The 224,690-nt window shown below is 63.3% G+C and carries 222 protein-coding genes, 4 tRNA genes, 1 pseudogene and 1 riboswitch (2 of these 228 cut by a window edge); of the genes and pseudogenes, 106 read left to right on the forward strand and 121 right to left on the reverse strand.

Annotated elements, in window-relative coordinates:
- Positions 1-1,471 carry the 5' portion of an arginine--tRNA ligase gene (gene argS / locus J2W40_RS01860; protein WP_310221599.1) on the reverse strand. 254 nt of this gene lie to the left of the window's left edge, so the window shows 1,471 of its 1,725 coding nt (coding positions 1-1,471); it begins with the start codon at positions 1,469-1,471; its stop codon lies beyond the left edge, outside the window.
- Positions 1,472-1,664: 193 nt separating this feature from the next.
- Positions 1,665-2,273 (reverse strand): hypothetical protein, encoded by a 609-nt coding sequence (locus J2W40_RS01865; RefSeq protein ID WP_310221948.1) that lies wholly within the window; start codon positions 2,271-2,273, stop codon positions 1,665-1,667.
- A gap of 168 nt (positions 2,274-2,441) precedes the next feature.
- On the opposite strand from J2W40_RS01865, the gene ispH reads away from it, so the two are divergent.
- From ispH to rnhA, 3 genes are read left to right on the forward strand one after another with little or no spacing between them, the layout of a single operon-like run.
- Positions 2,442-3,401 (forward strand): 4-hydroxy-3-methylbut-2-enyl diphosphate reductase, encoded by a 960-nt coding sequence (ispH, locus tag J2W40_RS01870; protein ID WP_310221601.1) that lies wholly within the window; start codon positions 2,442-2,444, stop codon positions 3,399-3,401.
- Positions 3,402-3,404: 3 nt separating this feature from the next.
- Positions 3,405-4,382, forward strand: a complete 978-nt coding sequence (gene thrB, locus J2W40_RS01875) for a homoserine kinase (RefSeq protein WP_310221603.1) — start codon at positions 3,405-3,407, stop codon at positions 4,380-4,382.
- Between the two features lie 44 nt (positions 4,383-4,426).
- Positions 4,427-4,873, forward strand: a complete 447-nt coding sequence (rnhA, locus tag J2W40_RS01880; RefSeq protein WP_310221605.1) for a ribonuclease HI — start codon at positions 4,427-4,429, stop codon at positions 4,871-4,873.
- A 14-nt stretch (positions 4,874-4,887) separates the two neighbouring features.
- Here the strand turns inward: rnhA and aguB are convergent, their stop codons facing one another.
- Both aguB and J2W40_RS01890 read right to left on the reverse strand, forming a co-directional pair.
- Positions 4,888-5,736, reverse strand: coding sequence for an N-carbamoylputrescine amidase (gene aguB, locus J2W40_RS01885; protein ID WP_310221607.1), 849 nt, complete (start codon positions 5,734-5,736; stop codon positions 4,888-4,890).
- Positions 5,737-5,853: 117 nt separating this feature from the next.
- Positions 5,854-6,837: an agmatine deiminase family protein gene (locus J2W40_RS01890; RefSeq protein WP_310221609.1), complete on the reverse strand. Its 984-nt coding sequence runs from the start codon at positions 6,835-6,837 to the stop codon at positions 5,854-5,856.
- 100 nt (positions 6,838-6,937) lie between these two features.
- On the opposite strand from J2W40_RS01890, the gene J2W40_RS01895 reads away from it, so the two are divergent.
- The gene (locus J2W40_RS01895) at positions 6,938-7,390 is read left to right on the forward strand and encodes a DUF6265 family protein (RefSeq protein WP_310221610.1); all 453 of its coding nucleotides are present in this window, start codon (positions 6,938-6,940) and stop codon (positions 7,388-7,390) included.
- A 100-nt stretch (positions 7,391-7,490) separates the two neighbouring features.
- Here J2W40_RS01895 and J2W40_RS01900 read toward each other — a convergent pair whose 3' ends face one another.
- Positions 7,491-9,170, reverse strand: coding sequence for a M28 family peptidase (locus tag J2W40_RS01900; RefSeq protein WP_310221612.1), 1,680 nt, complete (start codon positions 9,168-9,170; stop codon positions 7,491-7,493).
- 152 nt (positions 9,171-9,322) lie between these two features.
- Between J2W40_RS01900 and J2W40_RS01905 the strand changes: the two genes are divergently transcribed.
- The gene (locus J2W40_RS01905) at positions 9,323-11,281 is read left to right on the forward strand and encodes an alpha/beta hydrolase family protein (RefSeq protein ID WP_310221949.1); all 1,959 of its coding nucleotides are present in this window, start codon (positions 9,323-9,325) and stop codon (positions 11,279-11,281) included.
- Positions 11,282-11,347: 66 nt separating this feature from the next.
- Here the strand turns inward: J2W40_RS01905 and rpsD are convergent, their stop codons facing one another.
- Entirely contained in the window at positions 11,348-11,962 is a 615-nt protein-coding gene (rpsD, locus tag J2W40_RS01910) for a 30S ribosomal protein S4 (protein ID WP_037476595.1), read from the reverse strand.
- Positions 11,963-12,152: 190 nt separating this feature from the next.
- On the opposite strand from rpsD, the gene J2W40_RS01915 reads away from it, so the two are divergent.
- Entirely contained in the window at positions 12,153-12,449 is a 297-nt protein-coding gene (locus tag J2W40_RS01915; protein ID WP_310221615.1) for a chorismate mutase, read from the forward strand.
- Here J2W40_RS01915 and J2W40_RS01920 read toward each other — a convergent pair.
- Positions 12,446-13,582 (reverse strand): pyridoxal phosphate-dependent aminotransferase, encoded by a 1,137-nt coding sequence (locus tag J2W40_RS01920; protein WP_310221618.1) that lies wholly within the window; start codon positions 13,580-13,582, stop codon positions 12,446-12,448. The genes J2W40_RS01915 and J2W40_RS01920 overlap by 4 nt on opposite strands.
- A 66-nt stretch (positions 13,583-13,648) precedes the next feature.
- Here J2W40_RS01920 and J2W40_RS01925 point away from each other — a divergent pair, with 66 nt between their 5' ends.
- Positions 13,649-13,912 carry a hypothetical protein gene (locus J2W40_RS01925; protein WP_310221620.1) on the forward strand — a complete coding sequence of 88 codons (264 nt, stop codon included), beginning with the start codon at positions 13,649-13,651 and terminating at the stop codon, positions 13,910-13,912.
- On the opposite strand, the gene J2W40_RS01930 is transcribed toward J2W40_RS01925, so the two are convergent.
- Entirely contained in the window at positions 13,889-15,016 is a 1,128-nt protein-coding gene (locus J2W40_RS01930) for an NAD(P)/FAD-dependent oxidoreductase (protein WP_310221622.1), read from the reverse strand. The genes J2W40_RS01925 and J2W40_RS01930 overlap by 24 nt on opposite strands.
- Positions 15,013-15,990 carry an alpha/beta hydrolase gene (locus J2W40_RS01935; protein WP_310221950.1) on the reverse strand — a complete coding sequence of 326 codons (978 nt, stop codon included), beginning with the start codon at positions 15,988-15,990 and terminating at the stop codon, positions 15,013-15,015. Before J2W40_RS01935 ends, J2W40_RS01930 begins: the two co-directional genes overlap by 4 nt.
- Before the next feature lie 42 nt (positions 15,991-16,032).
- Here J2W40_RS01935 and J2W40_RS01940 point away from each other — a divergent pair.
- The 8 genes and pseudogenes from J2W40_RS01940 to J2W40_RS01975 all read left to right on the forward strand — a co-directional run bounded on the left by J2W40_RS01940 (position 16,033) and on the right by J2W40_RS01975 (position 23,672).
- A pseudogene (locus J2W40_RS01940) lies at positions 16,033-16,513 on the forward strand (A24 family peptidase).
- 48 nt (positions 16,514-16,561) lie between these two features.
- On the forward strand, positions 16,562-17,575 hold the full coding sequence (gene cpaB, locus J2W40_RS01945) for a Flp pilus assembly protein CpaB (protein WP_310221624.1): 1,014 nt from the start codon (positions 16,562-16,564) through the stop codon (positions 17,573-17,575).
- Between the two features lie 10 nt (positions 17,576-17,585).
- On the forward strand, positions 17,586-19,094 hold the full coding sequence (locus J2W40_RS01950; RefSeq protein ID WP_310221951.1) for a type II and III secretion system protein family protein: 1,509 nt from the start codon (positions 17,586-17,588) through the stop codon (positions 19,092-19,094).
- 16 nt (positions 19,095-19,110) lie between these two features.
- Entirely contained in the window at positions 19,111-19,773 is a 663-nt protein-coding gene (locus J2W40_RS01955; RefSeq protein ID WP_310221627.1) for a CpaD family pilus assembly protein, read from the forward strand.
- Position 19,774: 1 nt separating this feature from the next.
- The gene (locus tag J2W40_RS01960) at positions 19,775-21,067 is read left to right on the forward strand and encodes a pilus assembly protein CpaE (protein WP_310221629.1); all 1,293 of its coding nucleotides are present in this window, start codon (positions 19,775-19,777) and stop codon (positions 21,065-21,067) included.
- Between the two features lie 52 nt (positions 21,068-21,119).
- Complete coding sequence (locus J2W40_RS01965; protein ID WP_310221631.1) at positions 21,120-22,118, forward strand: type II secretion system F family protein; 999 nt, start codon at positions 21,120-21,122, stop codon at positions 22,116-22,118.
- Between the two features lie 19 nt (positions 22,119-22,137).
- Positions 22,138-23,127, forward strand: a complete 990-nt coding sequence (locus tag J2W40_RS01970; RefSeq protein ID WP_310221633.1) for a type II secretion system F family protein — start codon at positions 22,138-22,140, stop codon at positions 23,125-23,127.
- A gap of 128 nt (positions 23,128-23,255) precedes the next feature.
- Positions 23,256-23,672, forward strand: coding sequence for a DUF2147 domain-containing protein (locus J2W40_RS01975; RefSeq protein WP_310221635.1), 417 nt, complete (start codon positions 23,256-23,258; stop codon positions 23,670-23,672).
- 360 nt (positions 23,673-24,032) lie between these two features.
- On the opposite strand, the gene copD is transcribed toward J2W40_RS01975, so the two are convergent.
- Together copD and copC are read right to left on the reverse strand one after the other, a co-directional pair.
- Complete coding sequence (gene copD / locus J2W40_RS01980) at positions 24,033-24,881, reverse strand: copper homeostasis membrane protein CopD (RefSeq protein WP_310221637.1); 849 nt, start codon at positions 24,879-24,881, stop codon at positions 24,033-24,035.
- Between the two features lie 6 nt (positions 24,882-24,887).
- Positions 24,888-25,268 carry a copper homeostasis periplasmic binding protein CopC gene (copC, locus tag J2W40_RS01985; RefSeq protein WP_310221639.1) on the reverse strand — a complete coding sequence of 127 codons (381 nt, stop codon included), beginning with the start codon at positions 25,266-25,268 and terminating at the stop codon, positions 24,888-24,890.
- A gap of 215 nt (positions 25,269-25,483) precedes the next feature.
- Between copC and J2W40_RS01990 the strand changes: the two genes are divergently transcribed.
- The 5 genes from J2W40_RS01990 to J2W40_RS02010 all read left to right on the forward strand — a co-directional run bounded on the left by J2W40_RS01990 (position 25,484) and on the right by J2W40_RS02010 (position 29,623).
- A complete protein-coding gene (locus J2W40_RS01990) occupies positions 25,484-25,744 on the forward strand; it encodes a hypothetical protein (RefSeq protein ID WP_310221641.1) in 261 nt (86 codons plus the stop codon).
- Positions 25,741-26,178 carry a periplasmic heavy metal sensor gene (locus tag J2W40_RS01995; RefSeq protein WP_310221643.1) on the forward strand — a complete coding sequence of 146 codons (438 nt, stop codon included), beginning with the start codon at positions 25,741-25,743 and terminating at the stop codon, positions 26,176-26,178. Before J2W40_RS01990 ends, J2W40_RS01995 begins: the two co-directional genes overlap by 4 nt.
- Positions 26,175-26,738: an RNA polymerase sigma factor gene (locus J2W40_RS02000; protein ID WP_310221645.1), complete on the forward strand. Its 564-nt coding sequence runs from the start codon at positions 26,175-26,177 to the stop codon at positions 26,736-26,738. Before J2W40_RS01995 ends, J2W40_RS02000 begins: the two co-directional genes overlap by 4 nt.
- Before the next feature lie 261 nt (positions 26,739-26,999).
- Positions 27,000-28,739: a copper resistance system multicopper oxidase gene (locus J2W40_RS02005; RefSeq protein WP_310221647.1), complete on the forward strand. Its 1,740-nt coding sequence runs from the start codon at positions 27,000-27,002 to the stop codon at positions 28,737-28,739.
- Positions 28,736-29,623, forward strand: coding sequence for a copper resistance protein B (locus J2W40_RS02010; RefSeq protein ID WP_310221649.1), 888 nt, complete (start codon positions 28,736-28,738; stop codon positions 29,621-29,623). Before J2W40_RS02005 ends, J2W40_RS02010 begins: the two co-directional genes overlap by 4 nt.
- Before the next feature lie 202 nt (positions 29,624-29,825).
- On the opposite strand, the gene J2W40_RS02015 is transcribed toward J2W40_RS02010, so the two are convergent.
- The 5 genes from J2W40_RS02015 to J2W40_RS02035 form a co-directional block, all read right to left on the reverse strand.
- The gene (locus J2W40_RS02015; protein WP_310221651.1) at positions 29,826-30,518 is read right to left on the reverse strand and encodes an aspartate/glutamate racemase family protein; all 693 of its coding nucleotides are present in this window, start codon (positions 30,516-30,518) and stop codon (positions 29,826-29,828) included.
- A 164-nt stretch (positions 30,519-30,682) separates the two neighbouring features.
- Positions 30,683-32,104, reverse strand: coding sequence for an NAD(P)(+) transhydrogenase (Re/Si-specific) subunit beta (locus tag J2W40_RS02020; protein WP_310221652.1), 1,422 nt, complete (start codon positions 32,102-32,104; stop codon positions 30,683-30,685).
- Positions 32,104-32,388: a proton-translocating transhydrogenase family protein gene (locus J2W40_RS02025; protein WP_006950157.1), complete on the reverse strand. Its 285-nt coding sequence runs from the start codon at positions 32,386-32,388 to the stop codon at positions 32,104-32,106. The genes J2W40_RS02020 and J2W40_RS02025 overlap by 1 nt, the downstream gene beginning before the upstream one ends.
- Before the next feature lie 76 nt (positions 32,389-32,464).
- Positions 32,465-33,586 carry an NAD(P) transhydrogenase subunit alpha gene (locus tag J2W40_RS02030; protein WP_310221653.1) on the reverse strand — a complete coding sequence of 374 codons (1,122 nt, stop codon included), beginning with the start codon at positions 33,584-33,586 and terminating at the stop codon, positions 32,465-32,467.
- A 36-nt stretch (positions 33,587-33,622) separates the two neighbouring features.
- The gene (locus J2W40_RS02035; RefSeq protein WP_310221654.1) at positions 33,623-33,748 is read right to left on the reverse strand and encodes an aa3-type cytochrome c oxidase subunit IV; all 126 of its coding nucleotides are present in this window, start codon (positions 33,746-33,748) and stop codon (positions 33,623-33,625) included.
- Positions 33,749-33,902: 154 nt separating this feature from the next.
- On the opposite strand from J2W40_RS02035, the gene J2W40_RS02040 reads away from it, so the two are divergent.
- Positions 33,903-35,348 carry a sigma-54-dependent transcriptional regulator gene (locus tag J2W40_RS02040; RefSeq protein ID WP_310221655.1) on the forward strand — a complete coding sequence of 482 codons (1,446 nt, stop codon included), beginning with the start codon at positions 33,903-33,905 and terminating at the stop codon, positions 35,346-35,348.
- Positions 35,349-35,426: 78 nt separating this feature from the next.
- A complete protein-coding gene (locus J2W40_RS02045; protein ID WP_310221656.1) occupies positions 35,427-36,056 on the forward strand; it encodes a hypothetical protein in 630 nt (209 codons plus the stop codon).
- A 16-nt stretch (positions 36,057-36,072) separates the two neighbouring features.
- On the opposite strand, the gene J2W40_RS02050 is transcribed toward J2W40_RS02045, so the two are convergent.
- Entirely contained in the window at positions 36,073-37,113 is a 1,041-nt protein-coding gene (locus J2W40_RS02050; protein WP_310221657.1) for a COX15/CtaA family protein, read from the reverse strand.
- Positions 37,114-37,320: 207 nt separating this feature from the next.
- On the opposite strand from J2W40_RS02050, the gene J2W40_RS02055 reads away from it, so the two are divergent.
- The 4 genes from J2W40_RS02055 to J2W40_RS02070 all read left to right on the forward strand — a co-directional run bounded on the left by J2W40_RS02055 (position 37,321) and on the right by J2W40_RS02070 (position 42,551).
- Positions 37,321-39,123: an IlvD/Edd family dehydratase gene (locus J2W40_RS02055; RefSeq protein ID WP_310221658.1), complete on the forward strand. Its 1,803-nt coding sequence runs from the start codon at positions 37,321-37,323 to the stop codon at positions 39,121-39,123.
- 180 nt (positions 39,124-39,303) lie between these two features.
- Positions 39,304-40,881 carry an aldehyde dehydrogenase (NADP(+)) gene (locus J2W40_RS02060; protein ID WP_310221659.1) on the forward strand — a complete coding sequence of 526 codons (1,578 nt, stop codon included), beginning with the start codon at positions 39,304-39,306 and terminating at the stop codon, positions 40,879-40,881.
- The gene (locus tag J2W40_RS02065; protein WP_310221660.1) at positions 40,878-41,801 is read left to right on the forward strand and encodes a Gfo/Idh/MocA family protein; all 924 of its coding nucleotides are present in this window, start codon (positions 40,878-40,880) and stop codon (positions 41,799-41,801) included. Before J2W40_RS02060 ends, J2W40_RS02065 begins: the two co-directional genes overlap by 4 nt.
- Before the next feature lie 15 nt (positions 41,802-41,816).
- Positions 41,817-42,551: a FadR/GntR family transcriptional regulator gene (locus J2W40_RS02070; RefSeq protein ID WP_310221661.1), complete on the forward strand. Its 735-nt coding sequence runs from the start codon at positions 41,817-41,819 to the stop codon at positions 42,549-42,551.
- Between the two features lie 67 nt (positions 42,552-42,618).
- On the opposite strand, the gene J2W40_RS02075 is transcribed toward J2W40_RS02070, so the two are convergent.
- Positions 42,619-43,578 carry a bile acid:sodium symporter family protein gene (locus J2W40_RS02075; protein ID WP_310221952.1) on the reverse strand — a complete coding sequence of 320 codons (960 nt, stop codon included), beginning with the start codon at positions 43,576-43,578 and terminating at the stop codon, positions 42,619-42,621.
- Between the two features lie 241 nt (positions 43,579-43,819).
- On the opposite strand from J2W40_RS02075, the gene J2W40_RS02080 reads away from it, so the two are divergent.
- Positions 43,820-44,581, forward strand: a complete 762-nt coding sequence (locus J2W40_RS02080) for an enoyl-CoA hydratase-related protein (protein WP_310221662.1) — start codon at positions 43,820-43,822, stop codon at positions 44,579-44,581.
- On the opposite strand, the gene J2W40_RS02085 is transcribed toward J2W40_RS02080, so the two are convergent.
- From J2W40_RS02085 to J2W40_RS02095, 3 genes are all read right to left on the reverse strand, one after another.
- Positions 44,578-45,483, reverse strand: a complete 906-nt coding sequence (locus J2W40_RS02085; RefSeq protein ID WP_310221663.1) for a DMT family transporter — start codon at positions 45,481-45,483, stop codon at positions 44,578-44,580. The two genes, J2W40_RS02080 and J2W40_RS02085, sit on opposite strands and share 4 nt — an antisense overlap.
- A gap of 85 nt (positions 45,484-45,568) precedes the next feature.
- Positions 45,569-45,883 carry a hypothetical protein gene (locus J2W40_RS02090; RefSeq protein ID WP_310221664.1) on the reverse strand — a complete coding sequence of 105 codons (315 nt, stop codon included), beginning with the start codon at positions 45,881-45,883 and terminating at the stop codon, positions 45,569-45,571.
- Positions 45,884-45,952: 69 nt separating this feature from the next.
- Positions 45,953-46,465 (reverse strand): MarR family winged helix-turn-helix transcriptional regulator, encoded by a 513-nt coding sequence (locus tag J2W40_RS02095; protein WP_051519788.1) that lies wholly within the window; start codon positions 46,463-46,465, stop codon positions 45,953-45,955.
- A 123-nt stretch (positions 46,466-46,588) separates the two neighbouring features.
- Here J2W40_RS02095 and J2W40_RS02100 point away from each other — a divergent pair.
- The 13 genes from J2W40_RS02100 to J2W40_RS02160 all read left to right on the forward strand — a co-directional run bounded on the left by J2W40_RS02100 (position 46,589) and on the right by J2W40_RS02160 (position 57,052).
- Positions 46,589-46,663 (forward strand) — tRNA-Gln (locus J2W40_RS02100).
- A gap of 62 nt (positions 46,664-46,725) precedes the next feature.
- Positions 46,726-47,721, forward strand: a complete 996-nt coding sequence (locus tag J2W40_RS02105) for an aspartate carbamoyltransferase catalytic subunit (protein WP_310221665.1) — start codon at positions 46,726-46,728, stop codon at positions 47,719-47,721.
- Positions 47,718-48,941, forward strand: coding sequence for a dihydroorotase (locus J2W40_RS02110; RefSeq protein ID WP_310221666.1), 1,224 nt, complete (start codon positions 47,718-47,720; stop codon positions 48,939-48,941). The genes J2W40_RS02105 and J2W40_RS02110 overlap by 4 nt, the downstream gene beginning before the upstream one ends.
- 120 nt (positions 48,942-49,061) lie before the next feature.
- Positions 49,062-49,367 (forward strand): barstar family protein, encoded by a 306-nt coding sequence (locus J2W40_RS02115; protein WP_310221668.1) that lies wholly within the window; start codon positions 49,062-49,064, stop codon positions 49,365-49,367.
- Positions 49,368-49,460: 93 nt separating this feature from the next.
- On the forward strand, positions 49,461-49,817 hold the full coding sequence (locus J2W40_RS02120; protein WP_310221670.1) for a contact-dependent growth inhibition system immunity protein: 357 nt from the start codon (positions 49,461-49,463) through the stop codon (positions 49,815-49,817).
- 142 nt (positions 49,818-49,959) lie between these two features.
- Positions 49,960-50,877: a YihY/virulence factor BrkB family protein gene (locus J2W40_RS02125; protein WP_310221672.1), complete on the forward strand. Its 918-nt coding sequence runs from the start codon at positions 49,960-49,962 to the stop codon at positions 50,875-50,877.
- A gap of 53 nt (positions 50,878-50,930) precedes the next feature.
- Positions 50,931-51,006 (forward strand) — tRNA-Trp (locus J2W40_RS02130).
- Positions 51,007-51,176: 170 nt separating this feature from the next.
- Positions 51,177-51,383: a preprotein translocase subunit SecE gene (gene secE / locus J2W40_RS02135; protein ID WP_310221673.1), complete on the forward strand. Its 207-nt coding sequence runs from the start codon at positions 51,177-51,179 to the stop codon at positions 51,381-51,383.
- A gap of 39 nt (positions 51,384-51,422) precedes the next feature.
- Positions 51,423-51,959 carry a transcription termination/antitermination protein NusG gene (gene nusG, locus J2W40_RS02140; RefSeq protein ID WP_310221675.1) on the forward strand — a complete coding sequence of 179 codons (537 nt, stop codon included), beginning with the start codon at positions 51,423-51,425 and terminating at the stop codon, positions 51,957-51,959.
- Positions 51,960-52,223: 264 nt separating this feature from the next.
- Complete coding sequence (gene rplK / locus J2W40_RS02145; protein WP_037472327.1) at positions 52,224-52,655, forward strand: 50S ribosomal protein L11; 432 nt, start codon at positions 52,224-52,226, stop codon at positions 52,653-52,655.
- Between the two features lie 5 nt (positions 52,656-52,660).
- Positions 52,661-53,359 carry a 50S ribosomal protein L1 gene (gene rplA, locus J2W40_RS02150; protein ID WP_037472325.1) on the forward strand — a complete coding sequence of 233 codons (699 nt, stop codon included), beginning with the start codon at positions 52,661-52,663 and terminating at the stop codon, positions 53,357-53,359.
- A 311-nt stretch (positions 53,360-53,670) separates the two neighbouring features.
- Entirely contained in the window at positions 53,671-55,461 is a 1,791-nt protein-coding gene (locus J2W40_RS02155; protein WP_310221678.1) for a DEAD/DEAH box helicase, read from the forward strand.
- Positions 55,462-55,513: 52 nt separating this feature from the next.
- A complete protein-coding gene (locus J2W40_RS02160) occupies positions 55,514-57,052 on the forward strand; it encodes a cryptochrome/photolyase family protein (RefSeq protein WP_310221680.1) in 1,539 nt (512 codons plus the stop codon).
- Here the strand turns inward: J2W40_RS02160 and ybaL are convergent.
- From ybaL to J2W40_RS02175, 3 genes are read right to left on the reverse strand one after another with little or no spacing between them, the layout of a single operon-like run.
- Positions 57,049-58,686, reverse strand: a complete 1,638-nt coding sequence (gene ybaL, locus J2W40_RS02165; protein WP_310221683.1) for a YbaL family putative K(+) efflux transporter — start codon at positions 58,684-58,686, stop codon at positions 57,049-57,051. The genes J2W40_RS02160 and ybaL overlap by 4 nt on opposite strands.
- 28 nt (positions 58,687-58,714) lie before the next feature.
- Positions 58,715-58,843: a hypothetical protein gene (locus tag J2W40_RS02170; protein ID WP_310221684.1), complete on the reverse strand. Its 129-nt coding sequence runs from the start codon at positions 58,841-58,843 to the stop codon at positions 58,715-58,717.
- A gap of 52 nt (positions 58,844-58,895) precedes the next feature.
- Positions 58,896-59,291, reverse strand: a complete 396-nt coding sequence (locus J2W40_RS02175; RefSeq protein ID WP_310221686.1) for a hypothetical protein — start codon at positions 59,289-59,291, stop codon at positions 58,896-58,898.
- Between the two features lie 187 nt (positions 59,292-59,478).
- Between J2W40_RS02175 and rplU the strand changes: the two genes are divergently transcribed.
- The 3 genes from rplU (at position 59,479) to J2W40_RS02190 (ending at position 60,998) form a co-directional block, all read left to right on the forward strand.
- On the forward strand, positions 59,479-59,844 hold the full coding sequence (rplU, locus tag J2W40_RS02180) for a 50S ribosomal protein L21 (RefSeq protein WP_037472318.1): 366 nt from the start codon (positions 59,479-59,481) through the stop codon (positions 59,842-59,844).
- Between the two features lie 34 nt (positions 59,845-59,878).
- Positions 59,879-60,148, forward strand: coding sequence for a 50S ribosomal protein L27 (gene rpmA, locus J2W40_RS02185; protein WP_037472317.1), 270 nt, complete (start codon positions 59,879-59,881; stop codon positions 60,146-60,148).
- A 274-nt stretch (positions 60,149-60,422) separates the two neighbouring features.
- The gene (locus J2W40_RS02190; protein WP_310221690.1) at positions 60,423-60,998 is read left to right on the forward strand and encodes a GNAT family N-acetyltransferase; all 576 of its coding nucleotides are present in this window, start codon (positions 60,423-60,425) and stop codon (positions 60,996-60,998) included.
- 31 nt (positions 60,999-61,029) lie between these two features.
- Here J2W40_RS02190 and J2W40_RS02195 read toward each other — a convergent pair whose 3' ends face one another.
- Positions 61,030-61,566 (reverse strand): GNAT family N-acetyltransferase, encoded by a 537-nt coding sequence (locus J2W40_RS02195; protein WP_310221692.1) that lies wholly within the window; start codon positions 61,564-61,566, stop codon positions 61,030-61,032.
- A gap of 31 nt (positions 61,567-61,597) precedes the next feature.
- On the reverse strand, positions 61,598-62,449 hold the full coding sequence (locus J2W40_RS02200; RefSeq protein WP_310221694.1) for a metal-dependent hydrolase: 852 nt from the start codon (positions 62,447-62,449) through the stop codon (positions 61,598-61,600).
- Between the two features lie 47 nt (positions 62,450-62,496).
- Here J2W40_RS02200 and J2W40_RS02205 point away from each other — a divergent pair, with 47 nt between their 5' ends.
- From J2W40_RS02205 to J2W40_RS02220, 4 genes are all read left to right on the forward strand, one after another.
- Positions 62,497-63,114, forward strand: a complete 618-nt coding sequence (locus tag J2W40_RS02205; protein ID WP_310221696.1) for a TetR/AcrR family transcriptional regulator — start codon at positions 62,497-62,499, stop codon at positions 63,112-63,114.
- A 30-nt stretch (positions 63,115-63,144) separates the two neighbouring features.
- Positions 63,145-64,242, forward strand: a complete 1,098-nt coding sequence (gene obgE, locus J2W40_RS02210) for a GTPase ObgE (RefSeq protein ID WP_310221697.1) — start codon at positions 63,145-63,147, stop codon at positions 64,240-64,242.
- A gap of 94 nt (positions 64,243-64,336) precedes the next feature.
- Entirely contained in the window at positions 64,337-65,467 is a 1,131-nt protein-coding gene (proB, locus tag J2W40_RS02215; protein WP_310221699.1) for a glutamate 5-kinase, read from the forward strand.
- A gap of 5 nt (positions 65,468-65,472) precedes the next feature.
- Positions 65,473-66,387 carry an NAD-dependent epimerase/dehydratase family protein gene (locus tag J2W40_RS02220; RefSeq protein WP_310221701.1) on the forward strand — a complete coding sequence of 305 codons (915 nt, stop codon included), beginning with the start codon at positions 65,473-65,475 and terminating at the stop codon, positions 66,385-66,387.
- Between the two features lie 91 nt (positions 66,388-66,478).
- Here the strand turns inward: J2W40_RS02220 and J2W40_RS02225 are convergent, their stop codons facing one another.
- Entirely contained in the window at positions 66,479-66,985 is a 507-nt protein-coding gene (locus J2W40_RS02225; RefSeq protein WP_310221703.1) for a CvpA family protein, read from the reverse strand.
- 11 nt (positions 66,986-66,996) lie between these two features.
- Complete coding sequence (gene radA, locus J2W40_RS02230) at positions 66,997-68,364, reverse strand: DNA repair protein RadA (protein WP_037472307.1); 1,368 nt, start codon at positions 68,362-68,364, stop codon at positions 66,997-66,999.
- An 87-nt stretch (positions 68,365-68,451) separates the two neighbouring features.
- Here radA and J2W40_RS02235 point away from each other — a divergent pair, with 87 nt between their 5' ends.
- Genes J2W40_RS02235 through J2W40_RS02245 form a run of 3 tightly spaced genes read left to right on the forward strand, consistent with a single transcriptional unit; the run spans position 68,452 to position 72,066 of the window.
- Complete coding sequence (locus J2W40_RS02235) at positions 68,452-69,147, forward strand: endonuclease/exonuclease/phosphatase family protein (protein WP_310221705.1); 696 nt, start codon at positions 68,452-68,454, stop codon at positions 69,145-69,147.
- Positions 69,148-69,190: 43 nt separating this feature from the next.
- The gene (locus tag J2W40_RS02240) at positions 69,191-71,536 is read left to right on the forward strand and encodes a patatin-like protein (protein WP_310221707.1); all 2,346 of its coding nucleotides are present in this window, start codon (positions 69,191-69,193) and stop codon (positions 71,534-71,536) included.
- A gap of 29 nt (positions 71,537-71,565) precedes the next feature.
- Complete coding sequence (locus tag J2W40_RS02245; protein WP_310221953.1) at positions 71,566-72,066, forward strand: hypothetical protein; 501 nt, start codon at positions 71,566-71,568, stop codon at positions 72,064-72,066.
- On the opposite strand, the gene J2W40_RS02250 is transcribed toward J2W40_RS02245, so the two are convergent.
- A complete protein-coding gene (locus J2W40_RS02250; protein WP_310221709.1) occupies positions 72,058-72,348 on the reverse strand; it encodes a 4a-hydroxytetrahydrobiopterin dehydratase in 291 nt (96 codons plus the stop codon). The genes J2W40_RS02245 and J2W40_RS02250 overlap by 9 nt on opposite strands.
- Positions 72,349-72,388: 40 nt before the next feature.
- Between J2W40_RS02250 and J2W40_RS02255 the strand changes: the two genes are divergently transcribed.
- The 6 genes from J2W40_RS02255 to J2W40_RS02280 all read left to right on the forward strand — a co-directional run bounded on the left by J2W40_RS02255 (position 72,389) and on the right by J2W40_RS02280 (position 77,018).
- Positions 72,389-72,796 (forward strand): metallopeptidase family protein, encoded by a 408-nt coding sequence (locus tag J2W40_RS02255; protein WP_310221711.1) that lies wholly within the window; start codon positions 72,389-72,391, stop codon positions 72,794-72,796.
- Complete coding sequence (gene ccmA, locus J2W40_RS02260; RefSeq protein WP_310221713.1) at positions 72,793-73,404, forward strand: heme ABC exporter ATP-binding protein CcmA; 612 nt, start codon at positions 72,793-72,795, stop codon at positions 73,402-73,404. The genes J2W40_RS02255 and ccmA overlap by 4 nt, the downstream gene beginning before the upstream one ends.
- On the forward strand, positions 73,401-74,048 hold the full coding sequence (locus J2W40_RS02265) for a heme exporter protein CcmB (RefSeq protein ID WP_310221715.1): 648 nt from the start codon (positions 73,401-73,403) through the stop codon (positions 74,046-74,048). The genes ccmA and J2W40_RS02265 overlap by 4 nt, the downstream gene beginning before the upstream one ends.
- A gap of 144 nt (positions 74,049-74,192) precedes the next feature.
- Entirely contained in the window at positions 74,193-75,029 is an 837-nt protein-coding gene (locus tag J2W40_RS02270) for an FkbM family methyltransferase (RefSeq protein ID WP_310221718.1), read from the forward strand.
- Between the two features lie 101 nt (positions 75,030-75,130).
- A complete protein-coding gene (locus J2W40_RS02275; protein WP_310221954.1) occupies positions 75,131-76,033 on the forward strand; it encodes a DMT family transporter in 903 nt (300 codons plus the stop codon).
- Positions 76,034-76,082: 49 nt separating this feature from the next.
- Positions 76,083-77,018, forward strand: coding sequence for a cupin-like domain-containing protein (locus J2W40_RS02280; RefSeq protein ID WP_310221720.1), 936 nt, complete (start codon positions 76,083-76,085; stop codon positions 77,016-77,018).
- A 15-nt stretch (positions 77,019-77,033) separates the two neighbouring features.
- Here J2W40_RS02280 and J2W40_RS02285 read toward each other — a convergent pair whose 3' ends face one another.
- Positions 77,034-77,312 carry a chorismate mutase gene (locus J2W40_RS02285; RefSeq protein ID WP_037478645.1) on the reverse strand — a complete coding sequence of 93 codons (279 nt, stop codon included), beginning with the start codon at positions 77,310-77,312 and terminating at the stop codon, positions 77,034-77,036.
- A gap of 106 nt (positions 77,313-77,418) precedes the next feature.
- Here J2W40_RS02285 and J2W40_RS02290 point away from each other — a divergent pair, with 106 nt between their 5' ends.
- From J2W40_RS02290 to J2W40_RS02320, 7 genes are all read left to right on the forward strand, one after another.
- A complete protein-coding gene (locus tag J2W40_RS02290; protein WP_310221724.1) occupies positions 77,419-78,447 on the forward strand; it encodes a polyprenyl synthetase family protein in 1,029 nt (342 codons plus the stop codon).
- A gap of 134 nt (positions 78,448-78,581) precedes the next feature.
- Entirely contained in the window at positions 78,582-79,361 is a 780-nt protein-coding gene (locus J2W40_RS02295; RefSeq protein ID WP_310221726.1) for a TSUP family transporter, read from the forward strand.
- 37 nt (positions 79,362-79,398) lie between these two features.
- Entirely contained in the window at positions 79,399-81,921 is a 2,523-nt protein-coding gene (gene hrpB / locus J2W40_RS02300) for an ATP-dependent helicase HrpB (RefSeq protein WP_310221727.1), read from the forward strand.
- 55 nt (positions 81,922-81,976) lie between these two features.
- Positions 81,977-82,255 carry an ETC complex I subunit gene (locus J2W40_RS02305; protein WP_037480484.1) on the forward strand — a complete coding sequence of 93 codons (279 nt, stop codon included), beginning with the start codon at positions 81,977-81,979 and terminating at the stop codon, positions 82,253-82,255.
- A 116-nt stretch (positions 82,256-82,371) separates the two neighbouring features.
- On the forward strand, positions 82,372-82,620 hold the full coding sequence (locus J2W40_RS02310) for an acyl carrier protein (RefSeq protein ID WP_310221955.1): 249 nt from the start codon (positions 82,372-82,374) through the stop codon (positions 82,618-82,620).
- A gap of 131 nt (positions 82,621-82,751) precedes the next feature.
- Entirely contained in the window at positions 82,752-83,984 is a 1,233-nt protein-coding gene (gene spt / locus J2W40_RS02315; RefSeq protein WP_310221731.1) for a serine palmitoyltransferase, read from the forward strand.
- 54 nt (positions 83,985-84,038) lie between these two features.
- Positions 84,039-86,030: an ATP-binding protein gene (locus J2W40_RS02320; RefSeq protein ID WP_310221733.1), complete on the forward strand. Its 1,992-nt coding sequence runs from the start codon at positions 84,039-84,041 to the stop codon at positions 86,028-86,030.
- Here J2W40_RS02320 and J2W40_RS02325 read toward each other — a convergent pair.
- The 29 genes from J2W40_RS02325 to J2W40_RS02465 form a co-directional block, all read right to left on the reverse strand.
- Positions 85,987-86,865 (reverse strand): hypothetical protein, encoded by an 879-nt coding sequence (locus J2W40_RS02325; protein ID WP_310221735.1) that lies wholly within the window; start codon positions 86,863-86,865, stop codon positions 85,987-85,989. The genes J2W40_RS02320 and J2W40_RS02325 overlap by 44 nt on opposite strands.
- Before the next feature lie 45 nt (positions 86,866-86,910).
- Positions 86,911-88,119: a cytochrome P450 gene (locus J2W40_RS02330; RefSeq protein ID WP_310221737.1), complete on the reverse strand. Its 1,209-nt coding sequence runs from the start codon at positions 88,117-88,119 to the stop codon at positions 86,911-86,913.
- 79 nt (positions 88,120-88,198) lie between these two features.
- A complete protein-coding gene (locus tag J2W40_RS02335) occupies positions 88,199-88,828 on the reverse strand; it encodes a DUF938 domain-containing protein (RefSeq protein ID WP_310221739.1) in 630 nt (209 codons plus the stop codon).
- A complete protein-coding gene (gene gcvPB, locus J2W40_RS02340; RefSeq protein WP_310221741.1) occupies positions 88,825-90,393 on the reverse strand; it encodes an aminomethyl-transferring glycine dehydrogenase subunit GcvPB in 1,569 nt (522 codons plus the stop codon). Before gcvPB ends, J2W40_RS02335 begins: the two co-directional genes overlap by 4 nt.
- Positions 90,390-91,748 (reverse strand): aminomethyl-transferring glycine dehydrogenase subunit GcvPA, encoded by a 1,359-nt coding sequence (gene gcvPA / locus J2W40_RS02345; protein WP_310221743.1) that lies wholly within the window; start codon positions 91,746-91,748, stop codon positions 90,390-90,392. The genes gcvPB and gcvPA overlap by 4 nt, the downstream gene beginning before the upstream one ends.
- A 151-nt stretch (positions 91,749-91,899) precedes the next feature.
- Positions 91,900-92,271, reverse strand: coding sequence for a glycine cleavage system protein GcvH (gcvH, locus tag J2W40_RS02350; RefSeq protein WP_310221745.1), 372 nt, complete (start codon positions 92,269-92,271; stop codon positions 91,900-91,902).
- Positions 92,272-92,329: 58 nt separating this feature from the next.
- On the reverse strand, positions 92,330-93,496 hold the full coding sequence (gene gcvT, locus J2W40_RS02355) for a glycine cleavage system aminomethyltransferase GcvT (RefSeq protein WP_310221747.1): 1,167 nt from the start codon (positions 93,494-93,496) through the stop codon (positions 92,330-92,332).
- 176 nt (positions 93,497-93,672) lie between these two features.
- Positions 93,673-93,773, reverse strand: a riboswitch (glycine riboswitch).
- Positions 93,774-93,875: 102 nt separating this feature from the next.
- On the reverse strand, positions 93,876-95,018 hold the full coding sequence (locus tag J2W40_RS02360) for a deoxyguanosinetriphosphate triphosphohydrolase (protein WP_310221749.1): 1,143 nt from the start codon (positions 95,016-95,018) through the stop codon (positions 93,876-93,878).
- An 11-nt stretch (positions 95,019-95,029) separates the two neighbouring features.
- The gene (locus tag J2W40_RS02365) at positions 95,030-96,823 is read right to left on the reverse strand and encodes a tetratricopeptide repeat protein (RefSeq protein WP_310221751.1); all 1,794 of its coding nucleotides are present in this window, start codon (positions 96,821-96,823) and stop codon (positions 95,030-95,032) included.
- Positions 96,824-96,986: 163 nt separating this feature from the next.
- Positions 96,987-98,411, reverse strand: a complete 1,425-nt coding sequence (ftsZ, locus tag J2W40_RS02370; protein WP_310221753.1) for a cell division protein FtsZ — start codon at positions 98,409-98,411, stop codon at positions 96,987-96,989.
- 107 nt (positions 98,412-98,518) lie between these two features.
- Entirely contained in the window at positions 98,519-99,805 is a 1,287-nt protein-coding gene (ftsA, locus tag J2W40_RS02375; protein WP_310221755.1) for a cell division protein FtsA, read from the reverse strand.
- A 5-nt stretch (positions 99,806-99,810) separates the two neighbouring features.
- Complete coding sequence (locus J2W40_RS02380; RefSeq protein ID WP_310221757.1) at positions 99,811-100,755, reverse strand: cell division protein FtsQ/DivIB; 945 nt, start codon at positions 100,753-100,755, stop codon at positions 99,811-99,813.
- A complete protein-coding gene (locus J2W40_RS02385) occupies positions 100,748-101,698 on the reverse strand; it encodes a D-alanine--D-alanine ligase (RefSeq protein WP_310221759.1) in 951 nt (316 codons plus the stop codon). The genes J2W40_RS02380 and J2W40_RS02385 overlap by 8 nt, the downstream gene beginning before the upstream one ends.
- Positions 101,699-101,834: 136 nt before the next feature.
- Entirely contained in the window at positions 101,835-102,743 is a 909-nt protein-coding gene (gene murB / locus J2W40_RS02390) for a UDP-N-acetylmuramate dehydrogenase (RefSeq protein ID WP_409050331.1), read from the reverse strand.
- Complete coding sequence (locus tag J2W40_RS02395) at positions 102,725-102,922, reverse strand: hypothetical protein (RefSeq protein WP_310221763.1); 198 nt, start codon at positions 102,920-102,922, stop codon at positions 102,725-102,727. Before J2W40_RS02395 ends, murB begins: the two co-directional genes overlap by 19 nt.
- Positions 102,922-104,349: a UDP-N-acetylmuramate--L-alanine ligase gene (gene murC / locus J2W40_RS02400; RefSeq protein WP_310221765.1), complete on the reverse strand. Its 1,428-nt coding sequence runs from the start codon at positions 104,347-104,349 to the stop codon at positions 102,922-102,924. Before murC ends, J2W40_RS02395 begins: the two co-directional genes overlap by 1 nt.
- Positions 104,350-104,497: 148 nt before the next feature.
- Positions 104,498-105,664, reverse strand: a complete 1,167-nt coding sequence (gene murG / locus J2W40_RS02405; protein ID WP_310221767.1) for an undecaprenyldiphospho-muramoylpentapeptide beta-N-acetylglucosaminyltransferase — start codon at positions 105,662-105,664, stop codon at positions 104,498-104,500.
- Positions 105,661-106,863, reverse strand: a complete 1,203-nt coding sequence (locus tag J2W40_RS02410; protein ID WP_310221769.1) for an FtsW/RodA/SpoVE family cell cycle protein — start codon at positions 106,861-106,863, stop codon at positions 105,661-105,663. The genes murG and J2W40_RS02410 overlap by 4 nt, the downstream gene beginning before the upstream one ends.
- Positions 106,864-106,907: 44 nt before the next feature.
- Positions 106,908-108,290 (reverse strand): UDP-N-acetylmuramoyl-L-alanine--D-glutamate ligase, encoded by a 1,383-nt coding sequence (gene murD / locus J2W40_RS02415; protein WP_310221772.1) that lies wholly within the window; start codon positions 108,288-108,290, stop codon positions 106,908-106,910.
- On the reverse strand, positions 108,287-109,360 hold the full coding sequence (mraY, locus tag J2W40_RS02420) for a phospho-N-acetylmuramoyl-pentapeptide-transferase (protein ID WP_310221774.1): 1,074 nt from the start codon (positions 109,358-109,360) through the stop codon (positions 108,287-108,289). Before mraY ends, murD begins: the two co-directional genes overlap by 4 nt.
- Complete coding sequence (locus tag J2W40_RS02425) at positions 109,360-110,739, reverse strand: UDP-N-acetylmuramoyl-tripeptide--D-alanyl-D-alanine ligase (RefSeq protein WP_310221776.1); 1,380 nt, start codon at positions 110,737-110,739, stop codon at positions 109,360-109,362. Before J2W40_RS02425 ends, mraY begins: the two co-directional genes overlap by 1 nt.
- Positions 110,740-110,872: 133 nt before the next feature.
- Positions 110,873-112,318: a UDP-N-acetylmuramoyl-L-alanyl-D-glutamate--2,6-diaminopimelate ligase gene (locus J2W40_RS02430; RefSeq protein WP_310221777.1), complete on the reverse strand. Its 1,446-nt coding sequence runs from the start codon at positions 112,316-112,318 to the stop codon at positions 110,873-110,875.
- Positions 112,315-114,030, reverse strand: coding sequence for a peptidoglycan D,D-transpeptidase FtsI family protein (locus J2W40_RS02435; RefSeq protein WP_310221778.1), 1,716 nt, complete (start codon positions 114,028-114,030; stop codon positions 112,315-112,317). The genes J2W40_RS02430 and J2W40_RS02435 overlap by 4 nt, the downstream gene beginning before the upstream one ends.
- Positions 114,030-114,683: a colicin transporter gene (locus J2W40_RS02440; protein WP_310221779.1), complete on the reverse strand. Its 654-nt coding sequence runs from the start codon at positions 114,681-114,683 to the stop codon at positions 114,030-114,032. Before J2W40_RS02440 ends, J2W40_RS02435 begins: the two co-directional genes overlap by 1 nt.
- A complete protein-coding gene (gene rsmH / locus J2W40_RS02445; RefSeq protein WP_310221780.1) occupies positions 114,680-115,636 on the reverse strand; it encodes a 16S rRNA (cytosine(1402)-N(4))-methyltransferase RsmH in 957 nt (318 codons plus the stop codon). Before rsmH ends, J2W40_RS02440 begins: the two co-directional genes overlap by 4 nt.
- A complete protein-coding gene (locus J2W40_RS02450) occupies positions 115,633-116,130 on the reverse strand; it encodes a division/cell wall cluster transcriptional repressor MraZ (RefSeq protein ID WP_310221956.1) in 498 nt (165 codons plus the stop codon). The genes rsmH and J2W40_RS02450 overlap by 4 nt, the downstream gene beginning before the upstream one ends.
- Positions 116,131-116,314: 184 nt before the next feature.
- Positions 116,315-117,523 (reverse strand): Gldg family protein, encoded by a 1,209-nt coding sequence (locus tag J2W40_RS02455; RefSeq protein ID WP_310221781.1) that lies wholly within the window; start codon positions 117,521-117,523, stop codon positions 116,315-116,317.
- 32 nt (positions 117,524-117,555) lie between these two features.
- A complete protein-coding gene (locus J2W40_RS02460) occupies positions 117,556-117,864 on the reverse strand; it encodes a hypothetical protein (protein ID WP_310221782.1) in 309 nt (102 codons plus the stop codon).
- A 42-nt stretch (positions 117,865-117,906) separates the two neighbouring features.
- Positions 117,907-118,902 (reverse strand): cysteine synthase A, encoded by a 996-nt coding sequence (locus tag J2W40_RS02465; protein WP_310221957.1) that lies wholly within the window; start codon positions 118,900-118,902, stop codon positions 117,907-117,909.
- A 194-nt stretch (positions 118,903-119,096) separates the two neighbouring features.
- On the opposite strand from J2W40_RS02465, the gene J2W40_RS02470 reads away from it, so the two are divergent.
- Both J2W40_RS02470 and J2W40_RS02475 read left to right on the forward strand, forming a co-directional pair.
- Positions 119,097-120,056 (forward strand): cell wall hydrolase, encoded by a 960-nt coding sequence (locus tag J2W40_RS02470; RefSeq protein WP_310221783.1) that lies wholly within the window; start codon positions 119,097-119,099, stop codon positions 120,054-120,056.
- Positions 120,057-120,416: 360 nt separating this feature from the next.
- The gene (locus J2W40_RS02475) at positions 120,417-120,545 is read left to right on the forward strand and encodes an entericidin A/B family lipoprotein (RefSeq protein ID WP_037476638.1); all 129 of its coding nucleotides are present in this window, start codon (positions 120,417-120,419) and stop codon (positions 120,543-120,545) included.
- A gap of 75 nt (positions 120,546-120,620) precedes the next feature.
- Here J2W40_RS02475 and tatC read toward each other — a convergent pair whose 3' ends face one another.
- From tatC to glmU, 11 genes are all read right to left on the reverse strand, one after another.
- Positions 120,621-121,400, reverse strand: coding sequence for a twin-arginine translocase subunit TatC (tatC, locus tag J2W40_RS02480; protein ID WP_310221784.1), 780 nt, complete (start codon positions 121,398-121,400; stop codon positions 120,621-120,623).
- Positions 121,397-121,831, reverse strand: a complete 435-nt coding sequence (gene tatB / locus J2W40_RS02485) for a Sec-independent protein translocase protein TatB (RefSeq protein ID WP_310221785.1) — start codon at positions 121,829-121,831, stop codon at positions 121,397-121,399. Before tatB ends, tatC begins: the two co-directional genes overlap by 4 nt.
- 26 nt (positions 121,832-121,857) lie before the next feature.
- Positions 121,858-122,094 (reverse strand): twin-arginine translocase TatA/TatE family subunit, encoded by a 237-nt coding sequence (locus tag J2W40_RS02490; protein ID WP_310221786.1) that lies wholly within the window; start codon positions 122,092-122,094, stop codon positions 121,858-121,860.
- A gap of 27 nt (positions 122,095-122,121) precedes the next feature.
- The gene (scpB, locus tag J2W40_RS02495; protein WP_310221787.1) at positions 122,122-122,712 is read right to left on the reverse strand and encodes an SMC-Scp complex subunit ScpB; all 591 of its coding nucleotides are present in this window, start codon (positions 122,710-122,712) and stop codon (positions 122,122-122,124) included.
- Positions 122,709-123,470: a segregation and condensation protein A gene (locus J2W40_RS02500; protein WP_310221958.1), complete on the reverse strand. Its 762-nt coding sequence runs from the start codon at positions 123,468-123,470 to the stop codon at positions 122,709-122,711. The genes scpB and J2W40_RS02500 overlap by 4 nt, the downstream gene beginning before the upstream one ends.
- Positions 123,471-123,478: 8 nt before the next feature.
- Entirely contained in the window at positions 123,479-125,302 is a 1,824-nt protein-coding gene (gene glmS, locus J2W40_RS02505) for a glutamine--fructose-6-phosphate transaminase (isomerizing) (RefSeq protein WP_310221788.1), read from the reverse strand.
- 15 nt (positions 125,303-125,317) lie between these two features.
- The gene (locus J2W40_RS02510) at positions 125,318-125,698 is read right to left on the reverse strand and encodes a PIN domain-containing protein (RefSeq protein ID WP_043154233.1); all 381 of its coding nucleotides are present in this window, start codon (positions 125,696-125,698) and stop codon (positions 125,318-125,320) included.
- Positions 125,695-126,054, reverse strand: coding sequence for a ribbon-helix-helix domain-containing protein (locus J2W40_RS02515; RefSeq protein WP_310221789.1), 360 nt, complete (start codon positions 126,052-126,054; stop codon positions 125,695-125,697). Before J2W40_RS02515 ends, J2W40_RS02510 begins: the two co-directional genes overlap by 4 nt.
- Positions 126,055-126,099: 45 nt before the next feature.
- Positions 126,100-126,951 carry a metallophosphoesterase gene (locus J2W40_RS02520; RefSeq protein WP_310221959.1) on the reverse strand — a complete coding sequence of 284 codons (852 nt, stop codon included), beginning with the start codon at positions 126,949-126,951 and terminating at the stop codon, positions 126,100-126,102.
- Between the two features lie 117 nt (positions 126,952-127,068).
- Positions 127,069-127,296 (reverse strand): hypothetical protein, encoded by a 228-nt coding sequence (locus tag J2W40_RS02525; protein WP_310221790.1) that lies wholly within the window; start codon positions 127,294-127,296, stop codon positions 127,069-127,071.
- 63 nt (positions 127,297-127,359) lie between these two features.
- Positions 127,360-128,652 (reverse strand): bifunctional UDP-N-acetylglucosamine diphosphorylase/glucosamine-1-phosphate N-acetyltransferase GlmU, encoded by a 1,293-nt coding sequence (glmU, locus tag J2W40_RS02530; protein WP_310221960.1) that lies wholly within the window; start codon positions 128,650-128,652, stop codon positions 127,360-127,362.
- A 147-nt stretch (positions 128,653-128,799) separates the two neighbouring features.
- On the opposite strand from glmU, the gene J2W40_RS02535 reads away from it, so the two are divergent.
- Entirely contained in the window at positions 128,800-129,468 is a 669-nt protein-coding gene (locus J2W40_RS02535; RefSeq protein WP_310221791.1) for an HAD-IA family hydrolase, read from the forward strand.
- Complete coding sequence (locus J2W40_RS02540) at positions 129,465-130,232, forward strand: enoyl-CoA hydratase/isomerase family protein (protein ID WP_310221792.1); 768 nt, start codon at positions 129,465-129,467, stop codon at positions 130,230-130,232. Before J2W40_RS02535 ends, J2W40_RS02540 begins: the two co-directional genes overlap by 4 nt.
- Before the next feature lie 4 nt (positions 130,233-130,236).
- On the opposite strand, the gene J2W40_RS02545 is transcribed toward J2W40_RS02540, so the two are convergent.
- Genes J2W40_RS02545 through J2W40_RS02555 form a run of 3 tightly spaced genes read right to left on the reverse strand, consistent with a single transcriptional unit; the run spans position 130,237 to position 132,820 of the window.
- Positions 130,237-130,665: an HIT family protein gene (locus tag J2W40_RS02545; protein ID WP_310221793.1), complete on the reverse strand. Its 429-nt coding sequence runs from the start codon at positions 130,663-130,665 to the stop codon at positions 130,237-130,239.
- Positions 130,662-131,756: a CDP-alcohol phosphatidyltransferase family protein gene (locus tag J2W40_RS02550; protein WP_310221794.1), complete on the reverse strand. Its 1,095-nt coding sequence runs from the start codon at positions 131,754-131,756 to the stop codon at positions 130,662-130,664. The genes J2W40_RS02545 and J2W40_RS02550 overlap by 4 nt, the downstream gene beginning before the upstream one ends.
- Positions 131,753-132,820, reverse strand: a complete 1,068-nt coding sequence (locus tag J2W40_RS02555) for a glycosyl transferase (RefSeq protein WP_310221795.1) — start codon at positions 132,818-132,820, stop codon at positions 131,753-131,755. Before J2W40_RS02555 ends, J2W40_RS02550 begins: the two co-directional genes overlap by 4 nt.
- A gap of 158 nt (positions 132,821-132,978) precedes the next feature.
- Here J2W40_RS02555 and J2W40_RS02560 point away from each other — a divergent pair, with 158 nt between their 5' ends.
- The 8 genes from J2W40_RS02560 (at position 132,979) to lpdA (ending at position 143,360) form a co-directional block, all read left to right on the forward strand.
- Complete coding sequence (locus J2W40_RS02560) at positions 132,979-133,767, forward strand: succinate dehydrogenase iron-sulfur subunit (RefSeq protein ID WP_037480303.1); 789 nt, start codon at positions 132,979-132,981, stop codon at positions 133,765-133,767.
- Between the two features lie 2 nt (positions 133,768-133,769).
- A complete protein-coding gene (locus tag J2W40_RS02565) occupies positions 133,770-134,231 on the forward strand; it encodes a PaaI family thioesterase (protein WP_037480764.1) in 462 nt (153 codons plus the stop codon).
- A complete protein-coding gene (gene zapE / locus J2W40_RS02570; RefSeq protein ID WP_043154219.1) occupies positions 134,228-135,340 on the forward strand; it encodes a cell division protein ZapE in 1,113 nt (370 codons plus the stop codon). The genes J2W40_RS02565 and zapE overlap by 4 nt, the downstream gene beginning before the upstream one ends.
- Positions 135,341-135,746: 406 nt before the next feature.
- Positions 135,747-136,709, forward strand: coding sequence for a malate dehydrogenase (gene mdh, locus J2W40_RS02575; protein WP_096062545.1), 963 nt, complete (start codon positions 135,747-135,749; stop codon positions 136,707-136,709).
- A 96-nt stretch (positions 136,710-136,805) separates the two neighbouring features.
- Positions 136,806-137,690 carry a succinate--CoA ligase subunit alpha gene (gene sucD, locus J2W40_RS02580; protein WP_096062546.1) on the forward strand — a complete coding sequence of 295 codons (885 nt, stop codon included), beginning with the start codon at positions 136,806-136,808 and terminating at the stop codon, positions 137,688-137,690.
- Positions 137,691-137,781: 91 nt separating this feature from the next.
- Positions 137,782-140,577 (forward strand): 2-oxoglutarate dehydrogenase E1 component, encoded by a 2,796-nt coding sequence (locus tag J2W40_RS02585; RefSeq protein ID WP_310221796.1) that lies wholly within the window; start codon positions 137,782-137,784, stop codon positions 140,575-140,577.
- Between the two features lie 8 nt (positions 140,578-140,585).
- Positions 140,586-141,839, forward strand: coding sequence for a 2-oxoglutarate dehydrogenase complex dihydrolipoyllysine-residue succinyltransferase (gene odhB, locus J2W40_RS02590; protein ID WP_310221797.1), 1,254 nt, complete (start codon positions 140,586-140,588; stop codon positions 141,837-141,839).
- A gap of 120 nt (positions 141,840-141,959) precedes the next feature.
- The gene (lpdA, locus tag J2W40_RS02595; RefSeq protein ID WP_310221798.1) at positions 141,960-143,360 is read left to right on the forward strand and encodes a dihydrolipoyl dehydrogenase; all 1,401 of its coding nucleotides are present in this window, start codon (positions 141,960-141,962) and stop codon (positions 143,358-143,360) included.
- A 217-nt stretch (positions 143,361-143,577) separates the two neighbouring features.
- On the opposite strand, the gene J2W40_RS02600 is transcribed toward lpdA, so the two are convergent.
- Positions 143,578-144,348: a phosphocholine cytidylyltransferase family protein gene (locus tag J2W40_RS02600; RefSeq protein ID WP_310221799.1), complete on the reverse strand. Its 771-nt coding sequence runs from the start codon at positions 144,346-144,348 to the stop codon at positions 143,578-143,580.
- A 120-nt stretch (positions 144,349-144,468) separates the two neighbouring features.
- Here J2W40_RS02600 and J2W40_RS02605 point away from each other — a divergent pair, with 120 nt between their 5' ends.
- Positions 144,469-145,782 (forward strand): lipopolysaccharide biosynthesis protein, encoded by a 1,314-nt coding sequence (locus tag J2W40_RS02605; RefSeq protein WP_310221800.1) that lies wholly within the window; start codon positions 144,469-144,471, stop codon positions 145,780-145,782.
- Positions 145,783-145,791: 9 nt separating this feature from the next.
- On the opposite strand, the gene J2W40_RS02610 is transcribed toward J2W40_RS02605, so the two are convergent.
- Both J2W40_RS02610 and J2W40_RS02615 read right to left on the reverse strand, forming a co-directional pair.
- Positions 145,792-146,586, reverse strand: coding sequence for a nucleotidyltransferase family protein (locus J2W40_RS02610; protein ID WP_310221802.1), 795 nt, complete (start codon positions 146,584-146,586; stop codon positions 145,792-145,794).
- A 40-nt stretch (positions 146,587-146,626) separates the two neighbouring features.
- Positions 146,627-148,177: a M23 family metallopeptidase gene (locus J2W40_RS02615; protein ID WP_310221804.1), complete on the reverse strand. Its 1,551-nt coding sequence runs from the start codon at positions 148,175-148,177 to the stop codon at positions 146,627-146,629.
- A 207-nt stretch (positions 148,178-148,384) separates the two neighbouring features.
- Here J2W40_RS02615 and J2W40_RS02620 point away from each other — a divergent pair, with 207 nt between their 5' ends.
- The 5 genes from J2W40_RS02620 (at position 148,385) to J2W40_RS02640 (ending at position 154,160) form a co-directional block, all read left to right on the forward strand.
- Entirely contained in the window at positions 148,385-151,099 is a 2,715-nt protein-coding gene (locus J2W40_RS02620; RefSeq protein WP_310221806.1) for a helicase-related protein, read from the forward strand.
- Positions 151,092-151,388 (forward strand): RNA-binding S4 domain-containing protein, encoded by a 297-nt coding sequence (locus tag J2W40_RS02625; RefSeq protein ID WP_310221808.1) that lies wholly within the window; start codon positions 151,092-151,094, stop codon positions 151,386-151,388. The genes J2W40_RS02620 and J2W40_RS02625 overlap by 8 nt, the downstream gene beginning before the upstream one ends.
- A 130-nt stretch (positions 151,389-151,518) precedes the next feature.
- Positions 151,519-152,529, forward strand: coding sequence for a phosphatase PAP2 family protein (locus J2W40_RS02630; RefSeq protein ID WP_310221810.1), 1,011 nt, complete (start codon positions 151,519-151,521; stop codon positions 152,527-152,529).
- Positions 152,530-153,052: 523 nt separating this feature from the next.
- Positions 153,053-153,391 carry a ferredoxin FdxA gene (gene fdxA / locus J2W40_RS02635; RefSeq protein ID WP_310221812.1) on the forward strand — a complete coding sequence of 113 codons (339 nt, stop codon included), beginning with the start codon at positions 153,053-153,055 and terminating at the stop codon, positions 153,389-153,391.
- A 241-nt stretch (positions 153,392-153,632) separates the two neighbouring features.
- On the forward strand, positions 153,633-154,160 hold the full coding sequence (locus tag J2W40_RS02640; protein WP_037477608.1) for a CarD family transcriptional regulator: 528 nt from the start codon (positions 153,633-153,635) through the stop codon (positions 154,158-154,160).
- 92 nt (positions 154,161-154,252) lie between these two features.
- On the opposite strand, the gene uraH is transcribed toward J2W40_RS02640, so the two are convergent.
- The 10 genes from uraH to J2W40_RS02690 all read right to left on the reverse strand — a co-directional run bounded on the left by uraH (position 154,253) and on the right by J2W40_RS02690 (position 164,598).
- On the reverse strand, positions 154,253-154,657 hold the full coding sequence (gene uraH, locus J2W40_RS02645) for a hydroxyisourate hydrolase (RefSeq protein WP_310221815.1): 405 nt from the start codon (positions 154,655-154,657) through the stop codon (positions 154,253-154,255).
- Between the two features lie 77 nt (positions 154,658-154,734).
- Positions 154,735-155,238, reverse strand: coding sequence for an asparaginase domain-containing protein (locus J2W40_RS02650; RefSeq protein ID WP_310221817.1), 504 nt, complete (start codon positions 155,236-155,238; stop codon positions 154,735-154,737).
- A 60-nt stretch (positions 155,239-155,298) separates the two neighbouring features.
- Positions 155,299-156,114 (reverse strand): pyrroline-5-carboxylate reductase, encoded by an 816-nt coding sequence (gene proC, locus J2W40_RS02655; RefSeq protein ID WP_409050332.1) that lies wholly within the window; start codon positions 156,112-156,114, stop codon positions 155,299-155,301.
- Between the two features lie 4 nt (positions 156,115-156,118).
- Positions 156,119-156,625 carry a type III secretion system chaperone family protein gene (locus J2W40_RS02660; RefSeq protein WP_037477312.1) on the reverse strand — a complete coding sequence of 169 codons (507 nt, stop codon included), beginning with the start codon at positions 156,623-156,625 and terminating at the stop codon, positions 156,119-156,121.
- Between the two features lie 42 nt (positions 156,626-156,667).
- A complete protein-coding gene (locus J2W40_RS02665; RefSeq protein ID WP_310221825.1) occupies positions 156,668-156,967 on the reverse strand; it encodes an accessory factor UbiK family protein in 300 nt (99 codons plus the stop codon).
- 44 nt (positions 156,968-157,011) lie between these two features.
- Positions 157,012-157,560 carry a TspO/MBR family protein gene (locus tag J2W40_RS02670; RefSeq protein ID WP_310221827.1) on the reverse strand — a complete coding sequence of 183 codons (549 nt, stop codon included), beginning with the start codon at positions 157,558-157,560 and terminating at the stop codon, positions 157,012-157,014.
- A 22-nt stretch (positions 157,561-157,582) separates the two neighbouring features.
- Positions 157,583-160,690, reverse strand: a complete 3,108-nt coding sequence (locus J2W40_RS02675) for an efflux RND transporter permease subunit (protein WP_310221829.1) — start codon at positions 160,688-160,690, stop codon at positions 157,583-157,585.
- Positions 160,691-160,701: 11 nt separating this feature from the next.
- A complete protein-coding gene (locus tag J2W40_RS02680) occupies positions 160,702-161,748 on the reverse strand; it encodes an efflux RND transporter periplasmic adaptor subunit (RefSeq protein WP_310221831.1) in 1,047 nt (348 codons plus the stop codon).
- A gap of 88 nt (positions 161,749-161,836) precedes the next feature.
- On the reverse strand, positions 161,837-162,574 hold the full coding sequence (locus J2W40_RS02685) for a TlyA family RNA methyltransferase (protein ID WP_310221833.1): 738 nt from the start codon (positions 162,572-162,574) through the stop codon (positions 161,837-161,839).
- On the reverse strand, positions 162,574-164,598 hold the full coding sequence (locus J2W40_RS02690) for a protein-disulfide reductase DsbD family protein (protein ID WP_310221835.1): 2,025 nt from the start codon (positions 164,596-164,598) through the stop codon (positions 162,574-162,576). Before J2W40_RS02690 ends, J2W40_RS02685 begins: the two co-directional genes overlap by 1 nt.
- Positions 164,599-164,674: 76 nt before the next feature.
- On the opposite strand from J2W40_RS02690, the gene J2W40_RS02695 reads away from it, so the two are divergent.
- A complete protein-coding gene (locus J2W40_RS02695; protein WP_310221837.1) occupies positions 164,675-166,324 on the forward strand; it encodes an alkaline phosphatase family protein in 1,650 nt (549 codons plus the stop codon).
- Between the two features lie 7 nt (positions 166,325-166,331).
- Here the strand turns inward: J2W40_RS02695 and J2W40_RS02700 are convergent, their stop codons facing one another.
- From J2W40_RS02700 to J2W40_RS02730, 7 genes are all read right to left on the reverse strand, one after another.
- Positions 166,332-167,588, reverse strand: a complete 1,257-nt coding sequence (locus tag J2W40_RS02700) for an ATP-binding protein (RefSeq protein ID WP_409050333.1) — start codon at positions 167,586-167,588, stop codon at positions 166,332-166,334.
- A gap of 65 nt (positions 167,589-167,653) precedes the next feature.
- Positions 167,654-168,364: a response regulator gene (locus J2W40_RS02705; RefSeq protein ID WP_037477295.1), complete on the reverse strand. Its 711-nt coding sequence runs from the start codon at positions 168,362-168,364 to the stop codon at positions 167,654-167,656.
- Positions 168,365-168,546: 182 nt separating this feature from the next.
- Positions 168,547-169,377, reverse strand: coding sequence for a TorF family putative porin (locus tag J2W40_RS02710; protein WP_310221842.1), 831 nt, complete (start codon positions 169,375-169,377; stop codon positions 168,547-168,549).
- Positions 169,378-169,649: 272 nt separating this feature from the next.
- On the reverse strand, positions 169,650-171,146 hold the full coding sequence (locus J2W40_RS02715; RefSeq protein WP_310221844.1) for a SulP family inorganic anion transporter: 1,497 nt from the start codon (positions 171,144-171,146) through the stop codon (positions 169,650-169,652).
- Positions 171,147-171,149: 3 nt separating this feature from the next.
- Positions 171,150-171,848, reverse strand: coding sequence for a carbonic anhydrase (locus J2W40_RS02720; protein ID WP_310221846.1), 699 nt, complete (start codon positions 171,846-171,848; stop codon positions 171,150-171,152).
- Between the two features lie 172 nt (positions 171,849-172,020).
- Positions 172,021-172,734, reverse strand: coding sequence for a response regulator transcription factor (locus tag J2W40_RS02725; RefSeq protein WP_310221848.1), 714 nt, complete (start codon positions 172,732-172,734; stop codon positions 172,021-172,023).
- A gap of 171 nt (positions 172,735-172,905) precedes the next feature.
- Positions 172,906-173,442 carry a hypothetical protein gene (locus tag J2W40_RS02730; protein WP_310221850.1) on the reverse strand — a complete coding sequence of 179 codons (537 nt, stop codon included), beginning with the start codon at positions 173,440-173,442 and terminating at the stop codon, positions 172,906-172,908.
- A 227-nt stretch (positions 173,443-173,669) separates the two neighbouring features.
- On the opposite strand from J2W40_RS02730, the gene J2W40_RS02735 reads away from it, so the two are divergent.
- Entirely contained in the window at positions 173,670-174,638 is a 969-nt protein-coding gene (locus tag J2W40_RS02735) for a magnesium and cobalt transport protein CorA (protein WP_310221851.1), read from the forward strand.
- Between the two features lie 24 nt (positions 174,639-174,662).
- On the opposite strand, the gene J2W40_RS02740 is transcribed toward J2W40_RS02735, so the two are convergent.
- Positions 174,663-175,688 (reverse strand): GlxA family transcriptional regulator, encoded by a 1,026-nt coding sequence (locus J2W40_RS02740; protein WP_310221853.1) that lies wholly within the window; start codon positions 175,686-175,688, stop codon positions 174,663-174,665.
- A 309-nt stretch (positions 175,689-175,997) separates the two neighbouring features.
- Between J2W40_RS02740 and J2W40_RS02745 the strand changes: the two genes are divergently transcribed.
- A complete protein-coding gene (locus tag J2W40_RS02745; RefSeq protein WP_310221855.1) occupies positions 175,998-176,828 on the forward strand; it encodes an alpha/beta fold hydrolase in 831 nt (276 codons plus the stop codon).
- Positions 176,829-177,031: 203 nt separating this feature from the next.
- On the opposite strand, the gene J2W40_RS02750 is transcribed toward J2W40_RS02745, so the two are convergent.
- The 5 genes from J2W40_RS02750 to J2W40_RS02770 all read right to left on the reverse strand — a co-directional run bounded on the left by J2W40_RS02750 (position 177,032) and on the right by J2W40_RS02770 (position 179,509).
- Positions 177,032-177,108 (reverse strand) — tRNA-Arg (locus J2W40_RS02750).
- 36 nt (positions 177,109-177,144) lie between these two features.
- Positions 177,145-177,618 carry a DUF1178 family protein gene (locus J2W40_RS02755; RefSeq protein ID WP_310221857.1) on the reverse strand — a complete coding sequence of 158 codons (474 nt, stop codon included), beginning with the start codon at positions 177,616-177,618 and terminating at the stop codon, positions 177,145-177,147.
- A complete protein-coding gene (locus J2W40_RS02760; protein ID WP_310221859.1) occupies positions 177,615-178,445 on the reverse strand; it encodes a carbon-nitrogen hydrolase family protein in 831 nt (276 codons plus the stop codon). The genes J2W40_RS02755 and J2W40_RS02760 overlap by 4 nt, the downstream gene beginning before the upstream one ends.
- Positions 178,446-178,451: 6 nt before the next feature.
- Positions 178,452-178,709 (reverse strand): glutaredoxin 3, encoded by a 258-nt coding sequence (grxC, locus tag J2W40_RS02765; protein WP_310221861.1) that lies wholly within the window; start codon positions 178,707-178,709, stop codon positions 178,452-178,454.
- Between the two features lie 50 nt (positions 178,710-178,759).
- Positions 178,760-179,509 (reverse strand): double zinc ribbon domain-containing protein, encoded by a 750-nt coding sequence (locus J2W40_RS02770; RefSeq protein WP_310221961.1) that lies wholly within the window; start codon positions 179,507-179,509, stop codon positions 178,760-178,762.
- A gap of 40 nt (positions 179,510-179,549) precedes the next feature.
- On the opposite strand from J2W40_RS02770, the gene J2W40_RS02775 reads away from it, so the two are divergent.
- The 5 genes from J2W40_RS02775 to J2W40_RS02795 all read left to right on the forward strand — a co-directional run bounded on the left by J2W40_RS02775 (position 179,550) and on the right by J2W40_RS02795 (position 185,226).
- Entirely contained in the window at positions 179,550-180,398 is an 849-nt protein-coding gene (locus J2W40_RS02775) for a class I SAM-dependent methyltransferase (RefSeq protein WP_310221863.1), read from the forward strand.
- 74 nt (positions 180,399-180,472) lie between these two features.
- On the forward strand, positions 180,473-181,171 hold the full coding sequence (locus J2W40_RS02780; protein WP_310221865.1) for a hypothetical protein: 699 nt from the start codon (positions 180,473-180,475) through the stop codon (positions 181,169-181,171).
- 411 nt (positions 181,172-181,582) lie between these two features.
- Positions 181,583-182,653 (forward strand): dTDP-glucose 4,6-dehydratase, encoded by a 1,071-nt coding sequence (rfbB, locus tag J2W40_RS02785; protein ID WP_310221868.1) that lies wholly within the window; start codon positions 181,583-181,585, stop codon positions 182,651-182,653.
- A gap of 64 nt (positions 182,654-182,717) precedes the next feature.
- Positions 182,718-185,033, forward strand: a complete 2,316-nt coding sequence (locus J2W40_RS02790; protein ID WP_310221870.1) for a glycosyltransferase — start codon at positions 182,718-182,720, stop codon at positions 185,031-185,033.
- Positions 185,034-185,152: 119 nt separating this feature from the next.
- Positions 185,153-185,226 (forward strand) — tRNA-Gln (locus tag J2W40_RS02795).
- Positions 185,227-185,347: 121 nt separating this feature from the next.
- Here J2W40_RS02795 and J2W40_RS02800 read toward each other — a convergent pair.
- The 8 genes from J2W40_RS02800 to thiS all read right to left on the reverse strand — a co-directional run bounded on the left by J2W40_RS02800 (position 185,348) and on the right by thiS (position 193,276).
- A complete protein-coding gene (locus tag J2W40_RS02800; protein WP_310221872.1) occupies positions 185,348-186,631 on the reverse strand; it encodes a capsule biosynthesis protein in 1,284 nt (427 codons plus the stop codon).
- A complete protein-coding gene (locus tag J2W40_RS02805; protein ID WP_310221962.1) occupies positions 186,624-188,135 on the reverse strand; it encodes a capsular polysaccharide export protein, LipB/KpsS family in 1,512 nt (503 codons plus the stop codon). The genes J2W40_RS02800 and J2W40_RS02805 overlap by 8 nt, the downstream gene beginning before the upstream one ends.
- 56 nt (positions 188,136-188,191) lie before the next feature.
- Complete coding sequence (locus J2W40_RS02810; RefSeq protein ID WP_310221874.1) at positions 188,192-189,487, reverse strand: glycosyltransferase family 4 protein; 1,296 nt, start codon at positions 189,485-189,487, stop codon at positions 188,192-188,194.
- Positions 189,488-189,520: 33 nt separating this feature from the next.
- On the reverse strand, positions 189,521-189,961 hold the full coding sequence (locus tag J2W40_RS02815) for an HIT family protein (protein ID WP_310221876.1): 441 nt from the start codon (positions 189,959-189,961) through the stop codon (positions 189,521-189,523).
- 9 nt (positions 189,962-189,970) lie between these two features.
- Positions 189,971-190,606, reverse strand: coding sequence for a CoA transferase subunit B (locus J2W40_RS02820; protein WP_310221879.1), 636 nt, complete (start codon positions 190,604-190,606; stop codon positions 189,971-189,973).
- A 2-nt stretch (positions 190,607-190,608) separates the two neighbouring features.
- Positions 190,609-191,436 (reverse strand): HAD family acid phosphatase, encoded by an 828-nt coding sequence (locus tag J2W40_RS02825; RefSeq protein ID WP_310221963.1) that lies wholly within the window; start codon positions 191,434-191,436, stop codon positions 190,609-190,611.
- A gap of 44 nt (positions 191,437-191,480) precedes the next feature.
- Positions 191,481-192,191, reverse strand: a complete 711-nt coding sequence (locus J2W40_RS02830) for a CoA transferase subunit A (protein ID WP_310221881.1) — start codon at positions 192,189-192,191, stop codon at positions 191,481-191,483.
- An 83-nt stretch (positions 192,192-192,274) separates the two neighbouring features.
- Positions 192,275-193,276 carry a sulfur carrier protein ThiS gene (gene thiS / locus J2W40_RS02835; RefSeq protein ID WP_310221883.1) on the reverse strand — a complete coding sequence of 334 codons (1,002 nt, stop codon included), beginning with the start codon at positions 193,274-193,276 and terminating at the stop codon, positions 192,275-192,277.
- Between the two features lie 123 nt (positions 193,277-193,399).
- Between thiS and aroQ the strand changes: the two genes are divergently transcribed.
- From aroQ to arsC, 4 genes are all read left to right on the forward strand, one after another.
- The gene (gene aroQ, locus J2W40_RS02840) at positions 193,400-193,840 is read left to right on the forward strand and encodes a type II 3-dehydroquinate dehydratase (protein ID WP_310221885.1); all 441 of its coding nucleotides are present in this window, start codon (positions 193,400-193,402) and stop codon (positions 193,838-193,840) included.
- A gap of 118 nt (positions 193,841-193,958) precedes the next feature.
- Positions 193,959-194,441, forward strand: a complete 483-nt coding sequence (gene accB, locus J2W40_RS02845; protein ID WP_310221887.1) for an acetyl-CoA carboxylase biotin carboxyl carrier protein — start codon at positions 193,959-193,961, stop codon at positions 194,439-194,441.
- Between the two features lie 14 nt (positions 194,442-194,455).
- The gene (accC, locus tag J2W40_RS02850) at positions 194,456-195,808 is read left to right on the forward strand and encodes an acetyl-CoA carboxylase biotin carboxylase subunit (RefSeq protein WP_037477272.1); all 1,353 of its coding nucleotides are present in this window, start codon (positions 194,456-194,458) and stop codon (positions 195,806-195,808) included.
- Positions 195,805-196,149 (forward strand): arsenate reductase (glutaredoxin), encoded by a 345-nt coding sequence (arsC, locus tag J2W40_RS02855; RefSeq protein WP_310221889.1) that lies wholly within the window; start codon positions 195,805-195,807, stop codon positions 196,147-196,149. The genes accC and arsC overlap by 4 nt, the downstream gene beginning before the upstream one ends.
- 40 nt (positions 196,150-196,189) lie before the next feature.
- On the opposite strand, the gene J2W40_RS02860 is transcribed toward arsC, so the two are convergent.
- The gene (locus tag J2W40_RS02860) at positions 196,190-198,349 is read right to left on the reverse strand and encodes a TonB-dependent siderophore receptor (protein WP_310221891.1); all 2,160 of its coding nucleotides are present in this window, start codon (positions 198,347-198,349) and stop codon (positions 196,190-196,192) included.
- Between the two features lie 147 nt (positions 198,350-198,496).
- On the opposite strand from J2W40_RS02860, the gene J2W40_RS02865 reads away from it, so the two are divergent.
- Positions 198,497-199,246 (forward strand): ParA family protein, encoded by a 750-nt coding sequence (locus J2W40_RS02865; RefSeq protein WP_310221893.1) that lies wholly within the window; start codon positions 198,497-198,499, stop codon positions 199,244-199,246.
- On the opposite strand, the gene J2W40_RS02870 is transcribed toward J2W40_RS02865, so the two are convergent.
- Both J2W40_RS02870 and J2W40_RS02875 read right to left on the reverse strand, forming a co-directional pair.
- Entirely contained in the window at positions 199,247-201,544 is a 2,298-nt protein-coding gene (locus J2W40_RS02870; RefSeq protein WP_310221896.1) for a putative bifunctional diguanylate cyclase/phosphodiesterase, read from the reverse strand. It lies immediately after the preceding gene.
- Positions 201,545-201,661: 117 nt separating this feature from the next.
- The gene (locus J2W40_RS02875; protein WP_310221964.1) at positions 201,662-203,383 is read right to left on the reverse strand and encodes a fatty acyl-AMP ligase; all 1,722 of its coding nucleotides are present in this window, start codon (positions 203,381-203,383) and stop codon (positions 201,662-201,664) included.
- A gap of 186 nt (positions 203,384-203,569) precedes the next feature.
- Here J2W40_RS02875 and J2W40_RS02880 point away from each other — a divergent pair, with 186 nt between their 5' ends.
- Positions 203,570-204,097 (forward strand): regulatory protein RecX, encoded by a 528-nt coding sequence (locus J2W40_RS02880; RefSeq protein WP_310221898.1) that lies wholly within the window; start codon positions 203,570-203,572, stop codon positions 204,095-204,097.
- A 607-nt stretch (positions 204,098-204,704) separates the two neighbouring features.
- Entirely contained in the window at positions 204,705-205,256 is a 552-nt protein-coding gene (locus tag J2W40_RS02885; protein WP_310221899.1) for a hypothetical protein, read from the forward strand.
- A gap of 172 nt (positions 205,257-205,428) precedes the next feature.
- On the opposite strand, the gene J2W40_RS02890 is transcribed toward J2W40_RS02885, so the two are convergent.
- The 3 genes from J2W40_RS02890 to J2W40_RS02900 are packed head-to-tail and all read right to left on the reverse strand — an operon-like array spanning position 205,429 to position 207,497.
- Positions 205,429-205,893 (reverse strand): SRPBCC domain-containing protein, encoded by a 465-nt coding sequence (locus J2W40_RS02890; RefSeq protein ID WP_310221900.1) that lies wholly within the window; start codon positions 205,891-205,893, stop codon positions 205,429-205,431.
- Positions 205,890-206,696 (reverse strand): VOC family protein, encoded by an 807-nt coding sequence (locus J2W40_RS02895; protein ID WP_310221901.1) that lies wholly within the window; start codon positions 206,694-206,696, stop codon positions 205,890-205,892. The genes J2W40_RS02890 and J2W40_RS02895 overlap by 4 nt, the downstream gene beginning before the upstream one ends.
- Positions 206,697-206,756: 60 nt before the next feature.
- The gene (locus tag J2W40_RS02900) at positions 206,757-207,497 is read right to left on the reverse strand and encodes an SDR family oxidoreductase (RefSeq protein WP_310221902.1); all 741 of its coding nucleotides are present in this window, start codon (positions 207,495-207,497) and stop codon (positions 206,757-206,759) included.
- A 100-nt stretch (positions 207,498-207,597) separates the two neighbouring features.
- Between J2W40_RS02900 and J2W40_RS02905 the strand changes: the two genes are divergently transcribed.
- The gene (locus tag J2W40_RS02905) at positions 207,598-208,020 is read left to right on the forward strand and encodes a winged helix-turn-helix transcriptional regulator (protein WP_310221903.1); all 423 of its coding nucleotides are present in this window, start codon (positions 207,598-207,600) and stop codon (positions 208,018-208,020) included.
- A gap of 3 nt (positions 208,021-208,023) precedes the next feature.
- On the opposite strand, the gene J2W40_RS02910 is transcribed toward J2W40_RS02905, so the two are convergent.
- The 4 genes from J2W40_RS02910 to J2W40_RS02925 all read right to left on the reverse strand — a co-directional run bounded on the left by J2W40_RS02910 (position 208,024) and on the right by J2W40_RS02925 (position 211,724).
- Complete coding sequence (locus tag J2W40_RS02910) at positions 208,024-208,875, reverse strand: hypothetical protein (RefSeq protein WP_310221904.1); 852 nt, start codon at positions 208,873-208,875, stop codon at positions 208,024-208,026.
- A gap of 86 nt (positions 208,876-208,961) precedes the next feature.
- Positions 208,962-209,975, reverse strand: coding sequence for an NAD(P)H-dependent flavin oxidoreductase (locus J2W40_RS02915; RefSeq protein ID WP_310221905.1), 1,014 nt, complete (start codon positions 209,973-209,975; stop codon positions 208,962-208,964).
- Positions 209,976-210,223: 248 nt separating this feature from the next.
- Positions 210,224-210,400, reverse strand: coding sequence for a type II toxin-antitoxin system CcdA family antitoxin (locus J2W40_RS02920; protein WP_310221906.1), 177 nt, complete (start codon positions 210,398-210,400; stop codon positions 210,224-210,226).
- A gap of 58 nt (positions 210,401-210,458) precedes the next feature.
- On the reverse strand, positions 210,459-211,724 hold the full coding sequence (locus tag J2W40_RS02925) for an aspartate kinase (RefSeq protein ID WP_037473192.1): 1,266 nt from the start codon (positions 211,722-211,724) through the stop codon (positions 210,459-210,461).
- Positions 211,725-211,806: 82 nt separating this feature from the next.
- On the opposite strand from J2W40_RS02925, the gene ubiG reads away from it, so the two are divergent.
- Positions 211,807-212,544: a bifunctional 2-polyprenyl-6-hydroxyphenol methylase/3-demethylubiquinol 3-O-methyltransferase UbiG gene (ubiG, locus tag J2W40_RS02930; RefSeq protein WP_310221907.1), complete on the forward strand. Its 738-nt coding sequence runs from the start codon at positions 211,807-211,809 to the stop codon at positions 212,542-212,544.
- A 4-nt stretch (positions 212,545-212,548) separates the two neighbouring features.
- On the opposite strand, the gene J2W40_RS02935 is transcribed toward ubiG, so the two are convergent.
- Positions 212,549-213,364 (reverse strand): HpcH/HpaI aldolase/citrate lyase family protein, encoded by an 816-nt coding sequence (locus J2W40_RS02935; protein ID WP_310221908.1) that lies wholly within the window; start codon positions 213,362-213,364, stop codon positions 212,549-212,551.
- A gap of 73 nt (positions 213,365-213,437) precedes the next feature.
- Between J2W40_RS02935 and J2W40_RS02940 the strand changes: the two genes are divergently transcribed.
- The 6 genes from J2W40_RS02940 to J2W40_RS02965 all read left to right on the forward strand — a co-directional run bounded on the left by J2W40_RS02940 (position 213,438) and on the right by J2W40_RS02965 (position 219,353).
- The gene (locus J2W40_RS02940; protein ID WP_310221909.1) at positions 213,438-214,403 is read left to right on the forward strand and encodes an SPFH domain-containing protein; all 966 of its coding nucleotides are present in this window, start codon (positions 213,438-213,440) and stop codon (positions 214,401-214,403) included.
- Between the two features lie 224 nt (positions 214,404-214,627).
- Complete coding sequence (locus J2W40_RS02945) at positions 214,628-215,065, forward strand: NfeD family protein (protein ID WP_310221910.1); 438 nt, start codon at positions 214,628-214,630, stop codon at positions 215,063-215,065.
- Positions 215,066-215,177: 112 nt separating this feature from the next.
- The gene (locus J2W40_RS02950; RefSeq protein WP_310221911.1) at positions 215,178-216,248 is read left to right on the forward strand and encodes a type I restriction endonuclease; all 1,071 of its coding nucleotides are present in this window, start codon (positions 215,178-215,180) and stop codon (positions 216,246-216,248) included.
- Between the two features lie 254 nt (positions 216,249-216,502).
- Positions 216,503-217,030 (forward strand): hypothetical protein, encoded by a 528-nt coding sequence (locus tag J2W40_RS02955; RefSeq protein WP_310221912.1) that lies wholly within the window; start codon positions 216,503-216,505, stop codon positions 217,028-217,030.
- A 32-nt stretch (positions 217,031-217,062) separates the two neighbouring features.
- Positions 217,063-218,895, forward strand: coding sequence for a DUF885 domain-containing protein (locus tag J2W40_RS02960; protein ID WP_310221913.1), 1,833 nt, complete (start codon positions 217,063-217,065; stop codon positions 218,893-218,895).
- Positions 218,892-219,353, forward strand: a complete 462-nt coding sequence (locus tag J2W40_RS02965) for a hypothetical protein (protein WP_310221914.1) — start codon at positions 218,892-218,894, stop codon at positions 219,351-219,353. Before J2W40_RS02960 ends, J2W40_RS02965 begins: the two co-directional genes overlap by 4 nt.
- Positions 219,354-219,406: 53 nt before the next feature.
- On the opposite strand, the gene J2W40_RS02970 is transcribed toward J2W40_RS02965, so the two are convergent.
- The 3 genes from J2W40_RS02970 to J2W40_RS02980 form a co-directional block, all read right to left on the reverse strand.
- On the reverse strand, positions 219,407-220,222 hold the full coding sequence (locus J2W40_RS02970; RefSeq protein ID WP_310221915.1) for a ferredoxin--NADP reductase: 816 nt from the start codon (positions 220,220-220,222) through the stop codon (positions 219,407-219,409).
- A 155-nt stretch (positions 220,223-220,377) separates the two neighbouring features.
- Positions 220,378-220,689, reverse strand: coding sequence for a hypothetical protein (locus tag J2W40_RS02975; protein ID WP_310221916.1), 312 nt, complete (start codon positions 220,687-220,689; stop codon positions 220,378-220,380).
- Positions 220,690-220,809: 120 nt separating this feature from the next.
- Positions 220,810-222,411: a phosphoenolpyruvate carboxykinase gene (locus J2W40_RS02980; protein ID WP_310221917.1), complete on the reverse strand. Its 1,602-nt coding sequence runs from the start codon at positions 222,409-222,411 to the stop codon at positions 220,810-220,812.
- 269 nt (positions 222,412-222,680) lie between these two features.
- On the opposite strand from J2W40_RS02980, the gene J2W40_RS02985 reads away from it, so the two are divergent.
- Together J2W40_RS02985 and J2W40_RS02990 are read left to right on the forward strand one after the other, a co-directional pair.
- Entirely contained in the window at positions 222,681-223,388 is a 708-nt protein-coding gene (locus tag J2W40_RS02985; RefSeq protein WP_037479073.1) for a response regulator transcription factor, read from the forward strand.
- Positions 223,354-224,690, forward strand: partial view of a sensor histidine kinase gene (locus J2W40_RS02990; RefSeq protein WP_310221918.1) — the 5' portion only. Its footprint extends 259 nt past the window's final position; 1,337 of the gene's 1,596 nt are visible here — the first part of the coding sequence; it begins with the start codon at positions 223,354-223,356; its stop codon lies beyond the right edge, outside the window. Before J2W40_RS02985 ends, J2W40_RS02990 begins: the two co-directional genes overlap by 35 nt.

Consider the following 224,690-nt stretch of genomic DNA (forward strand, 5'->3'; position numbering starts at 1 on the left):
CGGCGAGCTTGACCAGTCCCAATTCGGCCGTCCCAAGAAGGGACAGGTCGGCTGCGGGAAGTGCAATCCCCGCCTCCTGCGTCCGCCGTCCGAGCGAAGAAATGCGCGCATGGGCATATTGGACGTAGAAGACGGGGTTGTCCTTCGAGGCTTCCACCACCTTGGCAAAGTCGAAATCCATCTGCGCGTCGGCCTTGCGCGTCAGCATGGTGAAGCGGACGACATCCTTGCCCACTTCGCCCACGACATCGGCGAGCGTTACGAAATTGCCCGCGCGCTTGGACATCTTCACCGGCTCGCCATCGCGCAGCAGGCGGACCATCTGAATGAGCTTAACGTCGAACCGCGCCTTGCCCTCGGTCAGCGCTGCGACCGCCGCCTGGATGCGCTTGACGGTCCCGGCATGGTCCGCGCCCCAGATGTCGATCAACTGGTCCGCGCTCTGTGCCTTCTGATAATGATAGGCCATGTCGGCACCGAAATAGGTCCAACTGCCGTTCGACTTCTTGATAGGCCGGTCCTGATCGTCGCCGAACTTGGTCGAGCGGAACAGCGGCAGTTCGACCGGTTCCCAATCGTCGGGCAGTTCGCCCTTGGGCGCTTCCAGCACGCCATCATAGACCAGATCCTGCGCCCGCAGCCAGGCTTCGGCCTGTTCCGGCTTGCCTGCCGCCTGCAACGCCGCCTCGGACGAGAAGATGTCATGATGGATGCCGAGCAGGGCAAGATCGTCGCGGATCATGTCCATCATCTTGGCCACGGCGAAGGTGCGGAATGTCGCCAGCCAATCACCCTCCGGCGCGCCCACGAACCGGTCGCCATATTCGGCGGCCAAGGCTTGACCAACTGGCACCAGATAATCGCCCGGATACAGGCCTTCGGGGATGGCGATCGTTTCGCCCAGCGCTTCGCGGTAGCGCAGATGCGCCGACCGGGCGAGGACATCGACCTGGCCGCCCGCGTCATTGATATAATATTCGCGGATCACCTTATGCCCGGCATATTCGAGCAAGGTCGCAAGCGCGTCGCCCACCACTGCGCCGCGGCAATGGCCCATATGCATGGGGCCGGTCGGGTTGGCGGAGACATATTCGATATTGACGGTGACGCCCTGCCCGACATCGGACCGGCCATAATCGTCGCTCTCGGTCTGGATCGCCGCGAGTTCCGCGCGCCATGTCGCATCCGTCAGCGTCAAGTTGATGAAGCCCGGCCCGGCGATAGAGGCGCTTTCCACCTCTTCGAGCGCTTGCAGCTTGGTAACGATCGCTTCGGCCAAGGCGCGCGGATTGGTGCCAGCAGGCTTCGCCAGCACCATCGCCGCATTGGTCGCCATGTCGCCATGGCTGGGATCGCGCGGCGGCTCAACTGTTACCGGCTTGCGGTTGAGGCCAGCGGGCAGCACGCCCTCAGCCTCCAGCGCGTCGAGCACGGCATCGAGATGAGCGGTAAAACGGGTGTAAAGGGACACGGACATTTCCTCGAAAACAGCGGGGCCTCTACCACGAGTCTCCCCTTGTTCCCCGGCGAAGGCCGGGGTCCAGTTCAGGGCGCGGGACTGGACCCCGGCCTTCGCCGGGGAACGCTTCCATCCCTGTCCTTCCCTTTTCGGGAAGGACCGCCTCTTCGACAAGCTCAGGGCGAACGGAGTAATAAGTTCGCCCTTAACGGGTCGCGTTATAGCGCAACTGATCCTGGGTCAGGTTGAACCCGACCAGCAGTTCGAAACTGGTTCGCAACAGCGCCGCCTTGACATCGGGCTGGGCAAAGGGGTCGATCGCGGCGTCAGCGTCGCCGGCCTTGCGCTTTTGGACGATCTTCGCCTGAATATCCGCAGGCAGCGTGGCCGAGGATTTTTCGACATAGGATGCGGCTTTCGCCTGCACGCTGGCGCGATAGTCGCCGGGCGCGAAATTGAGCGTCACCTGGCCCACTCGCTTAGCGACCACCGCATTGCCGCCGCGCACCACGGCGGAATAATAGGGCAGCGTCACCTGCCGCGCCGCGCTGGCGTCGCTGCGCCGGGCGTTCACTGTGAAGGTCGCTTCGGTATAGAATTGCGCGCCATCCGCGCAGGTCGATCGCAGGTCGGTGATGTTCGCCACCACGTCGATCGCCGAGGCATCGGTGCTGTTGGCCGGGTTGAACAGCGTGATGTCACCCGTATAGGCGGGCACCGCCGCCACCGGGCAGGCTGACCGCACCGCGACGATGCCGCCAGTCGCGTCGATTTCTCCCCGGCGCGAACATCCCGCCAGCGCCAAAGCCAGCACGGCGGTCAAGGCGATACGAGACAGACAAACGTTCCTTGGCACAGGCAGATAATCCTTGGCATGGCCCATCGGCCGAAAGCATCGCGCTTCCTTATCCATCCGCCGCCGCCCGCGCAACCGGAAGGAAGCGGCTTTCCTCGTGGCCTACATTCGCCTAAGCGCGAACACATGACCGAGCCAACCGCCGCCCGCCCGCCAATGACCCTTTTGATCGCCGCCCCGCGCGGCTTTTGCGCCGGGGTCGACCGCGCCATCATCATCGTGGAAAAGGCGATCGAAGCCTATGGCGCGCCGGTCTATGTCCGCCATGAAATCGTCCATAACAAATATGTGGTGGACAGCCTGAAGGCGAAGGGCGCGATCTTCGTCGAGGAACTGGACCAGGTGCCCGATGGCGTGCCGGTCGTTTTTTCCGCCCATGGCGTACCAAAGGCGGTCCCGGCCAAGGCGGAGGAGCGTGGCCTGTCCTATCTCGACGCCACCTGCCCCCTGGTCAGCAAGGTCCACCGCCAGGCCGAACGGCAGGTGGAGCTTGGCCGCCACATCCTCTTCATCGGCCATAAGGGCCATCCCGAAGTCATCGGCACGTTCGGCCAGGTGCCTGACGGCTATATGACGCTCATCGAAACGGTCGAGGATGCCGAAGCCTTTGCGCCGGCCGATCCCGACAATCTGGCATTCCTGACGCAAACGACCCTGTCGGTGGACGATACCGCCGCGATCGTCGCCGTCCTTCAGCGCCGCTTCCCCGACATCGCCGCGCCCAAGGGCGAGGATATCTGCTACGCCACCTCCAACCGCCAAACATCGGTCAAGGCGATCGCACCTCGCTGCGACGCGCTTTATGTCATCGGCGCGCCCAATAGCTCCAACTCGCTGCGACTGGTCGAGGTCGCCGAGCGCGAAGGCACCCGCGCCCGGCTGATCCAGCGCGCCGATGAAATCGACTTCGACTGGCTCGACGGGGTGACGACATTGGGCCTGACTGCGGGCGCATCCGCACCGGAAATATTGGTGCGCGAAGTCGTGAATGGCCTCGCGGCGCGCTATGAGGTGACGGAGGAAATCGTCGAAACCGCGCGCGAAAGCATCGCTTTCAAACTGCCGCGCGGGTTGGAGGCAGTCTGATCCATGGCCGTCTATACCCAGGTTCCGGCCGAAGAGATCGACGCCTTCCTCACCCGCTATGACGCAGGCCGCCTCGTTTCCGCCAAGGGGATCGCCGAAGGGGTCGAAAACAGCAATTATCTGCTCGAAACCACCGGCGCGGATGGTTCGGGCCATCGCTACATCCTCACCCTCTATGAAAAGCGGGTGGATGAGGCCGACCTGCCCTTCTTCATGGACCTGCTCGACCATCTGGGCGCGCGCGGCTGCCTTGTCCCCCGCTTCATCGCCGATCGCAGCGGCCAGCGGTTGCAGCAGCTCGCCGGACGCCCCGCCTGTCTGATCGAGTTTCTGACCGGCATTTCCGTGACCGAGCCGACCCCGGCGCAAACGCGCGCGGCGGGCGCAGCGCTTGGCGAATTGCACCGCGCCGCCGAAGGTTTTGCGGGTAAGCGCCCCAACGCGCTCGACAAGGCGGGCTGGCATGATCTGGCGCGCAAATGCGGCGCGGATTTCGACCAGATTGCCCCCGGCCTTGCCGCACGTGTGACCGAAGAACTGGCGTATCTCGACGCCCATTGGCCCGCCGATCTGCCGCGCAGCGTCATCCATGCCGACCTGTTTCCCGACAATGTGCTGATGCTAGGCGATCGGGTCACGGGCCTGATCGACTTCTATTTCAGTTGCACGGATGTCCGCGCCTATGACCTGGCCATCACCCATAGCGCCTGGACGTTCAGCCATGATGGCGCGACCTTCTTTGGCGACCGGGCGAAGGCGTTGGGTGCGGGCTATGCCCAGGCGCACGGGCTGACCGATGCGGAACGTGCCGCCTTCCCCGTCCTGTGCCGGGGCGCGGCGCTGCGTTTCCTGCTGACCCGCGCCTATGACTGGATCAACACGCCCGCCGATGCACTGGTGACGCGCAAAGACCCGCTCGCCTATCTGCGCAGGCTCGACTTCTACGCCAACGCCGACGCAGCCGACCTGCTCGGCGCATAACCCATGATCCGGTCGCCTCTTTCGACGCGATCGGAGGAGACAGCATGACCGACCTGCCCACCGTAGAGATTTTCACCGATGGCGCGTGCAAGGGCAATCCCGGCCCCGGCGGCTGGGGCGCGGTGCTGCGCTTTGGCGACAAGGAAAAGGAAATATCCGGTGGCGAGGCGCAGACCACCAACAACCGGATGGAGATGATGGCGGCGGTCGAGGCGCTCAATGCACTGAGCAAGCCCTGTCGCGTGACCCTCTACACCGACAGCAAATATGTGATGGACGGCATCACCAAATGGATTTTCGGCTGGCAGAAAAATGGCTGGAAAACCGCTGATCGCAAGCCAGTGAAAAATGCCGAAGTCTGGCAGCTATTGGTGCAAGCCACCGCGCGGCATCAGGTGACCTGGCAATGGGTCAAGGGCCATGCCGGTCACCCGGAAAATGAGCGCGCCGACCAGCTCGCCTGCGCCGCGGCGGAGAGCTTCCGCCGCTGACGCCGGGCGCCGTGTCAGATGTCCTGCGCGATCCGCCCATATAGGTCCGGCCGCCGATCGCGGAAGAAACCCATGCCGGCGCGATGGGTGCGCGCCTGCGCCAGGTCCAGCGTCGCCACCAGCGCACCGAAATCCTTAGCATCGCCATCGGCGATCAGGTCGCCCCATTCGTCGCTGATGAAGCTGTGGCCGTAGAAACGCTGGCCATCCTCCTCGCCGATGCGGTTGGCGGCGATCACCGGCATGCAATTGCTGACCGCATGGCCGATCATCGCGCGCCGCCACATACGGCTGGTGTCGAGGTCCGCATCATAGGGTTCCGATCCGATCGCGGTCGGGTAAAACAGCATCTCCGCGCCCATCAGCGCCATCACCCGCGCACATTCGGGATACCATTGGTCCCAGCAAATGCCGACGCCGATGGTGCCATATTTGGTCGGCCACACTTTGAAGCCGGTATTGCCGGGGCGGAAATAATATTTTTCCTCATAACCCGGCCCGTCAGGAATATGGCTCTTGCGGTACACGCCCATAATCTCGCCCTGATCGTCGATCATCGCGAGCGAATTATAATGATGCTGCCCGTCGCGCTCGAAATAGCTGGTCGGGATATAAACGCCCAGATCCTTGGCCAGCTTGCGCATCTCCTGCACCGCCGGATGGCTGTCGGTCGGCTGCGCCAGCGCGAACAGCGCTTCGTCCTCGACGCGGCAGAAATAGGGGCCTTCGAACAATTCGGGCGGCAGGATGATCTTTGCCCCGCGCGCGGCGGCCTTGGTCACATGCTCAGCCACCTTGGCGATATTCTCGCCCATATCGTCCGAAAAGCTGAGCTGGAGCGCGGCAACGGTCACTTTGGTCATATCGTCTGTTTCTCCGTTCGCCCTGAGCCTTCCGAAGGGCTCCACCGAGCGATAGCGAGGTGCCTTCGCTTGCGCTCAGGCGCGGGCTTCGACTTCGCTCAGCCCGAACGGTTGATGTTAAACACTGGGCATTTGCTGACTGCAGCAATGAAAGCTGCCGCCACCCGACAATATGGCATCGCTCCGCAGCCCGACAATATCCCGCCCCGGAAAGAAGGGGGCCAGCGTATCGAGCGCCGCGTGATCATTGGGCTGACCATAAATGGGCACGATGACAGCCGCGTTGCCGACATAAAAATTCATATAGCTCGCCGGAATGGCCTCGCCATCGACCATCACCAACCCCGGCGAAGGCATGTCAACCACGCGCACGCCATGCGCGCTCGCCCGCGCCCGCGCGTCGGCATAGATTGCCGCATTGGGATCATCCTCCGTCGTCGCGATCGGCAGCGCCAGCAACCCTTCGCCAACGAAGCGCGCCAGATTGTCGACATGCCCGTCGGTGTGATCGTTCAGCAATCCATCGCCAAGCCACAGCATGTCGGAGAGGCCGAGGCTCCCGGCCAGCAGCGTTTCGATCTTGCCCCGGTCGAGGTCCGGGTTGCGATTGGGATGGAGCAGACATTGTTCGGTGGTCACGAACAGGCCCGTGCCATCGGTATCGACCGCCCCGCCTTCGAACACCCACTGCTGCGTCGATGTCGGCAAGCCGGTGGTCGCCGCCAGCCGTGCGCCGATATCCTCGTCGCCTGCCATCTGATATTTGCCGCCCCAGCCATTGAAGCCGAAGTCGACCAGCGCCCGCGCATTGCCGTCCAGCACGGCGATCGGCGCGGTATCACGCAGCCAGACGTCGCCCAATTGTTGCACGACAATCGACACGCCCGGCGCAACCAAGGCCCGCGCGGCGTCGGCATCACCCGCGTTCGCCACGACCAGCCGCACCTCTTCGCCGCGTCCCTCAGCATGGAGCGCACTGGCAAAGGCGGCGATCTGCGCGCGCGCGGCGTCAAATGCGCCGGGCCATTCCTGCGGGTTGGTCGGAAAGCCGATCCAGGTCCAGTCGTGCGGTGCCCATTCGGCAGGCATACGGAAAGTCATGCAATGTCGTCCTTACTCGGCGTAAAGGCCGATCCGTGATAGCGGGCGTTAGGCGCGCTCCATAGCGTGCCGGATCGGGTCTGGACAGAGGGCGGGAGCCATGAAGAGAAGAGTTTCGACGATCATAGCGGCGCTGCTGCTGGCGCTACCTGTCCACGGCAGCGCAGGCGAGTTGCCGGGCTGGCTGACCGGCGAATGGGTGCAGACGCGCGACGATCGCTGGACCGAGGAGGTGTGGACGCTACCGCGTGGCGGCGTGATGATCGGCGTGGGACGCACCGGGCGCGGGGAAAAGCTGCAATCCTGGGAAGTCATGCGCATCGTTCGTGCGGCCGACGGATCGCTTGCCTTTCACGGCGCGCCCGAAGGCGGCCCCGCAACCATTTTCCCGGCAATAGCCGAAGGGGTGCGGGACATCAGCTTCGCCAATCCTACCCATGATTATCCGCAACGCATCCGCTACTGGCGCGAGGGTCGCCTGCTCATGGCCGAAACGGCGAAGATGGATGGCAGCCGGGCGCAGAACTGGACCTATGCCCCGGCCGGTGAGTGACGCACAAAATCGCTGTTCGCTTCGAGCGAAGTCGAGAAACGCTGGCACAGCGCTTCCGCTTCTCGACTTCGCTCGAAGCGAACGTAGCTTTGTTGATTGACTATTTCCCCGCCCGGTCCTTGTCACGGATGGCGCGAAATTCGTCGCCCTCCACCCAGTTGGGCCAGTCGGTCGTATTCGCCAGATCGCGGCCGACCGTATAATAGAGTTTGAGGTCGGCCAGCACCCCGGTCCAATCCCAATTGGGATCATATTCATCCTTCGGCCCATGGTAGCGGTTCTGGGTATAATCCTCCGCTGCGGCCATGCCCGCCGCCGTGCCGCCATTGACCAGATCTTCGCCGCCTTCGAAATAGAGCATCGGCAGGCCGTGCTTGGCGAAGCTGAAATGGTCGGAGCGATAATAATAGCCCTTTTCCGGCGTCGGCTCCACCGTTGCCACCCGGCCCTGCGCGGTCAAGGCGCGGTCGAGATAGGCATCAAGCTGCGACTTGCCCTTGCCGATCACCACCACATTTTTGGCAAGGCCCGCGACCGACAGCGCATCCATATTGACGCCCCCAACGGTCTGGTTGAACGGGACCACCGGATTGCTGCCATAATAGGCCGACCCCAATAGCCCCGATTCCTCGGCCGTCACCGCCAGAAACAATTGGCTGCGATCAGTCGGCCCCGCCTTCACATTAGCCTCCGCCAGCGCCACCAGCGCCGCCGTGCCGGTCGCATTATCGACCGCGCCGTTGCAGATGTCGTCGCCATCGGGCGCGGCCTGGCACCGACCCAGATGGTCCCAATGCGCGCTGTAGAGGACATAGTCGTCCGGCCGACTCTTACCGGGCAGCATAGCGACCACATTCTTCGAACTATGTCTGCGCAGATCATTGTCGAACGACACCGATGCCTTGACCGCGCCCAGCGGCACCGCCTTAAACCCGGCCTGCTTGGCGGCCGCCATCTGCGCGGTCAGGTCCAGCCCGGCGCTGGCGAACAAGGCCGCCGCCTTGTCCTTTTGGATCCAGCCGATCGCCGAAGATTGCTTGGCATTGCCGTCCGCACTGTCGGCGACATGCTGCGCCCCGGTCCAGCTCGATTGCACGACGTTCCAGCCATAGGCGGCAGGCACCGTGTCATGCACGATAATCGCAGCGGCCGCGCCCTGCCGCGCCGCTTCCTCATATTTATAGGTCCAGCGGCCATAATAAGTCATCGCCCGACCATTGAACGGCCCGGTCAGGCCCGTCGCTTCATAGTCGGGATCGTTGACCAGGATGATGACGGTCTTGCCCTTCACATCCACGCCGGCATAGTCGTTCCATCCCTTTTCGGGCGCATTGATGCCATAGCCCACGAACACAACCGGGCTATCCTTGACCGCGATCTTCGGCTGGGTCGTGCGATAGGTGCCGACCACCATTTCGGGGCCATAGGTCGCGCTGACGGCACTCTTGCCGCCGGTGAAGGTCAGCGGCGATACATTCTTGGCATTGATCTCGACCAGCGGAACGTCCTGAAACCAACTGCCCTTATTGCCCGGCTTCAGCCCCAGCTTGCTGAACTCCGCCACCAAAAGCGCCAGCGTCTTCTCCTCGCCCGCAGAGCCGGGCGCGCGGCCCTCATAAGCGTCGGACGACATTTCCTGCACCAGCCGCTTCATCGTATCGATCGACGGCTCGACGGCATCGGGTGCCGCAGCGACCGACGCTGGCGGCGCATCCATGCCATCGGTGGCGCAGGCGGAAAGGGCGAGAACGGCGGCAATCGCCGCAATGGAACTACGCATGAAAGGCACCCTTTATTCTTGTGATAGCAGGGTGATGCCACTGTGCGGGACACAGGGCAAGCAAGGCCGTTGCTAAGTCTGCAGCGCTCGCCTAGCCATTTGTTACTGGGGCAATGGGGGAGTGAATGGGCATGATCGGATATCGCAGGGCAATGGTCATGGCGGCGCTGGCCACCGCGACCGCGCCGGTCGCGCTGGCACAAACCCAGCCTGATGCCCTGGCCAAAGCCTTTGGTGCGCGCGAAACCGTGATTTCCGCCAGTATTTCGCCGGATGGCCAGAAGATTGCACTGATTTCGGCAGGACCGGGGCGGTCGACACGAGCCTATGTGCTGGAAGCAAGGGAGGGCGCTGACCTGACCGTGGCGGCCACAGCAACCGGCAAGCCGGAATATCTGTCCCGGTGTAACTGGGTCGCGAGCGATCGGCTGGCTTGTAAAATTTACGGCGAAAGCCGCTACGGCGACGAAGTTTATGGATTCAGCAACATCGTCGCGGTCGATGCGGCCGGCGGCAACGCCAAGTTGCTTAGTCAGCGTCGCGGCAGCAATGCGCTCTCATTCGACTTTCGGGGCGGTGACATTGTCGACCTGCTGCCCGGCGAAGACGGCGCGATATTGATGAGCCGTTCCTATGTCCCCGAAGCCAAGATCGGCAGCCTTGTGGAGAAGCGGCTGGAGGGACTGGGCGTGGACCGCATTGATACACGCACTGGTAACGGCAAGCGCGTTGAAACACCGACGAAATTGGCAGTGGACTATATATCGGACGGCATCGGCACGGTTCGAATCATGGGACTGCAGGAGATCAAGGGAACCGGCTATTCCAAGGGAACCTATAAATTCCTCTATCGTCCGCAAGGCAAGTCGGGCTGGGACGACCTTTCCACCTATGACGTGCGCGACAATAGCGGCTTCTATCCCCTCGCCGTCGATCCGCAGCAGAACATCGCCTATGGCTTTGAAAAGACAAACGGGCGCGATGCGCTGGTCTCGATCGCGCTTGATCCTAGCCAAGAAAAGAAAGTGGTCTTTGCCCATCCCCAAGTCGATGTCACCGGACTGATTCGGGTGGGACGCGATAGGCGGGTCGTGGGAGCCAGCTATGTCGTGGAGCATCGCGAAGCGGTTTATTTCGACAAGACGGCTAACGCTCTTGTCAAATCGCTGAGCAAGGCATTGGGTAACAAGGCCGTGCATATCGGCGACATGAGCAGCGATGGGCAGCGCGTGCTGGTCTGGGCCGGCAGCGACATCGATCCGGGTCAATATTATCTGTTCGACCGCGCCGCCCGTAAATTGTCACCCATTATGCCAGATCGTCCTGAATTGGCCGGGCGCCAATTGGCTGCCATGCAATCTGTCAGTTTCAAGGCAAATGATGGCGTTGCGATTCCTGCCTATTTGACTTTGCCACCCGGCAAGGAGAGCGCCAAGGGCCTGCCCGCTATCGTCCTGCCCCATGGCGGGCCGGAGTCGCGGGACGAATGGGGTTTCGACTGGCTGGTGCAATATTATGCGGCGCGAGGCTTCGCCGTCATCCAGCCGCAATTTCGCGGATCGACGGGTTTTGGCGAGCAATGGCTGATGCAAAATGGCTATCGCTCTTGGCGCAAGGCAATCGGCGACGTCGTAGATGCCGGACGCTGGCTGGTGGCACAGGGCATTGCCGACCCGGTGAAGTTGACCATCGCGGGCTGGTCCTATGGCGGCTATGCGGCGCTTCAGGCGCAGGTCATCGACCCCGATCTGTTCAAGGCGGTGGTCGCCATCGCGCCTGTCACGGATTTCGGCGATCGGCTGCGCCGCGCGCAATATGACAGCAGTTACCTCGTTCAGCAGCAGCGCATGGGCACCGGCCCGGAGGCCGAAGACGCTTCACCCTCCAGCCATGCCGCACAATTTCGGGCGCCGGTGCTGATGTTCCATGGCACTGACGACGGCAATGTCGACATCAGCCAGGCAAAAATCATGCAGAGCAAGCTTACGGGCGCAGGCAAGCGCAGCCGCCTGGTCATCTATGATGGGCTGGCGCACAGCCTGAACGACAGCGACGCGCGTGCCGACATGCTGCAGCAAAGCGCCGACTTCCTGCTCGCGGCGGGGAAATAGCGCCCCATGGAAAAAGGGCGGCTCCTTGCGGAACCGCCCTTTTTCGTAAGTCTGTCGGAAAACCGATTAGCGCGAATAGAATTCGACGACCAGGTTCGGTTCCATCTTCACCGGATAAGGCACTTCGTCCAGCGTCGGTACGCGGACATAGCTGACCTTCGCGGCGCCGTCGGGGGCGACATAGTCGGGGATGTCGCGCTCGGCCAGGGCCTGTGCTTCCATCACCAGCGCCATTTCCTGCGCCTTCTTGCCCAGCGTGATCTCGTCGCCCGGCTTCACCAGACGCGACGCGATGTTGCACTTCACGCCGTTCACATAGATGTGGCCGTGCGAAACAATCTGGCGGGCCGAAAAGATGGTCGGCGCGAACTTGGCGCGATAGACGACGGCGTCCAAGCGGCGTTCCAGCAGACCGATGAGGTTCTGGCCGGTGTCGCCCTTCATGCGGCTCGCTTCGAAATAGTTCTTCTTGAACTGCTTCTCGGTGATGTCGCCATAATAGCCCTTGAGCTTCTGCTTGGCGCGCAGCTGGATGCCATAGTCGGACACCTTGCCCTTGCGGCGCTGGCCATGCTGACCCGGACCATATTCGCGCTTATTGACAGGCGACTTGGGACGGCCCCAGATGTTCTCGCCCATGCGACGGTCGAGTTTATACTTGGCGCTTGTGCGCTTCGTCATAGATATTTCCTAACAACTGCTAACAACGATATTCCCGGTATCGCCTACGTCCGTATTGCGTCGAAACACTCAGGGGCAGGGCCACCGCTTCACCGGGATGCGGGACCAATCGCGAAGGCGCGGCTATGGAGAGAAGGGCCAGGCATGTCAACCCTCGACAGGGCTGGACGCGCGGCTTAGTCCGACGCTTATGAACACTGACGACTATACCAGCATGGCGCAGGTGCGCGCGGGCGTCGATGCGCTGGACCGCCAGCTCGTCGCGCTGCTTGCCGAGCGCTTCGCGCATATGCGCGCCGCCGCCCGCATCAAGCCCGATCGTAATGCCGTGCGCGATGAGGCCCGCAAGGCGCAGGTCATCGCCAATGCCTGCGCCGAGGCGGACCGGCTGGGTGCCCCCGCCGACATCATCGCTGAATTATGGGAGCAACTGGTCGAAGCGTCGATCGCCTATGAGATGGCGACGTTCGACCGGACGCGGGGCTAGACGCGGCGTTGCGCCGCGAACCAGGGGATCATCCGCGCGATCGCATCCTCGACCCGGTCGGTCGACACCGCAAAGCTGAAGCGGATGAAGCGATGCCCGTCGACCGGATCGAAATCGATCCCCGGTGCGGTCGCCACCCCCGTCTCGCGCAACAGCCGCTGGCAAAAGCCCAGGCTGTCCTGTGTCAGATGCCCGACATCGGCATAGATATAGAAAGCGCCATCGGGCGGCGCGATCCGTGCCAGCCCCAGTGCGGGCAGCGCGTCGAGCAGCAATTGCCGGTTGCAGCGATAGGTTTCGACATGCGCCTCCAACTCATCGACGCAATCGAACGCGGCCTGCCCCGCCTGCTGCGCCAGCACCGGCGGCGTCAGGAACAGATTTCCCATCCGCGCCCGCGCCGCGTCGATCATGGCGGGCGGCACGACGATCCACCCCAGCCGCCACCCGGCCATGCTGAAATATTTGGAAAAACTGTTCACGATCACGGCGTCCGGCGCATATTCCAGCATCGAATGAGCTGGCTCGCCATAGCTCAGCCCATGATAGATTTCGTCCGACACGATGCGAATGCCGCGATCGGCACAGACCTGCGCGATCCGTTCCAGTTCGTCGGCGGGAATGATGGTACCGGTGGGATTGGCCGGGCTGGCCAGGATCAGTCCGTCGGGTGCGGGATCAAGCGCAGCCAAGGCCGCTGCGCTGATCTGGTAGCGTTCGGCTGGGCCGCATCCGACCTCGACGGGTTCCAGATAGAGCGCCTTGAGCGTATTGCGATAGGCGACATAGCCCGGCCGCGCCGTCGCGACCCGCGCGCTGGGCGCGAACAGGCTGGTCAGCGCCAGCACCAACCCCGGCGACGCGCCACAGGTCAGCAGCACCTGCTCGGCGTCCACCGAAACGCTGTGGCGTTCGGCATAAAGGCGCGCGATCCGCTCCTTGAGCGCCTGACTTTCCCAATAGCCCATCGGATCAGTGTCTAGCACATGATGGGCCTTGGCGATGGCGGCGGCGGGCGCGCCGGTCGATGGCTGACCGAATTCCATGTGCAGGATGGAACGACCCTGCGCTTCGAGTGCATGGGCTTCGCGGCTGATGGCGATGGCGTGGAACGGGTCAATGCTGGCGATCATGCGCGCCTGCCTAGGCCGCTACCTGCCTCACCGCAACCATGGCGCTGGCCCGGCGTTCAACGATCCATGTCCGACACCATCCTCACTGCCCTGCAATATTATGGCGCGGGCGCCGCCACGTTCGCGGCCTTGATCGTATCGTTGAACCTGGGCCGACGGATCACTGGCTGGGCCTTCGTCCTGTTCGTTACCAGTTCGATCGCGCTGGTCGCCTGGGGCTTTCTGGCCGAGGATAGCGAAGGGATTGGCTGGCAGAATGTCGCCCTGCTGGTCATCAACGCGGTGGGCGTGTGGCGCTATCTGATTTCAAAGCACAAGCCGCGCGATTGACGATCGAAACCGGGCCGGATCATAGGTAGCAGCATCAATCGCCGCGAGAGGGTCTGGCGGAGCCGCGCCCCGGATCAGGCTGGCCGCCAACTGCGCCGCGGCCGGTGCGGTCTGGATGCCAAAACCACCCTGCCCTGCAAACCAGAAAAAGCCCGGCATGTCGGGATCAAAGCCATAGACCGGCGCGCGATCAGGCGCGAAACTGCGCAAGCCAGCCCAGCGATGTTCGATACCCGCGACGGGCCAATCCACCACCGCCTCGAACCGCGCCACAGCCTGCGCCACGGCCATCTCTTCCGGCGCGGCGTCGCAGGGTGGTGAGGGCACTTCGTCATGCGGGGTCAGCCACACCCGGTCGCGCCCTTCCGGCTTGAAATAAAAGCCACCGCCAAGATCCATCACCAACGGCAGGTCGGGCGAAGGCAAGGACGGCACCCGCAATTGCGCCACTGTCCGCCGCAGCGGCGTGATCCCGACCGGCGCGACGCCGCAGGCCTGCGCGACATCATCCGCCCAGGCGCCCGCGGCATTGACGATCAGCCCACAATCCAGCGGCCCGTCCCCCGTCTCGATCCGCCAGCCATGCCCTTCTCGCCGTGCGCTGATCAGCCGCGCGCCGAGCCGCATCGCCCCACCCCGCCGACGCAGCAACCGCAACCATGCCTGATGCAGCGCCGCGACATCAATATCGCGGCAACTCGCTTCCATCACGCCCAGCGTCCAGTCGGGCCGTAGTCCCGGCACATAGTCAGCCGGATCGACCGGCTGCAAATCCACCCTACCCGCAAAATCCGCGATCAGCGCATCGCGCGCGGCTTCGTCCGAAGCGCGCCCGATATGCAATGTCCGGCGCGGCGAGAGAAAGCTGCCGTCATGGAAGGCGGGGTCGGGGGCGGCCAGCATCGGTCCCGATGCCGTGGTCAGCGGCTGGACGGCGGGACCGCCATAGGTTTCTTCCCAGAAAGCCACGGACCGGCCGGTCGCATGATAGCCCGCCTGCCGCTCCATCTCCAGAACCAGCACCCGGCCATGCGCCGCCAGTTCCGCCCCCAGGCTGGCTCCCGCCATCCCGCCGCCGACAATAACAATGTCCGGCAGGCTCACCGCGCGTGCTCATCCAGAAAAGCATCGATCCGCGCCAGCGCATCCAGCCGCACCGCGTCCAGTTCGCGCAGGATTTCATGGGCCGCCTCACGCCCGTAGACATGCAGTCGCGCGCCCGGAATTTGCGCAGCCGCCGCTCGAATGGCGGGCGTCGACACTAACTGATCCGCCCGCGTCGCCAATATCAGCAGCGGTACGGCGATCCGCGCCAGCGCCTCGCTATCGCTCAGCGCTTGCGTCGATTCGAGCGCCTGGGCGACCCAGTTCCAGCTTGGCGGGCCTATCGCGATCTCGCGGCTATGGTCGCGCCACCATAGTTCATCGGCATAGCGTTCCGGGTCATGCGTCAGCCGCTTCTGGCGCATCCGCCGCTGCCGCTCCGAATCCTCCTTCTGCGTCCAGGCGCGCAGCCGCCCCTTGCCGCGCCGGATCATCCCCTGTGCGATCATCACCGCCAGCCAGCGCGGCAGCGGCGCGCTGTGCAGGCCCAGCATGGGCGCAACGGCCACCGCCGCATCAGGACGCTCCATCCCCTCGGCCAGCGCGCGCAACAGCATATGCCCGCCCATGCTATGTGCTACCATCACGCTTGGCCCGCTGCCCTGCACCCGCCAATCCTCGGCCAAACCGCGCAGGTCAGCGATATAGTCGGCGAAATCGTCAATATGCCCACATAGGGGATCATCGGTGAGCCGACCCGACCCACCCTGCCCGCGCCAATCGAAACTGGTCACGGCCCAGCCACACGCGGCCCAATGCGCGATCACTTCCAGATATTTTTCGATCATGTCGCCCCGGCCGCCCATCACGAGCATCCGTCCACGCAGGCCGCTGCCAAGCTGGTATCGCCGAATCGCCCAGCCATCCGGCGCGGTCCAATAATCCAGCCGCCCGCCCATCGGCCAGGCGCGCCGGTCCAGAACCGATGTGTCGAAGGCCGGGGCCGAGGAAAAGGGCGAATCCATGAACCGCATGGTTACGGTTTGGTAAGCCATCGGGTCTAGGGAATAGTGCCGATGTTAGGGGAATATTTCCGACTGGCGCTGATCGTCGCCCTGGGCGCGCTGCTGATTGCGGCGGCGATCACCGATTTGCGCGCGCGGATCATCTCCAATCGGCTCAACCTCGCCATTGCGGCGCTGGCCCCGCTCTGGTGGATCGCCAGCGGACTTGACCCATGGCCCGATGTTGCGGTGCAGTTACTCGTGGGTGCTGCCGTTTTCCTGCTTTTTGCCGCCTTATTTTCGGTCGGCATGATGGGCGGCGGCGACGTCAAGCTGCTCGCCGCGCTGGCGCTATGGTTTCCGTGGCAGGCCGTGATCTCGTTGCTGGTGTTGATGGCGCTGCTCGGCGGACTCGTGACCGTTGTGACGGTGATCCATCACCGCATCACCCGGCGGCTTGGGCAACCGGAAATACCCTATGGCGTGGCGATCTCGCTCGCCGCTTTGTGGCTGCTGCCGTGGCCAACGATATCTTAACCAATTTACGGGATGAGTGGGGCACTGGGGGCAGTGTAGCCGCTTGAGGGAGGCGAATTTCGTCATGGATGCCAAAAAGATCGTGCTGCTGGTGGGAGCGCTTATCATAGCGGTTACCACAGCCTTGCTTGCACGCAACATGCTCAGTTCTTCGAGCACGCCACAGGCAACTGCTTCGTCGATGCCGACTGAAGTGGATCAGCCGCACGTACTCGTCGCGACCAAAGCGTTGCCCGTCGGCACCATCCTCGACGCCGAAAGCTTCCGCTTCCAGCCCTGGCCCAAGGATCTGATCGAACAGGCCTATTATCTCAAAGGGCAGGCCGATCCGGTAAAACTGGCGGGCAGCGTCGTGCGCACCGCCATCTCGGCTGGTCAGCCCTTGACCCAGGGCGGCCTCGTCAAGCCGGGTGAACGCGGCTTCCTCGCCGCCGCTCTTGGCGCGGGTATGCGGGCGGTCACCGTCCCTGTTTCAGCGCAAAGCTCGGTTGCAGGCTTTGTCTTCCCCGGCGACCGCATCGACCTCGTCCTGACGCAAAGCGTTGCGGGCGGCGGCGACGGCGAACCGCTCCGCGTGTCCGAAACCATCCTGCGCAACATCCGCGTGCTGGCGACCGACCAGCGCATGGATGCCATGGGCGAAGATGGCAAGCCGCTCGTCCAGACCTATTCCAACGTCACGATCGAAGTGACGCCCAAGATCGCGGAGAAAATCGCGGTCGCTCAGACGGTCGGCTCCCTGTCGCTGTCGCTGCGTTCGCTGGCCGACAACTCCTCGGATTTGGACGCCGCTATCGCCGGTTCCGACATAGAGCTGCCCGATGGTGCCAGCCCGAACGCCGAGAAGGCCATGCTCGCAAAGCTCGCGTCACGCCCGGTCGATCGTGGTGCCACCTATTCCACCGGCGCCGACGTCTCGCGCTATCAGCGCAGTTCGGTTCCGGCCAAGGTCGAAGCCCCGATGCCGCCGATGGTCGCCGCCAATGGCGCACCGATGGGCACGGTTGCTTTCAAAGGCCCAGTCATCCGCGTGGCCCGCGGTACCAGCGTGACCGAAGTTCCGGTCGGGGGGAAGTAAGATGAACACGATGCACAGCTTCGCAAGGCGCGTGGCGGTCAAGCCGCTGGCTGCCCCGGCCATTGCCATCGGCCTTGCCATTGCAGCGACGGCTATTCCCAATAGCGCGGTCAATGCCGCGCCCGCCAGCACGCAGGATAATGCCATCCTGATGTCGGTCGGCGGCAGCCGCGTGGTCAATCTCGGCGCGAAAATGTCCGATGTGGTGATCGGCGACCCTGATGTGGTCGATGTCCATGTCCGCTCGCAGAACCAACTCTATCTGATCGCCAAGAAGCCCGGCGAAACCACGGTCTTTGCCACGGCGACCAATGGCAAGGTGCTGTTTTCCGGCACGGTGCGGGTCGGCAACAACCTCACCAGCATCGACGACATGCTGCGCCTGGCGATGCCCGGCGCACAGGTCGCGGTCAACAAGATGAACGGTATGGTCCTTCTGACCGGCACCATCCAGGCACCCGAAGATGCGGCGGAGGCCGAACGGCTGACGCAGGCCTTCGTCGGCAAGGATGTAACCGTGGTCAGCCGCCTGCGCATGGCAACGCCTTTGCAGGTCATGCTCCAGGTCAAGATCGCGGAAGTCGCCAAGGATGTCGGGCACAAGATCGGTACGAACTTTGCCAGCATCGACCGTTCCGGCGGCCGAGTTGCGGGTGTCGTTGGCGGCGGCTCCAGGGATTTTGCGACCTATAACCGGGAAGAAGGCTTCTGGGACTTCACCAACCCCGCCAATGGTGGCTACAGCCTTGGCGGTGTCGCCCGCATTTTGGGCATGGACATTGCTGGCGCATTGGATCTCGCCGAATCAAGCGGCCTGGCCAGCACCCTGGCCCAGCCCAACCTGACCGCCTTGTCGGGCGAAACCGCCAGCTTCCTGGCAGGTGGCGAATATCCCTACACCATCAATAATGGTCAGCAGGGCAACAGCATCGAGTTCAAGCAATATGGGGTGCAGTTGGCCTTTACCCCCACGGTGCTGGCGGATGGCCGCATCTCGCTGCGGGTTCGCCCGACGGTATCGACGCTCGATTTCACGCTGAATGCCGATGTCCCCGCGCTCAAGAGCCGCACCGCTGAAACCACGGTGGAACTGGGGTCGGGCCAGGCCTTCATGATCGCGGGCCTGCTCAATAACGAAACCAGCAACGGCATCAACAAGGTGCCCGGCCTCGGCAATATCCCGATCTTGGGCAGCCTGTTCAAGTCACGCCAGTTCCAGCGCAGCGAAACCGAACTGGTCATTGTCGTCACCCCTTATCTGGTGAAGCCGATGAACGCATCGGACGTGCGCCTGCCCACCGACGGCTTCCGCAACGCGGATGTCGGCCAGGGTCTGTTCCTACAACAGGGCAATGACGGGGTCAGCGGCGCTCGTGCGCCGATGCCGAGCCGCGCGCCCGGCGGCACAGTCCCGGCACCCGGCCCGCAAGCGATGGCATCCCCGGCGCCGGTCGTTGCCAGCGCCGATAACCGCAAGGCCGGGAAATCCGGTGCTGCGGCTCCTGGCTTCAGTTTCTGACGGAAGGACGAACGACATGACTTCCCCTCTCCCCACCCGTCTCTCACGCAAGACCCTTGGTGCGTTGGCCCTGCTCGCCATCCCGCTGTCGGCCTGCGTGACCGATAGCCAGAACCGCAGCGTCGATTCAGTGCATCAGCCGGTCGTCAGCTACGCCGCATACACCTATGATGTGCAGGCTGGGGCGGGCGACATGCTCACCGCAGCGGAATCGCGTCGCCTCGACGACTGGTTCACCTCCATCGGCCTCAGCTATGGCGATCAGGTCGCGATCGTATCCGACGGCTATTACGGTCCCGCCTTGCATGACGGCATCGCCGATATCGCCGCGCGCCGCGGCTTGCTCGTCGGCACCGATAGCTCGGCCGCGGCCGGTGTCGCGCCGCAGGGTATGGTCCGCCTCGTCGTGCGCCGCGCGACCGCCAGCGTCCCCGGCTGCCCGGACTGGTCAGCCAAGCAGGAAAGCGAGATGAACCTGGGGGCGTCCAGCAATTATGGTTGCGGCGTCAACAGCAATCTCGCGGCGATGGTCGCCAACCCCGAAGATCTGGTCCGGGGCCAGGGCACCGACAGCAATTTGCGGACCGCAACGTCCAACCGCGCCATCACCACCTATCGCGAAAAGCCGCCAACCGGCGCTGGCGAACTCAAGCAAATGACGCCCGGAGGAGGTGAGTAACATGAACGCACCCTGGAAACCCGGTGCCGCCGGTCCGCGCGATCCGTTCCACGCCTTCGTCTGCGACGATCATAGTTTCGACATGGTTCGAGCGGTCGCCGCCGAAATGGGCTGGGCACCTGAAAAAGTGAACAAGGGCGGGATGCGCAATGCGGTCCAGAGCCTGTCGATCACCGCCTCGCCCCAGATTTTGTTCGTGGATATGTCCGAAAGCGGCGATCCGCTCAACGACATCAACAGCCTCGCCGAAGTGTGCGAGCCGGGCACCGTCGTCATCGCGGCGGGCCAGGTCAACGACGTGCGCCTCTATCGCGATCTCGTCGCCAGCGGCATTCAGGATTATCTGCTCAAGCCCTTTGGCGCGGATCAGTTGCGCGATGCGCTCGCCAATGCGCAGGCGGTGTTCATGGCACCTCGCGACGCGGCGCCGGAGCGGCCGCATATGGCCGTCGCCGTCATCGGCACGCGCGGCGGCGTCGGCGCGTCCAGCCTTGCAACCTCCGTTGCCTGGATGTTGTCGGAAAAGAAAAAGCGCCCGACCGCGCTGCTCGACCTCGACGTGCATTTCGGCACCGATGCACTGGCGCTAGACCTTGAGCCGGGCCGGGGTCTGACCGACGCCATCGAAAATCCGAGCCGTATCGACGGCCTGTTCATCGAACGCGCCATGGTCCGCGCCAGCGACACGCTGGCCATCCTCTCGGCCGAAGCGCCCATCAGCCAGCCGATGCTGACGGACGGCGGTGCCTTTTATCAACTGATGGAAGAGTTTCGTTCGGTCTTCGAATGCAGCGTTGTCGATCTGCCGCGCGCCATGCTGATCCAACACCCGCATCTGATCAGCGACGTGCAGGTCACGATGGTGGTTACCGAACTCACGCTGGCGTCAGCGCGCGACACGATCCGTATTCTTTCGTGGCTCAAGACCAATGCGCCCAACAGCCGGGTGCTGGTGGTGGCCAATCGCGTCCACCCCGGCTCCCCGGAAATCAGCCGAAAGGATTTTGAGCAGTCGATCGAACGCAAGGTCGATGTCCTCATCCCCTTCGACCTGCGGATCGCGTCTCAGGCGGCGAAGCTTGGCAAAACGCTCGCCGAAACGGCCAAGGGCAGCAAGGTCGGCGCGGCCTGCTCCAGCCTGCTTGAAGAAATATTGGGCGCAGCACAGGCCGACCCAGACCAGCCAAATGGCAAGACGGCCGGGAAAAAGGGCGACTCCCTGCTCGGCAAGATCGACTTCAGGTCCATGATGCCATCGCGACGCAAGGACAAGGCAACCGCGCTGGAAGACTGACGATGTACGCCGCCTTGGTGGCGGTGTCGGCCCAAGTAGGACAGGGTAGATAATGGACGGCAATTTCTTCCTGATAATGCTGCTGATGGCGACCCTGCTGGGCCTCGTCGTCGTCGCCCTTGTCGGCCCCTCGCCGGAAAAGGCACGCAAGCGTCGTGTCGCGATGATCCGCGGCCGCCACAGCGATTCGGCGGAAGCATTGCTGGAAGCGCGGATGCGCAAGGCCATCTCCAACCGCTCCACCGCGATCGAAACCAAGATGCTGGTGTCGCTCATTCCGAACCCGGAAAACCTGACTCAACGGATCAGGATGACCGGCAAGAAATGGACGCTCAGCCAATATATGACGACCAGCGCCTTCATTTTCCTCGGCTTGGCGGGCTTGCTGATGCTCCGCGGCTTTCCGCCGCTGATGGCGCTGATGGTCGGCTTGGCCGCGGGCCTTGCCTTGCCCCATTGGTGGGTCGGACGCCTGATCAACAAGCGGATCACGCAATTCAACGCCAAATTCCCCGACGCGCTGGAATTGCTGACGCGCGGCCTCCGTTCAGGCCTGCCCATCGCCGAAACGCTGGGCATCGTGTCGAGTGAAGTACCGGGACCAGTGGGTGAAGAGTTCAAGCTCATCACCGAACGGATCAAGATCGGCCGGTCGATGGAGCAGGCATTGCAGGAAACCGCCGATCGCCTGGGCACGCCTGAATTTCAATTCTTCGTCATCACCCTCGCCATTCAGCGGGAAACCGGCGGCAACCTTGCCGAAACCCTTTCGAACCTGGCGACCGTGCTGCGCCAGCGCGCGCAGATGAAGCTCAAGATCCGCGCCATGTCGTCAGAATCGAAAGCATCGGCCTATATCATCGGCGCGCTCCCTTTCCTGGTGTTCGGGATGATCTGCTACATCAACTTCAATTATATGGAGCCCTTCTTCACGCCGGACCCGGCGGGTCTCTTCGGATTGTCGCTGATGCAGGTCGTGGGGATTGGCGGCTTCTGCTGGATGGGCATCGGGGCGTTTATCATGGCCCAGATGGTCAATTTCGAAATCTGATCGGGACGGGAGAAAAGATATGGACGCCCCTGCCCCTGTCGGCACCTTATTTGGCCTGACGGCCACTGACGTCGGCACTCTGCTTGCCGCCCTCGCGACGCTCGCGATGCTCTTCGCCCTCTATGCCGTGATGACGGTGCGCGACCCCATGGCCAAGCGGGTCAAGGCGCTCAACGAACGGCGTGAACAGTTGAAGGCAGGCATCACTGCCTCCACCGGCAAACGCCGCGCCAGCCTGGTCAAGAAAAACCAGACGACCGACAATATGCGGTCTTTCCTGTCGAGCCTGAAAGTCTTGCAAGACGATCAGCTCAAGGATGCGCAGATCCGTCTGGCCCAGGCGGGTATCCGGTCCAAGGATCTCGCCGTCGCCGTGATCTTCGGTCGCATGTTCATGCCGATCATCATCGGCGGGCTTGCCGTTATCCTGCTTTATGTCGTGGGTATCCAGCCGGAATGGGGGCCGTTGAAGCGTTTCTTCGCCTTCGCCATCACTCTGATACTCGCTTATAAGGCACCCGATCTCTACATCGACAACAAGGTGACGAAGCGTTCGGCCGCCATCCGCAAGGGGCTGCCCGATGCGCTCGACCTGCTGGTGATCTGCGCCGAAGCGGGGCTGACCGTTGATGCTGCCTTCAACCGGGTGGCGCGCGAACTGGGCAAGGCCTATCCCGAACTTGGCGACGAATTTCAGCTGACTGCCATCGAACTGTCCTTTCTTACCGAACGGCGCATGGCGTTCGAAAATCTGGCCACCCGCGTAAAATTGGATGCGGTCAAAGGCGTGGTGACGACCATGATCCAGACCGAGAAATATGGTACGCCGCTTGCATCAGCACTGCGCGTTCTCTCGGCCGAATTTCGCCATGATCGCATGATGCGGGCAGAGGAAAAGGCCGCCCGCCTGCCCGCCATCATGACGGTGCCGCTGATTCTGTTCATCCTCCCGACCCTGTTCGTCGTCATTCTGGGTCCGGCCGCCTGTTCCATCAGCGAGGCCTTCTAAAAAAGTGCAAGGCGCGCTGGCGCAATGCCGTAGCGTTTCCTGCCCGCACGCCCGCTGCCGCCATAAAAGGCGGTGGCGGGTGGCGCGCGTGCGCTCTATCTCCTTCTTAAGACAGAGAAGAGGATCGCATGAAGAGCATCGCATTTGCCATCGCCACGCTAGTTACCCTCACGGCGCTGCCCGCTCAGGCGGCTCAGCCCGTCGCTGGCCGCTGGATCACGGTCGATGGCAAGGCGATCGTCAATATTGCGCCTTGCGGCAAGGCTCTGTGCGGCAAGATCGAGAAGCTTCTCAAGCCAACGCCGGGTCGCGCGCCTACCGACACCGAAAATAGCGACCCTGCCCTGCGCTCGCGCCCGCTTGTGGGCTTGCCGCTCCTGACGGACTTTTCCGATGCAGGTGAGCATTGGAAAGGGACGATCTACGATCCCGAAAGCGGCAAAAGCTACAAATCCAAAATCAGCCGCAATCCCAATGGCACCTTGAAGGTGCAGGGCTGCATCGCCTTCCTGTGCAAGACGCAGACCTGGACGCCGATGCGATAGAAGGGTTGCTGACTATGCCTTGGCACCGCACCATGGCCACGTCTGGAGCCAACGATGGCCGCTTCAACTAGAGCCGAATGACTTGCAGTCGAATCGTCATCAATTCAGTTGATTGCGTGCGTCGCGGACTTTTGCGTTAGCGATTGTGGTGAGTTTTCGCATGGTCGGGGTGATAGCGACGATGGGCTTTTTGCCGTTGGCGCGCAGGCGTTGGTTGAACTGGTGAGCCGGGGGTAGTGTCGGGCCAGCGAAAGGGCGGCCATGAACAAGGTCGGCTTGATGGTCGGCGGGTGTCCACGCAGCGAAGCAATCCAGTGGGGTGCGGAGGAATTGATTCGCTGCGCTGGCAAAGACGAGGATTTACGCCATCGGATCAAGCGTTCCCAACAGGGCCACAAGCGCCATTATCGCAATGGCCGCGCCCGTCTCGACCGCCAGCGACAGCCGCAATGCCCCGATCGTACCATCTCCCCGCTCCAGCGCCGGTGTCAGCCGCCAGCGGTTGAGCGCGGCCAACCCCAGCATCGCTGCGAACAGCAGCAGCTTCGCGCCGAGCAGCCAGCCATAGCGGCTCCCCGCCAAGGCGGGCAGGTCGGCAATCCCGACGATCATCAGGCTGTTGACCACCCCGGTCACGACCAAAGTCGCGACGAACACCGTCCCCAACAGCGCAAACTTCGCCAGCATCACCGCGACCCGATCGACATTGGGTCGCCGCGCAGTCACCGCATGGAGCAACGCCGCCAGCGCTCCGATCCACCCGCAAGCCGCCCAGATATGCGCGACATCGGCGGCGCGATGGATCGTGCCCGCCATGTCCTCGGTCGCGCCCGCATGGCCGGTCCAGGCGATCGTCGCCGCCGCAACCGCCGCCGGAAGCAGCGCCAGGCGGGTGCGCCCCGCAAAGGCCAGTGCCAGCGCGGCCAGCAGCGCCGCCGCCCGCACTGCCAGCACCGGCCCGATCGGCGTCATCGTCAGCAATATCTCCGCCGTCGCCCAATCGGGCGGCAACATCGGGGTGCCGGTCATGCTCGCCCCGCTCGCCAGCAGCCATAGCGCCGACAGCGCCATGCCGCCCAGCGCCAGCGCCACCAGCACCATGCGGCTCCCCGCGATGCCCATCGCCCACCAGAATAGCGGTAGGCCCATGAGCAAAGCGAGGTCGGCCATCAGGCCGAACCGGGCAAAGACCAGCATCCCCCCGTCCATGACGGCTTACTTGACCTTGAAGCTGTAGCCGCCTTCCATCTTATGCTGGTCGGCCCCCACGATATGCCATTTGAGGTCATAGTCACCGGCGGGCAGGGCGCGGGGCAGGGTGACGACCATGGTCTTGCCATCGGGCGCGAGCGCGGTCTTGAATCCCTTGATGGGCATCGGCGCGTGATTGGCCATGCCCGGCATCCCGGTCATAACCAACTCCACGCCGCTCATCGGGGCCAGGAATTTCTCGGAAAAGGTCAGCGTCAGTTTGGTCGGCTTGGCGACGGTCGCATTGGCGGCGGGGCTGGATGATACCAGCTTGCTATGCGCCAGCGCCGCGCCTGGCAGGATGGCAAGCGACAACGCGGCGGCGGCGATCAGGAAACGGGACATGGACTATACTCCTTGGATGAACGGCTCGAATGGGTCGGGTCAGGATGAAAACAACGGCGGGAGTGGTTTCCATCGCAATCACGACAAGCTCTGCGGACCATTACGCATGGACTTGCCCCACCCCTCGCCCAAGGTGCATGATTTTTTGTCGCCTCCATATCGTGAGGGATTGGCGTGCGCCGCGCGTATGGTGCGATGAGGATGGAGTATGTGCGATGAATGATCTCGATCAGTTGCTGGGGCAGGTGCGCGCCATGCCGACCGACACCCGGCTGGAGGGACTGGACGATGCGGTGATGCAGGGCGTTGCCCGCCGCCGGGAGCAGGGCGCGGCACGGCGCAGCCTGATGCTGGCAGGCCTGCTCGCCATCGGCATCGGCTGGGCGGGCAGCATCGTGCCCGGCGCCCCGGCGCAGGCCGCGCCCGCGCCGATCGGCATGTCGGATTATGCGCCTTCGCGCCTGCTTGGCCAATGAGCCTCAAACGCTATCTGCTGGTCGCGCTGGTGGCTTTTGCTGCGGCGCTCGCGGCCGTGCTGGTCGCGCGCACCTGGTTCGCACCCCAGCCGCGCGTCGAAAGCGAGGTCCATGCCCTGCTGCACCAGCGGCTGACGCTCGATGCGGCACAGGAACAGCGCATCCACGAACTCGAAGCGGCCTTTGCCAAGCGTCGCGAAGCGCTGGAGGCGGAAATGCGCGCCGACAATGAACGGCTCGCCGCCGCGATTGCCGCGGAACAGGGCTATGGGCCAAAGGTCGCCGCGGCCGTGGATCAGACCCACCATGTCATGGGCGCGCTGCAAAAGGAGACGCTCCAGCATATCTTCGCCATGCGCGCCGTCTTGCGTGCTGATCAGGCCGCGCAGTTCGACGCCGCCGTCGTCAAGGCGCTGACCCAGCCCGCCCGGTGACATCGCCGCCCGTCGATCTTGATGACCAGGCACTGGCCGCGCGCGCGCTGGCCGGGCATCAGGACGCCTATGCCGCCTTGATGCGGCGGCATCGCGATGCGGTCTGGCGCCTCGCGCGCAGCCATGTCGGCGATGCGGACGAAGCGCTCGACATCACGCAGGAGGTGTTCGTCGCTGCCTTCGCCGCGCTCGCCCGCTATGACGGCGCGCGCCCCTTCCGCACCTGGATCGCGCGCATCACGCTCAACAAATGCCGCGACTGGGGCCGTCGCCGCGCGGTACGGCGCTTCTTCGCCTTTGCCCGCCCCATCGACGAAGCGGGCGAGATCGCCGACGCCGCGCTGGACCCGGAACAGGCGGCACAGTCGCAGCGCGAACTTGCCCGCATCAACGCTGCGGTCGCCGCCCTGCCCGCATCGCTCAAGGACGTCCTGCTGCTACGCACGATCGAGGCGATGAGCCAGGCGGACACCGCCGCGCTGCTGAACTTAAGTGAAAAAGCCGTAGAAACCCGCCTCTACCGCGCCCGCGCAAAATTGGCGGCCGCGCTTGGGGAATAGGGACAAAAGGCGCGCCTCAAACAATCCTCCCCCTACGGGGGAGGGGGACCGGCGAAGCCGGTGGAGGGGTGTCACCCTCTCGATAGCGTCGATCAGGTCGGTCATGCCCCCGGCATGACCTTCAACTGCCGGGGGCAGTTGAACCTGATCGAACCCCTCCGTGTGGCTGCGCCATCCACCTCCCCTGCCAGGGGAGGATTTTGATACATTACAGCGCCATATTTTTTGAGGGATGAGGCCGCCCCCCGCGTATGAAGGGGCATGACGCATTTGACCCTCGACCGCCGCACCCTGTTCAAGGGCGCCGCCGCCCTCAGCTTCGCCAACGCCTTCCCCGCCTGGGCGCAAAGCGGCACCCATGGCTTGCATCCCGCGCCGGGCGTGCTGTCAGGCGAGACGATCGCGCTGACCGTGGCCGACAGCCATTTTTCGACCGGCGGCCGCTCGGCCCATGCGATCACCATCAATGGCACACTGCCCGCGCCGCTGATCCGGCTGCGCGAAGGCCAGAATGTCCGCCTCTCCGTCACCAACCGGCTGAAGGAAGACACGTCGATCCACTGGCACGGCCTGATCCTCCCCTTTCAGATGGATGGCGTGCCCGGCGTCAGCTTCCCCGGCATCCGCCCCGGCGAAACCTTCAACTATGAATTTCCGATCAAGCAATCGGGCACCTACTGGTATCACAGCCATTCCGGCATGCAGGAAGCGATGGGCCATTATGGTCCCATCGTCATCGATCCCGCGGGCGTTGATCCGGTGCAGGCTAGCCGAGAACATGTGATCGTCCTGTCCGACTGGTCGCCGGTCCACCCGCATGTTCAGCTCAAGCGGCTCAAGCAGATGGGCGGCTATTATAATATGCAGAAGCAGACGCTCGCCGATCTGCTCAAGGGCAAGAACCAGTCCTTGAAGGAGCGCGTCGAATGGGGCGCGATGCGGATGGACCCGACCGATATCTCGGACGTCACCGGCTCGACCTACAGCTTCCTCGTCAACGGCCATGGCACGGCGGAAAACTGGACCGGGCTGTTCACGCCAGGCGAGCGCGTCCGCCTGCGCATCGTCAACGCCTCGGCCATGACCAATTTCAACGTCCGCCTGCCGGGGCTACCCATGACCGTGGTGCAATGCGACGGCCAGCATGTCCAGCCGGTCGAAACCGACGAGTTTCAGATCGGCATCGCCGAAACCTATGACGTGATCGTCCAGCCCGGCGAAGCGCAGGCCTTTGCCCTGATCGCCGAAGCCATCGACCGCTCCGGCCTCGTCCGCGCGACGCTCGCGCCGCAAATCGGTATGGTCGCGGCCATCCCGCCGCTGCGCGCGCGCCCGCTGCTCACGATGAAGGATATGGGGATGGACATGTCCGGCATGGACATGGGGCAGGGGGGCGTCATCGACCTGTCCCAGCCCGCGAACGAAAGCATGGCCGGGCACAGCATGAAGATGCTCGATCCCTCGGTCGCGCCGGACGTGCCGATGGGACCGGGCGTCGCGACCCTGTCCTCCATGCCCGCCGATCGCACTGCCGACCGGCCCACGGGGCTGGAGGATGTCGATCATCGCGTGCTGACCTATGCCGACCTGCGCGCGCTGGAGCCGAATGACGATGTCCGCGCGCCGACCCGCTCGCTCGACATTCATCTGACCGCCAACATGGAACGCTATATGTGGTCGTTCGACGGCGTGAAGCTGTCCGACGGCGCGGAGCCGATCGCTTTCCGCCATATGGAACGGGTGCGCGTCACGCTGATCAACGATACGATGATGCCGCACCCCATCCACATCCATGGCCATTTCTTTCAGCTCATCACCGGCGAGGATGCAACCCACAACCCGCGCAAACATACGGTCAATGTGCTGCCCGGCGGCAAGATCAGCTTCGATCTCACCGCCGATGCGCTGGGCGACTGGGCCTTCCACTGCCACATGCTGATGCACATGCACGCCGGGATGATGCGCGTCGTCACCGTCCGCCACGCGGAGGATGCGGCATGAAGCGCCTGATCGTCGCCGTGTTGTTCGCCAGCGCCACACCGGCCCTCGCCCAGATGGACCATAGCGCGCATCAGATGCCCCCTGCGCCAGAGGCATCCGCCGACCCGCACGCCGGACACAGCATGCCGGCCGCCGACGATACGATCCCGAAAGGCGTCGCCCCGCCAGTCCCGACCGACCACGCCGCCGAAGCCTTTTACGACTCCGCCGTCATGGCCCGCGCCCGCGCCGCCATGATCAAGGAAAGCGGCGGCATGACCTTTTCGCAACTGATGGTCGACCGCCTCGAATATCGCGCGAACAAGGGGGCGAACGGCTATGCGTGGGAAGGCGAAGGCTGGATCGGCGGTGACATCAACCGCTTCGCCTTTAAGACTGAAGGGGAGGGCGAAGTTGGCGGCCCGCTCGAAAGCGCGGAAGTCCAGGCGCTCTACAGCCGCGCGATCGACCCATGGTGGAACGTGGTCGCGGGCGTCCGCCACGACATCCGGCCCCAGCCCCAGCGCAGCTATGCCACGGTCGGCATCGAAGGCCTCGCCCCCTATTGGTTCGAAGTCGAGGGCCAGGCCTTTGTCTCGACCAAGGGCGACGTCCATCTGCGCATGGAGGGCAGCTATGACCAGCGCATCACCCAGCGCCTGATCCTGCAACCCGCCGCCGAAGTGAATATCGCGGCGCAGGATGTGCCTGAACTTGGCATCGGGTCGGGCATCTCCAACATCGAACTCGGCCTGCGTTTGCGCTACGAATTCGCCCGCGAATTTGCGCCCTATGTCGGCGTCCATTGGGAACGCAAGCTCGGCGACACCGCCCGCTACGCCCGCGCGGAAGGGGAAAGTGCTTCAACCGCCAGCCTGGTGATGGGCCTGCGTTTCTGGTTTTGAGGCAAAATATTCGTCACAGCCCCATCGCCAGACGGTTCGACTGCCCGCACCCTGGGTGGGATGGCCATCCCACCCAGGGCATCCTCAAAAGATCGCCCTTCATAACAAATTCGCAACAGACAATTGCGAGCGCAGCGAAGCAATGACGAGAAGAAACAACTCAAGTCATCACCTTGTAAAGCCGAATGTTAGCTTCTTTATCCTACTCACCCAGAATGAAATCCACCCCCGCCATCGCATGAATGCTGGTGCAGTCGTAGATCGGCAGCACATTGGCCTTTACATCGACGATCATTTCCAGTTCGGTACAGGCCAGCACCACCGCCTGCACATCCTGCTTGGCGATATCGGTCAGCGCGCTTTTCATGAAACGCTGCGAATCCTTGTTGATACGCCCCGCCGACAATTCCTCATACATGATGTGATTGATCCGGTCGGCCAATGCAGGATCGGGCGGCAGCAGCGACATGCCATGGCCCACCAGCCGCTGGCGATAGAATTTCTCCATCATGACATTGCGCGTACCGAGCAGCGCCGCGGTGGTGATACCGTCCCGCTTCATCGCCTGCCCCACCACGTCGGCGATATGGATGACCGGAATCGATACCGCCGCCTGCACCCGGTCATGGACGCGATGCATCGAATTGGCGCAGATCAGCAGGGCTTGGGCGTCTGCTGCTTCCAGCCGTCGCGCCGCCGTGACCAACGGACCCGACGCGCAATCCCAGTCGTCGTCGGACACGCATTGCGCCACTGCTGCAAAGTCCAGGCTTTCGATCGCCAATGGCGCGCTGTGCAGCCCGCCTTGAGCCCGCTGCACCGCTTCGTTGATGATCTGGTAATAGCGCGCTGTGGACGCCCAGCTCATTCCCCCGATCAGGCCAAGTTTGTGCATGCTATCCCCTGAAATTCCTGACCACCCCACCCCGTTCGGGCTGAGCCTGTCGAAGCCGGTCCTGAGCTTCGCCGAAGGGCCCCTTACTTTCTGCGTTAATTGAGAAAGTAAAGCCCTTCGACAGGCTCAGGGCGAACGGAGTTGGGATAGCCAGGCTCGCGATATCAGTGGGCAAGCCCCTTGACGATTTCCTCGACCATCTTCTTGGCGTCGGCGAGCAGCATCATGGTATTGTCCATGTAGAAGACTTCATTGTCGACGCCGGCATAGCCCGCCCCGCCCATGGAGCGCTTGACGAACAGCACCGACTTGGCATTGGCCACGTCCAAGATCGGCATGCCGTAGATGGGCGATGTCTTGTCCGTCTTGGCCGCCGGATTGGTGACGTCGTTCGCGCCGATGACGAAGGCGACATCGCACTGGCCGAACTCGCTGTTGATGTCCTCCAACTCGAACACTTCGTCATAGGACACGTTCGCTTCGGCCAGCAGCACGTTCATATGCCCCGGCATCCGGCCCGCGACCGGATGGATCGCATATTTGACGCTGACGCCTTCCTTCTTGAGCAGGTCGCCCATTTCGCGCAGCGCATGCTGGGCCTGGCTCACCGCCATGCCATAGCCCGGCACGATGATGACGCTGTCGGCCTGCTTCATCAGGAAGGCGGCATCCTCGGCCGAGCCGCGCTTGTAGGGACGGTCGATCACTGGCCCGCCCGCGCCCGAAGGCCCGGACTCCGCGCCGAAGCCACCCGCGATCACGCTGATGAAGCTGCGATTCATCGCCTTGCACATGATGTAGGACAGGATCGCGCCCGACGAGCCGACCAGCGCGCCGGTGATGATCATCGCGCTGTTGCCCAGCGTAAAGCCCATCGCGGCGGCCGCCCAGCCTGAATAGCTGTTCAGCATCGACACGACGACCGGCATGTCCGCCCCACCGATCGGGATGATCAGCAGGAAGCCGATGATGAAGCTGAGCACCGTCACGGTCCAGAAGATCCACGGACTCTGGTCGGTCACAAAATAGGCGATCAGGCCCAATATCGTCGCCAGCGTGCCCAGGTTGATGACATGCCGCCCCGGCAGCATGATCGGCTTGCCCGACATATTGCCGTTGAGTTTCAGGAAGGCGATGACCGAGCCGGAGAAGGTGATCGCGCCGATGGCGACGCCCAGCCCCATTTCGATGCGGCTGGCACCATAGATTTCGCCTGTTACGGCATCGAGAATCCCGAATGCACCGGGGTTGAGATAGGCCGCCGCCCCCACCAGCACGGCCGCCATGCCGACGAGCGAGTGAAATGCCGCGACAAGCTGTGGCATGTCCGTCATGGCGATCCGCCGCGCGATGATGAAGCCGATGCCGCCGCCAATGACGATAGCACCGATGATTTCGGGCAAGCTCACTACGTCATGGGTGTAGAGGGTGGTGGCGACGGCAATCGCCATGCCGATCATGCCCATGCGGTTGCCGCGACGGCTGGTGGCCGGGCTGGACAGGCCACGAAGGGCCAGGATGAACAGGACGCCCGCGACCAGATAAGCGAGGCTCACGCCCCATGGGATCTGTGCGATCTCATGCATCACTTGCGCTCCTTCTTCTTGTACATCGCCAGCATCCGCTCGGTGACGGCAAAGCCGCCGAAGATGTTGACCGATGCAAAGACCACCGCCAGCAGCCCCAGATATTTGGCCGCCGCACTCCCCGCCTCCGCCGACGCGACCAGCGCGCCGACGATGATGACGGATGAAATGGCGTTAGTGACCGCCATCAAAGGCGTATGGAGCGCGGGCGTCACCGACCACACCACATAATAGCCGACGAAACACGCCAGCACGAAAACCGACAGGATGGAAATAAAGTCCATCATCCTACTCCCCGTTCGTCCCGATTTGGCTGCGGGACGTTGGCCCGAACGCGCACGGCGCGAACGGGCGATTCCCCTAACCGAGCAGCCGCTCGTTCACGACCTTGCCGCCCTGCGTCAGGCGGATGGCGTTGCCGATTTCCTCGTCCAGCACCGGCACACCCTTTTCCTTGTCCCAGAAGGCGGACAAGAAGTTGAACAGGTTGCGTGAGAACAAGGCCGATGTGTCCGCTGCCAGCCGCGAGGGCACATTGCGGTGCCCCACGATCTTGACGCCATGGCGCAGGACCACTTCGCCCGGCACGGCACCCTCGACATTGCCGCCCTGCTCGACCGCCAGATCGACGATCACGCTGCCCGGCTTCATCGTCGCGATCTGCGCGTCGCTGATCAGGCGCGGCGCGGGGCGCCCCGGAATGAGCGCGGTGGTGATGACGATATCCTGCTTGGCGATGTGCGCGGACACGAGTTCGGCCTGTGCCGCCTTATATTCGTCCGACATTTCGGTGGCGTAGCCGCCCGATCCTTCGCCCTCGATGCCCGCGACCTTCTCGACGAAGATCGCCTTGGCGCCCAGCGATTCGATCTGCTCCTTGGTCGCCGCCCGCACGTCGGTCGCGCTGACCTGCGCGCCCAGCCGCCGCGCCGTGGCGATCGCCTGCAAGCCTGCCACGCCCACGCCCATGATGAAGACGCGCGCGGCCGACACGGTGCCCGCCGCCGTCATCATCATCGGGAACGCCCGGCCATATTCGGCCGCGGCATCCAGCACCGCCTTATAACCCGACAGGTTCGACTGGGACGACAATATGTCCATCGACTGCGCGCGGGTGATGCGCGGCATGAACTCCATCGCCAGCGCCTCATAGCCTGCCGCTGCATAGGCATCGACTCGCGCCCGCTCACCGAACGGATTAAGCCCCGCCACGATCCAGGCACCCGGATTGGCACCGGACAGGCTGGCCACGTCCGGCCCCTGCACGCCCAGCACGATGTCCGCGCCCGCCACCGTAGCGGCCCGATCGGCCACGCTCGCGCCCGCCGCCGCATAGTCGGCATCGGCGATCGACGCTGTCAGCCCGGCCCCCGCCTCGACAGCGACCTGCGCGCCAAGGCCGATAAATTTCTTCACCGTCTCCGGTGTCGCGGCAACACGGGCTTCGCCTGCTGCCTGCTCTTTCACCACTGCTATTTTCATTATTATGGCATCCCCTCCCTGTTCGTCGCGGCCTGCTTAGCTGGAGATCAACAGCACCACGATCGCGGCGATCGCCACCGAGGCGATCGTGCCCCACTTCATCAGCCCCACAAACCCCGAATACGTCTCGGTCGCGTCTTTCATATTGCCGTCGTTGGTCATGACTGGTCCCTCTCTTGCGGTAAATCAGGCCAACCTCTTATCCCTAACCTGCCACCCCCTCAACCCGCCCAAGGCCAAGAAAATCTTTCGCGGTTAAGCGCGCCTTTACTCCGCGTCGTTACCATTGGTCGCCTGTTGCAATTGAGGGGTGCGAATGGCGCGCGACGGCATACCAATGCTGATGTTGATCGACGACGAACCGGCGCAAAGGCGGCTGGTATCGGCGCTCGCGGCGCGTGCAGGCTGGCGCACGATCTTTGCAGGTGACGGCGAAACCGCCATCGCGACGCTTGGTACGCAGGATGGGATGCAGCTTGATGCGGTCATTCTCGACCAATGGAGCCCGGACTATGACCCTGCGAGCCTGGTCAGCGAGATTCGCGCCCGTCGTCCCGCCCTGCCGATCCTGATTCTTACCGCGCACAATAATGTCGCCGTTGCGGTCGATGCAATGCGCGCGGGGGCCACCGATTATCTCTCCAAGCCGATCGCGCCCGAACGCCTGCTCGCCGCACTCAATGCCACGCTCACCGATGGCAGCGACGGCGAACTGCGCCCCTTGACCGAAAAGATCACGGCACCCCTCTCCTTCGAGGATGTCGTCGGGTCCGCGCCGCAATTTCGCGCTGCCCTCGCCATCGCGGCCAAGGCCGCACGCGCCCGCGTGCCCGTATTGATCGAAGGCGAAAGTGGCGTCGGCAAGGATGTGATCGCCCGCGCGATCCACGCCGCCTCGCCGCGCCACAAGCAGGCCATGGTCACCGTCAATTGCGGTGCGATTCCGGCCAATCTGGTCGAATCGGAACTGTTCGGCCACGAACGCGGTGCCTTTACAGGTGCCTTCGACCGGCATGTCGGCAAATTCGCCAGCGCCGATATGGGCACCATCTTCCTCGATGAAATCAGCGAAATGCCGCTGGATGCGCAGGTGAAGCTGTTGCGTGTGTTACAGGATGGCGAAGTCCAGCCGCTCGGCGCGCGCCGTCCGATCCATGTCGATGTGCGCGTGATCGCGGCGACCAATAAAAAACTGGCGGACGAGATAGAGGCGGGGCGCTTCCGCGAAGATCTCTATTACCGCCTCAACGTCGTCCAACTCACCATCCCGCCGTTGCGCGAACGCATGGGCGACATTCCGGCTTTGTGCCGCCACCTGCTAACGCGGATCGCCGCGCAGCCGGGCCTGCGTGGCCTGGGCCTCACCGACGATGCGCTCGCGCTGTTGATGCAGCATGGCTGGCCTGGCAATGTCCGCCAGCTTCAGAACGCCCTGTTCCGCGCCGCCGTGCTGTGCGAGGGCGATGCCCTGACGCCGCAGGATTTCCCGCAGATCGCTGCCCAAATCAAGGCGAGCGACCCGCTCGATCGCTTGTCCATCCGCCCGCGCGCCGCCAATCAGCCGCATCGCGACGGCGCGGGCATCACCCTGTTCGAAGGCGACGGCCATGTCCGCCAGCTTGCGGACATCGAAGCGGACGTCATCCGCCTCGCCATCGGCCATTATCGCGGTCGCATGACCGAAGTCGCCCGACGGCTGGGGATCGGGCGATCGACCCTCTACCGCAAACTGGCCGAACTGGGCATTGACAGCGCTGCCTGACCGGCGAACACCGCATACTGTCGCTTCCTTTTGGGCAATGTCGTTGAATTATCGCCGCGCCTATGCTTTGGATCGCGCATGAACCGTTTTCCCCTTACCGCTTGCCTGCCCTTCCTGTTGCTCGCCGCTTGCGGCCGCACCGAGCCAGTCGCCGATATGCCGAGCCAGGAGGAACTGGCCGCCGCCGCCAATGCCGCCGCGGCAGAAGCGCTTGCGGCCCAGGAAGGTGAAGATGGTGCCGATGCGCTCGATTATGTGAACGCGGCGCGTGGATTTTCCGTTACCCTGCCGGAGGGCTGGGTGAAGGATGAAAGCGCCAGCAATGCCGATGGTGTGGTATATGAAGACCCCGGCGCGGGTGCCGATGTTCGCGTCTTCTGGCAGAAAAATGACGGCGACCAGACATTGCAGCAGATTGTCGAAGCCATCAGCGATGGGGCGGAAGGCGTCGAGGGCAATTTCGTCGGCAACAATGAATATCGCGGCACCGCCAATGACGGCGAAGGCAATAATGTCGCCGTACGTATCCTTCGCCAGCCGGACGGCTCGATCGTGACCGCCACCTTCGTTTATCCCGAAATGCTGAGCGAACAATATCAAAGCATCTCTGATGCCCTGCTACGCAGCCTGAAGCTCATCCCGGCAACGGGCCAATCGACCCCGCCCGCTCTGCCCGCCGCCGCGGCCAACGCGGCTACATCGCAATAAAGCGGACGCCCTAGCGTTATGCGCGGCGGCGCCCAATGCCGTGCGCGCCCCAGGCGATAGCCGCGACGACGAGCGCCCCTACCGCCTGATGCAGGACAGCGAGCGGCAGCGCGATACCGCTCATCACTGTGGCTATGCCCAGGACAATCTGCGTGCCGATGCTGGCGTTGATGGCGATCGACGCCCCGCGCTGGCCTGCCCGCTTGGCTCTGCGCGCCAGCATGATGGCCAGAATGGCTGCGCCCCAGGCCCACCAGCGATGGATGAAATGGACGAGATAGGGATCGCTCGACAGCGTCTCCCAGAGCGAACCCGTCCTCTCAATGCCGTCCGGCACCAGTCGATCATTCATCAACGGCCAGGTGTTGGCGACATAGCCCGCATTCAGTCCTGCCGTAAAAGCCCCGAACAGCAATTGCACGAACAACCCCACCAGCACCATTAGCGCAAAGGGCCGCAGCGTCGCCGGGCGCGCGTTCCGGTCGCGCGCCAGCATCAACAGGTCAAGCGCGGTCCACACCAGCCCACCGATGATAAACAACGCCGTCAACAGATGCACCGCCAGGCGATAATGGCTGACATCGGTCCGTTCGGACAGGCCCGACTGCACCATCCACCAGCCGATCGCCCCCTGCAATCCGCCCAGCGCCAGCAGCGCCACCAGCCGCCAGCCATAACCAGCCGGAATGGCCCTCTTCCAGGCGAACCATAACAACGGCAAAGCAAAGGCTAGCCCGATGAGCCGTCCCAGCAATCTATGCGCCCATTCCCAGAAGAAGATGAACTGGAAATCATCGAGGCTCATGCCCTTGTTGATCTGCTGATATTCGGGCGTCTGCTGATAGAGGCGGAATGCCTCCATCCATTGGTCATGCGTGAGCGGCGGGATCGCCCCGGTGATCGGCTTCCACTGGGTAATCGACAGGCCCGATTCGGTCAGGCGGGTTATACCGCCGACCACGACCATGATGAAGACGAGCGCTGCTACGGATAACAGCCAGCGGGCGATGGCGCGCGGCGCAGGGGCGGCGGACGATCGAGATAAAGTCGCGGTCATGGCGGGTCCATGCGCCGATGCCCGCTACGTTTCAAGAGCGCATGCGCTGGACAAATGGGCAGGCCAACCCGCAAGTTTCATCGCCGTCCCTAAATCGACGCCGATTTTGAACAGCAGGTCTCATGTACGCTTGAAACTCTATTTGTATGAGTATATCGAGACGATGAGCGCGTGAAAGCGCCGTGCCATTTCTCGTCAGGATGCCCAATGAGCGATTCGTCCAATTCCGCCCCCAAGCTTCGCAGCCGCGCGTGGTTCGACAACCCCGACAATATTGACATGACCGCCCTCTATCTGGAGCGGTATCTGAACTTCGGCCTCAGCCTCGACGAACTGCGCAGCGGCAAGCCGATCATCGGCATCGCCCAAACGGGCAGCGACCTGTCGCCCTGCAACCGCCACCATATGGTGCTGGCCGAACGCATGCGCGACGGCATCCGCGAAATGGGTGGCATCGCGCTCGAATTTCCGGTCCATCCGATCCAGGAAACCGGCAAGCGCCCGACCGCAGGCCTTGATCGCAACCTCGCCTATCTTGGCCTGGTCGAGGCTATGTACGGCTATCCGCTCGACGGCGTGATCCTGACCACCGGCTGTGACAAGACCACGCCTGCGCTGCTGATGGCCGCCGCTACCGTCAACATCCCCGCCATCGCCCTGTCGGTCGGCCCGATGCTGAATGGCTGGTTCAAGGGCGAGCGTACAGGGTCGGGCACCATTGTCTGGAAAGCGCGCCAGTTGCTCGCAGCGGGCAAGATCGACGATGAAGGCTTCATCAAGCTGGTCGCCTCCTCCGCCCCGTCCACCGGCTATTGCAATACCATGGGCACGGCCTCGACCATGAACTCGCTCGCCGAAGCGCTGGGCATGATGTTGCCGGGGTCGGCCGCGATCCCCGCCCCCTATCGCGATCGCCAGGAAGTCGCTTACCTGACCGGCAAGCGCATCGTCGAGATGGTGGCCGAGGATCTGAAACCTTCCGACATCCTGACCAAGGAGGCGTTCCACAATGCCATCATGGTCAACAGCGCCATTGGCGGATCGACCAACGCGCCGATCCATTTGGCCGCCATCGCCCGTCACATCGGCGTCGACCTGCCGCTCAAGGATTGGGAGACGGTCGGTCACAAGATTCCGCTGCTCGTCAACCTCCAGCCTGCGGGCGAATATCTGGGCGAGGATTATTATCGCGCCGGTGGCGTCCCCGCCGTGGTTGCCCAGCTGATCGCGCAGGGTCTGATCCACGAGGATGTGATGACCGTCAATGGCAAGACCATGGGCGACAATTGCCGTGGCGTGGAGATTGAAGACGAAAAGGTTATCCGCCCCTTCGACCAGCCTTTGGTCGAGGATGCGGGCTTCCTGGTCCTGTCGGGCAATCTGTTCGACGCCGCCGTCATGAAGACCAGCGTCATCAGCCCGGAATTCCGCGACCGTTATCTGTCGAACCCCGAAGACCCCAACGCCTTTGAAGGTCCGGCGGTCGTGTTCGACGGGCCGGAGGATTATCATCACCGCATCGACGATCCATCGGTCGGCATCACTGACCAGACCTTGCTCTTCATGCGTGGCGCTGGGCCGATCGGCTATCCGGGCGCAGCCGAAGTTGTAAATATGCGGCCCCCTGCCTATCTCATCACCGAAGGCGTCTCCGCCCTGCCCTGCATCGGCGATGGTCGCCAATCGGGCACGTCGGGCAGCCCGTCGATCCTCAACGCCTCGCCCGAAGCGGCGGCCATGGGCGGCCTCGCGCTGCTCGAAACCGGCGACCGGGTGCGGATGGATCTCAACACCGGCACGGTCAACGTGCTGATTTCGGACGAGGAATTGGCGGAACGCCGCGCGAAGCTGGAGGCTGCTGGCGGGTTCAAATATCCCGCGTCGCAAACGCCGTGGCAGGAAATCCAGCGGTCGGTCGTTGGCCAGATGGATACCGGCGCAATCCTCGAAGGCGCAGAAAAATATCAGCGCATCGCCCAGACCATGGGCCTGCCGCGCGACAATCATTAAGCCATCCTCCCCTTGCAGGGGAGGTGGCAGCACGAAGTGCTGACGGAGGGGTGTCACCCTCACGATAGGGTGACACCCCTCCGTCTGGCCTGCGGCCATCCACCTCCCCTACGAGGGGAGGATGAGGGGAAGCAGAAATATTCGGCACTGCATCAAATGAACCCATTTCAGGAGAATCCCATGTTCAACGGAGCCATCCTTATCGGCGCAAACGAGCGTCAGGGCGGAGAGACTTTCTACGCCATCAACCCGGCAACCGGCGAAAAGGGCGACGTCGCCTTCTCCAGCGCCATGCCCGCCGAAGTCGAAGAAGCCGCCAAGCTGGCCGATGCCGCATTCGACAGCTTCTCGACCCTGGCACCCGACGCCCGCGCGACATTTCTGGAAACCGTCGCGGACAATATCGTCGCGATCGGCGACCTGCTGATCGAAACCGCCATGGCCGAATCCGGCTTGCCGCGCGCCCGTCTGGAAGGCGAACGGGGCCGTACCATCGGCCAGTTGCGTTTGTTCGCAACCTATGTCCGACTCGGTGACTGGTTTGACGCCACGATCGACCCCGCCATGCCCGATCGCGCGCCCATGCCGCGCGCGGACCTGCGCCGCGTCAACCATTCGGTCGGCCCGGTCGCCGTGTTCGGTGCGTCCAACTTCCCGCTCGCTTTCTCGGTCGCGGGCGGCGACACCGCATCGGCTTTCGCCGCTGGTTCGCCCGTCATCGTCAAGGGCCATAGCGCCCATCCCGGCACCGGCGAACTGGTCGCCCGCGCCATCCAGGCAGCGGTCAAGGCGTGCGGCCTGCACGAAGGCGTCTTCTCCTACCTGCCCGGTGCCAACCGCGCGCTGGGTGGCGCACTGGTCGCTGATCCCCGCGTCAAGGCAGTCGGCTTCACCGGATCGCGCGGTGGTGGCGTTGCGCTCATGAAGATCGCAGCGGAACGCAACGAGCCGATCCCGGTCTATGCCGAAATGTCGAGCATCAACCCGGTCGTGCTGCTCCCCGGCGCGCTCGCCGAACGGGCCGAAGCCATGGGCACGGCGTTCGTTGGTTCGCTCACCATGGGATCGGGCCAGTTCTGCACCAACCCCGGCCTCGTCATCGCGCTTGACGGCCCGGATCTTGACAAGTTCGTCGCCGCCGCCGCGCAAGCCATGTCCGGTGCCCAGCCGCAGGTCATGCTGACGCCCGGCATCCACGAAGCCTATGAAAAGGGCGTCGCTGCCCTGTCCGGCGCGGATGGCGTCACCACCGTCGCGCGCGGCACCGAAGCAGAAGGCTGCAACCGTGGCCAGGCGGCATTCTTCGCGACCGACTCCGCAACCTTCGGGGCCAACCCGCTTCTGGCCGAAGAAGTGTTCGGTTCGTCGTCCGTTTTGATCAAATGCAGCAGCATCGAGGAAGTCATCGCGACCATCGCTGGTCTCGAAGGCCAGCTGACCGCTACGCTTCAGTTGACCGAAGCCGACAATGCCGACGCCGCCAAGCTGCTCCCCGTGCTGTCGCGCAAGGTCGGACGCATCCTGACCAACGGCTGGCCCACCGGCGTCGAAGTGACCCACGCCATGGTCCATGGCGGTCCCTTCCCGTCGACCGCCGATGGCCGTTCGACCTCGGTCGGCACGCTCGCGATGATGCGTTTCCTGCGCCCCGTCTGCTATCAGGACGTACCCGACGCCCTGCTGCCAGCCGCCTTGCAGGACGCCAACCCGCTCGGCCTGACGCGCCGCGTCGATGGCAAGCTGGTCGCTGCTGCATGAGCATCCGGGCAGGTCTGGTAGGGCTGGGTAAAATCGCGCGCGACCAGCACCTGCCCGCGATGGAAAAGACTGACGGCATCGATCTGGTCGCTGTCGCCAGCCGCAACGCGCAGGGGGAAGGGGTGAATAACTACCCTGACCTCGGCGCGATGCTGGCGGGCGAACCGGACCTCGACGCCGTCATCCTGTGCCAGCCGCCGCAGGCCCGCTATCATGCGGCGCGGCAGGCGTTGCTGGCGGGCAAGCATGTGTTTCTCGAAAAGCCGCCCGGCGCGACCGTCTCCGAAGTCGAGGCGCTGATCGCCCTGGCAAAGGCGCAGAATGTCACCCTCTACGCCAGTTGGCACAGCCGCTACGCCGCTGCGGTGGCGCAGGCCAAGGCCTGGATTGCGCAGCGCACAATCGAACGGATTTCGATCCAATGGCGCGAGGATGTGCGCCACTGGCATCCCGGCCAGCCCTGGATCTGGGAAGCGGGTGGCTTTGGCGTGTTCGATCCGGGCATCAACGCCCTGTCCATCCTGACCGAGATCGTTCCTGAACCCGTCACCGTCCTGTCCGCCAATCTGGAAGTGCCCTCCAACAAGGATGCCCCGATCGGCGCGACGCTCGCCATGGCGACCGCGTCGGGCGCACCGATCGACACCGTGTTCGATTGGCGTCAGACGGGGCCGCAAACCTGGGACATCGCCGTCGATACCGATAATGGCAGTCTGCTGCTGTCCGAGGGCGGCAACACCCTGAGGCTGGACGGGGAAGTCCAGTTGAAAGCGCCGGACGAGGAATATCCTGCCATGTATCGCCGCTTCGTTACTCTGGTCGCCTCCCGCGCGATCGACGCCGACATTGCGCCGCTCCGTCTTGTGGCCGATGCCTTCCTTTGCGGCCGACATTGTCCTACGGCTGTATTTGAGGATTGATAAGGGAGTAAGATTTTGGGCAGCGGGCGCAAGTTCGGATCGGAAGAAGGCTCGCTCCGCATCCATCAGACGATCGCCCGCGACCTGGGCACGGCCATCCTGACCGGCAAGCACAAGCCGGGCGAATTGTTCGAAGGCGAGATCGAGGCCTCAGAGCGCCTCGGCGTGTCGCGCACTGCCTATCGCGAAGCTGTCCGCATCCTGATCGCCAAGGGTATGCTGGAAAGCCGCCCAAAGGCGGGCACCCGCGTCCTGCCGCGCAACCGCTGGAACGTTCTTGATCCTGAAATGCTCGCCTGGATGTTTGCCGGTGAGCCGGACGCAGATTTCATCCGGGATCTGTTCGAACTGCGCGGCGTGATCGAGCCGGCAGCGGCCGAATTTGCCGCGCGGCGCCGCACCGATGAGCAATTGGCGGTCATGGAATCTGCACTGGCGGAAATGGGCCGCTATGGCCTCTCTACCCCCGAAGGGCGCGCCGCCGACCAGCGTTTTCATAATATGATCCTGGCCGCGACCCATAATGATGCCCTGGAAGCCTTGGCCAGTTCGGTCGGTGCTGCGGTCAGTTGGACCACGACCTTCAAACATCGCAAAAAATTGCTCCCCCGCGACCCCCTGCCCGACCATCGCGCCGTCTATCAGGCGATCGCGTCCCGCGACACCGCAGCCGCGCGCGCGGGGATGGCCGAACTGCTCCGTCTCGCGCTCGCCGACATGGACATTGCGCTGGCCGAACCGGGCGGATAGGCAACTGCATACGGCTTCGCATGAATATGAAGGGCGAAAAGCGCCACATCGCGCTTTCTGCCCTCCGTCATTCAGGGACTTGGCCACCGTAACGCCGGGCCAGCACGGCACAGACCATGAGTTGGATCTGGTGAAACAGCATCAGCGGCAGCAGGATCGGCCCGACCGCCGCCGCGGGAAACAGCACGCCCGCGATCGGCACGCCGGTCGCCAGGCTTTTCTTCGACCCGCAAAATTGCAGCACGATTGCATCCTCGCGGCTTAGCCCGACCAGCCGCCCCAGCCCAAAGGTCAGCGCCAACACGGTCGCCAGCATGACGCAGCAGACAACCGCCAGCAGCGCCAGTTCGCCGCCCGACACGCTCTGCCACAGACCTTCCACCACGGCGGCCGAAAAAGCCGCATAGACGACCAGCAGAATCGATCCGCGATCCACCCATCCGATCTTCGCCTTGTGCCGCGCCACGAACCCACCGATCCATGGCCGCGCCAGATGGCCGACCAGAAAAGGCAACAGCAATTGCAGCACGATCCCTTCGATCGACGCCAGCGACACGCTCGCCCCGCCCTGCCGCATCAGCAGCGCGACCAGCAGCGGCGTCGCGACGATGCCGAGCAGGTTGGAGAAGGACGCGCTGACCACCGCTGCGGCGACATTGCCCCGCGCGATTGCGGTAAAGGCGATCGACGACTGCACGGTCGAGGGCAGCAACGTCAGGAACAGCAGCCCCGCACGCATGCCATCGGGAATGATGCCGATCCGCTGCGTCGCGAGGCCAATCAGCGGGAACAGGAGGAAGCTCGTCCCCAGCACTGCCAGATGCAGCTTCCAGGCGCGCGTCCCGTCCCAGATCGCCGCGCGCGACAATTTCGCCCCGTGCAGAAAAAAAAGCAGCACGATGCCAGCGTCCGCCACCATCCCCGCGATCCGCGCGCCCTCACCGCGTGCGGGCAGGATCGACGCTAGGGCAACGGTTGCCAGCAGCAGCAACAGGAAAGGGTCGAGGGCGTGGCGCAGTCGGTTCATCATGGGGCCGGTCGTTGGGAATGCGGGCACAGGGGGATAGACGCGGCCCACCGCTTGCGCCAACAGTTTCGCCAGAGACATGCAGACGTGGTCAGTGATCTGGATGATAGCTGTTCCCCGGCGAAGGCCGGGGCCCAGTTCAGAGCGTGGGACTGGACCCCGGCCTTCGCCGGGGAACAATAGTCTCCATCGTCCAATCCACGCCCATCGGTAGTGACAGAGACATAAGGGAGAGCGCATCGTGAGCGAGTCCATCGCGATCATCGAAGATATCGCCGGCGTCATCGAAATCCATATCGACCGTCCCGACAAGAAGAACGCCCTGACCGCCCCCATGTATCATGCGATGACTGCCGCGCTGGCCGATGCCTCGGCGCGCGCGGACATCGCAGTGGTGCTGTTCACGGCCAATGGCGACGCATTCTGCGCGGGCAACGACCTCAAAGACTTCATGGCCGGGCCGGAGGGCGGCGCTGCCGCCTTCGCCTTCATCCGCGCCATCGCCGCCTTCGACAAGCCGATCGTCGCGGCTGTGCAGGGACTGGCCGTGGGCGTCGGCACGACGATGCTGTTCCATTGCGACCTCATCTATGCCGCGCCGGACGCTCGCTTCATCATGCCCTTCGTCAATCTGGGGCTGGTCCCCGAAGCGGGATCGAGCCTGCTCGCGCCTGCGACGCTCGGCCATGCCAAGGCGGCGGCGATGCTGATGCTGGGCGAGCCGATGGATGCCGACGCGGCCGATCGCGCGGGGCTGGTCACGGCGGTCGTGCCCGCCGACGGGCTGCTGGCACATGCGCGCGCCAAGGCCAGAATATTGGTGGCCAAGCCGCCCCAGGCGCTCGCCACCACCCGCCGCCTGATGAAAGGCGACCCTGCCATCCTCACCGCGCGGATTGAGGAAGAGGCGCGGCTGTTCCGCGACACGCTGCGATCCGCCGAAGCGCAGGAAGCCTTCGCAGCTTTCTTCGAAAAGCGCGCGCCGGTGTTTCGGCGGGGCTAGGTCGAGGCGCGGTCGCGTTTCCCGAACCGTATTTCGCTCACGATCATGGCGGCGACGATCAGCAGGCCGCCCGCCAGCACCAGCGGCGGCAGGCGGTCGCCCGCGATCCGCCCGATGATCCCGGCCCAAACCGGCTCGCCCGCATAGATCAGCGTGGCGCGGGTCGGCGACACGCTACGCTGTGCCCAGTTCATCACGAACTGGATGAGCGCGGTGACCAGCCCCAGCCCGCAGGCCGACAGGATGACCGTCCAGGACAAGGGCGGCACCGCTTCCCCGGCCGGGACCATGCAGGCGAAGGCCAGCAGCGCGGTCACAGCCAACTGCACCAGCGTCACCCGCGCGACGTTGACCCGCCCCGCCCACAGGCTGATGAAGATGATCTCCAGCGCGATGGCGAGCGTGCTGATCAGCGTCAGCACCTCTCCCGTCCCCAGCGCCACGCCCTCCTGCGGCGCGGCGATCAGCATCAGCCCGGCGAAAGCCAGGGCGACCCCGACCCAACTCGCGATCCGCGGCTGCCTGCGCAGGATGATCCATTGGAGGATCGGCACCAACGGGACATAGGCGGCGGTGATGAAGGCCGACGTGCTGCTGGATATCGTCTGGAGCCCCCAGCTCTGGAGCGAATAGCCCGCAAAAATGCCGAGGCCAATCATGAGGCCAGCGCCAAGCTCCTGCCGTGTGATACCGCGCAACAGCGGCCAGGCGAGCGGCAAGGTGACCAGCGTCGCCGTCCCGAAGCGCAACCCCACGAAGAAAAATGGCCCCGATTCGCGCATCGCATGATGGACGATCAGGAAAGTCCCGCCCCATAGAATGGTGATGCCAATCAGCGCCAGTTCGGGGCGGCCGATCATCAGGCGGCTGGTGGGGGGTAGAGCGGGCGCAGCGGACGACATAATGCTGCGCTGTCTGCAATGCAGCGCGCCGTCAAGCGCGCGCATGGGCCACGCATAACGCAATGGTCATGCGTGGCCCATCGGATCAGTCGTTCTTAAGGTCGCTGCCCGCTTCCTGCAGCGTATCGCCGACCTCGCGCTTGGCTTCATCGGCGGTGCGATCGGCATCTTCGGCCGCTTCGTCGGTCGCAGCACCGATCCGCGCCGCGCCATTGTCGATCGCACGGCCCGCATCATCCAGCCCGTTGTCGATCTTGTCGCCCGCGCGGTCCATCGCGCTGCTCATGTCGTTGCCGATCGCCGACCCGGCATTTTCGATGCTGTCCTCTGTCTTTTCCGAACAGGCGGACAGGCTGACCGCCGAAACGACCGCCAGTGCGGCGAGAAATTTGTGACGCATGATGGCTCCTCTTGCCAATGAATGGAGCCCGATAAGCGCAGGAAGGCCGATTAGGTTGCGTCCTGTGCGCTATCGCCCGCGCAGGCCGAACACCATCGACCGATCCGATTCGGGGATCAATCCTTCCAGAACCCGCCAGAATCCCGTGACTGATCCCTGCCCCGCCTGCGCATAGGCCGCCGCCATTTTTTCCCGCAACGCTCTGAACAGTTCGGCCTCCAGCGCTGCTCCTTCCGCGCTTAGCCGCAGCAATTTCTGCCGCCGGTCGCTGGCACCCGGCCGCGTCTCGATATAGCCGCGCTCGATCAGGTCATTGAGCACCCGGCCCAGCGATTGCTTGGTGATGGACAGCAGCCGCAGCAGATCCTTGACGGTGAGGTCGGGCTGGCGCGAGATGAAATAGAGCGCGCGATGATGCGCCCGTCCCAGCCCCTGCGCCGCCAGCCCCTCGTCGATCGAGCGGGTCAGCGCGGAATAGCCGAAATAGAGCATTTCGATGCCGCGCCGGATTTCATCCTCACGCAGGAAGAGCGGCGATGCAGGCGCCATCTGCGCGGATGTGGGGGAGGAGGAAGCGGACATGGTTGTGGTAATCCGGTACGAAGCCAAGAAGCGTCATAGTGCCGCCGCGAAACTGTGATGACTAGGCTTTCCTTTCGCGCCCGACGCGCTATATGGCGACCCGCGCCGACGATGTCGGCCTACTGGGGCGTCGCCAAGCGGTAAGGCAGCGGCTTTTGATGCCGCCATGCGCAGGTTCGAATCCTGCCGCCCCAGCCAATCCTTCTTCTCCCGCCGCGCGCCAGCTTGCCCTTCGCGTCCTGCTGTCCTAAAGCGCGGCCATGCCCGACATGACCGCCGCGCCGCTTTCGTCTGACCTCACTGGTCGGGCGCTGTTTCCGCATCGGCATTTGCTGTCGATCGCTGACTTGAAGCCCTGGGAAATCCGCTTCCTGCTGGACGAAGCGGAGCAATGGGCGACGGCCAATCGCGGCAAGGCGCGCAAGCATGACGATCGGCTGGCGGGCATGACGCAGATCAACGCTTTTTTCGAAAACAGCACGCGCACTTTGTTGTCGTTCGAGATTGCGGGCAAGCGGCTGGGGGCGGATGTCGTCAACATGCATGCGGGCCAGTCGAGCGTGAAGAAGGGCGAAACGCTGATCGACACGGCGATGACGCTCAACGCCATGGCGGCCGATGTGCTGGTGATCCGGCATGCCAGTTCGGGCGCGGTCGCGTTGATCGCGGACAAGGTGGACTGTGCGGTGCTGAACGCTGGCGATGGCTGGCATCAACATCCCACCCAAGCGCTGCTCGATGCGCTCACCATCCGGCGGCGCAAGGGCGGGTTCGAAGGGCTGATCGTCGCCATTTGCGGCGATGTGCTGCACAGCCGCGTGGCGCGATCGAACATGCTGTGCCTAGCCGCATTGGGCGCGCAGGTGCGTGCGGTTGCGCCGCCGACGCTGATGCCGCCTGAGGTCGAGATGCTGGGCGCGACGCCCTTTACCCGGCTGGACGAAGGGCTGGAGGGCGCGGACGTGGTGATGATGCTGCGGCTTCAAAATGAGCGGATGGACGGCGCGTTCATTCCCTCAGCGCGCGAATATCATATGCTCTATGGGCTGACACCCGAACGGCTGGGGATCGCCAAGCCCGATGCGATCGTCATGCATCCGGGGCCGATGAACCGGGGCGTGGAAATTACCAGCAGCGTTGCCGATGATCCCGATCGATCGGCGATCACCGAACAAGTCGAGATGGGCGTTGCCATCCGCATGGCCTGCCTGGACGTGCTGACGCGCCGGGCGCGCGGCGTGGAGGGATGGGTATGACCAAGACTGCCATCATCAACGGTCGCCTTGCCGATCCGGCGGGTGAGGCGCTCGTCCCCGGCACGATCCTGATCGACGGCGACCGCATCGTCGCGTCCGGTGACGTGCGCCTGCCCGACGACGCGCAACGGATCGACGCGGCTGGCCTGGTCGTCGCGCCGGGCCTCGTCGACCTTGGCGTCTTCGCCACCGACAAGCCTGCCTTCCATTTCGGCGGCATCACCCGCGCGGCGCTGATGCCCGACCAATCCTCGCTGCTCGACGATGCCGCGCTGATCCGGCAGGCGACGCGCGCGGGCAAGCCCGATTTCTGGGTCCACCCCATCGCGGCCGCCACGCGCGGCCTCAAAGGCACCGAACTGGCCGAAATCGGCATGATGCAGGCGGCGGGTGCCAAGGCGGTCGGCACAGGCCGCCAGTGGATCGCCGATTCGGGCGTGATGCTGCGCGTCCTGTCCTATGCGTCTGGGCTGGGCCTCACCGTCATATCCCATGCCGAAGATAACGGGCTTACCGCGCGCGCGGTCGCGACTAGCGGCGAAACCGCCACGCGCCTCGGCCTGCCCCACGCCCCCGCCTGCGCCGAAGCGATGGCGATCGCGCGGGACGTGCTGCTCGCGCGCCACACGGGCGCGGCCATCCATTTCCGGCTGGTGACGACCAAGGCGGGCTTCGACCTCATCCGCGCGGCCAAGGCGGAAGGGCTGCGCGTCACTTGCGGCATCAGCCCCGCCTATCTGTTCCTCGCCGACAATGCCGTCACCGATTTCCGCACCTTCGCCCGCCTCTCCCCACCACTCCGTTCGGAAGATGACCGCAAGGCGTCGATCGCGGCGGTGGCCGACGGCACGGTGGACGTCATCACCTCCAGCCATGATCCGCGCGGGGCGGAGGACAAGCGCCTGCCTTTCGCGGATGCGTCGCCCGGCATGGCCGGGGCCGAGACGCTGCTGGCGCTCTCGCTCAATCTGGTGCGCGAGGGGCATGTCAGCATCAACCGGCTGATGACGCTACTCTGCGCCAATCCGGCGCGGATATTGGGCGTCGATGCCGGCCATTTCGCGCCGGGAAGTGCCGCCGATCTGATCTTCATCGACCCCGATGCGCCGTGGATCGTGGATTCGGCCAGGATGGCGGCGGCGGCGGGCAATACCCCGTTCGACCGCATGCCGGTACAGGGCCGCGCGCGTCGGATCATGAAGGGTGGCGTATTTCTGTAGGGGATGGGTTGAAGGGTGGCAGTTTGGGGCCGGTTTTTTCCGCTCCAATTGCAGACTGCCTTGCCCGAAACCCGTCGTTCGTTCAGCTTGCAGCCGATAACGGGATTTGGAGCCGCAGTCGTGAACGTGGTTGAACTTAACGCGCAGCACTGGGAAACTCGCGACGATTTCTATGACGCTCTGTTATCGAAGTTGGGTGCTCCTGATTGGCATGGACGGAGCATCGCCGCTCTGATCGACAGTATGATCGTGGGAGACATAAACGAGGTGAAGTTGCCGACCCGCGTTATCGTGACAGGACTTGATCGGGCTGGCGGGACGGCGTTTGATGAAATAGTCTCCGCATTCGCCGCGCTCGCTCGCTACGGCGCGTTGTTCCAAGTCATCTCAGGCCAAGCATCGCTTGAGATCGCCGAGAAAGTCTAGCCTTCTATCGGTCTGCGACCGACCAAACCAAGACATTTAATCGGCAGGCCCGGTTCCCTGATTGCGGACATCTGCCGCCGATGACACTATCGCATGATGAAAACGGAGAAACGGGAACAACGGGATTTCGCAGAGCGACGCTGGCCGCTACTTTCTAACCTTATCGGTTGTTATTTTAATGAGGATTTCGACCTACTATACGGCTCCCTTGATGGGGCCGTTGCCGCTGCGGCTAGGGATGGGTCACTGGATCACCGGCGGGCTATCCTAAAGGAGTGGCGAGACTGGAACTTATCCGTAGGAGTGGCCAGCGACCTCCGTCCCGAATTGAAAAAATGCTTTTCGATTGCTGTGCGGTTCAGGAAGCCGGAGGAAGCACGGCATCTCATGGAAAACATCTATGATAGCTTGATGGAAGGGATAAGGGGCGAAACGCACCGAGATATTTGATTTCCACCTTCCCGCAAATATCACTTATCAATAGACCGTCTCCTAACCACCCGTATCCCGGTTTCGCTCGAAACGCCCCCTCCCACGGCGGAACCCCCCTCCAGTTCATGCGCTTGCCCCTTTGGAGCAGCAGGGGACGTCCATGACCGAGAAGATCGCGCAGCAGGTGCATGTCGATGCGCCGTGGAAAATTCCGCCACGGGCCTGGTGGGAAATCCTCAAACGGGTCTATGCGTCGCTGTCGTCCAACAATGTCGGCCTGCTGGCCGCTGGCGTAGCCTATTACGCCTTTCTCTCGATCGCACCGCTGCTGGCGGCCGTCGTCCTCACCTACGGCCTGTTCGGCGATCCTGAGATGGTCGGACGGCATATGCAGGCGATCATCGCCGTGGTCCCGACCGACGCCGCCCAGATTATCAACGCGCAACTTCTGGGTGTCGTCAGTACCGCCAAGCCCGCGATTGGCTTTGGCCTGCTCACCGCCCTGGCCATCGCCGTCTATGGCGCGACGCGCGCGGCGTCGGCGGTGATGCAATCGCTCAACATCGTCTATGGCCAGCTCGAACGGCGCAATATCTTTGCCTTCTACCGCGTGTCGCTGGGCATCACCTGTTCGGCCGTGCTGGTGGTGGTCGCGGGCGTGTTCACCGCGACGGTGATCGGCCTTATCCAGAAATTCCTGACCGACTGGGGACCGGGCGTGCTGTTCGCGATCAAGGCCGCGACCTGGATTTGCGCGGGGTTGCTCGCCAGCGTCATCTTCGGCCTCATCTACCGCTTCGGCCCCAATCGCCAGCAGGCGCAGTGGCAATGGCTGACGGTCGGGTCGGTCACGGCGACGCTCTTCTGGCTGCTCGTGACGCTGGGCGTGTCCTTCTACGTCTCCACCTTCGGCAATTATAACGAGACCTATGGATCGCTCGGCGCGGTCGTCGTGCTGCAACTATGGCTGTTCGTCTCGGCCTATGTCGTGCTGCTCGGCGCGCAGATCAATGCGGAGGCAGAGCGGCAGACCAGCGTCGATACGAGCGTTGCCGCGCCCGTAACGGATGCTGCATAATCCTGCTTGCCCTACCACCCATGCCACGCTAAAGCGCCCTCCTTCGCCGGCACAGGAGTGTAGCTCAGTTGGTAGAGCGTCGGTCTCCAAAACCGAATGCCGTGGGTTCGAGTCCCTCCACTCCTGCCAAGCGCCAAGTCCGGGCAACCTTGTAGTTTACGGGTTTCGCGACTAGGTGCGCAGGCGAACATGTGTCGCGAAGCATGCGGCCGCTTCCCCCGGACGTCCCATAGGACGGGAACGGGAGGGCGGACTGTTGCTTCGCGAATTGGCGTTGGTTTTGAAGATAGAGGCAGGCGATGGCGAAGGTATCCCCCGGCGAATTCGTCAATCAGGTGAAGACCGAAGCGTCGAAGATCGTGTGGCCCACCGGCCGCGAAACGATGATGACCGGCGTAATGGTTGTCATCATGACGACGCTGCTCGGCCTGTTCTTCTTCGGCATCGACAGCGTATTCGGCGCGATCGTCCAGTGGCTGCTGGGCCTTGCGGCGGGTCAGGCCTGAGCATGACAGCCTTGGTTTTTGGGAGTTTGACACGGTAACATGGCGCGCTGGTACATCATCCACGCCTATTCGGGCTTCGAGAACAAGGTCAAGGAATCGATCCTGTCCGAAGCCGAGCGCATGGGCCTCACCCAATTGGTCGAACAGGTCGAAGTGCCCGTTGAAACCGTCACCGAAGTCAAGCGTGGCAAGAAGGTCCAGGTCGAACGCAAGTTCATGCCCGGCTATGTCCTCGCCAAGCTGGCGATGAACGACGATATTTATCACCTCGTCAAGAACACGCCCAAGGTCACGGGTTTCCTGGGGTCGATGGGCAAGCCGCAGGCGATCAGCGAGAGCGAAGCCGCCCGCTATTTCGGCGCCCGCAAGGAAGCCGAAGCCGCACCCAAGCACAAGGTCAGCGTCGATTACGAAATCGGCGACAGCGTCAAGGTGCTGGACGGTCCCTTCGCCAGCTTCAACGGCGTGGTCGAGGAACTGGATTTCGAAAAGAACCGGGTCAAGGTATCGGTGTCGATCTTCGGTCGCGCGACCCCTGTGGAACTGGATTTCGAACAGGTCGAACTGTCGAAGTAAGGATGTTTCCGTCACCCCGGACTTGATCCGGGGTCCATGAGCCTCGGCGCGGCAGGAACAAGCCAGCGTAGAGCAAATGGATCCTGACTTTCGTCAGGATGACGCAAGGCAAAATTTCTCGTCTCGCCAGCAAGAGTTGGCATGACGAATACGAGATTTCCGGGCAACCGGGAATATATGCGGGAGAAGGCCTGGCCTTCGTTTGGACCGCTAAACTTGAACCGGGCGTGCCTTTGGGCATGCCCAGCAACAGAGTGAGTGACAATGGCCAAGAAAATTACGGGCTACATCAAGCTCCAGGTGCCCGCTGGAGACGCCAAACCTGCACCGCCGATCGGCCCAGCACTGGGTCAGCGCGGCGTGAACATCATGGAATTCTGCAAGGCGTTCAACGCTCAGACCGCTGGCGTCGAAAAGGGCACCCCCCTGCCGACGATCATCACCGTTTATGCGGATCGCAGCTTCACCTTCACGATGAAGCAGCCGCCTGCCACCTTCCTCATCAAGAAGGCGATGAACCTCAAGTCGGGTTCGAAGGAACCGGGCAAGATCGTCGCTGGCAAGATCACCCGTGCGCAGTTGGCGGAAATCGCCCAGGCCAAGATGGTTGACCTGAACGCGAACGACATCGACGCTGCAACGAAGATCATCGAAGGCTCCGCTCGCGCGATGGGCCTCGACGTGGTGGAGGGCTGATTATCATGGCAAAGCTGACCAAGAAGGCGAAGGCCCTGGCCACCGCGGTTGACCGCGAAAAGTTGCACGGCGTTGACGAGGCACTGGGCCTGATCAAGACCCATGCGACCGCCAAGTTCGACGAAAGCGTCGAAATCGCGATCAACCTGGGCGTTGACCCCCGCCATGCCGACCAGATGGTCCGTGGCGTCGTCACCCTGCCCGCTGGCACCGGCAAGGACGTTCGCGTCGCCGTGTTCGCCCGCAACGAAAAGGCTCAAGCGGCGCTCGACGCCGGTGCCGACATCGTGGGTGCCGAAGACCTGCTGGAATCGATCCAGGCTGGCAACATCGACTTCCAGCGCGTCATCGCGACGCCGGACATGATGGGCCTCGTTGGTCGTCTGGGTAAGATCCTCGGCCCCAAGGGCCTGATGCCGAACCCCAAGCTCGGCACCGTGACCCCGAACGTCGCAGAAGCCGTGAAGGCCGCCAAGGGTGGCCAGATCGAATTCCGCGTCGAAAAGGCTGGCATCATCCATGCGGGCCTGGGCAAGTCGAGCTTCACCGCCGAAGACCTGCGCAAGAATTTCGACGCTTTCGTCGATGCGATCGTCAAGGCAAAGCCGACCGGTTCGAAGGGCAAATATGTCCGCAAGATCGCCCTGTCGTCTTCGATGGGTCCGGGCGTGAAGGTCGATGTGGCAGAAGTCGCCGCCGTCTGATTTTCATGTTATAGACTAAGGACAAGCCTCTTTCCTCGAAATGGGGAAGGAGGCTTTCCTGTTTTCAATTGATCCTCCCCTGACCGGGAGGCGGCTGGCGGAAAGCCGGACGGAGAGATGCAACGCGAACGAAAGGGGCAAACCCCTTCGCCACCAGCCATGCTGGCGGCTCCTGCCCTTGCCGGGTGGGAATGTGAAAATCAGAGTGTGTGGCCTATCACTCTGAACGTCTGCTTTGCAGGCGTAAGGCACAGGTCTTATGAGTATCCGTCGGAAGAGGCGGGTCGCTTAACCGACGAGAAAAACTAGACATGGCATTTGATACCCTCCCCCCCATCCTCGCCCAAGCGCTGACGACCAAGGGTTATGAAACCCTGACCGAAGTGCAGGCATCCGTCATCGAACCCGAAGCGATCGGCCGCGACATGATCGTGTCGGCCAAGACCGGATCGGGCAAGACCGTCGCCTTCGGCCTCGCCATGGCGGGCGAATTGCTGAATGAAGAAGGCCGCCTGCCCCCACCGGCCTGGCCGCTGGCACTGGTGATCGCGCCGACGCGCGAACTGGCGCTGCAGGTCAGCCGCGAACTCGAATGGCTCTATGCCGGTGCCCGCGCGCGCATCGCCACCTGCGTCGGTGGCATGGACGCCGCCCGCGAGCGCAAGGCGCTGGCGCAGGGCGCGCATATCGTCGTCGGTACGCCGGGCCGCCTGCGCGACCATCTCGAACGCGGCGCGCTCGACCTGTCGGCGCTCAAGACCGCGGTGCTGGATGAAGCCGACGAAATGCTCGACATGGGCTTCCGCGAAGATCTGGAAGGCATCCTTGATGCCACCCCCGATGGCCGCCGCACCCTGCTGTTCTCGGCGACGATGCCCAAGCCCATCGTGGCGCTGGCCCGCCGCTACCAGAAGGACGCGCTGCAGATCGCGACCACCTCGACCGAGCGTGGCCATGGCGACATCAGCTATCAGGCGATGACCGTCGCCCCGTCCGACATCGAAAATGCGGTGGTCAACCTGCTGCGCTTTCATGAGGCGGAAACAGCGATGCTGTTCTGCGCCACGCGCGACAATGTCCGCCATCTGCACGCCAGCTTGACCGAGCGGGGCTTTGCCGCCGTCGCGCTGTCGGGCGAGCATAGCCAGAACGAACGCAACCATGCGTTGCAAGCCCTGCGCGATCGCCGCGCTCGCGTCTGCGTCGCCACCGACGTCGCTGCGCGCGGCATTGATCTGCCCACACTCACCCTCGTCGTCCACGTCGAAATCCCGCGCGATGCTGAAACCATGCAGCATAGGTCGGGCCGCACCGGCCGCGCCGGCAAAAAGGGCACCGCCGTCCTGATCGTCCCCTATCCGCGCCGTCGCCGGGTGGAAGGCATGCTCAAGGGCGCCAAGATCCCGGTCGAATGGACGTCCGCACCCAGCAAGGAAGCCATTGCGGCGCAGGATGCCGAGCGTCTGCGCACCCGCCTGCTCGAACCCATGGAACTGGAAGAGTCCGATTGGGCGCTGGGCGGCGAACTGCTCGAAGCCAAGAGCGCCAAGGAAATCGCGGCCATGCTGGTGCGCTCCGCACGCGCTGCACTGCCGGCTCCTGAAGAACTGCTCGACGGCAGCGACGCCCCGGCCCGCCGTGAAGGACCGCGCCCCGGTTTCGAGGATACCCAGTGGTTCCGCATGAATATCGGCCGCACGCAAAATGCCGACCCACGCTGGATCTTGCCGCTGATCTGCCGTCGTGGCCATGTGTCGCGCGGCGACATCGGCGCGATCCGCATCACCGCCAACGACACGATGTTCGAAATCCCCAAGGCGATCTCGGCCAAATTCCTGGCCGCTGTCCGCCGCACGGGCGAAGCGGGTGACGAGGGCGCGGATGTCATGTTCGATCCCATCGACGGCGCACCGCGCGAGGAAGCCCGTGGTAACCGCAAGCAATTGCGCCCCGCCAATGGCGATCGCCCCAACCGCAGCGGCCCGCCGCGTGGCGGTCCCGGTGCCGGGTCGCGCGGCGGTGCGTCGCCGCACAGCCCACGTCCCTTCAAGGGCGCAGGCGCTGGTGGCCCGCGCAAGGGGCCGCCGCGTAGCCGGGGCTAACGCCCTTTAGGACAGGTGGGAGCCATCGGGGCCGTCGGTCATTGCAGCAGGCATGACCGACGGCCCTTTTCTTATTCCCGTGCTGGGCGACCAGCTCGACCCCGACCTCGCCGCGCTGCGCCATATTGATAAAGCGCACAGCATCGTGCTGATGATGGAGGTGGCCGACGAAACCACCTATGTCCGCCATCATAAGGCGAAGATCGCCTTCATCCTGTCCGCCATGCGCCATCATGCCGATCGGCTGCGCGCACTGGGCTGGACGGTCGACTATGTGGCGCTGGACGACCCGGCCAATAGCGGCAGCTTCTCCGGTGAAGTTGCGCGCGCCATCGACCGGCACAAGCCCGCCGCCATCCATGTGACCGAGGCCGGGGAATGGCGCGTCCGGGCGATGCTGGAAAGCTGGGAATTGCGCTTCGACCTGCCCGTCACCATCCATGAGGATGACCGCTTCCTCTGCACCCATGCCGAATTCGACAGCTGGGCCGCCGCGCGCAAGCAGTTGCGGATGGAATTTTTCTACCGCGATATGCGGCGCAAGACCGGCCTGCTGCTGACCGAGGATGGTCAGCCGGAAGGTGGCCAATGGAATTATGACGCGGACAATCGCAAGCCGCCACCCGCGCGCGACCTGTTGATGCCCCGCCCTATCCGCTTCCAGCCCGATGCGGTCACGCAGGATGTGCTGGCGATGGTCGCGACGCGCTTTGCCGACCATATCGGCAGCCTCGACCATTTCCAGTTCGCGGTGACGCATGAGGAAGCGATGCGCCAACAGCGCCATTTCCTCGACGAAGCGCTGTCCCGCTTCGGCGATTATCAGGATGCGATGCTGACCGGCGAACCGTTCCTGTGGCACTCGATCCTCTCGCCCTATATCAACGCCGGGCTGCTCGACCCGCTGGCGCTATGTCGCGCGGTCGAGCAACGCTATCGCGCGGGCAAGGTGCCGCTCAACGCCGCCGAGGGCTTCATCCGCCAGATCATCGGCTGGCGCGAATATGTGCGCGGCATCTATTGGCATGAGGGGCCGGACTATGCGCAGCGCAATGCGCTGCGGGCGACCCGCGCCCTGCCCGGCTTCTATTGGACCGGGGACACGGACATGCACTGCCTGTCCCAGGCGATCGGCCAGACGATCGATCATGCCTATGCCCATCATATCCAGCGGTTGATGATCACCGGCAATTTCGCCCTGCTCGCCGGTGTCGACCCGCATCAGGTGCATATCTGGTATCTGGAAGTCTATGCCGACGCCTATGAATGGGTCGAGCTGCCCAATACGCTGGGGATGAGCCAGTTTGCCGATGGCGGCCTGCTTGGCTCCAAACCCTATGCGTCGAGCGGCGCCTATATCAACCGCATGTCCAACTATTGCGGGTCATGCCGCTATGATGTGAAGCAGCGCGTCGGCAGGGACGCCTGCCCCTTCAACGCGCTCTATTGGGACTTCCTGGCCCGCAACCAGCGCAAGCTGGCGTCCAATCCGCGCATGGCCCTGCCCTATCGCAACTGGGACAAGATGCTGGAAGATGACCGTACCGCCATTCGCGAACAGGCGGCACGGTTCCTGGACTCCCTCGATTAGGTCGCGCCGCACAGCGTCAGCATGCGGCCCGCCAGTTCCCGCTCGCCCATGACGATATGCCGCACGCCCAGCGTTTCGAGATGCGCGACTTCGGCATCCGAATGGGCGCGAGCGATGACTTCCAGCTTGGGGTTGAGATGGCGGGCATGTTCGTGGATCGCGCCCCCTTCAAACCCTTCGGGCACCGCGATCAGCAGGTGATGCGCTTCGGCGATCCCTGCGCTGCGCAGGGACTTATCCTCCAGTGCATTGCCACGCACGACGGACAGCCCGGCCTCTTGGGCTTCTTCGACCTTCTCGGCATCATCCTCGATGATCGTAAAGGGCATCTGCCGCTCGGTCAGCCGATCGGCAATCAGCTTGCCGACCCGGCCATAGCCGACGAGGATGATATGACCGATCGCGGGACGCGCCGCCGCAACGCGCGCGGCTTCCGCAACAATCTCCTCCTGCTTGCGACCACGCACGGCCAACGAGAAAAGCAGGGGATTGAGCAGGATCGACACAATTGCGCCAGCCAGGATCAAATCGCGCGCATCGGGCGGCAATACCCCCAAAGCCGTGCCCAATGACGCAAGAATGAAGGAAAATTCGCCAATCTGGGCGAGGCTGATTGCGATGGTCATCGCGGTGTCGGCCGGTTTGCCGAACAGCCGGACGATGGCATAGGCCGCGATCGACTTGCCCACGATGATGATCGCCACCGTCGCGAGCAGCGGCAGAGGCTGCTCGATCAGCACCGACGGATTGAACAACATGCCGACCGACACGAAGAACAGCACCGCAAAGGCATCCCGCAGCGGCAACGTTTCCTCCGTGGCCCGCCTGCTCAGCGGCGTTTCACCCAGGATCATGCCGGCGAAAAAAGCGCCCAGTGCAAAGGATACGTCGAAAACATAGGCCGCGCCGAAGGCCACTCCCAAAGCGATGGCAAGGACAGCAAGGCGGAATAGTTCGCGTGATCCGGTATGCACGACCCAGTGCAGCATCCAGGGGATGATTCGCCGCCCTACCACCAGCATCAGCAGCACGAAGCCCGCCACCTTGAGCAACGTGCTTACCAGCGGTTCGATCAGTGCGCCCGCGCCCGCCTCGGCATCAGCGCTGTTCATCACGTCCGCCAGCGCAGGCAGCAGGACAAGCGCCAGCACCATGACAAGATCCTCGACGATCAGCCAGCCGATCGCGATCCGCCCGCGTCGCGTCTCGACCAGATTGGCCCCCTGAACCGCGCGCAGCAGCACCACCGTACTGGCGACCGAGAGGGCAAGACCAAAGACGATGCCGCCCATCAGCGGCCAGCCCATGAGGTGGGACAGACCCATGCCCAACAGCGTCGCCACCGCGATCTGCACCAGGGCGCCCGGCACCGCGATATGCTTGACCGATAGCAAGTCCTTCAGGGAGAAATGCAACCCCACCCCGAACATCAGCAGGATGACGCCGATTTCGGCCAGTTCATTCGCCAGCCCCGCATCGGCGACGAAGCCGGGCGTAAAGGGACCGACCATGATGCCCGCAACCAGATAGCCGATCAAAGGGGACAGCCGCAGCCTATGGGCGATAGCGCCCATGATGAAGGCGACGACGAGGCCGGCGACGATGGTGCCGATCAGAGGCGTGTGATGGGGCATGCAAGCCTTTCGAGGCGGTTAGTCTTTGTCAGGATGTCAGCGGATAGAGCATAATCACCAACAACCAGGTGGCAATGGCAAGGCCCGTCATGACGGCGAACATGAACCACCAGGGCGGGCGTCGGCGCTCGCCGCGCCGCTTGCGCTTATCAAACATGCCTACCTCCTTCTTGCGACGAAGCCCGTCGGCACGGGCGGGGATCAACTCGTCAAAAGGCAGAAGGCGGCGCGCGTGCAGGATGCGCGCGGACCAGAGGAATAGAGGCCAGGCCGATCCGCTCAGGCCCAAAAGGCATAATTCGCCGACACAGGCCGACGAGAACAACCAAAGTCACAAGACAGCCAAACAGCACGGCGGTCGGCATATCATCGCCATCGGTGCGGACGGCCTGCGCCATCTGCGGCGATGCCGGTGTCCGTGCCTTGATAACGACATCGCTGGTTGCGGGATTGAAAGCCGAACCAGTCGGCCGACTGAGCGGCGGGCCGATCGGTGCCAGCGCGGACAAGAGGGTGATAAGGATCAACGTCCACAACACGGCGAAGACGGTGCGGCGACTGGTCGGCCCGCGCGCCTCATCTGTCTCGCCTGTCCTGTGCCGCATCGGTCGCCTATGTCCTTTCGCAGCCCAGATAGGCACTGCACCAACCGAAAACCACCCCCGCTCCGCACCGCCATCGGTTGACACCCGCGAGTCATTCCACTAACGGGCCACATTCCCGCGCGGGTCGGCAAGGCGTCATGTCTTTGGTGATTTGCGTAAAGCAGATTTGAACGAGAAGAGACAAGCCATGTTCGCTATCGTGCGCACAGGCGGCAAGCAGTATCGCGTCGCCGCCGGAGACAAGATCGTCGTCGAAAAGATGGCCGGTGAAGCCGGTGACAAGATTACGCTGGACGACGTCCTGCTGGCCGGTGAAGGCGGCGATCTGAAGGATGTGGCCGGTCTGACCGTCGCAGCCGAGATCATCGCGCAGGCGAAGGGCGAGAAGGTCATCGTCTTCAAGAAGCGTCGTCGCCACAATTATCGCCGCAAGAACGGCCATCGTCAGCGCCACACGATCCTGCGCATCGTCGCAATCGGTGCCGAAGACAAGAAGGCCGCCAAGGCCGAGGCCAAGACCCAAGACGCAGCCCCGGCTGCTGCCGAAGCCTGATCGCTTCGCGCCTGATATTCTAGGAGTTTAGACAATGGCACATAAGAAAGCTGGCGGTTCGTCGCGCAACGGTCGTGATTCGGAATCGAAGCGCCTTGGCGTCAAGAAGTTCGGCGGTCAGGAAGTGATCGGCGGCAACATCATCATTCGTCAGCGCGGCACGCGCGTCTATCCCGGCCGCAATGTCGGCATGGGCAAGGACCACACGCTGTTCGCGCTGGGTGAAGGCCGCGTGGTATTCCACGCTGGCAAGCTCGGCCGCAAATATGTGTCGGTCGACGCGATGGCCGAAGCGGCAGAATAACGGACGACGAATGACGGGTCGTCCTTTTGAGGGGCGATCCTTTCGTTACGCGAACCTTTAGGTTCAAATGACGATGTTCGAGGGATAAAAGGGCGCTCCTTCCATCAGAGGGGCGCCCTTTTTCCGTTGGGCGAAACCTCCTCTTAAATTCCCTCAACCCACTGGAACTCCACGCCTTCTCGCGCGTCATGCAGGCGGGGAACATGCCAGACATCGACCGTCGTCAAGCCGTCATCATTGGCGGCTAGGGGCACGCCCAAGAGGAGAGAGAAGAATGTTCGCCCGCACCCCCCGCCTGCTGCTGCGTCCAGGCTGGATGGAAGACGCGCCCGCGCTGGCTCATGCCATCAGTGATCCTGCCATCCTGCGCAACCTGACCCACGCGCCTGCCCCCTATGCGCTGGATGATGCGCAGGCCTTCCTGTCACTGCCCCATGATTCGCGCCTGCCGCGCCTGCTCGCCTTCACCCGCACGCGCGGCGCCCCCCGCCTCGTGGGCGGTTGCGCTATTCATCTGGACGAGGATGGCACACCGGAACTGGGCTATTGGATCGCGCGGCCCTATTGGGGCCTGGGCTTTGCGACCGAAGCCGCCCGCGCGGTCCTCAGCATGGCACGCGCCCATGGTGTCCAGGGCGTTCGTGCAGCGCATTTCCTCGACAATCCCGCTTCGGGCAATGTCCTGCGCAAGATCGGCTTCCGCTTCACCGGCCGCGTCGAGCAACGTTACAGCCTCGCCCGCCAGACGATGGTCGATTCGCTGCTGTTCGAAGAAGGCGAAACCCACGGCATGCACCCGGACCCGGCCATGGACCTCTATCGCGACGCCACACAGGCGATGGCGGCCTGATAATGCGGGCGGGGGAGGTTTTCCCCGCCCGTCATGCCGAATACGGCCGTCGCGGCCGGTCGAACACCCGCATCGGCTTGTCGCCCAACACGCTATCGGCCAGCGCCACGAAACCCAGTTTCTCGGCTACCCTGATCGACGCGCCATGGTCCGGCTCGATCATGCAGCGTAGGGATGGCGCATCGAGATGGGCGTCAGCCCAGCCGACCACCGCACCCATCGCTTCGCTGGCGACGCCCCTGCCCCAAGCCTGCGGCCCCAGCACCCAGCCCGCCTCCGGCACGCCTTCCAGTTCGGGCAGGCCGCGCTCGGCGCTCAGCAGGCCTCCCTCGCCCAGAAACGCGCCGGTCGTCCGATCCTCGATCACCCACATGCCGTAGCCGAGCAGCGACCACATGCCCGCATAGCGGAGCAGGCGAAACCACACCGCCTGCGCGTCCAGCGGCACGCCGCCGACATGGCGCACCACCTGCGCGTCCGCCCATAAGGCGCGGCACGCCGCATAATCGGCATTGCCGTGCGGGCGCAGGATCAGGTGGTCGGTGTGGAGCGTCGGCGCATCGGTCATCGCCGGATAAGATCGCGCCCCACCCCGCCCGTCAAGCCGCCGACGGCAGCGGCCCGTTCATCCGCGCATCGGCATAGTCGCTGTCCACCAGCGCGATCAACGCCCGGTCATCGACCGACCAGGGATGGAAGCCGGGCTTGAAATAGCTGAGCCACGGCCCGGCCACCCGGCGCAAGATGCCCGGCCGCACCAGCGCATAGCGCAACAACCCGCCCCAAGCGCGCACGCCCGTCACACCATCCTGCCGCAGCAGGTCCATCATCCCCCGCGCCCGATGATGCAGGAAATGCTTGGTGGCGATCAGCATCATCAGCGATCGCAGCCGCCAGCGGGCAAAGCCGCTCCAGTCGCGCGTCGCATGGACCCATGTGTCATGCGCCACGCCCTTATGCTCGATCTCCTCGACCGCATGCCAGCGCCACAGCGCCGCAATCTCCGGGTCCGCGCCCTCAAGCAGACGCGGGTCGCGCAACAGTTCGTGGGCGAGGATCGCGGTGAAATGTTCCAGCGCCATGGTCGCGGCGAGGCTGACGATCGGCAGACGGCGCTTCGCCAGCTCCAGCACCCGCACCACATCGGCATCGAGCCGCGACAGCTCATAGCCATGGTCGGCCACCTGCCGGTTGAAGGCCAGATGCTCGCGACTGTGAACGACCTCCTGCTTGATGAAGGCCGCAATCTCGCCCGCCAGCCGGTCCGGCGCGCCATCGCGAAAGGCGCGGACACTGTCGATGAAATAGGCTTCACCGCGCGGAAAGGTGACGGACAGGGCGTTGAAGAAAGCCGTGGCGATCGGATCGCCATTCAGCCAATGTCGCGCGGCAGCGCGATCCCGCCCGAAACGGCGGTCGCGCGGCGTGATAGTGAGGTCGGTCGGGGTCATCTCGCACTCCTTGCTTACATTGATGTAAATAAGAGTTACTGACACCTATGTCAATAAAACGTGTTCGCCTCAGCTCGGATGAAAGCCGCCTCGCCGCGCTGGAGGCTGCGCGCATCCTGTTGATCGAAGCTGGCCCCCAGGCCGTGACCCTGAAAGCTGTCGCCGCGCAGATCGGCCGCACCCACGCCAATCTGCTCCACCATTTCGGATCAGCGGCGGGGTTGCACAAAGCGCTCGCCGCTTATTTGGGCGACACCATCACCGCCACCATCGGCGAGGCGGTGGACGCGGCGCGGCGCGGCAAGGTCAGCCCGCGCACGATCGTCGACATGACGTTCGACGCCTTCGACCGCGAAGGCGCAGGCGCGCTGGCCAGTTGGATGCTGGCGCTGGGCAATGAAGACGCGCTCGATCCGGTCGTGGAGGCGATCCACCGGCTGGTCGACAAGCTGACCGCCACCGCGCTCACCCCGCATCTGGCAGACCTCATCCGCGACAATACGCTGATGCTCGTCCTGCTGGCGCTGGGTGATTCGCAAATGGGCGGGCCGATGGCAGGCGCGCTGGGGCTTCCCCGCGAAAAGGCGCGCGAAATGGCTACGCGCAGCCTCACCTTCGCCCTGATGCAGGAGGCCGCGACGCTCGCCGCGCAGGCCGAGGTTTAACTTTTCGCGCGATGGCGCTATGGGCCGCCCATGCATTTTCTCGATCAAGCCAAAATCTTCATCAAATCCGGCTGGGGCGGCCCCGGCGCGGTCAGTTTCCGACGCGAAAAATATGAGGAATATGGCGGCCCAGACGGCGGCAACGGCGGCAAGGGTGGCGACATTATTTTCGAAGCGGTCCAGGGCCTCAACACCCTGATCGACTTTCGCTACACCCAGCATTTCAAGGCGCAGCGCGGCACGCCCGGCATGGGCAAGAATCGCTATGGCGCGGGCGGCAAGGATCTGATCATCCAGGTGCCGGTCGGCACCCAGATCCTGTCCGATCCCAAGCCGATCGAAGGCAGCGAGGACGAAGACGGCATCCTCGATTATGAGGATCAGGACATCCTCGCCGATTTCACCGAAGTCGGCCAGCGCGTCACCTTCCTGCGTGGCGGCGATGGCGGCCGGGGCAACATGTCCTACAAGACCAGCACCAACCGCGCCCCGCGCCAGCATGGCACGGGCTGGCCGGGCCAGGAAATGTGGGTGTGGCTGCGGCTGAAGCTACTGGCCGATGTCGGTCTGGTCGGCATGCCCAATGCGGGCAAATCGACCCTGATCAACCAGGTGACCAATACCAAGGCGAAGGTCGGCGCCTATGCCTTCACCACCACCAAGCCGCAGTTGGGCGTGGTGCTGCACAAGGATCGCGAATTCGTGCTGGCCGACATTCCCGGCCTGATCGCGGGCGCGGCCGAAGGCGTCGGCATCGGCGACCGGTTCCTGGGCCATATCGAACGCTGCCGTGTCTTACTCCACCTGATCGACGCCACGGTCGATGATCCGGTCGAAGCGTTCCAGATCGTCACCGACGAACTCGCCGCCTATGGCGAGGGGCTGGACGAAAAGCCGCAGATCGTCGCGCTCAATAAGGGTGACCTGTTGGGGCCGGAACTGATGGAAGACATTGCCGGGCAACTGCGCGATCAGGTCGGCGTGGAGGATGTGTTCATCATCTCCGGCGCGACCGGCGATGGCGTGGGCAAATTGCTCGACGCCATCCTGCCGATCCTGGGCGAAGCCCGCGCCGCCGCGAGGCAGGAGGCACAGGACGACGAAGACGGGACATGGTCGCCGCTATAAGCGACCTGCATGACACCCGTTCGCTTCGAGCGAAGTCGAGAAGCGGGTGCATGGCGGTTCTCGACTTCGCTCGAACCGAACGGACCATTTGCCTGTGACTCCCTCCCTCTCCGGCTTCCCCCCCGCCCTGATCCGCCGCCTGGTCATCAAGATCGGCTCGGCCTTGCTCGTCGATCCGGCGGGCAATGTGCGGATCGACTGGTTGCGTACCCTGGTCGCCGATGTCGCGGCGCGGACGCAGGCGGGGCAGCAGATCATCATCGTGTCGTCCGGCGCGATCGCGCTCGGTGCGCGCCGCCTCAAATTGCCCAAGGGCGGTCGCGGCAGCCTGGAGGATGCGCAGGCTGCGGCTGCCACGGGGCAAATCGCCCTATCGCAATGCTGGGCCAGCCTGCTCGACGAGCAAGGCATCACCGCCGCGCAGATGCTTGTGACGCTCGATGATCTCGAAAATCGCCGCCGCTATTTGAATGCCTCGGCGACGCTCGAACGGCTGATGGCCTTGCATGTCGTGCCGGTGGTCAATGAAAATGACAGCGTCGCCACCGCCGAAATCCGCTTCGGCGATAATGACCGGTTGGCGGCGCGTATCGGACAGGCAGCACGGGCTGACGCGGTTGTGCTGCTTTCCGATGTCGACGGGCTTTACACCGCCAACCCGCACGTCGATGCGAGCGCAATGCTGATCGAAACAATAGACCGCATCGACGCGCGAATCGCGGCCATGGCCGACGGTGGCTCCGCCTCCGGCATGGGATCGGGCGGCATGACGTCGAAGATCGAGGCCGCCCGCATCGCCACCGGTGCTGGCGCGCACCTCGCCATCATCTCCGGCAAGGTCGATGCGCCGCTGTCGCACTGGACCCAGGGCGGCAAGGGCTCGATTTTCCTGGCGGCGCAGGGCAAAGGCGCGCGCAAGGGCTGGCTAGCCGGTCGCCTCACCGTGCGCGGCCGCATCATCGTGGACGCGGGCGCGGAAACCGCCCTGTCGAAGGGCAACAGCCTGCTCCCCGCCGGTGTCGCCGCTGTCGAAGGCGTGTTCGCGCGCGGCGACGTGGTCGATATCGTGGCGCAGGACGGCCGGGTGATCGCGCGCGGATTGATCGAATATGATAGCGATGCCGCCGCGAAGATTGCGGGCCGCCGGAGCGAAGATATTGCCGTTCTGCTGGGCGAAATGCCGCGATCGGTCTTGGTCCATCGCGACCATATGGCGATGGTCTGACACCCATGTCCCTCCGCATTGCCATGACCGGCGCGACGGGTTTCGTCGGCGCTGAAACATTGGATCAGGCGCTGAGCGTCGGGCACCATGTTACCGCGCTGACCCGCCGGGCGCAGCCGCCACGCGCGCGCCTCAAATGGGTGCCTGGCTCGCTCGACCAGGCGGCGGGCCTCGATACGCTGGTGCGCGACGCCGATGTCGTGATCCATATCGCGGGCGTGGTGAACGCGCCCGATCGTGATGCCTTTGAAATGGGCAATGCGCGCGGCACGATGGCGGTGGTGGACGCGATGCGTAAACGTAGCGTGCGGCGGCTGATTCACATCTCATCGCTCGCTGCGCGCGAGCCGGGTCTGTCCGACTATGGCTGGTCGAAGGACTTGGCCGAACGCCATGTAAAGGCCAGCGGCCTCGACTGGACCATCGTCCGCCCGCCCGCCATCTACGGCCCCAATGATCGCGAAATGCTCGAACTCTTCCGCATGGCCAAGCGCGGCATCATGCTGCTGCCACCGGGCGGACGGCTGTCGGTAATCCATGTCGCCGATCTCGCCCAGCTATTGCTCGCGCTGGCCGACGATCGCGACCTCAGCCTTGCCCAGACCTACGAGCCCGATGATGGCACCCCCACCGGCTGGGACCATAAGGATTTCGGCGCCGCCATTGGCCGGGCGGTCGGTCGTTCAGTGCGGACCTTGGCGACCCCCGCCTGGCTGCTCGGCGTTGCCGCGCGCACTGACCGCCTGTTTCGCGGCAATGGGGCCAAGCTCACCCCAGATCGCGTCGATTATTTCTGCCATCCCGACTGGGTCGCCGCGACTAATGCCCATGTCCCCAAGCAGCTATGGATGCCGCAAATCCCGACCGAAGAGGGATTGAAGGCGACGGCGCAGGCCTATCGCAACAAAGGCTGGATTTAGGCAGTTCACATCGCCTCATTCCGTTCGGTTCGAGCTTGTCGAGAACAACGTCGTTCTCGACAAGCTCGAACCGAACGGAAGCTATTCGGCCTCAACCGGCGTCTTTTGCCCGCTGTTCCGCCAGAAATTCGCTGACCGCCTGCCCGCTGGCGTTGAGCAGCGGAAAGGTTCGCGCATCCGACAGCCAGTCGGGACGCCGCGCGCCGCTGCCATACATAGTGTCATAGACCAGGCTGAACGCCAGAAACGCCAGCGTCGCCCCGATCAACCCCTTGACCGCGCCGAAGCCCCCGCCCAGCACCCGATCGACCGGCCCCAGCACGGATTGGCGGGTGCGGCGGCCGATCGCATGGGCGACCATCTTGCCGACGCCGAAGGTAACACCGAACACCAGCACCAGCGCCAATATCGCCGCGCCGCTCGCCGTGCCGACGAAGGGTGTCAGCAGATCAGCCACCGAGGCATGAAAGAGCCGGATACAGAAGATCGCCAGCACCCACGCCGTCAGCGACAGGGTTTCCAGCACGAACCCGCGCAGCAGGCCCAATATGGCGCTGCCGCCAATGGCGAGCAGGACGATGATATCGACGGCGTTCATCGCCCGCGTGGCTATCCCCTGCCCAGCATCTGGTCAACCAGTTGCGCAAGCGTGCGAAAGCCGCTGACCGCTATCCCCTTCACCCCATCGGTCGCCGACGCCGGGATGAAGGCGCGGTTGAACCCTAGCTTCGCCGCCTCGCGCAGCCGCAGCGGCGCATGCGCCACGGGACGAATCTCGCTCGACAGCGCGATCTCGCCGAACAGCACGACATCCGACGGCAAGGGCTTTTCCGACAGCGCCGACACCAGGGCCGCCGCCACCGCCAGGTCCGCCGCCGGGTCCGACAGCCGATATCCGCCCGCGACGTTCAGATAGACTTCGCAGGTCGAGAAGCTGAGGCCACAGCGCGCCTCCAGCACCGCCAGCACCATCGCCAGCCGCCCATTATCCCATCCGACCACCGCGCGCCGGGGAGTCGCCCCGCTGGACAGACGCACCACCAGCGCCTGGATCTCCACCAGCACCGGCCGCGTCCCTTCCAGCGCAGGGAACACCGTCGCGCCCGTCACCGTCTCGTCGCGATGCGTCAGGAACAGCGCCGATGGGTTGGCGACCTCCTCCAGCCCTTCGGACACCATCGCGAATACGCCGATTTCATCCGTGCCGCCAAAGCGGTTCTTGATCGCGCGCAGGATGCGATATTGATGGCTGCGCTCGCCCTCGAACGCCAGCACGGTATCGACCATATGCTCCAGCACGCGCGGCCCGGCGATGCTGCCATCCTTGGTCACATGGCCGACCAGGATCAGGGCGGTACCCCGCTGCTTGGCGAATTTGATCAGTTCCTGCGACGAGGCGCGCACCTGGCTGACTGTCCCCGGTGCGCCTTCGATCAGGTCGCTGTGCATCGTCTGGATCGAATCGATCACCAGCAAGGCCGGCGGCTCGCCTTGGCTCAGCGTCGTCAAAATGTCCCGCACCGACGTCGCGCTCGCCAGCATCACCGGCGCATTGCCCAGCCCCAGCCGTTGCGCGCGCAACCGCACCTGGTCGGCCGCTTCCTCGCCGCTGATATAGGCCACCGACAGCCCGCGCGCCGCGACCCGCGCCGCTGCCTGCAGCAAGAGGGTCGATTTGCCGATGCCCGGATCGCCACCGATCAGCGTCGCCGATCCCGCGACGATACCCCCGCCCAGCGCCCGGTCGAACTCGGCAATCCCGGTGCTGGTGCGCGGCGGCAATTCGACCTGCGTGTCCAGCCCGACAAGCGTGATCGCCCGCCCGCCCGTATGCAGATCATGCCGCGCGGAAAAGGCGGTTTGCGGCGCTTCCTCGACGATGCTGTTCCATTCGCCGCAATCCTCGCACTGCCCCTGCCACCGGGCCGCAACGGTGCCGCATTGCTGACAGACGAATTTGCGCTTTGTCTTGGCCATGGCCCGGATATGCCGTTCAGGCGCGAACATTGCAAGAACATCCGTTCGCCACTGGAAACATGCCTGCGCCTTGGGCATTGGTGCGCCATGAAGACATTGCGCGTTGCCAGCTATAATATCCACAAGGCCGTCGGCACCGACCGCCGTCGCATGCCGGAGCGGGTGCTGGAGGTGCTGGGCGAGATCGACGCCGACATCGTCGCCTTACAGGAGGCCGACATGCGCTTCGGCGTCCGCTCCGCCGCCATCCCTCCCCGGATGCTCGAAAGCCATAGTGGTTATAAGGCCGTGCCGCTGGACGTTCAGGCCGATTCGATGGGCTGGCACGGCAATGCCATCCTGGTGCGCAAGGATGCCGAGATCGACGCGCATGATGTGTTGCATATCCCCTATCTGGAGCCACGCGGCGCGACCATGGCGCAAGTGACCATGGGCAGCGCCAGCGTCCGCGTGTTCGGGATGCATCTCGACCTGTCGGGCCTGTGGCGCAGGCGGCAGGCGGCCGCCGTCATCAACGCCGCGGCCCAGGGCGAGGCCATGCCCACCATCTTGATGGGCGACCTCAACGAATGGAGCGCGGGTCGCGGCTGCCTTGCCGACTTTGCCCGCCATTACAGCTTCGCGCCCTGTGGCCGCAGCTTCCATGCCCGTGCGCCTGTTGCCCAGCTCGACCGGATCATGCATTGCGATCGCCTGACCCTGGTCGAATGCGGCGTCCATATGAGCGCCGCGGCGCGCAAGGCGTCGGACCATCTGCCGATCTGGGCCGAATTCCGCCTTTGATCCGCCCCTCGACAATATCCCCGCCCTCTGCGATCCATGCACCATGAAGGAGCGGGAACTCAGGCTAGCGCTGGTCTGCTATGGCGGCATCAGCCTGGCGATCTACATGCATGGCATCACCAAGGAAGTGTGGCGGCTGGCCCGCGCCAGCCGCGCCTTTCACGACGGCGCGCCTGCCTCCACCGGCAGCGAAGCCGTCTATCGACAGATGCTGGAGGAGATAGAGGCCAAGGCCGGCATCCGCCTGCGCATCATGCCCGACATCATCGCGGGGGCCAGCGCAGGCGGCATCAACGGCATTTTTCTGGCCCAGGCGATCGAGACCGGCCAGTCGCTCGATCCGCTGACCGATATGTGGCTCGACAATGCCGATGTCGACCGCTTACTCGACCCCGATGCCCGCCCCGCCCGCGCGCTCACCAAATTCTGGGCCACCCCGCTCGTGTGGATGGCCGCCCGCCGCCCCGGCGACGCGATCGAACGCACCGTCGCCCCCGACACGCGCGAAGAGGTGCGCCACAAACTCTCCCGCTTCATCCGCTCGCGCTGGTTCGAACCGCCCTTTGGCGGGGAGATTTTCTCTGGCATGCTGATGGATGCCTTCGATGCGATGGCGGCGGCGGAGCGCGGCCCGCCCTTGCTCCCGGCCGGGCATCCGCTCGACCTGTTCGTCACCGTCACGGATTTCGAGGGCCATCCGCAAAGCCTCAACCTCAACAGTCCGGCCCAGGTGATCGAGACCGAACATCGCCTGTCGATCGGCTTTCGTGCGCGCGGGCGGGCACCCGATGGCGACCCGCGGGCCTTCGCCGATGCCGCCGAACTGGTCTTCGCCGCCCGCGCGACCGCCAGCTTTCCCGGTGCCTTCCCGCCCTTCACCGTGCGCGAACTCGACCGCGTCCTCAAACGCCGCCACCGCGCCTGGCCCACCCGCGATGCCTTCCTTCACCGCGCTTTGCCCCGCCATGCGGCGCGCGGGACGGCGGAGGACGCGGTGCTGATCGACGGCTCCGTGCTGGCCAACGCACCCTTCGCCCAGGCGATCGGCGCGCTGCGCAACCGCCCCTCGCGCCGGGAGGTCGACCGCCGTTTCGTCTATATCGATCCCAAGCCCGGCCACAGGTCGATCCGGCTCAACCGCCATGGCGACGCGGAGGATGCGCCGACCGGCGCGGACGCGCCCCTGCCCGGCTTTTTCCGCACCATCTTCGGCGCACTGTCCGACATTCCGCGCGAGCAGCCGATTCGCGACAATCTGGAAGTGATCGACCGCCATTCGGCGCATATCCGCCGTATGCGCCGCATCCTCGACACGCTGCGTCCCGGCATGGAGGCGGAGGTCGAAAGCGCGATCGGCCGCATGCTCTTCCTAGACCGGCCAACGCCCGCGCGCCTCTCCGCCTGGCGTGCCAAGGCGCAACAGCGCGCCGCCGGATCGGCAGGCTTCGCCTTCCCCGCTTATGGCCACCTCAAATTGTCGGGCATTGTCGAGGCGCTTTCGACCCTGTTGTTTCGCCTGTCGGGGGAAGACAGCGCAATGATGCGCGAAACCTATCGCCGGGCGATCTGGGCGCAGGTGCGCGCGACCGGCGCGGATCAATTGACCGATCATGGCGGCTCCGCCTCCGCCCCGGTCACCTTCTTCCGCACCCACGACCTTGCCTTCCGCATCCGCCGCCTGCGTTTCTTGGCGCGGCGTCTCGCCGAAACGCTGGAGCGCGAGAGCGCGGTGGAGGCAGTCGAGGTGCAGGCCATGCACGACGCCATCTACGCCGCCCTCGCCCTCTATGCCGAATGCGAGGACGCCGATTTTCACGGCCCCGCCGTCATCGCCGCCGCGCGCCAGGTGCCGACCGACGCCGCCGCTGCGCTGGAGGCCGTCGCGCACGCCCGCAACCTTCAGGCGCGCGATGATTCGGCCGACATTCTGCTCGCCGAAGCCTTCGCCGCGCTGCCCAAGGCGGCCCGGCGCACCATGTTGCTCGCCTATCTCGGCTTCCCCTTCACCGATATCGCCACCTTACCGTTGCTCCAGGGTGACACTCTGGACGAATATGATCCGGTCAAGGTCGACCGGATTTCACCCGAAGACTGTTCCGCCATCCGCGCAGGCGGAGCGCAGGCGACGCTGAAAGGCATAGAATTCAACAATTTCGGCGCGTTTTTTAGCAGGGCCTATCGGGAGAATGACTATCTTTGGGGGCGCCTCCACGGGGTCGAGCGGCTGCTGGACATCGTGAATTCAGCCATACCCACCGCAAGCCGCCTTTCGCCCGACAGGGTGCGCGCCTATAGGCGATCTGCGTTTCTGGCGATCCTGGACGAGGAAGAATCGCGCTTGCCGCATGTCGCGGAATTGATCGCCAGCTTGCGGGAGGAAATCGGGTGAGCAGGCCTGTTGTGCTGGTGCCGATGGTCATGATGCTGGCGCTGGTCGCTGGCTGCCGCGCGTCGGATGATACGGCGCAGGCGGACAATGGTGTTGCCTTCACCACCGTCGCCCAGATCGCCGACAATGCGACCCCGCCGCCGCCCGAACCTGTGGTCGCGCCGATGCCGCCACCCGCCACACCGGCGCGGGTTTCGCCAACCGTCACGGTCCGCGCCCAGCCCGCCCCCTATTTCCCGCTCGACCTGCCCCCATCGGATGTTGCCGCCAGCGCCGCGCCTTTCCCGCGCGAAGTCACCGAGTTCATGGTGGCGCGCGACAGTTGCGATCATTTCCGGGGCGAAGAGCCCTATGATGCCGAACGCCGCGCCTATATCGCGGAAAATATCGCCGAGCTGTGCCGTGGCACCGATACCAAACTGGCCCTGCTGCGGCAACGCTATGCCTCTGATCCTTCCGTTATCGCAGCGCTGCGCGGCTATGAGGACCAGATTGAAAAGCATATGCCGAAACAGGCTGGTTTATTCTAGCAAGCTATTGATTGCATGCGCCAGATCGACGTCGCGCTGTGACAATCCGCCGGCATCGTGGGTGGTCAGAACAATATCCACCCGGTTATAGACGTTCGACCATTCGGGATGATGATCGGCCTTCTCCGCCAATATCGCGACCCGCGTCATGAAACCGAACGCCGCGACGAAATCGCTAAAGACGAAGCGGCGGCTTATGCCGTCCGGCTCGGCCACCACCGTCCACTCCGGCAGTTCGGCCAAGGCTGCGGCGCGCTGTTCTTGCGTCAATGTGGCAATCATGTCCCTATCCTCTTAATATGCTTTGGCTTATGTGACAGCCATGTCGCACCATGGTCAACCGCCCCGCTTTGCCCCCACGATCCAGGAGATCGAGACGCTGGCGCTCGGCGCGCTGGCGCGCCTGCCTGAAACCTTCCGCGATCACTTGTCCGATGTCGTGCTGTTCGTCGAGGAATTTGCCGATCCGGCGATCCTCAAAGAGATGGAGATCGGCGATCCCTATGGCCTGACCGGCCTCTATACCGGCCGCCCCGTGGGGCATGAGCCGCAGACCGGCGACACCCCGCCGACCGTCCATCTCTATCGCCGCCCACTGCTCGATGAATGGGTCGAAACCGGCGTGCCGCTCGACGCGCTCATCACCCATGTCGTAGTGCATGAGATCGGCCATCATTTCGGCCTGTCGGACCTCGACATGCATGTGCTGGAGGATATGGTCGCATCATGAGCGATGCGGCCTTGCGGCTGACCGATGTCGCCTGCCTGCGCGGCGGACGGATGCTGTTTCGCGGCGTCGGCCTGACGCTGGGACCGGGCGAGAGCGCGCTGCTGACCGGCCCCAATGGCGTCGGCAAGTCCAGCCTGCTGCGTCTGTGCGCGGGGCTGCTGCCTGCCTTTGCTGGAACGGTCGATCGGCATGGCGGCATCGCGCTTACCGACGAGCGGCTGGCGCTGGACATGGACCTGCCGCTCGCCACGGCGCTCGCCTTCTGGGCGCAACTCGACCGGGCCGGGCCGGAAGCGGTGTCGGCGGCGCTGGACGCCATGGCATTGTCCCGCCTCGCCGATGTGCCCGTCCGCATGCTGTCCACCGGACAGCGCAAGCGCGCCATGCTGGCACGGGTGATAGCCAGCAATGCCCCTATCTGGCTGCTCGACGAACCGGGCAACGGGCTAGACGACGCCTCGACCAACCTGCTCGGCGCAGCGGTGGCCGCCCATCTGGCGAGCGGCGGCATCGTTGTCGCCGCCTCGCATCAGCCGCTGCCGATGACCACGCCTCTAGCGCTTTCGCTGGCCGACTATCTGCCCGACGCCATGGAAGATAGGCCATGAGGCTGCTCTGGCTGCTCGCGCGGCGCGATCTGGCCCAGGCATGGGCATCGGGCGGCCTCTGGCTCCCCGTCGCCTTCCTCCTGCTCGTCGCCAGCCTCTATCCCTTCGCGGTCGGCCCGGACGCCGCGCTGCTGGCGCGGACGGGCGGCGGCATGCTGTGGATCGCCGCGCTGCTCGCCAGCCTGTTGCCGGTCGATCGCCTCATCGCACCGGACCGGGACGCCGGCATATTGGACCAGATCGCGCTGCGCGGCATCGGCGAGGAGATGGTCGTCCTGGCCCGGCTGATCGCCCATTGGCTGGGCTTCGGCCCACCCCTGATGATCGCCACCCTGCCAGCCGCCGCGCTGCTGAAACTCGACGGCGGCACCATCTGGATGCTCGAACTTGGCCTGCTGGTCGGCACCCCCGCGCTCGCCGCGCTCGGCCTGCTGGTCGCCACGCTAACCGCTGGCCTCCGATCAAGCGGCGCGCTGGCGGGTCTGCTCGCCCTGCCGCTCGCCGTGCCGCTGCTGATCTTCGGCGCAGGCACGCTGGGCGACGGCAGCGGTGCGGCCCTGAAATTCCTCGCCGCCGCCTCGCTCCTGCTGGTAGCCCTCACCCCCTTCGCCGGGGGCGCAGCGATCCGCGCAGGGCGGGAATGAGGTCCATCGGCATATCGGCGATGCGGGGAAGGCTAAGCCGCTCCAGACACCGTCCATGAATACCCGGTCAACCAATCTGCACCTTGCATTTATCGCATGTTCGACTAATCCTGTACGCTCTCTCCACCGGCAGGATCTTTGTAAATGATGATCGACGACATTTTTATTGAGGATGAAAAAGTTGCGCTGGTCGGAGAGTTAAATGTTGTCATTCTCTCCCGCTCTGGCCCGCTGAGCCTGAACAGATTTAGTCCTATTGGTCGTTCGATTTGCTTTTACGGTGAGCATGGCTGGAATGAGCTCAACTTTTGTAAATTGTTCATTCAACCTTCGGATATTATATTCGATGTCGGCGCACATCAGGGAACACATACCATTGTTTTTGCGGATGCTGTTGGCCCCAGCGGTGCCGTTCATGCCTTTGAACCACAAAGGCTGATGTTTCAAAACATCTGCGCAACCGCAGCCCTCAACAGCAAGGTTAACATTCACGCGCAGAATGTTGCGGTCGGTGATGCCAAAGGTAAAGTCCGCATCGTCGATTTCGACTATGGGAAACGTGGTCATTTCAGCGGCATGAAAATCGCACCCGGTAATACAGGTGCAGAAGTCGATCTCATCACCATCGACGATTATGTCGAAGAACGAGACATAGCCACAATAAATTTCCTGAAAATTGACGTGGAAGGGCTTGAAGCGAAAGTTCTGGCCGGGGCAAGAGCGTCGATAGATAGATTCAAGCCTGTCCTCTATTGCGAGTATCATGATAGTCGAAACGATATTCGTAGGATGGTAGCAGATATGGGCTATGAAATGTTCAAACATGCACCTGCAGGCTATAATGCCGATAATTATTTCAAATATCCCTCTGATCGCTTTCAGGGTGGGCAAGATCATAATGCCATCTGCATCCACAGCGACCACATGCCCAAGTACGAACCGATCTTGACAGCAAATCAATCGGTTATTCAGAAGATCTGATCTAACAGGGGGCTGGAGATATATCGCCCCGCGCCTGAGCCAGGCGCGCATTTGTCTGGCTCTTGCTCGACATAGCCATGTTCTTGAGCCAAAGCCGCGTCATGTTCGCCCTCGCCGCCTCGATCCTGTTCGTCCTGATCTGGTCCACCGGCTTCATCGTCGCGCGCGCCGTCGTGCCCCATGGTGCGCCCGAACTGGTGCTGGCGATCCGCCTCACGCTCACCACGCTGCTGCTCGGTGGTGCGGCGCTCTACGCACGGCAAGCGTTTCCACGCGGGCGTCGCCTCACCCTGCATCTGGGTGCGGGCGCGATGTTGCATGGCGTCTATCTGACGGTCAGTTGGTGGGCGGTCAGCCATGGCATGCCCGCAGGCGTCATGTCGCTGCTCGGCTCGCTCCAACCGCTGATGGTCGCGGTCGCCAGCGTCGCACTGTTGGGCTACCGGCTCCCCGCCCGCGCCTGGACCGGCCTTGCCATTGCGATTGCAGGCGTCGCCTGCGTCCTACTGCCCATCATCCTGCGCAGCGGTGCGGGGTCGATCAGCCTGATCCCGGCTGTCGCGGGCATCGTCGCCGTCATCGGCATGACCGGCGGCACGCTTATTCAGCGCGGCGCGATCGCGGGCGATCCGATCCTGATTTCGGGCACAGTCCAGAATGCGGGCGGCGCGCTGGTCGCCATAGCCGCGACGCTGATCGTGGGCGAATGGCGTTGGGACAATGATCCGGTCCTGTGGCTTGGCCTTGGCTGGTCGATCTTCGGCCTGTCCGCCGCGGGCCTCAGTCTGCTCGTCTGGCTGGTGCGGCATCAGGGACCGACCGCCATGTCGATGCTCCTTCTCCTTGTGCCCCCGCTCGCCGCGATCGAAGCCTGGCTGCTGTTCAACGAACGGCTCGGCCCGATCCAGCTGATCGGCTTCGCCCTGGCGCTGGGCGGCGTGCTGCTCGGCCGTTCGCGCGGCAAGCGTCCGCCCGTCGCCGACCCCGCCGAAACCGTCACCTGATTGTCATCGTCTGCAACAGGCCCGTCATGATCGGGCGATAAGGGACAATATGGCCAAACCTCCCTCCCGCCCCTTCCCGCCGGTCGACATGCGGATGCAGATGGCCTTACGACAGACCGGTTTCGACGCGATCAAGGATCCGCCCAAGCCTGCCCCACGCGCGCTCGACCTCACCCGCGCACTGCGCCGCCGCGAATGGCTGCTCGACGTGATGGAGCGGCAACGCGCCCTGTCGCCCTACGCCTCCGGCCTGCTTACCGCGGAAAATCTGTCGAGCGAGGATTTCCTGCACAGCTTCTACGCACCCGGCCGCCCCGTGCTGATCAAGGGCGCGCTGGCGGACTGGCCTGCGCTGACCCGCTGGACGCCCGACTATCTGGCCGACGCGGTGGGCGACGCGACCGTGGAATATCAGGGCGGCCGCACCGCCGCTGGCGACTATGAACTGATGAAGGACCGCCACCGGCAACGCGCCCCGTTCCGCGCCTTCATCGACCTGGTGCGCGATGGCGGCAACGACGCCTATCTCACCGCCTATAACAGCGCGGCAAACGGCCCGGCACTCGCACCGCTGCAATCCGATCTCGGCACGATCGACGCTTATTTGACCCCGGCGCCCGGCATGTTGTGGATCGGCGGCGAAGGCGCCTTCACCCCGCTCCATTTCGACCTCACCAACAATCTGCTGGCGCAATTGACCGGCACCAAGCGGGTCGTCCTGATCCCGCCATCGCAAACCCGGCACCTCGCCCATCGCCGCCATGTGTTCAGCGACGTGCATGACGTGACCGACCCCGCGCGACTGGCCACCCATCCGGCGGCGCGCGACATCTTGCGCTATGATCTGCTGCTGACGCCCGGCGATCTGCTCTTCATTCCCATCGGCTGGTGGCATCAGGTTCGGTCGGAAAGCTTCTCGACCATGCTGACCTACACCAATTTCCTCTGGCCCAATGCCGGGCATGAAAGCTACCCGGCGGATTGACCGTCGCGCAGGGGATCAGCCGTCGCGCAACTGCTCATGATGGCGGATCACTTCGTCGATGATGAAGCGCAGGAACTTTTCGGTGAAATCGGGGTCCAGCTTGGCGTCGAGCGCCAGTTGCCGCAGCCGGGCGACCTGCCGCTCCTCCCGCCCCGGATCGGCGGGGGGCAGCGCATGTGTCGCCTTATATTCGCCCACCGCCTGGGTCACCTTGAACCGTTCGGCCAGCATGAACACCAGCGCCGCGTCGATATTGTCGATGCTTTCGCGATAGCGTTGCAGCATGTCGGTCACGGGATGCTCCTTTGGTTCCACTCGCGGGCTTTTTGCGCCATATGGCCCTACAGGCAAGCTATTCCCGCTTGCCTTTAGCTTTTTGCACCGCCACATGGCGCTTGTCATGACAGCACCCGCCCCCGGTAACGTCCACCCGATCGGCCGCGCCAAGAGCGCGCCATCGCTGGCCCCCATCATGAATCTGGTTGCCGACGGCATGAACCAGGTCAACGCCGTGATTCTGGACCGGATGCAATCGCGCATTCCGTTGATCCCGGAACTGGCAGGGCATCTGATCGCAGGCGGCGGCAAGCGTTTGCGGCCGATGCTGACGCTCGCCTGCGCCGACCTGGTCGGCTATGCTGGCAGCCGTCACTACAAGCTCGCGGCGGCCGTCGAATTCATCCACACCGCCACCCTGCTGCATGATGATGTTGTCGATGGCTCTGGCCTGCGCCGGGGCCGCAAGACCGCCAACATCATCTGGGGCAACAGCGCCAGCGTGCTGGTCGGCGACTTCCTCTTCTCCCGCTCGTTCGAGCTGATGGTCGAGGCGGAATCGCTCAAGGTGTTGAAGATCCTCGCCAATGCCTCGGCGGTGATCGCGGAGGGCGAGGTCAACCAGCTGACCGCCCAGCGCAACATCGACACCAGCGAGGATCATTATCTCGACATCATCGGCGCAAAGACCGCCGCGCTCTTTGCCGCCGCCTGCCGCATCTCCGCCGTGGTCGCCGACCGCGATGACAAGGAGGAGCATGAGCTCGACGTCTATGGCCGCAACCTGGGGATCGCCTTCCAGTTGATCGACGACGCAATCGACTATGAATCGGATGGCGCGACCATGGGCAAGGATGCCGGCGACGACTTCCGCGATGGCAAGGTGACGCTGCCCGTCATCCTCGCTTACGCGCGCGGCGGCGACGAGGATCGCGCCTTCTGGAAGGCGGCGATTGCGGGCCACAAGATCAGCGACGAAGACCTCGCCCACGCCACCGGCCTGCTCCGCCGCACTGGCGCGATCGCCGACACGCTCGCCCGTGCCCGCCATTATGGCCAGCGCGCGATCGACGCGCTCGGCATGTTCGACAATGGCAAGGCCAAGGCCGCGCTGACCGAAGCGGTGGAGTTCGCCACCCTGCGCGCTTATTGAGGGTTCGGGCCTGTACTTCGTCCAATGCAACACACCCCGTTCGCCCTGAGCTTGTCGAAGGGCCTTCTTTGAGAAAGTACAGGGCTTCGACAGGCTCAGCCCGAACGGGATGAGGGTGGCGGGCCGAACCGCCCATGATCCTGACCCCCGAAACCATCGCTTTCCTCATGGCCGCCGCGCTGATGGCGGGCTGTATCGACGCGATGGCAGGCGGCGGTGGCCTCATCACCCTGCCCGCGCTGATGGCAGCGGGCATCCCTCCGGTGCAGGCGGTCGCGACCAACAAGCTGCAAAGCTGCTTCGGCACCTTCGGCGCGTGCGTCGCTTATGCCCGGCGCGGCCATATGGACCTCAAAACCTATAAAGGCCCGGTGATCGCCGCCTTCATCGGTTCGGTCGGCGGCGCGTGGCTGCTGCAACGGGTCGATCCCTCGATATTGGCGGGCCTGATGCCCGCACTGCTGATCATCATCGCCGCCTATTTCACCTTCTCGCCCAAGCTCGGCGACGCAGACCGGCACGCCCGCGTCGGCATCTGGGCGCTCAGCGGCCTGGTCGGCGTCATCGGCTTTTATGACGGTTTCTTCGGGCCGGGCGCGGGCGCCTTCTACACCACCATCTTCCTGGCCCTGGGCGGCCTGTCGATCCTGCGCGCCACCGCCCAGACCAAGGCCGCCAATTTCGCCAGCAATGTCGCGGGCCTGCTCACCATGGTCGCGGGCGGCCATGTGCTGTGGATCGCGGGCCTGACCATGGCGATCGGCAGCATCATCGGCGGCCAGATCGGCTCGCACCTCGCGATGCGCTTCGGGTCGACGCTCATCAAACCGCTGCTGATCATCATGTCGCTGGCGCTGACCACCAAGATGCTGATCGACCCCAAAAACCCGATCCACATCTACCTGTTCACTTGATCTTGCCCACAGCGCCAAATGGCCCGATGGAACGGCCATGACCGCCCTGCCGATCCACGATGTCTTGCCCGACCTGCTGGCTGCGCTCCGCACCGGCAGCAACGCCGTGCTGGTCGCCCCCCCCGGCGCGGGCAAGACGACGGCGGTGGCCCCGGCCCTGCTCGACCAGCCCTGGTGCAGCGGACAGATACTCTTGCTCTCCCCTCGCCGCCTCGCCGCCCGTGCCGCGGCCGAGCGGATCGCCGAAATGCTGGGCGAACAACCCGGCAGCACGGTCGGCTATGCGACGCGCATGGACAGCAAACAATCGGCCCGCACCCGCCTGCTCGTGCTGACCGAGGGCATTTTCGTCCGCCGCATTCAGGACGACCCCGAACTGACCGGCATATCGGCGGTGCTGTTCGACGAAGTCCATGAACGCAGCCTCGATAGCGATTTCGGCCTCGCCCTCGCGCTCGACGCGCAGGAGGCGTTGCGCCCCGACCTGCGCATCCTGCCCATGTCCGCCACCCTCGACGGCGCGCGCTTTGCCGCCTTGCTGGGCAACGCGCCAGTGATCGAAAGCGAGGGCCGCATCCAGCCACTCGAACTGCGCCATATCGGCCGCAACGCCGAAAAGCGGATCGAGGATGAGATGGCCGCCGCCATCCGCCGCGCGATCAGCGAGGAAGCAGAGGGCGACCTGCTTGCCTTCCTGCCCGGCGTGCGTGAAATCGAACGCACGGCGGAACGGATCGACGGCGGCCCGTTCGACATTCATCCGCTGCACGGCTCGCTCGATCCCGCCGCCCAGCGCGCCGCGATCCGCCCGTCCCGCTCCGGCGCGCGGAAGGTCATTCTCGCCACCTCCATCGCCGAAACCAGCCTGACCATCGACGGCGTGCGGATCGTGGTCGACAGCGGCCTCGCCCGCCGCCCCCGCTATGATCGGGCCGCGGGGGTCACCCGCCTCGTCACCGAACGCGCCAGCCAGGCGTCCGCCACCCAGCGCGCCGGTCGCGCCGCGCGCCAGCGGCCCGGCGTCGCCTATCGCCTGTGGGAAGCCGCCGCGAGCGCGGGCATGCCCCCCTTCGACCCGCCGGAAATATTGGAAAGCGACCTCTCCAGCCTTCTGCTCGACTGCGCGCTATGGGGCGTGAACGATCCCGCCACGCTGCGCTGGCTCGATCCCCCGCCTCCTGCCGCCCTGTCCGAAGCCCGCACCCGCCTAACCGCGCTCGAAGCGCTCGATGCCGACGGCCGCATCACCCCCCATGGCAAGGCGCTGGCGAAACTGCCGCTCAGCCCGCGCATAGCCCATATGCTGGTGCGCGCGGGAGAAATGGGCCTTGCCCAGACCGCCGCAGAGATCGCCGTGCTGCTCGGCGAACGCGGCATCGGCGGCCAGGACACCGACCTCACCCAACGCCTCCAGCGCTGGCGCCGCGAAACCGGCAAACGCGCCGACGCGGGAAGGGCCTTGGCAAAGCGATGGGCGAATCTTCTCAAGCCCCTCCCTTCAAAGGGAGGGGTTGGGGTGGGTAGCGAGCGAAGCGAGCCTCCTTCGGAGGCACCCACCCCAACCCCTCCCTTTGAAGGGAGGGGCTATTTTGACCACCATGTCGGCCTCTGCCTCGCCCTCGCTTTCCCCGATCGCGTATCGAAACACCGCTCTGCGGACGGCGCGGACTGGACCAGCGTCGGCGGACGCGGTTTCCGGCTCGACCCGCTCTCGCCCCTCGCCCGCGAACCATGGCTGGCGGTGGGCGAAGTGCAGGGCAGCGCGGCGGGCGCGCGCATCCTGTCCGCCGCCCCGATCAGCGAAGAATCTGTGCTGGCCCTCTTCCCCGATCGGATCGCCACCACCCGCACCGTCCGCTTTCGCGCCGCCAATGGCGGGATCGAAGCGCTACGCGAGCGCCGCCTGGGCGCAGTGCGCCTCTCGTCCGGTTCCGACGACAGCCCCGACCCGCAAGCCGTCGTCGCCGCGCTGATCGATGGCGTGCGACAAGGCGGCCTTGCCCTCCTCCCCTGGTCGGAAGCCGCCCGGTCGCTGCGGATGCGCGCCGATTTCGCCGGGATCGCAGAACTATCCGACGAAGCGCTGCTCGCCAGCCTCGATGACTGGCTGCCCCCGCTTCTGGCGGGCAAGCGCCGTCTGTCCGACATCGACCGCGCGCACCTGTCCGCCGTCCTTGAAGGCCTGATCGGCTGGGACGGCAAGCAACAGCTCGACCGCCTTGCCCCACCCGATTTTCGCTCGCCCGCAGGCAGCACCCATGCGATCGACTATGCGGCCGAAGGCGGCCCGCGCGTCGAATTGCGGGTGCAGGCGCTCTATGGCCTCGCCGATCATCCCACCGTCGGCAATCAGCGCATTCCTCTTGTCCTTTCGCTCACCTCGCCCGCTGGTCGCCCGATCCAGACCACGCGCGACCTGCCGGGCTTCTGGGCGGGCAACTGGCGCGATGTTGCCAAGGAAATGCGCGGCCGCTACCCGCGCCACCCCTGGCCCGACGATCCCACCGCCGCCAGCGCCACATTGCGCACCAAAAATGCAGATGCCCGCCGCAAGTCTTGACTTGCGCGCGCTCCGTGGTGCAACGCAGCAGGACGATTTACCGGAGTCCTTCGCGATGAACGCGCGCATCTATCAGATCCAGAAAAATGCCATGCAGTCGGGCAAGGCGCTGACCCATAAATGGGTGCTGGACTATGCGCCCGCGCAAGCCAAGACGCCTGACCCCCTGACCGGATGGGCAGGATCAGGCGACACCCAGCAGCAATTGAAGCTCAGCTTCCCGTCGCAGGAAGCCGCCATCGCCTATGCCCAAAAGCAGGGGATAGCCTACACCGTCATCCCCACCCCGCCCAAGACGCTGAAATTGCAGGCTTACGCCGACAATTTCCGCTAAGCGCCGCGCCCCTCGCGCAATTTCGGGCGCGATGCTGCCCGATTGCCGCCTTATTCCCTTGCCAAAGAGCGGTCACGGGCGGCAAAAGCCGTGCTTTCACGGAAAGAATGACCAGAATGACGGATCGCACCGAAATTTTCGACAGCGTCGTGGCGCAGATCGCCCCCTTCAACAAAAAGGGCGTAGACCTTACCGAAACCACCAGCTTTGCAGGCGACCTGGAATGGGACAGCCTGACCGTGATGGATTTCGTCGCCGCCATCGAGGATGAATTCGACATCCTCATCACCATGAACATGCAGGCGGAGATCGAAACGGTCGGCCAGCTAGTGGACGCGGTAGCAAAGCTGAAGACGCAGCAGTAAGAACAACACCCGTTCGCCCTGAGCGAAGTCGAAGGGCACCGCTGAGCGAAGGCGAAGCAAAGAGCCTCGGCTCCGCTCGGCAGAGGGCTTCGACTTCGCTCAGCCCGAACGGTTTTGGGACAAAAGACATCATGACCGACGCCGCAACGCTCACCCCCACACGCGACCTGTTTTCCAAGTTCGATCCCCTGATCGCGGAGCGCGAAGCGCTGCTCGCGACCGGCGTGCGCGATCCCTTCTCGATCGTGATGGACCAGGTGCTGTCCCCCACTCGCGCGATCATCAAGGGCAAGGAAACCATCCTGCTCGGCACCTATAATTATATGGGCATGACGTTCGACCCCGATGTCGTCGCGGCCGGCAAGAAGGCGCTCGACGAATTTGGCGCAGGCACGACCGGCAGCCGCGTCCTCAACGGCACCTATCAGGGTCACCGCGAAGTCGAAGACGCGCTCAAGGAATTTTACGGCACATCGTCGGCGATGGTCTTCTCGACCGGCTATCAGGCCAATCTCGGCATCATTTCGACGTTGGCGGGCAAGGGCGACTATGTCATCCTCGACGCCGACAGCCATGCCTCCATCTATGACGGCTGCTTCCTAGGCGACGCTGAAATCGTCCGCTTCCGCCACAACAGCGTCGAGGATCTGGCCAAGCGCCTCGCCCGCCTGCCCGCCGATGCGCTGAAACTCGTCGTGCTGGAAGGCGTCTATTCGATGCTCGGCGACATCGCCCCGCTGCCAGAGATGGTCGCTGCGATCCGCCAGCATCCCAATTGCATGATCCTGGTCGATGAAGCCCATGGCATGGGTTTCTTCGGTCCCAACGGCCGGGGCGTCTATGAAGAACAGGGCGTCGAGGACGACGTGGATTTCGTCGTCGGCACCTTCTCCAAATCGGTCGGCACAGTCGGCGGCTTCTGCGTCTCCAACCATCCCAAGTTCGAGATCATGCGCCTCGTCTGCCGCCCCTATGTCTTCACCGCTTCGCTGCCGCCTAGCGTCGTCGCCACTGCCGCCACCAGCATCCGCAAGCTGATGCATGCGAGCGACAAGCGCGCCCATCTGTGGAAGAACAGCAAGCGGCTGCACCAGGGCTTGACCGATCTCGGCTTCACGCTGGGCACCAAGACCCCGCAATCGGCGATCATCGCGGTCATCCTGACCGATCAGGCGCAGGCGGTCGCCATCTGGCAATCGCTGCTGGAACTCGGCCTCTACGTCAACATGGCGCGCCCTCCGGCGACCCCGACGGGCACCTTCCTGCTGCGCTGTTCGCTGTGCGCTGACCATAGCGATGAACAGGTCGAACAGATTATTGGCATGTTCGAAGCCGCCGGCAAAGCCACGGGCGCCATTGGCTGAACCATTGCGCTATGTTGTTTCGCTGCCGGAGCGGTTGGGCTAGTGTGACAGGCTATGGCACAGGGCGACTACACCGATACACAGCGTAAGGGGTGGCGTGGCATGGCCCGGCGCGCCCTGCCCTTGCTGCTCGTTGTCCTGCTCATCGGCTCGCTCGGTGCGCTGCTCTACAGCGCCAGCAACGCCACTCGCGATCATCAGCGGGCGTTGGTGGAGCAGCGGCGCAGCTTCGACATCATCGCCCTGGCCCGCGCGTTCGAAGCACGTACCGCCCGCGCCGAAGTGACGCTGGCCCGCTATGTCATCAGCCTCGATACCGACACCGGGCGTCTCTTTCAGGATCAATGGCGGGGTGCCGCCAGCCAGTTGAAGGCGCTTCACTACGCCACCCGCCATAGCGGCTGGCAACGCGGCAATGTCCAGGCGTTGCAAAAGGCCTTTGACGACCGCACCAAGACGCTGAACGAAATCGCCCTGCGCACGACCTATGGGCAGAAGATCGGGGCGCTGGGCCGCTTTCATGAGGCTGGCAGTTCGCAGGATCTCAAGCGGATATCGGCCCTGCTCGACATCGTCATCAAGGCGGAAAATGAACGTCTGCGCGAACGCAGCCTTGCGGTGACGCTGGCGGGCGACCGCACCCAGGCCATGGGGCGCACCTCCGGCCTATTGGGCATTGCCCTGCTGGTCTGCGTCCTCTTCGCCGCCTGGTTCGCCAACAATGCGCTGACAGACCGGCGCAACGCCCGGCGGCTCGCCGATGCGGAGAGCGAGCGGGCCGACCGGCTCGATGCGGCCGTGCGCGCGCGTACCGCCGAACTGACCGAAGCCTATGAACGGCTGAAACAGGAATCGACGGAGCGCGAAGCGGCGGAAGAAAATCTTCGCCAGATGCACAAGATGGATGCCGTCGGCCAGTTGACCGGCGGCATCGCCCATGACTTCAACAATATGCTCGCGGTCGTCGTAGGGGGCCTGGAACTGGCCAAGCGCAAGATGCGGATGCAGCCGGAGGAAGCCGGTCGCCATCTCGACAATGCCATGGAGGGAGCCAACCGCGCCTCGGCCCTGACCCGCCGTCTGCTCGCCTTCGCCCGCGCCGAACCACTGCTACCCAGCGCGGTCGATCCCGATGCGCTGTTGTCGGGCATGGCCGACCTGATCGACCGCACCATCGGCGATCAGATCCGGGTCAACTTCACGCAGAATGCGCAAGGCTGGCGTATCTTCGTCGATCAGCATCAGATGGAAAATGCGATCCTCAACCTGTGCGTCAATGCGCGCGACGCGATGGACGGGCGCGGCCAACTCACCCTGTCCACCGGCCGCGCGACGCTGGCCGCGGACGAGATCGGCGAGTGCCAGGCGGGCGATTATGTCACGCTGACCGTCACCGACGACGGCTGCGGCATGAGCGCGGACGTGCTGACCCGCGTGTTCGAACCCTTCTTCACCACCAAGCCGGTGGGCAAGGGCACCGGCCTTGGCCTCAGCCAGATTTTCGGTTTCGTGCGCCAGTGCGAGGGCGAAATCCGCATCGAATCGCAACCGGGTGAAGGCACCAGCGTCCATCTCTACATGCCCCGCCGCACCGGAGCCGCCGCCGATGCGCTGGGTCAGGAGGCGCAGGCCAACCAGAGCCCCGTCGAGCATCCGCCGACCCGCATCCTCGTGGTGGAGGATGATCCCCGCGTCCTTAATCAGACGATGGCGGCGCTCGGCGAACTCGGCCATCTGCCGATCGCCTGCGATCATCCTTCAAAGGCCGCCCGGCTGCTATCCCATAATAGCGACATCGGCCTTATCATCAGCGACGTGCTGATGCCAGACCTGACCGGGCCGGAAATGGTCAAGGCGCTGCCCGCCGCCTACGCCCATATCCCCGTGCTGTTTGTGACCGGCTATGCCGGCGACATGACCGAAAGCGCCGATTTCGCGGGCCATGCCGTGCTGCGCAAACCCTATACGCTGATGGCGCTGGGTCAGGCGCTGGGCCAGGCGCTCAGCGAATCGCCCCGGAACGGAACAGCGCAGGCAGCAGAGTGACCGCACCCAGCAGCGGCCAGCGCCGTTGCCATGGCTTGATGGTGATCGCCGTCCCGGCATGGCGGTTGATCTTCCAGGCGAGATAATCAATCCCGCCCGCATAAGTGAAGCTCGCCTTGGCCAGGCGCACCACCGACAACCATTTGCCGCGCCGCTGCAGCGCGCGCCAGCGCTTCGGCGCATCGGCGGGCGAAGGCGGCAAGCCCTGCGCCAGCGCCGCCTCCCCCAACTGTCGATAGCGTTCAGGATCGGCATCGACGATCGACAGCGACCGCCCCTTTCGCTCCGCACGCAATTCGGCCGCATAGGTCAGGGTAAAGCCGCAGCGCCACAGGCCCAGCACCTCGTCGCCCCCTTCCGCCATTGGCCGGGCCAGCGACAACAGGGTCGGCGCGGCCTGCGCCACCGCGACGATCGCCCGCTGCCTCGCCAGATCGTCGGCCGCCCACAACAGCCGCGCAGGCTGGGCAAAGCGCGCCCAGACCGAGACATTGTCCGCCGCTACACTGTTCAACCGCGCAAAGTCCGCTTCCGACAGGACGGCATATTTGGCGATCAATCCCTGATGTTCGAACGGAAAGACATTGGGCGGGATCAGCGCATTGGCGCGCGCCAGCCAGCTTTTGCCATAGGCCGCCGTATAGTCCGACACGATCAGGTAGAAATCGAGCATGAGCCCGTCGAGATTGGCTTCGCGCAGGCAGGAGCCATAGAAAAGCACCGCCCGCGCTGCCTGCGGATAGCGCGCCGCGATCGCCCCCGCCATCGCCGCCGCGCGCGGATCGGCAGGCTGGAGCAGTTCGGCGCGGACGAGATCGACTAGGGCGTTGGGCATTGGCCCGCCCTTAGAGCGGATCGCGCGCGAAATGAAGAGGGGCAATCAGTCCCAGCGCAACGGCAGCGCTGTGCAGGCGCCGACATTACCGCCCTTCATCGTTACCGGGCGATCAGGGTCGAGCCGAACAGTCGGCATCCGGCCCAGCCATTCGCGCAGAAACACGATCACCTCCATCCGCGCGAGCCCCGCCCCTACGCAACGATGCGCGCCCACGCCCATCGTCGTATGCCGCGTCGCATTGAGCTTGCGGTCGAACCGCACCGTTTCGGGCGCATCGAAACTCGCCGGGTCCAGATTGTGCAGGACGCTCGGCAGATAGATGATGTCCCCCGCCTTAAGCATCACGCCATCCACCTCAACATCGGTGACGAGATTGCGGCTGACCGAAACGGTGGGGTAGCGGCGCATCAATTCATCGGCGGCATCGGGGATCAGGTCCGGCCTCTCGCGCAGCAATGCCTGGTCCTGCGGATGGCGCGCCAGGTGCAGCGCAACCATGCCGACCATCGCGACCACCGTATCCAGTCCGCCGAACAGCAGGTTGCGGCACATGCGCCGCGCCTCATCCTCGCTCCAAGCGCGCCCGTCAATTGGTTCGGACAGGATGCGACTGAACAGGTCGGTCCCCGGATTGGCCATGCGCGCGGCGATATAGGGTGCCAGATAGTCGTCAGCCGCATCGCGCAATTGCTCGACCGTCATCGACCCATCCGGCCGCGTGAGTTGCGACCCCAGCGCCCGCAATCGCGGCCGGTCGGACAGGGGCACGTCGATCAGCGTCAGGAAGATGTGCAGCGGCAATATCTCGGCGAAATCCGCCACGAAGTCGCACGAACCCCGGTCGATCAACCCGTCGATCAATTCGCGCGCGACCTGCGTCACCTGCGGCTCCATTGCGACGACGAAGCGCGACGCAAAGCCCTTCATCACCGCCATGCGAAACGGCTGATGCTCCGGCGAGTCTTGTTGCAGCGGAATGAAACGCATCACCTCGCCAAGCCCCGGCGTCACGGCCAGCACTTCGCTCGACAGCCGGACATTGTCCGCCCACAGCGCCCGGACAATCTCGCCGCGCGTCGCGATCCAGTGGCCCCCATTGGCGCTGGTCCACACGATTCCGGGACCATCCTCCCGCACCAACGATTGCCACGCCGCGAAATAATCCTGCTCGACGCCGGGCGGCTCGAAAATGTCGAAATCGACGATCCGATCCGCCGGAACATGGGCAGGCCGTGCCAATATGCTCTGCATTACCCTGCCTCCCCTATCCTCTTATCGGGAGAGAGCCTATCGCGGCGTCACGCAGCGGCAACCTGTCACTAGCGGCAGGTCAGGCGCGGCGGAAGATCAGCGTCAGATTGTTCGCGGGCATCGATTGAACGCAATCGAGCGCGAAGCCCTGCGCCGTCGCCAGCGCGGCAACATCGTCCAGCGCCCTTATCCCCCATCGCGGATCGCGCGCGTGCAAGCTGGCATCGAACTCCACATTGCTGGGCGCAGGCGCAACATCGGCCTGAAAATAGGGACCATAGAGGATCAGCGGCGCGCCCTTTGGAAGAACCCCCGCGCCTTGCGTGAACAATCCCAACGTTGCTGCCCATGGGCTGATATGGGTCATATTGATGCACAAGATCGCATCCGCCCGGTCGATCGGCCAGTCCGCCGCCGCATCCAGCAGCATCGGCGCACGCAGATTGGCCAGGCCCGCCTCCCCGCGCCACGCCTCGATCGACGCCAGCGCCGCCGGATCGGGATCGCTCGGCTGCCAGTTGAGCGCGGGCAGCCCAGCCGCGAAATGTACCGCATGTTCGCCGCTGCCACTCGCCACTTCCAGCACCAGCCCGGAAGAGGGCAGCGCCTCCCCCAGCACCGCCAATATCGCGTCCCGGTTCCGCAGCGTCGCGGGGGCGTGACGTTTGTACGCCTCGCCGTCCGCTTCGCCCGGAATCCAGACCGTCATTCCGCCGCCTGTGCCAGCCTAGGCGCTTCCCAGGTCAACACCGGCTTGCGCGCCGCCAGCGTCTCGTCCAGTCGGCGACGCGGCGCATGATAGGGCGCACCCTTCAGCGCCTCATCCCCGGCCTTGGCGCGTTCTGCCAACGACCGCAGCGCCATGATGAACTGGTCGAGCGCCGCCTTGCTCTCCGTCTCGGTCGGCTCGATCAGCATCGCGCCATGGACGACCAGCGGGAAATACATGGTCATCGGGTGGAAGCCCTCGTCGATCAGCCCCTTGGCGATGTCGAGCGTGGTGAAGCCCTCGGCCAGCCCCTTGTCGCTGAACAGCGCCTCGTGCATGCATGGCCCGCTGCTGCCAAAAGGCGCGTCCAGCACATCGTCCAGGCTGCGCAGGATATAATTGGCGTTGAGGACCGCATCCTCCGCCACCTGCCGCAACCCGTCCGCACCATGGCTCATGATATAGGCGAGCGCGCGGGTGAACATGCCCATCTGCCCGTGGAAAGCCACCATCCGGCCAAAGGTGCCGCCATGATGATCCTGCGCGGATTCTTCCTCGATCAGCACAAACTGGTCGCCCTGCTTCTCGACGAACGGCAGCGGCGCATAGGAGGCCAACGCTTCCGACAGCACGACCGGGCCAGAGCCGGGACCACCACCGCCATGCGGTGTCGAGAAGGTCTTATGCAGGTTGATATGCATCGCATCGACGCCCAGATCGCCGGGGCGTACCCGCCCGACGATGGCGTTGAAATTCGCACCATCACAATAGACGAACGCGCCCGCCGCATGGACGGCATCGGAAATCGTCTTGAGGTCGCGCTCGAACAGGCCGCACGTATTGGGATTGGTGATCATCACCGCCGCCACATCCGGGCCAAGCCGCGCCGTCAGAGCCGCCAGATCGACGCGGCCTTCGGGCGTCGCGGGAATATCCTCGACCTGATAGCCGCAGAAAGCCGCCGTAGCCGGATTGGTGCCATGCGCACTTTCCGGCACCAGCACCACCGATCGGGCATCGCCCCGCGCCTCCAATGCTGCCCGGATCGCCAGCAAGCCGCACAATTCCCCATGCGCCCCCGCCTTGGGGCTCATCGCCACACTGTGCATCCCCGTCAGCGTGACCAGCCATTGTGCCAGTTCATGGATCACCGCCAGCGCGCCCTGCACCGTCGATTGCGGGGCGAGCGGATGCAGGTCCGCGAAACCGGGCATCCGCGCCACCTTTTCATTCAGGCGCGGATTATGTTTCATCGTGCAACTGCCGAGCGGAAACAGGCCCAGGTCGATGGCGTAATTCTGCCGCGACAGCCGCGTATAATGGCGCACGGTTTCCTGTTCCGACAGGCCCGGCAGGCCGATCGTCTTGCGCTCCAGCCCGCCAAGACGGCTCGCAACCTTCGGCGCGGGCGCGAAATCGACGCCTGTCGTCTCGGTCGATCCAATCTCGAAAATTAGCGCCTCTTCCAGCATCAGCGCGCGATTTCCCGTCACCGTCGCCGGAGCCATATGCGCATCCGCAACCGCGACCGGCGTGGTGGGACGGCCTTCCTTGAGCATGGTCATGCCAGTTCCTCCTCAAGCGCCGTAGCCAGCGCCTCTATATCCTCTGCCGTCACCGTTTCGGTCACCGCGACGACCAAGCCCTTGCCGATCGCAGGCGCATCGGGGAACAGCCGCCCCAGCGACACGCCCCCCAGCACGCCCTTATCGGCCAAGCTGCGCACCACGTCGCGCGCATCTCTGGTCAGGACCAGGGTGAACTCATTGAAAAAGCTGTCGTTGAGCAGTGTCACGCCTGGCACCTGCGCCAGCCGATCGGCGGCCTGCACGGCCAGCCCGTGATTAAGGCTCGCCAATTCGCGCAGCCCGCGTTCCCCCAGCAACGTCATATGAATGCTGAACGCCAGCGCACACAGGCCTGAATTGGTGCAGATGTTTGACGTCGCCTTCTCGCGGCGGATATGCTGTTCGCGGGTCGACAGCGTCAGCACGAAGCCGCGCTTGCCCGCCGCATCCACCGTCTCGCCGCACAGGCGGCCCGGCATCTGCCGCACATATTTCTGCTTGCACGCGAACAGGCCGAGATACGGCCCGCCAAATTGCAGGCCGACGCCGATCGACTGGCCTTCGCCCACGACGATGTCCGCGCCCATCTCACCCGGCGGCACCAGCGCGCCCAGCGCCACTGGCTCGGTCACGACCGCCACCAGCAAGGCACCCGCCGCATGCGCCGCATCGGCCAGCGGCGTCAGATCGGCAATCCGCCCCAAAATGTCGGGATATTGCACCACGACGCAGCTCACATCCTTGTCGATGCTGGCGATCAGCGCGTCGATGTCCGTCTGCGCCGTCAGCGTCGGCGCCTCATGCGCCAGCAGGTCGCCGGTGAACTTCGCCATCGTCCGCGCGACCGACACATAATGGGGGTGCAGGCCTGACGACAGGATTGCCTTGCCCCGCTTGGTGATGCGCCGCGCCATGCCGATCGCTTCCCAGCAGGCGGTCGACCCGTCATACATGGACGCATTGGCGACGTCGCAGCCGAGCAGACGGGCCACCTGCGTCTGGAACTCGAACAGGACCTGCAACGTCCCCTGCGCGATTTCTGGCTGATAGGGGGTGTAGGCGGTCAGAAACTCGCCGCGCTGGATCAGATGATCGACGCTGGCGGGGACATGATGCTTATACGCGCCCGCGCCCAGGAAGAAGGGCGCTTCCCCCGCCGACAAATTCTGCCGCGCCAGTTTGCTCATATGCCGCTCGACCGCCAATTCGCTGGCATGATCGGGCAGGCCTTCGATCTGGCCGGAAAGCCGGGCCTCGGCAGGCACATCCACGAACAAATCATCAATCGACGCCGCGCCGATGGTGGCAAGCATCGCCTGCCGGTCAGTGTCGGTAAGGGGTAGGTAACGCATTTGCAAAACTCCCCCCTCCCTTTCAAGGGAGGGGCCGGGGGTGGGTCGCGAGCGGAGCGAGCGCTGCTCCGTGGCGAAAGGGCGGACGCGCCCTGCGGTCGCGACCCACCCCTTCCCCCTCCCTTGAAAGGGAGGGGCTTATTCTCGTGCGTTACAAAGCAGCGACGAACGTCTTATACGCCGCTTCGGTCATCAGCCCTTCCAGCTCGCTCATGTCGGTGATGCGCAGCTTGAAGAACCAGCCATCCTCTTCGGCATCGCTGTTCACCAACGCGGGTTCGTCTTCCAGCGCGCCATTGGTCTCGACCACTTCGCCCGAAATCGGCGCATAGACGTCAGACGCGGCCTTGACCGATTCCACCACAGCGGCGTCATCGCCCTTGTCGAAGGTCGCGCCTTCGACCGGCAGTTCGACGAACACGATGTCGCCCAATTGCTCCTGGGCAAAGTCAGTGATGCCAACCGTGGCGATCTCGCCCTCGACGTCGATCCACTCATGTTCTTCGGTAAAATAACGGCTCATGATGATACTCCCGGAATGATGTGCTTGAAAATCATGATCACAAAAAGTCGAAACAAAATCAGGCAGCCGCGCGGCGATAGCGATGCGGCACGAACGGCATCGGCGTGACGGTCGCGGCAATGCGCTTGCCACGCACATCTATCTCCAGCGCGGTGTCGAGCGCGCTATGCGGCAGGCTGACCCAGCCCATCGCAATCGGCGCGCCAAGCGTCGGCGCAAAGCCGCCCGACGTCACTTCCCCGACCAGATTGTCGCCGACAAAGATTTGCGCGCCCTCCCGCGCGGGCAAACGCCCCTGGATTTTCAGGCCAACGCGCTTCGTGCCGGGGCCATCGGCCAGTTCCTTCATCACCCGGCCATGGCCGATGAAGCCGCCCTCCGCCCGCCGCCGCTTGCCGATCGCAAAGCCCAGATCCGCGCCAATCGTGCTGACGGCCGACGTCAGGTCATGGCCGTAAAGCGGCAAGCCCGCCTCCAGCCGCAGCGAATCCCGCGCGCCAAGGCCGATCGGCTTGACCTGGCGGAGCGCACACAGCGCATCGGCAAAAGCCTCGGCGGCTTCCGCAGGAAGGCTGATCTCGAACCCGTCCTCGCCGGTATAGCCCGACCGGCTGATCCACAGCGCCACGCCATCCCACTCGAACGCGCCGCACTGCATAAAGGTCAGGTCCGCCGTCCCCGGCACCAGCGTAGCCATCGCCTCGCCGGCCTCCGGCCCCTGCAACGCCAACAGCGCTTGCTCGTCCATATGGTTCATCACGACCTCATCGGGCAGATGCTCGATCATCCAGGCCATGTCGTCATATTTGGTCGCGCCATTGACAACCATATAGATCGCCGCGCCATCGAATGCGCCATTGGCGGGACGCGCGACCATCAGGTCGTCGAGAATGCCGCCATCCTGATCCAGCAGCATCGAATAACGCTGGCGACCGGGTTTCAACCCCTTGATGTCGCTTGGCAGGAGGATTTCGAGCGCTTCGTCCACGCCCTCGCCGGAAAAACCGATCTGCCCCATATGGCTGACATCGAACAGCCCGGCATGTTCGCGGGTCCAGCTATGTTCGGCCATGATGCCATCATAATGGATCGGCATATGATAGCCCGCAAAGCCGACCATGCGCGCGCCCTGCGCACGGTGCCAGGCGTCGAGCGGCAGCGCTTCGAGCGGCAAGGCCTCTTCCAGCATGGCAATATCATCGTTCGAGTCAGAGTGGGCGGTCATCGGACGGCCTTTCCGTGAGAGGGTTGCAGCGACGTTCAGCCCGGCCCGCACCGGACCGCTTCTGTTCGTCACCCCCTCTGTCACGGGAACCTGAGAGCTTTGACCAGCGGCCTTGCGGCCACATGGCTTACCCCTTCGGTGGGACGAGATGACCCGTCCGCTTTCCAGAGTGCCTTGCGCGCGATGCGGTCCATTGGCCTGAGAGATTCCGGGGCGGTTGCTCCTTCGGCGACGGGGACGGCCTCAAAGGCCACCCATGCTCTCCCGCATCATGCCCAGCGCCGAATCCTCGACGCCGGAGACGTCCTAGGCATTGCGACAAAGGACAGGGCACGTCAATCAGCTAAAAGATCCTCCCCTTGCAGGGGAGGATTTGGACCTACCCGAAAATCTCCGCATGCCGCTTCTCGGCATAGCGGTCCGTCATCCCGGCGATGAAATCCGTGATGTGGCGACTACGCGCCGGTTCTTGCCTAACGCACTCGTCGCGCCATTCGGGCGGCATCAGGCCCGGCTCTTCCTGATAGGCGCGGAACAGGTCGGTCACGACCACCCGCGCCCGGTCGGCCGCCGCCATTTGCTCTGGATGATGATAGAGGGTGGCATACATGAAGCGTTTGAGGTCGCGCTCCTGCGCCGCCAGTTCCGGCGAAAAGCCGACCAGCGTCCGCCCCAGCGCGCGCACATCTTCCACCGTCTCGACCCGCGATTCCGCGATATTCGCCCGCGTCGCCGCCAGCAAGTCGTTGGCCATCACGCCGATCTGCTCGCGCACCAGTTCGCGCAACAAACCATCCTGCGGCACATCGGGATAGCGGGTTCGCACCCTGTCCCAGCAGGACGCGACGAACGGCACCTCCAGCAACTGCTCCAGCGTCAGCAGCCCGGCGCGCAACCCATCGTCAATGTCGTGATTATCATAGGCAATATCGTCCGAAATCGCCGCCAACTGCGCCTCCAGCGAGGCATGGCTGGTGAGGTCCAGCGGGAACAGCGCATCCAGTTCGCGCATCGCCCAGCCGGGATGCGCGATCGGCCCATTATGTTTGGCCAGCCCCTCCAGCATCTCCCAGCTGAGGTTCAGCCCCTTGAAGCGCGGATAGGGGCTTTCCAGCAGCATCAGCGTGCGCAGCGTATGAGCATTATGGTCGAACCCGCCATGATCCTCCATCGCCGCTTCAAGCGCATCTTCGCCCGCATGGCCGAAGGGCGGATGGCCGATATCATGCGCCAGACAGAGCGCTTCTGTCAGATCCTCGTTCAGTCCTAGCGTGCGCGCCGTGGTGCGGCCGATCTGCGCAACCTCCAGGCTGTGGGTCAGGCGGACGCGGAAATGATCGCCATCGGGCGACACGAACACCTGCGTCTTGTGGCGCAGCCGGCGAAAGGCGATCGAATGGATGATGCGATCGCGGTCGCGCTGGAATATGTCACGCGGCCCGCGCACCTCCCCGCCCGGTTCGGGATGAAGCCGTCCCCGGCTGGCGGCGGGGTGGCAGGCATAGGGGGCAAGGATCGTCATAGGACGTCCTCTTACTGGCCGCCCAGCCTTTCGACCACCTCTCCCGCACTGCTTTTCCACGCAAAGGCATCGCCGCCCGCAGCCTTAAGTTTATCTTCCAGCGCCTTGGCGCGCGCAAAGTTGGGGAACGGGCCAACCAGCAGGCGGTTGGTCTGTCCCCAGCTTGCGCTCCATCCATCCTGCCCGGACAGGCTGTCATATTTCTTGCGCAACGCATTGAGCGTGAAAGCCAGGCCCGACTTGTTCGCGCCGATGCCGATCTGCAACCAGTTACGCGACGGATTGTCGGCCAACTTCTTCTTTTCTTCCGCTTCCTTCTTCGCCTTGGCGTCGGCTTCCGCCTTGGCCTTGGCGAGCGCCGCCTTCTTCACCTTCTCGGCGGCGGCCTGCCGCTCGGCGCGGCGCGCCGCCTGCAGCGCGGCGATCTCCTCCAGATCGACGGCGGCGACACGCGCCTGTCGCTCGGTTTCGGGCACGTCGATCGCACGAATGATGTCGGCGAGCGTTCGCGTCGCCTCCGGGTCCGGCTGCGGCGGCGCAGCGGGCACGGATTGGACCATGGCCGGTAGAGGCGCCGTCTGCGGCGCAGGCGCGGGCGCGACGGTAGCTACCGATTCGAAGCCCGGCGCGGGCGGCCCCTGCACCGCCGTAGCAGGCGCTCGTGCCTGCTGCACCGGCGTTGGCGTTTGCTCCGGGGTCGGCGCGATTGCCTGGACGGATGGCGCAATGGCAGTCGGTGCCGTCTGCGCGGGCGCAGGACTTGGGGTCGGCTGAACCATCGGCGTCGGGGGGGGCACGGGCGTAGGTTGCACCATCGGCGTGGGCGTGGGCGTGGGCGTAGGCGTAGGCGTAGGCGTAGGCTGAACCGTCGGCACCGCCTGCCGTTGCGTCTGCGCCCGTGCCATCGCCACGCGGGCGGGTGTTTCGGCGCGGGCCAGGCGCGCGGCTTCGCGCCGCTGGCGTTGCTGTTCGGCCCGACGCTCCCGCGCGCTTTGCGGCCGACCGGTCGGCGCGGCGGCGACCGCCACCGGTGCGGCTGGCACCACGACCTGCGGTGAGCCGGGCGCTGGCGGGGTCGGCGTGATCGCCGCGATGCGCGTGCCGGTCTGCGCCGGGAACTGCCCGAAATGCACCGCTGCCGCCTTTTGTGGCGCGGTCAAATAGGGCATTTTCTGCATATAGGGAACGATCGCCGCCGCCAGTGGCGCGGGCATGGTCTGGTCGGCGACCTTGCGCGCTTCGGCCTGCTGGTTGTTCATCGCCAGAATGAACGCGCGATAGCGCCACGCCGCCCGGTCGCTCTTGTAGAGCAACGGTTCCAGCGCCCGCTCCGCCGCCGCCACCTGCCCTGATATGCCCAGCGATGCGGCATAACGGCGGATCAGTTCGGCATCGTCGGGCGTGCGCTGCAGGGCGGCCTGATAGTCTCGCTGCGCCCCGGCCTGATCGCCAGTCATGTCGCGGGCCAGCCCGCGATCCGCCAAGATCGTCGCGTCGGCAAATCCCAGCCGCCCAGCCTGATCGAACAGCCGCACGGCCTCCGCCGGGTTCTGCAGCTTCAGATTGACGCGCGCCAGCCCGACCTTGATCCGGCCATTGCCGCTCGTGATTGTATCGGCCCTTGCAAAGAAACCCGCCGCCGCGCGCGGATCGTCCAGTGCCAGCGCCGCCTCCCCCGCGCCGATCAACGCATCCACGTCGCGTGGATTGGCCGACAGGCGCGCCAGATTGCTGTTGAGGTCGGCGGCGCCAAGGGGACGGACCAGTTGGGCCTGGTCGGTTTGCGCCTGGGCGGTTCCGGCCATCAGCAGGCCGCCAAGAATCCATGAAAGATATTGTGTCACATCCGCGCTCTAGCGGATCAAGGCGCGAATAGGAAATCGCCCGAACAAAAAAGCGCGCCGTGCTGCCCCATAGGACAGACGGCGCGCTGCATAACCGGCGCGGCACGGGCCGCGCGCGATGATCTTACTGGTTGTTCTGGCGATTCAGGAAGCGGGGAATATCGACACCGGCGGCGTCATCGCCACCCGGCACCTTGTCCGCGCCACGGGTCAGGCCCGCCATCCGCTCGAACAATGTGCCGCCACTCGCAACGCGGGGCGCTGCAGGTTGCGCGGGCGCTGCGGCTGGCGCGGCATTATCGGCACCCAGCACCAGTTCGTCCTGATCCGGCCCCTCGTCGGAAAACACCGCTGCAGGCTTGGGCGCAGCAAAGGGCGCGGGGGCCGCTTCGACGGGCGCAGGCGCGGGCGGCGCGGGGACGTCCAGTTCCAGCGTTTCGGGTTCCGGCGCGGGTGCTGCGACCGGCGCAGGCTGCGACGCGGGCGTCGCTGCCTTGAGCGCACCACCCTGCTGCGGCACCGACACGGCCGGACGGCTCGCAAAGCTGAACGGCTGCGTCAACGGCGCGGCATGGTTGCCGATCTCATTGTCGATGCCGGTGGCGACCACCGACACGCGGATCTTGCCATTGAGGTTGTCGTTGAACGCGCTGCCCCAGATGATGTTCGCGTCCGGATCGACCAGCTCGCGGATATGGTTGGCGGCTTCGTCCACTTCCATCAGGCGCATATCTTCGCCGCCGACGATGGAGACGATCACGCCCTTCGCGCCGCGCATCGACACGCCGTCGAGCAGCGGGTTGGCAATCGCCTTCTCGGCCGCCTGCAAAGCGCGGCCGTCGCCTTCCGCTTCGCCGGTGCCCATCATCGCCTTGCCCATTTCGCCCATCACCGACCGCACGTCGGCAAAGTCAAGGTTGATGAGGCCGGGCATGATCATCAGGTCGGTGATGCTGCGCACGCCCTGCTGCAACACTTCATCCGCCATCTGGAACGCTTCCTTGAAGGTCGTGTTCGGGTTGGCGATCAGGAACAGATTCTGGTTCGGAATGACGATCAGCGTATCGACATGCTTCTGCAGCTCGTCAATGCCGCTTTCCGCCGACTTCATGCGGCGATTGCCTTCGAAGGTGAAGGGCTTGGTCACGACGCCAACGGTCAGGATGCCGCGCTCGCGCGCCGCCTTGGCGATGACCGGGGCCGCGCCGGTGCCGGTGCCGCCGCCCATGCCAGCGGTGATGAAGCACATATGCGCGCCTTCCAGCGCGGCTTCGACCATGGCGATGGTTTCTTCCGCCGCCGCCTTGCCGATTTCGGGACGCGATCCGGCACCAAGGCCCTCGGTGATCTGCGGACCAAGCTGGATACGGCGTTCGGCCGGCGAGCTGTTCAATGCCTGCGCATCGGTATTGGCGACGATGAAGTCCACGCCTTCGACATTGGCGGCGATCATGTTCGCGATGGCATTGCCGCCCGCGCCGCCGACGCCGATCACCGCGATCCGCGGCTTCAGTTCGTCCACATGCGGTGGGCTGATCTCAATGCTCATATATTCTGCTCCCTCAGCTTCCTCGTCAGGAAGCGACACCGTCACTAATTGTTAACACCAGAAAATAGGGGATTTCACCAGCTATTTTCGTTTCCTTGAAAATTCGGTCAATAGTTTGTCTTCATCGCGCGCATCATCCGCTGCCACCAGAGCGGAGTCCCAAGACGATGCACCGTCTGCGGCGACGGCGCCATCGTTCGGAGATCAACCGGGTTGGAAGCACCGTAAAGCGCCAGACCCGCCAAAGTTGCAAAGGCCGGGCCACTATGCGCTTCGGGCATGGCGGACAAGCCCCGTGGCCGCCCGATCCGCACCGCGCGGCCCAGCGCGCCCTGCGCATAATCGGCAATGCCCTTCATTTCCGCGCCGCCTCCGGTCAGTACCACCTGCCGCCCGGTCGGCGTATTGAAGCCCATGCCCGCCAGCGCCGTATTCACTTCGGCCATGATCTGGTTCAACCGTTCGCAGATGACGCCGACCAGTGCCGCGCGGGTAATCTTGCCGCCTTCAGCATTCGGCCCGGCCGCCTGCCCGGCCGCCGCACTCTCGCCATGGGGCGGCGCTATCTCGATCATCTCGCGGAAATCGCGCGGATTTTGCATCGCCGACCCATAGAAGCATTTGATCCGCTCCGCCTGGCTGCGCCGAATGCCAAAGGCCGAGGCAATATCGTCGGTAATGTCCGCCGCGCCGATCGGGATGCTATGCAGCCCCACCAACATGCCGCCCGCATAGAGCGAGACATTGGTCACTCCCGCCCCGATCTCCACCAACGCCACGCCCAGATCGCGCTCTTCTTCGGACAGACAGGCAAGCCCGGTCGCGATCGGTGCCGCGACGATCGAATTGACGTTCAGATAAGCACCGCGCACGCACAGGTCGAGATTGGCGAGCGGCGCGCCATCGGCCAGCACGACATGGATATCCACGCCCAAAAGGTCAGCGTGCATCCCCAGCGGCTTCTTCACCGGCACCCGGCCATTGATGGTGAAGCAGGTCGGCTGGGCATGCAACACCACCCGGCCATCCGGGTCGATGCCCTGTTGTCCGGTGGTCAGCAGGTCGTCAATATCCGCCTGCTCGATACGATAGCCCGCCATGTCGCGCTCGACCGTGACGACATCGCTGACCAGGCTGCCGCCCGAAAAACTGACCCAGACATCTTCGATATTGGTCCCCGCAACCCGCTCAGCCTGCTCGATCGTTTCGCGCACGGCGAGTTCGGTACGCTCCATGTCGGCGATGAAGCCGCGCCGCACGCCCCGGCTCTCGCGCTGGCCGGTGCCCAATATCGCCAGCTCGCCCGTGTCGGTCCGCCCCGCGATCAAGGCGGAAACCTTCCACGACCCGATATCGATCGCGGTGATCAGCTTTTCGACCTTGGGCTGCGCCATGCGGTTTAGCCCTCTTCCTCCGCGGGCGCAGCGCTCGCGGTCTTGCCGTCAGTGGCCATCGGCTTGTCCTCGACCTTGCCCTGCGGCAGGCGCAGGACGAAACGATCAGGGTCCCGCATGTCGAACTTGACGATCCCGCGCCCCAGCAGGCGGTTGACGCCGTCCATGCGCGCGAAATTCACCAGAGCCGCCGCGCTCCCCTTGTCGCCTTCGGGCAGGGAGAGGGTTTCGCCTGACTGGAACCGCAGATCCCAGCGGCGATTGCCGACCCAGGTCGCCCCCGCCAGCATCGGTTTCAACGCCGGCGCATTGTCCATCAGCGCATTCAGCCCTGCCGTCTGCCGATTGGCGTCCGGCCCCACCACCAACGGCAGGTCGGGCATCGCATTGGCCGACACAGGTTGCAGCACCACGCCGGTCACGTCGATCAGGTGCAGCCGCCCGCCATGCTGCCACACCGCCACCGGATCACGCTCGACGATGTCCACCACCAGCGTATCGGGCAGGCGACGGGAAATGCGCGCATCCTTGACCCAGCCCAGCTTCAGCATCTCGCTGCGTACCTTGGGCAGGTCGAGCGACAGCATCGACCGATCCACCTGGCCTAGCGCGATATTATAGACGGGCAGTTCGTCCATCCGCTCGACGCCGCGCACTTCGACCTTGTCGACCTCGAACCCGGCGCGCGCGGCCAGCAAAGCCGCCTGCTTGTGCGCCATGGCGGGCACGCCGAAGAACATTGCGACACCGACTACGCCCGCGCCGAAAATGCCGACGATCGCCCAGCTCGCCATGCGTTGCAGCGTCGCTTCGCTGACCGGCAGCGCCTCGATCACCCGGTCCAGCGTCGATTGCCGCTTGAGCGTGCGCCCGCGCCGCCCCTTGGCTGCCTTGTCGCGCGCGCTGCTCAATCGCGTGGAGCCGCCCCGTCTGATGCGTGTCTCAGCCATGTTCCGTCCCCCCGGCGCGCGACAGCGCTTCTGCGACAATAGTCTCTACCAACGTGGCATAGTCAATGCCCAGCTTCGCCGCCTGTTCAGGGACAAGGCTCAAGGGCGTCATCCCCGGCTGGGTATTGACCTCCAGCAGATAGAGACCCTCGACCCCCTGTTCATCGTCCCAGCGAAAATCGGCGCGCGACGCCCCCTCGCAGCCCAGCAATTGATGCGCACGCAGCGCAATCGCCTTGCAGGCTTCGGTGATGTCGGGCGGAATATCGGCGGGGCAGACATGCTCGGTCATGCCATCGGTATATTTGGCATCGAAATCGTAAAAGCCGCTCTTGGGGCGCAATTCCGTCACCAGCAGCGCCTCATTGCCCAGCACGGCGGTCGTCAATTCGCGTCCGCGAATATAGGGTTCGGCCAGCAGTTCGGGGAAATCCTGCCACGGGCCGACACTGTCGCGGCCGATGGGATCGCCATAATTGCCCTCCGCCGTGACGATCGCCACGCCGACCGAACTGCCTTCATTGACCGGCTTCAACACATAGGGACGCGGCAACGGATCGCCAGCGAACAGGCTCTCGCTCGCCACGATCTTGCCGCCGGGCATGGGAATGCCATGCGGCACCAACGCCTGCTTGGTCAGCTGCTTGTCGATGGCGATGACCGATGTGGCAAGGCCGCTATGGGTGTAGGTCAGGCCCATCAGGTCCATCATCCCCTGCACCGTGCCATCCTCGCCCGGAACGCCGTGCAGCGCGTTGAACACGACATCGGCCTTGCCCTCGGCGAGACGCGCGGCGACATCACGATCCATATCGATCCGCGTGACCCTGTGCCCGCGCGATTCCAGCGCCTTGGCAACGCCCTCCCCGCTCATGAGGGAAACCGGCCGCTCCGCCGACCAGCCACCCATCAGGACGGCGACATGCCAGGGACCACGGGTCATGCCATTCCTCCACGGCACGGGGAGGGGGACCGCTGGCGAAGCCAGTGGTGGAGGGGGCGTGCAGCGGGGCGGGCCCCCTCCGTCAGGCCTTCGGCCTGCCACCTCCCCGTACCGGGGAGGAATTGGCTACCCATCATCACTTCCGCACCCCCACCCGCTGAATTTCCCATTCCAGTTCCACGCCGCTCTTGTCCTTCACCCGCCGCCGCACTTCTTCGCCCAGCGCTTCGATATCCGCGCTGGTGGCGTCGCCCAGGTTGAGCAGGAAATTGGTGTGCTTCTCGCTCACCTGCGCGCCGCCGAGTTGCAGCCCGCGACAACCCGCCTCATCCACCAGCGCCCAGGCTTTGTGCCCGTCCGGGTTCTTGAAGGTCGATCCGCCGGTCTTGCTGCGCAGCGGCTGGCTGGCTTCGCGCGCGGCGGCGATCCGGTCCATTTCCGCCTGGATCGCGGCCGGTTCGCCCGGAACGCCCCGGAAGCAAGCGCTGACCACGACAGCCCCCTCCGGCAGGGTCGAGTGGCGATAGCTATAGCCCAGTTCATCCTTCGACAGCGTCACCCGCTCGCCCGACCGCAGCACCACGTCGCACGACACCAAAATGTCGCACGTCTCGCGCCCATAAGCGCCGCCGTTCATCCGCACGAACCCGCCGACCGTGCCGGGGATAGAGCGCAGAAATTCGAGACCCGCTATCCCCTTGTCCCGCGCCGTCGAGGACACGAGAATGCCCGACGTCCCGCCGCCGCAGACCAGGGTGGTCGCGTCCACTGCCTCGACGGTGGCAAAGGGCTTGCCCAGCCGCACCACCACGCCCGGCACGCCGCCATCGCGTATGATCAGGTTGGAACCCAGGCCGATCGCCATCACCGGCGCCGCCGGATCGAGCGCGGACAGCAAATCGGACAAGTCCTGCGCATCCTTCGGCTCGAACAGCCATTGCGCCGCGCCGCCCGCCTTGAACCAGACAAGCGGGGCCAGCGGCGCATCAGGCTTGATCGTGCCACGGACAGCAGGAACGGCCAGGCTCAACCGCGCACCCCCCAAATATTCATCCAGTTTTTCATAGCCTTAACGCCAGCCTCATTGGCCTGGGTCACGGCCATGCCAGCCTGTACGTTTTGCTGTGCGGCATCGATCATGTCGCGCGCCACTTCGACGCCCTGCATCTGCACGTCGATCATCCGCTTCTGCATTTCCAGGCCAACGGCGAACAGTTCGAACATCAGACCGCTTCCTTGACCTTGGCGGACACTGCCGCCGCCAGCCCCGCCGCCCATTTGGTGATGTCGCCCGCGCCCAGGCAGACGATCATGTCATCGGGCTGGATGTCAGCGGCGATCGCATCGACCAGTTCGTCCATATCCGCCACGGCAGAAGCATGGCGATGCCCCCGGCGCTTCAATCCCGCGACCAGCGCCGCGCTGTCCACACCCTCGATCGGCTGTTCGCCAGCGGTATAGACGGGCGTTGCGTAAACCATGTCCGCATCGTTGAACGCTTGCTGGAAATCATCCATCAAATCGCGCAGTCGCGTGAAGCGATGCGGCTGCACCACGGCGATCACGCGACCCTGTGCGCCTTCGCGCGCCGCCGCCAGCACGGCTTTGATCTCGACCGGATGGTGGCCATAATCGTCGATCACGATGGCGCTGCCATCCCCGACCGCAATCTCGCCAACCTTGGTGAAGCGCCGCTTGACCCCGCCAAACTTGGCAAAGCCCGTCTGGATCGTCGCATCGTCGATCCCCATGTGCAACGCCACGCCGATCGCCGCCATTGCGTTCAACACGTTATGGCGGCCGGGCATCGGCATTTCGATCCCCTCGATCTTCCGCGTTGATCCATCGCGCTCGCGCACCTGAATGTCGAAACGGTTGCCGCCAGGGAAGCTGACCACATTGTCGCCGCGAATATCGGCCTGCGCCGAAAAGCCATAGGTGACGATCCGCCGGTCCTGCACCCGCGGCAAAATCGCCTGCACTTCGGGATGGTCGAGGCACAGCAACGCCGCGCCATAGAAGGGCACATTGCCGACGAACTCGACAAAGGCATCCTTCACCCGGTCGAAATCGCCATAATGGTCGAGATGTTCGGGGTCGATGTTCGTGACCACCGCAATCGTGCCGTCCAGCCGCAGGAAACTGCCGTCGCTCTCGTCGGCCTCCACCACCATCCAGTCGCTATTGCCCAACCGCGCATTGGAGCCATAGCTGTTGATGATGCCGCCATTGATGACCGTTGGGTCCACCCCGCCCGCGTCGAGCAACGCCGCGACCATAGACGTCGTCGTGGTCTTGCCATGCGTCCCCGCAACGGCAACGGTGGATTTGAGGCGCATCAACTCGGCCAGCATTTCCGCGCGGCGAATGACCGGCACCCGCGTCTCCAGCGCCAGCTCGACCTCCGGGTTGCCGCGCTTGATCGCGGTCGATGTCACTACCACGGCGGCATCGCCCAGATTTTCCGCTTTATGGCCGATCATCACGCGAATGCCCTTGGCGCGCAGTCCTTCGACCACATAGCCTTCGGCGACATCGCTGCCCTGCACATCATAGCCCAGATTGTGCATTACCTCGGCAATGCCCGACATGCCGATCCCGCCAATGCCGATGAAATGGATCGTGCCGATGTCCGTGCCGACACCCTTCATATCATTCCTCCCCAATATGGGGAGGGGGACCGCCGCGAAGCGGTGGTGGAGGGGGCTATCCCTCCACGCCACACCCGGACGATAGCCCCCTCCGTCAGCCCTTCGGGCTGCCACCTCCCCGTATCGGGGAGGATTTTGAACTGATTATTCACGCCGGGACCCCCGCGAGATTCAGCGTCGTCGGCATCGGCCCGACCCGCACCGGATCGTTGACGATCGGTGCATGGCCAATGCTTTCCAGCAGGTCCGCCATATCGCGTGCAGCATTCGGCCGGCCGCAGCCCCATGCGCGCTTGGCGGCGTTCTGCAATGCGCCAGGCTCCATCGCCATCTTCTGCATCTGCTTGGCCAGTTCGACGGCGGTAAAGCGCGTCTGCGTGATCGTGCGCGCGCCGCCCGCCTCGGTCATCTCGCGCGCATTGGCGGTCTGGTGATCGTCCATCGCGCTTGGCAAGGGGATCAGGATCGCGGGCCGCCCGGCGCAGGTCAATTCCGCCAGCGTCGAAGCGCCCGCGCGCGCGATCACCAGATGCGCCCAGCCCAGTTTTTCGGGCACGTCATTGAAATAGGTGGCGAGGTCGGCGGGGATTTCCATCTCCGCATAGGTTTTGCGCACCCGGTCGATATCCTCGGCGCGGCATTGCTGCGTCACCTGCAACCGCCGACGCAGCGCGACCGGCAGCATCGACAGGCCTTCGGGCACGACGCTCGACAGGATGGACGCCCCCTGGCTGCCACCGATCACCAGCACCCGGAACACGCTTTCGTCGGTCAGCGCCGGGAAATCCTCGTCGCGCAGGGCTTTGACCTCCTCGCGCACCGGATTGCCGATCAGATGGACCTTCGCATCATATTTGGGCTTGAGCCGCTCGACCCCCGGATAGGCCGTCACGATCGCATCGACCCGCCCGGCGAGCAGGCGGTTGACCCGGCCCAGCACCGCATTTTGTTCGTGGATCGCGGTCGGAATACCGTCGGCCAGTGCTCCCAGCAAGGCGGGCATGGCGGGATAGCCGCCGAAGCCGACGATCGCCGTGGGCCGAAACGTCTCGTTCAACCGCCGGGACATGGCGCGCCCCGCGAGGATCGCCTTCAACGCCCCCGGCCAGCTTGCCGGGTTCTTCGTCATGCGCCCCGCTGGCATGATATGCACTTGCGCGCGGTCGAAGATACCGGGAATCTTCGCGCCGCGCTCATCCGTGACCAAAGCGACATGATGGCCGCGCGCCATCAGCTCTTCGGCCACCGCATGGGCGGGAATCATATGACCCCCCGTCCCGCCAGCGGCCAGGACGAAGTGACGGGAAATGCTCATCGACCACTCCATTTGACGACCGTATGCCGACCCATGAAGGGGTTGCGTCGCGTGAAGGCGAGCAACAGGCCGACGCCGATGCAAAGCGCGAGCATAGAGGAGCCGCCATAGCTGATAAAGGGCAGCGTCATGCCCTTGGACGGAAATATCTGCGCATTGACGCCCATATTGATGATCGCCTGCAATCCGAACTGGGTGGTGAGGCCCGCGGCGGCCAAAATGGTGAACACATCCTCCTCGTCCAGCAGGCGCAACAACACCCGCACGATGATGGCGAGATAGACGCAGGCAATGGCGATGCAGGCGAGCAGCCCGAACTCTTCGCCGATCACCGAGAAGATATAGTCGGTATGCGCTTCGGGCAGGCGGAACTTATGCTGGCCCCCGCCCGGTCCGACGCCGGTAAAGCCGCCATGGGTGATCGTGCGGAAAGCAAGGTCGGTCTGGTCCGGCCCTACGCTCTTGTCCACGCCGATGCCGAGAAAGTCGTTGAAGCGCTGGCGCCCATTTTCATAGAACATATAGGCCGCCACCAAGCCCGCGAGGCCTGCGCCGATCAGCGCGCCGATCGCCCGCATCGACACACCCGACAGCAGCAGCAACACGCCCCAGCAGGCGCAGAAGATCACCGTCTGGCCGAAATCGGGCTGGCGCATCAGGACCAGCGCGATCAGCGCCGTGGTCACGCCGGTCAGCGGAATGACAGGCAGGGTCTGGTCCTTGCCGCGCAGCGACAATAGCCAGGCCAACGTTACGACATAAGCGGGCTTGAGAAACTCCGAAGGCTGAAAGCGGAAGCCCGGCAAGTCGATCCAGCGCTTCGCCCCGTTCACCGTACTGCCCAGCAGCGGCACTGCCAGCAGCATCACGAAGAAGAACATAGCCATGAAGGTTGCCAGCCGCCGCGCCTGCGGCCGGGGCAGCATGGAAATGACCAGCATGATCGGCAGGCCCAGCAGCACGAAGAAGAGCTGGCGATAGAAATAGACGAGCGGATTGACCGCGATCTGCGCGGTCGACCGATCAATCGCGGCCACCGGAGAGGCAGCGGCAACCGCCACCAGCCCGATCGCCATCAGCGCGACGATCAGCGACAGGAGGACGCGGTCGATCTCCCAGAACCAGATGGCGAGCGCCGTGCGTTCGCGCGGCACGGTGCGGGTGCGAAACCCTTTCACCAGGTCGCCAGCTCTAGACATCCGTGTCGTCCCTTCCCTGTTCATGCCCTGCCCCCCGATGCCGTCTAGTCGAGCGCCGCGACGGCGGCGGCGAACGCTTCGCCGCGCGCCTCGAAATCGCGAAACTGGTCGAAACTGGCACAGGCGGGCGAGAGCAGCACCACGTCGCCGGGCTGCGCGATGCGCGCGGCGCGGCGGACGGCGGCGCTTAGCATCTCGCTATCGTCCACCGCCATAGAGCCGCGCAGCAGGTCGGCGAACATATGCCCCGCTTCGCCGATCGTATAGGCATGGGCGACATTGCCAAAATGGGGCGCGCATTCATCCAGATTGTCGGACTTGGCGACGCCGCCCAATATCCAGTGGATGCGGGGGCGGCCGTCCTTTGCGGGCCAGGCGGCGAGTGCCGGCGCGGTCGAAGCGGCGTTGGTCGCCTTGCTATCGTTGACGTAGAGGACGCCATTACGGGTCGCCACCGCCTGCATCCGGTGGGGAAGCGAGGCATAGCTGACCAAAGCGTTGGCGAGCGTCGCGTCGTCAATGTCCAGCGCCTTGGCAACGGCGATCGCAACGGCCGCATTCTGCGCGTTGTGCGGGCCTTGCAAAGCGGGCCAGCCCAATTGGGTATCGGGGTCGATGGTGGACGATGCGACCGTCACAACGCCGTGTTCCTGCGAAAGCAGGAGCCCAGGGTCGGATGGCACGACGTCACGCCCTAGGCTCCTGCTTTCGCAGGAGCACAATTTCTCGGCGATCGCCCGGCTAGACTCATCCTCAGTCGCAATCACCGCGACATGGCCCGCCGACTGCATCGCGAACAACCGCGCCTTGCTCGCCACATAACCCTCGAACCCGTTATAGCGGTCGAGATGATCGGGCGTGATGTTCAGCAGCACCGCCACATCGCAGTCCAGACTATAGGTCAGGTCGATCTGATAGCTCGACAGTTCCAGCACATAGACGCCCACGCCCTGCAGGTTCGGCTCCAGCGGCGGTTGGCCCAACACTGGCAGGCCGATATTGCCGCCCATGGTCGTGGGATAACCCGCCTGCTCGATGATATGATGGATCAGCGCGGTCGTGGTCGACTTGCCGTTGGTGCCGGTGATGCCGACGACCTTGTGCGGCGGCAGCGTCGGCCGGGCGAGCGCGAACAATTCGATGTCGCCGATTATCGGCACGCCGGCGATCTTCGCGCGCATGGCGATCGGATGGCGATTGAGCGGCACGCCCGGCGACACGACGATTCCGTCGAAACCGGTCAGGTCGATCTCCATCGGATCGCCCAGTTCAGCGCGGCCTTCGACCTGCGCCCGCGCCGTTTCCTGGCTATCCCAGGCCACGACCCGCGCGCCGCTGGCCAGCAGCGTTTCAACCGTGGCAAGGCCGGACCGCGCCAGCCCCAACACGGCATAGGTTTTGCCTGCAAAGACCTCCGAAACGATCATCGCAGCTTCAACGTCGCAAGACCGGCGAGCGCCAGCACGAAGGCGATGATCCAGAAGCGGATCACCACTGTCGGTTCGGCCCAGCCCAATTGCTCGAAATGATGATGGATCGGCGCCATCTTGAACACGCGCTTGCCGGTGCGCTTGTAGAAGAACACCTGGATGATGACCGACAGCGCCTCCACGACGAACAGGCCGCCGATGATGCCCAGCACGATCTCATGATGCGCCGTCACCGCAATCACGCCGATCGTCCCGCCCAGCGCCAACGACCCCGTATCGCCCATGAACACGGCCGCAGGCGGCGCGTTGAACCACAGGAAGGCAAGACCCGCGCCAATGATCGCACCGCACAGTATCGTCAGGTTACCAGCGCCCGGCACATGCGGGATGCCCAGATATTCTGCGAAATCCGCGCGCCCGACCAGATAGACGATCAGCATGAAAGCGAGGCTCGCAATGATCACCGGCATCGTCGCCAGACCATCAAGGCCATCGGTCAGGTTCACCGCATTGCCGAACGCCACGATGACGAAGGCGGCAAAGCAGAAATAGAATGGCCCAAGCTCGATCGCCGGACCATTGTAGAAGGGCACATAGAGCGCGGTATTGCCATGGCTGTTGACGATCATCCACGCGGCGACGCCCGCGATCAGGAACTCGAACGCCAGCCGCATCTTGCCCGACAGCCCCTTGTGGCTGGCCTTGGTCACCTTGTCATAATCGTCGAGGAAACCGATCGCGCCGAAACCCAGCGTCACGAACAGGCAGGCCCAGACATAGGTGGAGGACAGGTCCATCCACAGCAGCACCGATATGATCATGGACGTCAGGATCATCAGGCCGCCCATGGTCGGCGTGCCCCGCTTGGCCAGATGCGTCTGCGGGCCGTCATCGCGGATCGGCTGCCCCTTGCCCTGGCGCACGCGCAGCCAGCCGATGAATTTGGGACCGATCACCAGACCGATGATGAGCGCGGTGAAGATCGCCGCGCCCGCGCGAAAGGACAAATAGCGGATGAGGTTGAAAATACCCTCGAAATCCATCGTCTGGGCAAGCCAGTACAGCATCAGTCTTGTTCTCCGTCGGCAAGGGCCGCGACCAGCCGGGACAGGCCGATGCCGTTCGATCCCTTGACCAGCAGCGCGTCGCCCGCGCGCAGTTCATGTTGGATGAGGGGGATGGCGCTCGCCGTATCAGCGACATGCGCAAAAGGCAGCACGCCGTCCAGCGCATCGGCAAGCGGCTGCATTTCCGCGCCGACCAGGATGACGTAATCGATCCCATTATCACGCAGCACGGGCGCGATGGCGGAGTGGAGTTCCGCGCTGCGGCTGCCCAGCTCGCGCATCCCGCCCAGCACCGCCAGCCGCCGCTCGGCCGTCTCGCGCCCCAATTGCCGGATCGTCGCCGCCATCGACAACGGATTGGCATTATAGCTTTCATCGATCAGCAACGCCGTGCCGCCGCTGACCGATACGGTCCGCCGCTCGCCCCGGCCCGGCAAGCCCGGCATCTCTGCCAGCGCCAGCCCCACCGCCGCCAGATCACCGCCAACCGCATCGACCGCCGCCAGCACCGCCAGCGCATTGGACACCCAATGATCGCCCGGCGCGGCGACCGTGAAGCAGAGTTCGGCGTCGGGAAGTTTGGCCGTGACCAGAGTGCCGCCACCCGGCGCGGGCACCGCTTCGCGCGCATGGATGTCGGCCTGCGGACTGGTGCCGAAGGTCAGGATGCGCGCGGCATGGCGCTCCGCCTTGTTGTAGAGCAACGCCACATGCGGGCTGTCATAGGGGATGATCGCGGTGCCGCCCGGCTCCAGCCCCTCGAAAATCTCGGCCTTGGCCTCGGCAATCGCCGCCTCGGTGCCGAAAAATTCGATATGGGCGGGTGCGATGGCAGTGACGATCGCGACATGGGGTCGCACCTGCCGGGTCAGCGCGGCCAGCTCGCCCGCATGGTTCATGCCCATTTCGAACACGCCGAACGCCGACTCGCGCGCCATCCGCGACAGGCTGAGCGGCACGCCGACATGATTGTTGTAGCTTTTGACCGAACGGTGAACCTCGCCCGGATGGGCGCGGTCCAGCGCCTGGAACAGCGCTTCCTTGGTCCCGGTCTTGCCGACCGATCCAGTGACGCCGATCACTTTGCCGCCCATGCGCTTGCGCGACGCGCGGCCCAGCGCTTCAAGCGCCGCGGCGCTGTCGGAAACCAGGATATGGGGATGATCCACCGGCTCGCTGACGATCGCCCCGGCCGCGCCCTGGGCAAAGGCCTTGTCGAGAAACTTATGCCCGTCGGTCGCCTCGCCCTTCATCGCGACGAACAGGTCGCCACCCGTCACTTCGCGGCTGTCAAACGCCACACCCGAAACGGCAAACGGCGCCGACGCGGCGCCGCCCGTTGCCTGAGCGATATCTGCGGAGGTCCAGAGGCTGGTCATCACCCTTCCGCCCACCCGTTCGGGCTGAGCGAAGTCGAAGCCCTCCACTGAGCGCAGCGAAGTGACCTCCCTGTCGGTCGGTCGAGCCCTTCGACAGGCTCAGGGCGAACGGAAGGGGAGCATAGCGCGCCGCTCACTCCGCGCACTCCCGCGCGACGGTCACGTCGTCAAAGGGCAGCACCCGGTCGCCGATGATCTGGCCCTGCTCATGCCCCTTGCCCGCCAGCAGCACGATGTCGTCCTTGCCCGCCTGCGCAATCGCGGCGGCAATGGCGGCGCGACGCCCGCCAATTTCCTGCGCTGCACGCGCACCCGCCATCACGGCAGCGCGGATCGCGGAAGGCTCTTCGGAACGCGGATTATCGTCGGTCACGATCACATGATCGGCCAGTTCCGCGGCGACCTGTCCCATCAACGGCCGCTTGCCTGCGTCACGGTCCCCGCCCGCGCCGAACAGCGCGATCAGCCGCCCCTTGGTATGGGGACGCAAGGCCTCGATCGCGGCTTTCAGGCCATCGGGCGTATGGGCATAATCGACATAGACCGGCGCGCCCGTCCGGCTGATGACCGCCCGTTCCAGACGGCCGCGCACGGGTTGCACCCGGCCCAACAGTTCCAGCACCCTGGCCACATCGCCGCCGGTGGCGATGACCAAGCCCGCTGCGGTCAGCGCATTAGCCGCCTGATAAGCGCCGATCAGCGGCAGGTTGACGGTGTAACGCTTGCCCCCGACCTCGATCGCCAGCAATTGCCCCAGCTGCGTCGGCGTGCGCGAGACGAGGCGCAGCGCCTCCCCCTTCTCGCCGACCGACAGCAGCTTCAACCCGCGCGCCGCGACCCGCGCAATCACCTTGTCCGACCAGGCGTCATCGGCCCACACCACCGCCGCACCATCGGCCGCGACGACTTCATCGAACAGCCGCATCTTGGCGTCGAAATAGCGGTCCATGTCGCCATGATAGTCGAGATGGTCGCGCGACAGGTTGGTGAAGGCCCCCGCGACGACTGGCAATCCTTCGGTGCGATATTGGTCCAGCCCATGGCTCGACGCCTCGAACGCGGCATGGCTGACGCCCTCGCGGCGCAGGCCCGACATATTGGCCAGGAAAGTGACGATGTCCGGCGTGGTCAGGCCGGTGGAAACCTGATCGACCGAGGTGGTGACGCCCAGCGTGCCAATGGAGGCGGCATGATGCCCCATCATCCGCCACAATTGCCGCGCCAGTTCCACCGTCGATGTCTTGCCGTTGGTGCCGGTCACCGCCACGGTCACATCGGGGAAAGGCGCGAAATAACGGGCGGCGAGTTGCGCGAACAGGCGGCGCGGATTGGCGTGCGCAATATGGATCGCACCCTCGACCACCGCTTGGGGCCGGGCAACCACGGCGATCGCACCCGCCTTCACCGCATCGGCAATATAATCCTCGCCATTGACGCGCAGCCCCTGAAACGCGCCGAACACCGTACCGGGAGCAACCTTGCGATTGTCGATCGCGAAACCCGTAACATTCCGGTCGCGGTCGGCGTCTGGCGCGACTTCGGCATCCAGACCGTCGAGCAAAGTTCCCAGCCGCGTCATGGTTTCTCCCCCTTGGGTTTCCACAGCAGCGGCATCAGGTCCGAAATATCCACGTCGCGCCGCTCGTCAGGCATCACGCCCAGCATCGGCCCCACCCGCTCCACCACGCGCTTGACCACGGGCGACGCGGTCCAGGCGGCGGTGCGCAAACCGAACGTCTCCGCATTGCCCTTCGGCTCGTCCATCATCGCCAGAACGACATAGCGTGGATTATCCATCGGAAAGGCAGCAGCGAACGTCGTCACCAGCGAACTCTTGTTATAGCGACCTTCTTCGGGCTTCTCGGCGGAGCCCGTCTTGCCACCCACCCGGAAACCCTTGGCGTCGGCGCTGCGTCCTGTACCCTCCGACACGATCATCCGCAACAGCTGGCGCATCCGCGCGCTCGTCGCGGCGGAAAAGACGCGACGACCCTGCGGCACATCATCCGCATCCAGCTTTTGCAAGGTTGCAGGCCGCCAGAGACCACCATTGACGAGCGCGGCATAGGCGCTGGCGAGATGCAGCGGCGTCACCGCGATGCCATGGCCGTAGGACACCGTCATCGTCGTGATCCGACCCCAATTGGCCGGCCACAACGTTCCCGCCCGCTCCTTCAGCTCGATCGGCGCGCGCTGGTCGAAATGCAGGGCGCGGAACAAGTCCTGCAACGGGGCCGCCCCCAGTTCGTCGGCAATACGCGCGGTCGCGATATTGGAACTGTGTACCAACGTTTCAGGCACGTTGATCCACCGCCCCATCGCATGGTCGTCCTTGATGCGGAACCCGCCGATAGGAATAGGCGCGGTCGCGTCATAGCGCTTGCTCATGGAGGTCACGACGCCGTTATCCATGGCAGCCGCGATCGACAGCGGCTTGAAGGTCGACCCCAGTTCGTAACGCGCCTGCACGATCTGGTTGCACAATGGCGACTGGCTGCAACTTTTGCCCTCATAATGTTGCAGCTTGTTGGGATCAAAGACCGGGATGGACGCCATGGCGATGACTTCGCCGGTATTGACGTCCAAAATGATGCCACCCGCGCCGCGGGCGCGCTGCGCCACCATCTGCGCGTAAAGCTCGCTTTCCAGCGCCCCCTGCACCCGGCTGTCGATCGAGACGGCGAAGGGCTTGCCGCGCAGCGTCGCGTCGGTCAGCCGATCGTTGAAGGCGGACTCGACGCCCATGCCGCCCACGCCTTCGCTATTGGGCGCAAAGCCCAGCACATGCGCGCCCAGCGTGCGCTGCGGATAGAGCCGTTCCTTTTCGCGCGGAAATTCGATGCCGATTTCGCCCAGCGCATTCACCGCCGCCACCTGTTCGGGCAACGCGCGGCGGCGCAGATAGGCCCAGCCCTTGCCGGTCAATTTCTTGTAGAAGACCGCCTGATCCTCATCAGGAAAGATGTCGTGCAGCTTGCGCGCCAGTTCGGCCGGTTCACCGATCAGCCGCGACGGACGCACCGCCACCGAATAGGCATCCATCGTCCGCGCCAGCGGGACGCCATTGCGATCGACAATGTCCGCACGCGCCGGCAAGAATGGGGACAGCGCATCATCGCCCCGACCGCTCTGCGTGAAGATACCCACCCAGAAGAGACGACCGATCACCACCATGGTAATGAGCATGAACAGGATCAACAGCAACATCAGCCGATAATGTGCAACCGCGGTCAGGCTGACTCGCTGCCGCCCGACACGGGCATGGCCGGGCTGAACGATGATCGTGGCCATCAGCGTGCCTCCTTCCTGCGTTCGCGCGCTGCCTTGGCGCTCAAATCGCCTAACGTACTGTCATCCAGCAGCTTGGCGTCGAGCATCGCCATCCGTTCCGCCTTGCGCGCGACCGGGTTGGGCTTCGACACATCGGCATCGACCTTGGCCTGCACCGCAGGCGTGCGCGGCGGCGCGGCCTTGGCCAGCTTCTCGACATTGTCCGCAGCATGGGCTTCGCGAATGACGGCGATGTCGCTGCGGATCTGGGTCGCGGCGGGGCTGGCGGGCGCGGCCTGTGGGGCGGACGGCAGGTCGGCGGGGGTCTCCACCATCGCCACCATCACCGGCGGCGCGACATAGTCGGGGCCGTTGGGCTGCACGCCGTCCAGTTGCGCCAGCGCCCGCTCACCCGCCAGATATTGTCCGGCAGTCGGCGTCGCGTAGAGAAAGTCATGCTGGTTCCAGCTTTCCAACTGCCGCATCGAGGCGCGCGCGCTGAATTCCGTTTCCAGATAGCGAATGTCGCCCTGCGTCCGCGCGATCTGCGCGCGCACCCGCATCAATTCGTTGCGCTCGGTCGCGACCTTGAGCGACACCATATAGGCCCCCAGCGCGCCCAGCGCGACCAGGATCACCCAGATCAGGCTCTGCAACCTCTTGACGGCGATCATGGACGGGCACTCCGGGCGGAGGAAGACGAAGAAACGGGGGCGGCGGTGCGAATGGCGCTGCGTAGCGTGGCGGATCGGGCGCGGGGGTTGCGCGCCAGTTCCGCTTCGCTCGCCCGCACCGCCTTGGCTGGTTTGGCGAAGGTCGGCGCGGCGCTCGCCTGCTTTTCGGGCATATGGCGTGATCCGCCCCCCTCGCCCCCGCTGCGATTGCGCAGGAATTGTTTGACGATGCGGTCCTCCAGGCTGTGGAAGGTGACGATCGCCAGGCGACCGCCTTCCTCCAACAGCGCCTCGGCCGCTTCCAGCCCGCGTTCCAGCTCCTCAAGTTCGCGATTCACATGGATGCGGATCGCCTGGAAGGTACGGGTGGCAGGGTCTTTCTTGTCATGCGGCTTGTGGCCCAGCGCGCGGCGCACGACGCTGGCAAGCTGCCCCGTCCGCTCCAGCGGGCGCGCCATCACGATCGCGCGGGCGACCCGGCGCGACCGCGGCTCGTCGCCATAGCGATAGATGACGTCGGCAATTTCTTCTTCGGCCGCTTCGTTCAGGAAATCGGCGGCGTTCATGCCCGCCTGGCTCATCGTCATGTCGAGCGGACCGTCGGCCTGAAAGGAAAAGCCGCGATCGGCGCGGTCGAGCTGCATCGACGATACGCCGATATCGAGCGTCAGGCCCGACACCGACTCGATGCCCTGTTCGGCGAGCAATTCGCGCATCCGCGAAAACTCGCCCGCGATCAGCAGGATGTCGCTCGCCGCCGCGACGGCCTGGCCTTCGCGGATCGCATCGGGGTCGCGATCGAAGGCGATGACGCGCGCGCCCTTGCCCGCCATGGCGCGCGAATAGCCACCCGCGCCGAAGGTGCCGTCGACATGGGTTTCGCCCGGCGCGATAGCCAAGGCGTCCAACACTTCATCAAGCAACACGGGGATATGCGGAACGGTCTCGGTCACTTGCCGCCCTCTGCCGCGCGCGCGTCGAGCCAGCGCTTGGCCTTGTTGCGGATGACCGCCGGGCGATCGGGGCTGGCGACCAGCGCCTTGGGGTCCCAGAGCTGGAAATAGAGGCCAACGCCCAGAAAGACGACCGCATCGCTGATACCGACTTCTTCCTTGATATCGGGGTGCAGGAAGAAGCGGCCACCATCGTCGAAATTCACGTCTTCGATCATGCTCAGGCGATTTTCACGCTCCAGATCGCCGTTGAAGGGGCGGTTCGCCTCGCGCGCCAGCCGTTCCAGCTCGGCGACTTCATCATACAGGAACTGCTTGTACGACAGACCAAAACCGGTGGCGCAGCCATTGGCCATGTGGATCGACAGGCACAGCCGGTTCTCGCCGCCGCTGGCCTGCTTGACCTGCTTGCGCATCTCCAGAGGCAGCACGAACCGGCCTTTGCCGTCCGCGACGCTGATTGCGTTGCCTGAATAGAGAATTGCGTCCGACACGGCGACTAGCGGCCCCTTTTCCATGGGGCACAGATTTCCTGCCCACGGAACCGCGATCGCGAATCCCGATGCACAGGACTGATCAACGCCTGATGAACCCCAATGCGAGATTACCTATCAAGCATGGGCTGGGCTGCAAAGGGAATTTTCGGGATTTACCGGGAAAACCCGGTCAAAAATGGGATCAACCGCTTTTCGGCGCTTCTCCTTCGGGATATACCTTTTTTGTTCTCATGCTGCGGCCCGGCCCAGCCCGGCGCAACAGCAGCGCACCCAGAATCGCCCAGCCTATCCCAGCGAGAATCGCCCAACGCAGCGCCGCGATCACGTCCGGCCCCTCGCGCATCCAGCGTCGGTCGCCGGAGATCGTCGCGCCGAGCCATTGGACGACGCGCGCGGGCGTGTCGGCGCTCCAGAGGCGGGGGTCGAGCGGACGGGCTGGATCGGCGAGCCACAGCCGGTCGTCGATCAGGTCCGCGTCGCCCAGCAGCACAACCTCACCCCGGCCGATCCGCTTGCGCTGCACCATGCCCCCGCCCGCCGCCATTTCCGCGCCGGACAGGGTGAGAAGGGCGCCGTCCGGCAGGAACCAGCGCCGTTCGTCCTCTTCGATACGGTCGAACGCAAAGCCCCAATGGTCCAGCAACGGCTCCAGCAGGCTGGTGGCGGGCGCACGGCGACGGTCGCCCATGGGCAGGTCGGACGGCCAGCGCAGCAGCGGATCGGCCAGCACCACCGCCCTGCCCCCGCCCCGCACCCAGCGATCGACCGCCACCAATGCTTCGGGCGGCATCGCGCGCGGCTGGGCGAGCAGCAGCAACCGCGCAGGCGACGAGTCCAATTGCCGTGCATCGTCGATCGGCTGGACGGTGAAACGGGTGCGCAGCACGGTGACGATCGCGGCGTCGGCCCGCCCCTGCTGATCCCAGAACAAAGGCAGGGCGGTGATGACCGCCAGAGCCGGATGATCGGCGACAGGTTCGATCGGTTGCGCCGGACCGCGCCACGCCAACAAGGCGGCCAGAGCGAGCAAGGCAACACCCCCGGCCATGCGTTTCGCGTTAAGTGGAGAAGCCGGCCGGACCAATGCACCACCAACAACCGCTGACAGCGCAACCACGACCAACCCTATCGCCGCCACAGCGTCAGGCCACCGCCCCGCCGCAACCCCGCAGAAGAGCAACGCCGACGCGACGCCGCCCATGGTCCAGGCCAGCAACGGCCATCCCCGCCTTGCCAGCCACAGCCCCATAAGCGCCATCACCGCCAGCGCGGGCCAAGCCCAATCCCATGGGTCTGTCTGACCAGTCACAAAAGCGCGCTGCAGTCCGACGAGCAAAATCGCCAGCCCCGGCAGCCACAGGATCAGGACTCGCTTCAGCGCCGCCATCATGGGCGGGATTGCCCTGACCCTGCGCATCAACGTCAGCGCGACGGCTGCGCGGGGTCGCGATCCATGGGATTACGCAAATTGGGGTCGGGCTCAAGGTCGGGGACCAAAGGTGCCTGCTCCGGCGCGGGCTGCACCCCCAATTCAGCAAGCGGGTCTCTGGGCGACATGGCGGCATTGCTCGTCATGGTCGGCACGACCGGCGGCGGCGATGCCGCATCGTCCACCCGCGCCTTTTCGATGACGATATTGGCAAGGCCCACCAGCAGCACGACGCCCGCCAGTCCGGTCAGGCCGATCTGGACGCGCTGCAACCCTTCCACGCGGCGGGGTGTCTCAGCCATGAACTTGCTCATTTTCTTGTCGCCGCGACCCGTGTCGGCGCATCACCCATTGTGCGCGAGCCAAGGGAAGACCGTCAACCCCTTCGCTTCGAGCCACTGGCGATTGTAGAGCGTCGAGAGATAGCGGAAGCCCGTGTCGCACAGGATGGTGACGATCCGCTTGCCCGGTCCCAATTGCCGCGCCAGCGCCACCGCGCCCGCGACATTGATGCCCGACGAGAGGCCGAGGCACAGGCCTTCTTCGCTCAGCAGGCGGCGGACCCATTCCAGCCCTTCCTCGTCCGAGATGCGGAATTGCGTGTCGATCGGCGCGCCTTCCAGATTGGCGGTGATCCGTCCCTGCCCGATTCCTTCGGCGACCGACGACCCTTCGGCCTTCAATTCGCCATGGGCATAATAGTTGAACAGCGCCGCGCCGTGCGGGTCGCTGAGCGCGATGGTGATGCCTTCATCCTTGGCCTTGAGGCCAAGGCCCACGCCCGCAATCGTCCCGCCAGTCCCCGCCGCGCAGGTGAAGCCGTCGATCCGCCCCTCCATCTGGGTCCAGATCTCCTCGGCCGTGCCGACGATATGCGCTTTGCGATTGGCGATATTGTCAAACTGGTTGGCCCAGATCGCGCCCTCCGTCTCCTCCGCCATACGGCGCGAGGTGTGGACGAAATGGCCGGAGTTGGAATAGGGCGCGGCCGGCACCGTCACCAGTTCCGCCCCCAGCGCGCGCAGCGTGTCCATCTTCTCGCGGCTCTGGGTTTCGGGCATGACGATGATCGACTTATAGCCCTTGGCATTGGCGACCAGCGCCAGGCCGATGCCGGTATTGCCCGCCGTCCCTTCGACGATCGTGCCGCGCGGCTTCAACAGCCCGCGTTCCTCGGCATCATTGACGATGAACAAAGCAGCGCGATCCTTGACCGATGCACCAGGGTTGGCAAATTCGCACTTGGCGAAAATATCGCAGCCCGTTTCCTGGGAAGGGCCGGTGAGGCGCACCATCGGCGTGTTGCCAATCAGCGCGAGACTATTGTTCTGGAGCAGCATGGCATGACGCATAGCGGACGCAACGCGCCTTTGCCAAGCAAGGGAATGATGGCCCGGTGAAAGAGCCGATTGTTAACGCAGCCGCTGGTTAACGTCCCATCGCGGCACAGCGCAAAATCCGGCAGGCAATTTTTAGCTTTTTGGCTTATGGGGCAGCGTAAGGCAGCCCGTGGCTGCGGCTATAAGGTCTTGAAATGCAGCGGTTCGAATGGTTCAGCGGATGGAAGGGACGCAGCGCGGTCATAGGACTTGCGCTGTTGGCGCTGGCCGCGCCGCGCTTCATCACCGCCGCGCCGCTCGACATGCTCGATGGCGACCAGAGCCGTGCGTCGGCCGACCCAGCCGAAGAATCGGCGGCGAATTTCCCCGGCTCGGCCTTTTTCTTCGCACAAGGCGCGTTCGATCCCGTGCCGGGCGTCGAAACCGTGCAGAGCCAGCATGTGCTGGGCCTCGACGCGGTCAAGGCCGCCCCCGCCACCATCTTTCGCGGCCTAACCCCGCTCGACAGCTATCGCGCGGTCAACTGCCTGACCTCGGCCATCTATTATGAAGCCGGGAACGAGCCGGAGGATGGCCAGCGCGCCGTCGCGCAAGTCGTGCTCAACCGGGTGCGCAGCCAGCTCTGGCCCGATACGGTCTGCGGCGTCGTGTATGAAGGGTCCGAACGCACCGACTATCGTTGCCAATTCACCTTCAGCTGCGACGGCGCGATGGCGCGACTGCCTGCGGCTGCCTCTTGGAACCGCGCCCGCCGCGTGGCGCAGGAGGCGCTGAGCGGCGCCGTCTATGCGCCGGTCGGCCTCGCCACCCATTATCACACGCTCGCCGTCCGCCCGGACTGGTCGTCGCGCCTGCATGCCGTGGCGGTCATCGGCGCGCATATCTTCTATCGCAATCCCGGCTTTAACGGTACGCCAGCAGCCTTTCACGCGGTCTATCTGGGTCGGGAAACCCAGTCCGGCCCGGCGCGCCGCGTCTGGCCCGCCCGCCCGGTCGCCCCGGTCGAACTGCTCGCCCCCGTCTACAGCGTCCCTGCACCAGCAACGGCTGCGCCTGCGATCGGCTGGACACCGCCCGCGCCCAAGGCTGATGACAGCCTGCCGGAATCCACGATCCGCCCCGAATATCGCAATAGCGGCCGCCCGCTGATCTGACTTTCGACGATGGCCGGCAGGCTTTTTAGTCTTAACGGCCCGTTGATCATCAAAGTCTTTGAAAAGAAGCGCGATAAAAAGTGCAAATTTTTGATGTCGGTCTGGAACCAGATTTCGGCCTTGTGGGTTCTATATTCAGGACAGCAAATCTTTTGCCCCCCGCTCTTGCTGTCCAATATTATGAGCCCGGAATGCTTCCCCCCCCGACGCGTTCCGGGCTCAACCTTTTTCCGGGCAAGATAATATTTGAAATCATTATATTTTCCGCCGCCGGAACGCTTTGTCGGGCGGCGGGTTCTGATCTGCGTCACCGGCATGGCGCAAACCAACCGGTCGCGAAGTTTCTCAAGGAGACGGTCTATGACGAAGAAGATTTTCGCAGCCCTGCTGCTCACCGGTTCGCTGATGGTCGCCGCCTGCAACACCGTAGAAGGCGCTGGCCGCGACGTACAGAGCGCGGGCGAAGCAGTGGAACGTGCTGTCGATTGACCGCTACGATTTTCTGAACTGCCTCCCAGGCATGAATGAGGTCTGCCCCCAAGGGGCAGGCCTCTTTTTTGCGCGTCAGGCTGAAACCTCTGCGGCGTCTTCGACCTCGCTCTTGCGTCGGTCAGTGAACCAGATCGCCATGATGGTCACCTCATACAACAGCAGCAGCGGGATCGCGAGCATGAGTTGCGACACCACGTCGGGCGGTGTCAGCACGGCTGCAATGATGAAGGCCGCAACGATCATATAGCGGCGCAGGCCGATCAACTGCGCGCGGCTGACGAAGCCCGCACGGTTCAGCAGCATCAGCAGTACCGGCATCAGGAAGCTGATACCGAACGCCAGGATGAACTGCATCACCAGCCCCAGATAAGCGTCGGCGCTGGGCAAAGCCTCGACCTGCAAGCCGCTGCTATTCCCCTGAAACTCCAGAAAGAAGTGGAACGCCGTCGGCATCACCACGAAATAGGCGAGGCTTGCGCCCATGCCGAACAGGAAAGGCGTCGCGAGGATGAAGGGCAACAGCGCCTTCTTTTCCTTGGCGTAAAGACCCGGTGCGACGAAGGCCCAAAGCTGGTTGGCGATGATCGGGAAGGACAGACAGAAGGCCCCGAAAAAGGCGATCTTCACCTGCACGAAAAAGGCTTCGTAGAGTTTGGTATAGACGAGCTTCCCGCCGCCATCGCCAAAGGCTTCCTTGAGCGGATGGACAAGGATCGCGAAGAGCTGTTCGGAAAAATAAAAGCACAGCGCCCCGGTCAGGGCCAGCGCATAGACGCATTTGAGCAGGCGGCCACGAAGCTCGATCAAATGGTCGAGCAGGGGTGCCTTGCTCTCGTCAATATCGCCGATCATGCCGCCGCATCTCCCTTGGAAACGGCGGACGCCCCAGCGACATAGGGCGGCCCATCAACGGCGGCGACAGGCGCAGTCTCGGCTTTGACAGTCGGCGTCTCGACCACCGCATCGGCAGATGGCGCGACATAGGGCGGCTTTTCTTCGCCAGCATCAGGCGGAGCCAGCGCTTCCATTGCGGGCGCTGCGGTCTCCGGCGGATGTTCGGCCATGATACGCTTATTCTGGTCGGCCCATTTCTTTTCCAGTTCCTCCAGCTCGACTTCGCGCACCATCGCGTCGAGTCCAGTGCGGAAGTGCCGGGCCATGCCCTGCGCCTTGCCGATGATCTGCCCCACCTTGTAGAGCGCGCGCGGCAAGTCCTTTGGCCCGATCACGATCACCGCAATGATCACGATCACCAGAAACTCGGTGGAATCGATGCCAAACATAGGACTGGTCTACCGGGTCGCGCGAATCAGACCTTGGTCTTGTCGTCCGTGGTCACAGTCGCATCCTGTTCTGGGACGCGATGCCCCTCAATGCGGCTGGCGGGCTTGGTCGGCGTAACGTCGTCATCGTCGGCCATGCCCTTCTTGAAGCTCTTGATACCCTTGGCGACGTCACCCATCAGGCCGGAAATCCGGCCGCCACCGAACAGCAGCATGACGACCAGGAGCACAATGACCCAGTGCATCAGCGAAAAGGAACCCATTTTCAATACTCCAGTAAGCAGACCTATCTAGGCCACATCATCGTCATTTTCCAGAACGGATTGGCCGCCCAGACCCTCCAGCGCCAAATCGACCGGATCGAGCAGGCCGGCGGCCCGCAAATCCTCAACCCCCGGCAAATCGCGACGGCTGCCAAGCCCGAAATGGGTGAGAAAATCCATCGTCGTCGCATAGATGAGCGGTCGGCCCGGCACTTCGCGCCGCCCGGCGGGCCGCACCCAGCCCGCTTCCATTAGCACGTCCAGCGTCCCCTTGGCCACCTGCACGCCCCGGATCGCCTCGATCTCGGCGCGGCTGACCGGCTCATGATAGGCGATGATCGCCAGCGTCTCCATCGCCGCGCGCGACAATTTGCGCGGCTCGTCTTTCTCGCGGCGCAGGATATGCGCCAGGTCCGGCGCGGTCTGGAATTGCCAGCGCCCGCCCCGCTCGACCAGATTGACGCCGCGCCCGGCGTAATCGTCCGCCAATCCCGCCAGTGCCGCGGCCACGTCGCCCTCGCCGACATGCAGCTTGATGTCCGCAGGCGTCATCGGCGCTTCTGCCACGAACAGGGCCGCTTCCACCGCGCGCCGGAAATCCTCGGGTTCTTCGTTCATGCGCCTGCCCCCGGTGTCGCCGCGCGCAGATAAAGCGGCTGGAAAATCCCGTCCTGCTGCAATTCCACCCGCCCCTGCCGCGCCAGTTCCAGCGCTGCGACGAAACTGCTCGCCAGCGCGGACTTCGCCTTGGGGCCGTCCAGATCTTCGGGCAAAAACGACTCCAGCCGCGTCCAGTCGAGCGCCGTGCCGACCAGCGCGCCGACGCGCTGGATCGCTTCGTCCAGCGTCATCACCGGCCGCCGGGCAATAACATGGACCACCGGCCGCGTGCGCGCGCGGATCTGGCCATAGGTCTGGATGAGGTCATAGAGGCTTGCGCGCCACTGCATCTTGCGCACCAGCCGCAACCCTTCGGGCTTGCGCCGCACGAACACATCGCGCCCGATCCGGTCCCGCGCCATCAGTCGCGCGGCGGCATCGCGCATCGCGTTCAGGCGCTGGAGCCGCAATTGCAGGCGTAGCGCCATTTCTTCGGGACTGGGATCGGGCTGTTCCTGCCGGGGCAGCAGCAGCGACGATTTCAGATAGGCAAGCCAAGCCGCCATCACCAGATAATCGGCCGCCAGTTCCAGCTTCAACTGCCGCGCGCCATCGATGAAGGCGAGATATTGTTCGGTCAGTGCCAGGATCGAAATCTCGCGCAGATCGACCTTCTGCCCGCGCGCCAGCGTCAGCAACAGGTCGAGCGGCCCTTCCCAATGGTCGAAGCTGACGGTCAATATGTCCGGGCCGGGGATGACCGGCGACGCGAACATATCCTCGCTCACTCCACCGTCACCGACTTGGCGAGGTTGCGGGGCTGATCGACATCCGTGCCCTTGGCCACCGCGACATGATAGGCCAGCAACTGCACCGGCACCGCATAGACGAGCGGCGCGATCAGCGGATGCACTTTGGGCATCTCGATCGTCGCCATGCAGCCTTCACCGGCCAGCGCAATCCCTTCGGCATCGGAAATCAGCACCACCTTGCCACCGCGCGCCTGCACCTCCTGCATATTGCTGACGGTCTTTTCAAACAAAGGGCCACTCGGCGCGATGACGATCACCGGTACCAGTTCGTCGATCAGCGCGATCGGCCCATGTTTCATTTCGCCAGCGGCATAGCCTTCGGCATGGATATAGCTGATTTCCTTGAGCTTGAGCGCCCCTTCCAGCGCCATCGGATAATCCGGCCCGCGGCCCAGATACAGCACGTCACGCGCAGGCGCGATCAGATGCGCCATCGCTTCGATCTGCCCGTCGCGGCTTAGCGCTTCGTTCAACGCAGCGGGTGCTTCGGACAGGTGCCAGACGATCTCGGCCTCTTCCTCCGGACTCAACTTGCCCTTGGCCCGCGCCAGATTGGCCGCCAGCGCCGCCAGCACCGCCAATTGGCAAGTGAACGCCTTGGTCGAGGCGACACCGATCTCCGGCCCCGCATGGGTGGGCAGCAACAGGTCAGCCTCGCGCGCCATCGAACTGGTAGGAACATTCACCACCACCGCGATGATCTGCCCCTCCGCCCTGGCATGGCGCAGCGCCGCCAGCGTGTCCGCCGTCTCGCCCGACTGGCTGATGAACAGCGCCAGCCCGCCCGGCTCCAGCACCGGGTCGCGATAGCGGAACTCGCTCGCCACATCGATATCGACGGCGACACGCGCGAATTTCTCGAACCAATATTTGGCGACCAACCCGGCATAGTAGCTGGTGCCGCAGGCGACGATGGTGATGCGCTTCACCTGACCCAGGTCGAAATCCATGTCGGGCATGGCGACCTCATTCTCCATCCGGCGGAGATAAGCGCGCAACGTCTGGGCGACGACCACCGGCTGCTCGAAAATCTCCTTCTGCATGAAGTGGCGATGATTGCCCTTGTCGATCATCGCCCCCGACACGCCCGACAGCGTCACCGGCCGTTCGACCGGCTGATTATCCTTGTCGAAAATCTCCGCGCCATCTTTCGTGATGACGACCCAGTCGCCCTCTTCCAGATAGGCGATCCGCTGCGTCAACGGCGCCAGCGCCAGCGCGTCCGACCCCAAATAGGTCTCGCCATCGCCATAACCCACCACCAGGGGCGACCCCAGCCGCGCGCCGATCAGCATGTCGGGATGACTGCGGAACAATATGGCCAGTGCAAAAGCCCCGTGCAGACGCGGCAAGACCTGCGCGACGGCATCGCGCGGCGACACCCCCTGCTCCACCAATTCGCTCACCAAATGCGCGACCACCTCGGTATCGGTCTGGCTGTCGAAGATGCGCCCGCGCGCCATGAGTTCGGCGCGCAGCGGCTTGAAATTCTCGATGATGCCATTGTGGACCAGCGCCACCTCGCGCGTCGCATGCGGGTGCGCGTTGCTGGTCGTCGGCGCGCCATGGGTCGCCCAGCGGGTATGAGCGATGCCGGTCGTGCCGGGCAGCGGCTCGTCCCGCAATTCAGTCACCAGATTGGCGAGCTTCCCCTCGGCCCGCCGCCGCTCGATCGCGCCATCATGGACCGTGGCGACACCCGCACTGTCATAGCCGCGATATTCCAGCCGCTTCAATCCATCGACCAGCCGCTCCGCCACGTCGTCCCTGCCGATGATACCGATAATGCCGCACATGTGCCGGAGAGCCTTTCAGAGGATATAGGGAACGCGAATGCCCGGCATCTCTGCCGGAAAATCCTTAATATTGCGGGTCACCAACACGCGGCCGCGCAACTGGGCCGTGGCCAGGATGATGGCGTCGGGCGACTTTAGCCTCGCGCGTTCACGGCGCAGCGCGGCCGCTCGATGCGATATCTCGTCATCAATTTCGTCCAGGCCGAACTGTGCCAAAAACATCAGTACCTCACGCACGGCCGTTTCATTCCCTTTGGACAATATCTCGATCCACGCCATGCGGCTGAGCCACATCCGCGCGCCGCTATCGGCTATGCGGGAAAGTTCGCGATGCGCGGGTTCGTGATTCAAAAGGGCGTCGATAACGATGTTGGCGTCCAAGCTGTAACCGCTCATGCGCTGTTCTTCTGGTGCGTCTCGGCCGCCTTTTTGGTTAGCGCCAGATAATGCGCCCGCTCCTTATCATCTTCTTCCGTGAAATATTCGGGCGATGCGGCGCGGACTTCGTCATAATCATCGTCCCAGGGCCGGGTCCATTCCGCCCGCCGCGCACGGTCATATTCGTGGGGATCAATCGACACGCCATTCCGCGCCCACGCGCCAAATCCCTGCTGCAGCCAATCTTTTGACGTTTGCGGGCGATAGGCCGAAACCGCCTCCCGCAGCACAGCCGCGCGCGACTTGCCCTGCTCGCGGGCCAGTTGGTCGAGCCATTTGACGTCTTCGTCGGGAATGTCAGCCAGGAAACGCATGATGATAGATTGATATCATATCATGATATCATGTCAACAGGTGTCTCACTGTGGCCGAATGGTGATCAGCCAGATGTCCGGCGGTGCCAGCATCCGAATCGGCAATCCGCTGGTGCCGACCCCGCCCGCCACGATCATCGTTCTCGCCCCGTCGCGATACAGGCCGCAGGCATAGCGCGTGCCATATTTCGACGGGACGTAGACGATCCCCGCAAAGGGCAGCGCCACCTGCCCGCAATGGGTATGCCCCACCAGCGTCAGCGACGGCGTTTCGGGCAAAGTCGGAAACACATCCGGCCCGTGCGACAGGATCAGCGGCGCACCGCCCACCCGCGCCATCGCCGCCAGCGTCACGGGCAGGTCGATCCTGCGCGTATAGACATCCTGCAATCCGCCGATCGCCAGCGGCCCGCGCCGCACCGCGCCATCCTGCAACAGGGTGATGCCCATGCGCGCAAAAGCCGCCTGCCAGTCCGCCCCACTCAGCGCGCGCTGGTTCTTCTGGCTGCGGCTGTCATGATTGCCCAGCACCGCGACGACACCCAGCGGCGCGCGCAGCCCCGCAAAAGGCGCGATGCTCGCCCGCGCATCATAGGTCTCGCCACCCTTGGCATCACCGATATAATCGCCGCCCAGCAGGACGAGGTCAGGCTTGAGCGCATTGATCTGCGCCACGATCCGCGCCATCCGCGCCGGGCTATTGTCCGGCCCCGACAAATGCGTGTCGGTCAGCAGAGCGACCGTGACGGGGGCACGCGGCGCATCGGCGGGAAAGGGCAACACCACCGCCGCACGCCGCACCACCGGCATGGCGCGCGCATTGAGGATCAGCCAGAGAGCAAACCCGCCCGCAAGCAGAACCAGCGCCAGCAGCGTCCAAAGAATTTTACGGCGCATGTTCAAACAACGACGTGCTCCTGCGAAAGCAGGAGCCCAGGGTCGATCGGATTGCCCTGCACACTAGGCTCCTGCTTTCGCAGGAGCACCAAATCCTTCCTCACCTCACGGCTACCATCATATGCAGCGATCATATTGCGACAATCTTCTCGCCATACCGTCCTTCAGCGCCGGATTTTCACTGAATAACGGATCAATGATGCTGGCATGAATTTCATGAACGGCAGACGCGATCGCAATTTTCAGATCCTTTCTGTCCGCTGGTATCAATCGTGCCAAGTCACCAATGTCTCGCGCAGCCTTGATACACGTAGCGGAAATTATCAAAGCGAGATCATCATCCACTGAGCAATGCTCCACTGTCCTAATGGGCCAACAAGCCTCACGACGCCGATAGCGTCCTGCTGCTCACTTCGCCGCCTTCTTCGCCACCATCCGCTCGCGAAAGGCCGCCGCCCAGCCCGGCTTGCTCACCTGCGCGGGCCGGACCAGGCACAGGGCATCATCGCCCACTGGCTGCGTCACCACGCTGCCCGCTGCGACGATCGCGCCGTCGCCGATCCTGACCGGCGCAACGAGCGCGCTGTTCGATCCGATGAACGCCCCCGCACCAATTTCCGTGCGATATTTGAAGAAGCCATCATAATTGCAGGTGATCGTCCCCGCGCCGATATTGGCCCCCGCGCCCACGCCCGCATCGCCGATATAGGACAGGTGATTGACCTTCGCCCCCTCGCCCAACCGCGCCTTCTTGATCTCGACGAAATTGCCGACCTTGGCCTTGACCCCGATCTCCGCGCCGGGCCGCAGCCGCGCATAGGGACCGATCGTCGCGCCGCGCTCAATGCTCGCGCCCTCCAGATGGGAAAAGGCGTGGATCACGACATCGTCGGCCACCGTCACGCCCGGCCCGAACACGACGTTCGGCTCCACCACCACATCGCGGCCCAGCACCGTGTCATGCGCAAAGAACACCGTTTCCGGCGCCACCAGCGTCACGCCCTCGCGCATCGCCTCGATCCGGCGGCGCGCCTGCCACATCGCTTCCACGCCCGCCAGTTCGACCCGGCTGTTGACCCCCGCCACTTCCCAGGCTTCCGTCTCGATGACGGCGCTCTGCGCACCCGGCAGCATGATGATGTCGGGCAGATAATATTCGCCCGCGGCATTGTCGTTGCCGATCTGGTCGAGCAGCACGAACAGGTCGGTCGATCGCACCGCCATCAGCCCGCTATTGCAGAGCGTCACCGCGCGCTCGGCCTCGCTCGCATCCTTATATTCGACCATCTTGCCGATCATGCCCTGGCCGTCGGCGATGATCCGGCCATAGGCGGCGGCATCGTCGGGGCGGAACCCCAGCACCACCGCGCGCGGATCGTCGCCCCGGTTCAGCCGGTCGAGCATCGCCCGCATCGTCGATGCGCTGACCAAAGGCACATCGCCATAAAGGATCAGCACATCGCCCGCGAACCCGGCCAGCGCCTCATGCGCCTGCGCGACGGCATGGCCAGTGCCCAACTGCTTGTCCTGCACCGCGATCACCGCGCCGGTGCCCGCCACCGCCGCCTCGACCTGCTCGCGCCCCGCGCCGACCACCACCACCTGCCGCTCCGGCTCCAGCGCGGCGACGCTGGCGAGCAGGTGCAACAGCATCGGCCGCCCGGCGACCGGGTGCAAAACCTTGTGCAGCGCGGATTTCATGCGCGTGCCTTGGCCTGCGGCAAGGATGATGACGGCGAGAGGACGGGCGGCAGTCACGATGGCTTTGTCCCTGATAAGTGCGTTGGATCATGCGGCTCTGCCATGTTTGGCTTGCCTTTGCCACCGCCCACGCGGCATGGCGCGGCCATGGCCTCCATAACTTTCGACATCGTCGGCTTCGACCTTGACGGCACGTTGATCGACACCAGCGGCGATCTCGCCGCCGCGGTCAACCACGCCATCGGCACAGTCGGCCTGCCCCCCTTCCCCGTCGCGGCCATCCGGCCTTTCGTCGGCCAGGGGGCCAGGGTCATGCTCGACCGCGCGCTGGCGGCGTCGGACGCGCAGGACGATGCCTTGCTGGCGCAACTGCTCCCGGTGCTGCTCGACTATTATCAGGCGAATCTCAGCGCCCATTCCGCTCCCTATCCCGGCCTGCTCGACGCGATGGATGCGCTGGCGGCGGCGGGCGTCACGCTCGCCATCTGCACCAACAAGGCGGAGCGTTTCGCGCTACCCCTGATGGATCAGCTCGGCCTATCGCACCGCTTCGCCAGCATCATCGGCGGCGATACGGTCTGCGTCGGCAAGCCCGATCCCGCACCGATCCATGCCATGATCGAACGCGCGGGCGGCGGGCGCACGATTTTCATCGGCGACACGATCAACGACATAGCGGGCGCGCGCAATGCGGGTATCGCCAGCGTCGCGGTCAGCTTCGGCTTCCTCGACGGCCCGGTCGAAGAGCTGCAGGCCGATGCCATCATCCACCATTTCGACGAATTGCTGCCTTTGCTGCAAGGCTGGCCGCAATGACCCTGCGGCTGGAGCGCGACGGCCCGGTCGCCCGGCTGCTGATCGACCGCCCGGCCCGGCGCAACGCCATGACGCAGGCGATGTGGGAAACACTGCCGGTCCTCGTTGGCGAAGCCATGGCCGATGACGCCATCCGCGTGCTGATCCTCGCGTCGGCCACGCCCGGCCTCTTTTGCGCTGGGGCGGATATCGACGAATTTGCGGCCTGTTCCGGCGATCCCGAATGGCGCTTCGCGAACCAGACAGCGATCCGTACAACGCAATATGCGCTCGCCCATGCCGACAAGCCGGTGATTGCCGCAATCGACGGCGATTGCGTCGGTGGCGGCTGCGGCCTCGCCATCGCTTGCGACCTGCGGATCGCCTCGCCCGCCGCGCGGCTCGGCATCACGCCCGCCAAGCTCGGCATAGTCTATTCGCTGTTCGACACCAAATTGCTGGTCGATCTCGTCGGTCCGGCCCGCGCCAAGCGCATCCTGTTCACCGGCGCGCTGCACGACGCGGACACCGCGCTCGCCATCGGCCTTATCGACCAGATCGCCGCCGATCCGCTGGCGGAAGCGGACGCCCTTGCCCGCACCATCGCCGCCAATGCCCAGCATAGCGTGCGATCCTCCAAGGCGATCATCCGCCGCATCCTCGATGGCCAGGCCGATGATGACGAAGGCACGCTGGCGCTCTTCCGCGACGCCTTCACCCTGCCCGATTTCGCCGAAGGCGTGTCCGCCTTCCGCGCCAAACGGAAACCCGATTTCGGCGGCTAAGGCCTTAAGGCTGCGCAGCCTCGAAATAGGATGCGACCCAATCGCGCAGCCCCGCATCGGACGCGACCGCCGCACCCAAATCCGGCTGCCCCGGCCAGCCCGCGTCGCGCACCGTCATCCCGCCGCCGCTGCGCTCGCCCTCATAGCGCGGCAGGACATGGAAATGGACATAAGGATCGACCATCATCAGCATCAGATAGTTGATCTTCTGATAGCCGACCGCCGCCTGCAATGCCGCTTCGATCGCGCCGGTCACAATCTTGAGTTCGGCATGGGCTTCGGCGGGCAAATCCCCGAACGCGGTCGCATCGCTCTTCGCCGCCAGGACCAGCGACCCCAGCGTTGGCTGCGCCGGACGCAGCAGCACCACCCAATGCGCAAACTCCGCGATCAGGCTGGCGGGCCAGCCGAACTTCTTTATCGTCTCGTTCATGCCGCCGCCTCATCCATCCAACTGACGATCGGCCGTCCCGACCGCTTCACGCCATAGGCCTGCGCCAGCCGCACCGCATGCACGACCAGCGAAATCACCGTCCACCAGGCCAGCGCCACCAGCCCGATGTCCGGCCGCCCGACCAGCAGCGACACAAACAGGATGACCATGTTCGGGTTGCGCCGCGCCGTCACCAGCCGGAACTGGCTGTCGAACGGCCGCCAGACATGGATGTCCATGCCGAAATCCTTGAGGAACGCCCCCTCGATCAACCGTTGCAACACATAGCCGACGACCACCGCCGCCATCACCAATATGAACGCCTGCCCCGTCAGCGACAGGCCCCAGGCGGCCAGCCCCGTCCCCCAAAAATACCACCAGAAGGGCGGGTGAACCAGATCGACGCCATGGTCGATCACATTGCCCCATTTGGACGAGGTGATGGTGCAACGCGCCAGCTTCCCGTCCACCGTATCCAGCACCATGAAGATGAAGCCGCACAGGAAGCCGGTCCAGTACATCCCTTCTGCAAACAGGAAGGTCGCGATCAGGCACAGCGTCACCCCGATCACCGACACCATATTGGGCGTCATCTTGAGCTGCGCCGCGATCCGCGTCAGCACCAGCGCCAGTTCGGGCCACAGATATTTGGTCAGCACATCGGTCACGCCCTTATAGGCGCCGAAATAGCTGTGCCGCTCGATCGCGCGCCGGGTCGCGGGGGTCAATTCGCGCACCATCGGCTGCTCCAGCTTGCGCAACTGCCGGTTATAGAGTTTGCGCCCATCGGACAGGTCTATCACGGTCGCCTGCATCGGATCATGTCCCTGCGGCACCTGCCCCACGACCGGCACGCCACCCAAGGCAAAAACCGTCCCCGGCGTCTCCAGCACGAGCCGCAGCAGCAATGGATCGAACGCATAGGTCAGGTTGAAGACCAGTTCATGCCCTGCTGCCAGCACGCTGCCATTCTTCGCCGCGCTTTCCACCATCCGGCGGTTCCGTTCGGCGTTGGCCATGCCCCAGATCGGCGTGGTATTTTGCCCCAGCATGCGAATGGGGCCAAGGGCGGTAGAAATCGTCTCAGTCATGCAGGCGCTTTCGCGAAGGTCATTATGATGTCGGCCTGCCGTTGCGACGCGGGAGTCGGCGACAGGTCGATGGATTGCTCCATGGCCGCTTCCTGCGCAGCAACGAAGCCGGGTTGCAAGTCGTTCGCACGGTCAAGTGCCGCCGAAAGCGCGTCAGGCGTCTCGATCACCTGTCCCAGCCGCCAATGGACAAAGGCTTCACCACTGGCATCGCGCCGGTCGAGATTGAGGAAGATGCACGGCCGCGGCTGGATCAGAAACTCGTACACCTGGCTCGAAACATCGCCCAGATAGACGTCGGCGCTCATCGTGTAACTCATGTCGATCGCATGGCGGCTGCCCATGTCCACACAGATATGCGGCGCGGCGCTGACGATTGGTGCCACCGCCTGCGCCAGCTTGGTATGCGGCGCGATGATGACATTCCACCCCTTGAGCGACTCCAGCGCAGCGAGCATCGCCGGGCCATGCCGCACCCAGGAGGAAAGATCAGGGTCGAAATGCGGATTATAGAGCAGCACCGGCTTGTCGTCGGCGAAGAATCGCTGCCGCGCCGCCTTCAACTCGAACTTGGCATAGCCGCCGACCACGACCTTATCCGCCGCGCACAGCCCCCGTTCGATCATCCGGCAACGATCCTTTTCGCCCGCCACCAGCGTCAGGTCGAAATCGGCATGGCGCTTCTTATAGCCCCCCTCCCGGTCGCCCGCGCCATGTTTGATCAGCACCAGCCGGGACTTGAAACCTGGCACCCGCCGCAACCAGGCGGTGGAAATCTCGGTCGTCACCAGCAGCGGAAAGGCCGCGATCGTGCGGTAATTGCCGAGCAACGTGAGAATCCGCGAGGGCTGGCGGAACAGCGAGTCGGGTTGGCCCGAAAAGCGCCGCAGCCGTACCGGCCGCAACCGCTGGTCTGTGTCGTACCCCGCGACCAGATCCAGGATCGCATCCGATGGCGACAGCACATGCACCCGCACCCCCGGACGCCGCGCCAGTTCCAACGCAGCAGGCAGCCAATGATAAAGCTGCTGCGCTTCGGCAATGGCGAGAAAGGCGATGTCCATGCGCGAAAGCCACTCCAGACGGGCTGGAGGCCTAGCGGCGATATAGGGGCTTTTGCAAGGGCGCGCGTCGCATTCCCTTTTGTAGGTGCTGGACCTTTGCCCATATTTTGGTATGCGGGCCGCAACCGAACGACACTCTGAAAGAGGCTCGACGAGCGATGGCCGAATTTGCGTTGCCCAAGAACAGCAAGATCAGCGGTAAGGGTGTAACCCACCCCGCCCCCGCAGGCGCAACCAATGTGCGCAGCTTCAAAGTCTATCGCTATGATCCCGACTCCGGGCAAAACCCGCGTTACGACACGTTCGAGGTGGACCTCGACCAGTGCGGACCGATGGTTCTGGACGCGCTCATCAAGATCAAGAATGAATATGACACCACGCTGACCTTCCGCCGCTCCTGCCGCGAAGGCATTTGCGGTTCCTGTTCGATGAACATGAACGGCAAGAACGGCCTGGCCTGCACCACCGCGATCGACGAATGTTCGGGCAAGGACGTGAAGATCACGCCGCTGCCGCATATGGACGTGATCAAGGATCTGGTGCCCGATTTCACGCATTTCTATGCGCAGTACAACTCGATCCAGCCCTGGCTCAAGACCGTGTCGCCCCCGCCATCGGGCAAGGAGCGGCTCCAGTCGCCCGCCGATCGCGAAAAGCTCGACGGCCTCTATGAGTGCATCCTGTGCGCCTGCTGCTCGACCAGTTGCCCCTCCTATTGGTGGAATTCGGACAAGTTCCTGGGCCCGGCCATCCTGCTCCAGGCTTATCGCTGGCTGGCCGACAGCCGCGACGAATATACCGGCGATCGCCTTGACGAGCTGGAAGATCCCTTCCGCCTCTATCGCTGCCACACCATCATGAACTGCGCGAATGTCTGCCCCAAGGGTCTGTCGCCGGCCAAGGCGATCGCCGAGACCAAGAAGATGATGGTCGAACGGCAGCTTTGATCTTGAACAGTGATGGTGTCGCCGGGGGTCAGCCACTGACGGACGGGCAATGGGCGGGCTGGATCGCATGGTCCGACCCGCACCCCGATACGTTTTTGCAGGCTATCGGCCGTGGCTATATGCGCGAACTCTCGCCCGGCCGGGCGGAGGTCGCGCTGGAAACCCGCTCCAGCCATCGCAACCGGCTCGACACGCTCCATGGCGGCTTCCTCGCCGCCTTTGCCGACCATGCCTATTTCGGTGCGCTCTGGGCGATGGGGCATAAGGATCAGATTCACGGCGTGACCATCGACCTGTCGATGCAATATCTGGGTGCCGGGCGCGTCGGCCCGCTGCTGCTGGCGCAGGTCGACCTGCTGCGCGAAACTGGCCGCCTGCTGTTCCTGCGGATGCTGATGACGCAGGATGGCGAACCCGTCGCCGCCTCCACCGCCACCATCCGCAAGGCACCGCCCGCCAAATGACCGGTGTCCTTGCTCGCTACGAAGCGTTGATCGCTGCCGGAGAATTGCGCGCCGATCCCGATCAGCGGGCTGCCGCCGTGCGGCTCGACGCCCTGCAACAGCAGTTGGAAGCCGCGCCCGAACGCGGCTCGACCCTGTGGCGGCTGTTGCGCAAGGCGCCCGAACCGCCGCGCGGCCTCTATATGTGGGGCGGTGTCGGGCGCGGCAAATCCATGTTGATGGACCTGTTCTTCGACACGGTGAAAATCCCGCGCAAGGCGCGTGCCCATTTCCACGAATTCATGCTCGACGTCCACGCCCGCCTCGCCGAAGCGCGCAAGTCCGAAACCGGCGACCCCATCCCCCCGGTGGTCGAGGCGCTGGCCGAGAATGCCCGGCTGCTATGCTTCGACGAGATGGTGGTCAACAATATGGCCGACGCTGCAATCATGTCGCGGTTGTTTACCGGACTGCTCGAAAAGCGGGTGACGATCGTCACCACGTCGAACCGCGTCCCCGACGATCTCTACAAGGACGGCCTCAACCGCCAGTTGTTCCTGCCCTTCATCGACCTGATCAAGGATCGGCTCGATGTGCAGACATTGAACGGCCCGACCGACTATCGCCGCGACAGGCTCGGCGATGCGACGCTGTGGCACTGCCCCAATGGCGACGAAGCCACGGCGGCGCTCAGCACCGCTTTCTTCCGCCTGACCGACTATCCGCCGTCCGACCGCGCCCATGTCCCCTCCGAAGACATCCCCGTGCAGGGTGGCCGCACGCTGCATGTGCCCAAAAGCCTCAAGGGCGTCGCTGTCTTCTCGTTCAAGCGCCTGTGCGCCGAAGCCCGCGGTGCGCCCGACTATCTGGCGATCGCGCGCAAATATCACAGCGTCATCATCGTCGGCATCCCGGTGCTTGGCCCGGAAAACCGCAACGAGGCAGCCCGCTTCGTCACGCTGATCGACTCGCTCTACGAATATAAGGTCAAATTGCTGGCCTCGGCCGATGCGGAACCAGCACAACTCTATCCACAGGGCGATGGCGCATTCGAATTTGAACGCACCGTCTCGCGCCTCATGGAAATGCAGTCCGACGATTATCTCGCGCTCGGTCACGGCCCCAAATAGCATCCTCCCCTGGCAGGAGAGGTGGCAGGGCGAAGCCCTGACGGAGGGGTGTCACCCTATCAAAGGCACGCCACTCCTGCCCCGCGAACCAACCCTAACTGCCTGTTGTGCAGCACGTTATAGCGCGCAGCGCCGTCATCACGGCGCAATCTTCTTGTCCAAATCATGCGAAAAATAGACCGGATGCCTTCCGTCGGGAAGGCATCCGGCAGGGTAGCGCTGCAGGGAAGGCTCATCGGCCAGGGTAGGAGCCGGGAACGACAGCGTGTGAATCTCCTCTAATGCAACTGCGAATGAATTGCAAAGATAAATCCGACTTCCCACCTTTGACAGGTTGAAACCCCCGGTCGAAGGGCGTAGGCGAGGCATCAATTCCAGTAGTCAAGACTTGGAGGATGACAGATATATGGCCCGTAAGAAGATCGCGCTCATCGGCGCTGGCAATATTGGTGGCACGCTGGCGCATCTCGCCGCTCTGAAGGGCCTTGGCGACATCGTCCTGTTCGACGTCGTCGAAGGCATCCCCCAGGGCAAGGCGCTCGACCTGTCGCAATGCGGCGCGGTCGAAGGCTTTGACGCCAAGATCACTGGCTCCAACGACTATGCCGACATTGCAGGCGCGGACGTCATCATCGTCACCGCCGGTGTCGCCCGCAAGCCGGGCATGAGCCGCGACGACCTGCTGGGCATCAACCTCAAGGTCATGAAGGCCGTGGGCGAAGGCATCGCCGCCAACGCCCCCGACGCCTTCGTCATCTGCATCACCAACCCGCTCGACGCGATGGTGTGGGCGCTGCGCGAATTTTCCGGCCTGCCCCACAATAAGGTCGTCGGCATGGCGGGCGTCCTCGACAGCTCGCGCTTCAACCATTTCCTCGCCGAGGAATTCCAGGTGTCGGCCAAGGACGTCACCAGCTTCGTGCTGGGCGGCCATGGCGACACGATGGTCCCGGTCATCGAATATTCGACCGTAGCCGGTATCCCCGTCCCCGACCTCATCAAGCAGGGCCGCTCGACGCAGGAGCGCATCGACGCCATCGTGCAGCGCACCCGTTCGGGCGGCGGCGAAATCGTCGCCCTGCTCAAGACCGGCTCGGCCTTCTACGCGCCCGCCACCAGCGCGATCGCGATGGCCGAAGCCTATCTGGGCGACAAGAAGCGCCTGCTGCCCTGCGCCGCCAACCTGACCGGCCAATATGGCGTCGACAATCTCTATGTCGGCGTGCCCGTGATCATCGGCAAGGACGGCGTCGAGCAGGTCATCGAGATCGAACTGAACGAAGAAGCCAAGGGCAACCTCCAGGTGTCGGTCGATGCAGTCAAGGAACTGCTCGACGCCTGCAAGGCGATCGACCCCAGCCTGGCATAATTTTCGCTGGTCCCCGGCGCAGGCCGGGGGCCAGTCCCAGACCAATCCAGCCTCCGGCATCCGCTGGAGGTCGAATTTTAAGGACAGAGGCCGTCTATGAGCATTCTCGTCAATAAGAATACCAAGGTCATCACGCAGGGCATGACCGGCGCGACCGGCACTTTCCATACCGAACAGGCGCTGGCCTATGGCACGCAGATGGTGGCCGGCGTCACGCCGGGCAAAGGGGGCCAGACCCATATCGGCCTGCCCATGTTCGACACCGTGCTGGAAGCCAAGACCAAGACCGGCGCCGATGCGTCGGTCGTCTATGTGCCGCCACCATTTGCCGCCGACTCGATCCTCGAAGCGATCGACGCGGAAATCCCGCTGATCATCTGCATCACCGAAGGCATCCCGGTCCTCGACATGGTCCGCGTCAAGCGCGCGCTGTCGGGCAGCAAGTCGCGCCTCATCGGCCCGAACTGCCCCGGCGTCCTGACCCCCGACGAGTGCAAGATCGGCATCATGCCCGGCAGCATCTTCAAGAAGGGCAGCGTCGGCGTCGTTTCGCGCTCCGGCACGCTGACCTATGAAGCCGTGTTCCAGACGTCGAACGCGGGCCTGGGTCAGACCACGGCTGTCGGCATCGGCGGTGATCCGGTCAACGGCACCAACTTCATCGACGTGCTGGAACTGTTCCTGGCCGACGACGCGACCGAATCGATCATCATGATCGGTGAAATCGGCGGCGACGCGGAAGAACAGGCCGCCCAGTTCCTGATGGATGAGGCCAAGCGTGGCCGCAAGAAGCCGATGGCCGGCTTCATCGCGGGCCGCACCGCCCCTCCGGGCCGTCGCATGGGCCATGCCGGCGCGATCGTGTCGGGTGGCAAGGGCGACGCGGAAAGCAAGATCGCGGCGATGGAAGCGGCCGGGATCAAGGTCGCGGCCAGCCCCTCGGAACTCGGCACGACCCTGCTCGAAGTGCTGAACGGCTAAAAAGCGACTATATATAGAAGCGGCCGGGCTGCACCCTGGCCGCTAACTTCCCGCACCGCGACTGCACGCGGCACGGATCGGACAAGATATTATGGGTTACGAAAACCAGGATTTCGAGATCGAGCAAGGCCCCAGCTGGGCACGCCCGAATTGGCCGTTGTCGGACACTGACGACCTCACCGGGGCGCTTGACCCCACGCAGATGCAGGTCGCGGTCAAGGCCGCTGCCAAAGCTGCGGGCAAGGCGGTGTCGGATGCGGACATAGCGCAGGCCGCCGAAGATTCCATCCGCGCGATGATGCTGATCCGCACCTATCGCGTGCGCGGTCATTTGGCCGCCAATCTCGATCCGCTGGGCCTGACCCATCGCGATCTGCCGGCGGACCTGACGCCGGAATTTCACGGCCTGACCGACCTCAACCGGAAAATCTATCTTGGCGGCACGCTCGGCCTGCAATTTGCCAGCGTCAGCGAGATCGTCGCGATCCTGCGCGCCAATTATTGCGGCAATGTCGGCCTGGAATATATGCACATTGCCGATGTGGAGGAGCGCCGCTTCCTGCAGGACCGGATGGAAGGCAAGGACAAGGAAATCATCTTCACGCCGGAAGGCAAGAAGGCGATCCTGGCCAAGGTCATCCAGGGCGAGCAATATGAGAAGTTCCTGGGCCGCAAATATGTCGGCACCAAGCGCTTCGGCCTCGACGGCGGCGAATCCATGATCCCCGCGCTCGAAGCCGTCATCAAATATGGCGGCCAGTCGGGCGTGCGCGAAATCGTCTATGGCATGGCCCATCGGGGCCGCCTCAACGTCTTGGCCAATGTGATGGCCAAGGGCTTCCGCGTCATCTTCCACGAATTTTCCGGCGGCACCGCCAACCCGGAAGATGTCGGCGGATCGGGCGACGTGAAATATCATCTGGGCACCTCCACCGACCGCGAGTTCGACGGGATCAAGGTGCATATGTCGCTGGTCCCCAACCCCTCGCATCTTGAAACGGTCGATCCCGTCGTTTTGGGCAAGGTCCGCGCGCAGCAGACCTTCCGCGACGACCTGACCAAGCATGAGCAGGTTCTGCCCGTGCTGATCCATGGCGACGCGGCCTTTGCAGGCCAGGGTATCGTATGGGAATGCCTCGGCTTCTCCGGCGTGTCGGGCTACAACACCGGCGGCTGCATCCACTTCATCGTCAACAACCAGGTCGGCTTCACCACCAGCCCGCAATTCTCGCGCGGCTCGCCCTACCCGTCCGACGTAGCGAAGGGCGTTCAGGCACCGATCCTGCACGTCAATGGCGACGACCCCGAAGCCGTGACCTTCGCCTGCAAGCTGGCGGTCGAATATCGCCAGACCTTCCACCGCGACATCGTCATCGACATGTGGTGCTATCGCCGCTTTGGCCATAATGAAGGCGACGAGCCTTCGTTCACCCAGCCGCTGATGTATGCCAAGATCCGCCAGCATCCGCCGGTCAGCGACGTCTATGCCGCGCGCCTGAAGGAACAGGGCGTGATCGGCGACGATTTCGTGGCGAGCGCGACCAACGAGTTCGTCACCCATCTGGAAGACGAGTTCGAAGCGTCCAAGAGCTACAAGGCCAACAAGGCCGACTGGTTCGCCGGTCGCTGGTCGGGCCTGCACAAGCCCGCCGACGCGGAAACCACACGCCGCAGCGTCGAGTCCGCCATCTCGCCCAAGCTGATGGAAAGCCTGGGCAAGACGCTGACCACCGTTCCCGAAGGCCATGCCGTCCACAAGACGCTCCAGCGCGTGCTGGATGCCAAGGCGGAAATGTTCAAGACCGGCGCGAATTTCGACTGGGCAACCGGCGAGGCGCTGGCCTTCGGCTCGCTCCTGTCGGAAGGCTATGGCGTGCGCCTGTCGGGCCAGGATTCAGGACGCGGCACGTTCAGCCAGCGTCACTCGGTCTGGGTCGATCAGAATACGGAAAAGAAATACATCCCGCTCTCCACCGTCCGTCATGGCCGGTTCGAGGTGCTGGATAGCCCCTTGTCCGAATATGGCGTCCTTGGCTTCGAATATGGCTATGCCCTGGCCGACCCCAAGAGCCTGGTCCTGTGGGAAGCGCAGTTCGGCGATTTCGCCAATGGTGCGCAGATCATCTTCGACCAGTATATCGCCTCGTCGGAAAGCAAGTGGCTGCGCGCCAACGGCCTGGTCTGCCTCTTGCCGCACGGCTATGAAGGCCAGGGACCGGAACATAGTTCGGCGCGTCTGGAACGCTTCCTTCAGCTTTGCGCCGAAGGGAATATCCAGGTCGCCAACATCACGACTCCGGCCAATTATTTCCACGTCCTGCGCCGCCAGATGCTGCGTCCGTTCCGCAAGCCATTGATCATCATGACGCCCAAGTCGCTGCTGCGGCACAAGCTGGCGGTGAGCAAGGCCGAGGATTTCCAGGGCGACACCCACTTCATGCGCATCCTGTCGGACATGAATCCGGCGCCCGATGCGGAAACGAAGCGGCTGGTGCTCTGTTCGGGCAAGGTCGCTTACGACCTGATGGAAGCGCGCGATGCGGCCGGGGACAAGAACACCCAGATCGTCCGCATCGAACAACTCTATCCCTTCCCCACCGAAGCGCTTTCCATCCGCATGGCGCGTATGCCCAAGCTGGAAGAAGTGATCTGGTGCCAGGAAGAGCCACGCAATAATGGCGCGTGGTTCCATGTGGAGCCCTATATCGAGGAAGCTCTGGCGGACGTCGGCAAGTCGCCGATGCGCGCCCGCTATGCCGGTCGCAAGGCATCGGCGTCGCCCGCAACGGGCCTCGCCAAACGCCATGTCGCCGAACAGGGCGCCCTCGTCGCCGATGCGCTGGGTCACAGCGTCCGTGAAGAAATCCGACGCCAGAAGAAAGGCTGAACAAGCTCATGGCTACCGAAGTCAAAGTCCCTACCCTGGGCGAATCCGTTACCGAAGCAACCGTGGGCCAGTGGCTCAAAAAGCCCGGTGAAGCCGTCGCGCTCGACGAACCCATCGTCAGCCTGGAAACCGACAAGGTCGCGGTCGACGTGCCCTCGCCGGTCGCCGGTACGCTGGGCGACATCATCGCCAAGGAAGGCGATACCGTGAATGTCGGCGCGCTGCTGGCGATGGTCAACGAGGGCGCAGCCGCAGCCGCTGCTCCTGCGGCGTCGCCCGCCCCCGCTGCCAAGGCGGAGTCCGCTGCGCCCGCGCCTGCCGCATCGGCCCCGGCGCCAGCCGCGTTGGACGAGGATGAAGGCGGCAATTTGACGCTCTCCCCCGCCGTGCGCCGCCTGGTGCTGGAGCATGGCCTTGACCCCTCCAAGATCAAGGGCACCGGCAAGGACGGCCGCCTGACCAAGGACGATGTCACCGCCGCCGTCGCTGCCGGTACCGCCAAGGCCGCCGCGTCCGCGCCTGCCTCGGCCCCTGCCGCCGATGCTCCTGCCGCTGGTCCCAGCCGCGCGCAGGAACGGGTGAAGATGACCCGCCTGCGCCAGACGGTCGCCAAGCGGTTGAAGGAAGCGCAGAATACCGCCGCGATGCTGACCACCTATAACGACGTGGACATGACCAACATCATCGAAGCGCGCGCCAAATATAAAGACCTGTTCGAAAAGAAGCATGGCGTCCGTCTGGGCTTCATGGGCTTCTTTACGAAGGCGGTCTGCATGGCGCTCCGCGACATTCCGGGCGTCAATGCGCAGATTGAAGGCGACGAGATCGTCTACAATAATTTCTGCGACATCTCGGTCGCGGTGTCGGCCCCCACCGGCCTCGTCGTTCCCGTCATCCGCAACGCGGAATCGCTCAGCGTGGCCGAGATCGAAAAGACCATCGGCGGCTTTGGCAAGAAGGCCAAGGAAGGCAAGCTGACCATGGAAGATATGAAGGGCGGCACCTTCACCATCTCCAATGGCGGCGTGTTCGGCTCGCTGCTGTCCAGCCCGATCATCAACCCGCCCCAGTCGGGCGTGCTGGGCCTCCACCGGATCGAAGACCGCCCGGTCGTTCGCGACGGCCAGATCGTGATCCGTCCGATGATGTATCTGGCGCTCAGCTACGATCATCGCATGGTCGACGGTCGCGAAGCGGTGACCTTCCTCGTCGCGGTCAAGAACGCGATCGAAGACCCGACCCGCCTGCTGATCGACCTGTAAAAGTCGCCATCAGACACCATATCCGTTCGGGCTGAGCCTGTCGAAGCCCCGTCCTTTCTGTGCAAAGGACAAAATAAGCAGTAATGCCCTTCGACAGGCTCAGGGCGAACGGAGAATAACATGTCCGATTTCGACTACGACGTTCTGGTAATCGGTTCCGGCCCCGGCGGGTATGTCGCCGCAATCCGCGCCGCGCAGTTGGGCCTCAAGACCGCCTGCGCCGAAAGCCGCGACACGCTGGGCGGCACCTGCCTCAATGTCGGCTGCATCCCGTCCAAGGCGATGCTGCACGCCTCCGAACTTTATGACGAGGCGGCCAATGGCACGCTCGCCAAGCTCGGCGTCAAGATCGACAAGATGAGCCTCGACCTCTCGACCATGCAGGGCCAGCGCGCTGATGCGGTCAAGGGTCTGACCGGCGGCATCGAATTTCTGTTCAAGAAGAACAAGGTGACCTGGCTCAAGGGCCTGGCCAGCTTCACTGGTGCCAACACCGTTGAAATCAACGGCGAAAAGGTGACGGCGAAGAATATCGTCATCGCCACCGGCTCGTCGGTCACGCCACTGCCCGGCGTCGACGTCGACAATGACGGCGGCAAGATCGTCGATTCGACCGGCGCGCTGGTGCTGGACAAGGTGCCGGGTCATCTGGTGGTCGTCGGCGGCGGTGTCATCGGCCTGGAAATGGGCAGCGTATGGCGTCGCCTGGGCGCCAAGGTCACGGTCGTCGAATATCTCGACCAGATCCTGCCCGGCATGGACGGCGAAGTCCGCAAGGAAGCCAACAAGATCTTCAAGAAGCAGGGCTTTGACTATAAGCTCGGCACCAAGGTCACCGGCGCAAAGGCGCACGACAAGGGCGTGACCCTGACCGTCGAACCCGCCGCTGGCGGCGAGGCCGAAACGATCGAAGCCGATGTCGTGCTGGTATCGATCGGTCGTCGCCCCAACACCAACGGCCTTGGCCTCGACAAGATCGGCCTGGAGCTGAACGCGCGCGGTCAGATCGAAACCGATCATGAATTCGGTACGAAGGTGCCCGGCGTCTGGGCGATTGGCGACGTCATCCCCGGTCCGATGCTCGCGCACAAGGCCGAAGATGAAGGCATTGCGGTCGCGGAAAATATCGCGGGCCTGACCGGCATCGTGAACCACGATCTGATCCCCTCGGTCGTCTATACCAAGCCCGAAATCGCGGGCGTCGGCCTGACCGAGGAAGCCGCCAAGGAAAAGGGCGCGATCAAGGTCGGCAAATTCCCGATGATGGCCAACAGCCGCGCCAAGACCAACCACGAACCCGAAGGCTTCGTGAAGATCATCGCCGACGCCGAAACCGACAAGGTGCTGGGCGTCTGGATCATCGCCACGCCCGCCGGCACGATGATCGCGCAGGCGGCACAGGCCATGGAGTTTGGCGCATCGAGCGAAGACATCGCCTATACCTGCCACGCCCATCCCACGCACAGCGAAGCGATCAAGGAAGCCGCCATGGCGGTCACCGGCAAGCCGATCCACATGTGATCGCTGCCACATGGCGCAAATGAAAAAGGCCTCCGCAAAACGGAGGCCTTTTTCATGTAGGCACCTGCGCCGAACGGGCCAATGCGGCCTGCCCCTGTCCTACAGTGGGCAACAATGCTACAATCCGACGGTCACATGGATTTATAACAAAAAATCCGGATCAGGACATTAAATGTCAAAATTTACGGGAATAATGCGAAGTTAAGCCCCCACTCCCCTATCGCCGATAGCGCCCCTCATCGACCCACCGCGCCGTCAGCGCCGCCGCCGCTTCCACATCCTGCGGGAAATCGACCTCCTGCCACGCCAGCCCGTCGATCGACACGGTGCCCACCCGGTTCCCCTTCGCGATGATGTCGATCGCGCGCAGATACCAGCGTTCCACCCCTTCGGGCGTCCGCATCATCTGGTTGATCTGATTGCGGAAGATCGCCGGGCCTTCGCCGGTAAAGGCCAACATGCCGATCGACTCGGCATTGGTGTCGGGCGGCAACAACCGCTTGCCGATATGGTGCAGGCGGCCGCTCTCGTCGCGGTTCACCTTCATGTCATCATCATCATAATCGCCATCGGGCTTTACATCGACGGTGACGGTGATCGCATCGCTCGCCCCGGCGATCAGCTTGGCGACGATCTCGTCCGACACGATGGTATCGCCATTCAGGATGATGAAGTCGCGGTCCATCTCTTCCCGCACGATCCAGCAGGTGCCGAGGTTATCGGCAACCTGGAAGAAGGGATTGAACACCGTGCGGATGCGCGCGCCCGTCTCACGATAGAGCTGCAACGCATGATCCTCGACCCGCTCGGTGCGAAAGCCGGTCACCACCACGATGTCGGTCACGCCATTGGCGACCAGCGCGGCGACCTGCCAACTGATGAGGGTGCGCCCGTTAAACTCGATCATGCATTTGGGCACGTCGCGGGTCAGCGGCAACAGGCGTGAGCCTTGCCCGGCGGAAAGGATGATGGCTTTGCTGATCGTCATAGCGCGCGGCCTTAAACGGCAATTTGGCCGAAAAAAAGGCGGGGTTTGCACGACGGCCCGAACCCCCTAGACAGGCGCACGCCGGATGGCCGACATCCGGGTGAAAGGCCAGGGGCAGACGTGAAGGTCAAACGCGGATCGGGGCAGGCAGGCGACGGCTTTTCGCGCATCCTGGCCAATACCGGCTGGCTGCTGGGCGGCAAGGGCGTCGGCGCGATCCTCAGCATCGCCTATCTCGCCATCGTCACCCGCACGCTCGGCGTTGCCGATTTCGGCCGTTTCGCCCTGGTGCTGAGCGCCGCGCAGGTCATCAAGACGCTGGTATCGTTCGATAGCTGGCAGATCGTCGTGCGCTATGGCCAGCCGCATGTGAGCGCTGGCGCAGGCGATGCGCTCAACCGGCTGTTGCGCTTCTGCATCCTCATCGACCTGGCCTCGGCCGTGGCGGGCGGCGTGATCGCTGCCGCCATCCTCCTCCTGTTCCACGACCTGCTTGACCTTGGACCGCACATGGCGTTGCAGGTCTGGCTGTTCTGCATGGTGATGATGGTCACCATCCGCTCCAGCCCGACCGGCCTGTTGCGCCTGTTCGATCGCTTCGACAGCGCCGCGCTTGCCGAAACCATGATCCCGGTCGGGCGGATGATCGGCGCGGGGGCCGCTCTGCTGTGGATGCCCGACATCACCGGCTTCCTCATCGCCTGGGGCTTTGCCGAACTCCTTTGTGCGCTCAGCTATTGGGGGATGGCCCTGCACGTCGGTCGTGGCCGGATCGGCCATTGGCGCGCCGGGCGGACGATTGACGCGCGGGCGGAAAATCCGGGCATTGTCGGCTTCCTGACCGCCACCAATTTGCAGACCAGCCTGTCCTCGATCGGCCAACAGGTCGCGGTGCTGATCGTGGGTGCCTTTGTCGGCCCGGTGGGCGCTGGCCTCTATCGCCTCGCCAACCAGCTCGCCAATGCGCTGACCAAGATCAGCAGCTTGCTGTCGCGCAGCATCTTTGTCGAACTCTCGCGCAGCAGCAGCCATGGCGGCGACGCGCTGGGCACCCTGTTCCGCCGTACCAACCGGCTGGCGCTGATCGCGGGCGCGGTCATCATCGCGCTGATTGCCACCATCGGCCGCCCGCTGCTGGGCTTCATCGCCGGCCCTGAATTTCTACCCGCCTATCCGCTGCTGCTGCTGCTCGGCATCGCCGCCTGCATCGAACTCATCGGCGTCAGCTACCGCCCGTTGTTGATGGCGACTGATCGCGCAGGGCTGTCGCTGCGCATCACCTTCGTCGCCACCCTGCTGCTGCTCGGCCTGCAAGCCGCATTGCTACCGCTCTACGGCACGATCGGCGCGGCAGTGGCCAATATCGCCGCCGCTCTTGCCGCTTTCGCGATGATGGGCTGGGCCAGCCGCCGGGCCGTGGCGGACCACGGCTAAGCCACAACCCTAACGCGCCGCCAGAATCGCCTCGATCAAATCCACATCCGCCTGTTTGTCCGCATCAATGCACGCTTCGGGCTGCGCCATCGCCACCAGCCGCGCCACCAGGCCAAAGCGCCGCCCCACCCGCGCCATGCCGCCCCGCAACGTCGAAATCCGCAACAGCGCGCCGATCAGCGCCAGCGGCCCGAAGGCGGACAGGATTTTCCAGCCCTTCTTGCGGTCCTGCTCCACCTCCTGCCACAAAGCGATCACCGGCCGGGCCTTGTCGCTGCCGAACCAGAAGATATTGGCACCCGACCAGCCGCCATCGCGAAATTTGAGCCACGTCCGCCGCGATTGCGGATAGCGCGCCAGCAGCGTCGCCCGCTCGACCATGGCCACCGCAATGTCCGCGCCTGTCGCCTCGGCAATGAACTGGTCCAGCATCGCGCGATCGAGCAGCACATGATCAGCCGTGGTCAGCAACAAAGGAAAGGGCAAGTCGCCCGCCTCCATCAACGCCAGCAGTGACGAGGCAATCCCCGCCCCGCCCCGTTCGAACCGCACGCGCGGATGCGCGCCCAGCCACGCCGTCGCCGGATCAGCGGCAAAGGCATCGGCCCGCTGCGTCAGGACGATGACCTGCCCGATTGCGGCATGATCGAGCAGCGCGCGCGCCGGGCGGTTGATCATCGGCTCGCCCGCGACCGGCGCGAGCGGTTTGACCGGCACCCCCGCGGCAACCGCCAGCGGATCGGGAATGGGCCGCGCACCCGCAAGCAGGATGGCAGTGACGGAAGCCGGAGCGGAAGCAATCATCCCCGCTCGTTACCCAAGCGGGCCCCGCGCGGGAAGCGGCTTATTTTCCGCTGGCGACCGGCGCGGCGGATGGCGCCTGCGCAAACGCCTGATGCTGCCCGACGCGCAGCCCCTTGTAGCGCGCCAGTTGCGCGCGGAACGCCCGCAAATCATCGCCCGCCAGTTGCGCCGTCGTGGTGAACTTCACCGACAACGGGTTTACCGTCGCGCCACCGCGATAGAGTTCATAATGCAAATGCGGCCCAGTCGACAGGCCGGTCGACCCGACATAGCCGATCACTTGGCCTCTGCGCACGCGCTGGCCCGGCGCGGCGGCGATGCGGCTCATATGCGCATAGCCGGTGGCGATACCGCCGCCATGCTGGATACGCACATAATTGCCATGCCCGCCATGCCGCCCGGCATAGGCGATCACGCCATCGGTCACCGCATAGATGGGCGAACCATAGCGCGCCGCGAAATCAATGCCCGCATGCATCCGGCTATAGCCCAAAATCGGGTGCCGCCGCATGCCGAAGCCCGATGACATGCGCCCGGCAACCGGAGCCGACAGGACGCCGCGCCGCTCGCCCACGCCCGACGCCTCGAACCATTCGGTACGGCCATTGCTGGTCCATTTGAGCATATCGACCGACTTGCCGCGCGCGCGCTGCAACCCGGCATAGAGCAGCTCGCCGACCTCAATGTCGCCCGTCTCCGCGCGGCGATACTCGGTCACGATGTCATAGCGATCCCCCGCGCCGATGCCGCCCAGATCGACCTGCCCGGCAATCACCCGCAGGAAAGCCTGCACCGCCTTGGGCGGGGCACCGGCCGCACGCGCCGAGCGATAGATGCTGTCGCCCACCACGCCCTGAATACGCAACGGCGTATTATCGACGCGGATGGGAATGCGCCGCACCGACAGCACGCCGCCCGCCCGCTCCAGTTCCAGCGTCAGGTCGAGCCGCGCGCGAAACGCCAGCCGATCGAGCGGCCGGGGCCGATCACGGCTCGCGCGGCGACCAAGGATCATGTCGAGCCGTGTGCCGGGCTTCACCCCGCTGCTGATATCCTCGCCCACCAGCGTCATCACCGTCGCAACGTCGCTACTACTCACCCCGGCGCGCGACAAAGCGCGCGCCAGCGTGTCGCTGCTGCCGACCTGGGCATTGAGTTCGATCTGCGGCCGTTCGGGCGTCTGGCGCAGCGGCTGCACCGCATCGGTCGCGCCCATCCGCCGCCCGCTGTCCGCCCCCAGCGCCAGCGGCGTGATCATCTGGCTGCGCACTTCGTCATAGTGCGCTTCGGCCATCGTCCGGCCGGGCAGCCCCGGAATGGGCTTGAAACCAGGCGAGAGATACAGCGCCGTCGCGCACAGCCCGAAACAGGTGGCGAGGCCCCGGAACCAGGTCGGACTGCCGATACGCTGGGCAAGGTCAGGGACCAGCTCCACCTCGTCCGCCCATTCGCGCAGCCGCACCCGCCAGTCGCGCGGCGGCACCGGCGCAGGCTGGCGCAGCGAGTCGGCCAGCCATAGCGACATGGTGGCGCCGCCCTGCTGCGATCCGAACTGGCTATCCTGAAACAAACCGACGACCCCCAGGGGCATGATAGCATTGCTTGGCGACGCAACGGCCCCCGCGCCATGCGTCGGGCCAGACCCTTGTGAAGCGACAGGGTTAAAGTCAATTTAAGACGCGCTGATGACGCACCCGCCTGCGACGACCCGTGCCACGGACCCGACAGGAATACACCAAGGTAGGGAACCCGCGAATCTCCTTGCTCCATCGTCCCCCATGCTCGACAGAGGGGCACCATGGTTGCCTTTGCCCGATCGCCCGTCACCGCCGTCCTGGGGCCAACCAATACCGGCAAGACCCATCTCGCGGTCGAGCGGATGTGCGGGCACAGCAGCGGCATGATGGGCTTCCCCCTCCGCCTGCTCGCTCGCGAAGTCTATGACCGGGTGATCGCGATCAAAGGCCCGGCGCAGGTAGCTCTGATCACCGGCGAGGAAAAGATCGTCCCGCCCCACGCCCGCTATTTCCTCTGCACCGCCGAATCCATGCCGATCACCGGCGATTATGCCTTCGTCGCGCTTGACGAAGCGCAATTGGGCGCAGACCCCGAACGCGGCCATATCTTCACCGACCGGCTGCTGCGCGCGCGCGGCCGCGAGGAAACCATGATCCTGGGTTCCGCCAGCATCGCCCGCACCGTCAAGGCGCTGGTCAAGGATGTCGAGATCATCGGCCGCCCGCGCTTCTCCACCCTCTCCTATGCGGGCGCGAAGAAGCTCTCGCGCCTGCCCAAACGCTCCGCCATCGTCGCCTTCTCGGCCGAGGAAGTCTATGCCGTCGCCGAAATGCTGCGGCGGTTTCGGGGCGGTGCCGCCGTGGTGATGGGCGCGCTGTCCCCCCGTACCCGCAACGCGCAGGTGCAGATGTTCCTCAATGGCGAGGTCGATTATCTCGTCGCCACCGATGCGATCGGCATGGGGCTGAACCTCGACGTCGCCCATGTCGCCTTCGCCTCGCTGCGCAAATTCGACGGCCGCCGCACCCGCCGCCTCACGGTCAGCGAAATGGCGCAGATCGCTGGACGCGCCGGGCGGCATCACAAGGATGGCACGTTCGGATCGCTGGGCGGCGAAGATAGCGATGCCGCCTTCACCCCCGAAGAAATCGACGCGATCGAAGCGCATCGCTTCCCGCCGGTGGACCATCTCTTCTGGCGCGACGGCACGCCGCGCACCGACCGGCTCGATCATCTCATCGCTGATCTGGAGGAACGGCCCGACCGCCCCGAACTGCGCGCCGCGCCGCAGGCCGTCGACCTCTCCGTGCTCAAGCGGCTGGCCGACGATCCCCTCGTCATCGACCGCGCGCGCGGCCAGCGGCAGGTCGAACGGCTCTGGGCCGCGTGCAGCCTGCCCGATTTCCAGAAACTCGGCACCGAACATCATGGCCGGGCCGTCGCGCGGATCTGGCGCTTCCTGTCCGAAGGCAATGGCCACATTCCCCGCGACTGGTTCGCGCAGGCGATCGCCCGGCTCGATTCGGTCCAGGGCGATATCGACACGCTCGCGGGCCGGATCGCCGCCGCGCGCACCTGGTCCTACATCGCCCATCGCGCCGACTGGCTCGCCGATCCCGCCGAAATGGCCGAACGCACCCGCGCGCTGGAGGAAAAGCTGTCCGATGCGCTCCACGCCGCGCTGACGCAGCGTTTTGTGGACCGGCGTACCACCGTCCTGTTGCGCGATCTCGGCCAAAATGCCAGCACCCTGCCCGTCACCGTCGAACCGGATGGCAGCGTGTGCGTCGATGGAGAATCGATCGGGCGACTTGACGGATTTCGTTTCTCGGTCGATCCCGCTACGCGGCATCAGGACAGGAAGATGCTGTTGGCGGCGGCGGAAAGGCGCCTTGGAAAGGTATTGCGTGTGAAGGCAGATGAATTGGTTGCGGCGGCGGATGCGGATTTTGCCCTGCTGGACGAAGCGGGACAGATGCCGAGCATCGCCTGGGGGCAGGCGACGGTCGCGACCCTGCTGGCGGGGCCGACTCTGCTGACGCCAGAAATCCGGCTGGACCGCGCCCTGCTCGAACTGGCCCCCGATCTGCAAAAACAGGTCGCCGCGCGGCTCGCCACCTGGCTTGACGCGCAAAAGCAGAAGCATCTGTTACCGCTGGTAAAAATGGCCGAAAGCGCCGCCGATCCGGCCGTCCCCGCCGTGGTGCGCGCGGTCTTCGCGCAACTCGCCGATGGCGGTGGCGTGATGGCGCGGGTCGATCTCGACGCCGCGCTCGGCCATCTCGACAAGGACCAGCGCCATTTGCTGCGCCGCGCAGGCATCGATATCGGCGTGCTCGATATCTATCATCCCGGCCTGCTCAAGCCCGGCGCGGCGCGCTGGCGCTCCGCCTTGCTCGCGGCGCGAATCGGCAAGCCCTGTCTGCCCTTGCCGCTGCCCGGCCTCACCCTGCTGCCCACGGGCGACAAATTCGCGCAGATGGGCGCGCGAATCGCTGGCTTTCGCGGTTTCGGCGATCAGATGCTGCGCATCGACATGGCCGAACGCATGGCCCGCGCCGCGCATGAGGCGATCGCCAAGGGCGAAGCCTTCACGGCCGTCAGCCCGCAGATCGTCTCGCTCGGCCTGCTCGAACCCGGCTTCCTGCAACTGATGCGCGCGGCCGGCTTCCGCCCGGTCGAAGCGCCCACCCCGGCTCCGGCCGAGGAAGCTGTCGAAGGCGCTGAACCAGCAGAAAAGCCCGCCGTCAGCGCCGCAAACTGGGTGTTCAAGGGCCGCCAAAAGCCCCGCCCCGAACGCGCCCAGCACCCCCGTCCGCGCGCCGGCCGCCCAGACAACGACCAGAAGCCACGCGGCGATAAGCCCGCCCATGGCCGCCGCAGCGGCAAGGATGGCGCCCCCGCGTCCTCGCGCCCGAACCCAACCGGCGGCAGCCCGGCACCCGCCAACAATGCCTTTGCTGGCCTTGCCGAGCTGCTTGGTCGCAATGGCTGATCCGGGCGCAGCCCCCGGCCATGCGCCGACGCTGCGCATCGACAAATATCTCTGGTTCGTCCGGCTCTGCTCCAGCCGGTCGAGCGCCCAGAAACTGGCGGAGGACGGCCATATCCGCCTCAACGGCCGCCGCATCGACCGCGCCCACGCCCCCGTGCGCGCGCACGATCTCATCACCTTCCCCCACGGCACCACCGTCCGCGTCGTCCGCGTCACCCACCTCCCCACCAGACGCGGTCCCGCGACAGAGGCGCGCGGCTGTTATGAGGAGTTGATGGTGGGTGGGTGAGGGGCGTGGGCCTGTTGAGGGCTCGATGGTTGAGCGTTTGTGGCTGTCGCCACCTATACCTTCGTTTCTCGGCAGCTATGGCCACCGCAATATGACGGTATTTTAATACGCTGCTATTAGACCTACTGCTATGTCTACTATTGGTCAGCCTTCGTCGTCGGCAAAAGATCGCATTGTGTCTGTGACGCCATCAGCGGCCTACCGAGTGGGTTGGTTGTCGGTCTTGGGCGCGATCCCTATTGCAGTATCAGTTCTACTGGCCAGTGGTATGAAGGTGGTTGTCGCAGGGTTCCTGCCGCTCATGGCGACGACCATATTTCTACTCGCAACGCATATTTTTTATCGCCATTTACGTCCTGATCCCCGTCTGCAGCTTTGTTCCGGATTGCTCGCCATGATGATCGCGGCGAGTCTATTGGCGGCCGTCATCAGTCATGGTGGGCTACGGTTGCGCTATCCTTGGATCGACGGGAGCCTTGCGGCGATTGATGGTTTTATGGGCATAGATACGCCTGCACTCGCCTTGGCACTTGCCCTCGATCCGCTATGGGGCAAGCTACTCAACATAGCATATGTCAGCAGCTTTCCGGCGGCATTCTTGACCGCCCTGGCTCTTGGTGCTCGCGATAAAGATCAACGCGCATGGGAACTCGCGGCGGGTTTTTCCGCATGTATAATTGGTGCCTCCGCCTTTGCTGTGTTCTTTCCGGCTCTTGGCAATATGGTTTATCACGGTATTGACATGGTTGAGGGGCTGCCGAGCGGCGCCGGAAATTATCATCTTAGTGCAGTGGCTTATTTCAGGGACGGGCAGAATGCAGCCCTCGATTTAGCGCAATTTAGCGGAATAGTGACTATGCCGTCATTCCACATGGTAATGGCGCTATTGGTTCCTCATGCGTTGCGCGGGACAGGTTGGGCAGGATGGAGCGCCACCTTGTGGAGCGTCCTAATCACGATTTCTACGATCGGGATCGGTGGACACTATATTGTGGATTTAATCGCCGGGGCCGGGTTGTGGGCATGCGTTGCATGGCTGTGTTTGGAGCGACGAGGATCGAGCATAGCACGCATAAGAACGGAGAAAGTACGTAGCGTTTTTGACGCAGGCATGGTTCCCAACGCCAGCCTACAGGAATGATAACTCCGCATCCGCTTGATTAATGTAATCGGTCTGGAACCAGACAATCGGCTCTCAACCCATACCACTCGTCCGCCATCGCCCCCCACGCACCACTCCCCTTCTCCCCGCCGGGGAGAAGGATACGCAGCCTCGGTGCCGAAGGCACCTAGGCGGAGTTGGAAGAGGGGGCTCGGCACTAATGCAGCGCGACGCCGTGAGGCTCAGGACACCCTCATTCCGCTTCTACCAAGCCACCGCCCTGTCCTACATCCCGATCCAATGCTACCCTCCCCCAACACCGCTCTTTCCCATCGTCCACCCCGCCCCCCGCGACGCACCCCTGCAACGGTGTGAACTTTGCGAGATTCGCATCATCACGCGCACATCCCGCTCCCCGCCCAATCCAGCCCAGCAACGGTGTGAACTTTCGAGTCGGGCCGCAGGAAACCGGGCCTAAACCCCCGGCAACATTATCCTCATTGACCTTGGCCGTGCCTGCGCATAGCAGGACCGCGCTTTTCCAACCAAGAGTGACCAGACAATGACCTATGTCGTGACCGACAACTGCATCCGCTGCAAATATATGGATTGCGTCGAGGTCTGCCCCGTGGATTGTTTCTACGAGGGCGAGAATATGCTGGTCATCAATCCGAGCGAATGTATCGACTGCGGCGTGTGCGAGCCTGAATGCCCGGCCGAAGCGATCCTGCCCGATACCGAAAATGGCCTGGAAAAATGGCTGGAGCTGAACACCAAATATTCGGCCGAATGGCCCAACATCACGGTCAAGGGCGATGCCCCGGCCGACGCCGACTCCATGAAGGGCGTCGAGAACAAGTTGGAACAGTTCTTCTCGCCAGAACCCGGCACGGGTAGCTGACAGGCGCGCCATCGCCGCCTTCACCGTCCCATTTTGCGCCACACGCCCGCCCTTTATGTCCGGGGGTGGTAATTTTGTTACGAATCTGCTAAAAGCCGTCACAACGGACGGGCATATGCGCTCGCCCCTGGAGTATTAGCTTCATGTCTTGACGGTGGTGTCGCGGTCTTCCCTGCATGTGACCCCTATCGCATGTGCCCTGCGTCGGCCCCGTTCCCCGGTTGAATTGGAAAGGTTGCAAATGGCTGCCAAAGCGCTGTCCTTTGACGTTGGTGATTATGTCGTTTATCCCAAGCATGGCGTAGGCCGTGTAATCGAGCTGCAGAAAGAGCAGATTGCAGGCATGGATCTGGAGCTGTACGTGCTCCGTTTCGAAAAAGAGCGCATGACGCTCCGCGTACCGACCAACAAGGCCGAAGGCGTCGGTATGCGCAAGCTGTCGTCCAACAAGACGCTCGAAGAATCGATGGAAACGCTCAAGGGCAAGCCCAAGGTCAAGCGCACCATGTGGTCGCGCCGCGCGCAGGAATATGAAGCGAAGATCAATTCGGGCGACCTGGTGTCGATCGCCGAAGTGACCCGCGACCTGTTCCGGGCCGACGACCAGCCCGAACAGAGCTATTCCGAGCGTCAGATCTTCGAAGCGGCCTCCAGCCGTCTCGCCCGCGAGCTGGCCGCGATGGAAGAAACCGACGAACCCACCGCGCTCAAGAAGATTCTCGCGATCCTCAACGAAGCCGCGCCCAAATATGCCAAGGTCGAGGGCTGATCGGCTTGGCTTGGCTTGAGCCGATAACGGCAGGCTGAAGAAAAAAGGGGCGTCCCGATATCATCGGGGCGCCCCTTCCTCGTCCGGGCCAATCAATTGCCGCGATAGCTGCTATAGCCATAGGGGCTGACGACGACCGGCACATGATAATGGGCCTTTGCCTCGTCGGCGCGGAACGTGACGCTGATTTCCGGGAAAAATGGCTTCGCCGCCGATCCTGCATAGGCCGTCATGTCGAAACTGATGCGATAGATGCCGGGCGGCGTATCGATTCCTTCGCCAAAGCTGCGGATGCGACCATTGCCATCGGTGCGCGCCGTGGCGACGCGGGTCCAGTTGCCCGCCGCATCCTTGCGCTCCAGCGTCGCCGGGATGTCGGCCCCACCCACGCCCTGCGCCAGATCGAGAACATGGGTGGAAATATCCGAAGCCTGCGCCACCAAAGGTGTCGCAAAAAGAGAGAGGGCTAGGGTAGCGGCAATCCTGTGACGCATCATTCTGGTCCTGATCCTGTGTATATCGTCGATGTAAACGCCTCGACTGCGCCGTAAACCAACCCGAAAGACCATGGCTGTCAGGTCGGTATCGACACGAAGGCACCTTTGGCGCGGTCCTTGATCACTTGGTCGGCACGGAACACCGATCCGCTCATGGTGATGTAAACGCCGGGTTCCGCCACCTGCGCGGTGGCAAAGGCCATACCGAGGTTGAAGCTCGCATCGCTCTCCCCAAAGCGCGCCGGTGCGAGCGCACCAACGAGGACGATCGTCTTGCCCTCGATGCCCGCCAGCGCCTTTGCGGTATCGGTCATCGTGTCGGTGCCGTGGGTGATGACGATATGCTTTTCCGCCGCAGCGGCGATCCGCGCATAGATGAGCGCGCGATCGCGATCGTCCAGTTCCAGACTATCCTTGCGGGTCACTTCCTCGATCCGAAACGGCCGCTTGACCCGTGCCACGTCCAGCAGCTTGGCCATCACCGTTTCGCCCACCTGATAGTCGGACAGCGCATCGAAATAGACTTTGTCGATCGTCCCGCCGGTGGTCAGCAGCAGGATGGGGGTATCGGGCGACAGCATGGGAAAGCTCCAAACAAGGGAGACATGCCCTAGCGCAAATCCGTTCGTGCCGGAACCAGCCTATTCCCCCCGCCCCATCGCTTCGCCGCGATCCCGCGCCGCCGTCAATGTGTCGATCAGCAGCCTGAACAGCCGATCGTCGGCGTCGAGGACATTCAATCCCTCCCGCGTCATACCGCCGGGGCTGGCCACCCGATCCGCCAACTGGCCAGGACTATCGCCGGCGCGGGCCGCCATGGTGGCCGAACCCTGCACCGTCGCCAGTGCCATGCGCGCGGCCTGATCGGCGGGAATGCCCAGGGCTTCACCTGCCTGCGCCAGCGCGTCGATGAAGCGGAATACGAAAGCAGGGCCACAGCCGGACAAAGCAGTGACCTGGTTGAACAACGCTTCGTCTGCCACCCATTCGGCAAGGCCCAACGGGCAGATAAGGGTATCGACGGCTTCCCTTGCCTGGGGTGCAGTGCGGCTATCGGTGAAAAGCGCAGTCGCGCCCTCCCCTAGTCCGACGGGTAGATTGGGCATGGCGCGTACGATGTCCCGAACCTGCGGAAAACGCGCGCGCAGGTCCGCCAAAAGCGTGCCCGCCAGAATTGACACGATCCTCGTATCAGCCGCGCATAGTGGCGCAAGTGCTTCCGCCACATCGCTAATCTGATAGGGCTTCATGCCGAGCAGCACGGTGGCCCCCGCGGGCAAAGCGGCGGGATAATCCGTCATCACCGTCACGCCATCCGCCACCGCCTTGCCACTCGGACGCAAGACGGTAACGCGCGCAGGATCAAGACCGCATGTGAGCCAGCGCGACAGCATCTGCCCCGCCATATTGCCGCAACCGACAAGAAAGAGATGGTCGGGCCAGAGTGTCATCGGCATCGACTCAGGCTTCGCCGCGCGTTTCGATCAGGCTGGCGGAAATCGCCTCCGACGGCGATTTGCCGCCCCACAACACGAACTGGAACACGGGATAGAAGCGTTCGCATTCGTCGATCGCCGTTTCAACCAGCAGTTGCGCTTGGTCGAGCGTCAGCGTGCCACCTGCGCCCAGCAGCGCGCCATGACGGAAAAGGATGATGCCGCTGGAGGACCAGAGTTCGAAATGACCGAGCCAAAGCTGTTCGTTGATCAGGCCCAGCGTTTCATAAATGACGCTGCGCTTCTCATCCGTAACGCGGATGTCGGGCATGGCCAGCAACTGCAACACTTGGTCTTCATCGCGCCAGATGCCGCGCAATTCATATTGCGCCCACGACCCCTGGGTGTTGGCGACGATCTCATCCTCGCCAACCTGCTCGTAGCTCCAGCCGTGCGCCTCGTAAAAGGCCGCCAGCATATCGATCGGGGCGGCCTCCTGACCACCATGTTCAAACTCGTCACTATCCATCATCGCCGCGCCTTAACACCGCATAAGGCGAAAGGACAGACAGGATCAGAGCGCGTCGCTTCCCTTGGGCTTGTTGGCCTTAACCGTCTTGGTGACGGGTTCGGAGGCCCGCCCCTCCAGCGCGTCGAGCCGGCCTTTCAGCAATTCGACCTCTTCGCGCGCAGCAGCAGCCATGGCCTTGACCGCATCAAATTCGTCGCGCGACACGAACTCCATGCCGCCAATCCATTCCTTGGCTTTCTCGCGCGCATTGGCTTCGAACTCGCGGCTCATGCCCGCAACCGTACCGGCGGCGCCGTTCACCAGCTTGGCCAGATCGTCGAAAAAGCGGTTTTCGCTCTGCATTGTTCTTATCCTTTGCGGCAGCGCGATGAAACCCGCGCCAAAAATCATATCTGGGTGCTAAGCGCCGGTGCGACAAGGGTCTCCGCATCGGGATTGAGCCGCCCGATCTCATAATTGAGGAAGGAGGCGAAGGCGAGCCACGCCAGATAGGGGAGCAGCAGCAAACCGGCGACACGGCGTATCCGCGCAAAAAGCCAGGCGGTTACCGCAACAACCACGATCAGCGCGAGTATCAGCACCAATGCGCTGCCGACCTGATGCGCGCGAAAAAAGAGCGGTGACCAGGCAAGGTTCATAAACAACTGGACCAGGAAAAGCGCGATTGCCGGTCCGCGCCCCTTGGCACCGCGCGCATGCAGGACAATCGCCAGCGCGAGGCCCATCAGCACATAGAGGCTTGTCCAGGCAACGCCGAACAGCCAGCCGGGCGGCATCAGCGCGGGCTTTTCCAGCGCGTCAAACCAACGATTGCCATAGCCGCTATTGGCCAGCCGCCCCGACAGGAAGCCCAGAAGAACGATCGCCGGTACAGTAAACAACGCCCAGCGCAGATAGGCGAGGCGCAACTGGCCGGGGGACGCGATCTCGTTCATCGGCAACGCTTCTCCATAGATGTCATTCAGCCGGTTCAGGCGAATCTTTCAGGGCCGAATCCAGCTTGCGGCCCACGGTTTGCGGCGAAACCGTGCGCTTGGCAACGCGCGAATAGAAGATGGGAATCAGGAACAATGTGATCAGCGTCGCGAGGCTCACGCCCGAAACGATCACGACGCCAATCGACTGGCGGGCCGCAGCCCCGGCGCCGCCCCTTATCACCAGCGGCACCGCACCAATGACCGTCGCGATGGAGGTCATGAGGATAGGACGCAGACGCCGCGTCGCCGCTTCGCGAATAGCTCGCCCGATTTCCATACCTTCGTCGCGCAACTGATTGGCGAATTCGACGATCAAAATGCCATTTTTGGCCGCCAGTCCGACCAGCATGACGATACCAATCTGACTGTAGAGGTTGATTGTGCCGCCCGTAACGACCAACCCGAATACACCGCCTGCCACGGCCAGCGGCACCGTGGCGATGATCACGCCGGGATGGATGAAACTTTCAAACTGGGCGGCAAGCAACAGAAAGACGATCAGAATCGTCAGGCCGAAGATCAGCCAGATCGAGCCGCCCGTTTCCCGCAGCGACTGGCTTTCACCGCGATAGCCGATGGCTAGCACTTCAGGAGCCTGTCGCGCTTCATTCTCCAGAAAAGTCAGTGCATCTCCGAGCGATGTGCCCGGTGCCAGCGCAGCGGTCAGAGTAATGGCGCGAAGCTTGTTGAAACGGTTGAGTTGGCGCGCGCCTGCAACCTCACGAACCGTGACGATGGCAGATAACGGCACCAAGGCTCCCGTGCGCGTGCGGACGTTGATGCGCTCAAGGTCGGCGAGCGTCTCGCGTCCTTCCTCTTCCGCCTGAACGATGACACGATATTCTTCTCCACGGTCGACATAGGTCGTTACGCGCCGAGAGCCGAGCAGGCTTTGTAGCGCCTGGCTGACATCATTGACTGACACGCCGAGATCACCCGCCCGCTGCTGGTCGACCGTAATCCGCATCTGCGGCTTCGTTTCCTTATAGTCGCTATCGAGGTTGATCAGTCCCGGATAATTGGCGACCGCCGATGCCGTTATCCGGTCACGCGCCGCCACCAGTCCTTCATAGGTCGCCCCGGCCAGCACGATGTTCACCGGCAACCCGCGCCCTCGCCCCAGGCCCGAACGCGGCGCCGCGTTACCACGTACGCTGGGTTGATTGGCGATCACCCTGTTGATGATGGTCGCGACCTCTGCGGTGGTGATCGTCCGGTCCTCCCACGGCCGCAGGAAGGCGATAACGTTGCCGCCGTTGAAATCATCGGTCGTGCCGAATCCGCTGGGCGTGCGCACGATCAGATTTTGGAGCGTACCATCCTCGCGCAAAGGTGCCAATTCATCTTCGATCTTGCGCATATAGGACAACATGCGTGCATAGCCGGTGCCCTCAGGTGCGCTAACTTGGCTATCGACGACGCCCGTATCCTCGGCCGGGGCAAGTTCATTGGGCAGCAGCGTGAACAGGCCGCCCGCCAGAGCCAGGAAAAATGCCACGCCGATCAAGGGCAGCAACGGCTTGGTCAATATCCTGTCGAGCCATTTGCTATAGCTACTCTCAATCCGTTGAAACCGCGCATCGACCCAGCGCGCCAGACGACCACGTTCCGCATTGTTGAGCAATTTTGAACAGAGCATCGGGGCCAGGCTGAGCGATATGAAGCCTGAAAAAGCGATAGCGGCCGTCATTGCGATCGCCAGTTCACGGAACAACAGACCAGTCTGTCCGGCCAGGAACATCACCGGCACGAACACCGCGCAAACCACCAACGTCGTCGAAATAATGGCAAAACCTACCTGCCGGGTACCGAGATAAGCCGCGACCAGCGGATCTTCACCCTGTTCGATGCGGTGATAGACATTCTCCAGCACGACAATGGCGTCATCGACCACCAGGCCGATAGCCAAAACGAAGGCCAGCAAAGTGAGCAGGTTAATCGACAGGCCCATCAACCACATCACGGCACAGGTCGACAACAAGCAGATGGGGACGGTGATGGCCGGAATGATGGTCGCGCGTACCGACCCCAAAAACAGGAAGATGACGAGAATGACGAGCAGAGCCGCTTCGATCAGCGTGTCATAGACATTGGCGATGGCCCGGCTGATGAACAGCGATTCGTCCGACCCCACAGCAACCCGCATGCCTTCAGGCAAGGTTGGCCGCAACTCTTCGACCAGCGCTTTCGCCTTGTCGGCGACTTCGAGCGTGTTGGCACCGGACTGGCGCACGATGCCAAGGCCAACGGCCGTTCCCGCATTCGATCGGAAGCTATTATAGGGGTTTTCAGCACCTTCTTCGATCCGGGCAATATCGCCCAGCTTGACCTGATAGCCATCGGCACCGCGCCCGACCACCAACTGGGCAAATTGCTCGGTTGTGGCGAAGGATCGCTCCACTCGTAATGTCTGATTCTGATCCTTCGATTCAAAACGACCCGCCGGTAGCTCGACATTTTGCGTGCGCAGGGCATTTTCGACATCGGCCGGGGTCAGACCGAAGGCAGCCAACCGCTCGGCGTTCATCCAGACACGGGTTGAGGGGCGTGCTTCGCCGCCGATGGTAACGCGCGCCACGCCGTCGATGGCAGAAAAACGGTCCGCGACGTTGCGGTCGATGTAATCGCTGAGTTGAATCGGTGTCCAGCCGGGTCGAGAAAAGGCCAGAAACAAGATTGGCCTTGCGTCAGCGTCAACCTTGCGAATTTCAGGGGCAAGCGCGTCTTCGGGCAGATCTTCCACGACTGAACCGACACGGTCTCGTACATCATTGGCCGCCGTATCAATATCGCGCGACGGATCGAACTCGATGCTGATGTCGGATGTGCCGTCCTGCGACCGGGAGGTGATCGTCCTGATCCCCTGCACGCCCGCAACCGCATCCTCGATCAACTGCGTGATCCGCGTTTCCACCACGGATGCCGCTGCACCCGTGTAGACAGTTTCCACCGACACGATCGGCGGGTCGGTATCAGGATATTCCCGGACGGAGAGGCTGAGATATCCCACCACCCCGATGATGCAGAGCAATATCGCGAGAACAGCCGCAAAAACCGGACGGCGAACAGACAGGTCGGACAGTTGCATGATGCGCGCCCCTAGCCTGCGGGCTTGGATGAGGCAGCGGGCTTGTCGCCAGCCAGACGAACGGTTGCCCCATCAGTCAGTTTCACGACGCCTTCCGTCACCACCGTCTGCCCGGCCTGCAAACCGCCTAATATCTCCACCTGCCCACTCTGCCGAATGCCGGTATCGACCTTGACCCGCTTCACCTTGCGACCTTCCAGCAGGAACACGAAACGCTCTTCGCCATCACCCACGATCGCCAGTTCGGGCAAGGCAAGCGACTGGCGCTGGCGCGATGCGACGCTGACGGTCAACAACATGCCGGGTTTCAGCGTCCTATCGGGGTTGGGTAATATAGCGCGTACGCGGACCGCCCGCGTGGCCGGGTCAATCACCGGGTCAATCGTCGCGATAGTCCCGTTATAGGGCCTGTCGGGCCATGCGGCGGATATGGCCTGTATGGATTGCCCGGCGCTAATTGACGACAGGCGTGTTTCAGGAATGGTGAAATCCAGCTTGATGCGTGACACGTCACTGACGGTGGCGATGGCTGTGCCTGCCGAAACGATCGCACCTGGCGATACCGTGCGTAAACTCACCCAACCGGCAAAAGGTGCACGGATCACTCTATCGCTGATTGAGGCGCGGACCTGATCGGCGCTGGCTCGCGCCGCATTGGCAAGCGCCAGTTGCTGATCGAGCGAAGAGGCCGTCGCGAAACCGCGTGTCTGGAGCGATTGAATCCGCTCCAACTGTTGCTTTGCCTGCAAGGCCTGCGCCTCCGCAGCGGCAAGAGCGGCCTGCTGCTGGCCCGTTGCCAGTGTGGCGATCACCTGCCCTTTATTGACGAAACCGCCATCGGCGAAATTGATTGATGTGATCCGGTCTGTCACCGGCGCGGATAGCACCACCTGTTCATTGGCAAGGGCCGTACCGATTGCCTCCAAGCGATCTGTAAATGTCCGGCTGGTGACGGGCGCTGCCTCGACCAACGGGACAGCGCGCGGTTGGGGTGCCTTTTCGCCGCCGCAACCGGCCAGGCAAAGCACTGTAAAGACAAGGGGAAAGGGAAATCGCATGACAGGGGGCTAGCGGGCCTTTGCAAGCGGCACAACATGACCTTTTGCCGCGGGATGAACTTACTGGCGAGAAACGAACATGGTGCCTTTATCCGCCAAGCCGGGCGTAGATCAGAAATTCGACATTGCCCTGCGGACCCGTAATGGGGCTTTGTGTCAGGCCGATAACGGTCCAGCCTTGCGCAACGATCCATGTCCGAACTTCTTCGCACACGCGATCATGAATAGCTACGTCACGAACGACCCCGCCTTTGCCCACTTCCGCACGTCCCGCCTCGAACTGGGGCTTGATCAGCGCCACCAGCGACGCGCCGGGACGGGCGAAGGTGATCGGCCGTTCCAACACCTTTGACAAGGCAATGAAACTCGCGTCGCAGACGATGCAATCGACAGGCTCTGGAATGTGCGCGTCGGTCAGGATACGCGCGCTGGTCTGTTCATGGACGATCACACGATCGTCGGAGCGCAATTTCCAGGCGAGTTGGTTAGTGCCGCTATCCACGGCATAGACCTTTACAGCGCCCTGCGTCAGCAGCACGTCGGTGAAACCGCCGGTCGAACTGCCGACGTCGATCGCGACATGGCCGGTCACATCAATGGCGAATGTGTCGAGCGCGTGCGCGAGTTTGATGCCACCGCGCGATACCCAAGGGTGATCGCGACCGCGCACCTCAATCGGCGCATCCGCCACGACCTGTTGGCCGGCCTTGTCAATCTTGCGATCGCCAAGAAAGACATGCCCTGCCAGGATCAAGGCCTGTGCGCGGGCGCGGCTTTCAGTCAAGCCCAGATCGACGAGCAACTGGTCGGCGCGCACCTTCGCCATCAGGGTAGCAGCCCGGTCAGCGTCGCTACGCTGAGCAATTGCGGCAATGTTTGCGCGTCTTTGCCGGGCGCATACCAGAGGTAGAGCGGGACGCCCGAACGGCCTTGCCCTTCCAAGAAGCGGGTGATGGCCGGGTCGGCATTGGTCCAGTCGCCAACCATGACCGTTACACCACCCTGTTCGAAACGCGCGCGCGTTTCGACCCGGTCGATCGCGGCGGCTTCATTGGCCTTGCAGGTCAAGCACCAGTCGGCGGTGAAATAGAGGAAAACCGGCTTATTCGCCGCGCGCAGACTGGCCAGTTGCGCCTCGTCGAAGGCAATATGATTGGCGCTTACTGTTTCCGTGGGGGCCTGCGTTGGCAACGCCACCGCTGCTCCAGCAAGCAACACCACGCCCAGCAAGGCCGCGATCAGTCCGCCCCCCCGGCCTGCGCGCTGCCGCATGCCCAGCCACCACAGCAGCAGCCCAAGCGAAAGCGCCGCCGCCAGACCGATCGTCATGCCCGAAACGCCGCGCTGCTGACCCAATAGCCAGGCCAGGCCGAGCGCTGTCAGGAACATCGGGATGGCGAGAATTTTTTGAAGCCGCCCCATCCATGCGCCGGGCTTGGGCAAACGCCGCCGCAGGGCTGGGACATAGGCGAGCAGCAGGAAGGGTAGCGCCAGCCCTAGCCCCAAGCCGGCGAACACTGCCAGCGCGGCGGCAAGCGGCAGCAGCAGCGCCGCGCCCATTGCCGCCGCCATGAACGGCCCCGTGCAGGGGGTCGCCACGAAGGCGACCAGCGCACCGGTCCAGAACGACCCGGCCAGCCCGCCCTTACCCGCCAGTCGATCACCGCTGCCGATCGCGCGAAAATCGAAAAGGCCCGCCAGGTTGAAGGCGATCAGCGTCACCAGCAGCAGCAGACCCAGAATGATGCGTGGGTCCTGCAACTGGAATGCCCAGCCCGCCGCCGTTCCGGCTGCGCGCAAAGCGAGCAAAAAGCCGCCGAGAACAAGACAGGTCGTGATCACGCCAGCCGTATAGGCCAGCGCTTCCCGCCGGACCACGCGCTCGTCGCCCCCGGCCTTGGCCAGTTTCATGACTTTGAGGCCCAGGATCGGAAAGACGCAGGGCATGATGTTGAGCAGCAAGCCGCCGAGCAATGCGCCACCGAGCGCGGCCAGGATCGCCCCCGCCTTTCCCCCGCCCGACGATACGGCAACCGCGCCCGGCTGTGCCGTCAGCAGGAAGCCGACATGATCGCCCGTTCGCAGGACCGCCTGAACATTGCCGCCCTTTGCGCCTTCGCCCGCATCGGTTTCGATCAGCAGACGATCGCCATCGCGGGTGATGCTCTGCGGTGCCGCATAGCGGGTGAGGCCCTCTGCCAGCGGAAAAAGATGGATATCGCGCGCCTGTGCATCCGCCGGAAACGGCACGGAGAGGCGCAGTTTGCCATCGGCGATGGCATAGGTCGCCATACTGCCCAAAGGCCGAGGCAAATGCGTGCGCCAGGCATCGAACCGGGCGCGATCTGCGGCGCTGGCCTGTCCCTCGCCCGCCACGAGATCGAGCGCCATTTCCCCGCTTTCAGGCACGCACACTTTATCGGTGCAGGCCAACCATTGCGCCTTCACCCGCACGGGCAAGCGCGTGCCCGTTGCCACATCCGGCGCGACGGTCAGGTTCGCCAATATGCCATAAGGCCCCTCATACACATGGTTCATCAGGCCGGAGATCAACAGCATTTCAGGGACGGGGTAACGCAACGCCCCAACGCTGACGCCTTTCGGCAACGTCCATTCGACGCTCATCCCCAGGCCTGCATCGCCCGGATTTTCCCAATAGCCGTGCCAGCCCGCTTCGGGTGTCATGGCGAAGGCGATGGTCGTGCCCTTGCCCGGCTGTGGTGCCGTGCTTTCGGCCACCAGCCGCGCGGCGATATGCGGTGCCCCACCGCCGAAGGCACCTTGGGCCAGCGCAGCGGGCGCGGCGAACAGCAACGCCAGCGTCATCAATATGCCATGGAAAATCCGCATCGGGCCTCTGGTCGCGTGAGTGAGAGCGGGCTAGGTCCGGGGGCGTTCGCCGTCAAGGCTGGAGAAGGTACAGATAATGTTGAGACAAGCCGCCGCCACCCTGCTGCTGGCCACCGCCATGCCGATCGCGGCGCAGACGCCAGCGCCGACTACAGCCGCCGCCCCGCCAAAACTCATCGTCGCGATCAGCGTCGATCAGTTTTCCGCCGACCTGTTCAGCGAATATCGCCAATATTATAGCGGCGGTCTCAAGCGACTGACCCTGGGTGCCGTCTTCCCCAACGGCTTTCAGAGCCATGCCGCGACGGAAACCTGCCCCGGCCACAGCACCATCCTGACCGGCAGCCGCCCGTCGCGCACGGGCATCATCGCCAATAGCTGGTTCGACCTGAACGCCGCCCGCCCGGATAAGGCGATCTACTGCGCCGAGGACGAAGCTCAGCCGGGCAGCAGCAGCGACGCCTATGTCGCGTCGCCTGTACATCTTAAAGTGCCGACATTGGGCGGACGCATGAAAGCCGCCAATTCGGCGACGCGCGTGGTGTCGATTTCCGGCAAGGATCGGGCCGCTATCATGATGGGCGGGCCGACCGCAGACCAAGTGTGGTGGCTTGGCGGGCCGCAGGGCTATGTCAGTTACAAAGGCGTCGCCACCCCGCCGCTGGTTGCCAAGGTCAATGAAGTGATGGCCCGGCAGCTTGCCCAGACCAATCCCGGCTTCGACCTGCCTGCGCAATGCGCGGCCAAGGATTTTGCGGTGCGTGCGGGCGACCGCAACGTCGGCACAGGCCGTTTCGCGCGCGCGGCGGGCGACTATAAGAGCTTTCGCATTTCACCCGAACAGGATGCCATGACTCTGGCCTTTGCGGCCGCTGCCATCGAAACCATGGCGCTGGGGCAGCAGGCTCAGACCGACATCATCTCCATCGGATTATCCGCTACCGACTATATCGGCCATAGCTATGGCACCGAAGGCACAGAAACCTGTATCCAGGTCGATCGGTTGGACCGTGAACTGGGCGCCTTTTTCGATCGCTTGGACAAGGACGGCATCGACTATGTCGTGGTGCTGACCGCGGATCATGGCGGGCATGACCTACCCGAAAGGCATCGCCTCAATGCCATGCCCATGGAAAGCCGCGTCGACACGGCGCTGACCCCCAAAGCACTCAACGCTGCTGTTGCGCAACGCGCCGGACTGGCAGGAAAGACGGTGCTCTGGGGCGATGGGCCATCTGGCGACTTGTATTTCGACAAAGGGCTGACTTCTGCGCAGCGCGGCAAGGTGGAGGCAGAGACGCTTGCCCTGCTGCGCGGTCACCCGCAGGTGGCCGCGATCTTCACCAAGGCCGAAATCGCCGCCACCCCCTCCCCTGCCGGTCCACCCGAAAACTGGACCCTGATGCAAAAGGCCCGCGCCAGCTTCGATCCGACGCGATCAGGCGATTTGCTGCTACTGCTCAAGGCGCGAGTCATGTCCATCCCCGAACAGGCTGTCATGGGATCAGTCGCTACCCATGGCAGTCCATGGGATATAGATCGCCGCGTGCCGATCCTGTTCTGGCGCAAGGACATGCGCGGATTCGAGCAGCCCTTAGGCGTGGAGACGGTAGACATCCTGCCCAGTCTGGCAGCGCTCATCGGTCTGCCCATCGCAAAGAACGAGATTGACGGGCGTTGTCTTGATCTGATCGCTGGCGAAGGGGATAGTTGCGCCGCGCGATAGAGTGGCGTCAGCGCCGCCCCTTGGGCCGCGGCAAGCAGATTTCCGCGCGCAGGCCGCCTTCGGGCCGGTTGACAAGGGTTAACTGTCCACGCTCCAGATCGACGGCTTTTTGCACGATGGCCAGGCCAAGGCCGAGTCCGCGCGTATTGCGCTGGCGCGCCGTATCAAGCCGGGCGAAGGGTTTGAGTACCGCACCGATCTGGTCGCGCGGAATGCCCGGCCCGTCATCATCAATGCGGATCAACACTTCGTCCCCGACACGCAGCAACGAGACGCGGGCCCGCTGGCCATAGTGAAGCGCATTTTCGATAAGATTGCGTATCGCGCGGCGGAGCGACAGCGCGTGTATCTCCATTTCCAGATGGTCCGGCCCGCTATAGTCCACATCCTGCCCATGATCCTGGAAGGCATCGACCACGGTCGCAATCGTAACCGCCAGATCCGCTCGCACCGCAGGCTCTGGATTCTTCTCCCCGCCCAGGAAATCGAGCAGCGATTCGATCATGGCGCCCATTTCTTCCAGATCGCCGTCCATGGCGTCGCGGACATCATCTTGCTGTACGGTTTCCAGACGCAATTGCAGGCGCGAGAGAGGGGTGCGCAGATCGTGGCCCACGGCCGCCAATGTTTCGGTACGTTCCGTGATCAGCCGATGAATGCGGGTCTGCATTGCATTGAAGGCCCGGATCAGATCGCGCACGTCGCTGGTCCCGGCCTCCGGCAGGATCACTTCGGAACCCAGGCCGATCTTTTCGGTTGCGCGCGTCAGTTCGCGTAAGGGGGCCAATGTCCGCCTTATCAATATCCAGCCAGCGATCAGCAAAGCCAAAACTGGGATCAGCGCCAGTCCCATCCGGCCGATGGTAAAGGCCCATTTGCCGCCGCCATGATGCATGCCGAAGTAAAGCCAACTACCATCGGGCAATTGCAAGCCACCGTTGATTTCCGAATGGCGGCTGGGCGACGTCAGACGCAGCCACAGGCGCGATCGTTCCAGCGACGGCTCCCATTCGATAATCTGCTGGCGCATCCGTTCCAGTTCGGGCGACAGCGGCGGCGGTGGCGGCGCTGCTGCGGACCAGTGAACGTCATAACGATCGGTGGTCAGGCGGACGCCCATTGCGCGTCGCTCATTGGGCGGCTGCTCGGTCAGCAATTTGCGGGCGATGACCAGATGTTCGGCCAATCGACGCGCTTCGTCATCCTGAAGCGATATCTGGCTCGCCCGCTCGTAAATGAGCGTGCCTACGGCAAATTCCAGCATCACGGTCAGCAGCAGGATCGCGAAGAGGCGGCCAACCAGCCCCAGCGATCCGTGCACGTGCCACCTCAAGCGCGGCTAACCTCTGCGTTGAACATATAACCCACGCCGCGGACCGTCGTGATCGGCGCGCCCCGGTCTTCCGTCGACAGTTTGCGGCGAAGGCGGCTGACCAAAACGTCGATGCTACGATCGCTGCTGTCACCCATGCGGGTGCGCGACAATTCGATCAGACGCTCGCGCGCGATGACACGCTGCGGGTGGCTGAGAAAACTGCCGAGAAGATCAAATTCCGCACCCGTCAGGTCAACAAGCCCGCCTGTCGGGGATCGCAGTTCGCGGCGCGGGAAGTTCACGACCCATCCATCAAAACGCGCCTCATTTTCGCGATGTTCGTCCGGGCCACGTTCCAACCCCACGCGGCGCAAGATGGCGCGGATGCGGGCAATTAGTTCACGGGTTCCAAAGGGCTTGGGCAGATAATCGTCCGCCCCCAACTCCAGACCCACGATCCGATCGGTCTCACTGCCCTTGGCGCTGATGAAGATGATGGGAACGTCGCTTTTGCGCCGAATCTGACGGCATAAATCTATGCCGTTAGTGCCCGGCAGCATGACGTCGAGCACGACGAGATCAACCGGCCCGGCGTCGAATGCCACCCACATTTCCGGCCCCGAAGATGCAGGACGCACCTCATAGCCATGCTCTTGCAGAGCGCGCGCGGTCAGGGTGCGAAGCGGCGGGTCGTCTTCGACGAGGATGATCGATGGAGCGGTCATGAATGCTGCAATGCGCGTGATGTCATGACAATGGGATAGGGCCGACCGTTTCGAGGGTCAACCGGGTCACACGGGCCAAAAACCGCGTGACAACTCCAGCAACATTTTGTCATGCAATGCGGCTGGCGTGCAGATGCGAAGACGCCGGGGCTGGCACGCCAGCCCCGGCGACGTCTGCGAGATTAAAAGGCTGCAGAGATCGAGAAAACGACCTGGCTACGAGCGATCGATTTGCCGTCGGCCGCCGAGAAGTTCGGCCGGATATAATTTTCCTCGACGCGGGCAATGTCCGTATCGACATAGGCGATGCCCAGCGTGAGCGGCGTTCCAGGAATGGCGACATCCGCACCCACCAGCCAGTCGAGATATTTGCCGGTTGGCGCAAGCGACGTGCCATTGGGGCCGAGACCCGAATTGCCCTTCGACCAGCCCAGATGCGCTTTCAGCGTAACCGGCGTGTTAGGTATGGCGCTGCTGATATCGGTCCAGAGATACAGATTGTCTTCCTTATCGCCAGGCCGCGCGATCGTGCAGGCCGCATCGCTGCAAGCCTTGCCCAGCGCTTCCTGCTTGGGCGCATAGGCGACGCCGACCAGCGCGCTCACCGGGCCGATATCGCCCGACAGCTTGATATAAGGTTCAGCGAAATCGGTCGTGTCGAGACCGCTCGGATACATATACCAGACCAGGCCGACATCAAGCGTGGCGCCGCCCAGATCGACCGCATAGCCTGCGTTCAAATCCAGTTCCATGTTCGCGCCGCCAAATGTGCCCCAGCCCGAAAGGTTGGAACCCCAAACGCCGGCATAGGCACCGGATTCATGGCTGACGCTGATGCCGCCCTGAACGGCCATGCCGCGATCTGTCATCGACACACCACGAAAGCGATAGTCGGAAACCATCGCAACGCTGCCGGAGACCGTGACGGGTGCTGTGGGTTCTTCCTGTGCAAAAGCCGGTACGCTGGACATGAGCGCAAGAGCGGCACAGGCGATTTTATACTTCATGAACATTCCCCTTTACGAAAGAATGTTCCGTCCTGCTTCCACCAACCCGAAAGTCTGTTGCTGACGCCCTCAGTATCGGTGGACATGCTTTGCCTATTCATATCCAGCCAACAGTCAAACAGGTTTTTCTCGCACCTGCGAGATACCGGGCAAGGCTGTTGCAAACATGGCACAGTTTATTTCTGCTTCATGTTGAATAAAACAGACATAAAAATGCCGCCGCGCCGGGGGTAGTGGCGCGGCGGCACCCTGTGTCGCCCAATCCTTTTTTCAAGCGGTCAGGCGACCAGTTGGCGCATCCGTCCGGTGGCACCGAACAATTCGACGGGGGAGCCGCCGCCGCGACGACGTTCTACCCATTCGCGCAGCATTTCTGCGGTCGTGTGATCGATATGGCCAAGTCGCTCCACGTTCAGAATGACCAGCCCACCTGTCGGCAAAGAGTCGAGTTTGGCAGACAATTTGGGAAGGCTGAGGAAAGTCGCACTGCCCCGCAAAGCCACTTCGTGCGTTTCACCACGGCTTTCATCTTCCATCTTGAGGCGCAACCGCTTGAGATGCGGCACCAGTTCCAGCAACGACAGGCCGATGCCCACCAGAACGCCAGTCAGAAGATCCGTGGCAACGACGCAGATCAGCGTGGCGGCCCAGACGATCGCGGGCAGCGGTCCATAGCGGTGGAGCAGATGCTTGACATGGTCGACGCTGACGAGACGAACGCCGGTTACGACCAAAATGCCAGCCAGGGCTGCCATCGGGATTTCGCGGAGCAGCCAGGGAAGCAGAGCAACGAAGCCCAAGATCCAGACGCCATGAAGAATGGCCGACATCCGGGTCTTGGCCCCCGCCTGAACGTTGGCGGAGCTGCGGACGATCACCCCGGTCATCGGCAGCGCACCGGCAAAGCCGCAGAGCAGGTTACCGACACCTTGAGCGCTGAGTTCACGGTTATAGTTGGTACGAACGCCATCGTGCATCCGGTCCACCGCAGCCGCGGAAAGCAAAGTTTCAGCGCTGGCGATGAAGGCGATAGCGATAGCGATGGTGATGACCGCCGGGTCCATCATCGTCGCGAACAGACCGGCTTCCGGCAAGGTGACCGCAGCTACGATCGATTCGGGCACGACGACCCGCGCCACCGGGAGCGAGAGGATGAAAGCGACCAGCGTCGCAAGCACAACGCCAACGAGCGCACCAGGAACCAGCTTCAACGCCGCCGGACGGAACTTCTCCCAGCCCAGCATGCCGAAGATCGTCACCAGACCGACCGTGAAGGCCGTCACGGTATCACCCGTGGACAGGCCCAGCAACTGGCCTGGCATGGCCAGCAGGTTGGCGAGGCCGCTCGACAACGGCACGTCATCGAACAGCACATGGAACTGACCGACGACGATCAATACGCCGATGCCGGCCAGCATGCCGTGTACCACTGCCGGCGAAATGGCCCGGAACCAGCCACCCACACGCATCAGGCCAGCGACGACCTGAATCGCCCCTGCCAGGATCAGGATCGGTCCCAATGCGGACAATCCCTGTTCCCGGACGATTTCGAAGACGATGACTGCCAAACCAGCAGCCGGGCCGCTGACCTGCAAGGGAGAGCCGGCCAGCACACCAACGACAATGCCGCCGATAATACCCGTGATCAGGCCCTTTTCCGGCGGAACACCGGACGCGATGGCAATGCCCATGCACAGCGGCATCGCCACAAGGAAGACGACGATAGACGCCGTAAAATCGCGGCCGAAGGTGCCGCCAGAAAGGGCTTTCAGCATGAGTTACTCCGCCGCCAGGGCAAATTCGCTGTCACCGGCCAGGCGACGTGCATGGGGAAGAGCGATCGGCATCGGCTGGTCCTCGCGCATCGGCAAGAAGCGGCCGGTTTCACCATCGAGGCCCAGAACCTGACCGGCATGAATATCGACATACCAACCATGCAGGGCGATATCGCCACGGGCGATGCCCGACGCGACCGAAGGATGGGTACGCAGATGGGCCAACTGAACGACGACATTTTCCAACGCCATGTTGCGCAGCTTTTCTTCGTCGGTCAGCGTGTCGGGATAGCTTTCGCTGCAAACCTGCTGCGCGGCATGGGCATGGCGCAGCCAGGCCGCCACGTTGGGCATCTTGGTCAGATCGGCATTGGTCGACATCGCCTTCATCGCGCCGCAGTCGCTATGACCGCACACAATGATATCCCGCACGCCCAGAACCATGACGGCATATTCCACGGTCGATGTGACCCCACCATTCTGGGTCGCATGGGGCGGCACGATATTGCCCGCATTGCGGCATACGAACAGGTCGCCGGGCTGCGCCTGCATGATATGCTCAGGCACGATCCGCGAGTCGGCGCAGGAAATCATCAGGGCCTTGGGGCTTTGCCCGTCACTGGCCAGCCGATTGTAAAGCGCGCTTTCGTTTGGAAACACATGCTTTTCGAAGCTGAAGACGCGGCCTAGAAGCTCGTTCATGGGGTCTATCCTTCTTATACGGTGCCGGTCAGGGGGGACCGGCTCGATTGAAGACGTTAGAGCCATGGTTTTGCTGCGTCGCAGCGGCTTTGTTAAAAAACATGTCTGGAAGGCAAAATCGTTTCGCCAAGGTGACTATCGCCGAAACGCCAGCGTTTTCGGGCATTTTACCTTAAGAGTGGCGCTCGACCGCCGCGCTGAACATATAGCCTACGCGCCGGACAGTAACAATCGGTGCCGGTTGGTCCCCATAGCGCAATTTGCGGCGCAGGCGGCTGATCAACACGTCGATACTGCGGTCCGATGACGGCGTATCGCGCACCCCGGCCAGTTCCATCAAGCGCGCCCGCGCGATCACCATCTGCGGATGATCAAGCAGCACGGCAAGAAGCGCGAATTCGGCGGCAGTCAGATTGACGGGCTCGCCTGCCGGGTTGACCAACGATCGACGGCCAAAATCAACCGTCCATCCATCAAACGCCGCTTTGGTCTGGCGTGGCAGACCGACGGCGCGCACACTCCGTCCCCGGCGCAATACCGCTCGCAAACGGGCGGCCAGTTCACGGGCCGAATAAGGCTTGTTGATATAGTCGTCGGCCCCAAGCTCCAGCGCGACAACGCGATCGACCTCCGAACTATTGGCGCCGACCAGGATGACAGGAACCTCGCTCCGCGCACGCACATCGCGACACAGGTCCATGCCGTCAGGACCGCGAAGCGCCGCATCCAGTACAATCACGCCGACTGGCATGGTCGCCAGCGCCTGAAATATCTGGGTAGCACCGCCACTTGGCATGACCCGAAACCCACTCTCCTCCAGATGCATGCGGATTGCCTGCTGCTGGGCGGCCTCCGTTTCGGTCACCAGGATCAGCGGCGGCGTCATGCGCAAAGACCATAGCATCCAGAAGTGCCGTGGTTATCGTTCATGCGCGCGCCTCCTCGAACAGATTCCGACGCCGTCAGCGCGCCAGACATCGGATCAGCCCTTAGATCGCCTGAATGTCTCCGAAATTTGCCGGATGTTACAAATTATTGCGCAGGCGACATTATGCCATCAAACCGACAATAATTCCGGCATTCGCGGCTCCAGAGAAGGCCGCGCGTTCTGCGGCAAATGCGCCAACATGGTGGCGAGCCACAAGGCGTCCGTGCCGGCCCTATGGCGGGTAGGACAGCGGCGATCGGCGATCGCCACCGCCTGACGGATTTGCGCATCATCAGCATGCCGTTCCGCGATGATCGTCGAAACATGCTCAATGACGAATGGCGCTGGGCACCCGGCGGCAACGGCCAGCGTCTCCAGCCATTGCTGATCAATCCGGCTATCGGCCACCACGCGCCGTCCGATCGCCGCGTCGTTCAGCAGGGCCAATACGACCTGTGCGTCAAGCCCCTTTTGCGCGATCGTCGTTCGGTCGAGGCGATGCAATGCCTGGGCCTCCAGCGTCCAGTCCCACTCTGCCCAGTCATCATGCGGGCGAATTAGCCAGCTACACGACCAGCCCTCTACCGCTACGCCAACCTCGATCGGGAAGGACCGGCCGTGGCGCGGCAGGCACGACGCCTCAAAATCAATGGTCAGGATAGACACGGATATGGCTCCATTCTGTGCGTACCCCGGCATATTCTGCCATGTGTGCCCGCATCGGTATATTTCCTTCGCGCCAGACTGTGTCAGAGCGAAGTCATATCCAGATAGTTCCGGGTAAAATTGCGCCGGGCGAGACCTGCGAACGATGAACGGATCGGGCTTCGCGCAGGACGAAGGAAATTCCATCTGCTAGGCGGCAAGACCGAACTCCACGCGCAGGACCGAATATGACCGTCATCGCCGCTTATCTCTATCGCAATGGAACCCGCGTGCGTCCGGTGATGATCGACGAAAAGATCGACTGCGCGCATGACAAATCGGAATTTGTCTGGATCGGCATGGCTGAGCCGACCACTGCCGAGATGGAAACGTTGCGACGAAGCTATGACCTGCATCCACTGGCGATCGAAGACGCGATCAAGGCGAATCAACTCCCCAAGGTGGATGTTTACGGCGACCAGCTTTTCGTCGTCGCGCGCACGGCCCATGTCGAGAATGACAGCATCTGCTACGGCGAAACGGCGATCTTTGTCGGTCATAGCCACATCATCAGCGTGCGCCATGGTTCAGCCCGCGCGCATCACACGCTGCGACAGGAACTGGAAGCCGTGCCTGATCGACTGGCACAAGGGGTGGACTATGTGTTGCATGCGGTGCTCGACTTCATCGTCGATGGCTATCTGCCCATCATCGAAGGGATAGAGGACGAAGTGCTGGCCATGGAACAGCAGACCGTCGATCAATTTCTGGGGCGCGAGGACATTACGCGGATTTTCAATCTGCGCCGACAAGTGATGCGCTTCCAGCGCATCCTCACGCCCATGCATGAAGTCGCCCATAAATTCGTCAAAATTGATCTGCCCTGTATCGATGCCGATACCCGGCCCTATTTCAGCGACGTGCGCGACCATATACGCCGGGTACAGACCATGGCCGACGACCTGCGCGAAATATTGATGTCGGTGTTTGAATATAGCAATCTGCTCGAACAGCAGCGCACAGGCGCAATCACCCGGCAACTTGCCGCCTGGGCGGCTATTCTGGCGGTGCCGACGGCGATCGCGGGCATATATGGCATGAACTTTGAAAATATGCCCGAATTACAGACCCGCTATGGCTATTTTGTTGTCCTGAGCGTCATCACGGTCATCTGCAGCCTGCTCTATGCCCGCTTCCGCAAGCTGAAATGGTTATAGCCAAGGGCAGCGCAGCGACCGTGGTCAGATCTGAACCGGCGCATCCGCCGGCGCGTGCCGCGCTACGCCGAAGCGTCGACGATATTCGGCTGGCGGAAGGCCAGTGATGCGGATGAACAGCTTGCGGAAGGCGGAGGGATCGCCATAGCCGATTTCCCACGCAATCTGTTCGACCGGGCGACGGGTCAGTTCCAATGCCTCGCGCGCCCGCGCGATGCGGATTTGCTGCACATATTCGGTGGGACGAAGTCCGGTCGCGGCCTTGAACCGGCGCAGGAACGTCCGCTCTTCCATGCCGGCGCGATCGGCGAGCATCTTCACCGACCATTCTGCGGCGACATGGGCTGGCAGCCAGTGCTGGACCGCCCGGATGGCGGCATCACCATGGTCGAGCTTAGGAATGAAGCTGCTATAAGGCCGCTGTGCCTGCCGCGGCGGGTCAATGAGCAGGAAGCGGGCGGTCTGCAACATCGCGCTGGCGCCAAGCAATCGCTGGACCAGCGTCAAACCCAGGTCCGTCCAGGCCAGAATCCCGCCCGCGGTGATGATATCGCCGTCATCGGCAATGATGCGGTCGGCATCCACTTTCACTTTTGGAAAACGCGCACGCAGCGAATCGGCGAAGGCCCAATGCGTCGTCACTTCCCGTCCTTCAAGAAGGCCTGTCTCTGCCAGCACAAAAGCGCCCGCGCAGACCGAACATAATATCGCACCCTGTTCATGGTTGCGCGTCATCCATCCAGCCAGCCCCTGCATGGAGGGCAGGTCGTTCGGCATGATGAGGCTGGGCGGTATGATGATATATTGGGCGCGGTGCGGATTGCCGGGATGGCTGTCATAGGTGCAGGCGACGCCATCCCCCATATCCTGCCAGTGGGTGATACGGATGATCGGCGTGTCGCGCTCCCCTGCCACGTGCGCAGCCGTAACCGCCAGACGGAACAGGTCGGTCAAACCATAGATCGCCGATAGCTGACAATCAGGATAGATGACCAACGCTACTTCCGCAACGATCCGTCCCTGCGCATTCCTGTCGGATTTGTCCCGCATTCTGCCGCTTACCCCCAAGCGTGTAAAAAACTGTAGCCACAGAAAGTGGCTTTCTTTCATCCGCGCCCTTCCGACGGACTGAACGTGGAAAGAACAGTATCATGATAGGCGAGATGCGGAACCCACAGCGCGCCGACCGCCAAGCAGATGCCAGAGGCGCACATCGAATCGAGGTGTGCTGCGTCTGGCCGGTCAAAATGTCAAATTCGACCCTTAATATGTCGGTTTGGCCAAGGGTGCCGCTGCGATCTGGCGGCTAGAAAATGGGCAACAGCGGCGCTCCTGCCGCTTGAACCAAGGAGACTTGATATGGCGACGATCACTACCGAGGACGGCACCGAAATTTTCTACAAGGACTGGGGCAGCAAGGATGCGCAGCCTATCATGTTCCATCATGGCTGGCCGTTGTCGAGCGACGACTGGGACAACCAGATGCTTTATTTCTTGGAAAAGGGATATCGCGTTATTGCGCATGACCGGCGCGGCCATGGCCGTTCGACCCAGACCGATACCGGCAACGAAATGGACAGCTATGCCGCCGACGTCGCAGCGCTGGTCGCAAAGCTCGACCTCAAAAACGCCATCCATGTCGGCCACTCGACAGGCGGCGGTGAGGTGGCCCGCTATGTCGCGCGCGCCGAGCCGGGCCGTGTTGCCAAAGCGGTTCTGATCGGCGCGGTGCCGCCTGTGATGCTGCAGTCGGACGCGCATCCCGACGGCGTCCCGATGGCCGTATTCGACGATTTTCGAGCGCAACTGATCGCCAACCGTGCAGAATTTTATCGCGGTATAGCTAGCGGTCCGTTTTTCGGCTTCAACCGCGAGAATGCAAAGGTCAGCCAGGGCCTGATAGACAATTGGTCGCGCCAAGGCCTGGCCGGTGGCGCGAAGGCCCAATATGACTGCATCGCCGCATTCTCGGAAACGGATTTCACCGAGGATCTAAAGGCGATCAACGTGCCTGTCCTGGTCATGCATGGCCTGGACGATCAGATCGTCCCCTTTGCCAATCATGGTCCAAAAACGGTCGAATTGCTCAAACAGGGGACGCTCAAGGCCTATGAGGGCCTGCCCCACGGTATGGCGCAGACCCATGCCGATATCATCAACCCCGATCTGCTCGCTTTCTTCCGCAGTTAAGCCGCAAACACGGGTCAAACATATATGGCGGGCGCAATCGGTCTGGCCCGACCGATTGCGCCCGCCACCTGCCTCGGCAGCATGGCCGACAATAGAAAGGCCCGCTATGACTTGGACGGCTCTGCCAGTACCCACCCCGGTCACTCGACCGTTTAGGGAGTGCGTCTGCCGCCGTGCAAGACATGTTCGTTTGTCATGAAAGATGGTGCACCCGACGGGATTCGAACCCATGGCCCTCAGATTAGGAATCTGATGCTCTATCCTGCTGAGCTACGGGTGCCCACCGCCATCGCTCTATTCTGCGCGAACGGCGCGGTCAATTCTTCGCTTCGGGCGGAATGACCGGGAAGGGCAGCGGCGCAACTTCCACCCCTTCGGCGATTAGCGCCTTGGCCTCTTGTGGCGCAACTTCGCCATGTATGCTCGCACGGTCCTGCTCGCCATAATGCATCGCGCGGGCCTGTTCGGCAAAGCCGCGCCCGACCCAGGTCGATCCCTCCAACGCCTTGCTCTGCGCCTGCGCCAGTGCATCGACCAGCGCCCGCATCTTGGCCTCGTCACCACCGTTGGCTGCAACCGGGGTCGTGGTTTCAGGGCGCGGTGCGACGGCGCGGCTGTTGCTCTTTGCAGCTATGGCTGGAGCCATCACGGCCTTCATCACACGAGCATCACCGCAAAGCGGACAAATGATCAGGCCCCGCGCCTGCTGATCGGCATAATCGTCACTCGAACCAAACCAGGCTTCGAACACATGGCCCTGCCCTTCACATTTCAGGTCGAATATGATCATGTCAGCTTCACCTGCGCCGGGATCGGGCGGCGGTTGGCAATCGCAGGTACACGCGCGCGTACAGCCTCGATCCGCGACAGGTCGAGATCGACGATCGCCAGCCCCGCCGTCTTACCCATGTCGAGCAGCACGTCGCCCCATGGATCGACCACCAGACTATGACCATAGGTGGTCCGTCCGTCCTCATGGGCACCGACCTGTGCCGTCGCAATCATGAAACAGCCCGCCTCAATCGCGCGGGCGCGCAGCAATATATGCCAATGCGCCTGTCCCGTCGGCACCGTGAAGGCTGCCGGTGCCAGCAGGATTGTCGCCCCCTGGTCGGTCAGCGCGCGGTAGAGATCGGGGAAACGCATGTCATAGCAGATCGACAGGCCCAACCGGCCCCAGGGCGTATCGACCGCAACGGCTTGCTCGCCCGGCCCATAGACGGACGATTCGCGCCAGCTTTCCCCCGTAGCCAAATCGACGTCGAACAAATGGATTTTGTCGTAGGTGGCACGGATGGTACCTGTATCGTCGATCAGGAAACTGCGATTGGCCCAGCGCCCGTCCGCCCGCTCATCCTTGAGCGGTAACGAGCCGATATGCACCCAAAGCCCTTCACGCGCCGCAGCCTCCCGCACCGCCGCGAGCACGACATCGTCGGCCTGGCACCGCAAGGTCGTCGCCGCCCGCGCCCGGTCGCGATCCAGATAGCCCGCCATTTCGGGCGTGAAGAGCATGTCAGCCCCTTCACCCTTGGCGCGTGTCATCATCGCAACGATCGCAGCGGCATTGGCGGCGGGATCAATCCCGCTGGTCATCTGAAACAGCGCGGCTCGCATTATATGTTAGAGACCCAACAGAGCGTCGAGTTTGCCCTGACGGTTGAGCGCCGCCATGTCGTCGCTCCCGCCGATATGCGCGCCGTCGATGAAGATTTGCGGCACGGTCATCCTGCCATTGCTGCGCGCCAGCATCTCCTCGCGCTTGGGGCCGCCCATGCTGATATCATATTCCTCGAACGTCACGCCCTTGTCGCGGAACAACGCCTTGGCGCGCGCGCAATAGCCGCAAAATGCCTTGGTATAGATTTCGACCTTCGCCATGTGCCTGTCATACTCCTTAGCGTCCGAAATTGGACGTGCGCCTCGCTTTGTCAATCCGCAGCGTCACGCGGCAAGGCTCGTGCCCAGCATAGCAGGCGCACATGGCTGGCCCCGCCACGATGCAGAACCTGCGCGCAAGCTCCTGCCGTGGCCCCGCTTGTATGAACATCATCAATCAACAACACCCGACGCCCCTTCACCCCATGCCCGTTCGCCAACGCAAAGGCACCGCGCACCGTCTTCGCCCGCGCTGCCGGGTTCATCCCCCGCAAGGGCTGGGTCCGACGGATGCGCAGCAATATATGTTTCTCTACCGGCAAGCCGGTCAGCCGGCCCAGATGATCGGCGATCAGCGCCGACTGGTTGAAGCCCCGTCCCCATAATCGCCAGCGATGCAGCGGCACCGGCACGATCACTGGCGGGTCATCGCCATAATCGGGCACATGGCGCAGCATCTGCCGCGCGATCAACCGCGCCAAACCGATGCGCCGCCCATATTTGAGCCGCAAGGCGACAGTGCGCGCAACATCGCCATAAGCCATCACCGCCCGCGCACTGTCAAAGGGCGGCGGATCGGCAAGGCATTTTGCGCACTCTGCCCCCTGCCCCATGTCATATGCAAAGGGGAGACCGCAGCGCGCGCAACAGGGTTCGCCCAATAACTCCATCCCGCCCCAGCAATTGAGGCAGAAAGCAAAATCCTCCTGCACGATCGTGCCGCAAGACGGACAGCGTGGCGGCAGTGCATAATCGACCAGAGGGCGGGCCATAGCCTTGAGAAGTGGCAAGACAGACATCATCTGCTTGTCCCCGCTTGCCGCCCAATGCACAAGGCCCGCCATGACTGCTCCCGACATCTTCGACCGATCCCGCCGTGCCCAGGGCCGCGACCGCATGATCGCCCGCTTTGCCGATCATGATTTTCTCTATCGCGCCATGTTGGACGAATTGCTCGATCGGCTGGCCGACGTGCAACGCGATCTGCCCGAAGCGCTGGTGATCGGCTGCCCGGATGGTAGCGCCAAGGCGGCGCTGGAAGCGATGGGCAAGCGCGTCGCCTGCGTCGATCCCGGCTTCCTCGCCGCGCAGGGTGCAGGCGGCGTGCATGGCGACGAGGATGCCCTGCCCTTTGCCGATGATAGTTTCGACCTCATCATCGCCTGCGGCACGCTCGACAGCGTCAACGACCTGCCCGGCGCACTCATCCTGATGCGGCGCATCCTGCGGCCCGACGGATTGATGCTCGCTGCCTTCACCGGCGCGGGTAGTTTGCCCCGGCTCAAGGCCGCGTTGCTGGCAGGCGAAGGCGACCGCCCTGGCCAGCACATTCACCCACAGGTCGACGTGCGCGCGTCTGGCGATCTGCTCAGCCGCGCAGGCTTTGCCATGCCTGTAGCGGATGGCGAGACGATCAGCGTGCGTTATGGCGATGTGGTCCGCCTCATGCACGATCTGCGCGGGATGGGCGCGGGCAACAGCCTGACAGAGGGCGCGCCGATGCTGACGCGCGAAACGTTAATGCGCGCGGCTGCTCATTTCGCCGAGGCGGCAGACCCGGACGGGCGAACAGCGGAACAGATGGCTATCATTTATCTGTCCGGTTGGAAGCCTGACCCCAGCCAGGCACCGCCCGCCCGGCGCGGCAGCGCCACTGTCTCTCTCGCCGCTGCGCTCAAAGGCCCAAGCTGAATATGCCAGCAATCCAGCCTGTTTCCTGATTTTTACGGTCGACAGCCTGACCAATGCCCGGCATCAGGAGCGCGATGCAACCGCCAGAGACTGATCCGCCGAGCCCGCTCGACGCCGCTCACGATGAAATCGAAACAGCACCAGCCTCTTTTGACATAAGGGAGATGGAGAGCCGCCTGGCAAAGCTCGAACAAATGATGGCGGATAGCTTGGGCCGGCTAGATCAGCTTCAGCATCTTGTTGAACTATCCTTCATGGAAGCCTATGCCCAACGGCGCGAGAACGTCACGCCAAGGGAAGGCAAAACCCGTTGGTCGGAAGCCGGATTTCCCATCATCCCGCGCAACATGCCCATATTTTTTGGCACGCTGCACAGCAATGACGCCGTCGATGTCGACGATATGCTGATCAGAGGGTGGTATGCGCGTGAGGACTGGGGCGTTTGGGGCAGAGAATCTGTTCAACAAGTCCGGTTTGCAATGGAAGATTATCGAGGCGGCTACGCCACCGTCCATCTCGCTTTGCAATGTTTCCTGCCCCCAGAAATAGTCCAGCAAAATGTCGATATCCTCGCCAATGGTTATTTCCTTGGGAATTTCGACCTTCGTGGCGAAAAACAGATAGTCAGCCTGCGCTTGCCGGCGTCCTGCGTTGGGGACGGCAACATTTTGCTGCAGATTCAACATGAATCGCCCGTTTCGCCGGCCTCTGCAGGTGTCAGTTCCGACACGCGCATATTGGGCGTCGGACTTGTTTCACTGGACGCGGGCTGAGAGTTGTTAAGCGATCGAATATTATTGGTGCTGTGACCCACTATGGCACACCGCTCAACAAACTCCGGCCTGGCAAGATGGGATGGTAAAATCATTCCACGCCATCAAAACAATCATTCTATCGTTCCTGACATATCCCCGCATAGCGCGAATTGTCATCGTTATTCGCCCGGCTACTAACGGTTCACGTTGCAATGGTACGGAGTTCCGCCATCAAATCGTAATAAAATTTCATTTTCAATCGGACAGCGCATGCACGGATGCTGAAAAAGGCAGCGTTCTGATTGCAGTGCAGCACATTTTACGGCTACTAGCGAAGGGGGTCTGAGGAATCATAAAACTTGTGTGCTTTGAACAGGCACTTTCGACTTTTTCCTCAGAGCGGAATTATGAGGGAGCGAGACACGCGGCATGGCCAATCTGATTGTCACCGGAGGAGCGGGTTTTATCGGCGCGAATTTCGTTCGTCACTGGCGTAAGGTGTCGCCCGACGACGGCATCGTGGTACTTGATGCACTGACCTATGCAGGTAACCCAGCCAATATCAGTGACGTGCCCGATGTTGAACTGGTCGTCGGCGATATTTGTGATACAGATCTTGTCTCCCGCCTGATGGCTGACCATGATATCGACACAATCGTCCATTTCGCGGCTGAAAGTCATGTCGATCGCTCCATCACGGGGCCCGACGCCTTTGTGACAACTAACGTCATCGGCACACACAGCCTGTTGAAGGCCGCCAAGACAGCCTGGCTTGACCAGGGAACGGGCCGCCCGCATCGCTTTCACCATGTTTCGACCGATGAAGTTTACGGGACGCTGGAACTGGATGATCCAGCCTTCAGTGAAACGACTCCTTATGCGCCTAATTCGCCCTATTCCGCGTCAAAGGCCGGCTCGGATCATTTGGTTCGGGCCTATCATCACACCTATGGGCTGGAAACGACGACCAGTAATTGTTCTAACAATTATGGCCCCTATCAATTCCCTGAAAAACTGATTCCACTTTTTACCATCAACGCGCTGTCAGGCAAAAATCTGCCGATCTATGGCGATGGTATGAATATTCGCGATTGGCTGCATGTTGAAGATCATTGCATCGGTATCGAACTGATCCTGCGCAAGGGCCGGATCGGCGAAACCTATAATGTCGGCGGCGGCCAGGAATTGCCGAATATTGAGGTGATCCGCGAGATATGCCGCGGCGTCGATGCCGCTTTCGAGCGCAATCCGGGTCTGGCCACAATGTTCCCCGATGCCCCCGCCGCGCACGGTGGCTCCTCGATCGACCTCATGACCTATGTGCAGGATCGCAAGGGCCATGACCGTCGCTATGCCATTGATGAAACCAAGATTCGCAGTGAACTGGGCTACGCCCCGTCGCGCGATTTTCCGCAAGGTTTTGCGGACACTCTTAACTGGTTCCTGGACAATCAAGACTGGTGGCGCCCCCTCATGAACCGAGCTGCGTTAGGCGGTTAATAAAGCCGATATTTATTTCTGATCGCCCCTCCGGGCCGAGTGAGCCAATCGCCAAGGATTATTGATGAAACTCAACCTCATCATCCCCGTTTATCGGAATGTCGAACTGGTAAAAACCTGCCTCGAATCGATCAGCGCGAATATAGAAGAAATTCGGGCCTATAATCCCAAGATTATCGTTATCAACGACTCCCCGGATGATGATGATGTCGATCAATATCTGTCCGATCGGCACACTGCAGGTTTGATAGATCTGTATATTCGCAACGAATCCAATCTCGGTTTCGTTCAGAGCGTCAATAAAGGCTTGGCGATCAGTCGAAGAAACGGTGCAGGCGCTCTGCTGATCAACAGCGATACCATCACCTATAAAAATACATTGGCCGAATGTATCGCGGTCATGTTGTCGGACCCGCAAATCGGATTTGTATGTCCGCGCTCCAATAATGCAGCCATCGCGACATTCCCACAGGCACCCAATAATCTGTCGGGTATCGCCACCACGCCGGAAATTTGTCACATCAGTTGGGAATCCGTCTACCGATATCTGCCTCGCTATACCTTTTCACCAACGGCTGTTGGCTTCTACATGCTCATTTCACCCCAGGTCATAGCCAATTTTGGCTATCTGGATGAAGAATTTGGGACCGGATATGAAGAAGAAAATGATCTGGTAATGCGTGCCGGCAAGGTCGGTTATCGTGCAGCATTGGCCAATCATGCCTATGCCTATCACGCTGGATCAGCATCTTTCATGCTGCATGAAATGGACCTCCAAGGGCAACAGCAGTCTAATCTGCAAAAGATGATCACTCGTCATCCAGAATTTCTGCCCCTTGTTCAGGAATTTGAGCGATCACCAGAATATAGGGCCATGACCCAGATTAAAAATCTGGTGCCTACTGCGGAAGGCAAGCTTAAAGTAGCGCTTAATCTCTTGACCATGGGCCGTCATCACAATGGCACGAATGAACTGATCAATAATTTCCTGCGCTGGTGCGATACCCGTGAATTTGATGAATTTGAGATTCACGCTATTTGTGACAAATCTGTCGCTGAATTTCACGGCATTGACAGACTTGAACGTGTCAAACTCCGAACGGAAATATCGCCCATCTATGCGGTAGCCATTTTCTTCGGCCAGCCTTTTGATTTGCAACATATCAACGTGATGGAGCATCTTGCTCCTGTGAATGTTTACGGCATGCTGGACGTCATCGCGCTGGATTGTAGTCATTTACGCCATAACTCCCATGTCGAATCAATGTGGTCCCATGTTGCGCGTAATGCCAGCGGCCTCTTCTTCATCAGCCAGTTTGCCGAAGATACTTTCAGCCATCGGTTCCAGCGAAAAGATCGTTCGGCAAAATATACGCAGCTTTTGCCCACCAGTCTGCAATCCTATGCCGCCCGCTATGAAGGCGTGACAGCAGGTCGAGAGCATGTGCTTGTGATGGGCAATCATTTTGCGCACAAGGCAGCCGGGATCACTGGAAAAATAATTGCTGATGCGATTCCGAGCGTCTCCGTCATTGCCATGGGTGACGGTAGCGAAGCCACGCTACGCAATCTAAGACAGCTTCAGGCGGGCGTCCTGCCCGATCAAGAAATGAATGAAATATTTTCTTTCAGCAGCGTAGTCATTCTTCCCTCCTATTATGAGGGGTTTGGCCTATCGCTCATGCACGCTCTTGCGTTGGGCAAACCCATCGTTGCCCGTGATATTCCTGCCACCCGTGAAATTCTTGCGACATTTTCATCGGTCGAAGGTGTATATCTGTATGTGCGGGACAGCGACTTGCCTGAACTGGTCCGTCAAGCCGTGGCATTTGGCCATTCATCCGCCATTGAACGCGCACCCCGCACTTGGGATGACTGGTCGCAAGGCCTGTTCCACTTCGCTACCGGATTGACCGCTCAGCCTGACCTTTATGATCGACTGATGGACCGCATTGAAGATGGAGATATGTTGCGGCTCCGCCACGCGGTAGAAGATGGGGCATCGCAACCGACCGCGCCGACCACATTTCCAGCTTCCGATAACGTAGGTACGGTCGCAGCACGAAAAAATTCGCATGGGGCGTCAGACGCAACCCGGCTTTCTCCGAGCGTGACAATCGACGTTGCCGCCATTCTCGCTCTGGAAAATGAAGCATTTATCGAAACATTTTACCAGCATGCACTTGGTCGCCGGGCTGACCCGGCAGGCCTTACACACCATCTTGCGCTGCTCAGCAGCGGCGTATCAAAGACCGACATGCTCCGTTCGATTCTCGAATCCCCGGAATTCAAAGAGCGGCGCGCGAATATTACCGTGATCGGCGGCGAACTGCTGAAGCGCAATCGCAAGCGTCGTCGATTGCTGCCAGCGCGTCATTGACGGGATCGGGCTGACGCCGCCGCTAACCCTCCCGGCAAAAAACCCTTTTCTGACCCTTGACCGAATGAAAAACCCCGCCTATTTGCGGCTTCCCAAGCGGGGCTGAGCACCGCTTTTGATGCCCGATCGTCTAAAGGTAAGACAACGGACTCTGACTCCGTCAATCAAGGTTCGAATCCTTGTCGGGCATCCATTTCAACATCGTCCCGCTACATATATGCTCCTCTTCAAAGCGCTGAGCAGGACGCCAAAACTGACCTCTGGTAACGCATCCCAGGAAGGGGCACGAAGCCCCCCAATGGGGTGCATCAACGTCAGGCAGCGTCGCCGTGCACGATCTTTATCTGCCGCTGACGGCGCCGAGCCGGGCGCGGGAGGGTGAGGACTTCGGAGGGGTCCTTTTCCAACCGTTCGACCGCATTGGCAACGAGCAATTCCAGCCCCTCCTCGCTCAACAAACCACCACGGATCAGGCAGCGGTCGATCAACACCCGGCGGAAGGCCGAATAGAGCGTCAGATCAGGCTGACGCGGCGCGGCCCAAAAATCGTCCAGGCTGCTGTGGTGGACGACACCCGGCACCTTATACACCGCATGGCCCAGCACTACGACAGGCTTGCCGCTGTTAAGCGCTAGCGTACCGACCGTACTGTTGACGGTCACCACGCCAAGCGACTTGCTCACCACCTCGGCAATATCCCAGTCCGGCAGATAGAATACCCGATCGGCTATCCCATAATGTGCGGCAATCCGATGGGTCAGCCGCCGCCAGGCAACAAGGCCTGGGTCAAGCGGATGACGTTTTACCAGGAGGGAAACCCCTTCCGGTGCATGTTGCGCAAAGCTCTTGATGACGAAGCGCAAAGCCGCACGCATATTGCCAAAGGGCGAATGGACCCGAATTTGATAGTCGGAATTAAGCTGGAGCGGGAGCGTGAAATAGGGCTTGTCCTTGACCGCCTCCCAAACCGCCAGAGACCGATGCGTTTCGCTTTGCCGCGTCAGAAGTTTGTAGCACCACGCCACCGATTCGAGCAAAAAGCTGTGCGGGCGATGCGTCTTATAATAAGGGAAATAGGGCCGCATCAACGCCGATGCCAAGCCGTTGCGCATCGTGTTGCGCGCGCGCGCCTGAAAGGTCGATGGTACGGGTGGCAGATCGCCCATATAGGGGGGCAGCCGCTCGGCTTCCGCCAGATACCATTGCGGATCGAGCGGCAAGGTGGAGTTGCCGTTCACCCCATCATCCTGCAACGTCAGAAAATCAGGGCGGATATAGCCTTCTTCCATGACATGCACTCGCAAGCCCCGCAACCGGGCCATCCCATGGGCGGAGGCATGATAGGGGCGGCAATCGCCATAGAGAATAAGGTCGGTGACGCCATGATTGACGACGAAATCGTCGAAAAACAACGGCCAATTGCGGAAGGTGCCGCGATAGTCCGCCGCTTCTCCCGGCCAATCAATCTTGTCGCCGCCGTTGATGTTGATCCGCAGCGCATGATGCCCGCGTGCCCGCAGGGCGTCCGCCAGCATCGCAAAATAGGGGCCATGCGGCCCTTGCAGAAACAGGAAGGTCTTGGTTGGCACGTCAGCCATGAAGATACTCAGCCGTCAAAGTCATAAAACGTCGCAACTTCCCCTGCAATGAACGCAATCCGACAAGCCATGTCGTCGGTGGCACTGCGCCACTTGCCAAACGATCCGTCATAACTTCGGGTCCGCACGGCAACCCGGTTACCGGATCCAAATAGCGTGGATAGAGAATGAGAGCGGCGGCGACAAGTTCGTCCAGCAACAATTGCCGTCCCCGACGCGCAACGGGTGGCGCGAGATCGCGCGTAAGACCCCAGCCCGCATAAAAGGGCATGCCGTGCACCGTGACTCTGCACCCCCGCATCAAAGCCTCAAAACCTGTCAGCGACGAAAGCACATGCAAGTCATCCACCGCCTGGACCAAGGCCATGAGCGGCGAACCGCTGTCGATGGCGTCGGCGTAGTTCAGCACCGCAGCATCGGCCAGATGTCCCTTGCGATGGCCCGCCTGCACATCGGGATGGGGGCGATAGATGATCCAGGCATCCGCCTCGGCGCGCCGCACCCGCGCCAGAAAGTCCAGATTACCCGTAATGCCACCCCCGCCAAGTTGGACAGAAAGGTCGTCATCGACCTGTCCAATGGCCAGCACGGTCCGTCGACCGGCAGGCAGGTCCACCAGCGTCCCCCCACTCTGTCCATATTTGGTCACGCCGCTGGCACAGATGCGCGCGCGCAGACGAGCGGCGCGCTCAACCAGAGCCGGAGAGAAATCATGCGTCGCCAGCAATGTCTCCAGGTCATTGGCCGCGAGCGCGTTGTAATAAATGCCGCTACGGTCCACGACGATAGACCCTGGCGGGTGCAATGCCGCCCCCAGCCCGCGTGAACGCAAAAAACCATCTTCCACCCGCACCAGGGCAACGCCCTGCACCTGCGCTTCCCCCAACAGAGTCGAAGGCACCCGCGATGGCCAGATCGCCAACGCACCCTGTCCATAGCGGGCGCGGCGCAAACCGCGCCGGGCGGAAAGGAAAGGCGGCGCGCGCCGTCCGTCCCAGAGGAACTGACGGATGGCTTCCCGCTTCCAGAATGCCATGCCGCTGGCTGCCGCGATCCCCCTATTGCCGTCCAGATGCCGTCGCCAATCCGCGAGCTGCGCGATGGCCTGTATCGCATCGGTCGGCGCGCCATTAAAGCAGTCACGGTAGCGGGCGGCGGCAATCCGGCGCTTGAGCGCCACGCGGAGCAGCGCCGGGTCAATCCGTGCGCCATCCGGTCCGATCACAGGCACGTTCAGCAGGCCGGCGACCAGGGCCAATTCATCGTCAATGCCGGCTTTGACGCTTTCCGCCTGCGCCGCCACTGTCCAGGGATCATTGTCCCCCGCCCAGAAAGCGCCTCCGACCTGCGCATCACGAATCTGCTCCAGCAGCGCGTCGGCAACATCTTCCCCAGGCTCCGCCATCGCTTCGCTAATCGCAGCGACCGAGGGTGCGACCCCTGGAAAGGGCGGCGACCGCAAAAATGGCAGCGGAGCGAGGGGCCGAGCCGAAGCGGCATCCATCATGTCGGATTGCGATAGCGTCACCAATTCACCCATGGGCGGCGGCATGGTCCAGGTCAATAAACAGACTCTGTTACTTCTTCCAACAGCCCCGTTATCACGTCAAAATAGTCGCGCCAGGTTGGGGCCCGCCATTGTGCGATGCGCATATGCTGCGCCGCGCGTTCGGGGGAATTTTCAGCAACATAGGCGCGGATCATTTGCATCCAGCCCAGTCCATCGAGTGGATCAAGATAATCGGGCGCATCGCCGCCGACTTCGCGGTGGGCAATGATATCGCTGCAAATTACCGGCACGCCCGCGGCCAACGCTTCTACCACCGGCATGCCAAAGCCTTCGATGAACGACGGCATCAGCATCGCGCGCGCATGTGTCAGCAGCGCCTGCATCCGATTGTCGGAAACCTCGCCCGCCTCGATCACATGACCGCGCAGCACTTCGCCGCGCTCCAGCATGTCGATGACATTCTCATTCTCCCAGCCGCGCCGCCCGATCAGAACCAGCATGGGGGCCTCGTCACCCAAAGTCTCGATCAGTCGCCGCCAGATGTTGAGCAACAGAAGATGATTTTTGCGCGGCTCGATGGTGGAGATGTAAACAAAATAAGGCCGGTCGGGCACATCCTCTTTCGGTGTCCCGAAAATATCCGGCGCATCGGCACCGAAATGGGCGACGCGGATCGCCCGTCCAGCCAAGCCACGCTGCAAATGCGGGGCCAGCGCGTCGATTGTCGCCTGACTGTTACCGATGATCCCATGCGCAAAGGCATCAATCGACCGCACCCGCCGCAGATGCTCCTTCGCGCCCTGCGGCCTGGCGAACTCAGGGTGGCTGAGCGGTATCACGTCATGCACCAGGGTCACGAATTTCGCGCCTTCGGCCCGCAGGATCGCACCAACCTGCGCTGGATCATCCAGATGATGCGGCGACACCTGCAAATAGATGCGTGGCCGGGTCGCGCGTGGTACGGGGCGCGGGCGCGTGGCAAACATATGGCGGATCGCCGCCGCCTTGCCTTCCCCCGCATCATATTGGCCGGGGTTACGCCATTTGGCCGCCGTCGACGCCAGAAACTGGCGTACGGCGGCAGTGTTCAGTCGCCCATAATAGCCGCCTGCGGGGTGGACGGCGGCGAAGGATAGCCGATCGGGCATCCGCTCCAGCAATTCACGCGCATAGACATACTCGACCCGGTCGATGCCGGTGGGCGCTGCATGAAAGGAGCGTGAGAGCAGTCGCGACAGATCAAGAATGATCTCGCTATCGCCCGCCCCGCCCGCAAGGCTGGGGCTGGCGCGCTTCGTCCGTAACGCGAGCCGCGCGCCGGGGGCATTGAAGGGCCGCAGCACCATCTCAGCGCGCGTCGATGATCGGAAACAGGCTCATCAAAGCTGCGCGCGAATCTCGTCGGCAAGCGCAGCGAGGGCGTCGGCATCAGCGACCTGGCCTTGACCATGGGCAGCAAAGCCGACGGCCTGCCCTTCCCAGCGCGGCACGATATGGACATGCAGGTGGAACACTGTCTGCCCCGCCGGTGCGCCGTTAAACTGGGCGATATGCAATCCGTCAGGCTTCAGCGCTTTGCTGATGGCGACCGCCACCTTCTGCACTACTGCCATCACCTGAGCCAGGGCTTCAGACTCTATTTCCAATATGTTGCGCGCCTTGGACCATTTGGAAATAACCAGTGCATGGCCCTTGGACTGCGGCTGGATATCGAGGAAGGCGAGCACATGCTCGTCCTCATACAGCTTGGTCGCGGGTATTTTCCCGGCAATGATGAGGGCGAAGGGGTTGCCCGCATCATAAGTTCCATTAAGGCTCATTCGCCGTCCTTATTGTATAAAATGCGCGGTCGTCTTGGCGGCGATGTCCTCCGCCGTAACGCCGGGGGCCATCTCGACCAGTTCGAACGGGCTTTCATGGTCAGGACGACGAAAGACGCACAAATCCGTCACGATCATGTCGACCACATTTTTGCCGGTCAGCGGCAGGGTGCAGGCGGGAATGAACTTGGGATCGCCATTCTTCGACGTATGCTCCATCACCACGATGATCTTCTTGACGCCAGCGACCAGATCCATGGCGCCGCCCATGCCCTTGATCATCTTGCCGGGGATCATCCAGTTGGCGATGTCGCCATTTTCCGCGACCTCCATCGCACCCAGCACGGTCAGATCGATATGCCCGCCCCGGATCATCGCGAAACTGTCGGCGGAGGAGAAATAGGCAGTCTGCGGCAATTCGCTGATCGTCTGCTTGCCTGCGTTGATCAGGTCCGCATCCTCTTCGCCTTCGAACGGGAACGGACCAATGCCCAGCATCCCATTTTCGGACTGAAGCGTCACTTCCACGCCGTCTGGAATATGGTTGGCGACCAGCGTCGGAATACCGATGCCCAGATTTACGTAGAAGCCGTCCTTGAGTTCCTTTGCCGCACGCGCAGCCATTTCATCACGAGTCCAGGGCATCTTCACTTCTCCCCATCGGCAGGCAAAGCCCACCTTTTGTTCATTGGAAACACATCGTCAAACCCGCCTTTGAGGCCGCTGCCATAGACCGGATTAGGCAGCACGAACCACCCCTTGCCCCACAACGCGGCCATTGCAGGAGCCTGTGTCGCGGCCCGTCGCGCCTGCACAGACTGGCCTGCATTGAACAGGTCTGAAAAATCACCGAGCTGGTCACCACCCATGGCGATGACGCAATAGCGCCCGGCAATCACCGCACGCCGACCATCCTTGCCCGACCCCAGCGTGTCATCGCCTTTCAGGAACAATGTCTGGCCATGCACCGCCTCGCCCAGGCCCGCCGCGCGGACCGCCTGCGCGGTCGCCGCTGCGTTGGCGGCAGAACGATTGGTGTTGAAGACCACGGTTATGCCCTCTTCCCGCAGGTGCGCCAGCGCCGCGACAGCACCCGGCACCGGGCTGACCGCGGCTGCGCCGGTGCGCTCCCACGCATCCCATGCTGCTTCGTCATAGCCTTTGCCCGACCGCGCATCATGATATTCATAGCCGATGTTAAGCAGCACGGTTTCATCGACATCGAACACGGCGGCAAAAGGCTTGTTCCCGCACGGAACGAAGCGCGGCTGGTCGAGTGACGCACCCGATGCCAGCACGACGGACTGCGCCGGTCGTGCCTTGGCCATCGCGGTGGCATGGGACGCGAGCATGGCGAATGCCTGCACCGACAGGGCCGCCGCCTCGCCCGACCCGTAGAGATATTGCATCCCGGCGGGCGGATTGGCTGGCGGCGGGGCGAACGGCCGCGTGGGCGGCGCGCAGGCGGCAAGCATCGTCAGCGACAATGCCACCGTTACCGCACGCAGCGCCACTGCGCTCACGCCGCTTCCCGCTGCCTTACGGTACGAAATTCGATCTTCTTCTCATAAGGCGCACCGACGATCATACGCTTCACATAAATGCCGGGCAGATGGATCGTATCGGGATCGAGCGAGCCGACCGGCACTACTTCCTCGACTTCGGCAACGCAGATTTTCGCAGCGGTGGCCATCGGTTGATTGAAGTTGCGCGCGGTCTTGCGGAAGATGAGGTTGCCGCTCTCGTCGGCCTTCCAGCCCTTGATGATCGCCACGTCGGCAAAGATGCCGCGTTCCAATATATAATCCTGCCCGTCGAAATTCTTGACTTCCTTGCCCTCGGCCACGGCCGTCCCGACGCCCGTCTTGGTGTAGAAGCCCGGAATGCCGGCACCACCCGCACGGCAGCGCTCGGCCAGCGTTCCCTGCGGGCAGAACTCGACCTCCAGCTCGCCCGCCAGATATTGCCGCTCAAATTCCTTGTTTTCCCCCACATAGGAGGAGATCATCTTCTTGACCTGCCGGGTGCGCAGCAGCTTGCCCAGCCCCTCGCCGTCGATCCCGGCATTGTTGGAAGCGATGGTCAAATCCTTGACCCCCGAATCGCGGATCGCATCGATCAACCGTTCAGGAATGCCGCAAAGGCCAAAGCCGCCCGCGCATAAATGCATACCATCGAAGAGGAGGCCTTCCAGGGCAGATGCCGCATCGGGGTAGAGCTTATTCACCATCGCTTATTCTCCTCCTCAACTTGATCCTGCCCATAGGGGACAAGGGGGCCGCCGGTCAATTTACTGCGATCGCCAAAAAAGCGTCAGATCAATCCTGCCAAAGGACTGGACGGATCGGCATACATGCGCTTGCCCATGCGTCCCGCGCGATAGGCCATACGCCCTGCCGCCACGCCCGCTTTCATCGCCGCCGCCATCAGCACCGGGTCTTTCGCCTCGGCGATTGCGGTGTTCATCAACACGCCGGTACAACCCAGTTCCATCGCCTGCGCCGCTTCCGACGCCGTGCCAACACCGGCATCGACCAATACCGGCAGCTTCGTGCCCTCCACAATCAGCCGGATCGTCACCCGGTTCTGGATACCCAGCCCCGACCCGATCGGCGCGCCCAGCGGCATGATCGCGACCGCCCCGACATCCTCCAGCCGCTTGGCCGCGATCGGATCATCGACGCAATAGACCATCGGCTTGAAGCCTTCCTTGGCCAATATCTCGGTCGCGCGCAGCGTTTCGACCATGTCGGGATAGAGCGTCCGCGCCTCGCCCAGCACTTCGAGCTTCACCAATTCCCAACCGCCCGCTTCCCGCGCCAGGCGCAGCGTACGGATCGCGTCCTCACCCGTGAAACAGCCCGCCGTATTGGGTAGATAAGTGATGACCTTGGGGTCGATATAATCGGTCAGCATCGGCGCCTTGGGGTCCGACACATTGACGCGCCGCACGGCGACCGTAACGATCTCCGCCCCCGACGCCGCAACCGCCGCCGCATTCTGCTCGAAACTCTTATATTTGCCCGTGCCGACGATCAGTCGCGAGCGGAATGTCTTGCCCGCGACGCTCCAGCTATCGTCGCTCGCCGGAGCGATGTCGCCACCCCCGACGAAATGCACGATTTCCAGCTCGTCACCATCCTCGACCATCACATCCTGCAACGTCGAGCGAGGCACGACCGCCAGATTGCGTTCCACGGCCACTTTTTCCGGCACGAAACCCAGTTCGCTCGCCAGCGCCGCCAGCGTCAGCCCTTCGCGCACCCGCCGATGCTCGCCATTGATGTGGATGGATATGGTGCCGTCGACGCTCACGATATGCGGTCCCGTTCTTGCAAAAAGGAAACGTGCCTCGACTTGGCGCGGCACGAAAGGCTAAGGATTGAGCCGCATATAGGGGCGGCATCGCCCCAGCCGCAACATGCAAGGGGGATCGCCATGGCGGATAGTCGCAAAATCTATGTTCTCAACGGCCCCAATCTCAACCTGCTGGGCACGCGCGAGCCGGAAATCTATGGCTATGACACGCTCGACGACATCGCCGAACGGATGGAGGATGCCGCAACGCGCGCCCATGTCGTCCTCGATTTTCGCCAGTCCAATCATGAAGGCCATCTGATCGACTGGCTACAGGAAGCCCATGGCGAAGGCGCACATGCGATCATCATCAATCCGGGCGGCCTGACCCATACCTCGGTTGCCCTGCACGATGCGATCAAGGCGATCACCGTGCCGGTGATCGAAATTCACCTGTCCAACCCCCATGCGCGCGAGCCTTTCCGCCATAAAAGCTATGTCGGCATGGCCGCGAAGGGGACGATCGCGGGCTTCGGGCCTCTCTCTTATATGCTCGCGCTCGAAGCCGCACTGGAACTATAGCATCGGCGCATACAGCGTTGCGCTCGATCGGCCGGACGTTACAAAGTTGCGCTTTGCCGCAAACCGGCATAGGCGCTGGCCGCTACAGACACGTTAGAATGGCAAACAAGGGTCAACCATGAACGACAAGCAAGACAAGGGCGCGATGCAGGTGGACGTTACCCTGGTGCGCGAACTGGCCGCGCTGCTGGACGACACCAACCTGACCGAAATCGAGGTCGAAGACGGCGATCGCAAGATCCGCGTCGCGCGCAAGGCCGGGGCCATGGCCCCCGTCTATGCCGCACCGCCCGCCGCGCCCGTTGCAGCGGCCGCCCCCGCCGTGGCCGCGCCTGCCGCCACCGCAGCCGAACCTGCCATGCCCGCCGGAACGCTCGTGCGCTCGCCGATCGTCGGCACCGCCTATCTGTCGGCCGAACCGGGCGCTGCGCCCTTCGCCCGTATCGGATCGCAGGTTGCTGCCGGTGAAACCGTGCTGATCGTCGAAGCCATGAAGGTCATGAACGCGATCTCCGCGCCGGTATCGGGCACGGTCAAGGCCGTATTCGTCGACAACGGCCAGCCGGTCGAGTTCGACCAGCCGCTCATCGTGATCGAATAAGGCCGCTATACCCCATGGCCATTGAAAAGCTGCTCATCGCCAATCGCGGCGAAATCGCGCTCCGCATCCATCGCGCCTGCCATGAAATGGGCATCAAGACGGTCGCGGTCCATTCCACCGCCGACGCCGACGCCATGCATGTGCGCCTCGCCGACGAAGCGATCTGCATCGGGCCGCCCGCCGCGCGCGACAGCTATCTGAACGTCGCCGCGATCATCTCCGCCGCCGAAATCTCCGGCGCGGACGCGATCCATCCCGGCTATGGTTTCTTAAGCGAAAACGCCAAATTCGCCGAGATCGTGGAAGCGCATGGCATCGCCTTCGTCGGGCCAAAGCCCGAACATATCCGCACCATGGGCGACAAGATCGAGGCGAAGCGCACCGCTGGCGCGCTTGGCCTGCCGCTCGTCCCCGGTTCCGATGGCGCGATCAGCGATCTGGAAGAAGCCAAGGCGATCGCGGAGAAGGCCGGTTACCCGGTCATCATCAAGGCGGCTTCGGGCGGCGGCGGTCGCGGCATGAAGGTCTGCACCTCGCCCGACGATCTGGAAACGCTGATGCAGCAGGCCGGGTCCGAAGCGAAGGCCGCCTTTGGCGACGCCACCGTCTATCTCGAAAAATATCTCGGCAACCCCCGCCATATCGAAATCCAGGTGTTCGGCGACGGCAAGGGCAATGCCATCCATCTGGGCGAGCGCGACTGTTCGCTCCAGCGCCGCCACCAGAAGGTGCTGGAAGAAGCCCCCTCCCCGGTCCTCGGCCAAGCCGATCGCGAACGTATCGGCGGCATCTGCGCCAAAGCGATGGCCGACATGGCCTATCGCGGCGCGGGCACGATCGAATTTCTGTGGGAAGATGGGGAATTCTACTTCATCGAAATGAATACCCGGCTTCAGGTCGAACATCCGGTGACCGAAATGATCACCGGGGTCGATCTGGTGCGCGAACAGATCCGCATTGCCGAGGGCAGACCGCTGTCGGTCGCGCAGGAGGATATCGTCTTTTCGGGCCATGCGATCGAATGCCGCATCAACGCTGAAGACCCGCGCACCTTCGCCCCCTCGCCCGGCACCGTGACCAGCTATCACGTCCCCGGCGGCATGCATGTCCGCGTCGATAGCGGCCTGTATCAGGGCTATAAGGTGCCGCCTTATTACGACTCCATGATCGGCAAGCTGATCGTCTATGGCCGCACTCGCGAGGGCGCGATCATGCGCCTGAAACGCGCGCTGGAGGAATATGTGATCGAAGGGATGAAGACCACCATCCCGTTGCATCAGGCGCTGCTGCGCGATCCTGAGTTCCTCAACGGCGACTATACGATCAAGTGGCTGGAGGAATGGCTGGCCCGCGACGGCCAGCCATGAAGGCAAGCATCTGGCATAATCCCCGCTGTTCGAAATCGCGTGAGGCGCTTGCGATCCTGCAAGCGACGCCGGGCGTGGAGGTCGAGATCGTCGATTATCTCAAGACCCCTCCGAGCCGTGCCGAACTGGAAGCGCTGTTCGCCAAGGCTGGCGTCACCCCTGCGCAGGCGCTGCGCAAGGGCGAGGCCGTGGTGAAGGAGATCGGCCTCAATACGGACAGAGATTCGGACATACTTCGTGCGATGGCATCGCACCCGATCCTGATCGAGCGCCCGATCGTGATCACGGAAAAAGGTGCTGTCATCGCCCGCCCACCAGAAAAGGCGCGCGACGTCCTGTGATGCTGGATGGGGGGCAGGCAATGCGCCTGCCCCCCATCTCTCAAAAGCGATATTGCAACGTCAGCGTGACGTTACGCGGTTCGCCGAAGGCATGCTGATTGTAGAAACCAATCTGCGAATAATAATATTTGTCGAACAGATTTTCGACATTGACCTGCGCCGACATGACGGGACTGAATTCATAGCGTCCCATCAAGTTGACCAGCGCATAGGGCTTGACCTCCAACCGTTCCGCCGCCCCTGTCACCGGGTTGATGGCGTCGGTATAGCTCAACCCCTCCCAATTGACCCCGCCGCCTACGGTCAGACTGTTCAGCTTATAGGTGGTGAATAGGCGCAACAACTTCTGCGCATAAAGCGTGTTGATACGCGCGCCGTTCGCATCTTTGGCGCGAAACTGGGTGTAGTTGCCGCTGACCGACCAGCCGGGCAGCACTTCGCCATTAGCCTCGACTTCGAATCCGGTGCTTCTGGCGCCCTTGATCGCCCGATAGGCTTGCTCATTTTCCGTACCTGGCACGGGGACGTCGCCGTCCAGCACGCCGAAATTATCCTGCTCGATGCGGAAAACCGACAGCGCTGTGTTCAGTCGCCCGCCAAAGAAGCTGCTCTTGAGCCCGGCCTCATAGGTGCTGCCCGATAGCGGATCGAGGAACTGGCCGTTGCGGTTCCGTATCTGCTGCGGCTGGAAAATGTCGGTATAGCTGGCATAAAGCGTATGGCCCGGCGCGATATCGTATAGCAGCCCGGCATAGGGCGTGAACTTGTTGCGGATGCCATAATCGATCGCCATGCCATAATAGCCGCCAGTGCGATCCCAGCTATTAAGTCGCCCGCCCAATATGAGCTTGAGCGAATCCGCCAGGTTGACCCGGGTCGACGCGAAATAGCCCCATTGCTTGGTGGCGAGGTCCACCTGATGGCTGCGCGCGCCCCAGGTCGGTTCGGCATAGCTGCCATCCCAGGTCAGGAAATTCCCCGGCGTCGCGACATTGCTGCGCGCATAGCCGAAAAAGTCCATATCCTGCTTGGCATAGCTTGCCCCGACCATCAGTTCATGGTCGCGACCGAACAGCGCGTAGCTGCCATTCAGCCGGATGCCGACGTCGAACTGGTTGCGCCGCGCGTCAAAGCGACTGGGCGAGGCCGACATACCAAGACCCGTATCCTTATCCGGCTGCCCCGACAGGAACAGCAATCGCATGTCGCTGCTATTCTGCGTATAATTGCCATAGACGCGCAATTGCCACCGTTCGCCGAGTTGCTGCGTCGCATCGGCAAAATAGGTGGCATTTTTCGCCGGCCATGTCGTCCAGTCCGCACCTATGCTCTTTGACCGGCTCCAATCCGTGCGCGACCCGTCGGAAAACCAGGTCGGCAAGCCGCCCCATTGGGTGCCGCTGGCATCATGGTCCTGATAACTGGCGCCGAAGCGCAGATGGGTGTCCACCGTGACATCAGCGTCGATCACGCCGTACAGCACGAGTTTCTTGTTGTGCAGGCGGTCAATGAAACTGTCGCCTTCCTCATATTTGGCCACGACCCGCCCGCGCACGGCGCCATCGGCGGTGATGGGCGCGCTGATATCGCCCATGACGAAGAAATTGTCCCAGCGGCTTGCGGAAGCGGTCAGCGTTCCGGTCAGATGATCGCTGTCGGCATGTTTGCGCACCAGATTGACCGAAGCCGAAGGGTTGCCAACGCCGGTCAGCAGGCCGGTGGCACCGCGCACGATTTCGACCTGTTCGTAGAGGATGACGTCCAGATTGGATTCACCCGCGCTGAACCCTTGGTCCCACTGCACCGGGATACCGTCAATCTGATAGATATTGATGTCGAAGCCGCGCGCCGAAAAGCCGTTGCGCGAACTGTCCAGCGCCTTGACCGAGACGCCCGCTGCGTTGTTCATCACATCGCTCAGCGTTCGGATCGCCTGATCCTCCATCCGCTGCGCCGTCATCACCGTGACGGACTGGGGCGTTTCCTGAATGCTCAGGCCCAGTCCCGTCGCCGACCCCAGTTTCTCATTGGTGGTGTAGGATCCCGTGACGATGATCTGGTCCGTTTCCGTCGCATCGGTCGGGACAGAGGTCTGCGCCTGTGCGGGCGCGACGAGCAGCAGCGCCAGCGGCGATGCCGTGATGGACAAAAGAATGACGTGCGACTTTGGCATGGCGATGCCCCCCGGTGACCTGTTCATATTGATATTGCGAATGATTCGCGATCTCCATATGCGTTTCTGCGTCCGGACTGTCAATCGACAAGGATTGCGCCACCGTCACGGTCGCGTAACATGAGGATGATTGAGCGCTTGCTTTGGCGGACGGAAGCCGTAGCTTCACGCTCCATGGCAAAGGAACCGGCATTGGCGACCATCGCCGTCTACAGTCTCAAAGGTGGCGTGGGCAAAACCACATTCGCGATCAACCTCGCCTGGGCATCGGCCAGCATATCGAAACGGCGCACTTTATTGTGGGATCTCGATCCGCAGGCAGCATCCAGCTGGCTTGTCTCCACCGACAGCAAGAGCCGAGACGCCGCGCAGGCGATCTTCAGCAAGGATGTCGAGGTCAGGAAGCTGATTCAGCCTTCGACCGTGCCGGGGCTGGACCTGATCGCGGCGGATACGTCGCTGCGCAGCCTCGATCATCTCTTTCGGGAAATGGACAAGAAGAAACGGCTGTCCAAGCTGATCGAGAGCCTCGGCAAGGATTATGACCGCATCATCCTCGATTGCCCGCCGGGCCTGACCGAAACCAGCGAACAGGTGCTGCGCGCCGCCGACCTGATCGTCATCCCGGTTATACCCTCGCCATTGTCCCAGCGGGCCATGGGCGAAGTCGCGCGCTATCTGGTCGAACGCGGCGGTGCGCATGCGCCGATCCTGCCGGTCTATTCGATGGTCGATCGCCGCCGCAGCCTGCACCGCAAGGCGCTGGATGAACATCCCGGCTGGCCCGCCATCCCGATGGCCAGCATGATCGAGCAGATGACGGTGCGCCGCAAGCCGTTGGGGGCCTTTGCGCCAAATTCCCAACCGGCGAAGGATTTCGCCGCGCTCTGGACTACCGTCGAACGGCTGCTGCAGGCTGGCTGATCAGGCAATCAGCCGTTCAGGCACCATCGGGAACAGCGCATCCGCGTCCTGGGCGGACATGGGCCGGCCGAAATAATAGCCCTGCACTTTCTTGCAGCCCAATGCGCGCACCATGGCAAGTTCCGTATCATTTTCGACGCCCTCGGCCGTCGTCGCCATGCCCAGACTCTCGGCCAATGTGACGACGGCGCGAATGATCGCCAGGCTTTCCGCTACGCCCTTTGAGGCACCGACCACGAAGCTGCGGTCGATCTTGATCGTGGTAAAGCGCGTCCGGCTGAGATAGCCAAGCGAGCTATAGCCGGTGCCGAAATCGTCGAGCGAGAGCTGAATGCCCAGCCCCAGCAACTGATCGAGCACCCGCAGCGCACCGGCATCCTCGCTCATGAACACGCTTTCGGTCACTTCCAGTTCCAGGCGGCGCGCATCCAGCCCGCTCTGCGCCAGCGCCGATACCACGGTCGCGACAAAGCTGGGGTGGGTGAGTTGTTCGGCCGACACATTGACGGCAACCCGCACATCGTCCGGCCAGTGCACGGCCTGGGCGCAGGCTGTGCGCAGCACCCATTCACCGATCGGCGCGATCAGCCGCGCTTCTTCGGCGACCGGCACGAATTTGGCGGGCGAGATCGGCCCCATTTCAGGATGCGTCCAGCGGGCCAGCGCCTCGAATCCGACAACCCGGCCGCTATCGGCTTCTACGACGGGCTGATACAGGACGTGCATCTGCTCCTTTTCCAGCGCCTCGCGCAGCGCCAGTTCCAGCAGGCGCCGTTCCTCGGCCTTGGCATGGAGTTGCGGCTCATAGGCGCGATGCACGCCACCGCCATCATCCTTGGCCCGATAGAGCGCCAGATCCGCACTGCGGATCAATGCCTCGGAATCGCGGCCATCGGTGGGGGACTGCGCCGACCCGATCGACGCCCCGATATAGAGGCTATGGCCGTCAATCTGATAGGTGGCGGAGAGCAGGGCGATAATGGTGTCGGCCAATTGCGCGATAGCATGGCCGTCCGGCGCGGCCGGTATCACGACAGCAAATTCGTCGCCGCCAATCCGACCGCAAAATTCCTGGCCTCGGCAGGCCCGCCGCAATCGGCGCGCGACCTCGCTCAGCAATTTGTCGCCGATCTGATGCCCCAGCGTGTCGTTGATGGATTTGAAGCGATCAAGATCGACCATCAGGAAGGCGCAGCCGGGCTTACGGCCACCCGCCGCCGCGACCGCCTGATCCAGCACTTCGCGCAAATGGCTGCGGTTGGGCAGGCCCGTCAGCGGATCGAACCGTGCCAATTGCGCAATCTTGTCGGCTGATTCGCGCTGCACCGTCACGTCCGACGCCACGCCGCGAAAACCCTGAAACACACCATTATCATCATAGCGCGGCGATGCGGATAACTCCCACCAGCGCGTCTTGCCGGACACGCCGACCGGCAGCACCAGATTGGAGAAACTCTCACGGCGTTTGAGATGATCGGCAAGGCTATGCAGGCCGGCGGCAAACCGCCCGCTTTCCCACGCGCTGCCCGCCAATATCTGGACCAGCGGCGCGCCCTCCAACTGGTCCGGCGTCAACCCCATCGTTTCCGCAAAGCGCCTGGACGCGCCATTGATGCGCCGCATGGCATCAGTCTGCCACAGCCAGTCGGAGCCGCCTTCCTCATATTCGCGTAGCAACAGGCTGACGACTTCGGTCTTTTCCGCCAGTTCCGCCGTGCTACTATGCTGGCGCGCAAAGGTCCGCGCATAGATGAGGCAGCCTGCCAGCAAGGAGAGCGCATAGCTGGTCGCCAGAGCATGAAGCGGCATTTGCAGGCCATCGCCGAACATCGCGCACAGCCCGGCGATACAGGGCAGCAGAAACACGATCGCCGCAAGGGGGGTCGCAGCATAGCTGATGGCGCCGCATACCATGATGCAGCTTACCAGCGTCCAGAGCGCGACCATTTCCTCGGTCTCTCCGGCGTGCGCCACGATCATCATGCAGGCGGCCCAGGACAGGCCCAGCGCCAACGCGCCTATCCCGTGCCGGCGCAGATCCCGTGCCGCCAAGCCGACATTGTCGGCGCGACGGCGGCTGCGATCGAGCCACAGGCCCATTACCATGCTGCCGATCAGCGCGATGCTCCATCCGCCGAGCAAAATGGGCGAGCAGCAATGGGCGAAGACTTGCCAGACAAAAATCAGGCCCAGAAGATTCATGACATGGCGCAGCAGCGCTACACTGTCAGCGGCGCGGAACTGCGCCTCCAACACACGATGCTGGGCGTCATCGGCGATATCGCCAAGGCCCATCATCGCCCGAAGGCTTATCCGTTCCCGACATTCCGGGTCGTTTTTCTGGTGATCCCTTTTGCCCACCGTGCCGCGATAACGGCGATGGGTTATGATTCGGTAACCCTGGGGTCGGAAAGATCAGGCGGCGATGTCGTAGGGGCGGATTTCTCCGGTCAGATAGAGATTGCGCGCCTTGGACCGGCTCAATTTGCCCGAACTGGTGCGCGGCAGGGTGCGCGGCGGCACCAGTTCGACGACGCAGTTCATGCCGGTGATGGCGCGCACGCGCTCGCGGATCTGGTCGCGCAGGCGCGAGCGTTCCTCATTGTCGGAGGTGCGGCAATGGACCAGCACGGCGGGCGCTTCCTCGCCGCCCGGCGTGGTGATGGCGAAGGCGGCGATGTCGCCCTGCTTGAAGCCGGGCAATTGTTCGACCGCCCATTCAATGTCCTGCGGCCAGTGATTCTTGCCATTGATGATGATCATGTCCTTGGCGCGGCCGACAATGTAGAGATAGCCGTCGCTCAGATAGCCCATGTCGCCCGTGTCGAGCCAGCCGTCGAGCATGCAGGCGTCGGTCGCCGCCTGATCGCGGAAATAGCCGACCATCAGGCTTGGCCCGGTGGTCCACACCTTGCCGATCTGCCGCTCGCGCAGCGGGCCGCCATCTTCGTCGCGGATTTCCACGACCATGTCCTTGGCGGGCTTTCCGCAATTAACGATCGAACGGAAGCGCTGCGGACGCCCCTCGGTCGCGTCGCCGCCCGACAGATCGGTTTCCTCGACCAGTTCGACGATGATGCCCTCGCCCGGCGGCATGATCGTCACCGCCAGCGTCGCTTCGGCAAGGCCATAGCTTGGCAGGAAGGCGCTGGGCGAGAAACCGGCATCGGCAAAGGCATCGACGAAGCTTTGCATCACGTCGGGGCGGATCATGTCCGCGCCATTGCCCGCCAGCCGCCAGCGCGACAGGTCGAAGCGATCCTGCGCCTTGGTCTGGCTGGACATGCGACGGGCGCAAATGTCGTAGCCGAAGGTCGGCGAATAGCTGATCGAGGTGCCTTCGTTGCGGCTGATAAGGTCGAGCCAGGCCAGCGGACGGCGGGCGAAATCCTCGGTCTTCATATAGTCGGTCGACACCTGGTTGGCGACGACCGACAGGAAGCAGCCGACCAGCCCCATGTCATGATACCAGGGCAGCCAACTGATGCAGCGGTCGCTCTCCTGCACCTGCATCCCGTGGCTGTGCGCCGACAGGTTGGACAGCAGCGCATGATGCGTCACGGCGACGCCATGGGGGAAGCGGGTCGAACCGCTGCTATATTGCAGATAGGCGATCTCGTCGCTGCGCGCCTGCGGCAAGGCGCAGGGGATGGCGTCGCGGGCAATGAAATCCTCGAACGCGATGCTTTCGACCGCCTTTTGCCGACCGGATTCCCCGGCCATGTCGGCCAGTTCGCGGGGAAAGAGGAACAGCATGGGATCGCAACTGGTGAGCTGGACATTGAGCTGGTCGATATAGCTTTCCTTGCCGCCGAAGCTGGTCGGCAGCGGCAGCGGCACCGGCCAGGCCCCGGCATAGACGATGCCGAAGAAGAGCTGCGCAAAGTCCGCCCCGGTTTCGGCGACCAGCGCAACGCGATCGGCGGGCTTGACGCCATGAGCGATCAGGCGATGGGCGCAGGCGATGGCATCGTCGCGCAATGTGCTGAACGGATAAGGCCGCGCCAGATTGCCGCGCGCATCATGGAAATTCAGGCCCCGCTTGCCCCGCGCCGCATAGTCCAGCGCCTCGCCCAGCGTCTCGAAGTCCGAGAAGCGGCGCGGCAGGTCATCGGTGGTCGGCGTCGGTGCCATCATCTCTTGCGAACCCGTCATATTGGCGTGACCATCTGGTCTAAAAATCGTGAAAGCGCGGCCGCTATCATCTTTGACTGCGACATGCACCGGATATTGCATTCCAGCGTCTACCCTTAGCCGACAAGGGACGGTAAAATTCCGGCCCGACTGTGGCATAAACATGGCGCATAGCGCATGAAAGCGAATATGTCCGGCAAACGCCTCCCCCCGCCGCTCGATGAGGCGACGATGCGCGACATGGCGCTGCGCCATGTTGCCCGTTTCGCCACCAGCCGGGGTAAACTTCTGAGCTATCTCAAGCGCAAGATCAAGGAGCGCGGCTGGGGCGGCGAACAGCCCGCCGACCCGGACGGGCTGGCCGATCGCTTCGTGGAACTGGGCTATATCGATGATGCGGGCTATGCCGTGATGAAGAGTGGCGCGCTCGCCCGGCGTGGCTATGGCGCGCGGCGGATCGACCAGGATCTGCGCGCGGCCGGGATCGGCGAGGAAGACCGGGCGCAGGCCGACGCGCAGATCGCGGCCGAAGCCTGGGCGGCGGCGGACCGCTTTGCCCGGCGCAAGCGGGTCGGCCCCTATGCCACCGCGCCGCTCGACCCCAAGCAGCGCGAGAAGGCCATCGCCGCCTTTTTGCGCGCGGGCCATGATTATGCCGTGGCACGGCGCTGGGTGGACGCCGCGCCGGGGGTGACGTTGGCGCAGGAGGAGGCATAGCGGGTCAGGGGCACGGCAGGGGCACAGCCTGTAAGTTCACACCGTCGCTGACCTGATTTTGCACGGAAAAATCGGGCAAAAGCGCGCGGAAAGTGCCGCCGAAGTCCTGGCGACGCGCCGGTCAGATCATAGGGAGGTGCCGGTTGGGTCACAGCGAAGCGCCACCCGCGCAGCAGCGGCGGGGGCTGGCTGGACATTGGCGCGGGGCAATGGGCGGCGGGATGCGGTTTCATTGGCAAGGATAAACCAGACGAAATCCTATTTTGGAAGGGGCTTTCGGGTGGGGGTGGGCGCGATGTCTGTCCCGTCATCCCGGCCCCTTCGACAGGCTTGATCCGGGGTCCATTAGCCTCGTCCTCTCAACGACGTCGAACCGTCGAGCCAATAGATGCCGGGTCAAGCCCGGCATGACGCCAAGGGGTGGATAGCTGACAGGCGGCTTAAGGAAATGCATAAACCAATAGCGGCCATTTCGTCATGCCGGAAAACCCCGCTAACGAGGTTGTCGCACAGCTCCTCAATCCGACAGTGATTTTCGAACAATCGTGGGTCTGGAACGACCTTACAATACCGCCTGCAACGCAATTTCCGCAGAATTGCGTGACGATTGTACGGCAAACATGAGATTGCCGACGGGACCATAGGCAGCCAATTTACCATTGACCGATTGCGGACGTTATCATTTCAATGCAAGATCGCCTCGATGGCTCAAGGCTGCTCCTCAATTAATCGTGCTGTGTGCATAACCATCGCCTTGGTCCTAACTTCTTGTGGTGCGCAAAAGTCAGAAAACGTTTCTAATGCAACTGAGAGCACTGTTACCGCGAGAGGTATTACCTATCAAATCATAAGCGGTAAAGATCTAAGAAATACTATCGCCGAACACAACTTGGTTGAAATACCAACCGTTCATGATACTACTTATCGCCAGTACTATAATAACGGAATTGCGATAAGAGATTGCAATGGGACATGCAGCGGCATTTGGATGATCGACGAAAACAGGCTATGTGAGCAGTATAATAACGATACAAAAATGCAATGTTTCTATATATTAAAGCGCGATGGGAGATATTATCAGAGTTATAAATTAGATAAAGTAGAAGATTACATCACCCGTATTGATATAACCCCGATCAACTATAATTATGCGCGGTAATGCCGACGCTGAGATAATGCCTTTTACCCGCCAATTTTGACCGATCACCCTCCTGTCGAAGCCATTTTCTGATGCTATGTCCGACAAACAGGTGTTTTCCATCAGCATCGGCTTCCGGGCATGACATATTCGCGGATAAATGTCCGGCTATGGTCGATAGGCCCTCCCCGCCTCACCCCACCGCCGCCGCCTCACACAACACCTTAAACTGCGCCATCATCGCATCCCAACCGGGATGAAAGCCCATCTCCAGATGCCGCGCTTTGGCACCCGCATCCCAATGACGCGCGGTCGCGGTGAAGCGCGTGCCCTCGCCCTCCGGCGCGAAGGACCAGATCGCGGTGAGGAACGGCGTCTGCGGCACCCAGCCGACGGCATAGGCATCGGTGGTGACGATCCGCTCGTGTGGCACGACCTCCAGGAAAACGCCCTCCATCGGCCCACTATCCTCGCCATCCGGCCCGAACATCCGCACCGCGCTGCGCCCGCCGGGGCGCATATCCTCTTCGATCACCTCGGCGCGCCAGGGTTTGGGGCAGAACCATTCGCCCTTGCGATCGCGCCACACCGTCCAGCATGTCGCGGGCGACGCGGCGATAGGACAGGTTACGGACAGCTCGTGGGCGTCCTCGCTCATGGCGCTTGTTCCCCGCGCATCCCCACCAGCGCGAACATCGCGCCCTGCGGGTCGAGCGCCTGGATGATCCAGCCACCGCCCGGCACCTCTGTCGGGCCATTAAGCACGGTGCCGCCCCCGGCCGTCACGCGCTCAACCGCCGCGTCGATATCGCCGACGATGAAGTAGAACAGCCACAGCGGCACCGGCATTTCCTTGGGCCGCGGCATGATGCCGCCGGTCATGCTCTGGAAATCGCTGCCGCCGGTCTGCGAAACGAGCTGATACAGCCCCATCTCGCCCATATCCATCGCCTCGCCCTTGGTCCAACCGAACGCCCCGGTGTAGAAGGCCATGTCGGCGTCGAAAGCGCCGCTATAGAGTTCATGCCAGCCGACATGCCCCATCGCCATCGGCGGCACCGGGTCCATCTCGTCGGGGCTATCGCCCTTGAGCAACATGAAGGTCGCGCCGCCCGGATCGGCCATCACCGCAAAGCGGCCGACGCCCGGAATATCCTCCGCCTCGCGCTGCACGCGCCCGCCCGCTGCCACCAGCCGCGCCGCGTCCGCATCGACATCGCCCGACCCGACATAGCCACCCCACCAGGGCGTCATGCCGCAATCCTTCGCCTCGACGGGGATCGCCATGACGCCGCCCACCGGCCCGGCGCTGCCCGACACGACCATATAGGGCTCATCGGTCCGCTCGCCACCAAAGGCCTGCGCCGTCCAGCCGATCACGTCGCCATAGAAAGCCAGCGCCGCCTGCGGATCGCTGGTCATCAGTTCATACCAGAAGAATTGGCCATTCACGTCGGTCATCGTCCGTCTCCATCTGTTAGGGAGCGACCAAGATTTGGCTACCTCCTTCCTCTTCGCCGATCAATGCCCGCCGTTGAGCATCGCAAACACCTGATCGAATTCGCCGCGCTGCGTCGCCTCGCTCAGAAATTTCACCCGTTCGACATGGATTTCCGCCGGGGTCGGCTGTTGCCGCAGCAACGCCATGGTCTCGGCAATATAGTCGGCCAGCGGCATCATCTCGTCATTCTCGGCATGACCCGGCATCAGGTCGGTCTGCACGCCCGGCGGCACGATCTCGATCACCTCGATGCTGCTATCCTTGAGTTGCGCGCGCATGCCCTGCGACCAGCTATGGATCGCCGCCTTGGTCGCGCTATAGGTCGGCGTCGCCGCCAGCGGCACGAAGGCCAGCCCCGACGACACGGTGATCAGGCTCGCCGCCGCCTGCGCCCGCAGATGCGGCAACAGCGCATGGCTCAGCCGGATCGGCCCCAGCAAATTGGTCGCCACCGTCGTTTCCGCAATGGCAAGGTCAATGCCCTCCTCCACGATCATCACGCCCGCATTCAGCACCACGGCATTGAGCGCCGGGAACTCCGCAACCAGCTTGTCCGCGAACGCGACAATCGCCGCAGCATCCTCCATATCCAGCGTCATCGCCGCCATGCCGGGATGCGCGGCGACCACCGCATCGAGCGCCGCCTGCCGCCGCCCCGCGATGATGACCTGATTGCCCGCCTCATGAAATTCATGCGCCAGCGCCGCGCCGATGCCCGATCCGCCGCCGGTGATGAGGATGGTGTTGCCTGTCGTCTGCATGGGTCACTCCTTGTCTTAGTGGGTTGACCCGCATCCTACCGCCATGCTCTCTCTTGGAAAGAAGGCACCACAAAGTGCTATACGTACCGCAGAGTAAGAAATGGAAAATTCAAGCCACACACCCGCTATCGCCGCCGAAAATTGTCCGGTGCAGCCGTGGGAAACAGCCCCCATCGACCCGCGCGTCGAGCGACTCGTCAACGACCTGATCGGCCGCGTCGCCGACAAATGGACGCTGCTGGTGCTGGAACTGCTGGAGGAGAAGGGCACGCTCCGCTTCAGCCAGATCGCGCGCGAGGTCGAAGGGATCAGCCAGAAGATGCTGACCCAGACCCTGCGGCAGATGGAGCGGGATGGCCTGGCCACCCGCATCGTCCATCCGGTCGTGCCGCCGCATGTCGATTATGCGCTGACCCCGCTCGGCAACAGCCTGAGCGCCGCCTTTTGCGGCGTATGGACCTGGGCCGAAACCCACCTCGCCACGGTGGAAGCCGCGCGCGCCCGTTTCGACGCGCGCGACTGACTTTTATTCCTGATTGGCGGGCAGCGGCTGGATCATCAATTGCGGACCCGCCGCGCCTGGCTGGGCGGGCGCGGACGGCATCGTCGCGGGCGCATCGGGCGGCGGCGGCAGATTCTCCTGCATCGCGCTCGTGACGCTGGGCGAAAAACCCTGCGGCGGCGCTTCGCCCGGCGGTATGGGCGGCGGGGGCAAGGGCGTTGGCGACACCACCACGGTCACGCTCGCGCCGAAGCGCGACTGCCATTCGGCCAGCCGCCGGAGATAATCCTCATAGGCGGCATAGAAGTCCTGGAATGGCTTTTCCAGCTCGGCCAGCGCTTCGGGCGCATAATCAAGCAGCGCGCTTGACGGCATCGCCAGCAGCTTCGCGCCAACGGCTTCGGCAACCGGGCAGAAGCTCTTGGTCACCGGCGGCAACGAGAAGAAATTATACACGACGGTATTCAGCCGCTCGCGCGCACCAAGACCTGCGCCGCCATAGGCGACCGTATAGTTGCGATCGACCGCTTCATTGGCCTTCGTCAACAGCGGCCCGTGGACATGCAGCAATCGGTTATATTGTATCCGCGGCAGGTCGGCCGGGCTGCGGCACGACAAGGCCGCGACATTCAGCGCCATGCGCACATGCCACAGCGCGGTATTGGACGTGACCTTGCGGTTGGGCGTCAGATATTTACCATCCTCCATTTCGGGGATGCTCATATCCTCCACCGCCCCCATCGGCGGACGCGGCATCATCGTTTCCACCACGGGCGGCGGCGGCGTAGGAGGCGGCTGTTTCACGGGGGTCGAGCAGGCGGCCAGAACCGCGAGTGACACAAGCGACAGATGGCCGGAACGGCGCATGGATAACATCAAATTCTCCGCTGGGACTATGCCCCGGTCATGCCGGGCATTCGCCTGCGAGGAAATATGCCAAATATTCCGTTCGTCGCAAGCCTTCAGGCGGCTCGCCGCGCCAGCGCGTCGGCGGCCTGCGTCATCAACTGCGCGATGATGTCGGCGACCGGCTCTTCCTTGGTCACCATGCCGACCGACTGGCCCGCCATCAGCGACCCGCCCTCGACATCGCCGTCGATCACCGCGCGGCGCAACGCCCCCGCCCAATAATGTTCGATCTGCAACTGCGCTTCCATCATGTCGACCGCCCCTTCATCGAGCAGATTGGCGACTTCGCGCTGCTTGATGGTGAAATTCTCCATCCCAACATTTTTGAGCGAGCGCACCGGAATGACCGGCAGGCGCGGGTCGATCTGCACGCTGGCGATCGCGTCGCGCGCGGACGCCCGGAAAAAGGCCTTCTTGAAATTGGGATGCGCAATGCTCTCGGTCGCGCAGGCAAAGCGCGTGCCCAATTGCACGCCGGCCGCGCCCATCTCCAGATAGGCGGCGATCGCCTCGCCCCGGCCGATCCCGCCCGCAACGAACACGGGCACCTGGGCCGCCATGTCGGGCAATATTTCCTGCGCCAGCACGCTGGTCGAAACGGGGCCGATATGGCCGCCCGCTTCCATGCCCTCGACCACCAGCGCATCGACCCCCGACCGCACCAGCTTCTTGGCGAGGCTCAGCGCCGGGGCAAAGCAAATAAGCTTCGCGCCCTTCTGCTTGATCGCTTCGATACTGCCCTTGGGCGGCAGGCCACCGGCCAGCACGACATGGGTGACATCATGCTTGGCGCATATGTCGATCAACTCGAACAATTGCGGGTGCATGGTGATCAGGTTGACGCCGAACGGCTTGCTCGTCAGCGCCTTGGTCGCCGCAATCTCCTTGTCGAGCAGTTCCGGCGTCATCGCGCCGCACGCAATCACCCCGAACGCCCCGGCATTGGAAATCGCCGCCACCAGGTTCCGCTCCGAAACCCAGCTCATCGCCCCGCACAGGATCGCACTCTCGCACCCCAGAAAGTCGGTGCCACGGGCCATGAGGGAAGCAAGCTTGGCGTTGGTCATAAAGTCTTTCCTGCACAATAAAAGCCCCTCCCTTTCAAGGGAGGGGTTGGGGTGGGTGCGCCGCGAAGCGGCGTTCGACCCTATCGACATGGCAGAAGGCTCGCGATGCTCGCCACCCACCCCCGGCCCCTCCCTTGAAAGGGAGGGGTGAAAAGGTCAACCGATGGGCCTCAAAATCCCTAGATCAGCTTGGCAATCGAGCAGATAGAACGCCCCGGCACCAGAGCCATAAACATCGAACTTCACCATCAGAAGCGGCGGAAACCGACCAGCGGCAGGCCCTGATCCTCGACATGGTGATTGGACGATGCCAGCGCATCAGCATTGTCCGCGCGCCATTGCTGCGCCCGCGCTTCCTCCAGCAGCCCGCTGTCGAGCGATATGTTGGTCGCCTTGCGACGAACGGACGGCATCGGCTTGTTCATAGAACCTCGGCTTTCCTGCGCACACTATATGCGCAGGAAAGCCGAGGCAACACGTCCATCAAGCCGCCGGGGCGTCCAGCCCATAGGCCGTATGCAGCACCCGCACCGCCAATTCGGTCTCATCCTCGTCGATCAGCACCGACACCTTGATCTCGCTCGTCGAAATCGCCTCGATATTGATGCCGCGCTCGGCCAGCGTCTTGAACATCGTCGCGGCGACGCCCGCATGGCTGCGCATCCCGACACCCACGACGCTGATCTTGGCGACTTCGGTATCGGTGATGATCCGGCGGAAGCCGATCACGTCCTTGTTCGCTTCCAAAATGTCCACGCTGCGCGCCAGGTCCGCGCGCGGCACGGTGAAGGTCACGTCGGTTTCCTCGGTATCCTTCGAATCATTCTGGATGATCATGTCGACATTGATCGCGGCGTCGGCCAGCGGGGTGAAGATGCTGGCGACCGCGCCCGGCTTGTCGGGCACGCGCGTCACGATGATCTTCGCCTCATTCTTGTCATGGGCGATGCCGGTGATGAGCTGACGTTCCATCTTATTTTCCTTGCGCTTGGCTTCCAGTTCCTCGTCGCTGACGATCAGCGTGCCGGGCAGGTCGGTCTGGGTGGGATCATCGAAGGAGGAGAGCACCTGCACGACCACGCCTTCCTTCATGGCGAGGCCGACCGAGCGGGTTTGCAGCACCTTGGCTCCCACCGACGCCAGTTCCAGCATCTCCTCATAGGTGACGAGGTCGAGCTTACGCGCGCGCGCCACGATGCGCGGATCAGTCGTGTAGACGCCGTCCACGTCGGTATAGATGTCGCAGCGATCGGCCTTGATCGCGGCCGCCACCGCCACCGCCGACGTGTCCGACCCGCCCCGGCCCAGCGTCGAGACGCGCCCGTCCGCCATCATCCCCTGAAAACCGGGGATCACCGCGACCTGGCCCGCACCCATGGCGGCCAGCAGCGCGCCAGTGTCGATGCTGTCCACCCGCGCCTTGGCATGGGCTTCCACCGTCTTGATCGGCAATTGCCAGCCGAGCCAACTGCGCGCATCCACGCCCATGGCTTTCAGCGTCATCGCCAGCAGCCCGCTGGTGATCTGCTCGCCCGCCGCGACCACGACATCATATTCGGCCGGATCGTAGAGCGCCGAGGCTTCCTTGCAGAACCCCACCAGCCGGTCCGTCTCGCCTGCCATCGCCGACACGACCACCGCGACCTCATGCCCCTGCGCCACGACATGCTTCACCCGCGCGGCGACGTTGCGAATTCGCTCCATCCCCGCCATGGAGGTGCCGCCGAATTTCATCACGATGCGCGCCATTTGCTTGTCGAACCTGCTAGTTGGTGAGTAAGAAAATGTCCCAGAAGGGCGAAACGGCGCTTCTTTAGCAGCGGATACGGATATGGCAAGCAACGCAACGGCAACGATCGACCCCAAGGAAGCCGCCCATTTCGGGGCGATGGCCGCCGATTGGTGGGACCCCAACGGCTCCAGCGCGATGCTGCACAAGCTCAACCCCGTGCGCCTCACTTATATTCGCGCCGCGATCGACACCCATTGGCCGACAAACGCCCAATCCTTCCAGCCGCTTGCCGGCAAACGCGCGCTCGATGTCGGCTGCGGCGCGGGGCTGCTGACCGAACCGCTCGCCCGCCTGGGCGCGACCGTCACCGGCCTGGACGCCGCGCCTGAAAATATCGCCGCCGCCGCCGCCCATGCCGCGACTCAGGGCCTCACCATCGACTATCGCGCGACGCCGGTCGAGGACGTGACCGATGGCGACTATGATCTCGTCACCTCGATGGAAGTGATCGAGCATGTCGCTGATCCGGCCGCCTTTATCGCCGCGCTCGCCGCCAAGCTCGCACCCGACGGGCTGATGATCCTCTCCACTCCCAACCGCACGCCCTTGTCGCGCATCGCCATGATCACCATAGGCGAAAGCATCGGCGGCATCCCCAAGGGGACGCACGACTGGGGCAAGTTCCTCACGCCCGAAGAACTCACCGCCCTGCTCGACGCCGCGGGCCTCGACGTCATCGACAGCAGCGGCCTGACCTTTTCCCCCGCCACCGGCTTCACTCTGTCAGCGAACAAGGCGATCAACTATTTCCTGACCGCCCGGCACCGCCCGGCCTGATCCGCTACAGCCCCACCGCCTCGGCCCGCGCCACCAGCGCGCGGGCTTCTTCGACATGCATCGCCTCGATCATGCGCCCCTCGAAGCGCTCGGCCCCGCCGGTCGCCGCCGCGATCAGCCGCCGGGCATCGGCCAGCGCCTGCGCATCCGGCCCGAACACGCCATTCGCCACTGCTACCTGCGCCGGATGGATCAGCGTCTTGCCATCGAAGCCCAAAGCATGGCCCGCCGCGCATTCCGCCTCCAGCCCGGCCAGATCATCCAGCCGGTTATACACCCCGTCAAACACCGCAATCCCCGCCGCCCGCGCCGCCAGCACCACCGACTGCATGGCCAGCGCCAGCCCCTCGCGCCCTGCGCCCGCCGGTATCCCCAAATCCCGCCGCAGGTCGTTATTCCCCATGAACAGCCCGGCGCAGCCTTCCGCGCCTGCAATCTCCACCGCCGCCAGCACCCCGCGCGCGCTTTCGATCATCGCGATCACCGGCTTCTGGCTCACGCTATAGACGTCGCGCACCTGCCGCCCGCTCTCCACCTTGGGCAGCACGACATAGTCGGCCGCGCTCCCCTTCATCGCCACCATCTCCATCCCGTGCCACGGCGTCCCCGCCACATTGATCCGCACCGCCGCGATGCGATCCCCAAATCCCTCGGCCAGCGCCGTCACCGCCGCCTCGCGCGCGGCCTCCTTGGCGTCGTCCGGCACCGCATCCTCCAGGTCCAATATCACCATGTCGCACGGCAACGTCCGCGCCTTGGCGATGGCGCGCGCATTGGACGCGGGCAGGAACAACAGCGAACGGGCGTGACGCAGCAACATGGGATTCTCCTCGGTTTGCCTTCCCCCGTTAACAAATAAGGCGCATAGTCCAACCCTGTTTCGGGAGAATGCCATGTTGACGACCTTCGCCCTCACCCTCACGGGCCTCGTGCTCTTCTACCTCGCGGTCAGTGTGAAGGTCGTCCGACAGGGCTATCAATATACGATCGAACGCTTCGGCCGCTTCACCGAAGTCGCCAAGCCGGGCCTCAATTTCTACCCCGCCTTCTTCTACGCCGTCGGCCGCAAGGTGAACATGATGGAGCAGGTGGTCGACATTCCGGGGCAGGAGATCATCACCAAGGATAATGCCATGGTGTCGGTCGACGGCGTGGTCTTCTTTCAGGTGCTGGACGCCGCCAAGGCGGCCTATGAAGTCTCCGAGCTTTATGTGGCGATCATGCAGTTGGCCACCACCAACCTGCGCACCGTCATGGGTTCGATGGATCTTGACGAAACCCTGTCCAAGCGCGACGAGATCAACGCCCGCCTCCTGTCCGTGGTCGATCAGGCGACCAACGCCTGGGGCATCAAGATTACCCGCGTCGAACTCAAGGACATCCGCCCGCCCGCCGACATCGTCAGCGCCATGGGCCGCCAGATGAAGGCCGAACGCGAAAAGCGCGCCAACATCCTGGATGCTGAGGGTGCCCGCGCCGCCGAAATCCTGCGCGCCGAGGGCGAGAAGCAGGGCCAGATCCTGCAAGCCGAAGGCCGCCGCGAAGCCGCCTTCCGCGACGCCGAAGCCCGCGAACGCGAAGCCGAAGCCGAAGCCCGCGCCACCCAGATGGTCTCCGACGCGATCAGCGCCGGCAACCCGCAGGCGCTCAACTACTTCATCGCGCAAAAATATACCGAAGCCGTCAGCCAGTTCGCCACCAGCCCCAACGCCAAGACCATCCTCTTCCCGGTCGAAGCCACCCAGCTGATCGGCACCCTGGGCGGCATCGGCGCCCTCGCCAAAGCCGCCCTCGGCGACGACGGCACCCCCACCCCGCCACCCCCAAGACGCGGCCCCTTCGGCCAAAGCCAGGGGTAAGGGAGGATGAAGGCGCGCGTGTCCTTGCCCAGCTCAAGCGCGCCCAACGGCGCACGCAAAGATTTGGGGTGGCCAAGCGACTATATTAGCCCCTCCCCTCTAGGGGAGGGGTTGGGGTGGGGGCCATCCTCTAGGTCCAGCGCCTGTGGCACGCCCCCACCCCCATCCCCTCCCCTGAAGGGGAGGGGCGTAAAACCCACCCCCAACCCCCGGACTCCCAACCCATGACCCTGCTCACCCTGCTCGAAGATCATTGGGCCTGGCTGGTCCTCGCCGCGCTGCTGGGCATTGCCGAAGTGCTGATCCCCGGCGTCTTCCTCATCTGGATCTCGATCGCCGCCGCCATCACCGGCCTCGTCGCACTCGCGCTGCCGATCGGCCTCCCGCTGCAACTCCTCCTCTTCGCAACCTTAAGCATCGCAGCGGTCTATGCCGGCCGCCGCTGGTACGCCGACCACCCCGTCGCCTCCACCGACCCCCTCCTCAACGACCGCACCGCCCGCCTCATCGGCCAGACGGTAACGGTGGTGGAAGCCATCACCGGCGGCGAAGGCCGGGTAAAGGTGGGCGACAGCGTGTGGAGCGCGGTGGGCAGGGATGCGGAAGTCGGCGCACGGGTGCGCGTGGTTGCGGCTGAGGGGACGGTGTTAAGGGTGGAGTGACCAATTACGTCGGTCAACAGCAGTTAAAAGATTACTTTCCTTCCTGTGGCTCCACCGACTTGCCGAACCAAGCTTTTATCGGCAGTCTGTTTGAAACATAGGGGGATAACAGATGGATTTCGCTTCTCGTCTAGCTGAGCTGCAAAAGCGCACGATTGAGCATCGCGAGGTTCTGTTGACCGAAGAGGCCGCAAAAACCGCGTTGGTCATGCCCTTCCTCCAATCGCTCGGCTATGATGTCTTCAATCCGAAAGAGGTTGTGCCTGAGTTCACGGCAGACGTTGGTATCAAGAAGGGCGAAAAAGTTGACTACGCCATCTGCCAGGATGGCAAGGTCAATATCCTGATTGAATGCAAGCCATCGACCGCTGAACTGAACGTCAATCACGCATCCCAGCTATTTCGCTATTTCAGCGTTACCGAATCGCGTCTCGCTATCCTTACCAACGGCGTCAATTATCAGTTCTTTTCGGACGTCGAAAAGCCAAACAAAATGGACGAGCGACCATTTTTTACGTTCAGCATGGAAGCGATAAAGCCATCTGACATTCGAACGCTGGAAAAGTTCGCCAAAGCAGATTTCGATATCGAGAAGATTATCCAAGAGGCGGGTCATCTCAAACTGCAATCGCTGTTGCGCAAGGCGATGGACCGCGAGTTTGCTGAACCCTCGGATGAATTTGTGAGGGTTTTCGCGGCTCATGTCGTGGAAGGGCGTCTGACACCGGGCGCGAAAGAGAGCATTGCGAAGCTAATACCCAACACCGTTGCGGCAATAATCAGGGATAAAGTCAATGAGCGACTAGCCTCGGCGCTCAATGCTTCCACGCCTACTATGGCGGAACCCGAAGAGGCGGAAATCCCGGCGCCCGAAGAAGCGATCATTACCACGCAAGAAGAGTTGAGCGGCTTTCATATTGTGCAGGCGATAGCCTCACGCCTCGTCGATCCAAAGCGCATCGTCATTCGAGACAGCAAATCATATTGCGCTATCCTCCTCGATGACAATAATCGGAAAACAATCGCGAGGCTGTGGTTCAATTCACCGACGACCCGTTATTTTGGTACATTCGAGGGCAAGGATGAGACGCGGCATCTTATGCCTGATTTGACCAGCATCTATCAATATATGGGTCAGATCGAAGCGCGCTTGCGTGAACTTGACCCAACTATTCTCGCTTAGGCAATGCATACCCAACGGCGCATCAATTTTGTTCCCCGGCGAAGGCCGGGGTCCAGATCAGAGCGTGGAACTGGACCCTGGCCTTCGCCGGGGAACAGCTAAGCAAGCATTTTGAGGCCCACCCATGTTGTTGAACATGGCCAAGTGATCGCTGCGAGGGTTGCCTCTGGACTTTCCCCCTCAAGCCGCCCGCCCCAACCCCTCACTCACAACCCCCTGTCCTACATCCCCCAACCCATGCCATGCTCCCCGTCATGCCAAACACCCCTGACCTGCTCCACTTCACCCCCGTCCAGTTGCAGCGCCGCGCGCGCGGCTGGACGGCCGATGCGCAACATGCCTTCATCGATGCCTTGTCCCGATGCGGCGTCGTCGCGCAGGCGGCGCGCAGCGTTGGCTGTTCGCCGCGCTCGGCCTATCTGTTGCGGGCGCGGCCGGGGGCGGAAAGTTTTGCCGCCGCCTGGGACTGGGCGATCGAAATGGGGCTGGACGACCAAATGGGGCGCGCCGTGGCGCTGATCCGGGGCGACCGGCGGCAACCGCTGGTGCGCGGCGGCCGCGTCGTCGGCCATTATAGCAAGCCCGACCGCCGGGTCATGCTCGCCGCGCTGCGCGCCCTGTCCGCCTGCACAGATGGCAGCCGCGCCATGATGCCGCATAATGCCCGCATCGCCGCCCGCGCGACTGCGCAAACGCCTTCCCCCGCCACAGCCGCCCCTTGTCACAATCGAACAGGCCGGCGAAATAAAATGTCGAAATCTGCGGGAAATATGCGAAGTTAAGCGCTGACCACCCCTTGTCGGAGCCACGCTACATGACCGCCACGCGCCGCGATTTCCTTGTCGCCGGTTCCTCCGTCCTCGCTCTGTCGGCCCTCCCCGCCCGCGCCGCGACCGACACGCCCGACGCCCGTGCGCAAGCGACGCTCGCCGCCATGGCCGAAGCGATGCTCGCCGACGCGCCGGAAAGCGCCACCGGCCTTGGCCTCGACACCGGCCCCCGCGCCGCGCTCAAAAGCCGCCTCGGCAATAAAAGCCCCGCGGGCCAGGCGCAGATCGCCACCCATGTCACTGCCCGCCTCGCCACCTTGCGCGCCATAGACTTGGCCCCGCTCTCCCCCGCCACCCGCACCGATGTCGAGGTCGCCCGCGCCGCGCACGAACTCGCGGCCGAAGGGTTCGCCTTCCCGTTCGGCGACATGGCGATGATGAACAGCAACTGGTCCTACCGCAACGCGCCCTATGCCGTGGCGCAAAACACCGGCAGCTTCGTCGAAACGCCCGACTTTCTCGACGCCAATCACGGCATCGAAACCGCCGCCGACGCCGACGCCTATCTCGCCCGGCTGTCCGCCTATGCCGCCAATCTCAATGGCGAGACGCAGCGGCTGCGCCACGATGCGGGCATCGGCGTCACCGCGCCGGCCTTCCTGCTCGACAAGACGCTAAGCCAGATGGCGACGGTCCAGCGCCAGCCGATCGACCAATGGGTGCCCGTCGCCTCACTCGCCCGCCGCACCGCGTCGATGCCCGGCGACTATGGCGCAAAAGCCGCGAAGATCGTCCGCGACCAGGTCGCCCCCGCGCTCGCGGCCCAGGTCGCCGAACTCACGCGACAGCGCGCCACCGCCACCATGGATGCAGGCGTGTGGAAGCTCCCCGATGGCGAAGCCTATTATGCCTGGGCGCTCAAGGCCGGGACCACCACGACCATGACGCCCGAAGAGGTCCATGCACTCGGCCTCGACCAGCTTGCCGCGCTGCAGGGCCAGATGGACGGGCTGCTCAAGGGGCTGGGCCTGACCAAAGGCACGGTCGGCGAACGCATGACCGCGATGGGCAAAGACCCGCGCCACCTCTTCCCCGATGACGACAAGGGCCGCGCGCAGATATTGGCCTATATCGAAGGCCGCCTGACCGACATCCGCACCCGCCTACCCCGCGCCTTCGCGACGCTGGTCCCCGCCAAGCTGATCGTCAAGCGCGTGCCGGTCGAGATCGAGGCCGGGATGCCCGGCGCCTATGCGGGCGCGGGGTCGATCGACGGCAGCGTGCCCGGCAACTATTATATCAACCTGCGCGATACCAACAGCTGGCCGCGCTACAGCCTGCCCACCCTCACCTATCATGAGGGCATTCCGGGCCATATCTGGCAGGGCGAATATAGCTATAAACTCCCGCTGATCCGCTCGCTCCTCCCCTTCAACGCCTATAGCGAGGGCTGGGCGCTCTATGCCGAGCAACTGGGCGACGAGCTGGGCGCCTATGACGGCGATGTGGCGGGGCGGCTGGGCTATCTCCAGTCGATCGCCTATCGCTGCTGCCGCCTGGTGGTCGACACCGGCCTCCACGCCAAGCGCTGGACCCGGCAACAGGCGATCGACTGGTTCGCCACCACCAACGGCTCGACGGTCGAGGAAGTCCAGGGCGAAGTCGACCGCTATTGCGCCTGGCCGGGCCAGGCCTGCGGCTACAAGGTCGGCCACGGCGAAATCGTCCGCCTGCGCGAAACGGCAAAAACCGCACTAGGCCCGAAATTCGACTTCCGCCTGTTCAACGACGCGGTGGTGAAGAGCGGCGGCGTGCCGATGACCGTGCTGGCGGGGAATGTGGCGGCGTGGGTTGGGGAGCGGAAGGGGATACTATGAAGCCTCAGGCCTCATCTACAGTTGCAAAGCTAATGGTCGGCCTGGGGCTTTGCATCGCCGTTGCACCATACGCGCAAGCCTGTCCGACTTACACTCCTCAGGAAGTGCTTGCCTCCAGACCATATGACCGAATTGTCGCCGCAACGATTGTCAGCGTCGTCCGCGGCGCATCACATAAGCCCAGGTGGGAACCGTGGTCAGCGACAGCAAAAACGATAAGTAGTGCGAAGGGCATTGCTGATGACAGCCTATTCTCCCTTTCACGCAACTTCGTTGATTGCGATGATGGCGAGCCGACCCCAAAGGTCGGCGAAATCTGGATATTATATCTCAAATGGGATGGGTCAAAATATTACCCATTCTACTCCTTACCTTTCGCCGAGGCGCGAAAAATGGATGCACGGTTTGGAAGGTCAAAGCGGATTCAAAACGGAACACCGCCACCTCATATCCAATAAAAAAGGCCGGAAGATCACTCTCCCGGCCCTTTCCTACCTTGCTGCGTTAATCCTTACCCCACAAACGCCCGCTCGATCACGAACTGCCCCGGCGCCGCATTCGACCCTTCGGTAAAACCGTTCGCTTCGAACCAGGCCGCGAACTGCTTGATCATCTCCATGCTGCCGCACATCATGATCCGGTCGGTTTCGGGGTCGAACTTGGCCGGTCCCTCAAGCCCCTCGAACAGCGCGCCGCTCTCGACCAGCTTGTCGATCCGCACGGTATTGCGGAACGCCTCGCGGGTGACGGTCGGCACATAATGGAACTGCGTCGCGGCCTGTTCGGCGACCAGCGGATCTTCCGCCAACTTGCCTTCCAACTCGTCATGGAAGGCCAGGTCGCTTACCCGGCGCACCGAATGAACAACGACCACCTGCTCGTAAAATTCATAGACGTCGGGGTCACGCGCCAGGCTCAGGAACGGCGCGAGGCCCGTGCCCGTCGACAGCATGAACAACCGCTTGCCCGGCAACAGCGCGTCGGTGACCAGCGTGCCGGTCGGCTTGCGGCCGAGGTAAATTTGGTCGCCCGGCTCGATCAGCTGCAACTTGCTCGTCAGCGGGCCGTCCTGCACCTTGATCGACAGAAACTCCAGTTCCTCGTCCCAGGCGGGGCTGGCGACCGAATAGGCGCGCAGCAGCGGCTTGCCATTCTCGCCCTTCAAACCGATCATCACGAACTCGCCCGACCGGAAACGGAAGCTCGCCGGGCGCGAAATGCGGAAGCTGAACAGATGCTCATTCCAATGCCGCACCGACAGCACGGTTTCCACCGAGAGAGCGCCGGTCGGTTCGAGTACCGGCTTTTCGATCGTCACGTCGTTCAAGACCTTCTTCCTTGCCAAGCCGCCCGCACAGGGCTCGCCAGTTGCGTATCGTTCGCAACAACCAATAAGCATCGCGAATGGAGCCATCGCGGCATGAAGGCAAGGCCAAAAAAACTTGGGGGGCCGATAGCTGACCCCCCGCCAGCGTCCGCTGTTCAGCCGAACAGCCCCTTGGCGATCCCGCCCAGTTCGTTCATCGGATTGCCGTCGCCATCACGGTCGAACAAGCCACCCAGCTTGCCCATGATCGCTTCGGGACCGCCGAAGGATGCCATCAATGCCTGCAACTTGTCGGCCGACACGCCATGTTCGGCGGCCACCTCGGCCAGCGCCGAAATGCTGGTATCGCCCGACCCGATCTTGGCGCTGATCTCGGTCATCAGTCCCTGCATCTGTTCGGGCGTCATCCCGATCTGCGCGGCAACCGCTTCCAGCCCGCCCATCTTGCCGATCATATCACCAAACATGTCCACTACTCCCGCTGGATGTTGACCGACAGCATAGCACCCCCGCCCCGCCGCCAAAAGCAAAAGAGCCGGAAGGTCACCCTTCCGGCTCTTACATAGCCTTGGATCAGGCCGCAGCCATTAGGCCGCCGTCAGCGCCGCGCTGCGCACGCCTTCATCGACATGCTCTTCGAACTGCGCGAAATTGTCGACGAACTGCTTGACCAGCACGGCGGCGGTTTCGTCATAGGCGCTGGCGTCAGCCCACATGGCGCGCGGGTCAAGGATGGTCGGCTCCACGCCCGCCACCGCGACCGGCACTTCGAACCCGAAATTGGGATCGGTGCGGAACTCGGCGTCGTTCAGGCTACCGTCGAGCGCGGCATTGAGCAGCGCGCGGGTGACCTTGATCGGCATGCGCTTGATGCCGGGCATTGTCGCCTTGCCGCCCGCCCAGCCGGTATTGACCAGCCAGCAGGTGACGCCGCCCTTGTTGATCCGTTCCTTGAGCAGATTGCCATAGACCGACGGATGACGCGGCATGAACGGTGCGCCGAAGCAGGTCGAGAAGGTCGCGGTCGGCTCGGTCACGCCAATCTCCGTACCCGCCACCCGCGCGGTATAGCCCGACAGGAAATGATACATCGCCTGTTCCGGGGTCAACCGCGCGATCGGCGGCAGCACGCCATAGGCGTCGGCGGTCAGGAAGATGATATTCTTGGGCACCGGCCCCAGATTCTTCTCCGACGTGTTGGGGATGAAGTCGATCGGATAGGAACCGCGGCTATTTTCCGCCAGCGTGTTGTCGTCCAGGTCGATCTCGCGCGTTTCCGCGTCGATCACGACATTCTCCAGCACCGTGCCAAAGCGTTTGGTGGTGGCGAAAATCTCCGGCTCGGCCTCGGCCGACAGGTTGATCATCTTGGCGTAGCAGCCGCCCTCGAAATTGAAGACCGCCGTGTCCGACCAGCCATGCTCGTCATCACCGATCAGCGTGCGCGACGCATCGGCCGACAGCGTCGTCTTGCCCGTGCCCGACAGGCCGAAGAAGACCGCCGTGTCGCCGTTCGGGCCGATATTGGCCGAACAATGCATCGGCATCACGCCCTTGACCGGCAACAGATAGTTGAGGATGCCGAACACCGACTTCTTCATTTCGCCGGCATAAGCGGTGCCACCGATCAGGATCAGCTTCTCGGTGAAGTTGACCGCCACCACCGTCTCGCTGCGGCAACCATGACGGGCGGGATCGGCCTTGAAGGTCGGCAGGTCGATGATCGTATATTCCGGCGCGAAATTGGCCAGTTCGTCAGCACCCGGACGCACCAGCAGCGTGCGGATGAACAGATTATGCCAGGCGCGCTCGTTGATGACGCGCACATTGACGCGATGTTCGGGCTGCGACCCGCCGAACAGGTCGGCGACATAGAGCGTGTCCTTCTCGCCCAGCGCCTTGAAGAAATCCGCCTTCAACGCCGCGAAATGCTCCGGCGTCATCGCGACATTGGTGCTGCCCCACCAGACCGTCGATTCGGTCTCGGCATCGCGGACGATGAACTTGTCCTTGGCCGACCGGCCGGTATGCTTGCCGGTCTTGACGACCAGCGGGCCGTCCTTGGACAATATGCCCTCGCCATTGCGGATCGCCGCTTCGACCAGCGGGGCGGTGCCCATATTCCAGAATTGGGTGGCATGGGTGGAAATGCCCTGGTCTGCCAGGGTGAATGAGGATTTGGCCTGCACGCCTTTGCTCCTGAATATGAATGCCGTGTCGCACATATATTATTCTTTGCGACCGATCCGCCCCTATGCGCCGTTTGTCTATATCACGGCGTCATCCTCGCAGACCGACATGGCAATAGGGTGTTGGACCAAAATCGTCAAATCCCTGTCACACAGGCTTTGTCCCGAATATCGACGGTTATGCCGCATCGCCGCCGTCACCCGCTTTCTTGCAGGCGCGCGCCGCATGGTCTAACGCTCTGCCCCACTTGGATCAGCTGGGAAACCGCATGACTGCAACCATCGCCTTGGTGGATGACGACAAGAATATCCTGACCTCCGTCTCGATCGCACTTCAGTCCGAAGGCTTCATGACGCGGATCTATTCCGATCCCGAAGGCGCATTGAAGGCGTTGCTGGACAATCCGGCAGATCTGGCCGTCTTCGATATCAAGATGCCGCGCATGGATGGTCTGGAACTGTTGCGTCGCCTGCGCGAAAAGACGCAGATGCCCGTCATCTTCCTGACGTCCAAGGCGGACGAGCTGGACGAAGCGCTGGGCCTCGCCATGGGCGCGGACGATTATATCGCCAAACCCTTTTCGCAACGGCTGCTGATCGCCCGCATTCGTGCGATCCTGCGCCGCGCCGAAGTCCGGGGCGCGCCCGACACGCCGGACCAGCCGGTCGCTGATCCCATCATTCGCGGGCGGCTGGAAATGGACCCGGCGCGCCATCGGGTGAAGTGGAACGGGCAGGACGTGACGCTGACCGTCACCGAATTTCTGATCCTCGAAACGCTCGCCGCTCGTCCCGGCGTGGTCAAGAACCGCAACCAGTTGATGGACGCCGCCTATCAGGACGACGTCTATGTCGATGACCGCACGATCGACAGCCATATCAAGCGGCTGCGCCGCAAATTCCGCGAGGTGGATTCCGATTTCAACGCAATCGACACACTCTATGGCGCCGGCTATCGCTTCTCCGAAGAAGGATGACGCGCCGATCGCGATGCGCTGGTCAGGGCGGCTCAGCCTCACGCCGCGCATTCTGGCGGTCAACGTCTTTGCGCTTGCGCTGCTGGCGGGCGGTTTTTTCTATCTGGACAGCTATCGCACCCGGATCGTTGATGCGCGCCTGGAACAGTCGGCCCGCGAGTTGAAACTATTGGCGATCGGCCTGGAAAACGCCCCGGCCGATCGACACGATGCCCTGATCGCCGCCTATTCGCGCCAGACCGGCGACCGGGTGCGCCGCTATGCGCGCGGCGGTGGCCTGATCGCCGACAGTTTCACGATGAACGCGCCGCAATATCGTCTCCGCCTGCCGTCCGAGGAGGAATGGCAGCGTCATGTCGCCCGTTTCCTCGACAAGATGGTGGACCGCATCGTATCGGCCAGCCGACCGCCCGATTTCGTCGAACCAGCGGTGGACCGCGCCGATGCCTGGCCCGAACTGCTGCTGGCGCGCAAGACCGGGCAGCCGACCGCGATGAACCGCTACGCCCCCGATCGCACCTTCATGATATCGGCGGCGGCACCAGTCCGCGACGGGACGGCGTTGCTGGCCACTGAAAATGCCCGTGACATCACCCGCACCGTGCGCGCGGAGCGGCTGCGGCTTGGCCTCGTTCTCGCTGTAGCCATGCTCGCCTCGACGCTGCTCTCGCTGTTCCTCGCCCGCACCATCGTCCAGCCACTCCAGCGCCTCGCCCGCGCCGCCGTCCGCGTTCGCCTGGGCCGCGCGCGCGAAGTGACCGTGCCGCGCCTGCCCGAACGGCGCGACGAGATCGGCATGCTGGCCCGCGCCCTGTCCGACATGAGCATTGCCCTGCGCCAGCGGATCGACGCGACCGACGCCTTTGCCGCCGATGTCAGCCATGAACTCAAAAACCCGATCGCCTCGCTCCGCTCCGCGCTCGATGCGCTCGACCGGGTGGACCGGCCGGACCTGCGCGCGCAACTGATGGCGATCGCGCAGGATGACGTCCGCCGCCTCGACCGGCTCGTCACCGACATTGCCGAAGCCTCGCGCGTCGACGCCGAACTGTCGCGCACCCGCTTCGAGCCGATCGACCTTGGGCAACTCATCGAAACCATGGTGATCGCCCGCGAAGCCCGCGGCGTGCCGCGCGGCGTCCGGCTCGCCTTCGCCCGCCCGCGCAAGAATGTCGCAGTGGTGCTGGGCGAGGAACAACGGCTGGTCCGCGTGCTCGACAATCTGATCGACAATGCCATCTCCTTCTCGCCCGATGGCGGCCTTGTCCAGATCATCGCAACGGTGGCCGACGATCAGGTCTT

The sequence above is a fragment of the Sphingobium xenophagum genome, from assembly GCF_031457465.1.
Classification (GTDB): Bacteria; Pseudomonadota; Alphaproteobacteria; order Sphingomonadales; family Sphingomonadaceae; genus Sphingobium; species Sphingobium xenophagum_A.

Coding starts and splice junctions, on each gene's coding strand:
- radA (WP_037472307.1), bottom strand. CDS start 68,364: ATGGCCAAGACAAAGCGCAAATTCGTCTGTCAGCAATGCGGCACCGTT.
- J2W40_RS02705 (WP_037477295.1), bottom strand. CDS start 168,364: ATGACCGCTCCATCGATCATCCTCGTCGAAGACGACCCGCCGCTTCGC.
- J2W40_RS02710 (WP_310221842.1), bottom strand. CDS start 169,377: ATGTTCATGAAGTATAAAATCGCCTGTGCCGCTCTTGCGCTCATGTCC.
- J2W40_RS01905 (WP_310221949.1), top strand. CDS start 9,323: ATGGTCATGGCGGCGCTGGCCACCGCGACCGCGCCGGTCGCGCTGGCA.
- J2W40_RS02520 (WP_310221959.1), bottom strand. CDS start 126,951: ATGCGCCGTAAAATTCTTTGGACGCTGCTGGCGCTGGTTCTGCTTGCG.
- J2W40_RS02660 (WP_037477312.1), bottom strand. CDS start 156,625: ATGATGGATAGTGACGAGTTTGAACATGGTGGTCAGGAGGCCGCCCCG.
- J2W40_RS02895 (WP_310221901.1), bottom strand. CDS start 206,696: ATGACCGACGTGAATGGCCAATTCTTCTGGTATGAACTGATGACCAGC.
- J2W40_RS02105 (WP_310221665.1), top strand. CDS start 46,726: ATGCCCGACATGACCGCCGCGCCGCTTTCGTCTGACCTCACTGGTCGG.
- J2W40_RS02360 (WP_310221749.1), bottom strand. CDS start 95,018: ATGACGATCCTTGCCCCCTATGCCTGCCACCCCGCCGCCAGCCGGGGA.
- J2W40_RS02455 (WP_310221781.1), bottom strand. CDS start 117,523: ATGATGGCGGCGCTGAAGCGAGTCCTGATCCTGTGGCTGCCGGGGCTG.
- J2W40_RS02290 (WP_310221724.1), top strand. CDS start 77,419: ATGACAGCACCCGCCCCCGGTAACGTCCACCCGATCGGCCGCGCCAAG.
- J2W40_RS01895 (WP_310221610.1), top strand. CDS start 6,938: ATGAAGAGAAGAGTTTCGACGATCATAGCGGCGCTGCTGCTGGCGCTA.
- J2W40_RS02170 (WP_310221684.1), bottom strand. CDS start 58,843: ATGTTTGATAAGCGCAAGCGGCGCGGCGAGCGCCGACGCCCGCCCTGG.
- J2W40_RS02330 (WP_310221737.1), bottom strand. CDS start 88,119: ATGCAGAGCATATTGGCACGGCCTGCCCATGTTCCGGCGGATCGGATC.
- J2W40_RS02535 (WP_310221791.1), top strand. CDS start 128,800: ATGGCCTCCATAACTTTCGACATCGTCGGCTTCGACCTTGACGGCACG.
- J2W40_RS02270 (WP_310221718.1), top strand. CDS start 74,193: ATGATGATCGACGACATTTTTATTGAGGATGAAAAAGTTGCGCTGGTC.
- J2W40_RS02175 (WP_310221686.1), bottom strand. CDS start 59,291: ATGCGGCACAGGACAGGCGAGACAGATGAGGCGCGCGGGCCGACCAGT.
- rfbB (WP_310221868.1), top strand. CDS start 181,583: ATGGCCAATCTGATTGTCACCGGAGGAGCGGGTTTTATCGGCGCGAAT.
- J2W40_RS01925 (WP_310221620.1), top strand. CDS start 13,649: ATGTCCGACACCATCCTCACTGCCCTGCAATATTATGGCGCGGGCGCC.
- J2W40_RS02960 (WP_310221913.1), top strand. CDS start 217,063: ATGACCGCCACGCGCCGCGATTTCCTTGTCGCCGGTTCCTCCGTCCTC.
- zapE (WP_043154219.1), top strand. CDS start 134,228: ATGACCGGTGTCCTTGCTCGCTACGAAGCGTTGATCGCTGCCGGAGAA.
- J2W40_RS02265 (WP_310221715.1), top strand. CDS start 73,401: ATGAGGCTGCTCTGGCTGCTCGCGCGGCGCGATCTGGCCCAGGCATGG.
- J2W40_RS02805 (WP_310221962.1), bottom strand. CDS start 188,135: ATGGATGCCGCTTCGGCTCGGCCCCTCGCTCCGCTGCCATTTTTGCGG.
- J2W40_RS02865 (WP_310221893.1), top strand. CDS start 198,497: ATGGCAAAGGAACCGGCATTGGCGACCATCGCCGTCTACAGTCTCAAA.
- J2W40_RS02010 (WP_310221649.1), top strand. CDS start 28,736: ATGAAGCGCCTGATCGTCGCCGTGTTGTTCGCCAGCGCCACACCGGCC.
- J2W40_RS02985 (WP_037479073.1), top strand. CDS start 222,681: ATGACTGCAACCATCGCCTTGGTGGATGACGACAAGAATATCCTGACC.
- rnhA (WP_310221605.1), top strand. CDS start 4,427: ATGACCGACCTGCCCACCGTAGAGATTTTCACCGATGGCGCGTGCAAG.
- J2W40_RS02200 (WP_310221694.1), bottom strand. CDS start 62,449: ATGACCCCGACCGACCTCACTATCACGCCGCGCGACCGCCGTTTCGGG.
- J2W40_RS02410 (WP_310221769.1), bottom strand. CDS start 106,863: ATGTCTAGAGCTGGCGACCTGGTGAAAGGGTTTCGCACCCGCACCGTG.
- J2W40_RS02715 (WP_310221844.1), bottom strand. CDS start 171,146: ATGCTGAAAGCCCTTTCTGGCGGCACCTTCGGCCGCGATTTTACGGCG.
- J2W40_RS02205 (WP_310221696.1), top strand. CDS start 62,497: ATGTCAATAAAACGTGTTCGCCTCAGCTCGGATGAAAGCCGCCTCGCC.
- J2W40_RS02490 (WP_310221786.1), bottom strand. CDS start 122,094: ATGGGTTCCTTTTCGCTGATGCACTGGGTCATTGTGCTCCTGGTCGTC.
- J2W40_RS02690 (WP_310221835.1), bottom strand. CDS start 164,598: ATGCGGATTTTCCATGGCATATTGATGACGCTGGCGTTGCTGTTCGCC.
- J2W40_RS02365 (WP_310221751.1), bottom strand. CDS start 96,823: ATGGCCGGAACCGCCCAGGCGCAAACCGACCAGGCCCAACTGGTCCGT.
- J2W40_RS02435 (WP_310221778.1), bottom strand. CDS start 114,030: ATGGCCACGATCATCGTTCAGCCCGGCCATGCCCGTGTCGGGCGGCAG.
- J2W40_RS01955 (WP_310221627.1), top strand. CDS start 19,111: ATGACTTCCCCTCTCCCCACCCGTCTCTCACGCAAGACCCTTGGTGCG.
- J2W40_RS02025 (WP_006950157.1), bottom strand. CDS start 32,388: ATGGACTTTATTTCCATCCTGTCGGTTTTCGTGCTGGCGTGTTTCGTC.
- J2W40_RS02640 (WP_037477608.1), top strand. CDS start 153,633: ATGGCTGCCAAAGCGCTGTCCTTTGACGTTGGTGATTATGTCGTTTAT.
- J2W40_RS02950 (WP_310221911.1), top strand. CDS start 215,178: ATGGATTTCGCTTCTCGTCTAGCTGAGCTGCAAAAGCGCACGATTGAG.
- J2W40_RS02155 (WP_310221678.1), top strand. CDS start 53,671: ATGGCATTTGATACCCTCCCCCCCATCCTCGCCCAAGCGCTGACGACC.
- J2W40_RS02820 (WP_310221879.1), bottom strand. CDS start 190,606: ATGCCCTGGACTCGTGATGAAATGGCTGCGCGTGCGGCAAAGGAACTC.
- J2W40_RS02745 (WP_310221855.1), top strand. CDS start 175,998: ATGGCGACGATCACTACCGAGGACGGCACCGAAATTTTCTACAAGGAC.
- grxC (WP_310221861.1), bottom strand. CDS start 178,709: ATGGCGAAGGTCGAAATCTATACCAAGGCATTTTGCGGCTATTGCGCG.
- J2W40_RS02945 (WP_310221910.1), top strand. CDS start 214,628: ATGACCCTGCTCACCCTGCTCGAAGATCATTGGGCCTGGCTGGTCCTC.
- J2W40_RS02380 (WP_310221757.1), bottom strand. CDS start 100,755: ATGGCTGAGACACGCATCAGACGGGGCGGCTCCACGCGATTGAGCAGC.
- J2W40_RS01900 (WP_310221612.1), bottom strand. CDS start 9,170: ATGCGTAGTTCCATTGCGGCGATTGCCGCCGTTCTCGCCCTTTCCGCC.
- J2W40_RS01915 (WP_310221615.1), top strand. CDS start 12,153: ATGAACACTGACGACTATACCAGCATGGCGCAGGTGCGCGCGGGCGTC.
- J2W40_RS02900 (WP_310221902.1), bottom strand. CDS start 207,497: ATGCAGACGACAGGCAACACCATCCTCATCACCGGCGGCGGATCGGGC.
- rplA (WP_037472325.1), top strand. CDS start 52,661: ATGGCAAAGCTGACCAAGAAGGCGAAGGCCCTGGCCACCGCGGTTGAC.
- J2W40_RS02725 (WP_310221848.1), bottom strand. CDS start 172,734: ATGACGCCGCCGCTGATCCTGGTGACCGAAACGGAGGCCGCCCAGCAG.
- copD (WP_310221637.1), bottom strand. CDS start 24,881: ATGGACGGGGGGATGCTGGTCTTTGCCCGGTTCGGCCTGATGGCCGAC.
- J2W40_RS02755 (WP_310221857.1), bottom strand. CDS start 177,618: ATGATCATATTCGACCTGAAATGTGAAGGGCAGGGCCATGTGTTCGAA.
- J2W40_RS02540 (WP_310221792.1), top strand. CDS start 129,465: ATGACCCTGCGGCTGGAGCGCGACGGCCCGGTCGCCCGGCTGCTGATC.
- J2W40_RS02615 (WP_310221804.1), bottom strand. CDS start 148,177: ATGCCCCTGGGGGTCGTCGGTTTGTTTCAGGATAGCCAGTTCGGATCG.
- J2W40_RS02055 (WP_310221658.1), top strand. CDS start 37,321: ATGAGCGATTCGTCCAATTCCGCCCCCAAGCTTCGCAGCCGCGCGTGG.
- arsC (WP_310221889.1), top strand. CDS start 195,805: ATGAAGGCAAGCATCTGGCATAATCCCCGCTGTTCGAAATCGCGTGAG.
- rplK (WP_037472327.1), top strand. CDS start 52,224: ATGGCCAAGAAAATTACGGGCTACATCAAGCTCCAGGTGCCCGCTGGA.
- J2W40_RS02775 (WP_310221863.1), top strand. CDS start 179,550: ATGACTGCTCCCGACATCTTCGACCGATCCCGCCGTGCCCAGGGCCGC.
- thrB (WP_310221603.1), top strand. CDS start 3,405: ATGGCCGTCTATACCCAGGTTCCGGCCGAAGAGATCGACGCCTTCCTC.
- ispH (WP_310221601.1), top strand. CDS start 2,442: ATGACCGAGCCAACCGCCGCCCGCCCGCCAATGACCCTTTTGATCGCC.
- J2W40_RS02610 (WP_310221802.1), bottom strand. CDS start 146,586: ATGATTGCTTCCGCTCCGGCTTCCGTCACTGCCATCCTGCTTGCGGGT.
- J2W40_RS02700 (WP_409050333.1), bottom strand. CDS start 167,588: ATGCTGGAATTTGCCGTAGGCACGCTCATTTACGAGCGGGCGAGCCAG.
- J2W40_RS02040 (WP_310221655.1), top strand. CDS start 33,903: ATGGCGCGCGACGGCATACCAATGCTGATGTTGATCGACGACGAACCG.
- J2W40_RS01935 (WP_310221950.1), bottom strand. CDS start 15,990: ATGCGGTTCATGGATTCGCCCTTTTCCTCGGCCCCGGCCTTCGACACA.
- J2W40_RS02335 (WP_310221739.1), bottom strand. CDS start 88,828: ATGACGGTCTGGATTCCGGGCGAAGCGGACGGCGAGGCGTACAAACGT.
- gcvH (WP_310221745.1), bottom strand. CDS start 92,271: ATGAGCCGTTATTTTACCGAAGAACATGAGTGGATCGACGTCGAGGGC.
- J2W40_RS02050 (WP_310221657.1), bottom strand. CDS start 37,113: ATGACCGCGACTTTATCTCGATCGTCCGCCGCCCCTGCGCCGCGCGCC.
- J2W40_RS02385 (WP_310221759.1), bottom strand. CDS start 101,698: ATGACCCGTGGTCCCTGGCATGTCGCCGTCCTGATGGGTGGCTGGTCG.
- accC (WP_037477272.1), top strand. CDS start 194,456: ATGGCCATTGAAAAGCTGCTCATCGCCAATCGCGGCGAAATCGCGCTC.
- J2W40_RS02825 (WP_310221963.1), bottom strand. CDS start 191,436: ATGCTTGCCGCCTGCGCGCCGCCCACGCGGCCGTTCGCCCCGCCGCCA.
- glmU (WP_310221960.1), bottom strand. CDS start 128,652: ATGAAATCCGCGCTGCACAAGGTTTTGCACCCGGTCGCCGGGCGGCCG.
- J2W40_RS02235 (WP_310221705.1), top strand. CDS start 68,452: ATGAAGACATTGCGCGTTGCCAGCTATAATATCCACAAGGCCGTCGGC.
- rpsD (WP_037476595.1), bottom strand. CDS start 11,962: ATGACGAAGCGCACAAGCGCCAAGTATAAACTCGACCGTCGCATGGGC.
- murD (WP_310221772.1), bottom strand. CDS start 108,290: ATGATCGTTTCGGAGGTCTTTGCAGGCAAAACCTATGCCGTGTTGGGG.
- J2W40_RS02685 (WP_310221833.1), bottom strand. CDS start 162,574: ATGGCGAAGGTGCGCGCCGACCAGTTGCTCGTCGATCTGGGCTTGACT.
- J2W40_RS02810 (WP_310221874.1), bottom strand. CDS start 189,487: ATGGTGCTGCGGCCCTTCAATGCCCCCGGCGCGCGGCTCGCGTTACGG.
- aroQ (WP_310221885.1), top strand. CDS start 193,400: ATGGCGGATAGTCGCAAAATCTATGTTCTCAACGGCCCCAATCTCAAC.
- J2W40_RS02760 (WP_310221859.1), bottom strand. CDS start 178,445: ATGCGAGCCGCGCTGTTTCAGATGACCAGCGGGATTGATCCCGCCGCC.
- mraY (WP_310221774.1), bottom strand. CDS start 109,360: ATGCTGTACTGGCTTGCCCAGACGATGGATTTCGAGGGTATTTTCAAC.
- J2W40_RS01960 (WP_310221629.1), top strand. CDS start 19,775: ATGAACGCACCCTGGAAACCCGGTGCCGCCGGTCCGCGCGATCCGTTC.
- tatC (WP_310221784.1), bottom strand. CDS start 121,400: ATGATCGGCGATATTGACGAGAGCAAGGCACCCCTGCTCGACCATTTG.
- ybaL (WP_310221683.1), bottom strand. CDS start 58,686: ATGCCCCATCACACGCCTCTGATCGGCACCATCGTCGCCGGCCTCGTC.
- J2W40_RS01990 (WP_310221641.1), top strand. CDS start 25,484: ATGAATGATCTCGATCAGTTGCTGGGGCAGGTGCGCGCCATGCCGACC.
- J2W40_RS02305 (WP_037480484.1), top strand. CDS start 81,977: ATGAACGCGCGCATCTATCAGATCCAGAAAAATGCCATGCAGTCGGGC.
- J2W40_RS02600 (WP_310221799.1), bottom strand. CDS start 144,348: ATGACGATCAGCAAAGCCATCATCCTTTCCGCCGGGCAAGGCTCACGC.
- J2W40_RS02325 (WP_310221735.1), bottom strand. CDS start 86,865: ATGCCCAACGCCCTAGTCGATCTCGTCCGCGCCGAACTGCTCCAGCCT.
- J2W40_RS02475 (WP_037476638.1), top strand. CDS start 120,417: ATGACGAAGAAGATTTTCGCAGCCCTGCTGCTCACCGGTTCGCTGATG.
- hrpB (WP_310221727.1), top strand. CDS start 79,399: ATGACCGCCCTGCCGATCCACGATGTCTTGCCCGACCTGCTGGCTGCG.
- J2W40_RS02470 (WP_310221783.1), top strand. CDS start 119,097: ATGCAGCGGTTCGAATGGTTCAGCGGATGGAAGGGACGCAGCGCGGTC.
- J2W40_RS02090 (WP_310221664.1), bottom strand. CDS start 45,883: ATGCGTCACAAATTTCTCGCCGCACTGGCGGTCGTTTCGGCGGTCAGC.
- tatB (WP_310221785.1), bottom strand. CDS start 121,831: ATGTTTGGCATCGATTCCACCGAGTTTCTGGTGATCGTGATCATTGCG.
- J2W40_RS02245 (WP_310221953.1), top strand. CDS start 71,566: ATGATGCTGGCGCTGGTCGCTGGCTGCCGCGCGTCGGATGATACGGCG.
- J2W40_RS02395 (WP_310221763.1), bottom strand. CDS start 102,922: ATGTTCGAACTGTTCGCCGTTGGCCTGGAAATGCAGAAGCGGATGATC.
- J2W40_RS02065 (WP_310221660.1), top strand. CDS start 40,878: ATGAGCATCCGGGCAGGTCTGGTAGGGCTGGGTAAAATCGCGCGCGAC.
- J2W40_RS02740 (WP_310221853.1), bottom strand. CDS start 175,688: ATGCGGGACAAATCCGACAGGAATGCGCAGGGACGGATCGTTGCGGAA.
- J2W40_RS02695 (WP_310221837.1), top strand. CDS start 164,675: ATGTTGAGACAAGCCGCCGCCACCCTGCTGCTGGCCACCGCCATGCCG.
- J2W40_RS02830 (WP_310221881.1), bottom strand. CDS start 192,191: ATGGTGAATAAGCTCTACCCCGATGCGGCATCTGCCCTGGAAGGCCTC.
- J2W40_RS02095 (WP_051519788.1), bottom strand. CDS start 46,465: ATGTCCGCTTCCTCCTCCCCCACATCCGCGCAGATGGCGCCTGCATCG.
- J2W40_RS02075 (WP_310221952.1), bottom strand. CDS start 43,578: ATGAACCGACTGCGCCACGCCCTCGACCCTTTCCTGTTGCTGCTGCTG.
- J2W40_RS01890 (WP_310221609.1), bottom strand. CDS start 6,837: ATGACTTTCCGTATGCCTGCCGAATGGGCACCGCACGACTGGACCTGG.
- J2W40_RS02770 (WP_310221961.1), bottom strand. CDS start 179,509: ATGATGTCTGTCTTGCCACTTCTCAAGGCTATGGCCCGCCCTCTGGTC.
- J2W40_RS02920 (WP_310221906.1), bottom strand. CDS start 210,400: ATGAACAAGCCGATGCCGTCCGTTCGTCGCAAGGCGACCAACATATCG.
- J2W40_RS02975 (WP_310221916.1), bottom strand. CDS start 220,689: ATGTTTGGTGATATGATCGGCAAGATGGGCGGGCTGGAAGCGGTTGCC.
- J2W40_RS02680 (WP_310221831.1), bottom strand. CDS start 161,748: ATGCGATTTCCCTTTCCCCTTGTCTTTACAGTGCTTTGCCTGGCCGGT.
- proC (WP_409050332.1), bottom strand. CDS start 156,114: ATGCCGATGACACTCTGGCCCGACCATCTCTTTCTTGTCGGTTGCGGC.
- J2W40_RS02015 (WP_310221651.1), bottom strand. CDS start 30,518: ATGCACAAACTTGGCCTGATCGGGGGAATGAGCTGGGCGTCCACAGCG.
- copC (WP_310221639.1), bottom strand. CDS start 25,268: ATGTCCCGTTTCCTGATCGCCGCCGCCGCGTTGTCGCTTGCCATCCTG.
- J2W40_RS02190 (WP_310221690.1), top strand. CDS start 60,423: ATGTTCGCCCGCACCCCCCGCCTGCTGCTGCGTCCAGGCTGGATGGAA.
- J2W40_RS02045 (WP_310221656.1), top strand. CDS start 35,427: ATGAACCGTTTTCCCCTTACCGCTTGCCTGCCCTTCCTGTTGCTCGCC.
- J2W40_RS02465 (WP_310221957.1), bottom strand. CDS start 118,902: ATGCTGCTCCAGAACAATAGTCTCGCGCTGATTGGCAACACGCCGATG.
- J2W40_RS02500 (WP_310221958.1), bottom strand. CDS start 123,470: ATGTTCGCGTCGCCGGTCATCCCCGGCCCGGACATATTGACCGTCAGC.
- aguB (WP_310221607.1), bottom strand. CDS start 5,736: ATGACCAAAGTGACCGTTGCCGCGCTCCAGCTCAGCTTTTCGGACGAT.
- murG (WP_310221767.1), bottom strand. CDS start 105,664: ATGAGCATTTCCCGTCACTTCGTCCTGGCCGCTGGCGGGACGGGGGGT.
- J2W40_RS02910 (WP_310221904.1), bottom strand. CDS start 208,875: ATGTTATCCATGCGCCGTTCCGGCCATCTGTCGCTTGTGTCACTCGCG.
- J2W40_RS02110 (WP_310221666.1), top strand. CDS start 47,718: ATGACCAAGACTGCCATCATCAACGGTCGCCTTGCCGATCCGGCGGGT.
- sucD (WP_096062546.1), top strand. CDS start 136,806: ATGAGCATTCTCGTCAATAAGAATACCAAGGTCATCACGCAGGGCATG.
- J2W40_RS02160 (WP_310221680.1), top strand. CDS start 55,514: ATGACCGACGGCCCTTTTCTTATTCCCGTGCTGGGCGACCAGCTCGAC.
- J2W40_RS02280 (WP_310221720.1), top strand. CDS start 76,083: ATGGCCAAACCTCCCTCCCGCCCCTTCCCGCCGGTCGACATGCGGATG.
- J2W40_RS02860 (WP_310221891.1), bottom strand. CDS start 198,349: ATGAACAGGTCACCGGGGGGCATCGCCATGCCAAAGTCGCACGTCATT.
- J2W40_RS02915 (WP_310221905.1), bottom strand. CDS start 209,975: ATGACCAACGCCAAGCTTGCTTCCCTCATGGCCCGTGGCACCGACTTT.
- J2W40_RS02545 (WP_310221793.1), bottom strand. CDS start 130,665: ATGAACGAGACGATAAAGAAGTTCGGCTGGCCCGCCAGCCTGATCGCG.
- gcvPA (WP_310221743.1), bottom strand. CDS start 91,748: ATGCGTTACCTACCCCTTACCGACACTGACCGGCAGGCGATGCTTGCC.
- J2W40_RS02630 (WP_310221810.1), top strand. CDS start 151,519: ATGTCTACTATTGGTCAGCCTTCGTCGTCGGCAAAAGATCGCATTGTG.
- J2W40_RS02120 (WP_310221670.1), top strand. CDS start 49,461: ATGATGAAAACGGAGAAACGGGAACAACGGGATTTCGCAGAGCGACGC.
- J2W40_RS02460 (WP_310221782.1), bottom strand. CDS start 117,864: ATGGCTGAGACACCCCGCCGCGTGGAAGGGTTGCAGCGCGTCCAGATC.
- J2W40_RS02935 (WP_310221908.1), bottom strand. CDS start 213,364: ATGTTGCTGCGTCACGCCCGTTCGCTGTTGTTCCTGCCCGCGTCCAAT.
- J2W40_RS02085 (WP_310221663.1), bottom strand. CDS start 45,483: ATGTCGTCCGCTGCGCCCGCTCTACCCCCCACCAGCCGCCTGATGATC.
- rpmA (WP_037472317.1), top strand. CDS start 59,879: ATGGCACATAAGAAAGCTGGCGGTTCGTCGCGCAACGGTCGTGATTCG.
- J2W40_RS01970 (WP_310221633.1), top strand. CDS start 22,138: ATGGACGCCCCTGCCCCTGTCGGCACCTTATTTGGCCTGACGGCCACT.
- obgE (WP_310221697.1), top strand. CDS start 63,145: ATGCATTTTCTCGATCAAGCCAAAATCTTCATCAAATCCGGCTGGGGC.
- accB (WP_310221887.1), top strand. CDS start 193,959: ATGAACGACAAGCAAGACAAGGGCGCGATGCAGGTGGACGTTACCCTG.
- mdh (WP_096062545.1), top strand. CDS start 135,747: ATGGCCCGTAAGAAGATCGCGCTCATCGGCGCTGGCAATATTGGTGGC.
- J2W40_RS02925 (WP_037473192.1), bottom strand. CDS start 211,724: ATGGCGCGCATCGTGATGAAATTCGGCGGCACCTCCATGGCGGGGATG.
- J2W40_RS02060 (WP_310221659.1), top strand. CDS start 39,304: ATGTTCAACGGAGCCATCCTTATCGGCGCAAACGAGCGTCAGGGCGGA.
- J2W40_RS02965 (WP_310221914.1), top strand. CDS start 218,892: ATGAAGCCTCAGGCCTCATCTACAGTTGCAAAGCTAATGGTCGGCCTG.
- secE (WP_310221673.1), top strand. CDS start 51,177: ATGGCGAAGGTATCCCCCGGCGAATTCGTCAATCAGGTGAAGACCGAA.
- J2W40_RS01995 (WP_310221643.1), top strand. CDS start 25,741: ATGAGCCTCAAACGCTATCTGCTGGTCGCGCTGGTGGCTTTTGCTGCG.
- J2W40_RS02625 (WP_310221808.1), top strand. CDS start 151,092: ATGGCTGATCCGGGCGCAGCCCCCGGCCATGCGCCGACGCTGCGCATC.
- J2W40_RS02550 (WP_310221794.1), bottom strand. CDS start 131,756: ATGACTGAGACGATTTCTACCGCCCTTGGCCCCATTCGCATGCTGGGG.
- murC (WP_310221765.1), bottom strand. CDS start 104,349: ATGAAGGGTGTCGGCACGGACATCGGCACGATCCATTTCATCGGCATT.
- J2W40_RS01975 (WP_310221635.1), top strand. CDS start 23,256: ATGAAGAGCATCGCATTTGCCATCGCCACGCTAGTTACCCTCACGGCG.
- J2W40_RS02905 (WP_310221903.1), top strand. CDS start 207,598: ATGGAAAATTCAAGCCACACACCCGCTATCGCCGCCGAAAATTGTCCG.
- J2W40_RS02675 (WP_310221829.1), bottom strand. CDS start 160,690: ATGCAACTGTCCGACCTGTCTGTTCGCCGTCCGGTTTTTGCGGCTGTT.
- J2W40_RS02295 (WP_310221726.1), top strand. CDS start 78,582: ATGATCCTGACCCCCGAAACCATCGCTTTCCTCATGGCCGCCGCGCTG.
- J2W40_RS02585 (WP_310221796.1), top strand. CDS start 137,782: ATGGGTTACGAAAACCAGGATTTCGAGATCGAGCAAGGCCCCAGCTGG.
- ubiG (WP_310221907.1), top strand. CDS start 211,807: ATGGCAAGCAACGCAACGGCAACGATCGACCCCAAGGAAGCCGCCCAT.
- J2W40_RS02940 (WP_310221909.1), top strand. CDS start 213,438: ATGTTGACGACCTTCGCCCTCACCCTCACGGGCCTCGTGCTCTTCTAC.
- glmS (WP_310221788.1), bottom strand. CDS start 125,302: ATGTGCGGCATTATCGGTATCATCGGCAGGGACGACGTGGCGGAGCGG.
- J2W40_RS02800 (WP_310221872.1), bottom strand. CDS start 186,631: ATGGCTGACGTGCCAACCAAGACCTTCCTGTTTCTGCAAGGGCCGCAT.
- uraH (WP_310221815.1), bottom strand. CDS start 154,657: ATGATGCGTCACAGGATTGCCGCTACCCTAGCCCTCTCTCTTTTTGCG.
- J2W40_RS02035 (WP_310221654.1), bottom strand. CDS start 33,748: ATGACCAACGACGGCAATATGAAAGACGCGACCGAGACGTATTCGGGG.
- spt (WP_310221731.1), top strand. CDS start 82,752: ATGACCGACGCCGCAACGCTCACCCCCACACGCGACCTGTTTTCCAAG.
- J2W40_RS01920 (WP_310221618.1), bottom strand. CDS start 13,582: ATGATCGCCAGCATTGACCCGTTCCACGCCATCGCCATCAGCCGCGAA.
- nusG (WP_310221675.1), top strand. CDS start 51,423: ATGGCGCGCTGGTACATCATCCACGCCTATTCGGGCTTCGAGAACAAG.
- J2W40_RS02735 (WP_310221851.1), top strand. CDS start 173,670: ATGACCGTCATCGCCGCTTATCTCTATCGCAATGGAACCCGCGTGCGT.
- J2W40_RS02780 (WP_310221865.1), top strand. CDS start 180,473: ATGCAACCGCCAGAGACTGATCCGCCGAGCCCGCTCGACGCCGCTCAC.
- ftsZ (WP_310221753.1), bottom strand. CDS start 98,411: ATGAGCATTGAGATCAGCCCACCGCATGTGGACGAACTGAAGCCGCGG.
- cpaB (WP_310221624.1), top strand. CDS start 16,562: ATGGATGCCAAAAAGATCGTGCTGCTGGTGGGAGCGCTTATCATAGCG.
- J2W40_RS02720 (WP_310221846.1), bottom strand. CDS start 171,848: ATGAACGAGCTTCTAGGCCGCGTCTTCAGCTTCGAAAAGCATGTGTTT.
- J2W40_RS02790 (WP_310221870.1), top strand. CDS start 182,718: ATGAAACTCAACCTCATCATCCCCGTTTATCGGAATGTCGAACTGGTA.
- ftsA (WP_310221755.1), bottom strand. CDS start 99,805: ATGGCGCAGCCCAAGGTCGAAAAGCTGATCACCGCGATCGATATCGGG.
- J2W40_RS02555 (WP_310221795.1), bottom strand. CDS start 132,820: ATGGACATCGCCTTTCTCGCCATTGCCGAAGCGCAGCAGCTTTATCAT.
- J2W40_RS01965 (WP_310221631.1), top strand. CDS start 21,120: ATGGACGGCAATTTCTTCCTGATAATGCTGCTGATGGCGACCCTGCTG.
- J2W40_RS02870 (WP_310221896.1), bottom strand. CDS start 201,544: ATGATGGGCCTTGGCGATATCGCCGATGACGCCCAGCATCGTGTGTTG.
- J2W40_RS02620 (WP_310221806.1), top strand. CDS start 148,385: ATGGTTGCCTTTGCCCGATCGCCCGTCACCGCCGTCCTGGGGCCAACC.
- J2W40_RS02125 (WP_310221672.1), top strand. CDS start 49,960: ATGACCGAGAAGATCGCGCAGCAGGTGCATGTCGATGCGCCGTGGAAA.
- J2W40_RS02815 (WP_310221876.1), bottom strand. CDS start 189,961: ATGAGCCTTAATGGAACTTATGATGCGGGCAACCCCTTCGCCCTCATC.
- J2W40_RS02650 (WP_310221817.1), bottom strand. CDS start 155,238: ATGCTGTCGCCCGATACCCCCATCCTGCTGCTGACCACCGGCGGGACG.
- J2W40_RS02890 (WP_310221900.1), bottom strand. CDS start 205,893: ATGAGCGAGGACGCCCACGAGCTGTCCGTAACCTGTCCTATCGCCGCG.
- gcvT (WP_310221747.1), bottom strand. CDS start 93,496: ATGACCGCCCACTCTGACTCGAACGATGATATTGCCATGCTGGAAGAG.
- J2W40_RS02220 (WP_310221701.1), top strand. CDS start 65,473: ATGTCCCTCCGCATTGCCATGACCGGCGCGACGGGTTTCGTCGGCGCT.
- scpB (WP_310221787.1), bottom strand. CDS start 122,712: ATGAACGAAGAACCCGAGGATTTCCGGCGCGCGGTGGAAGCGGCCCTG.
- J2W40_RS02880 (WP_310221898.1), top strand. CDS start 203,570: ATGTCCGGCAAACGCCTCCCCCCGCCGCTCGATGAGGCGACGATGCGC.
- ccmA (WP_310221713.1), top strand. CDS start 72,793: ATGAGCGATGCGGCCTTGCGGCTGACCGATGTCGCCTGCCTGCGCGGC.
- lpdA (WP_310221798.1), top strand. CDS start 141,960: ATGTCCGATTTCGACTACGACGTTCTGGTAATCGGTTCCGGCCCCGGC.
- J2W40_RS02030 (WP_310221653.1), bottom strand. CDS start 33,586: ATGAAAATAGCAGTGGTGAAAGAGCAGGCAGCAGGCGAAGCCCGTGTT.
- J2W40_RS02275 (WP_310221954.1), top strand. CDS start 75,131: ATGTTCGCCCTCGCCGCCTCGATCCTGTTCGTCCTGATCTGGTCCACC.
- J2W40_RS02310 (WP_310221955.1), top strand. CDS start 82,372: ATGACGGATCGCACCGAAATTTTCGACAGCGTCGTGGCGCAGATCGCC.
- J2W40_RS02195 (WP_310221692.1), bottom strand. CDS start 61,566: ATGACCGATGCGCCGACGCTCCACACCGACCACCTGATCCTGCGCCCG.
- J2W40_RS02955 (WP_310221912.1), top strand. CDS start 216,503: ATGCCAAACACCCCTGACCTGCTCCACTTCACCCCCGTCCAGTTGCAG.
- J2W40_RS02005 (WP_310221647.1), top strand. CDS start 27,000: ATGACGCATTTGACCCTCGACCGCCGCACCCTGTTCAAGGGCGCCGCC.
- fdxA (WP_310221812.1), top strand. CDS start 153,053: ATGACCTATGTCGTGACCGACAACTGCATCCGCTGCAAATATATGGAT.
- J2W40_RS02020 (WP_310221652.1), bottom strand. CDS start 32,104: ATGCATGAGATCGCACAGATCCCATGGGGCGTGAGCCTCGCTTATCTG.
- J2W40_RS02665 (WP_310221825.1), bottom strand. CDS start 156,967: ATGCAGAGCGAAAACCGCTTTTTCGACGATCTGGCCAAGCTGGTGAAC.
- J2W40_RS02440 (WP_310221779.1), bottom strand. CDS start 114,683: ATGATCGCCGTCAAGAGGTTGCAGAGCCTGATCTGGGTGATCCTGGTC.
- J2W40_RS02225 (WP_310221703.1), bottom strand. CDS start 66,985: ATGAACGCCGTCGATATCATCGTCCTGCTCGCCATTGGCGGCAGCGCC.
- J2W40_RS02875 (WP_310221964.1), bottom strand. CDS start 203,383: ATGATGGCACCGACGCCGACCACCGATGACCTGCCGCGCCGCTTCTCG.
- J2W40_RS02670 (WP_310221827.1), bottom strand. CDS start 157,560: ATGAACGAGATCGCGTCCCCCGGCCAGTTGCGCCTCGCCTATCTGCGC.
- J2W40_RS02430 (WP_310221777.1), bottom strand. CDS start 112,318: ATGACGCGGCTGGGAACTTTGCTCGACGGTCTGGATGCCGAAGTCGCG.
- J2W40_RS02560 (WP_037480303.1), top strand. CDS start 132,979: ATGGCCGAATTTGCGTTGCCCAAGAACAGCAAGATCAGCGGTAAGGGT.
- J2W40_RS01950 (WP_310221951.1), top strand. CDS start 17,586: ATGCACAGCTTCGCAAGGCGCGTGGCGGTCAAGCCGCTGGCTGCCCCG.
- J2W40_RS02425 (WP_310221776.1), bottom strand. CDS start 110,739: ATGACCAGCCTCTGGACCTCCGCAGATATCGCTCAGGCAACGGGCGGC.
- J2W40_RS02255 (WP_310221711.1), top strand. CDS start 72,389: ATGTCGCACCATGGTCAACCGCCCCGCTTTGCCCCCACGATCCAGGAG.
- J2W40_RS02240 (WP_310221707.1), top strand. CDS start 69,191: ATGAAGGAGCGGGAACTCAGGCTAGCGCTGGTCTGCTATGGCGGCATC.
- J2W40_RS02510 (WP_043154233.1), bottom strand. CDS start 125,698: ATGAGCGGTTACAGCTTGGACGCCAACATCGTTATCGACGCCCTTTTG.
- rplU (WP_037472318.1), top strand. CDS start 59,479: ATGTTCGCTATCGTGCGCACAGGCGGCAAGCAGTATCGCGTCGCCGCC.
- odhB (WP_310221797.1), top strand. CDS start 140,586: ATGGCTACCGAAGTCAAAGTCCCTACCCTGGGCGAATCCGTTACCGAA.
- J2W40_RS02250 (WP_310221709.1), bottom strand. CDS start 72,348: ATGATTGCCACATTGACGCAAGAACAGCGCGCCGCAGCCTTGGCCGAA.
- J2W40_RS02320 (WP_310221733.1), top strand. CDS start 84,039: ATGGCACAGGGCGACTACACCGATACACAGCGTAAGGGGTGGCGTGGC.
- gcvPB (WP_310221741.1), bottom strand. CDS start 90,393: ATGACCATGCTCAAGGAAGGCCGTCCCACCACGCCGGTCGCGGTTGCG.
- J2W40_RS02515 (WP_310221789.1), bottom strand. CDS start 126,054: ATGCGTTTCCTGGCTGACATTCCCGACGAAGACGTCAAATGGCTCGAC.